The organism is Nocardia sp. CNY236, assembly GCF_000482385.1.
Lineage (GTDB): Bacteria > Actinomycetota > Actinomycetes > Mycobacteriales > Mycobacteriaceae > Nocardia.
Genome location: NZ_AXVD01000001.1, coordinates 57,672 through 288,357 on the forward strand (window position 1 = coordinate 57,672; position 230,686 = coordinate 288,357).

Annotated in this window: 185 protein-coding genes, 3 tRNA genes and 4 pseudogenes (2 of these 192 only partly in view); 101 read left to right on the forward strand and 91 right to left on the reverse strand. The window is 64.6% G+C overall.

Annotation, left to right across the window (positions count from 1 at the left end; genetic code table 11):
* From K940_RS0100255 to K940_RS0100285, 7 genes are all read left to right on the forward strand, one after another.
* Positions 1-310, forward strand: the end of a protein-coding gene (locus K940_RS0100255) for an AAA family ATPase (protein WP_028475865.1). 872 nt of this gene lie to the left of the window's left edge; 310 of the gene's 1,182 nt are visible here — the last part of the coding sequence; the start codon falls outside the window, past its left edge; the stop codon is at positions 308-310.
* 164 nt (positions 311-474) lie between these two features.
* A complete protein-coding gene (locus K940_RS0100260; protein ID WP_028475866.1) occupies positions 475-2,436 on the forward strand; it encodes an acyl-CoA dehydrogenase family protein in 1,962 nt (653 codons plus the stop codon).
* A gap of 441 nt (positions 2,437-2,877) precedes the next feature.
* The gene (locus K940_RS26405) at positions 2,878-3,840 is read left to right on the forward strand and encodes an alpha/beta fold hydrolase (RefSeq protein ID WP_036527017.1); all 963 of its coding nucleotides are present in this window, start codon (positions 2,878-2,880) and stop codon (positions 3,838-3,840) included.
* 180 nt (positions 3,841-4,020) lie between these two features.
* On the forward strand, positions 4,021-4,308 hold the full coding sequence (locus K940_RS0100270; protein WP_028475867.1) for a hypothetical protein: 288 nt from the start codon (positions 4,021-4,023) through the stop codon (positions 4,306-4,308).
* 338 nt (positions 4,309-4,646) lie between these two features.
* Positions 4,647-5,477: a hypothetical protein gene (locus K940_RS0100275; RefSeq protein ID WP_028475868.1), complete on the forward strand. Its 831-nt coding sequence runs from the start codon at positions 4,647-4,649 to the stop codon at positions 5,475-5,477.
* A 25-nt stretch (positions 5,478-5,502) separates the two neighbouring features.
* Positions 5,503-7,443, forward strand: a complete 1,941-nt coding sequence (locus K940_RS0100280) for a fumarate reductase/succinate dehydrogenase flavoprotein subunit (protein WP_028475869.1) — start codon at positions 5,503-5,505, stop codon at positions 7,441-7,443.
* A 2-nt stretch (positions 7,444-7,445) separates the two neighbouring features.
* Positions 7,446-8,192 (forward strand): succinate dehydrogenase/fumarate reductase iron-sulfur subunit, encoded by a 747-nt coding sequence (locus K940_RS0100285; RefSeq protein ID WP_028475870.1) that lies wholly within the window; start codon positions 7,446-7,448, stop codon positions 8,190-8,192.
* A gap of 53 nt (positions 8,193-8,245) precedes the next feature.
* Here K940_RS0100285 and K940_RS0100290 read toward each other — a convergent pair whose 3' ends face one another.
* From K940_RS0100290 to K940_RS0100305, 3 genes are all read right to left on the reverse strand, one after another.
* Positions 8,246-8,443, reverse strand: a complete 198-nt coding sequence (locus K940_RS0100290) for a hypothetical protein (RefSeq protein WP_028475871.1) — start codon at positions 8,441-8,443, stop codon at positions 8,246-8,248.
* Positions 8,444-8,551: 108 nt separating this feature from the next.
* Positions 8,552-8,779, reverse strand: coding sequence for a DUF397 domain-containing protein (locus K940_RS0100295; RefSeq protein WP_028475872.1), 228 nt, complete (start codon positions 8,777-8,779; stop codon positions 8,552-8,554).
* A gap of 144 nt (positions 8,780-8,923) precedes the next feature.
* The gene (locus tag K940_RS0100305; RefSeq protein ID WP_036527019.1) at positions 8,924-9,844 is read right to left on the reverse strand and encodes a DNA-3-methyladenine glycosylase; all 921 of its coding nucleotides are present in this window, start codon (positions 9,842-9,844) and stop codon (positions 8,924-8,926) included.
* A gap of 4 nt (positions 9,845-9,848) precedes the next feature.
* On the opposite strand from K940_RS0100305, the gene K940_RS26410 reads away from it, so the two are divergent.
* On the forward strand, positions 9,849-10,079 hold the full coding sequence (locus K940_RS26410; RefSeq protein ID WP_036527020.1) for a hypothetical protein: 231 nt from the start codon (positions 9,849-9,851) through the stop codon (positions 10,077-10,079).
* A gap of 63 nt (positions 10,080-10,142) precedes the next feature.
* Here K940_RS26410 and K940_RS0100315 read toward each other — a convergent pair whose 3' ends face one another.
* From K940_RS0100315 to lon, 4 genes are all read right to left on the reverse strand, one after another.
* Complete coding sequence (locus tag K940_RS0100315; RefSeq protein WP_036527128.1) at positions 10,143-12,929, reverse strand: FAD-binding and (Fe-S)-binding domain-containing protein; 2,787 nt, start codon at positions 12,927-12,929, stop codon at positions 10,143-10,145.
* A 105-nt stretch (positions 12,930-13,034) separates the two neighbouring features.
* Positions 13,035-14,030 (reverse strand): acryloyl-CoA reductase, encoded by a 996-nt coding sequence (locus K940_RS0100320; protein ID WP_028475875.1) that lies wholly within the window; start codon positions 14,028-14,030, stop codon positions 13,035-13,037.
* 36 nt (positions 14,031-14,066) lie between these two features.
* Complete coding sequence (locus tag K940_RS0100325) at positions 14,067-15,137, reverse strand: DNA polymerase IV (RefSeq protein ID WP_028475876.1); 1,071 nt, start codon at positions 15,135-15,137, stop codon at positions 14,067-14,069.
* A 54-nt stretch (positions 15,138-15,191) separates the two neighbouring features.
* A complete protein-coding gene (gene lon / locus K940_RS0100330) occupies positions 15,192-17,537 on the reverse strand; it encodes an endopeptidase La (protein ID WP_051406783.1) in 2,346 nt (781 codons plus the stop codon).
* 1,020 nt (positions 17,538-18,557) lie between these two features.
* On the opposite strand from lon, the gene K940_RS0100350 reads away from it, so the two are divergent.
* The 8 genes and pseudogenes from K940_RS0100350 to K940_RS26420 all read left to right on the forward strand — a co-directional run bounded on the left by K940_RS0100350 (position 18,558) and on the right by K940_RS26420 (position 27,829).
* The gene (locus tag K940_RS0100350; RefSeq protein ID WP_028475880.1) at positions 18,558-22,598 is read left to right on the forward strand and encodes a non-ribosomal peptide synthetase; all 4,041 of its coding nucleotides are present in this window, start codon (positions 18,558-18,560) and stop codon (positions 22,596-22,598) included.
* Positions 22,599-22,787: 189 nt separating this feature from the next.
* The gene (locus K940_RS0100355; protein WP_028475881.1) at positions 22,788-24,143 is read left to right on the forward strand and encodes a hypothetical protein; all 1,356 of its coding nucleotides are present in this window, start codon (positions 22,788-22,790) and stop codon (positions 24,141-24,143) included.
* A gap of 97 nt (positions 24,144-24,240) precedes the next feature.
* Positions 24,241-25,032, forward strand: coding sequence for a TIGR03084 family metal-binding protein (locus K940_RS0100360; protein WP_028475882.1), 792 nt, complete (start codon positions 24,241-24,243; stop codon positions 25,030-25,032).
* 262 nt (positions 25,033-25,294) lie between these two features.
* Entirely contained in the window at positions 25,295-25,933 is a 639-nt protein-coding gene (locus K940_RS32135; RefSeq protein ID WP_028475883.1) for a hypothetical protein, read from the forward strand.
* 84 nt (positions 25,934-26,017) lie between these two features.
* Positions 26,018-26,110, forward strand: a pseudogene (locus tag K940_RS33390) (hypothetical protein); the annotation flags it as partial.
* Between the two features lie 131 nt (positions 26,111-26,241).
* Positions 26,242-26,628, forward strand: a complete 387-nt coding sequence (locus K940_RS33395) for an FAD-dependent oxidoreductase (RefSeq protein WP_028475885.1) — start codon at positions 26,242-26,244, stop codon at positions 26,626-26,628.
* Positions 26,629-26,760: 132 nt separating this feature from the next.
* Complete coding sequence (locus K940_RS0100380; protein WP_028475886.1) at positions 26,761-27,231, forward strand: SRPBCC family protein; 471 nt, start codon at positions 26,761-26,763, stop codon at positions 27,229-27,231.
* 10 nt (positions 27,232-27,241) lie between these two features.
* Positions 27,242-27,829, forward strand: coding sequence for a ribonuclease H (locus K940_RS26420; protein ID WP_036527025.1), 588 nt, complete (start codon positions 27,242-27,244; stop codon positions 27,827-27,829).
* An 84-nt stretch (positions 27,830-27,913) separates the two neighbouring features.
* Here K940_RS26420 and K940_RS0100390 read toward each other — a convergent pair whose 3' ends face one another.
* The 9 genes from K940_RS0100390 to K940_RS0100430 all read right to left on the reverse strand — a co-directional run bounded on the left by K940_RS0100390 (position 27,914) and on the right by K940_RS0100430 (position 37,486).
* Positions 27,914-28,693, reverse strand: coding sequence for a collagen-like protein (locus K940_RS0100390; protein WP_028475887.1), 780 nt, complete (start codon positions 28,691-28,693; stop codon positions 27,914-27,916).
* A 135-nt stretch (positions 28,694-28,828) separates the two neighbouring features.
* Positions 28,829-30,007, reverse strand: coding sequence for an MlaD family protein (locus K940_RS0100395; protein WP_036527027.1), 1,179 nt, complete (start codon positions 30,005-30,007; stop codon positions 28,829-28,831).
* Entirely contained in the window at positions 30,004-31,095 is a 1,092-nt protein-coding gene (locus K940_RS0100400) for an MCE family protein (RefSeq protein WP_028475889.1), read from the reverse strand. The genes K940_RS0100395 and K940_RS0100400 overlap by 4 nt, the downstream gene beginning before the upstream one ends.
* Before the next feature lie 8 nt (positions 31,096-31,103).
* The gene (locus K940_RS0100405; RefSeq protein WP_028475890.1) at positions 31,104-32,213 is read right to left on the reverse strand and encodes an MlaD family protein; all 1,110 of its coding nucleotides are present in this window, start codon (positions 32,211-32,213) and stop codon (positions 31,104-31,106) included.
* A complete protein-coding gene (locus tag K940_RS0100410; protein WP_028475891.1) occupies positions 32,213-33,208 on the reverse strand; it encodes an MCE family protein in 996 nt (331 codons plus the stop codon). Before K940_RS0100410 ends, K940_RS0100405 begins: the two co-directional genes overlap by 1 nt.
* Positions 33,208-34,251 (reverse strand): MCE family protein, encoded by a 1,044-nt coding sequence (locus K940_RS0100415; RefSeq protein ID WP_028475892.1) that lies wholly within the window; start codon positions 34,249-34,251, stop codon positions 33,208-33,210. Before K940_RS0100415 ends, K940_RS0100410 begins: the two co-directional genes overlap by 1 nt.
* Positions 34,251-35,756, reverse strand: a complete 1,506-nt coding sequence (locus K940_RS0100420; RefSeq protein WP_028475893.1) for an MlaD family protein — start codon at positions 35,754-35,756, stop codon at positions 34,251-34,253. The genes K940_RS0100415 and K940_RS0100420 overlap by 1 nt, the downstream gene beginning before the upstream one ends.
* Positions 35,757-35,763: 7 nt before the next feature.
* Positions 35,764-36,627 carry an ABC transporter permease gene (locus K940_RS0100425; RefSeq protein ID WP_028475894.1) on the reverse strand — a complete coding sequence of 288 codons (864 nt, stop codon included), beginning with the start codon at positions 36,625-36,627 and terminating at the stop codon, positions 35,764-35,766.
* Positions 36,628-36,631: 4 nt separating this feature from the next.
* Positions 36,632-37,486 (reverse strand): ABC transporter permease, encoded by an 855-nt coding sequence (locus K940_RS0100430; protein ID WP_036527028.1) that lies wholly within the window; start codon positions 37,484-37,486, stop codon positions 36,632-36,634.
* A 504-nt stretch (positions 37,487-37,990) separates the two neighbouring features.
* Here K940_RS0100430 and K940_RS0100435 point away from each other — a divergent pair.
* A complete protein-coding gene (locus K940_RS0100435) occupies positions 37,991-38,665 on the forward strand; it encodes a serine protease (RefSeq protein WP_051406784.1) in 675 nt (224 codons plus the stop codon).
* A 91-nt stretch (positions 38,666-38,756) separates the two neighbouring features.
* Here K940_RS0100435 and K940_RS0100440 read toward each other — a convergent pair whose 3' ends face one another.
* Entirely contained in the window at positions 38,757-39,356 is a 600-nt protein-coding gene (locus K940_RS0100440) for a hypothetical protein (protein ID WP_028475897.1), read from the reverse strand.
* Positions 39,357-39,612: 256 nt separating this feature from the next.
* On the opposite strand from K940_RS0100440, the gene K940_RS0100445 reads away from it, so the two are divergent.
* Together K940_RS0100445 and K940_RS0100455 are read left to right on the forward strand one after the other, a co-directional pair.
* Positions 39,613-40,893, forward strand: coding sequence for a serine hydrolase domain-containing protein (locus tag K940_RS0100445; protein WP_051406754.1), 1,281 nt, complete (start codon positions 39,613-39,615; stop codon positions 40,891-40,893).
* Positions 40,894-41,247: 354 nt separating this feature from the next.
* On the forward strand, positions 41,248-42,147 hold the full coding sequence (locus K940_RS0100455; RefSeq protein WP_081706067.1) for a L,D-transpeptidase: 900 nt from the start codon (positions 41,248-41,250) through the stop codon (positions 42,145-42,147).
* Positions 42,148-42,174: 27 nt separating this feature from the next.
* Here the strand turns inward: K940_RS0100455 and K940_RS0100460 are convergent, their stop codons facing one another.
* The 3 genes from K940_RS0100460 to K940_RS0100470 form a co-directional block, all read right to left on the reverse strand.
* Complete coding sequence (locus K940_RS0100460) at positions 42,175-44,220, reverse strand: M13 family metallopeptidase (RefSeq protein WP_369797442.1); 2,046 nt, start codon at positions 44,218-44,220, stop codon at positions 42,175-42,177.
* 55 nt (positions 44,221-44,275) lie between these two features.
* Positions 44,276-44,767 carry a DUF4190 domain-containing protein gene (locus tag K940_RS0100465; RefSeq protein ID WP_028475901.1) on the reverse strand — a complete coding sequence of 164 codons (492 nt, stop codon included), beginning with the start codon at positions 44,765-44,767 and terminating at the stop codon, positions 44,276-44,278.
* A 107-nt stretch (positions 44,768-44,874) separates the two neighbouring features.
* Entirely contained in the window at positions 44,875-45,651 is a 777-nt protein-coding gene (locus tag K940_RS0100470; RefSeq protein ID WP_028475902.1) for a pirin-like bicupin family protein, read from the reverse strand.
* Positions 45,652-45,910: 259 nt separating this feature from the next.
* Between K940_RS0100470 and K940_RS0100475 the strand changes: the two genes are divergently transcribed.
* From K940_RS0100475 to K940_RS26425, 3 genes are all read left to right on the forward strand, one after another.
* Positions 45,911-47,191: a hypothetical protein gene (locus tag K940_RS0100475; protein WP_051406786.1), complete on the forward strand. Its 1,281-nt coding sequence runs from the start codon at positions 45,911-45,913 to the stop codon at positions 47,189-47,191.
* 274 nt (positions 47,192-47,465) lie between these two features.
* Positions 47,466-49,076: a DUF4185 domain-containing protein gene (locus K940_RS0100485; RefSeq protein WP_028475905.1), complete on the forward strand. Its 1,611-nt coding sequence runs from the start codon at positions 47,466-47,468 to the stop codon at positions 49,074-49,076.
* Positions 49,077-49,198: 122 nt separating this feature from the next.
* Complete coding sequence (locus tag K940_RS26425) at positions 49,199-52,903, forward strand: hydantoinase B/oxoprolinase family protein (RefSeq protein ID WP_036527140.1); 3,705 nt, start codon at positions 49,199-49,201, stop codon at positions 52,901-52,903.
* Positions 52,904-52,967: 64 nt separating this feature from the next.
* Here the strand turns inward: K940_RS26425 and K940_RS0100495 are convergent, their stop codons facing one another.
* Positions 52,968-54,380 (reverse strand): CCA tRNA nucleotidyltransferase, encoded by a 1,413-nt coding sequence (locus K940_RS0100495; protein ID WP_369797447.1) that lies wholly within the window; start codon positions 54,378-54,380, stop codon positions 52,968-52,970.
* Positions 54,381-54,786: 406 nt separating this feature from the next.
* On the opposite strand from K940_RS0100495, the gene K940_RS0100505 reads away from it, so the two are divergent.
* Both K940_RS0100505 and K940_RS26430 read left to right on the forward strand, forming a co-directional pair.
* Positions 54,787-55,323, forward strand: a complete 537-nt coding sequence (locus tag K940_RS0100505; protein WP_028475908.1) for an NUDIX hydrolase — start codon at positions 54,787-54,789, stop codon at positions 55,321-55,323.
* Positions 55,320-57,866, forward strand: coding sequence for a DUF6049 family protein (locus K940_RS26430; protein ID WP_196812059.1), 2,547 nt, complete (start codon positions 55,320-55,322; stop codon positions 57,864-57,866). Before K940_RS0100505 ends, K940_RS26430 begins: the two co-directional genes overlap by 4 nt.
* Positions 57,867-58,254: 388 nt before the next feature.
* On the opposite strand, the gene K940_RS32140 is transcribed toward K940_RS26430, so the two are convergent.
* Positions 58,255-58,461: a hypothetical protein gene (locus K940_RS32140; RefSeq protein WP_155980700.1), complete on the reverse strand. Its 207-nt coding sequence runs from the start codon at positions 58,459-58,461 to the stop codon at positions 58,255-58,257.
* On the opposite strand from K940_RS32140, the gene K940_RS0100515 reads away from it, so the two are divergent.
* From K940_RS0100515 to K940_RS0100540, 6 genes are all read left to right on the forward strand, one after another.
* Positions 58,449-62,489 (forward strand): lipid II flippase MurJ, encoded by a 4,041-nt coding sequence (locus K940_RS0100515; RefSeq protein ID WP_369797443.1) that lies wholly within the window; start codon positions 58,449-58,451, stop codon positions 62,487-62,489. The genes K940_RS32140 and K940_RS0100515 overlap by 13 nt on opposite strands.
* 275 nt (positions 62,490-62,764) lie before the next feature.
* Positions 62,765-63,325, forward strand: coding sequence for an RNA polymerase sigma factor SigM (gene sigM, locus K940_RS0100520; RefSeq protein WP_028475910.1), 561 nt, complete (start codon positions 62,765-62,767; stop codon positions 63,323-63,325).
* Between the two features lie 75 nt (positions 63,326-63,400).
* Positions 63,401-64,207 (forward strand): hypothetical protein, encoded by an 807-nt coding sequence (locus tag K940_RS0100525; RefSeq protein ID WP_028475911.1) that lies wholly within the window; start codon positions 63,401-63,403, stop codon positions 64,205-64,207.
* A gap of 181 nt (positions 64,208-64,388) precedes the next feature.
* Complete coding sequence (trxB, locus tag K940_RS0100530; protein WP_028475912.1) at positions 64,389-65,375, forward strand: thioredoxin-disulfide reductase; 987 nt, start codon at positions 64,389-64,391, stop codon at positions 65,373-65,375.
* A gap of 48 nt (positions 65,376-65,423) precedes the next feature.
* Positions 65,424-65,762 carry a thioredoxin gene (gene trxA, locus K940_RS0100535; protein ID WP_028475913.1) on the forward strand — a complete coding sequence of 113 codons (339 nt, stop codon included), beginning with the start codon at positions 65,424-65,426 and terminating at the stop codon, positions 65,760-65,762.
* A 155-nt stretch (positions 65,763-65,917) separates the two neighbouring features.
* Entirely contained in the window at positions 65,918-67,105 is a 1,188-nt protein-coding gene (locus tag K940_RS0100540) for an N-acetylmuramoyl-L-alanine amidase (RefSeq protein ID WP_028475914.1), read from the forward strand.
* A gap of 91 nt (positions 67,106-67,196) precedes the next feature.
* Here the strand turns inward: K940_RS0100540 and K940_RS0100545 are convergent, their stop codons facing one another.
* The 9 genes from K940_RS0100545 to rpmH all read right to left on the reverse strand — a co-directional run bounded on the left by K940_RS0100545 (position 67,197) and on the right by rpmH (position 75,351).
* Entirely contained in the window at positions 67,197-67,925 is a 729-nt protein-coding gene (locus K940_RS0100545) for a GNAT family N-acetyltransferase (RefSeq protein ID WP_028475915.1), read from the reverse strand.
* A gap of 264 nt (positions 67,926-68,189) precedes the next feature.
* The gene (locus K940_RS0100550; protein WP_028475916.1) at positions 68,190-69,251 is read right to left on the reverse strand and encodes a ParB/RepB/Spo0J family partition protein; all 1,062 of its coding nucleotides are present in this window, start codon (positions 69,249-69,251) and stop codon (positions 68,190-68,192) included.
* Between the two features lie 69 nt (positions 69,252-69,320).
* Positions 69,321-70,277: a ParA family protein gene (locus tag K940_RS0100555; RefSeq protein WP_369797448.1), complete on the reverse strand. Its 957-nt coding sequence runs from the start codon at positions 70,275-70,277 to the stop codon at positions 69,321-69,323.
* Positions 70,278-71,546: 1,269 nt separating this feature from the next.
* Positions 71,547-72,332: a 16S rRNA (guanine(527)-N(7))-methyltransferase RsmG gene (gene rsmG, locus K940_RS0100565; RefSeq protein ID WP_051406755.1), complete on the reverse strand. Its 786-nt coding sequence runs from the start codon at positions 72,330-72,332 to the stop codon at positions 71,547-71,549.
* Positions 72,333-72,494: 162 nt separating this feature from the next.
* The gene (locus tag K940_RS0100570) at positions 72,495-73,106 is read right to left on the reverse strand and encodes a protein jag (RefSeq protein WP_051406756.1); all 612 of its coding nucleotides are present in this window, start codon (positions 73,104-73,106) and stop codon (positions 72,495-72,497) included.
* A 106-nt stretch (positions 73,107-73,212) separates the two neighbouring features.
* Complete coding sequence (gene yidC, locus K940_RS0100575; RefSeq protein ID WP_028475920.1) at positions 73,213-74,313, reverse strand: membrane protein insertase YidC; 1,101 nt, start codon at positions 74,311-74,313, stop codon at positions 73,213-73,215.
* Positions 74,314-74,317: 4 nt separating this feature from the next.
* Positions 74,318-74,764, reverse strand: coding sequence for a membrane protein insertion efficiency factor YidD (gene yidD / locus K940_RS0100580; protein ID WP_028475921.1), 447 nt, complete (start codon positions 74,762-74,764; stop codon positions 74,318-74,320).
* A complete protein-coding gene (rnpA, locus tag K940_RS0100585; protein WP_028475922.1) occupies positions 74,761-75,186 on the reverse strand; it encodes a ribonuclease P protein component in 426 nt (141 codons plus the stop codon). Before rnpA ends, yidD begins: the two co-directional genes overlap by 4 nt.
* Positions 75,187-75,207: 21 nt before the next feature.
* On the reverse strand, positions 75,208-75,351 hold the full coding sequence (gene rpmH, locus K940_RS31320) for a 50S ribosomal protein L34 (protein ID WP_081706069.1): 144 nt from the start codon (positions 75,349-75,351) through the stop codon (positions 75,208-75,210).
* Between the two features lie 661 nt (positions 75,352-76,012).
* On the opposite strand from rpmH, the gene dnaA reads away from it, so the two are divergent.
* The 8 genes from dnaA (at position 76,013) to K940_RS0100625 (ending at position 88,723) form a co-directional block, all read left to right on the forward strand.
* Positions 76,013-77,980, forward strand: coding sequence for a chromosomal replication initiator protein DnaA (gene dnaA / locus K940_RS0100590; RefSeq protein ID WP_369797449.1), 1,968 nt, complete (start codon positions 76,013-76,015; stop codon positions 77,978-77,980).
* Between the two features lie 817 nt (positions 77,981-78,797).
* On the forward strand, positions 78,798-79,973 hold the full coding sequence (dnaN, locus tag K940_RS0100595; protein WP_028475924.1) for a DNA polymerase III subunit beta: 1,176 nt from the start codon (positions 78,798-78,800) through the stop codon (positions 79,971-79,973).
* 203 nt (positions 79,974-80,176) lie between these two features.
* A complete protein-coding gene (recF, locus tag K940_RS26435) occupies positions 80,177-81,424 on the forward strand; it encodes a DNA replication/repair protein RecF (protein WP_081706070.1) in 1,248 nt (415 codons plus the stop codon).
* A gap of 257 nt (positions 81,425-81,681) precedes the next feature.
* Positions 81,682-82,233, forward strand: a complete 552-nt coding sequence (locus K940_RS0100605) for a DUF721 family protein (RefSeq protein WP_051406757.1) — start codon at positions 81,682-81,684, stop codon at positions 82,231-82,233.
* 361 nt (positions 82,234-82,594) lie between these two features.
* Entirely contained in the window at positions 82,595-84,640 is a 2,046-nt protein-coding gene (gyrB, locus tag K940_RS0100610) for a DNA topoisomerase (ATP-hydrolyzing) subunit B (RefSeq protein ID WP_028475926.1), read from the forward strand.
* A gap of 129 nt (positions 84,641-84,769) precedes the next feature.
* Entirely contained in the window at positions 84,770-87,283 is a 2,514-nt protein-coding gene (gene gyrA, locus K940_RS0100615; RefSeq protein ID WP_028475927.1) for a DNA gyrase subunit A, read from the forward strand.
* Positions 87,284-87,322: 39 nt separating this feature from the next.
* Positions 87,323-88,429, forward strand: coding sequence for a DUF3566 domain-containing protein (locus K940_RS0100620; RefSeq protein ID WP_028475928.1), 1,107 nt, complete (start codon positions 87,323-87,325; stop codon positions 88,427-88,429).
* Positions 88,430-88,649: 220 nt separating this feature from the next.
* Positions 88,650-88,723, forward strand: a tRNA-Ile gene (locus K940_RS0100625).
* Positions 88,724-88,793: 70 nt separating this feature from the next.
* Here K940_RS0100625 and K940_RS0100630 read toward each other — a convergent pair.
* Positions 88,794-89,681 carry a class I SAM-dependent methyltransferase gene (locus K940_RS0100630; RefSeq protein ID WP_028475929.1) on the reverse strand — a complete coding sequence of 296 codons (888 nt, stop codon included), beginning with the start codon at positions 89,679-89,681 and terminating at the stop codon, positions 88,794-88,796.
* A gap of 235 nt (positions 89,682-89,916) precedes the next feature.
* A complete protein-coding gene (locus tag K940_RS0100635) occupies positions 89,917-90,621 on the reverse strand; it encodes a flavodoxin family protein (RefSeq protein ID WP_028475930.1) in 705 nt (234 codons plus the stop codon).
* A 151-nt stretch (positions 90,622-90,772) separates the two neighbouring features.
* Between K940_RS0100635 and K940_RS0100640 the strand changes: the two genes are divergently transcribed.
* Complete coding sequence (locus K940_RS0100640; protein ID WP_028475931.1) at positions 90,773-91,309, forward strand: dihydrofolate reductase family protein; 537 nt, start codon at positions 90,773-90,775, stop codon at positions 91,307-91,309.
* Positions 91,310-91,329: 20 nt separating this feature from the next.
* Here the strand turns inward: K940_RS0100640 and K940_RS26440 are convergent, their stop codons facing one another.
* From K940_RS26440 to K940_RS0100655, 3 genes are all read right to left on the reverse strand, one after another.
* Positions 91,330-92,784 (reverse strand): NAD(P)/FAD-dependent oxidoreductase, encoded by a 1,455-nt coding sequence (locus K940_RS26440; RefSeq protein ID WP_051406758.1) that lies wholly within the window; start codon positions 92,782-92,784, stop codon positions 91,330-91,332.
* Positions 92,785-92,812: 28 nt separating this feature from the next.
* On the reverse strand, positions 92,813-94,633 hold the full coding sequence (locus K940_RS26445) for a DUF3556 domain-containing protein (RefSeq protein WP_081706071.1): 1,821 nt from the start codon (positions 94,631-94,633) through the stop codon (positions 92,813-92,815).
* A gap of 96 nt (positions 94,634-94,729) precedes the next feature.
* Positions 94,730-96,196 (reverse strand): class I adenylate-forming enzyme family protein, encoded by a 1,467-nt coding sequence (locus K940_RS0100655; RefSeq protein ID WP_028475932.1) that lies wholly within the window; start codon positions 96,194-96,196, stop codon positions 94,730-94,732.
* A 171-nt stretch (positions 96,197-96,367) separates the two neighbouring features.
* On the opposite strand from K940_RS0100655, the gene K940_RS0100660 reads away from it, so the two are divergent.
* Positions 96,368-97,603, forward strand: a complete 1,236-nt coding sequence (locus K940_RS0100660) for a CdaR family transcriptional regulator (protein WP_028475933.1) — start codon at positions 96,368-96,370, stop codon at positions 97,601-97,603.
* Positions 97,604-97,615: 12 nt separating this feature from the next.
* Here the strand turns inward: K940_RS0100660 and K940_RS33400 are convergent, their stop codons facing one another.
* The 5 genes from K940_RS33400 to K940_RS0100685 all read right to left on the reverse strand — a co-directional run bounded on the left by K940_RS33400 (position 97,616) and on the right by K940_RS0100685 (position 100,609).
* Positions 97,616-97,756 (reverse strand): hypothetical protein, encoded by a 141-nt coding sequence (locus K940_RS33400; RefSeq protein WP_231390198.1) that lies wholly within the window; start codon positions 97,754-97,756, stop codon positions 97,616-97,618.
* 538 nt (positions 97,757-98,294) lie between these two features.
* A complete protein-coding gene (locus K940_RS0100675; RefSeq protein WP_036527033.1) occupies positions 98,295-98,720 on the reverse strand; it encodes a DUF4189 domain-containing protein in 426 nt (141 codons plus the stop codon).
* Positions 98,721-98,854: 134 nt separating this feature from the next.
* Positions 98,855-99,190, reverse strand: a complete 336-nt coding sequence (locus tag K940_RS34050) for an NUDIX domain-containing protein (RefSeq protein WP_196812072.1) — start codon at positions 99,188-99,190, stop codon at positions 98,855-98,857.
* A gap of 22 nt (positions 99,191-99,212) precedes the next feature.
* Entirely contained in the window at positions 99,213-99,449 is a 237-nt protein-coding gene (locus K940_RS0100680) for a hypothetical protein (RefSeq protein WP_028475936.1), read from the reverse strand.
* On the reverse strand, positions 99,449-100,609 hold the full coding sequence (locus K940_RS0100685; RefSeq protein ID WP_028475937.1) for a helix-turn-helix domain-containing protein: 1,161 nt from the start codon (positions 100,607-100,609) through the stop codon (positions 99,449-99,451). The genes K940_RS0100680 and K940_RS0100685 overlap by 1 nt, the downstream gene beginning before the upstream one ends.
* A 159-nt stretch (positions 100,610-100,768) precedes the next feature.
* Here K940_RS0100685 and K940_RS0100690 point away from each other — a divergent pair, with 159 nt between their 5' ends.
* Positions 100,769-100,957, forward strand: a complete 189-nt coding sequence (locus K940_RS0100690) for a hypothetical protein (RefSeq protein WP_028475938.1) — start codon at positions 100,769-100,771, stop codon at positions 100,955-100,957.
* Positions 100,954-101,103, forward strand: coding sequence for a hypothetical protein (locus K940_RS32145; protein WP_155980701.1), 150 nt, complete (start codon positions 100,954-100,956; stop codon positions 101,101-101,103). Before K940_RS0100690 ends, K940_RS32145 begins: the two co-directional genes overlap by 4 nt.
* 49 nt (positions 101,104-101,152) lie before the next feature.
* Here the strand turns inward: K940_RS32145 and K940_RS31330 are convergent.
* Positions 101,153-101,332 (reverse strand): annotated as a pseudogene (locus K940_RS31330) (ribonucleotide-diphosphate reductase subunit beta); the annotation flags it as partial.
* 58 nt (positions 101,333-101,390) lie between these two features.
* On the opposite strand from K940_RS31330, the pseudogene K940_RS0100705 reads away from it, so the two are divergent.
* The 3 genes and pseudogenes from K940_RS0100705 to K940_RS26450 form a co-directional block, all read left to right on the forward strand.
* A pseudogene (locus K940_RS0100705) lies at positions 101,391-103,310 on the forward strand (amino acid adenylation domain-containing protein); the annotation flags it as partial.
* Positions 103,311-103,557: 247 nt separating this feature from the next.
* A complete protein-coding gene (locus K940_RS0100710; RefSeq protein ID WP_028475940.1) occupies positions 103,558-103,914 on the forward strand; it encodes a YciI family protein in 357 nt (118 codons plus the stop codon).
* A gap of 84 nt (positions 103,915-103,998) precedes the next feature.
* A pseudogene (locus K940_RS26450) lies at positions 103,999-104,712 on the forward strand (DUF6596 domain-containing protein); the annotation flags it as partial.
* A 246-nt stretch (positions 104,713-104,958) separates the two neighbouring features.
* On the opposite strand, the gene K940_RS26455 reads toward K940_RS26450, so the two are convergent.
* Entirely contained in the window at positions 104,959-106,113 is a 1,155-nt protein-coding gene (locus tag K940_RS26455) for a DUF1152 domain-containing protein (protein WP_196812062.1), read from the reverse strand.
* A 104-nt stretch (positions 106,114-106,217) separates the two neighbouring features.
* On the opposite strand from K940_RS26455, the gene K940_RS0100725 reads away from it, so the two are divergent.
* From K940_RS0100725 to K940_RS0100735, 3 genes are all read left to right on the forward strand, one after another.
* Complete coding sequence (locus tag K940_RS0100725) at positions 106,218-106,964, forward strand: GntR family transcriptional regulator (RefSeq protein WP_196812063.1); 747 nt, start codon at positions 106,218-106,220, stop codon at positions 106,962-106,964.
* Between the two features lie 332 nt (positions 106,965-107,296).
* Positions 107,297-107,542 (forward strand): hypothetical protein, encoded by a 246-nt coding sequence (locus K940_RS26460; protein WP_036527035.1) that lies wholly within the window; start codon positions 107,297-107,299, stop codon positions 107,540-107,542.
* Positions 107,539-107,760 carry a hypothetical protein gene (locus K940_RS0100735; RefSeq protein ID WP_028475942.1) on the forward strand — a complete coding sequence of 74 codons (222 nt, stop codon included), beginning with the start codon at positions 107,539-107,541 and terminating at the stop codon, positions 107,758-107,760. The genes K940_RS26460 and K940_RS0100735 overlap by 4 nt, the downstream gene beginning before the upstream one ends.
* Before the next feature lie 1,274 nt (positions 107,761-109,034).
* Here K940_RS0100735 and K940_RS0100750 read toward each other — a convergent pair.
* A tRNA-Ala gene (locus tag K940_RS0100750) sits at positions 109,035-109,107 on the reverse strand.
* Between the two features lie 221 nt (positions 109,108-109,328).
* Between K940_RS0100750 and K940_RS0100755 the strand changes: the two genes are divergently transcribed.
* The 4 genes from K940_RS0100755 to K940_RS34055 all read left to right on the forward strand — a co-directional run bounded on the left by K940_RS0100755 (position 109,329) and on the right by K940_RS34055 (position 114,917).
* Positions 109,329-111,530 (forward strand): MMPL family transporter, encoded by a 2,202-nt coding sequence (locus K940_RS0100755; RefSeq protein ID WP_028475943.1) that lies wholly within the window; start codon positions 109,329-109,331, stop codon positions 111,528-111,530.
* Positions 111,531-112,138: 608 nt separating this feature from the next.
* Positions 112,139-112,864: a ParA family protein gene (locus tag K940_RS0100765; RefSeq protein ID WP_155980702.1), complete on the forward strand. Its 726-nt coding sequence runs from the start codon at positions 112,139-112,141 to the stop codon at positions 112,862-112,864.
* Positions 112,864-113,697 (forward strand): hypothetical protein, encoded by an 834-nt coding sequence (locus K940_RS30605; RefSeq protein ID WP_028475945.1) that lies wholly within the window; start codon positions 112,864-112,866, stop codon positions 113,695-113,697. Before K940_RS0100765 ends, K940_RS30605 begins: the two co-directional genes overlap by 1 nt.
* A 299-nt stretch (positions 113,698-113,996) precedes the next feature.
* Positions 113,997-114,917, forward strand: a complete 921-nt coding sequence (locus K940_RS34055) for a C40 family peptidase (protein ID WP_369797444.1) — start codon at positions 113,997-113,999, stop codon at positions 114,915-114,917.
* A 133-nt stretch (positions 114,918-115,050) separates the two neighbouring features.
* Here K940_RS34055 and K940_RS0100780 read toward each other — a convergent pair whose 3' ends face one another.
* A complete protein-coding gene (locus tag K940_RS0100780; protein ID WP_231390199.1) occupies positions 115,051-115,767 on the reverse strand; it encodes a YoaK family protein in 717 nt (238 codons plus the stop codon).
* A gap of 212 nt (positions 115,768-115,979) precedes the next feature.
* Here K940_RS0100780 and K940_RS0100785 point away from each other — a divergent pair, with 212 nt between their 5' ends.
* The 3 genes from K940_RS0100785 (at position 115,980) to K940_RS0100800 (ending at position 119,432) form a co-directional block, all read left to right on the forward strand.
* Positions 115,980-116,900: an acyl-CoA dehydrogenase family protein gene (locus tag K940_RS0100785; RefSeq protein WP_028475948.1), complete on the forward strand. Its 921-nt coding sequence runs from the start codon at positions 115,980-115,982 to the stop codon at positions 116,898-116,900.
* Between the two features lie 682 nt (positions 116,901-117,582).
* Positions 117,583-118,587, forward strand: coding sequence for an ATP-binding cassette domain-containing protein (locus tag K940_RS26475; protein ID WP_081706073.1), 1,005 nt, complete (start codon positions 117,583-117,585; stop codon positions 118,585-118,587).
* Entirely contained in the window at positions 118,584-119,432 is an 849-nt protein-coding gene (locus K940_RS0100800; RefSeq protein ID WP_081706074.1) for an ABC transporter permease, read from the forward strand. Before K940_RS26475 ends, K940_RS0100800 begins: the two co-directional genes overlap by 4 nt.
* A gap of 18 nt (positions 119,433-119,450) precedes the next feature.
* On the opposite strand, the gene K940_RS32785 is transcribed toward K940_RS0100800, so the two are convergent.
* Positions 119,451-119,657, reverse strand: coding sequence for a hypothetical protein (locus K940_RS32785; protein ID WP_028475951.1), 207 nt, complete (start codon positions 119,655-119,657; stop codon positions 119,451-119,453).
* A 120-nt stretch (positions 119,658-119,777) separates the two neighbouring features.
* Between K940_RS32785 and K940_RS0100815 the strand changes: the two genes are divergently transcribed.
* Positions 119,778-120,650, forward strand: coding sequence for a rhomboid family intramembrane serine protease (locus K940_RS0100815; RefSeq protein WP_028475952.1), 873 nt, complete (start codon positions 119,778-119,780; stop codon positions 120,648-120,650).
* Between the two features lie 87 nt (positions 120,651-120,737).
* Here the strand turns inward: K940_RS0100815 and K940_RS0100820 are convergent, their stop codons facing one another.
* Both K940_RS0100820 and crgA read right to left on the reverse strand, forming a co-directional pair.
* Positions 120,738-121,223: a PH domain-containing protein gene (locus K940_RS0100820; RefSeq protein WP_231390200.1), complete on the reverse strand. Its 486-nt coding sequence runs from the start codon at positions 121,221-121,223 to the stop codon at positions 120,738-120,740.
* Between the two features lie 82 nt (positions 121,224-121,305).
* On the reverse strand, positions 121,306-121,569 hold the full coding sequence (gene crgA, locus K940_RS0100825; protein WP_028475954.1) for a cell division protein CrgA: 264 nt from the start codon (positions 121,567-121,569) through the stop codon (positions 121,306-121,308).
* Positions 121,570-121,738: 169 nt separating this feature from the next.
* Here crgA and K940_RS0100830 point away from each other — a divergent pair, with 169 nt between their 5' ends.
* Together K940_RS0100830 and K940_RS0100835 are read left to right on the forward strand one after the other, a co-directional pair.
* Positions 121,739-122,383, forward strand: coding sequence for an aminodeoxychorismate/anthranilate synthase component II (locus K940_RS0100830; protein WP_028475955.1), 645 nt, complete (start codon positions 121,739-121,741; stop codon positions 122,381-122,383).
* Positions 122,380-123,084, forward strand: a complete 705-nt coding sequence (locus K940_RS0100835) for a dihydrofolate reductase family protein (protein WP_028475956.1) — start codon at positions 122,380-122,382, stop codon at positions 123,082-123,084. The genes K940_RS0100830 and K940_RS0100835 overlap by 4 nt, the downstream gene beginning before the upstream one ends.
* Here K940_RS0100835 and K940_RS0100840 read toward each other — a convergent pair.
* From K940_RS0100840 to K940_RS0100875, 8 genes are all read right to left on the reverse strand, one after another.
* The gene (locus K940_RS0100840) at positions 123,069-123,488 is read right to left on the reverse strand and encodes a CBS domain-containing protein (protein WP_028475957.1); all 420 of its coding nucleotides are present in this window, start codon (positions 123,486-123,488) and stop codon (positions 123,069-123,071) included. The two genes, K940_RS0100835 and K940_RS0100840, sit on opposite strands and share 16 nt — an antisense overlap.
* Before the next feature lie 234 nt (positions 123,489-123,722).
* Positions 123,723-125,615, reverse strand: a complete 1,893-nt coding sequence (gene pknB, locus K940_RS0100845) for a Stk1 family PASTA domain-containing Ser/Thr kinase (RefSeq protein WP_028475958.1) — start codon at positions 125,613-125,615, stop codon at positions 123,723-123,725.
* Entirely contained in the window at positions 125,612-127,201 is a 1,590-nt protein-coding gene (locus K940_RS0100850) for a serine/threonine-protein kinase (protein ID WP_028475959.1), read from the reverse strand. Before K940_RS0100850 ends, pknB begins: the two co-directional genes overlap by 4 nt.
* Before the next feature lie 37 nt (positions 127,202-127,238).
* Positions 127,239-128,705, reverse strand: a complete 1,467-nt coding sequence (locus tag K940_RS0100855) for a penicillin-binding protein 2 (RefSeq protein ID WP_028475960.1) — start codon at positions 128,703-128,705, stop codon at positions 127,239-127,241.
* Positions 128,702-130,186 (reverse strand): FtsW/RodA/SpoVE family cell cycle protein, encoded by a 1,485-nt coding sequence (locus K940_RS0100860; RefSeq protein ID WP_028475961.1) that lies wholly within the window; start codon positions 130,184-130,186, stop codon positions 128,702-128,704. Before K940_RS0100860 ends, K940_RS0100855 begins: the two co-directional genes overlap by 4 nt.
* Positions 130,186-131,781, reverse strand: coding sequence for a PP2C family serine/threonine-protein phosphatase (locus K940_RS0100865; protein WP_028475962.1), 1,596 nt, complete (start codon positions 131,779-131,781; stop codon positions 130,186-130,188). The genes K940_RS0100860 and K940_RS0100865 overlap by 1 nt, the downstream gene beginning before the upstream one ends.
* Positions 131,778-132,245, reverse strand: a complete 468-nt coding sequence (locus K940_RS0100870) for an FHA domain-containing protein (RefSeq protein WP_028475963.1) — start codon at positions 132,243-132,245, stop codon at positions 131,778-131,780. Before K940_RS0100870 ends, K940_RS0100865 begins: the two co-directional genes overlap by 4 nt.
* 218 nt (positions 132,246-132,463) lie before the next feature.
* Positions 132,464-134,092, reverse strand: coding sequence for a DUF3662 and FHA domain-containing protein (locus K940_RS0100875; protein WP_028475964.1), 1,629 nt, complete (start codon positions 134,090-134,092; stop codon positions 132,464-132,466).
* Between the two features lie 225 nt (positions 134,093-134,317).
* Between K940_RS0100875 and K940_RS0100880 the strand changes: the two genes are divergently transcribed.
* A tRNA-Leu gene (locus K940_RS0100880) sits at positions 134,318-134,400 on the forward strand.
* Positions 134,401-134,849: 449 nt separating this feature from the next.
* Positions 134,850-135,617 (forward strand): SDR family NAD(P)-dependent oxidoreductase, encoded by a 768-nt coding sequence (locus K940_RS0100890; RefSeq protein ID WP_028475965.1) that lies wholly within the window; start codon positions 134,850-134,852, stop codon positions 135,615-135,617.
* A 756-nt stretch (positions 135,618-136,373) separates the two neighbouring features.
* On the opposite strand, the gene K940_RS30610 is transcribed toward K940_RS0100890, so the two are convergent.
* Both K940_RS30610 and K940_RS26485 read right to left on the reverse strand, forming a co-directional pair.
* Positions 136,374-137,312, reverse strand: a complete 939-nt coding sequence (locus tag K940_RS30610) for a stage II sporulation protein M (RefSeq protein WP_051406760.1) — start codon at positions 137,310-137,312, stop codon at positions 136,374-136,376.
* 58 nt (positions 137,313-137,370) lie between these two features.
* The gene (locus K940_RS26485; RefSeq protein ID WP_051406788.1) at positions 137,371-139,098 is read right to left on the reverse strand and encodes a DUF4407 domain-containing protein; all 1,728 of its coding nucleotides are present in this window, start codon (positions 139,096-139,098) and stop codon (positions 137,371-137,373) included.
* 320 nt (positions 139,099-139,418) lie between these two features.
* Between K940_RS26485 and K940_RS26490 the strand changes: the two genes are divergently transcribed.
* The 4 genes from K940_RS26490 to K940_RS0100925 all read left to right on the forward strand — a co-directional run bounded on the left by K940_RS26490 (position 139,419) and on the right by K940_RS0100925 (position 148,112).
* Positions 139,419-139,973: a chorismate mutase gene (locus K940_RS26490; RefSeq protein WP_155980703.1), complete on the forward strand. Its 555-nt coding sequence runs from the start codon at positions 139,419-139,421 to the stop codon at positions 139,971-139,973.
* Between the two features lie 726 nt (positions 139,974-140,699).
* Positions 140,700-145,352, forward strand: coding sequence for a glutamate synthase large subunit (gene gltB, locus K940_RS0100915; RefSeq protein ID WP_028475966.1), 4,653 nt, complete (start codon positions 140,700-140,702; stop codon positions 145,350-145,352).
* 59 nt (positions 145,353-145,411) lie between these two features.
* The gene (locus K940_RS0100920) at positions 145,412-146,881 is read left to right on the forward strand and encodes a glutamate synthase subunit beta (RefSeq protein ID WP_028475967.1); all 1,470 of its coding nucleotides are present in this window, start codon (positions 145,412-145,414) and stop codon (positions 146,879-146,881) included.
* 331 nt (positions 146,882-147,212) lie between these two features.
* A complete protein-coding gene (locus K940_RS0100925; protein WP_028475968.1) occupies positions 147,213-148,112 on the forward strand; it encodes a cutinase family protein in 900 nt (299 codons plus the stop codon).
* A gap of 4 nt (positions 148,113-148,116) precedes the next feature.
* Here K940_RS0100925 and K940_RS0100930 read toward each other — a convergent pair whose 3' ends face one another.
* Together K940_RS0100930 and lysX are read right to left on the reverse strand one after the other, a co-directional pair.
* Positions 148,117-148,734, reverse strand: a complete 618-nt coding sequence (locus K940_RS0100930; RefSeq protein WP_028475969.1) for a histidine phosphatase family protein — start codon at positions 148,732-148,734, stop codon at positions 148,117-148,119.
* Between the two features lie 61 nt (positions 148,735-148,795).
* Entirely contained in the window at positions 148,796-152,098 is a 3,303-nt protein-coding gene (lysX, locus tag K940_RS26495; RefSeq protein WP_369797450.1) for a bifunctional lysylphosphatidylglycerol synthetase/lysine--tRNA ligase LysX, read from the reverse strand.
* A 263-nt stretch (positions 152,099-152,361) separates the two neighbouring features.
* Between lysX and K940_RS0100940 the strand changes: the two genes are divergently transcribed.
* On the forward strand, positions 152,362-152,580 hold the full coding sequence (locus K940_RS0100940; RefSeq protein WP_028475970.1) for an RNA-binding S4 domain-containing protein: 219 nt from the start codon (positions 152,362-152,364) through the stop codon (positions 152,578-152,580).
* A gap of 49 nt (positions 152,581-152,629) precedes the next feature.
* Here K940_RS0100940 and rraA read toward each other — a convergent pair whose 3' ends face one another.
* Together rraA and K940_RS0100950 are read right to left on the reverse strand one after the other, a co-directional pair.
* Positions 152,630-153,127: a ribonuclease E activity regulator RraA gene (rraA, locus tag K940_RS0100945; RefSeq protein WP_196812064.1), complete on the reverse strand. Its 498-nt coding sequence runs from the start codon at positions 153,125-153,127 to the stop codon at positions 152,630-152,632.
* A 79-nt stretch (positions 153,128-153,206) separates the two neighbouring features.
* Entirely contained in the window at positions 153,207-153,572 is a 366-nt protein-coding gene (locus K940_RS0100950; protein WP_036527045.1) for a DUF5313 family protein, read from the reverse strand.
* Between the two features lie 88 nt (positions 153,573-153,660).
* Between K940_RS0100950 and K940_RS32790 the strand changes: the two genes are divergently transcribed.
* Positions 153,661-153,822 (forward strand): hypothetical protein, encoded by a 162-nt coding sequence (locus K940_RS32790; RefSeq protein WP_196812065.1) that lies wholly within the window; start codon positions 153,661-153,663, stop codon positions 153,820-153,822.
* 86 nt (positions 153,823-153,908) lie between these two features.
* Positions 153,909-154,823: an NADP-dependent oxidoreductase gene (locus K940_RS0100960; RefSeq protein ID WP_028475973.1), complete on the forward strand. Its 915-nt coding sequence runs from the start codon at positions 153,909-153,911 to the stop codon at positions 154,821-154,823.
* 479 nt (positions 154,824-155,302) lie between these two features.
* Here the strand turns inward: K940_RS0100960 and K940_RS0100965 are convergent, their stop codons facing one another.
* From K940_RS0100965 to K940_RS0100980, 4 genes are all read right to left on the reverse strand, one after another.
* A complete protein-coding gene (locus K940_RS0100965; protein ID WP_028475974.1) occupies positions 155,303-155,758 on the reverse strand; it encodes an SRPBCC family protein in 456 nt (151 codons plus the stop codon).
* 34 nt (positions 155,759-155,792) lie between these two features.
* Positions 155,793-156,740 carry a CopD family protein gene (locus K940_RS0100970; protein WP_051406762.1) on the reverse strand — a complete coding sequence of 316 codons (948 nt, stop codon included), beginning with the start codon at positions 156,738-156,740 and terminating at the stop codon, positions 155,793-155,795.
* Entirely contained in the window at positions 156,737-157,252 is a 516-nt protein-coding gene (locus tag K940_RS0100975) for a copper resistance CopC family protein (RefSeq protein ID WP_036527177.1), read from the reverse strand. Before K940_RS0100975 ends, K940_RS0100970 begins: the two co-directional genes overlap by 4 nt.
* A 173-nt stretch (positions 157,253-157,425) precedes the next feature.
* Positions 157,426-158,085 carry a DUF6474 family protein gene (locus tag K940_RS0100980; RefSeq protein WP_028475977.1) on the reverse strand — a complete coding sequence of 220 codons (660 nt, stop codon included), beginning with the start codon at positions 158,083-158,085 and terminating at the stop codon, positions 157,426-157,428.
* Between the two features lie 235 nt (positions 158,086-158,320).
* On the opposite strand from K940_RS0100980, the gene K940_RS26500 reads away from it, so the two are divergent.
* The 3 genes from K940_RS26500 to K940_RS0100995 all read left to right on the forward strand — a co-directional run bounded on the left by K940_RS26500 (position 158,321) and on the right by K940_RS0100995 (position 163,051).
* Entirely contained in the window at positions 158,321-159,958 is a 1,638-nt protein-coding gene (locus K940_RS26500) for a TM0106 family RecB-like putative nuclease (protein ID WP_051406789.1), read from the forward strand.
* Positions 159,955-162,039 carry a molecular chaperone HtpG gene (gene htpG / locus K940_RS0100990; protein ID WP_028475978.1) on the forward strand — a complete coding sequence of 695 codons (2,085 nt, stop codon included), beginning with the start codon at positions 159,955-159,957 and terminating at the stop codon, positions 162,037-162,039. The genes K940_RS26500 and htpG overlap by 4 nt, the downstream gene beginning before the upstream one ends.
* A gap of 193 nt (positions 162,040-162,232) precedes the next feature.
* Positions 162,233-163,051 (forward strand): class I SAM-dependent methyltransferase, encoded by an 819-nt coding sequence (locus K940_RS0100995; protein WP_028475979.1) that lies wholly within the window; start codon positions 162,233-162,235, stop codon positions 163,049-163,051.
* 64 nt (positions 163,052-163,115) lie between these two features.
* Here K940_RS0100995 and K940_RS0101000 read toward each other — a convergent pair whose 3' ends face one another.
* From K940_RS0101000 to K940_RS0101015, 4 genes are all read right to left on the reverse strand, one after another.
* The gene (locus tag K940_RS0101000) at positions 163,116-163,883 is read right to left on the reverse strand and encodes an SDR family NAD(P)-dependent oxidoreductase (RefSeq protein WP_028475980.1); all 768 of its coding nucleotides are present in this window, start codon (positions 163,881-163,883) and stop codon (positions 163,116-163,118) included.
* A gap of 49 nt (positions 163,884-163,932) precedes the next feature.
* A complete protein-coding gene (locus K940_RS26505; RefSeq protein ID WP_081706076.1) occupies positions 163,933-164,724 on the reverse strand; it encodes a TMEM165/GDT1 family protein in 792 nt (263 codons plus the stop codon).
* Between the two features lie 288 nt (positions 164,725-165,012).
* Positions 165,013-165,540, reverse strand: a complete 528-nt coding sequence (locus K940_RS0101010) for a hypothetical protein (RefSeq protein ID WP_028475981.1) — start codon at positions 165,538-165,540, stop codon at positions 165,013-165,015.
* 208 nt (positions 165,541-165,748) lie between these two features.
* A complete protein-coding gene (locus K940_RS0101015; RefSeq protein ID WP_028475982.1) occupies positions 165,749-166,372 on the reverse strand; it encodes a superoxide dismutase in 624 nt (207 codons plus the stop codon).
* Between the two features lie 181 nt (positions 166,373-166,553).
* Here K940_RS0101015 and msrA point away from each other — a divergent pair, with 181 nt between their 5' ends.
* Complete coding sequence (gene msrA, locus K940_RS0101020; protein WP_028475983.1) at positions 166,554-167,225, forward strand: peptide-methionine (S)-S-oxide reductase MsrA; 672 nt, start codon at positions 166,554-166,556, stop codon at positions 167,223-167,225.
* A gap of 41 nt (positions 167,226-167,266) precedes the next feature.
* On the opposite strand, the gene K940_RS0101025 is transcribed toward msrA, so the two are convergent.
* On the reverse strand, positions 167,267-167,878 hold the full coding sequence (locus tag K940_RS0101025; RefSeq protein WP_028475984.1) for a hypothetical protein: 612 nt from the start codon (positions 167,876-167,878) through the stop codon (positions 167,267-167,269).
* 420 nt (positions 167,879-168,298) lie between these two features.
* On the opposite strand from K940_RS0101025, the gene K940_RS33405 reads away from it, so the two are divergent.
* The 4 genes from K940_RS33405 to K940_RS0101050 all read left to right on the forward strand — a co-directional run bounded on the left by K940_RS33405 (position 168,299) and on the right by K940_RS0101050 (position 171,655).
* Complete coding sequence (locus tag K940_RS33405) at positions 168,299-168,637, forward strand: rhodanese-like domain-containing protein (protein WP_051406790.1); 339 nt, start codon at positions 168,299-168,301, stop codon at positions 168,635-168,637.
* Between the two features lie 327 nt (positions 168,638-168,964).
* Positions 168,965-169,864 (forward strand): DUF4328 domain-containing protein, encoded by a 900-nt coding sequence (locus tag K940_RS26515; protein ID WP_051406763.1) that lies wholly within the window; start codon positions 168,965-168,967, stop codon positions 169,862-169,864.
* A complete protein-coding gene (locus K940_RS0101045) occupies positions 169,861-170,628 on the forward strand; it encodes a glycerophosphodiester phosphodiesterase (RefSeq protein ID WP_028475987.1) in 768 nt (255 codons plus the stop codon). The genes K940_RS26515 and K940_RS0101045 overlap by 4 nt, the downstream gene beginning before the upstream one ends.
* Before the next feature lie 103 nt (positions 170,629-170,731).
* Positions 170,732-171,655, forward strand: a complete 924-nt coding sequence (locus K940_RS0101050; RefSeq protein WP_028475988.1) for a DUF5926 family protein — start codon at positions 170,732-170,734, stop codon at positions 171,653-171,655.
* 274 nt (positions 171,656-171,929) lie between these two features.
* On the opposite strand, the gene K940_RS0101055 is transcribed toward K940_RS0101050, so the two are convergent.
* The 4 genes from K940_RS0101055 to K940_RS0101070 form a co-directional block, all read right to left on the reverse strand.
* Positions 171,930-172,478, reverse strand: a complete 549-nt coding sequence (locus K940_RS0101055) for a ferritin (protein ID WP_028475989.1) — start codon at positions 172,476-172,478, stop codon at positions 171,930-171,932.
* A gap of 67 nt (positions 172,479-172,545) precedes the next feature.
* Positions 172,546-173,121: a ferritin gene (locus tag K940_RS0101060; RefSeq protein ID WP_028475990.1), complete on the reverse strand. Its 576-nt coding sequence runs from the start codon at positions 173,119-173,121 to the stop codon at positions 172,546-172,548.
* A gap of 80 nt (positions 173,122-173,201) precedes the next feature.
* Entirely contained in the window at positions 173,202-173,996 is a 795-nt protein-coding gene (locus tag K940_RS0101065) for a CPBP family intramembrane glutamic endopeptidase (protein ID WP_028475991.1), read from the reverse strand.
* Positions 173,997-174,068: 72 nt separating this feature from the next.
* Positions 174,069-174,824 carry a DUF2470 domain-containing protein gene (locus K940_RS0101070; RefSeq protein WP_028475992.1) on the reverse strand — a complete coding sequence of 252 codons (756 nt, stop codon included), beginning with the start codon at positions 174,822-174,824 and terminating at the stop codon, positions 174,069-174,071.
* Positions 174,825-174,947: 123 nt separating this feature from the next.
* Here K940_RS0101070 and K940_RS0101075 point away from each other — a divergent pair, with 123 nt between their 5' ends.
* The 3 genes from K940_RS0101075 to K940_RS0101085 all read left to right on the forward strand — a co-directional run bounded on the left by K940_RS0101075 (position 174,948) and on the right by K940_RS0101085 (position 177,029).
* A complete protein-coding gene (locus K940_RS0101075) occupies positions 174,948-175,361 on the forward strand; it encodes a hypothetical protein (protein WP_028475993.1) in 414 nt (137 codons plus the stop codon).
* A 91-nt stretch (positions 175,362-175,452) separates the two neighbouring features.
* A complete protein-coding gene (gene pheA, locus K940_RS0101080; protein WP_028475994.1) occupies positions 175,453-176,367 on the forward strand; it encodes a prephenate dehydratase in 915 nt (304 codons plus the stop codon).
* Positions 176,364-177,029 carry a histidine phosphatase family protein gene (locus K940_RS0101085; protein WP_028475995.1) on the forward strand — a complete coding sequence of 222 codons (666 nt, stop codon included), beginning with the start codon at positions 176,364-176,366 and terminating at the stop codon, positions 177,027-177,029. Before pheA ends, K940_RS0101085 begins: the two co-directional genes overlap by 4 nt.
* 25 nt (positions 177,030-177,054) lie before the next feature.
* Here the strand turns inward: K940_RS0101085 and K940_RS0101090 are convergent, their stop codons facing one another.
* From K940_RS0101090 to K940_RS0101115, 6 genes are all read right to left on the reverse strand, one after another.
* Positions 177,055-177,882, reverse strand: a complete 828-nt coding sequence (locus K940_RS0101090; RefSeq protein WP_028475996.1) for an ESX secretion-associated protein EspG — start codon at positions 177,880-177,882, stop codon at positions 177,055-177,057.
* Positions 177,879-179,177 carry a PPE domain-containing protein gene (locus tag K940_RS0101095; RefSeq protein ID WP_028475997.1) on the reverse strand — a complete coding sequence of 433 codons (1,299 nt, stop codon included), beginning with the start codon at positions 179,175-179,177 and terminating at the stop codon, positions 177,879-177,881. The genes K940_RS0101090 and K940_RS0101095 overlap by 4 nt, the downstream gene beginning before the upstream one ends.
* 52 nt (positions 179,178-179,229) lie before the next feature.
* Complete coding sequence (locus K940_RS0101100; RefSeq protein ID WP_028475998.1) at positions 179,230-179,541, reverse strand: PE domain-containing protein; 312 nt, start codon at positions 179,539-179,541, stop codon at positions 179,230-179,232.
* Between the two features lie 163 nt (positions 179,542-179,704).
* A complete protein-coding gene (locus tag K940_RS0101105; RefSeq protein ID WP_028475999.1) occupies positions 179,705-180,055 on the reverse strand; it encodes a metallopeptidase family protein in 351 nt (116 codons plus the stop codon).
* Positions 180,056-180,066: 11 nt separating this feature from the next.
* Entirely contained in the window at positions 180,067-181,170 is a 1,104-nt protein-coding gene (locus tag K940_RS0101110) for a septum formation family protein (protein ID WP_028476000.1), read from the reverse strand.
* A gap of 75 nt (positions 181,171-181,245) precedes the next feature.
* A complete protein-coding gene (locus tag K940_RS0101115) occupies positions 181,246-182,946 on the reverse strand; it encodes an aldehyde dehydrogenase family protein (protein WP_028476001.1) in 1,701 nt (566 codons plus the stop codon).
* Between the two features lie 92 nt (positions 182,947-183,038).
* Here K940_RS0101115 and serS point away from each other — a divergent pair, with 92 nt between their 5' ends.
* From serS to K940_RS0101135, 4 genes are all read left to right on the forward strand, one after another.
* Complete coding sequence (gene serS / locus K940_RS0101120; protein ID WP_028476002.1) at positions 183,039-184,301, forward strand: serine--tRNA ligase; 1,263 nt, start codon at positions 183,039-183,041, stop codon at positions 184,299-184,301.
* A gap of 175 nt (positions 184,302-184,476) precedes the next feature.
* Entirely contained in the window at positions 184,477-186,264 is a 1,788-nt protein-coding gene (locus K940_RS0101125) for a bifunctional diguanylate cyclase/phosphodiesterase (protein ID WP_231390201.1), read from the forward strand.
* Between the two features lie 232 nt (positions 186,265-186,496).
* Positions 186,497-187,789, forward strand: coding sequence for an MFS transporter (locus K940_RS26520; RefSeq protein ID WP_369797445.1), 1,293 nt, complete (start codon positions 186,497-186,499; stop codon positions 187,787-187,789).
* Positions 187,790-187,799: 10 nt separating this feature from the next.
* Positions 187,800-188,753 (forward strand): DMT family transporter, encoded by a 954-nt coding sequence (locus K940_RS0101135; protein WP_028476004.1) that lies wholly within the window; start codon positions 187,800-187,802, stop codon positions 188,751-188,753.
* A 90-nt stretch (positions 188,754-188,843) separates the two neighbouring features.
* On the opposite strand, the gene K940_RS0101140 is transcribed toward K940_RS0101135, so the two are convergent.
* Positions 188,844-190,382 (reverse strand): Rieske 2Fe-2S domain-containing protein, encoded by a 1,539-nt coding sequence (locus K940_RS0101140; protein WP_028476005.1) that lies wholly within the window; start codon positions 190,380-190,382, stop codon positions 188,844-188,846.
* 128 nt (positions 190,383-190,510) lie between these two features.
* Here K940_RS0101140 and K940_RS0101145 point away from each other — a divergent pair, with 128 nt between their 5' ends.
* The 3 genes from K940_RS0101145 (at position 190,511) to K940_RS0101155 (ending at position 192,472) form a co-directional block, all read left to right on the forward strand.
* Entirely contained in the window at positions 190,511-191,275 is a 765-nt protein-coding gene (locus K940_RS0101145) for a 1-acyl-sn-glycerol-3-phosphate acyltransferase (RefSeq protein WP_028476006.1), read from the forward strand.
* Positions 191,272-192,009 carry a 1-acyl-sn-glycerol-3-phosphate acyltransferase gene (locus K940_RS0101150; RefSeq protein WP_028476007.1) on the forward strand — a complete coding sequence of 246 codons (738 nt, stop codon included), beginning with the start codon at positions 191,272-191,274 and terminating at the stop codon, positions 192,007-192,009. The genes K940_RS0101145 and K940_RS0101150 overlap by 4 nt, the downstream gene beginning before the upstream one ends.
* A gap of 133 nt (positions 192,010-192,142) precedes the next feature.
* Entirely contained in the window at positions 192,143-192,472 is a 330-nt protein-coding gene (locus tag K940_RS0101155; protein WP_028476008.1) for a hypothetical protein, read from the forward strand.
* 137 nt (positions 192,473-192,609) lie between these two features.
* On the opposite strand, the gene K940_RS0101160 is transcribed toward K940_RS0101155, so the two are convergent.
* The 8 genes from K940_RS0101160 to K940_RS0101195 form a co-directional block, all read right to left on the reverse strand.
* Positions 192,610-194,862, reverse strand: a complete 2,253-nt coding sequence (locus K940_RS0101160; RefSeq protein ID WP_028476009.1) for a cation-translocating P-type ATPase — start codon at positions 194,860-194,862, stop codon at positions 192,610-192,612.
* 35 nt (positions 194,863-194,897) lie between these two features.
* A complete protein-coding gene (locus K940_RS0101165; RefSeq protein ID WP_028476010.1) occupies positions 194,898-195,824 on the reverse strand; it encodes a hypothetical protein in 927 nt (308 codons plus the stop codon).
* A 221-nt stretch (positions 195,825-196,045) separates the two neighbouring features.
* Positions 196,046-196,711 (reverse strand): hypothetical protein, encoded by a 666-nt coding sequence (locus K940_RS0101170; protein ID WP_028476011.1) that lies wholly within the window; start codon positions 196,709-196,711, stop codon positions 196,046-196,048.
* Positions 196,708-198,375, reverse strand: coding sequence for an ABC transporter family substrate-binding protein (locus K940_RS0101175; protein ID WP_028476012.1), 1,668 nt, complete (start codon positions 198,373-198,375; stop codon positions 196,708-196,710). Before K940_RS0101175 ends, K940_RS0101170 begins: the two co-directional genes overlap by 4 nt.
* Before the next feature lie 37 nt (positions 198,376-198,412).
* Positions 198,413-200,062, reverse strand: a complete 1,650-nt coding sequence (locus tag K940_RS0101180) for an ABC transporter family substrate-binding protein (RefSeq protein WP_028476013.1) — start codon at positions 200,060-200,062, stop codon at positions 198,413-198,415.
* A 66-nt stretch (positions 200,063-200,128) separates the two neighbouring features.
* Entirely contained in the window at positions 200,129-202,006 is a 1,878-nt protein-coding gene (locus tag K940_RS0101185; protein WP_051406766.1) for an ABC transporter ATP-binding protein, read from the reverse strand.
* The gene (locus K940_RS0101190) at positions 202,003-202,923 is read right to left on the reverse strand and encodes an ABC transporter permease (protein WP_051406767.1); all 921 of its coding nucleotides are present in this window, start codon (positions 202,921-202,923) and stop codon (positions 202,003-202,005) included. Before K940_RS0101190 ends, K940_RS0101185 begins: the two co-directional genes overlap by 4 nt.
* The gene (locus K940_RS0101195) at positions 202,920-203,897 is read right to left on the reverse strand and encodes an ABC transporter permease (protein WP_028476016.1); all 978 of its coding nucleotides are present in this window, start codon (positions 203,895-203,897) and stop codon (positions 202,920-202,922) included. Before K940_RS0101195 ends, K940_RS0101190 begins: the two co-directional genes overlap by 4 nt.
* 150 nt (positions 203,898-204,047) lie before the next feature.
* Between K940_RS0101195 and K940_RS0101200 the strand changes: the two genes are divergently transcribed.
* Positions 204,048-204,887 carry a Cof-type HAD-IIB family hydrolase gene (locus K940_RS0101200; RefSeq protein ID WP_036527055.1) on the forward strand — a complete coding sequence of 280 codons (840 nt, stop codon included), beginning with the start codon at positions 204,048-204,050 and terminating at the stop codon, positions 204,885-204,887.
* 24 nt (positions 204,888-204,911) lie between these two features.
* Here the strand turns inward: K940_RS0101200 and K940_RS26525 are convergent, their stop codons facing one another.
* On the reverse strand, positions 204,912-206,852 hold the full coding sequence (locus K940_RS26525) for an N-acetylmuramoyl-L-alanine amidase (protein ID WP_231390202.1): 1,941 nt from the start codon (positions 206,850-206,852) through the stop codon (positions 204,912-204,914).
* A 342-nt stretch (positions 206,853-207,194) separates the two neighbouring features.
* Between K940_RS26525 and K940_RS26530 the strand changes: the two genes are divergently transcribed.
* The 15 genes from K940_RS26530 to pks13 form a co-directional block, all read left to right on the forward strand.
* Positions 207,195-208,430 carry a SpoIID/LytB domain-containing protein gene (locus tag K940_RS26530; RefSeq protein ID WP_051406769.1) on the forward strand — a complete coding sequence of 412 codons (1,236 nt, stop codon included), beginning with the start codon at positions 207,195-207,197 and terminating at the stop codon, positions 208,428-208,430.
* A gap of 244 nt (positions 208,431-208,674) precedes the next feature.
* On the forward strand, positions 208,675-209,436 hold the full coding sequence (locus K940_RS0101215) for a MerR family transcriptional regulator (RefSeq protein ID WP_028476018.1): 762 nt from the start codon (positions 208,675-208,677) through the stop codon (positions 209,434-209,436).
* A gap of 159 nt (positions 209,437-209,595) precedes the next feature.
* Positions 209,596-210,825, forward strand: a complete 1,230-nt coding sequence (glf, locus tag K940_RS0101220; RefSeq protein ID WP_028476019.1) for a UDP-galactopyranose mutase — start codon at positions 209,596-209,598, stop codon at positions 210,823-210,825.
* Positions 210,826-210,832: 7 nt separating this feature from the next.
* The gene (locus tag K940_RS0101225) at positions 210,833-212,797 is read left to right on the forward strand and encodes a glycosyltransferase (RefSeq protein WP_028476020.1); all 1,965 of its coding nucleotides are present in this window, start codon (positions 210,833-210,835) and stop codon (positions 212,795-212,797) included.
* A 125-nt stretch (positions 212,798-212,922) separates the two neighbouring features.
* Positions 212,923-213,435, forward strand: a complete 513-nt coding sequence (locus tag K940_RS26535; protein WP_051406793.1) for a phosphatase PAP2 family protein — start codon at positions 212,923-212,925, stop codon at positions 213,433-213,435.
* A gap of 1 nt (position 213,436) precedes the next feature.
* On the forward strand, positions 213,437-214,363 hold the full coding sequence (locus tag K940_RS0101235; RefSeq protein ID WP_028476022.1) for a decaprenyl-phosphate phosphoribosyltransferase: 927 nt from the start codon (positions 213,437-213,439) through the stop codon (positions 214,361-214,363).
* Between the two features lie 37 nt (positions 214,364-214,400).
* A complete protein-coding gene (gene zomB, locus K940_RS0101240) occupies positions 214,401-216,359 on the forward strand; it encodes a flagellar motor control protein ZomB (RefSeq protein ID WP_028476023.1) in 1,959 nt (652 codons plus the stop codon).
* Between the two features lie 170 nt (positions 216,360-216,529).
* The gene (locus K940_RS0101245; protein ID WP_051406770.1) at positions 216,530-217,591 is read left to right on the forward strand and encodes an alpha/beta hydrolase family protein; all 1,062 of its coding nucleotides are present in this window, start codon (positions 216,530-216,532) and stop codon (positions 217,589-217,591) included.
* A 276-nt stretch (positions 217,592-217,867) separates the two neighbouring features.
* Positions 217,868-218,929, forward strand: coding sequence for an alpha/beta hydrolase family protein (locus K940_RS0101250; protein ID WP_036527198.1), 1,062 nt, complete (start codon positions 217,868-217,870; stop codon positions 218,927-218,929).
* Positions 218,930-219,184: 255 nt separating this feature from the next.
* The gene (locus tag K940_RS0101255) at positions 219,185-220,981 is read left to right on the forward strand and encodes an alpha/beta hydrolase-fold protein (RefSeq protein ID WP_036527061.1); all 1,797 of its coding nucleotides are present in this window, start codon (positions 219,185-219,187) and stop codon (positions 220,979-220,981) included.
* Between the two features lie 145 nt (positions 220,982-221,126).
* Entirely contained in the window at positions 221,127-221,651 is a 525-nt protein-coding gene (locus tag K940_RS0101260) for a DUF732 domain-containing protein (RefSeq protein ID WP_028476027.1), read from the forward strand.
* Between the two features lie 2 nt (positions 221,652-221,653).
* Positions 221,654-222,634 carry a cutinase family protein gene (locus K940_RS0101265; RefSeq protein WP_036527063.1) on the forward strand — a complete coding sequence of 327 codons (981 nt, stop codon included), beginning with the start codon at positions 221,654-221,656 and terminating at the stop codon, positions 222,632-222,634.
* Positions 222,635-222,824: 190 nt separating this feature from the next.
* On the forward strand, positions 222,825-223,844 hold the full coding sequence (locus K940_RS0101270; RefSeq protein ID WP_051406795.1) for an LLM class F420-dependent oxidoreductase: 1,020 nt from the start codon (positions 222,825-222,827) through the stop codon (positions 223,842-223,844).
* 187 nt (positions 223,845-224,031) lie between these two features.
* Complete coding sequence (fadD32, locus tag K940_RS0101275) at positions 224,032-225,948, forward strand: long-chain-fatty-acid--AMP ligase FadD32 (RefSeq protein ID WP_028476030.1); 1,917 nt, start codon at positions 224,032-224,034, stop codon at positions 225,946-225,948.
* Between the two features lie 121 nt (positions 225,949-226,069).
* Positions 226,070-230,686, forward strand: the 5' portion of a protein-coding gene (gene pks13, locus K940_RS0101280) for a polyketide synthase Pks13 (protein WP_081706079.1). The gene runs 762 nt beyond the window's last position; only the first 4,617 of its 5,379 coding nucleotides appear in the window; the start codon lies at positions 226,070-226,072; the stop codon falls past the right edge of the window.

Below are 230,686 nucleotides of genomic sequence, written 5' to 3' on the forward strand. Positions count from 1 at the left end.
CCCCATCACCGCCGAAGACGTCGCCGTGGCCGGCCCCACCGCGGAGGAGGAGCTGGCGGTGGGATTCTTCGGCTCTCGCTTCGAGCGGGCAACGCCCGCCGAGCGCGAATACATGCGCGCGATGGCCGATCTGTCCGGCGACGACGGCCCCGTGAGCACCTCTGCGGTAGCCAACGAACTGGGCCGGAAACCGGCGTCGTTGTCACCCGCCCGCGACGGCCTGATCAAGAAGGGGCTGATCTACTCGGCCGAACGAGGCACGATCGGCTTCACCGTGCCGCACTTCGGTCGCTATCTGCGCTCGGCGTGAGCACTCGTTCGGCCGTCCCACGGCCGACGAACGGATCGCCCGCTATTCACTATTCTTTCAAGATCAATAGAATTCCATAGATTCTCTTGGTCTTGGATCTACCGACCGGTAACTATTCCTCCTACACTCGAATGTGATTCTGATCACCTCCGAGGGAGGACATCATGGCGACAGCCGCGAAAGTCGACGCCACCGAAGAACAGGCCCGTGCTCTGGTCGAAGAATCCCGCGAAACGAGTTGGGCCAAGCCATCGTTCGCCAAAGAAATGTTCCTCGGACGGTTCCGACTCGATCTGATCCACCCGTACCCACAGCCCAGCCGCGACGATGCCGCCCGCACCGAGGCATTTCTGGCACAACTGCGCGCAGTGTGCGAGTCCCTCGACGGGGCGGTGATCGAAGAAGAGGACCGGATTCCGGACGAGTACGTCGGTCGTCTCGCCGAAATCGGCTGCTTCGGCTTGAAGATCCCCCAGTCGTACGGCGGCCAGGGGCTGTCCCAGTTCGGCTACAACCGGGCATTGATGCTGGCCGGCTCGACGCACCCGAGCCTGGGAGTTCTCCTCTCGGCGCACCAGTCGATCGGGGTCCCGGAACCGCTGAAGCTGGCAGGCACCCCAGAACAGAAGGCGCAGTTCCTGCCGCGCTGCGCGGCTGGCGCCGTCAGCGCGTTCCTGCTCACCGAGCCCGACGTGGGCTCCGACCCCGCCAGGATGGCCAGTACCGCAACACCGACCGACGACGGTGAAGCCTACGAACTCGACGGCGTCAAACTGTGGACCACCAATGGCGTGGTCGCCGAGCTGCTGGTAGTGATGGCTCGAGTGCCCAAGAGCGCCGGACACCGCGGGGGCATTTCGGCGTTCGTGGTCGAAGCCGATTCTCCGGGGATCACGGTGGAAAGGCGCAACGCGTTCATGGGACTGCGTGGCATCGAGAACGGGCTCACGCGAATGCACAATGTGCGAGTACCCAAGCGCAACCTGATCGGCCGCGAGGGCGACGGCCTCAAAATCGCACTCACCACGCTGAACGCGGGCCGCTTGGCGATTCCAGCGATGTGCACTGCGGCTGCGAAATGGTCGTTGAAGATCGCTCGGGAGTGGAGTGCGCAGCGGGTGCAGTGGGGCAGGCCGGTCGGCGAGCATGCCGCCGTCGGCGAGAAGATCTCCTTCATCGCGGCCACCGCCTTCGCGCTCGAGGCGACGCTCGATCTCTCGGCCACCATGTGCGACGAGGGACGAAACGACATCCGTATCGAGGCGGCCCTGGCCAAGCTGTGGGCCAGCGAGATGAGCTGTCGGATCGCCGACGAACTCGTACAGATCCGCGGCGGTCGCGGTTACGAAACGGCCGCCTCACTGGCCGCGCGCGGCGAACGCGCCGTGTCTGCCGAGCAGTTGGTGCGTGACCTGCGGATCAACCGCATCTTCGAGGGTTCCAGCGAGATCATGCGCTTGCTGATCGCCCGAGAGATGGCCGATGCGCACATGGCCGCGGCGGGTGCGCTGGTCGACCGGCACGCCGAGTTGAAAGACAAGGCGAAGGCGGCCGTCGGCGCGACCGGGTTCTATGCCAAGTGGTTTCCTCAGTTGGCCGTGGGGGCAGGCACCGTACCGGCCGCCTACGCCGAGTTCGGGATGCTGGCACGTCACCTACGGTTCGTCGAGCGCAATGCGCGCAAGCAGGCGAGGTCGCTGATGTATGCGATGGGTCGCTGGCAAGCCGGCCTGGAATACCGACAGAACTTCCTGGGTCGGATCGTGGACATCGGCGCGGAACTGTTCGCCATGTCGGCGGTCTGCGTGCGGGCGCAGGCCTTGCGCACCGCGGGCGCGCCGGAAGGCAGGGCGGCCGAAGAGTTGGCCGATACCTTCTGTCGGCAGTCGCGGCTGCGCGTTCGCGCACTGTTCGATGCGCTGTGGGAAAACACCGACGACGAAGACAGCAGCCTGACACGCGGGGTGCTCGACGGCCGATACGAGTGGCTGGAACAGGGAGTGCTCGATCCGAGCGAGGGAACCGGACCGTGGATCGCGCAGTGGCGGATAGGCGCGTCGACCGAACCGAACCTCTTGCGCCCGTTCCTCCCCTCGACCCGCAACCACACACACGTGCAGGCCTGAACCGACCATCGCCGTCACGGTCGACAGCACGACCGTGACGAGCGGCGACGCTGCCACACTATCCGGCGCTATCGCGTCATCCGTAGAAGGCACTAGATCGGCCGATACGCGCACGATCCGACCGGACTACCTTCGACACCGATTTCTACATCAATCTAGTGAAAGAGCTAGGAATTCGTAGATTCTCTCCTTCGACCCAGGCAGTAGTCCCTGCGTTCGACCCAGGCAGCAGTCCCTGCGTTCGACCCAGGCAGCAGTCCCTGCGTTCGACCCAGGCAGCAGTCCCTGCGTTCGACCCAGGCAGCAGTCCCTGCGTTCTCCGATGGCATCAGTTGAGCAACTGATGGGTAACACCGAGTGTCGACTGTTAACGCGCGGGAAATCTGGCTCGACTACTGGGTGAGACGCGCCGAACAGACGCCTCGCCTATAGGAGAGCGCCATGTCCACGACCCTTCCCCGCCGTGCTGCCGACCACGACGGTCATCGCGTCACGGTCTCGGCGGAAGACGGTGTTCCGCTCGCGGTCCGGGTGTTCGGCGCCGACAGCGCCTCGGCCACGATCGTCTTCGTGCACGGGCATTGCCTGCACACAGAATCATGGTCTTACCTGCGAGAACATCTGCTCAGACGATGGGGAGACACCCCCAGGATGGTGTTCTACGATCACCGCGGCCATGGCGAATCCGGGCACGGGCACCCCTCGACCTACACCATCGACCAACTCGGACACGACCTGGACGCCATACTGCGAGCGCTCACACCGTCCGGCCCGGTGATCTTGGTCGGACATTCCATGGGCGCGATGGTCATCCTCGCCTATGCGCGGTTGCACCCCGAGGCCATCGGCAGCCGAATCATCGGAATAGGGCTACTCGCGGGCATAGCGACCGGACTCACCGAGGTGGGCCTCGCACGCTTGCTGAACCGGCGCGCGGTGCGTTCCCTGCAGGCCGCCGTCACACGAGCGCCGGCCGTAGCACAGGCGTCTCGACACCTCACTCGACGCCTGATTCAACCGGTCGTGCGCGAAGCCGTGCTAGGCACGAAGAAGGTGAACTCGCGGGTGGCAGCGCTGGCTGCGGCGATGTTGAGCGAGACCCCGTTGCTGACGATGTCCAGCTTCCTGCATTCCCTGATCACCTTCGACGAGACCGCTACATTGCACCGCCTGGGCACGATCCCAGCGCTGGTGCTGGCCGGTTCGGCGGACATCATGGTTCCCTTCACACACTCGGTGGTCTTGGCCTCTCACCTGGCCGGCTCCGAGCTGGTCTGCCTGGAAGGAGCCGGGCACAGTGTGATACTCGAGCGCGCCGAAGAGGTCGCGCTGTCCATCGCCGAACTCGTCGAACGAGCGTGCATCGCGGTGCGTGTGCCCGTGGAGGACGCCACCGTCTGCTGAGTGTGGCAATACTTCGGCAACTACGAGTTGCGGTCACCCACCCACCGATATCTGTTTTATTCGGTACTGTGTTGTAGATCACGTTTCTCGGTGGGTCACATCGTTCCGTGGCGTGAGGATCGCGACCGACGATCCGATCGCCGGCTTCGCGTGTCCGCCGGCGAGTACCAGGAGGTCCCGATGACACGCAGCGAATTCGCGGAACTACGCTATGCGGTCGGCCAGCTGCGGGGGTGCATCGGCGCATTACGCACCCAGTACGGCGACGCGGGCAGCGTGCGTCGACTGGAGAACGACCTGGAGCGGCTGCTCATCGACACCGACGAAATCGAGCAATCGCCTCCTCCGGAGGTTCCCCGGCGGGCGCGAGACGTCATCTACGTCCCGGACAGCAAGTCCGATGAGGCCGCCTGGATGGGGGCACAAGACGAAGGGCTGGGCTTCCACTCCCGCCCGAGGACCACCTGAAGGCCTGCCCGCATATCACGAGCGCAGCGGTAGGCAGGCGAGCGAGTGCCCATCGACATCGGCGGCCGATGGGCACAGAGCCCAAGGGGCACAGAATCGGATAGGCCCGGAGTCCGATGGGTCCGCAGCACGATGGGCACCGCCGCGTGACCGACCCCATGCGAAACCGGAGGCCACGAGCCCCTCGAATGTGTCGCAAATCACTGCTATGGCGTCATAGTCGGACGCCAGCACTGTTCGCACGATAGCCCTCGTGTCGTAAGGTGCACAGCATCACATTCGATTGGGGAGGTAATGACGATGGCCACCCGCATACCAGACCACCGAGGCATCGACCGGTGAGTGCCGCGCCGACTGCTGCACCGGATACGGGCGCCGGCGTATTCGGCGCGACCCGAGCCCGAATCGCCGAACGCACGCTGCGCACCGATCGTTGGTGGCTCCCCCCGCTGCTCACCACGCTGGGCTTGGCAGCATTCGTGATCTACGCGACGATCAGATCGTACGTACGCACGGCATACTGGGTCTCGGAGTACCACTACCTGACGCCGTTCTACTCGCCGTGCCTGAGCACCTCGTGCGTCGAAGGATCGAGTCACTTCGGCACCCCGTTCGGTGAGGTGCCCGCCTTCCTGCCGCTCGGCTTCGTGGCGCTGCCATTTCTTCTGGGTTTCCGGCTGACCTGCTACTACTACCGCAAGGCGTACTACCGGTCCGTGTGGTTGTCCCCGCCCGCCTGCGCCGTCGCGGAGCCGCACGCCGGATACAGCGGCGAGACCCGGCTTCCCTTGCTCATCCAGAACGTGCACCGCTACTTCTTCTATGTGGCCGTCGTGATTTCGGTGATCAACACCTACGACGCCGTTCTGGCATTCCACGGACGGACCGGAGGCTTCGGCTTCGGCCTCGGAAATGTCGTACTCGTGGTCAATGTGACCTTGTTGTGGGCCTACACCGTGTCGTGCCACTCCTGCAGGCACATCACCGGCGGCCGACTGAAACATTTCTCCGCCCATCCGGTGCGCTACTGGTTCTGGACTCAGGTCTCCAAGCTGAACACCCGGCACATGCAGCTGGCCTGGATCACTCTCGGAACGCTCGTGCTGACCGACTTCTACGTCATGTTGGTCGCCAGCGACACGATTTCCGACCTGCGGTTCATCGACTGACCGCCTCACCGAGGAGTTTTTCTGCATGGCAGAAGTGGAACGGCACAACTACGACGTGGTCGTGATCGGCGCGGGCGGCGCAGGACTGCGCGCAGTGATCGAGGCCAGGGAACACGGATTGTCCGTCGCTGTGGTGTGCAAGTCGCTGTTCGGCAAAGCACACACCGTGATGGCCGAAGGCGGCTGTGCCGCAGCGATGGGCAACGCCAACGACAAAGACAGCTGGCAGGTGCATTTCAGGGATACGATGCGCGGCGGCAAGTTCCTGAACAACTGGCGCATGGCCGAATTGCACGCCCAAGAGGCGCCGGACCGGGTATGGGAACTGGAAACCTATGGGGCGCTGTTCGATCGGACACCCGACGGCCGCATCAGTCAGCGCAACTTCGGCGGGCACACCTATCCACGCCTGGCGCATGTCGGTGACCGAACCGGGCTCGAAATCATTCGCACGATGCAGCAGAAGATCGTCTCGCTGCAGCAGGCCGATTTCGCGGAAACCGGTGACTACGAATCTCGCATCAAGGTATTCGCCGAATGCACCGTCACCGAACTGCTCAAGGACGGTGACCGCATTGCCGGCGCCTTCGGCTACTGGCGAGAATCCGGCCGTTTCATCCTGTTCGAGACGCCCGCGGTGGTGATGGCGACCGGCGGCATCGGCAAGTCGTACAAGGTGACCTCGAACTCCTGGGAGTACACCGGCGATGGGCACGCGCTCGCACTGCGGGCCGGCGCCACGCTGATCAATATGGAGTTCCTGCAATTCCACCCGACAGGCATGGTCTGGCCCCCGAGCGTCAAGGGCATCCTGGTCACCGAAGGTGTGCGCGGCGACGGCGGAGTACTGAAGAACACCGAGGGCGACCGGTTCATGTTCGACTACATCCCGCCGGTGTTCAAAGGACAGTACGCCGAGACCGAACAAGAAGCCGACCAGTGGTTGCGCGACAACGATTCCGCACGCCGTACCCCGGATCTGCTGCCACGTGACGAAGTCGCGCGCGCGATCAACGAAGAGGTCAAAGCCGGGCGCGGTACCGAACACGGGGGCGTGTTCTTGGATATCGCGACCCGGATGCCGGCCGAGGAAATCGTTCGACGGCTTCCCTCCATGCACCACCAGTTCAAGGAGCTGGCGGACGTCGACATCACCAAGGAGCCAATGGAAGTCGGACCGACCTGCCACTATGTGATGGGCGGTATCGAGGTCGACCCGGACACCGGCGCGGCGACCGTGCCCGGACTGTTCGCCGCCGGCGAGTGCGCGGGCGGAATGCACGGCTCCAATCGGCTCGGCGGAAACTCGTTGTCCGACCTGCTGGTATTCGGCCGACGCGCCGGACTCGGCGCCGCCGCCTACGTCGAGCAGCTCGCCGCACGTCCGTCGATTGCCGAAGCCGATATCGCCGCGGCCGCGGACGCCGCCTTGGCGCCGTTCACTCCCGCGACCGACACCGATCGGGAAAACCCCTACACCGTGCACACCGATCTGCAGCAGTCGATGAACGACCTGGTCGGTATCATCCGCAAGGAACACGAAGTGCGCGCGGCAATCGACCGGCTCGCTCAGCTGCGGGCCAGGTTCCAGCAGGTGACCGTCGAAGGCCATCGCCAGTTCAATCCGGGGTGGCATCTCGCGCTCGACCTGCAGAACATGTTGTTGGTCAGTGAATGCGTGGCCCAAGCAGCACTGCTGCGCACCGAAAGCCGCGGTGGACACACCCGGGACGATCACCCGTCGATGGACCCCGCGTGGCGCAACTCTCTGCTGGTGTGCACCCTGGATTCGAGCACTGCGGGCAACACGATCCCCACGGTCACCGTCGCTCGGAAGGAACAGATCCCGATGCGACCGGACCTGCTCGCTCTGTTCGATCTCGGCGAGCTCGAGAAGTACTACACCCCGGCCGAACTCGCCGGCCATCCGGCTGCGGCCGGCAAATCGACGGACCGAGAGGCGTAAGCATGGGTTACGACGCCACATTCCGCGTATGGCGCGGTGATCTCGACAGCGGAGCACTGCACGACTTCACCGTCCTGGTGAACGAAGGCGAGGTGGTGCTCGACATCATTCACCGGTTGCAAGCCACGCAGGCACCCGACCTCGCTGTCCGTTGGAATTGCAAGGCAGGTAAGTGCGGGTCCTGTTCCGCCGAGGTCAACGGTCGGCCGCGGCTGCTGTGTATGACACGGATGTCGACCTTCACCGAGGACGAGGTGGTGACCGTGACTCCGATGCGTGCCTTCCCGGTGATCAAAGACTTGGTGACCGACGTATCGTGCAACTACGAAAAAGCCAGGCAAATACCATCGTTCACACCGCACGACGATCTGAAACCAGGCGACTACCGGATGAAGCAGGTCGACGTGGAGCGCTCACAGGAGTTCCGCAAATGCATCGAATGTTTCCTGTGCCAGAACACGTGTCATGTGGTGCGTGACCACGAGGAGAACAAGCAATCGTTCGCCGGACCGCGCTTCTTGATGCGTATTGCCGAGTTGGAGATGCATCCTTTGGATGTGGCCGACCGCCGTGACCTCGCGCAGGACGAGCACGGTCTCGGATTGTGCAACATCACCAAATGCTGCACCGAGGTCTGCCCGGAACACATCAAGATCACCGACAATGCATTGATTCCGATGAAAGAGCGCGTGGTCGACCGGAAGTACGATCCACTGGTCTGGTTGGGCAACAAGCTGTTTCGCCGCTGAAGCGGTGTGCGCGGCATCGCGCCAGACGACCGGTTCGGTCGACTGGCGCGGTGTTACAGCATGGCCACCACACCGAGGGCGACGAGCCACACCAGCAGGCCCACGAGCAATGCCGACAAGGCCGAGCTGGTGAGAATATAGACACCGACCGCCGACACCGCGAACAGCAGCGCGATGATCAGCCACTCCACCCAATCACCCGGCCGCAATTTCTTGTACCGGGGATGGGAGCCCTTGAGCCCTCGGTCCACAGATATCTGGTTACCCCGAAATCTGCTCGGACAAACCTGGTTTCGTTGTCGAATCTGTGCCGATTCGTGATCGTCGGGGGCAATCGTGCGCACCTCGACGGCGCGGAGCTACTGCCGCGGACGGTCGAATTCGCCGTCGTGTACACCGGCGGTGAAGGCGGCCCATTCGCCCGGCGTGAAGACCAGCACCGGGCCGTCGGGGTCCTTTCCGTTGCGCAGACCCACATGCCCGCCGGCGAGCAGAGCCAATTCCACCCCCTCGGCGCCCTCGCCATCTCCGGCCCTGCGCCAGGTGGCTTCGGCCAGATCTACCTCGGCGTCGCCTTGAATACTCACGCATCGACTCCTTCGTTCTCGGCCAGATCGGATTCTGCGGACTGCGCCATCCGATGGCCCGTGGGCATGCGCCCGATCGTACCGGCGCGCGGCCTCACCGTCCGAGGGATTGCGACCGCTCGTGCCAACTGCGCCGCCGGCGGCTCAGTGCCAACTGTGGTCGGTGCGCGGGGTGCGGGGTCCGAATTTCGGTTTGTGGAATTGACCGCTGATTTCGAGCAGGCGAATGGCCCGATAACGGTGGGGGCGCAACGGTTCCAGGTAGTCGATCATCGCGTCGTCGTCGATGGGCCGGCCGAGCAGGGTCCATCCCACCGTGGCAGCGAGGTGATAGTCACCCACCGACAATGCGTCCGCGTCACCGAAGGCTCGCTGCGCGATCTCGGCGGCGGTCCACACCCCGATCCCGGGGATGGACTGCAGCGCGAGGGCAGCCTCGGACGGATCGACGTGCACCGTCCGTTCGAGGGACTCGACGACCCCAGCTGCGCGGACAATGGTCTGCGCCCGCTGTGGACCGACATTCGCACGGTGATAGCTCCACGAGGGGATCCGCCGCCAGGTATCAGCCGTCGGCGGCAGCAGCATGCCGGCCGGCGCTGGGCCGGGCGCGGGTTCCCCGAACTGCCGCACCAGCTTTCGCCACGACGCGCGTGCCGAGACGGTATGGACCTTCTGCTCCAGCACCGCGGGAACCAAGGCTTCGAAGACCCTGCCGGTACGCAACATCCGCAGCCCAGGGAAACACCGGTGCGCATGGACGAGCTTCGGGTGGCGTGGAATGAAGTCCGACAGGTCCTCGTCCACGCACAACGTCCGCTCGAGACCGTCGAGGAACTCGGCCGCGCCTGCTCCCCAGGCACGAGCCGGTACCGTGTGCGCATCGGACTGGGCCAGGCGGTAGGTGACCGGCCCGCTCGGCAACCGAGACGCATACCAGTGCGCGCCGTCGCTGGTGACTCGGTGACACGGGTCGCCGGCGCCGCGGCCGAGCGGCGCCAGGGTACTGGCCAGATCGATCGGCCGGTCCGCGGTCACGATTCTCTCCATTCCCGACTCGACCATCGCAGTGCGCACCGAAGTATTCTGCCCCCGCGACGCGCGGCGGCGCATCCCGCTGCTCCGGTCGACTACCAACTACCATCTCGGCCACAACGGAAAGCAGTACGGGCAGTCGCCACAACGGAGGTTTCTGATGGTCACCACCGTGCTCAACTGGTTGCTCGATGCTTGGGGCAACGTATCCGCCGGCAGCTCCGGCTACAGTATTCCGCCGGGCACCCTGCCCTTCGGCAGTTGAGCCCTACCCGCATCGGTCGCCGCACTGCGGTGATCGGGCACTGCGGTGATCGGGCACTGCGGCTCACTGCCCGATGAGGAACTGTGCCAGATGCCGACCACGCCGCCCGGCCAGAGCAGCGAGCTGCGTACGACACGAGAAGCCGTCGGCGAGGACCGCAGCGTCTGCGCCGGCAGCGCGCACTGCGGGCAGCAAACTATTCTCGGCCACCGCTTGCGATATCTCGAAGTGGCCGGCCTGCATTCCGAAGTTTCCTGCCAAACCGCAACATCCAGCGACCTCGGTCACCTGCAACCCCATATCGGCCAGGAGTCGGCGATCGTGATCGAATCCCAGAACCGCGTACTGGTGGCAATGCGGCTGAACTACTACCGACTGCCCGGTATGCACCGGTGGACGCCACGTCGGCTGCTCGGCGAGGAACTCGGCGAACGTACGGACAGCAGCGGCGGTCGCCGCTGATCGGGGGTCCTCCGGCAGCAGCTCCACCAGGTCGACGCGCAATACCGCGGTGCAGGACGGTTCCAGACCCACCACGATGCCGCCGGCGCTCACATGGTGTTCCAATGCAGCCAGGGTTGCCCGCAACCGGGCGCGAGCACCGTCGAGTTGGCCGGTGGTGATCCATGTGAGTCCACAGCAAACCCGACTGTCCGGAATTCGAACGTGATAGCCCAGGGTGGTCAACAGCCGGGCCGCCGCCAGCGCGACCTCTGGATCGAACGCGTCGGTGAAGGTGTCGATCCACAGCATGACCTCGCGGCCATGCAGGGCATTCGGTTCCTCGGGCACGTAGGCCGACTCCGCCAACAGTGCCCCCTCGTCCAGATCACGCCAGATCCGGCGAAACGGACGTCGGGCCAGACGTGGCAGTTCACGGCGCGGGTCGATGCCCGCTGCGCGTGACCCGAGACGACGCAAGACGGTGTGTCCGGTCATCGCGTTGGCCACCCGCGGCATCCGCGTTGCGACGGTGAGCCAGCGCGGTAGCCAGCCCAGCGAGTAGTGATCGATCGGTCGAAGGCGACGACGGTAGCGGCGGTAGAGCGTCTCCGACTTGTAGGCGGCCAGGTCGACACCCGCGGGGCAGTCCGATCGGCAGGCTCGGCACGACAAGCAGAGGTCGAGTGACTCGGCGACGGCCTGCGAGGACCAGGGCAGCGCACCGCGCACCACTTCCTGCAAGACCCTCGCCCGACCCCGGGTGCTGTCCTTCTCATCCATGGTCGCCCGGTACGACGGACACATGAATCCGCCATCGGCGCGACATTTGCCCACACCGACGCAGCGATGTACCGCCGCGACCAGATCTCCGTCGTCGTGCGGGAACGCGAATCCGACCGGCGGCGGACCGTGGGGCAATCCGACCAGCCGCAGGTCGGCATCGATCGGACGCGCAGCGACGAGCACCCCTGGGTTCAAGATGTCGTCGGGATCGAACAACGCTTTGAATCCGGCGAATACATCGAGCACCGCAGGGGAGTACATCACCGACAGCAACTCCGACCGGGCTCGACCGTCGCCGTGCTCGCCGGACAGTGAACCACCGTGCCGGACAACCAGTTCGGCCGCGTCGAACAGAAACGTACGAAAGCGGCGCGGCGCGTCGCCGAGCGGCAGATCGAGGCGAACGTGGATACATCCGTCACCGATGTGCCCGTACAGCAAACCATCCACACCGTGATCGCGAGTCAAAGCGGCGAACTCGCGCAGATAGGCGCCGAGCCGAGCGGGCGGAACAGCCGCGTCCTCCCACCCCGGCCAGGCCGGACGACCATCAGGGGTGCGACCGGCCAGCCCGGCGCCGTCGGCGCGGATCTGCCAGAGCGCAGCGGCAGCAGCTCGATCGCCGACGATCCGGGTATGGCGGGTCCCCGCAGTCCGGCACAGGCGCTGAGCGGCGGCCATCGCGGCGGCCGGTGTCGGTCCTGCAAGTTCCACGAACAGCCACGCGCCCCCGGGTGGCAGGTCCGGCACCAGGCCGCGGTGTCCGCGAACCATGTCGACCAAGCGCGCATCGATACCCTCGACCGCGATCGGCGTGCAGGCCATCACCGCGTCGATGTCCTCGGCGGCAGTGGCGATATCGGGGTAGCCGAGTACCGCGAGAATCGTCGCCGACGGTAGCGCGACCAACTCGACCGTGGCGTCCAGCAGCACCCCGCAGGTGCCTTCGCTGCCGACGAAAGCCTTGGCCGCCGATTCGCCGCGTTCGGGCAGAAGGTGCTCCAGGCTGTACCCGGACGCCTGGCGGTCGAATCGACCCAGATCGGTTCGCAGCACCGCGAGATTGTCCCTGCTGAATTTCGCGAGCCCGGGCATCACCGACACGTCGTCGGCCAAGATGCGTTCGACGCCCATGCCGTCCACGATGCGTGCTTCCCGGACGGTGTCGGACGTACGACCCCAGGCGACGGCCCGTGGCCCGCATGCGTTGTTACCGATCATGCCGCCGAGAGTGCAGCGGTTCTGTGTCGAGGGGTCGGGCCCGAAGCGAAGCCCGTACGGGCGTGCGGCGCGCTGCAACTGCGACAGCACCACCCCGGGCTGGACCGTGGCGGTACCGGCGGACGGATCGATCGACACGACCCGGTTCATGTGCCTACTGAAGTCGAGGACCAGTCCGGGGCCGATCGCGTTGCCCGCCACCGAGGTTCCCGCTCCGCGCGCGGTCACCGACAATCCCCGATCTCGGGCGTATTCCACCGTGGTCGCGACATCGGCGTCGGTACGCGGGAAGACGACCGCGGTCGGGCGCACCCGATAGTTCGACGCATCCGAGGAGTACTCCGCACGGCGCCGGTCAGAAGTATCGACCTCGCCCGCGAGCCGGGCACGCAGCGCCGCCATCCGGTTTTCGGTCACCTCGACAGCCTAGGGCAGCGGTTTCCCACCACCGCTTTCTCGCCCCGCCCACCGTCGACCTCGCCCACCGTCGACCCGACAGCGCAACGATCAGAATTCGCCCGCCACACCGAAGATGGTTCGACCCGAATGACTTCCGCCCTTGAGCGAACGCAATACCTGCGACGCCTGGGTGACCGGCGCGTAGTTCTCCAGAGTCGAAAGATATCGTGGGCGCAACTGCGCACCGAGCGCAGACCACAGCTCGCGGCGACGCTCGATCCCGAGGTTGACCGACTCCATCCCCAGCAACGAGACGCCACGCAGGATGAACGGCATGACAGTGGCGGGCAGCTGGGTGCCGCCGGTGAGGCCACTGGCCGCGACCGTGCCACCGTAGTGGATCGCGCTGAGAACGTAGGCTAGCGACGATCCGCCGACACTGTCGACCGCCGCAGCCCAACGCGCGGTATTCAGCGGCCGTGCCTGCAGGCCCGGGTCTTCCGGCAACCGGCCGATCACGTCGTGGGCACCGAGCTTGTGCAGCAGGTCGTTCGAGTCCGTTTTTCCAGTGGAGGCGATGACCTCGAAGCCGAGCCCGGCGAGAATGTCGACGCTCACGCTACCGACGCCGCCGGTTGCCCCGGTGACCAGCACCGGGCCCGCGTCCGGAGACACGCCGTGGTCGAGCAGGGCCTGCACGCTCATCGCCGCGGTGAAGCCCGCGGTTCCCAGCACAGCCGCCTCCCGTGGGCTCAGACCCACCAGCTTGACCACCCAGTCGGCCGGCAGTCGGGCGTACTCGGCGAATCCGCCGCTGTGCGTGAGGCCGATCTCGTACCCGTGCGCGACGACCAGGTCGCCCGGGGCGAAACTCGCGTCGGACGATTCGACTACCTCGCCACTCAGATCGATGCCCGGGACGATCGGGTAGGCGTGCACCACGCCGCCCCCCTTGGTGGTCGCCAGGTAGTCCTTGTAGTTCGCACTGGAGTAGTGCACTTTGATCGTCACGTCGCCTGGTCCGAGAGACTTCTCGTCGACCTGCTGCCGGGTCAGGACGATCCCGCTATCCGATTCGTGTGCCACCATCGCCCAGAATTGCATGGCATCGAGCATACGAGCGTCCGCGGTGTGCGGGCATCACCGTCGCACGAATTCCAGCCGGACACCGACAAGGCGCACCGGCCGATTCAGCTCGAACCGGTCGATGATTCGCAGCGCGATCTGCACGATCCGGCTCACATCGATGGTCGGCTCGGGTAGTTTCTCCTGTTTGCTGTGAGTGGCGAAGGAGGAGGTGCGCACAGTCACCGAAACCCGACCGGCGATCCGGCCCTCGGCGGCCACCTCGGTGGCAACATCGGCGGCCAGTCGTGCGACCTGGGCGCGAATGTCGCTGGGATCGGTCAGGTCGCGGGGAAAGGTCTCGGACTTGCTGCGACCCACGGGTGGCCGTGGGTCCACGGTGACGTCGGTATCGCCCTTGCCATGGCCGAGCACCCGCAGGTAGGGACCGGTGTTCGGCCCGAACTCGGCAGCGAGTCGACGGGGGTCGGCTGCCATCAGGTCACCGACGGTCCGAATGCCGAGAGCCGCGAGGCGAGCGGCGATCCGGCCTCCGATACCCCACAGTGCGTCGGTCGGGCGCGGCGCCATCACCTCGGTCCAGTCGGCGGCGGTGAGTCGGAAGATGCCGGAGGCGGCGCCTAGGGCCGCCTCCGGCACGGCCGAAGATTTGCCGGTCGGCTTGGCGAACCCAGTGGCCAGTTTGGCGGTGAGTTTGTTGTCGCCGATTCCGATGGAGCAGCCCAGTGCCAATCCGGCGACAGCACCACGCACATCCTGGGCGATACGTTCCGGGTCGTCGGTGTCGACAGCGAGGAATGCCTCGTCCCAGCCCCATACTTCGACACGGCCGGGAAACGTCCGCAGCAGCGTCATCACCTCGTCGGAGGCGTCGGCGTATGCCTCCTGGTCCAGGGGCAGAAATACTCCTTCTGGACATTTGCTGCGAGCAGTGCGCAACGGCATCCCCGCCCGCACCCCGAACGCGCGCGCCGGATAGGACGCACACGTGACTACCTTGCGGGGTTCGTCCGGATCACCGTGGCCACCGACGATGACCGGAAGGCCCCGAAGTTCCGGACGGCGGCGGAACTCCACCGCCGCCTGGAACTGGTCGAGATCGACGTGCAACAGCCATCTGGCCATATGTGGTTCTTACCGCAACGCGCCGCCCACCCGGCTCATTTCAGGCAGTCACGGTCATGCCGACGCCACGAACGCTGGGCGGTCGGCAGGCGGTTCGGCGACCGCTTCGATCGCGTAGGACAAGATGTCGGCTACATCGGAAACCGGCCGAACATCCAGCGCGGCAAGGACGTCGGCGGGCACATCGTCCAGGTCCGCCTCGTTGCGCACCGGAATGAACACCGTCTTCAGCCCGGCCCGCTGGGCGGCGAGCAGTTTCTGCTTTACGCCGCCGATCGGCAGTACTCGACCGTTCAGCGTGACCTCACCGGTCATTCCGACATCCGAACGCACCTGGCGATCGAGTGCCAGCGACACCAACGCGGTGACCATTGTGACGCCCGCGGACGGCCCATCCTTGGGGACGGCGCCAGCGGGAAAGTGGATATGAATGTTGCGGTCCAGCACCGCCGGCTCGACGCCGATCTCCGCCAGATGTGACCGGACATAGGTCAAGGCTATTTGCGCCGATTCCTTCATCACGTCACCGAGCTGACCGGTGAGAGTCAGGGTGCGCTCACCGTCGGCGGCGTTGGCCTCGATGTAGAGCACGTCTCCGCCCGCGCCGGTCACGGCGAGGCCCGTCGCCACACCCGCGACAGCGGTGCGTTCCACCGAATCCGGGACGAACCGGGGACGACCCAGGTAGTCCCGCAGATCCTCGAGGCCGATCGTCACAGTTCGTGGACCGTCCTCGGTCGGCGAGTCGTCACCCGCGGCGGGGTTCTTGCCTGTCGAACTCGGCGAGACCGCAGCTTGCGACAGCCGAGTCGCCGCTTTGCGCAGCGCCTTGGCGATCAACCGCTCCATCTGGCGGACCCCTGCCTCGCGGGTGTAGTTCGCCGCGATCTCACGCAACGCTTCTTCGGTAACGGCCACCTCTTCGACGGTCAGTGCATTGCGCTCCAACTGCCTGGGCACCAAGAAGTCCCGGGCGATGGCGACTTTGTCGTCTTCGGTGTAGCCGTCGACCGTGATGAGCTCCATTCGGTCCAGCAACGGCCCGGGAATGGTTTCCATGACGTTCGCTGTGGCGATGAACAACACGTCGGACAGATCCAGGTCCAGATCCAGATAGTGATCGCGGAAGGTGTGGTTCTGCGCCGGATCCAGCACTTCGAGCAGCGCCGCAGCCGGGTCGCCGCGGAAGTCCGAACCGACCTTGTCGATCTCGTCCAACAGCACCACCGGGTTCATCGACCCTGCTTCCTTGACCGCTCGCACGATACGCCCGGGCATCGCCCCGACGTAGGTGCGCCGATGGCCACGGATCTCGGCCTCGTCGCGCACGCCACCCAGTGCGACACGAACGAACGTGCGCCCCAATGCGCGTGCAACGGACTCACCCAGCGACGTCTTGCCCACTCCGGGCGGACCGACCAGCACGAGTACCGCACCGGAGCCGCGACCGCCGACCACCTCGAGCCCACGGGCGGCGCGACGCGCCCGCACGGCCAGGTACTCGACCATTCGGTCTTTGACCTCGTCCAGGCCGTGGTGGTCGGCGTCGAGCACCGCTCGAGCAGCCGCAACGTCGGTGCTGTCGGTGGTCCTCACCGCCCAGGGCAGCTCGAGCACGGTATCCAACCACGTCCGGATCCACCCGGATTCCGGGCTCTGGTCACTGGCCCGCTCGAGTCGGCCGACCTCACGCACCGCGGCTTCACGCACACTGGCGGGAAGCTCGGCCCGCTCGACGCGGGCGCGGTAGTCGTCGGCTCCGTCGGGCTCGTCCTCGCCGAGTTCTTTGCGGATCGCGTTGAGTTGCTGGCGCAGCAGGAACTCCCGCTGGCTCTTCTCCATGCCCTCGCGTACGTCTTCGCTGATCTTTTCGGTGATCTCGGCTTCGGCGATGTGCTCTTTGGTCCACTCGATCAAGGTGGTCAGTCGCCGAGCCGCCTCGGGGGTTTCGAGCAGTTCGCGCTTCTGCTCGACGGTGAGGTATGGCGCATAGCCCGCGGTGTCGGCGATCGCCGACGGGTCGGTGAGTTGATCGACCGCGTCGATGATCTGCCAGGCTTCCCGGCGCTGGAGGACCGAGACGACCAGCTTCTTGTATTCGGCAGCCAATTCCTTGGTACGGCCATCGGCGGTGGGCGTCTCGACCGGTTGCGCCTCTACCCACAACGCAGCCCCCGGCCCGGTGACTCCGTGGCCGATCTTGGCGCGGCGTTCGGCTCTGAGGACCGCTGCCGGCGCGCCGCCACGCATCCGCCCGACCTGTTCGATCGTGGCGATCACCCCGTAGGTGGCGTAGCCCTCGGGCAATCGGGGGGCGAGCAGCACGGCGTCGGTCTCCGCGACGCGAGCCGCGTCGATCGCCGCCTGCGCCGATTCGTCCAGTTCGATGGGCACGACCATGCCCGGCAGCACGATCGGATCGGTCAGGAACAGCACCGGCAGGTTCTGTGGTGTAGTCACGTGTTCGACCCTTCCAAAGTTGAGCGTTTCCAACTCAACCCAGGTGCACAGGTGTTTGTTCCGTACCGTCGAGTCGTTCGCCGAGAGCGATATCGCGTGCCGGTCGGGTCGACCGGGTGCGCACCGCGCACCGAACCGACACCTGGCATATCGTCCGCACAACGGCGCCGAGGTCAACTGTTTCCAATAGATGCGAAATAATGCGGCGAATCGTGTACCAGCCGAGTTCGACTCGTTACTGCCATTGCTCACCGACTCACCTCCGGTTTCGCATGCATGGTGTTCGGGATTTCGAAACAGTGCACCGACGAAAATATGTGACAGGCGTGTATTTCTTCTCGACCGCGATATGCGACAGTGACAGCTCCGATACCGAGCTCGTGCCGTTCAGCAATTCCACCGGCAGGGAATGGAAGAAAATCAAGAAGTTCTTCGATTCGTTCCTGCCGCGACCACAGAAATGGCAATAAAAGGATCGCCTACCCGGCCAGGAGTTACATTTCGATCGCGGCACCGAGGCTCACCAGCTGTGTTCCGTGATGCAACCGACAGATCCGGGTATGCAGAAACGGCTCGACCGTGCGATCTACATGGGGACACCGTGAAATCGTTCTTCGCCAGACAGTGAAGCGAACGGGCCATAAGAAAGTCGGTAGCACCCGTGCAGTTGTCGAATATGCAGAGAACCAATACACTCGACGACGCCTCCACTCGGAAACAGCAGAATCGCCTGTCGACATCGTCGAACCGAATCCAGCAGACACTGAATTCCCGTGATTCCGGCAGCGCAATGCGCCGAGTATCGGAGCACGGATCGTCTCGGTCGACCGCCGACAATTTCAGCGCCCGTTCTGCCGAGCGGAGCGCCGGTTCGCTTGCCACTGGAAATCGGTCGCATTCGCTCCAACCACGTGGAACGACGCAACCAGTGGCGGCGCCGACATGTGAAGGGACCAACACGTGGTAATTGGACACGTTCGGGCCGGGTGGGCATCCGAGCCGCGGGCACAGTTCGGTGACGAGAACTCACCACTGTCGGATCTACATCGGTGGGCGTGGGTCGGCTTCCGGTCCACCGACGACGTCCCGGTCCACAGCATGACCGGGGCATGGACCATCAGCGGCCCGCTGGAGCCGGACCGGTTGTGCCGCGCACTCGATCGAATCCATGCCCGACACATCGGCCTACGCGAAGTGGTGGTCGGCGCCGTCGAGGCGCCTCGGCTGGCTGTTCTCCCCGCCGACGGCAGATTTCCGATCGCGAAGATCGATCTGCTGGCGGCAGATTCCGCCCAGCTCGAGGAGTCGACCCGGCGGGTGGTCGGCGACCTGGCGCGGCATGGATTCGACCTCGACGACGGACCCCTGGTGCGTGCGGCGCTGGTCCGCCGCGCCGAGCACGACCATGTGCTGGCCGTCGCGTTCCATCCTCTGGTGTGCGACCGCGGATCGTTCGCCGTGTTCGTGCGCGAACTGAGCGCGCTGTATCGCGATCCTACGGCGGACTGCGCTTCTGTTCCGGATGCTCTGACAGCCCAGCAAGCGCTGAGCCTCGCCACCACTGCCGAAGACCGTGAACGCGACCTGGCCTACTGGCGGCAGACCCTGGCCGGTGTCGGGCCTCGGACCGCCGCGCCCACCGATCGGCCACGTCCGCAACACCTGCGGCACACGGGTGGTCGAACGCGCCTACCGCTGCATCCCGGCTGGTACGAACGGGTCCGGGCAACCGCGCGCCGCAGCGATTCTTCGGTGTTCGACGTCCTCGTGACCAGCGTGTCGATCGTATTGTGGCGGTTCGGCGGCGATCCGGACGTCCTGATCGCGACCAGCGTCGACCTACGGGCCGCGGCGGGCGCCGGGGATGCGATCGGGCTGTTCGCCAAGACGCTGCCACTGCGGCTCACCATCGATCCGGCACGACCCGGGCGCGATCTGATCGGACTCGCCCGCGACCGGGTAGTCGGCGCGATCGCTCATGCGGGTGTGGCATACGACGACATGGTGACCGCGGTTCGCGACGACGAGGGCGATGCGCTCCCCGAGGTGTCCGTCGCGATCGAGTTGCACGACGACCCACCGCTGGACCTGCCCGGCGCTCGGGTCGAATCGGTCGATCCGGGAACCGCTCACACCGATCTGACCTTCTCGCTCGCGCGTGGACCGGACCGGGCGAGCTATCTGGAATTCTCCACCGAACTCTTCGACCGGGAGACTGCGGACTCGCTCGCCACGGCCCTCGGCGTAGTACTGACCGCACTCCACGACCACCTCGACCGTCCCGTGACCGAACTCGCGCTGCGTCCGGTACGGGATACCGAATCCACCGCGATGCAACCGCCGGTCGCGGGGCAACCGCCGGCGGTTTCACTGGTCGACGCCGTGCGGGTCCGAGCGCGACGACATCCGAATCGGCCCGCCGTCGTGGCGGACGAGCAACTCACCTATGCCGAACTGGTCACCGCATCGGACGTCCTCGCCACCCGACTGCGGCGGGCCGGTGTGCAGCCGGGCAGCCGCGTCGGTGTATGCCTGCCGCAATCGACTGCACAGATCGTCACGCTGTTCGGAGTGTGGTCGGCAGGCGCAGTCGCCGTCCCGCTCGACCCGGACCTACCCGCGAACCGATTGCGCAGCATGGTCCGCGCCGCCGGTATCCGGACGGTGGTCATCCCGGACGACACGGTCGGCCCGACCGCCTTCATGGATCTGTCGCGGCTGTGGGTCCACGGTGAGGACGTGCAGCCCGAAACACCGATCGAGGTCCCCGCGCAAGCCATCGCCTATGTCATGTTCACCTCCGGAACCAGTGGGGATCCCAAGCCTGTCGCGGTGACCCACGAGAACCTCGCTGCCTTCGGCCGAGCGATGGATGAATGGATCTTTCACCGCCTACCGGATCCCACGAAGGTCGCGGTGACCGCCCCGATGTTCTTCGACGCATCGTTGCAGAACATGCAGTTGCTGCGTACCGGGCACACCATCCACCCAGTGCCGGAACTCGTACGAATCGATCCGATAGCGTTTCTCGACTTCCTCGTCGAGCACGACATCGAGATCGCCGACTGCACGCCGACGTTCGCGGCCGCGCTGGTGCAGGCAGGGGTATCGGAACACGGCAGGACACCACTGCGCTGCTTGATCGTCGGGGGGGAGCTGATACCACCCGATCTGTGGGAGTGTTTGCGCCGCGGGCACATCGACTGCTACAACGCCTACGGACCGACCGAATTCACCGTGAACGCAACCGGTTGTTCGATCGACGAGGCGCATCCGGTCATCGGGCGTCCGCTTGCCGGCGTGACCGTCGAGATCCTGGACGCCCGCCTGCGCCCGGTTCCGATCGGATTTCCCGGCGAGCTGTATCTGTCGGGTCCTCAACTCGCCCTCGGCTATCTCGGTCGATCGGTTCGCACGGCCGAGCGGTTCGTCGCCGGCCCCAATGGGCAGCGGCGATATGCGACCGGCGACATCGGACGCTGGCGGGCCAACGGATCCATCGAGTTCTGGGGGCGCGCCGACAGCCAGGTCAAACTTCGCGGCTATCGAATCGACCTGTCCGAAGTCGCATCGGTGCTGCGCCGCGCCCCCGGAGTCGTCGATGCGGCGGCCGTCGTGGTCCGGCGACCGCTACCGACCTTGGCCGCAGGGCTGGTGATCACCGATCCGGATACCTCGGTCGAGGGCGTGCGCGCGTTCGCTGCCGAGCAGCTACCGGCCTATATGGTCCCGGCAACACTGCGGGTGCTGGACGCTGTCCCGTGGACTCCCAACGGAAAGCTGGACTACCGGGCACTGACCACGGCGCTGGCGGCCTCGTCCACCGATGCTGCCCCGTCGAACCTGCCCGCGAGCGACGTCCGACGTCGACTGGCGCAGTTGTGGTGTCGAGTACTGCGACGGACCCAGGTCGACGCCGGCGACGATTTCTTCGCGCTCGGCGGAAATTCCTTGATGGCGACCTGGTTGGTGCGCGCCATCGACAGCGAGTTCGAGATCGAACTTTCGTTGCAGACCATCATCGGCGCCCCCACGTTGAGCGCGATGTCGACAGCATTGGAAGCCGCCCGCGGACGGCACGACCACGACCGCGGCGCGCTTGTGGTGCCACTGACCGAGCAGACGGCCGGCGTACCACTCGTGGTGATCCATCCGCTGGGCGGAAACTTGACCGCATACGAATCCTTGCTTCGGCTGCTGGATGGGCGCAGTCGGGTGTGGGGCATCCGTTCCCCCGGCGATGCGCGTACCGGAGCCGAGCCCTCCGACGTGGCCGAACTGGCCCGGCGCTACAGCGACGAACTCCTCGATCGGCTCCCGGTACCGACGATGGCCTTGTTCGGGTGGTCACTGGGTGGACTCGCCGCACTCGCGGTGGCGCAGGAGTTGGAAGCACGTGGCGTCGAGATCTCCTTCGTGGAGATGTGGGACTGTGGTCTGGACACGAGCAATCCACTGAGCGTGCGCGAGGACCTGGTCCCGATGGCTGTTCGCGCGGCGTACGGCGAAGAGCTCGCCACCCAGGTCACCTCCCTCGTCCACGAGCTGCCCCCTGACCTCGATCGAGACGATCCGAGTGCCCGCGCACTCGTGGCGCGGGTATGCGGTCGGCAGCGGCCGTCTACCGACCTGCACGCTTTCGACCAGCACTTCTCGATCATCACCCGGCAGACCGAGCTGTTTCGCGCATGGTTACCGAGCCGCATCCGGGCCCCGCTGCATGTCGTGCTGGCCAAGAGCATCGTGCAGCCGGGCTGGTCGATGCACCACACGGTCTGGGACCCGTACACGGCTGCCGGATGGACCCAGGACGTGGTGGATTCCGATCACTACGGCATGATGCGTTTCCCCATGATCACACGCACCGCGCGAGGACTCCTGGGGCGGCTGCGCGCACTGCGGCTCATCGAATCACAGACCGCACCGCAGCCGCTGCGCGCAGGCAGAATCACGCCGTCGCCGGCGCCGGCGTTGAGAGTTGATCGTGTTGGCGGATGGTGATCACGCCGTTCGGCTCGATGAGCGTCGCGCTTGCCAGACGTTGCGGGTCGTGCAGCGCAACCAGAGCAGCGTGCCAGGCTCCGCGTGACGATCCGAGCACCGCATTGACACCCGCCCAAGGCAATGAGAGCGTGAGAGCCGTGGTATCCGCGAGGGTGATATCGCCACTCGGCCGAGGGGGTTCCATCGATGTCGTCGCTCGGCGCTGGCGTGTTCATCGACTGGGAAGCGCTCACCGGGCAGCCGAAGATCATCGTCGATCTGATCACGTTTCCGCTGTTCAGCGCGCTGGCGGGATGGCTGACCAACTGGACCGGCGTACTGATGCTGTTTTGGCCCGTTCGGTTTCGCGGCATCCGGATTCCCGGGCTTTCGGTGCTGTATCCGTTCCTCCCGCGCCGGGTGCAGGTATTGCCGACCTTCTCCGATGACGGCTACCGCCTCGGATTCCAGGGTTTCATCCCGGCGCGGGCGGAGAAGATGGCCAGTATCTGCGTCGACAAGGCATTGATGCGCATCGGCAGCCCGAAGGACTTCATTCACGAACTGGACTTGGACGGTGTCGCCGACCAGATCGCCGCCCGCGCGCACGATCAGGTGCGAACCCTGGTCGATGAACTGATGTACCAGGAGAATCCCGATCTCTGGCGCGGCGTTCCCCGGGCCGCCAAAGAGTTGGTCTATGAACGAATCGAGCGCGAGCTGCCGGCATTGTCGCGTCGAGCGTTCGCCTCGCTCGGCACCAATGTCGACCATTTGATCGATATCAAGAGCTTCGTGATCCGCTACCTACGCGAGAATCCGACCATCCTGAAGGACCTGACCACCACCATTGCCGCACCCGAACTGCGGTTCATGGTGCGCATCGGACTACTCGGCGCACCGTTCGGCGTACTGCTGGCCCTCTATCTGCATATTCACCAGAGTGTTCCCGTCTTCGGTTGGTTGCCGGGCTGGGTGATCGTCCTGCTGGCCTCGGCGTCGATCGGGGTGGCGGTGAACGTCATCGCTGTGAAAATGGTTTTCGAACCGGGCGACCCACAGCCGCGGTACAAGTACCTCTGGAAACAAGCCCTGCTGGCGAAACGCCAACCGCAAGCCGCGACGGACCTCGCACATATCCTGGCCTATCAGGTGCTGACCTCGACCAACGTGTCCACGGAGCTGCTCGACGGTCCCAACGGGGACAAGACCCGGCACTTGCTGGAGCGGCTGATCGCCGAGGAGATCACCCGCCAACTCGGGCCGACCACCGGGCTGGTGCGCGCGGCACTGGGACGCCGCCAGTTCGACAATCTCACGGTAGGCGCCGCCGGCGCCGCGGTCGGATTGGCGCCGAGTCTGGTCGACGACACACAGTTCGCGCTCGAACAGGCCATGACCATCGACAGATTCGCGACCGACAAGCTACGACGGCTGACCCCGGGGGAATTCATGGAGATGTTCTACGCCTCCGTCGAGCAGGACGCATGGCTGCTGTATTTGCACGGAGCAGGCCTGGGGCTCGTTGTCGGTGCAGCTCACTTGCTCGTCTTCGGCTGGTAACCGACGAAACAAGCATGCTTGCTTTGTTCTGCGGGCACTGCGATGCTGAACGCCATCAGCACACGAGGCGGTGTGCACCGGATCAGCAAGGAAATATATGGCCGACGTTGACGCACTGCTCAGCGATTTCGCTGGTGAATGCACGGATCTGGAAGAACTCGTCGCCTCGTTGGCGCCCGAGGAATGGGCCCGAGCCACCCCGGCGCCCGGCTGGACCATCGCCCACCAGATCGGTCATCTGGCCTGGACCGACGAAGTTGCGACCATGGCGGCAACCGATGCCGACGGCTTCGTCCAGTTCGTGGCCGAGGCCGGACCCCGCGTGCTCACCTTGGTCGACGACTCGGCCGAGAGCGCCGCGGCCGAACCACCGGCCGATCTGCTCGAGCGATGGCAGCGTGGCCGCTCGTCCTTCGCTGCCGCATTGCGTGCGGTGCCCGCCGGGGTGAAATTGCCCTGGTTCGGACCGCCGATGAGCGCGGCGTCGATGATCACTGCGCGCGTCATGGAAACCTGGGCACACGGACAGGACGTAGCCGACGCACTCGGTGTGCGGAGAACTCCCACGGCGCGGCTACGCACTGTGGCCCATCTCGGCGTGCGTACCAGGAACTTCGCCTACATGGTGCAAGGCACGACGCCGCCTGAGACCGAGTTCCGGATCGAGCTGACCGCGCCGGACGGCACAGCCTGGTTCTGGGGGCCCGAAGACGCTCCACAGCGGGTCACCGGGCCGGCGCTCGACTTCTGCCTGTTGGTGACTCAGCGCCGTCATCGAGACGACCTCGCCGTCGAAACGCGCGGTGACGACGCCGCGCGATGGCTGACCATCGCCCAGGCCTTCGCGGGTCCCTCTGGCACGGGACGCTCGGCGGGGCAGTTCGCCTGACTCGTCGAAGCGCCCGACCGAGGTCGATCATACGACTACCCACGGAGATATCCACGGAAACTCCTCGGCTCGATGGCACACCTCTGGACCGGCATTCCGCTCCGGTACACCCGCTCGACGATCCCGGTAGCCTGGTCGGAGTTTCTGCTTCCAACGCTGCGGAAGCGTCAGGCCAACAGTCGCAGACGCAGGGAGCCCGAGAAGCAGAAGGTTGCAGAAGCAGAGGGTCGGAGAAGCAGAGGGTCTACGAGAGGGTCGGATCGTGACAGCACGCCGCCATGCTCAGATCGCGCGGCACATCGCCGTTGTCGTCGCTGGCGCCGCCAGCCTGGGCTTGACGGTCGCTGCCGGCGATTTCATCGTCCACCAGATCGCGAACACACAGCACCAGACCATGCAGCCGAGCGTGCCGGCGACACCGGTGGTGCCTTGGGCATCGAGTCATGACTACGGGGACGGCCATTCGACACTCCGCGATACCACTGTGCACCGGCACACCGACGCCACTGTGCACCGGCACACCGACGCCACTGCGCACCGCCACACCGACGCCACTGCGGGAGTACCGATACAGCGCAGCACCAGCGCAGAATCCACCGCCTCACACGCCGCTTCCTTCTACGCGTCGAACCCACGGACAACCCTGTCTCGCACACTGCGCCTCGGTCCGGCCGCCGTGCAGGCGCAGCTCACCGGGGCCGGCACAGATACCGTCTCGATCAGCGTGACGACGAACGCACTCGCCGCGCTCACCGGCAACCGGCACTCGCCACTCACCCCGAAAGGTCACGACGCAGCATCCGTGACCACGGTGCGTACCGACTTCGACAGCCACGATGGGGCAGTGCGACTGGCACTTTCCGGGGCAGCGGCCCTTGCGTCTCCGACGAACGACCGCTGACCCGACAGTTCGTCGGAGACGGGACGCATTCCGCTACGGCGTCCCCGACACTTCTACCTGCACGGGAGCCTCTACCCTGCACAGGTGAGCGCCTACGACTTCTGTGTCATCGGCCGCGGCATCGTTGGCGTCGCAACCGCGCATCGGATCCTGACGCGCCATCCTGGTTCGAGTCTGGTACTGCTGGAAAAGGAGCCCCGGCTGGCCGGACATCAGACCGGACACCGCGAACCGCACATCACCGGGGTCGGCGGATTGTTCGTTCCCAGCACCGGCATCATCGACTACGGCCGGATGGCTCGACGACCGTGGGTCCCAATGCGGTACTCGGGTTGGCCAGGGAGATCTACCGCAAAGGCGGCTTCGACGCCACCGACGTGCGAGAAACCCTCGGATTCATCGGTTTTCACCGGATGGTCGCGGCGCATATGCGTACCGGGGCGCGAGAACTATGTAACTCACTGTTCAAACGCGGGTACGTGGCACAATGCCAGCGCTACTGTCCGGAACCGACAATCGCAGACCTGCTGCCGCGCGAGGCGGGTATTCGCGCCCACGTGGTGCGACGAGACGGAACCCTGGCGCACGACTTCATGATCGAACGCACCGAACGGTCGCTCCACGTGCTGAATGCCCCCTCACCAGCCGCCACTGCGGCCATGCCGATCGCCGAGCACGTCGTGGACCAACTCTGAGCTCGAAAACGAGTAACTCCCAAGCAACCATCTGGTCGGAATCCAGCAGTACCTCAGAACAATCGCGGACAGCTCTCGAATAAAGAGGACTGCTGTAGTACTTTTGGTGCCAGTCGTGGACAGGGAGCGCCTATGGGCCACATCAAGTACGCGAGCGACGTCGCAGCGCCCGTCGAGGCCGCGTTCAACTATGCGGACAACCCGCTATTCGTCCCGAATTGGATGTTCGGCGTGGTAGATTTCGTACCGACCGGCAGCGTGGACCGCGGCCGCGGAGCGGTTTTCGCCGCCCACACTCGTGTCGGGATTCTACGTTCGAGTTCACTCTGCGAAATCACCGAATACCAGCGTAATGCTGTGATCGGGTATACGATGCGCGGGCGATTGTCCGCAACGCTGACGCTACGATTCGGCCCACTCGGTCGAGGGCGGTCGGTGCTGAGCTTCGAAGTGGGCTACCGACCACCGCGCGGTTTCGTGGGGCGGCTGAGTAGTGGCCTACTCGATGCCCTGGTCACAGCCATGCTGCGGCGAACAGAAGCCCAGCTACGAAGGGAGATAGAAGAATTCTACGGTACCGATCTTGTCGGCCGGATTGCGTAGGGTGCCGCCCATGATCATCGTGAGTACCGACGGATCCTGCCTACGCAATCCCGGCGGTGCGATCGGCTGGGCATGGGTCGATCATCGAGGGCCTTCGGCCAGTGGCGCAGCCACCTCCGGAACCAACCAGATCGCGGAATTGCGCGCGGTGCTGGAAGCGATTGTGGCCCACCCCGGGTCCGAACCCCTGCTCATCGAAAGCGACTCGCTCTACGCGATCAAATGTGCCTCCGAGTGGGTTTCGGGATGGCGGCTCAATGGCTGGCGGACATCCACCGGTGGACCGGTGAAGAACGTAGAACTCGTCCGACAGATCGATCAGGCCATCGTGAGCCGACCGGGTCCGGTCCGGTTCCGCTGGGTCCGTGGACACGTCGGCAACTATTTCAACGAACAGGCCGACCTGCTGGCCGGGGAGGCAGCACGACGAGCCACCGTCCCTGAGACGCAACACGTGCACGCGCCGAGCCCGCCCCAGAATGAAGGGCCACGAGCTGCGCAGAACCGCCGTGCCACCGAAAGATCGGCCGAGACCACCGAACCGATCACAGTTGGGCCGGTCTCGGCTCCATCGACACAGATATTGACGTTGTTCTGATCCGACGGGTGAACTCCGATCGGCTCCACGGTGGGCTCGGCTTCGCGGTGCCCGTGTCCGAGTTCGAGCCCATCGCTGGGCCTGCTATGGCCCAGGCTGACCCGGCTCGGCAGGCTGCTCCGGCGATCCGGGTTCGCCCGGCTCGGCAGGCTGCTCCGGCGACCCGAGTTGCGCTCCACCGCCCAACGCTGGGCCACCGGGCAGAACACCGTCGGGATTGCTCCACCACACCACGCCGAACTTTTCCACCAGCCACTCATTGCCCGATTTCCGCATCTCGGCGATCGCCGGGAATTGAACCGGTACCGGAGTGGTCACGCTGAAATTGACCACATGCTGCTTGACCGAAACCAGCACTTTCGCCGAGGTCTTGTCACCGGACTGGTAGCCGCAATCGATGTTGTCGGCCCACGCCTTCGCTTTGCCTTCCACGAGAAGGTCCGGATAGTACTCGGCTGACGAGTCCCACCCTTCGAGGAACTCGCCGGTCGCGTGGGTTCTGATCGAAGCGAACCAATCCTCGAGATTACTGGAGTAGTCGTAAGACGCGATTTCCGTCGCAAATTTACATGCGGCGTCGGTCGCTTCGCGCATGGCGTCGAGTTTTTCGTTGCGGTCCTTGCTTTGCAGGAAGAAGATCACCGCCGCGTTGATCGCCGCGACGCAGAGTACGCCAGCCACGATCGCCGAGATCCCGACGAGTACCCCAGACCGCCTCGGCCGGGTGGACATCGGAGTAACCTCCTCGGCCGCCGAATCGGTTTCCTTGGTCAACTCGACCTTCGCCGCACTCGTGCCACCCTGCGGCGCCTCGGGCGCAGAGTTCGTATCGTCGGCCGGTGTCTCGGCGTCATCGGTTGACATCGGTTCAAACCTGCACTTTCCCGGCGCGCCTCGGCGCACGCCGATCGGCATACCAGTCCACGACAGCGAACCCTACACGTTTTGCCCACGAACTGGTCCGACCAGCAAGAACAACCGCCCCATCGCGCACCGGACTCATCGCACCGGCGGCAGCGTGCGCTCGTTCGGATCCACGCCGGGAGGCCTGTGCGCACCGTTGTCCGGCACATCGGGGCGCGGCGCGTTCGCGGCACCGCGAATCAACTGACCCGGCTGCGGGTTCTCACAGTAGTTCCACATTGGAATCGTGCCGTCCTGCACGATCTCGGGACGCACTGCCGGAGTGTTGTAGGTACAGAATGGCCGCGGCCAGATGTCGATCATCGCGTGGAACTCGCCATCGTGTGCCGGAATGCCGAGGGCTTCCGCGCCGAGGGCGATCGACGGGAACAACGCGCTCAGCGCGGACTGCCGCAGTTGTGCCGCTCGGGTGATCGCTTGGAAGTTGGCTGCCAAGGCGGTGACCGGATCGGCTGTCTCGTCCAGCACCGCGCCGAGGGCGGTGAGCTGCCAGGGCGCCTGCTCGAGCAGACGGCGCAGCTCCGCATTCGCGTTCTGGAATTGCTCGAAGAGTATGCCAGAGTTGCGAGTCAGCGACGCCAGGTCCGGTTGTGCCTGGGACGTGGTAGCCGCGATCGTCTGCAAGTTCGTGATCAGGTTCGTGGTCTGCGGCAGCAGGGAATCCAGGCCGGCCATGGCCGTGCTGATTCCGTTGACCAGTGCACGCAACTGATCCGGTCCCGCGCTGAGCGCGACGTCCAACTCGTTCAGGATCACCGCGAAGTGATCCGGATCTATCTGAGCGAGCAGCGCACTGGAATTGTCCAGAACCGACCAGACCGGAGTCGGTGTTCGAATCTGCTCAGGATCGAAATCGATCACTGCGCCGGCACCTAGAAAGGGTCCTTGGTCGACATTCGGCCGAAAGTCCAAGTACTGCTCACCGACACCGGACAATGCTTGCACCGCAATCCGGGTGTCCGCCGGGATCTCGAACTTGGTATCGATCTGTGCGGTCGCAGCAATGGACCGACCTCGATCGGTCAACTCGATCGAGGTGACCCTGCCGACCCGTGACCCGCGCAAGGTCACGTCGTTGCCGGGTTGCAGCCCGCCGGACCGATCCAGATTCACCGTGACGGTGTAGGTGGAACGCAGCGGGTTGATTCGCATGACCGACACCGCCAGATAGGCGCCACCCACCAGCAACAGCACCACCAGCCCGAGGTTGGACAGCAGTACTTTGCGCCGCAGTAGCCGGGCGATAAAGGTCATCGCGACCCTCCTGTCACCCGCTCGTCTATCAACTGCAGTACTTGGAGCAAACTGCCGGTGAAGTCCCGGAGATCATCCAGATCCTGCAGTTTGCCGTGCTCCGGATCGGATAGCGCGCTGATATCGAGGTTCGTCGCGGTCAAGAAGACCGCGAAACTACTGCCGCGGAAAGTCGCGTCGACCTTCGGTCGGATTTCGTGCAGCCGGTCGAGCAGCACGCCGAGATCGTCACCGGTCGCGGCCAGCGCGTTCATCAGCCCATGCGTATTGTCCAGCAACGCGCTCAACTGCCCGGTGGAGGTATCGGCGTAATCGCCCAATGCGGCGCTGGCGGTGGACAATCGTGCCAACAGATCGCCAATGGCCCGATTGTTCTCTGCGATGGCGCCGATCATCTGTGGCAATGTATCGGCCACTGCCCCGAGCTCGGCGCGGCGAGACTCGATGGTACTGGCCAGACTGTCGAACTCGACGAGCACACTGTCCACTCGGGCGGTATTGGCATTCAAGCTGCCGATCACGCCGGTCATCTCGGTGATCAGGTGAGCCAACTGCGGCCCGCGTCCACCGACGATCGAATCCAGCTCCGCCGCCAGTTGTGACAGGCTGGCGATACCACCGCCATTGAACAACATGGAGACCGACACCAACAATTGCTCGACCGTCGCGCCCGCAGAAGTGTGTTCGAGGGTGAGCGTGTCACCGTCGCGCAGCATGTTTGCACCCGAACGCGTCTTGGGCTTCGATACTGCCACGAAGACGTCGCCGAGCGGAGTCGCTTGACGAAGTTCTGCCGTGCTGCCCTCGGGCAACTCGATGTCCTCGCTGATGGTCAAGTCGACGATCGCCTGGAAGTTCTTGGTCGTGATGTCGGTGACCACCCCGACATCCGAACCACCGATCTTCACCTTCGCCTGGTCGGGTAGATTCAGCGCGTTGTCGAACACCGCGCGCACCGTGTAGGTGTCGCCCGCGACCCCCGGTTTCGGCAGCGGCAGCGATTCCACCGTGAATCCGCAGCCCGACGTGAACCCGATACCTGCCGCAACGGCGGTCGCCACCAATGCCCTGCGCAGCGTGGTCGTCATTCGGATCATCACCTCGTCAGTCCGAGCAAGGCCGCGGTGAGCCCGTAGTCGGGGCCGAAGTCCTGGATATTTCCGGTGCGGCAGCCCTCGGCCTTCATCTGGATGCGTTCGCAGAACAGACTGACCATCTCACCCGACAGCGCGGTGCCGATCACCACGTGCAACCGCGCGTACTCGTACTGCCGGTTGACCATGTTGTCGATGTTCTGCAGGGCCAGCGGTGCCACATCGACCACCTCGGTGATGCCACGGGCATGGTCGCGCAACTGCTGCGTGACCGCGGTCAACCCGGTCAAGGCGCCCGACAGCTGATCTTCGTATTCCGTGAACGTGCTGCTGGTGTTCGCCAAGAACGCGTTCAGCTGGTCGAGCGTGGCCTGCAGTCCTGGCGCCTGCTCGGCCAGCAGGCCGGACAATTGGGTCATCCGATTGCTGAAGTCGCGCACCGACTGGTCGTTCTCGGCCAACATCGTGGTGAGCTCGTTCAACTCGATGATGATGGTGGAGATCGCGTCCTTGTTGTCCAACCCGACTTCGAGCGCACCGGACAATGCGTGGAGAGTCTCGCTGATCTTCTCCCCGTTGCCGTCGAGCATGGGATAGAGCACCCGCCCCGACAACGGACCGATGCCTTCCTGTCCTGGCTGCGGTTTCAGCGCAGCCGCGAACTCGTCGATCGTCGCGATCATTTCGTCCAGCTCGACCGGCGTCCTGGTGCGGGCCTTGGGCACATGCGCACCATCGGTCATGGTTTCGCCGCCGGTATAGACCGGGGTGAGCTCGATGTGTCGGTCGGTCACGACGGACGGCGAAATGATCGCGGCCATCACGTCTTTCGGAATCTTCACGTCTTTGTCGATGGACATGTGCACCTCGACCAGCGTGCCCCTGGGCACGACCTTGTCGACCCGACCGACATCGAGTCCGAGCACCGTGATCGGGTTTCCCTCGTAGACACCCGCGATGTTCTCGAAATCAGCAGTGATCTGCATGGTATTTCCGAGCGCGTTGTTCACCGAACTCGGTACCAGTGCGCAGGAGCCGACCGCCAACGCGGCGGCGCCGATCATGAACGTCTTCGCCGCGGTTCGCAGCGAAAAAACCTTGTGGAACTTCATTACTGGCACCCCTCGATGGCCTGGGCCGCGCACAACCAGTTGTCCGGGAAAAGCCATGGCAAGCCGACATCGCCATACGGACCGCTACCACCCCACGAATTCGCCAGGTAGCGCACCGACGGCGGCATGATCGACAGCAAGCGGTCCAGGTTGTCCTTGTTCTTCTGCAGCCCCTCGGCCATCGTGTTCAACTGCTGGATCATCGGACCGAACTGGCCGTCGTTCTCCGCGCCGATCTGCTGCAGCTGATCCGACAGCCTCGCGACATTGTCGAGCAGCTGTCGCAACAGGACCTGGCGCTCCATGACTCGATTGGCGATGGCCTCACCTTGGGTGATCACCAACAGCAGACTGTTGCGGTTGTCGCTGAGGATTCGGGTCACCCGGTCCAGATCCTGAAGCAGACTGTCCACTTCGGCTGCGCGAGTGTCGATCACCTTCGCCAAGGCGCCAATGCTGTCGAGAGCCTGCACGGTCAGCTCGGGCGAGCCGTTGAACTGCTGGTTGATCACGTTCAGCGATTCCGCGAGTTGCTCGGTATCGAGCGCCTCGAACTTCTGCGTGCCGGTCTGCACCACGTCGGCCAGATCGTAGGGAACCGCGGTGTTGGACAACGCGATACGCTCATCGCGCAAACCGTTGCCGTCGCCGGGTTGGAGATCGACGTACCTGGTGCCCAGCAGCGTGGCCATCTTGATCGTCGCATGTGCGTCCGGACCGAATGCGATGTCATTGTCCACGCTCAACGTCAGCAGCACATGCCCATCCTCGAGCTCGGCACCGACTACCCGGCCGGACGGCACACCTGCGATGTTCACTGTGTCGCCGACCTTGATGCCAGCGGCTTGCGCGAACTCGGCCTCGATCGTCTGCTCACCGACGCCGAGGAACCGATAGGCGCTGGACACCACCAACAGCACGACGATCAGGACACCACCGACCACGCCCAGCCAGAAGTATCGGTTGCTGTCGAACCTGGATTTCAGCTTTGTCATCATGGGCGGCACACCGCCGAGTGCGAAGTGCCACCGATTTGCGAGAACACTCCACGAGGCAACAGGATGCCGTACAGCGACACGTCCAGACCACACAAGTACGCATTGGCGTACGGCCCCTCGGAGGTATGCCGACCTCCCGCTGCCACCAGGCCCTGCAGGTCGATCGCCGCTTGGTCCAACTTGGCACCGTTGGCCAGCAACAATGTCAGCGCCGCGCTGGTGGAGTCCTGCGCGGTCTGCAACTTCGGCGCAATGGCGCTCATCATGGCGACCACCGAGGTGGTGGCACTGGCGATCTGTTCGGTCGATGCGAGCAACGACTGCCCTTGTTCGTAGAGACCGCCGACCAGGGACCGAGTCTGCGTCACCAAGGTCTCCAGTTCGTCACCTCGTTTGGCCAGCCCCGACATCACGCCCGAGAGGTTGGTGATCACATCGGACAAAATCGCATCCCTGCGCTGGAAGTCCGTGGCCAGCTGCGCAGCCTGGACGATGAAGGCGCTCAGCGAAACGCCATCGCCCTGCAACGCCAGGATGAATGTCTCCGACAGGTTGTTCACCTGTTCCGGTTGCAATACCTCGAACAGTGGCTGGAATCCGTTGAGCAGCGCCGATATATCGAACGAAGGCTCGGTCCGATCGATCGGGATCGACCCGTTGTTCGGCAGCGGCGTCGAGTTCGACATCGTGCCCGGAGCCAGCGCCACATACCGCTGACCGATCAGGTTCTGATAGCGGACCAGGGCTTTGGTGTCGTCGTAGATCGTCTGGTCGCGTTGTACGACGAAGGTGACTTCGGCGACCGACTCCCGCGAAGTCTCGTCGCGACCCAGCTCGATCTTCTCGACCTTGCCCACCCGCACCCCTGCCATGCGCACGTCGTCGCCCTCGTGCAGCCCGAGAACGTCGGTGAACGTCGCGGAGTAGGTATAGGTGTCACCGCTGACCCGGCGCGCCAGCGTGTTCCACACGACCGCCGTCACCACGATCGCCACGATCGCGAAGACGGTGAACCCGATGAGTGGACGTCGGATGCTCATTATCGGGTACCAATGTCGTGGATCTGCATGGTTCCACCCTTCAAAATCGAACTCAGCAGCATATATTCGACAGCCGTCGGGGTGCGACCGAGCAGTGCGACGATAGCCGAGTCACCCTGGTAGGCGATGGGCGCACCCACAGCGCCCTCGGGTGTAGCCACAGCGCCCTCGGGTGTACCCACAGCGCCCTCGGGTGGGGCGGCCGGCGCCGGGGCGGCGCCCAGAGGGGGCAACAACGGGAACAGGCCTTCGAGCGGGGTGCCCGCGAATGGCGCGGGCGCCTCACCGGTCGGAATGATCCCGGTCAGCGGCCCGAGTTCTGGGGTGGTGAGGCCCGGGATCATCGGCAGCCCGGGAATCGGCGTTATCGGAGGGAGCCCGGCGGCCGAATCGAGCGCGCGCGGCCGAAGCTTTTCCGGTAGGTCCCCGACATCCGCGACCGATGGAGCGGTGGCACAACTCGGGCCGGCCACGTCACCGTAGCGCGGGCAGTCGGCGACGGTGTAGGGCCGGTACGGCGTCAGCGTGATACCCACATTCCACCGCTGCTGCTGCTGCGGACCCCAGGTGAACGTAGTGTCCATCCGGCGCAAGGTCTCGCTCAAGTTGAGCAAACTTTCGGTGATCGCCGCGGGGTCGGCTGCCAAGGCGCCGAACAGGTCGCTGGTGCCTGCGGTAACCTCCTTGCCTACGTTCGGATTGCGCGCGAACAGGTCGTTCATCACATCGACGGTCCCGCCGGCCCCGGTGATCAGCGCAAGCAGTTCGTCGCGGCGTTCGGCGATCGTCCGCGCGGTCTCCACCGACGTACCGAGCACATCGACCAATTCTGGTGCGGACTGGTTGAGCGCATGGAACGACTGGGAGAAGTCGCTCAACAGCACGCCGAGATCAGGGATGGAGTCGTCGACCGCCTGCAGCCAGCGGTCGAGTCGCTCGATGGTGGAACCGGGCATCCGGCCGCTGCCGTCCAGCGCCTGGGACAACGTGCCGAGCACCCGCCCGAACTGCACCGGGTCGATCCTGTCGAGGATATCGCGCACCGTGGTGAGCGTGTCCTGCAGAGCGATGGTGCCCTGGCTGCGGTCCTCGGCGATGACGGAGCCTTCGTGCAGGTACCGGTCGGCGGGGCCGTTGAAGACCAGTTCGACAGCGGTGACGGCGAACAGGTTGCTCGGCACCACGCGCGCGGTCACGGTGGAAGGGATGTCGCCGGCGAATTCCGGCTTCATCTCGATCCGCACCTGCTGCATCTCGCCCTTGGCCGCGACGTCGACCTTCTGCACCGAGCCGACGAGTACGCCGCGGAACTTCACGTCGGCCCGCTCGGGTAAGCCGTCGCCAGCAGTGGTCAGGTTCGCGGTGACATTGACTTTCCCCTGGAAGTAGCCCTGGTAACGCAGCATCAACAGGCTCAGCACCAGTGCGAAGACGACCAGACCACAGATACCCGCGATGAGCAACTGCCGCATGGTGGGTCCGCGACCACTGGGATCGATGATCATCTGGACATCACCCCGAGATCCGAATGCCGGGGTTGACCCCCCAGATCGCCAATGTCATGAAAAGGTTCGCGAAGACCACGGCAATGATGCACATCTTGATCGCCCGGCCCGCGGCTACGCCGACACCCTCGGGGCCGCCGGCGGCGAAGAAACCGTAGTAGCACTGGATGAAGGTGGTGATCGCGACGAACAGAATCGCTTTGAGCAGTGAATAGACCACATCGACCGGCATCAGGAACTGGTAGAAGTAGTGCTGATAGGTGCCGGCGGGTGTGTCGCCGATCACCTGCACCGTCAGCGCGCAGGAAATGTATGCCGTGGCCAGGCCCAGGCAGTACAGCGGAATGATGGCCACCATCGCCGCGAACATCCTGGTACTGATCAGATAGGGCAGCGGCCGAATGGCAATGGACTCCAGCGCGTCGATCTCCTCGGCGATACGCATGGCGCCCAGCTGCGCGGTGAATCGACAACCGGCCTGCGCCGCGAAGGCCACGGTCGCCAGGAGCGGACCGAGTTCCCGTGTGGTCGCGAACGCCGAGACGGCGCCGGTCACTGGGCTCAAACCGAGCAGGTCCAGCGAGTTGTACCCCTGAATACCGACGGTGATTCCGCCGAACGCACTCAGGATGAGCACGACACCGACTGTGCCGCCCCCGACCACGAGATTGCCATTGCCCCAGGTGACGTCGGAAAGCAGGCGCCAGACCTCTTTGGGGTAGTGCTTGAGCGCCAACGGAATCGAGCCGATCGAGCGCAACAGGAAGAACACCTGGTGGCCGAGCCTGGCGAGCATCTCCGTCGGCACTCGAGCCGACTTGGCCACTGTCCCAAGGGGACGTAGTAGCGGCGGAATATAGGTTGACGACACCGACTCAAACCACCTGCGACGGGAATAGTGCGTTGTAAACCTGGGTCACGATGAGGTTCACCCCGAACAACATGATGGCAGAACTCACCACCGCGGAATTCACCGCATTCGCGACACCGCCGGGACCACCTCGGGCGTTCAATCCGCTGTCGCAGGCGATGATCGCTGCGAGCAGCCCGAAGATGAGCGACTTCCCCAACGCGACAAGCAGATCGGTGGTCACCGCGAAGGAGGCGAAACTACCGATGTAAGAGCCCGGAGTGCCGTTCTGCGCGAAGATATTGAAGACGTAGCCGGTCAAGAAGCCAACGAAAACAACGAAACCACACAACAACACACTGACCAGCATTGCGGCTCCGAGTCGCGGCGCGACCAGTCGGCGCAGCGGATCGACGCCCATGACCTTCATGGCGTCGATTTCTTCACGGATGGTGCGCGAGCCGAGATCCGCGCATACCGCGGAACCGACCGCGCCCGCAATCATCAGCGAGGTGACCAACGGTGCGCCCTGCTGGATGATGCCGAGGCCGTTGGCGGCGCCGAGAAACGAGGTGGCTCCGACCTGGCCGGCGACCGATCCGACTTGGATCGAAACGATCACACCGATCGGGATCGCGATCAGCAGCGTCGGCGCCGCGGAAACACTCGCCATGAAGGCGCATTGCCGGACGAACTCGTCCAGCGGAAAGCGCCTACGGAAAATGGCGACGAACAGTTCGGCGACGGCTGCGACGCCCATGGTGATCTGACGACCGAATGTCTCCAGCGAACGCTTCGGATGATCCTGCCAGTACGACTTCGACCAATCGACCGCGGCACCGAATCGCGACCCGGCGGGCAGGCTCTCGGTCGGCTGCACTGACTACCCCTCCTCGACGCCGGTCGGTTGCCCCGGCGACTCGTTCGATTGACGCACCCTACTACGCAGTAGCGCAGAACATACCATTGGGTTGTGATAGCAGTCATAGGTGTCGCGAACTGCCTTCGAAATCCATTGGCGCGACGGCCGAACTCGGTCGTAGAACCCAAGGTGATTGCCAATTGTTTGACACATGTTACAACCCCTGTTCGGGCCGCCGACCGACATGCTGCACAGAAATAAAGAGGACAATCCACAGCAAAATTACAGTCCGCGCTGGCGATCTCACTTCTCCCAGATCAACACAATCGACGCCAAATTTCACAGCTTTGATAGCAATCGGCTACTATTTCAAATTTGAGACGTCGCAAATAGAATGTATGAAATGTGATTGACGCCGAGTTCAGGGGGGACACCCGTAGTGGACGACGCGCCCGGAGTCGATTCCTGGCACGACGGGTGCGACAGGTTGGTATCGTGCGGGCTTCCGACCACTGGAGGAACATGTTCAGCAAACTCGCCATGGTGGCACACACGGCCTTCGCCGTCGCCCTCGGCGCGGCGCTGCTCGGCACGGGCGCAGGGGCCGCACACGCCCAAACGGGCCCGCCGGTCATGGGCGGTGGATCCGGGATCATCATCGACGGCCAGTTCGAGTGCACGCTCACAACCGTCGGCCACGACAGCGCAGGACGCCTGGTCGGGTTGACCGCGGGGCACTGCGGTGATCCCGGCTCGCTCGTCTACGCCGAAGTCGACCCGGGCGCGGGGGTGATCGGCCGGTTCGCCTACTCCAACCACGACTTGGACTACGCCGTCATTCAGTTCACACCGGGTACGATCGTCCCGGTCAACCGAATCGGCAATGTCACCATCACCGAAATCGGCGCCCCCGCCACCTTCCCTCAGATCGTCTGCAAGGAAGGCCGTACCACCGGCAATACCTGTGGCATCGCCTGGGGTGACGTCTTCCGGACGAATGTCGAGACCTGGAGTCAGATGTGCGTAGTGGAAGGCGACTCCGGCGCGCCGGTCGTCACGGGCACGACACTGGTCGGCATGGTGAACGCCTACTTGGCCGTCGCGTGTTTCGGCCCGGAAGTCGGCACCAATATGAGCGCGATCATGACCGACCTCAACGCGCGCGGCGGCGCCGGCGCCGGCTACGTCCCGATCTGAGTCCCGATCCGACCGGACTTTCGACTCGGGTGGAAGCGTTCGCGTGGGTCTCGCAGCGGGCCGACGGCACCACACGCATCCGAGCCGTAGGTCAGATTTCTCGACCACAGACGACGATGCGACGCACGTCGTAGACCTTCCCGAAGCCGGTGCTACACACGCCGACGTCGGTGAAACCCGGCCGGATCGCAGTCACCTCGATTCCCTTCTCGGGGAAGGGGGCCGAACAGTCGATGCGGACGACGACCTCGCCCCCGACATCGACACACTCGCCGACCACCCAGTTGGCATCCATGCACACTGCGCCGACGTGGACCCCGTTACGAGTCCTGGTGAGGTTGATGTCGGCGTCTGCAACGCACTCCGAGGTATGCGCGGCCAGGTCGATCACGCGGTAGTTGGCGAGCTTGCTGCTGCACGGCGCCGGTACGACGATGGGCTCCTCACCGGTTCCTCCGAGCAACACGCACTCGTCGATTCCAACGGGGAAGTCCGGGGCGCCACTCGGCTCGATCGGAGTCGAGGTACGACTACTCGGAGCACTGCGCTCCGACGCCGCGTCGATCAACCCACTGTCGGAGTCCGGCTGCGCGGTGCCGCTGACGACCGAGCTACACCCCGCCAGCGCCAGTCCGACCACGAGCACACAACCCACAGAAGCGAAACGACCCCAGGTCAGTCGACGAATCACCTACAGTCCTCCCGAGCTGCAGCGCTTCGAACCCACGCCCGGAGAATCCGAAGTTGCCGTAATTCATGCGAAGTACCACGCAATGGATACACCATGAACCCAGCGGACGTCGACCCGAAACCGTGACCGGACCCGGCCTCGGCCCTAGGAAACGGACGATGCTGCCCGCTTCCGACCGTGGCGAGTCGGTCGCGAGAGTTACGCTGGTGGACCAGCGCGCTATACAGCGGTCAGGAGGTGGCCCATGGTATCGGCAATGGCTGCGGACGACTTCGAGCCCGCCGATTCGGCGCGTAGAAAATCTGCGACACCGCTGGTCGACCCGCGATTCATCCGGTTGGCCGACCAGTTCTTCGGCCTGTTCGCCCAACCGGCGCGCGGGGGCGGGGCACTCGCGGTCTATCTGGACGGCAGACCTGTCGTCGATATCTGGGCCGGGTGGGCGGACAAGGATCGCCGCTGGAACAGCGACACCGTCGCGCTGACCTTCTCCACCGGCAAAGGCGTGGCCTCCACCGTGGTGCATCGGCTCGCCGAGCGCGGCCTCATCGACTACGACACGCCGGTCGCCGAGTACTGGCCGGAGTTTGCCGCGCACGGTAAAGGCGACATCACGGTACGCGATGTGCTCTCGCACCGAGCCGGGCTCCATCGCGTGCGCGGCCTGGTGCCCGGCCGCGAAGGCATCCTGGACTATGACGCCGTGGTACGCGCGCTCGCCGACAGCCCGCCGGACCCACGACGTATCCGTACATCCGGCTATCACGCGATCACATTCGGCTGGCTGGTCGCCGAGATCGTCCAGCGGGTGACCGACACACCCTTCACCACGGTGGTCCGAACCGAAATCGCCGAGCCGCTGGGCATGGAGGAGTTCTGGTACCGCGTGCCGGAGGCGCAGCGGTATCGGATTGCCAAGATCATGCGTCCCATCGGCCCGCCGGGTATCCGTTGGAACACCGCCTCGTCGGTGCTGTCGTGGGTACGACCCATGCGCGGGTTGGCCGAAGCAGGTATGCCGGAGAGCTTCGACGAACTGGTGCGCGATCCCCGGGTGCACGACGCCGTCATGCCGGGCTGGAACGGTGTCTTCTCGGCACGTTCACTGTCACGGTTGTACGGCGCCCTGGCCAATGGCGGCGTGGTCTACGCCGACCGGCGTGAGCGAGGTGTCCACAGTGTCGGTTCGGCGTCATCCCAGCGCACCGTGCAATTCTTGCGGCCGGAAACGATCGAGACCATTGCGCAAGTACAGCCGGCACAAAGCCGTGACTACGTACTCGGGCTGCCGGTCCGCTTCACTCTCGGCTATCACCGGCCGGTGCTGATGGCCAAGCAACAGCCACCGCACGCGTTCGGCCACTATGGCGTCGGCGGATCCGGCGCCTACGCCGACCCCGATCTCGGCATGTCGATCGCGTTCGTGACCAACGGACTCGGCAGCATGATCACCGCACTCGGTGACGCCAGGCTCGCGCGCTTGGCGGCGACGGCCCAGGCCACCGTACGCAAGTACCGCACAGCGCCGCCGCGCTAGAGCGCAGCTTCCCTGCCGCGCCTCGGCGCAGGTGTCACCCATGCGCCCATCAGTGATATTCCCCACTGCAAAATCGAGCGGACATCACCTCCTGCCCGTTGCCGACGTAGTGACCACCACGTGAGCGATCCCGTTCGACCGGGACGTTTCCTCGGCTACCTCCCATCGCATCGAGATGTGACATAGAACGAAATTATTCCCTTTAGCTATTGACGGAGAACTTCGGTGGCTGCGGTCGGCATCAGGACGGTAGGAATGGACAGCGGGTCGGGCTGGTCGTGCCTTTCGACTGCTCCGCGCTGAACGAAGATCTCGCTGCGATCGCGGGCGAGAGCTGGAACGGATGAAATACCTATGCATGCCGCTTTGCACATCGCCTCATCGCCTGCCGGTCGCAAACAGACGCGGCGTCCGGCTCGGGCGCGCACGGGCATCCTGTTGTCCGCCATGTTCGCGGCCGTCGGCGTGGTGGGCGTCGCGCCCGCGCAGGCCGAACCCGTTCCAGGCCTCGGGTCCGGCTCGGCGGGGGTAACCGCCGAGCCGGACCCCCAGGCGAACTTCGCTCCACCGTCGATCAATATCGCCGACGGCGAAGTCGTCGGTGTCGCACAACCGATCATCATCACCTTCACGGAGCCGGTAACCGATCGCGCGACCGCGGAGAAGGCCATCCGGATAACCTCCTCGCAGGATGCCCCCGGCCACTTCTATTGGCGCAGCGACCGGCAGGTCCGCTGGCGGCCCGACGAGTTCTGGCCGGACAATACCGACGTGCAGGTGGCGGCCGGCGGCACGACCAGCTCGTTCCGGATAGGCGACGCCGTGGTCGCCACCGCCGACGACAACACCCATATCATCACCATCACCCGCAACGGGGAAGTCGTGAAGGAGATGCCCACGTCCATGGGCAAGCCCGGGTACGAAACACCGAATGGCACCTACATCGTCGGTGAACAACTGCGCGAAATGACCATGGACTCGTCCACCTACGGTGTGCCGATCACCGACCCGGAAGGCTACAAACTCGACGTCGAGTATGCGACCCGCATCTCCACCAGCGGCATCTTCGTCCATGCGGCCCCGTGGTCGGTCGGTCAGCAGGGGGTATCCAATGCCAGCCACGGTTGTCTGAATGTCAGTACCGCCGACGCCAGATGGTTCTTCGAGAACGTCGGTCGAGGCGACCCTGTGATCGTGCAGAACACCCAGGGTGGCACGCTCAGCTCGGGCGACGGGTTGGGCGACTGGAACTGACGATTCGACGGTCCCAGCCGCGCACGACTACCAGATCCGCACGCGCTGTGCGGGCTCGAGGTACAGCTCGTCGCCCGGCTCGACGCCGAACGCCTCGTAGAAGCCGTCGATATTGCGTGCCACCGCGTTGCAGCGAAACTCCGGGGGCGAATGTGGATCGATCGCGAGTCGCCGGATCGCCTCCTCTGCGCGGGCTTTGGCGCGCCAGACCTGGGCCCAACCATAGAACACCCGTTGCAACCCGGTGAGTCCTTCGATCTCGGGAGGCTCGGCGCCACCCAGGGATATGTGATAGGCCATCAATGCTATGGACAACCCACCGAGATCGCCGATGTTCTCGCCGATGGTGAACTCGCCGTTCACGGTGTGCTCGTTCGGGAGATCCTTGGGCGAGAGAACGTTGTATTGGTCGATCAGTGCCTTGGCTCGTTTTCCGAATTCGGTGCGATCCTGATCGGTCCACCAATCGACCATATTGCCGTCGCCATCGTATTTGGCACCCTGGTCATCGAAGCCATGGCCGATCTCATGGCCGATCACCGCACCGATTCCGCCATAGTTGGCGGCGTCGTCCGCATTCATGTCGAAGAACGGCGGCTGCAGGATTGCGGCGGGGAAGACGATCTCGTTCATTCCCCGGTTGTAGTAGGCGTTCACCGTCTGTGGCGTCATGAACCACTCCGTCCGATCGACCGGGCCGCCCAATTTCCGCAGATCCCGATCGTGTTCTGCGGCATAACCATTGCGGTAGTTTCCGACCAGGTCGCCGGGGTCGATCCGCACGCTCGAGTAGTCGCGCCAGGTGTCCGGGTAGCCGATCTTGGGGGTGAACTTGCGCAACTTGGCCAGCGCCGCAGACTTGGTCTGCTGCTCCATCCAGTCCAACTCGGCGATACTACGGCGGTAGGCCTCCTGCAGGTTGGCCACCAACTCGATCATCCGTTCTTTCGCCGCCGGCGGGAAGTGCACGGCCACATATAGTTTGCCGACAGCCTCGCCCAGTAGATTCTGCACGAGCGCCACGCCGCGCTTCCACCGCTGTCGGTTCTCTTCGGCGCCGGTCAGCGTGCGCCCGTAGAAGTCGAAATTCTCCTCGACCAGCGGGTCGGTCAGGAAGGGAGCGCGGGCGCACAGCACCCGCCACGCGGCCCAGGTCTGCCAATCCGCCAGTGACTCGGCTGCCCAGACCTGGGCGAACGTGCGCAGATAGCCGGGCTGGTTGACCACCAACTCCGCGAACAACTCCGGCCCCGTCTGCTCGACGCCGTCGACCAGTGCCGAAGACCATGCCTTCCAGTCGAACTCGGGATGCTCGGAGACCAGCGCGGTGAAAGTGGTCAAGTTGTAGGACAGCTCGGCATCCCGACGGCGTACCACGTCCCAGTGCCCGGCCGCCAACGTGCTCTCCACAGCGAAGACCTGCTGCGCCGCGATATCCGGATCGGTGGGCAGCAGCGCGGTGACCTGCGGGTCGGCAGCGGCCAGAGCGAACATGCGTGCGATGTGCGCGATGTACTTCGTCCGAATCGGTGCGTATTCGTCCTGTCGGTAATACGACTCGTCGGGCAAACCGATCCCGGACTGGGTGGCGTGCGCCAAGTACCGGCTGGAGTTCTTGCTGTCGGTGTCGACGAAAACCGCGATGGCACCGTCCACACCGGTGCGTTGCAGTCGGCCCAGCACTGCAGCGAGTGCCCGCTTGTCGGTCGCTTCGGCGATCGCGGTCAGTTCCGCGGCGATCGGGGTGAGCCCGGCTGCGTCTACCGCGGCGGTGTTCATGAAGCTGGAGTAGAGGTCACCGATTTTCCGGGCATCGCTGGCGGGCTCGGCGTCTGCCGTGGCCGCGGCATCCTCGATGATGGCTCGAACGTCCAGCTCCGCTTGGTCGTAGAGCGCCCGAAAGGCGCCGTCCACCGCGCGGTCGGCAGGAATCCGATGGCCCGCCAGCCACGTACCGTTGACGTGCGTGAACAGGTCGTCCTGCACCCGCACACTCCGATCGCGATGGGACAGATCGATACCGGAAGGACGCATCAGTTCGGAAGTCACGACTTCCAGTATGCCGAGGGTCATGCGCGACGGGTCGCTGCGACCGGCAACATCCTCCATCGTGCGGCCAGGTGTTCGGCTACCGAGGCAGCGGGGCAGGGGTGGGCGTGATGCCGAACCTGTCGTCGAACTGTTGGTTCCACTCGCGCTCACATCGTTCTATCGCAGACTGATCATCGCCCGCGTTGCTCACGCAGTCCAGGAAGTCCTGGATGCCGGATTCGACGAAGAAGCTGTAGTAGGCGATGGCGAGCACAGTGGTTATGACAATGGTGAGCACGCCGAGAATCGAACCCGCGATCGCGAACCCGGTGCCGCCTATAGTGCCAGCGCGGGCCTTGACCAGTGCAATCACCGCGAAAATGATCGCAAGCACTGCGAACAGATAGCCACCGACAATTGTCCAGCAGCTCACCAGTCCCAGGATTCCGAGCACGAGCGCGGTAATCGCCAGGCCTTTACGCTTGGGGGACTCCTGCCAGTACGCGGGCCGGCCCGGCGGCGGGAACTGACTCGGCGGCGGGAACTGACCCGGCGGCGGGAACTGACCCGGTGGCGGGTATTGCGACATGGAATTCCTCTCCGTCGATGCCCCAGAACGAACGGCCTGACGCGGTGGTCCGATCGGCGCGGTAGCAGTCGCTCGGCGACAGTGTGCGGAGCCTGGCGGCGATACCGCTAGAAGGCCCCCAGGCGCGCATGCATCTCCCACACCAGGATCTCCGCGCTTCGTCTTGCAACCACACGCTGACCCCCGGTCCTGGTCGACCGCACCGCATCACCCGTGGCGAGCACGCCGACACCCTCCATGTCGACCTCACCGCGCGCGACGAATACATGCAGGTACGGTGCGTCGGGCAGGTCGATCGCCTGCCCGCCACCCGCCATGCGCGCCACGTGCAGCGCGCAACGACTGCTCTTGATGGTGATGGCGGTCCGGTCGCGATAGCGCGGCAAGCCGGAGGCGACGGTCACCAAGCCGCCGCTGGCGAGTTCGTCGTCGATTTCCAGCTGTTGGTAGCCAGGGGAGAGGCCGGACTCGTCGGGCACCACCCACATCTGCACGAAGTGCACCGGCCGATCATGCTCTCGAACACGGCTGTCCAACCGCCACGAGTCGTTCTTCTCCGAGTGCAGGATGCCGGTGCCTGCACTCATTCGCTGCGCGAGCCCTGGATAGATGACGCCGCTGTGGCCCAGAGAGTCCTGGTGTACCAGGCTGCCACCGAGCACCCAGGTGACGATCTCCATGTCCCGGTGCGGGTGGGTTTCGAAACCCTGTCCCGCCGTGACGATGTCCTCGTTGTGGACCAGCAGCAAACCGTGGTGGGTGTTGTCCGGATCGTAGTGGTCCCCGAAAGAGAACGAATGCTTCGAATCGAGCCAGGAGACCTGCGTCTTCGCGCGATCGCCACCGCGGTGGACATCCACGTGTGGTGTCGGAGGTGTCGACATCGTGGCCCTCCTCTGCGGACCGTGCACCGATCGCGATCCCGAGTGATCGGGGACACGTCGGTAGCGGGACTCCCCACAGTTGTAGATCGAGTTGCACCCGTATTTTACGCGAGCGACCGGACGGAAGAAGTCCCACGAAAGGGTAGGGGCGACTTCGGCACAACACCATCACATTTCGTAATCCGGACACAGTAGCCTCGCAGACGTGTCGACCGGCCATGCCAAAGATCGCATTCCAACGCAGCGCAGGTTGGTTCGGATGCGCACGGTGCTGCGGGAGAACCCTGGCACACTACGCCTGGTCGCCATACGCTTCGCTGGTCAGTTCGGCGACGGCATGTTTCAAGCGGCACTGTCCGGCGCCATCCTGTTCAACCCGGAACGACAAGCCGATCCTGCGGCTATCGCGGCAGGATTCGCGGTGCTGCTATTGCCGTATTCGCTGATCGGACCATACGCGGGTGCGCTGCTGGACCGTTGGGACCGCCGGGCGGTGTTGCTGGTGGCCACGATACTGCGCGCGATCGTGATCGCCATGGTGAGCGTGGGATTGCTCGTCGGAGTCGGCCAGACGGTGCTGCTGCTGCTGGCGCTCACCGTGGTCGGAGTCAGTCGGTTCGTTCTGGCCGGGGTGTCGGCCGCGCTGCCTCGGGTGCTTGCCCCCGCGCGGCTGGTACCGATGAACTCGGTGTTCGTCACCGTGGCTTCCGTCTGCGGTGGATTGGGCGCGGCGAGCGCGGTCGGGACGATCGGCCTGATCGGGGCGGGAGACTTCGCCTCGGCAGTCGCGGTAGCCGGCAGCGGCGTCGGATCGCTTGCCGGCGCCATGCTCGCAGGTGGGTTCGGGTCGGGCGTGCTCGGCCCCATCTCGGTGAAGACGACCACGGTGCGCGCGGTCACCGCCGGCCTGCGTACCGGGGCCACCGCAGTCTGGGAATCGATCTCGGTGACAACGGCGATGACGGGGATCGGGGCGCACCGAATCGTCTTCGGCGCGAACACGCTCGTCATGGTGCTGGTGTTGCGCCAAGACCCGGCCGGCGGCTCCGGATTCGACGCCGGACTGATCGGTTTCGGTATCGCCGTCGCCGCGACCGCGGCCGGGATGCTCGCCGCGGCTGCAATAGCGCCACTGCTCATCCCCCGGCTCGGGCGCGCCCGCACTGTGCTCGCGGGCCTGATCGCCGCGATGCTCGTGCAGGTGACGCTGGTTACGCCCATTGCGGTCGCCGATTCGAGCGGCGCGCTGCAGCGCGCCCACCACCTTCTCCTGATCGGCGCCTTCCTGCTGGGGTTGGCTGGACAGACGATCAAATTGACCGGTGACGCAACGATGCAGATCGTTGTCGACGACGGCCGACGCGGTCAGGTTTTCGCCCTGCAAGACACCGTATTCAATACCGCGTTCGTGGTTGCGCTCGTGGCAGCGGCACTGGTTGTCCCCGACGATGGGCGTTCCCTGGCAGTGGTCCTGGCCGGCGTGGCGGTGTATGCCACCGCCATCGCGGCGATCGCACTGAATTCGACGCGCAGGCTCTGACCCGACGAACCATGAGGCGCAGCCGGCCTTCCCGGGATGCGCTGGGCGTCCCTCGCATCGTGACGGACCGACGTGGTCGGCATCGGTTTTCGCCTCCCGCATCGGTGGACGCTGTTGGGGTATGTTGACCTGTCGGCGGCCGACCGACAGGAGGCACACGACATGGGTATCTCGACAGATAGCCCCGATGTGGGACGAAAATCTCTGGGCGCGTGGCACGAACAACCCGGAGTCTGTCCTCCGACCGACGCATAGTCCACAGTCGAGACCAGTGATGCGCGGATCCGAAAACACCACGACCTGGGCGCCGGCACTGCTCGGGGCGCTCCTGGCTGCGGTTTGCGTGGCGCCGATGCCCACCGTGGACGCCGCTCCTTTTCCGTGGAAACCGCCGCCGGTGAACAGCTGCGGCGAGATCGGATTCGATCCACTTGCTCGTCTGCCGGATCCTGCGCAGCCTCCGCCGCCGCTGCTGCCTCCTCGAATCGACATTCCCGTGCCCATCCCGCGAATCACGCCGGTGCCGGTGCCGGACCCGCCACAGGACAACACACGGATCGTGCCCGATCCGCTGCCGGTGAATCCGTGCGACAACCCATGTCCCGACATCCGTGACAGTCCGCAACCGCAGAATCCGAATGGCGCGAGGACCCCCACGCCCGACGAACCTGTCGGTGAGCCCACGGGGTCGAATACCGGTTCCGCTTCCGGGGCGGTCACCGGCTCCGGTTCCGGTATCCCGATCGACCTGCCGCGCATCGAGTTCCAACCCGATATCGAGCCGATTCCGATCCCGGTGCCCGGAGAACCCGGCGAGCGATCGCGCCCCGCACCGCCACTCGCGCTCCAGCCCAGCGAACCCGGTCCACGTGCGAATCCGGTAGCCGCCCCCGGTGTACAGGACGTTCGGTTGGTCGGTCAGGTGACCGGACGCGGTTCGGAGAACCGCACCGACATGCGCTGGCAGATCGACGGCACCGACCTGGGACTGATGTGGGAGACGACACCGGGCGAGGTTGCCGTGGTCTTCGGCGATACCTTCGGCGACGGCTGGTCGGTCGGCGGCGCAGGCGCCGACGACCAGGACTGGCGCAGCAATGTGATCGGTTTCAGCACCGACCGCGATCTATCCGACGGTCTCACACTGGAGACCTTCGCCCAGGACAGCCCGTGCCACGCGGCCGAGATTCTGGCCAGCCGCAAGATCAAGAATTGGGAGACCACCACCATCCCCACCTCGGGCTTCGCCATCGGTGACCGACAGTATCTCAGCTACATGTCGGTGAACCGATGGAGTCGCATCCCAGGGATGTGGTGGACCAACTACGGCGGGCTCGCCTATTCCGACGACCACGGACGCACCTGGCACAAAGACCCGCACGCCAAATGGGAGAACTTCTTCGGCCTCGGAAGATTCCAAGTAGCCGCCATGGTGCCGCATGGTGACCATGTCTACATGTTCGGCACGCCCAACGGTCGCATCGGCGTGATCGGGCTGGCTCGGGTACCCACCGACGAGGTGCTGAACAAATCCGCGTACCAGTATTGGGTGGATGGCGACTGGGTTCCCGCGGCCGAGAACGACGCCACTCCACTGGTGTTCGGCATTGCCGGTGAACTGTCGGTGCACTTCGACCAGGAAACCGACCGGTGGCGGATGGTCTACCTGGATCCGGCGCGCGGCGCGATCGTTCTACGTAGCGCGGCCAGCCCGCAGGGTGCGTGGTCGGATGCCGTCCCACTGATCGATACCGCGGACTACCCGAAATCCTACGGCGGATTCATCCATCCATGGTCGACGAGCGACGATCTGTACTTCATGCTCTCCGAGTGGGACAGCTACAACGTCTACCTCATGCACGCCCGCCTGAAACCGAGATCCTGACACCATCGTTCATCCGGACGCCGAACCGCGGCCGATAGGTCGAGGTGGCGGTCCACCGTTGGTATCGTGCGCGATGTGACCGACCAGCGTGGACGTACCGACGTGAGACTGCGGTGACCGAAGTGGGGACGACGGACTCCGGCAGCGCAGGAGCGGGATGGCAGTTCTGGATCGATCGCGGAGGCACCTTCACCGACGTGGTGGCTCGACGGCCGGACGGCAAGCTCGTCACGCACAAACTCCTGTCGGAGAACCCAGCACTCTATGCCGATTCCGCTGTAGCCGGGATCCGTGAAATCCTCGCCGGCGCACACGACGGAACCGGCAGTACCCCCGCGATCGACACCCACGCGACCGACACCCACACGGTCGACACCCACACGGTCGACACCGCTGCGAGAATCGATTCGGTTCGAATGGGCACCACCGTTGCCACCAATGCGTTGCTGGAACGCACCGGCGAGCGAACGGTCCTGGTGATCACCCGCGGCTTTCGCGATGCCCTACGAATCGCCTACCAGAATCGTCCACAGATCTTCGCCCGCGAGATCGTCTTGCCCGAACTGCTCTACGAGCGCGTGCTCGAGGTCGACGAACGTGTGCTGGCCGACGGTACCGTAGTGACGCCACCGGACCTGCGCACCCTGGCCGGCCAGCTGACCCAGGCGCACGACGACGGCCTTCGCGCCATCGCCGTGGTCTGTATGCACAGCCATCTCCACCCGGCGCACGAACAGGCGATCGGGCAGGTTGCCGCCGAGATCGGGTTCCCACAGATCTCCCTGTCGAGCGAAGTGAGCCCCTTGATGAAGCTGGTGCCCCGAGGGGATACCACGGTGGTGGATGCGTATCTTTCGCCGGTACTTCGCCGCTACGTCGACCAGGTCGCCGACCAGCTCACGGGAGTGCGGCTGCTGTTCATGCAATCCAACGGCGGACTCACCGAGTCCAGCAAGTTTCGGGGTAAGGACGCCATCCTGTCGGGGCCTGCCGGCGGCATCGTCGGCATGGTCCGGATGTCGCAACTGGCCGGGATCGACCGGATGATCGGCTTCGACATGGGCGGAACCTCCACCGACGTCTCGCACTTCGCCGGCGAGTACGAGCGCGTGTTCATCACGCAATTGGCCGGCGTCCGGCTACGTGCCCCGATGCTGGACATCCACACCGTCGCGGCGGGCGGCGGCTCGATCCTGCATTTCGATGGCAGTCGCTACCGGGTCGGCCCCGATTCGGCCGGCGCCTCGCCAGGGCCGGCGTGTTACCGCGGCGGCGGCCCGCTGACCGTGACCGACGCCAACGTGATGCTCGGTCGCGTCCAATCGGCCTATTTTCCGCACGTTTTCGGAACGGACGGCACCGAACCGCTCGATGACCGACTGGTGCGCACTCGGTTCGCCGAGTTGGCCGCCACGATCACCGAAAGCACCGGGGACAAACGCACACCGGAGCAGGTCGCGGAGGGCTTTCTGCAGATCGCAGTCAGCAATATCGCGGCCGCGGTCAAGCGGATCTCCGTGCAGAAAGGCCACGACGTCACCCGGTATGCGCTGACCACGTTCGGTGGCGCGGGAGGTCAACTCGCCTGCGCGGTAGCGGAGTCTCTCGGCATCCGGACCGTCCTCGTCCCCCCGATGGCCGGCGTGCTGTCGGCACTCGGAATCGGGTTGGCCGACACCACCGCGATGCGCGAACGGTCCGTGGAACTACCGCTACGACCGGAATCCATGCCGCGGGTCACCGTGGCCGCAGAAGCCCTCGAGATCGCAGCCCGCACCGAACTACGGGACCAGGGCGTGGCCGAGCAGCGAATCTCGGTGCTACGGCGAGCCCAGCTCCGCTATGACGGGACCGACACCGTGCTGTCCGTGCGTCTGACCGAGCCGATCGACATGGTCCGGAATTTCGAAGAGCGCCACCGCGCACTGTATTCCTTCACATTGCACCGCCCCATCGTGGTCGAAGCGCTGTCCGTCGAGGCCATCGGCCACACCGACCCGCCCGAATTGTCCGATCTCATTCGACCTCCGGCCGATCCGGCAGGCGTGGAGTCGATTCGACTGCACACCGGTGGGGAGTGGCGCGCGGCGCTGCTCTATCGACGAGCGGAACTCACACCTGGCGAAACCATCCACGGACCAGCTGTGATCAGCGAGGCCAATGCCACCACTGTGGTGGACGAGGGTTGGCAGGCAACCGTGAACGCTATCGGGCACCTGATCATGGAACGGATGGTGGGGTCCGCGAAGCCCGATGCCGGTACCGAAGTCGACCCGGTCCTGTTGGAGGTCTTCAACAACCTGTTCATGTCCATCGCCGAGCAGATGGGCGCGCGGCTGGAGTCGACCGCTCAATCGGTCAATATCAAAGAGCGCCTGGATTTCTCGTGCGCGTTGTTCGACCCCGATGGCAATCTGATCGCCAACGCACCGCACATCCCGGTCCATCTCGGCTCGATGGGAACCAGCGTCAAGGAAATCATCCGGCGCCGCCGCGGCGCGGACCGCTCCACGACCGGGGACGGCAAGCAGACCATGCGCCCTGGAGACGCCTACGCGGTCAACGACCCTTATCACGGCGGCACTCACCTGCCGGACGTCACCGTGATCACGCCGGTGTTCGATTCCACGGGACAACAGATCCTCTTCTACGTCGCTTCTCGCTGTCATCACGCCGAAATCGGCGGGATTGCGCCGGGTTCGATGCCGGCGAACAGCCGACATATCGAGGAGGAAGGCGTCGTTTTCGACAACTGGCTACTCGTCGAGAACGGTGAGTTTCGACACGAACAGACCCACCGCTTGCTGACCGAGGCGCCGTACCCGTCCCGCAACCCCGCAACCAACCTTGCCGACCTGCGTGCCCAGGTGGCCGCCAATGCGAAAGGGATCGAAGAAGTCGAGAAGATGATCGACCAATTCGGGCTCGATGTCGTGCAGGCGTACATGGGTCATGTTCAGGACAACGCCGAAGAATCGGTGCGGCGAGTCGTCGACAGACTCGATGACGGCGATTACACCTATGTGACCGACCAGGGGGCCACCATCCCCGTACGAGTCACGGTGGACCGTGAGGCGCGTGCTGCGACCATCGATTTCACCGGCGCGTCGGGACAACTTCCCGGCAACTTCAACGCTCCTTATGCTGTCGCCACTGCCTCGGTGCTGTACGTGTTCCGCACTCTGATCGCCGACGACATCCCACTCAACGACGGCTGCCTGCGCCCGTTGCGGATCATCGTGCCTCGTGGGTCCATGCTCGCTCCCGGATTCCCCGCCGCGGTCGTCGCAGGCAATGTCGAGACCTCGCAGGCGATCACCGGGGCACTGTATGCAGCGCTCGGTCTACAGGCCGAAGGTTCGGGCACCATGAACAACGTCACCTTCGGTAACGACCGCAGCCAGTACTACGAGACCATCGGATCCGGATCCGGGGCGGGCAACGGCTTCGACGGCGCCAGTGTCGTTCAAACCCACATGACGAACTCGCGTCTCACCGACCCGGAGATCCTCGAGTGGCGGCTGCCGGTGGTGCTGGAGGAATTCGCGGTTCGTGCCGGCAGCGGAGGCTCCGGTCGATGGCGCGGCGGAGATGGCGCGGTGCGGCGGCTGCGGTTCACCGAACCAGTGACGGTGTCCGTTCTGTCGAGCCACCGCCGCATTGCGCCCTATGGCATGGCCGGCGGCGCGCCCGGGGCATTGGGGACGAATACCATCGAACGGTCGGACGGCACAGTCGAACACCTGGGCGGCGCGGATTCGGCACACCTCGAACCGGGCGATGTCCTGGTCGTCGAAACCCCGGGCGGTGGCGGATACGGGCGGTGACCGGCGGTGGATCCGCGCAATCCCGGCGCACCACACACCACCACGACGATCCGGTGATCGGCGATCAGCCGCGTGCGCGCCACCACTCGAGCAGCGCCGACTCCGCTTCGTCGCGGCTGAGCGGGCCGCGATCGAGCCGCAACTCCTTGAGATACCGCCAGGCCATGCCGACATCCGGACCTGGGGAAAGACCGAGTAGCTCCATGATCGCATTGCCGTCCAGGTCCGGGCGGACCTTGGCCAGATCTTCCTGGCGACGCAATCGTTCGATCCGTGCTTCCAGCTCGTCATAGGTGGCACGCAACGCAGCGGCCCGGCGTTTGTTGCGGGTCGTACAGTCGGCGCGGACCAGTTTGTGCAAGCGGGGCAATAGCTCGCCGGCATCGGTGACATAGCGCCGGACCGCCGAGTCCGTCCACTGACCCTTTCCGTAGCCGTGGAAGCGCAGATGCAGAAACACCAGCCGGGCCACGTCCTCGGTGAACTGCTTGGGATATTTCAGCGCTCGCATCCGTTTGCGCACCATCTTCGCTCCGACCACTTCGTGGTGGTGGAAACTGACACCGCCACCCGGCTCGTTGCGCTTGGTGTCCGGCTTGCCGATGTCGTGCAGCAGCGCAGCCCAACGCAATACCAGGTCGGCATCACCTTCTTCCTGGTCGATGGCCTGTTCCAGCACGGTGAGCGAATGCCAGTACACGTCCTTGTGCTGGTGGTGTTCGTCTATTTCCAGTTTCATTGCCGGAACCTCGGGCAGCACTCGCCGAGCCAACCCGGTCTCGCACATGAGATCGATGCCCTCGATCGGATGAGCCCCGGCGATCAATTTGTCCAGCTCGACGCGCACTCGCTCGGCGGTGATCCGATCGATCTGCTCGGTCATCGCCGCCATCGCGGCTCGCACCCGCGGATGGGGCGTGAAGCCCAGCTGCGAGACGAACCGTGCGGCACGCAGCATCCGCAAGGGATCGTCGTCGAACGAATCCTCTGGTGCGGCAGGAGTATCGAGCACGCCCTCGAGCAAGGCGCTCATGCCCTCGAGCGGATCGACGAATTCCATCGCACCGTCGGGACCTATCTTGACCGCCATCGCATTCACCGTGAAGTCCCGGCGCACCAGGTCGTCTTCGAGCGAGTCCCCGAAGGTCACGAGAGGATTGCGCGACACCCGGTCGTAGCTGTCGGCACGGAAAGTGGTGATCTCCAACTGCTGGTGGGCCTTGGCCGCGCTGACCGTACCGAAAACCAGACCGCCGGTGTCCCACAGATGATCGGCCCACCCGCGCAGGATGTCCTGTACCTCATCCGGTCGGGCATCGGTTGTGAAATCCAGATCGGTCCCCAGCCGACCGAGTACGGCATCGCGCACGCTCCCACCGACCAGGTACAACTCGTACCCCCGTGCGGCGAACAGTTCACCCAGGGGGGTCAGCACGTCCGACAACCCGCCGAGAGTCACCGCCGCGGCAGCCAGCAATCGGGTACGTCTATCCAGCGCAACATCCTCGGATTTGGGCGAAACCACGAGTGAGCAGCTTACCGAGCCTCGACCACCATGGTGCGGCCCCGTGTTCCAGAGCGGTAACCAGTGCCCAGGCGGCATCCATCGCTGTCGTCGGCTCGATGCATGCCCGATCCGGGCGCCGTAGATCACACCGGCACCGAGCGGCGGCAATGCCCGCCCACACCGAGCAGCGAATCAGCGACCGCACCGAGCAGCAAATATGCAGGCCGAAGACCGATGAGCGGACTCGGGCGAGATCGGCGCCGCAGAGTGCGCCCCACGACGAGATCCAGCGCTGCTGGGCCCGGAACCGGTCTGTCGAGGCTCGAGGACACGCTGCGTCACCAGCGCGACGAATCGAACACAGTAGGATTGCCAGGTGTCTCCGGCCGATCGTGCGAACAGTCGACGTCGCCAGCCTCGGCGCCGCGGTTCGGGTACCGACGCGGCGAAGCCGCGGATGCGCACAGTTCGGGAGACCTCGGCAGGTGGCCTGGTCATCGATGGTTTGGACGGTCCACGAGAAGGTCGCAGCGCAGCCCTCATCGGACGCACCGATCGCCGCGGGCGGTTGTTGTGGTCACTGCCCAAGGGGCATATCGAAGCAGGGGAGACCGCCGAGCAAACCGCAATCCGCGAGGTCGCCGAGGAGACCGGGATCACCGGTGTGATCGTCGCCGAACTCGGCAATATCGACTACTGGTTCGTGACCGATGGGCGGCGCGTGCACAAGACAGTGCATCATTATCTTCTGCGATCGGTCGGTGGCGAGCTGTCCGACGCCGATGTAGAAGTCACTCAGGTTGCTTGGGTTCCGTTGAGCGAACTGGATTCTCGGCTGGCCTACGCCGACGAGCGGCGGCTGGCCGAAATGGCGAACAAGCTGATCGACCGGATGGAGACCGGTAAGCGATGACACATGGACTGTTCCGGATCTTCGTGGCGGTCCTGACCATCTTCGGCCCGGCGGCAGCGCTTCCGCTACTGGATGCGAGAACGGCGGCGGCGCAACCGACCGGGTTCGACGCGCCGTCGAACCCGAAATTTCTCAAGTTGTCGCTGGATTCGGTGTCGCCCAACACCGTGACCACCACCAGCGATTCGTTGATCACGGTCTCGGGGACGGTCACCAATATCGGTGACCGGGTGGTCGATGACATCAGCGTCCGCATTCAGCGCGCACCGGCGATTACCGCGCCGTCCGGCCTACGCACCACCTTGCGCCTCGACCAGGCCTATTACACCGTGAACGGACAGTTCGAAGACGTCGCGCAGCGATTGCGTCCTGGAGAACGGCAACAGTTCACTCTCAGTATTCCGCTGCGTTCCAGCAGCGGAGAGGTCTCGCTACTGTTGTCCCAGCCGGGTGTCTATCCGCTGCTGCTCAACGTCAACGGCGAACCGGCGTATGGCAACCAGGCCAGGCTCGACGATGCTCGGTTTCTCCTGCCGGTTCTGGGACTCCCCCCCATCCCGGCACGCCAGGGATCCGGTACCGGAGCCTCGGCGATTCCCGCACTCACCGACACACCGGTAGCGATGACGGTGCTGTGGCCGCTGGCCGACCGACCGAGGCAGCTTGCGGGGCGTCCCGGCAGCGTGGACGGCGTCATGGAGCTCACCGACGACGAATTGGCCACATCGCTGGGCAAAGGCGGTCGTCTCGATCAACTGTTGGCCACAGTGGAGGCGACCACCGGCACCGTCGGTGGCCGGACCCAGAGCATGTCCTCGGGGATCTGTCTGGCGATCGACCCCGATCTGCTGCTCACGGTGGATGCGATGACCCGCGGGTATCGCGTGCTCGCCAGTCCGTCCGATCCAGATGGTGCGACCAGAGCGGGCAGTGGGGCCGAGCAAGCGCAGACCTGGTTGGATCGACTCCGTGTGCTGTCGAGGTCGATGTGTACGGTCGCGCTACCGTTCGCACAGGTCGATCTGACTGCCCTGGCCGCGGTCGACGACGCCGCGCTCGCTGCGCGCGCCATCGACGAACCCGCCGATATCGTCGACGCGATTCTGTCCACCAGATCGCTGCGCGGAGTCGGCCTGCCGGAGTCGGGCAGCATCGACGAGCGCGCGGGGCTGCTGTTGCGCAACCACGGATTCGGCACCGCTGTACTCGCTTCCACCGCCACCCTTCCGCTGGGCGTCCAGGACCTGTCGGAGTCTGTCGCATCGGCGACGACCCCGGTGGGACCCGACATGGTCGACTTGCCCGAGATCGCCGCGGTCGAATCGCCCATCACCGAGCCCACGCCATCGGACAGTGCCGCCACCTCGCCGGGGGCGAGCTCCGATGTATCTCCGCCCGGCATTCTGGCCGAGCCCGCGCTGCGGGCAGTGCGATTCGACATCTGGTCGGCGACCGCACTGGCGGCTGTGGGCTCCAATCCGCCCACACCACCGTTCACCCCGACCCAGGTCCGGTACGACGTCAGCAACGACTCCCGGTCCGCACGGCTTCAGGATGCACTGGGAGCGATCTCTTGGAGCGCACTGAACCCGCAGGCGAATCAGCCACGCTCGCTGTTGCTGGTGCCACCGCAACAATGGGGCGCCAACCGCGAGGAAGCGATCGCCCTCCTGCGCCAGATCGACCTGCTCTCGAGCAGCGGCTTGGCCGTGGCTCGACCCTTGTACGATCTGGTCGCACAGCCGCCGGACCCACAGCCCTACCAACCGCGCTATCTGACGCAGGCCGAGCAGCACGCAGTGCCCGACCGATTCGTATCGCCCGTGCGCGAACAAGGCCGTCGGATCGACCAGATGGCGCGTGCCCTGATCGAGGTACCGGACGCCGAGCTGACACCGCACGCGTTCCTGACGCCGCTGCGCGACGACCTGATCCGCGCACTGAGCCTGTCGGATCGGCGCGCAGACGATGCCACACACTCCGACATCTTCGCTCGACGTCGGCTGAACCAAGTCACCCGGACGATGGACCAGCTTCGAGAGTCGGTGAGCATCGTGCCACCGGGCGGCGTATACACCCTGGCATCCGAGCAGAGCCCGGTGTTGCTGGTCGCGCGCAACGAGCTTCCGGTCGCCATCCAGGTGCGTTTCCGCATCGAGGCTCCGGCCGGGACGAAGATCACCGACCCGGGCGAGCAGCAGCTCCCACCGAACGGGTCGCGGTCGTTTCGGATCCCGACCGAGGTCAGCGACAGTCGCAATCTGGTCATTCCGATCTCACTCACCACCCCCGAGGGGATCGCGCTCGGTAGCCCGACTCAGGTCTCCGTACGATCGAACGCCTATGGTCAGGCCTTGGCGATAATCACCGGGTGCGCCGGACTCCTCCTGCTGATATTGGCCGGCCGTCGGCTGTGGCACCGGTTCCGTGGACAACCCGACCCAGCGGACGAGAACGTCGCCGCCGACTCCGAGCCCGCCCGACATCGCGGCACCTACAGACCACCTGTGGTCGAGCAGGAGAGCCTTCAGGAGACTCGGTGAGGGATTCGGCGGCGATCGCTCCGTGTTGTTCGCTCCCACCTGCGGCACTGTGGAATGCCACGATGTCGTGTGGCACGGTGGGGGACAATCACAGTACTCCCGTGCCGGCCCCTGCCGGAGGGACGATGGACAGAACGGTCACCGACCGCGACCCAGTGGTGCACAGCGCCGGCTCCGGTGACGGTACGGTATCCGGCGGGCACAGGAGGCATGATGAGCGACGATGACATATCGGCTCATCGACCTCGTTCCGGTGATCGAGGAGGAGAATCGGCGGGGCGCTGGGCGCCGGCCGCGCCGTGGGAACGCAACCGGCCGGAAGGAGAGCATCGGGATCCGTCCCTTCCGGATACCCGTCGGCCCGACCCGTCGCCGCGTGTGCCACGGATCAGCCAGCCCGCACCCGCACCGCGGCCAGGGCAGCGCAGACAACCGCCGCCGGCAGGAGCCGAGCCGAGGCCGCCTCGACCCTCGATACAGCCACCTCATCAGTCACCACAGCCACCCCGCGTGTCGTCACAGCCGCCGCCCAACCCGGCGGGGTATCCGCCGCGACAGCGATACCCCGCTCCGCCGCGCCCGATGCCGCCGGCACCCTCGGCTCCTTGGCCGGATCGGTCCGGTTCACCGCCGACCGCCAGGCCGCAGCCACCATCCGCCGGAGACCAACACAACCCGCGGTCGGGTCCCCTTCCCGCGACGCCACAGCCGCCTCGATCCGGTCCGATCCCTGCGACGCCGAGACCACCACACACTGGACCCATTCCCGCGTCACTTCCGAAATCCGGCCCGAGGTCGACCCCTCCGTATGGTGCCGAGCAGCCACACCGTAGGCCGCATCGACCTGCTGCTGCGGGCCAGCCCGAGCCCGGCCCGCGAGAGCGTTTCCGGGCCGGAGCACGGGCCGCCGCCACCGAGACCGTAGAGCCGCGCACGGAAAGCAAGCCGACGAAGAGCCCGAACTCTCGGCTGCTCAGCGACTCCGGATCGATCGCCTTCGCCACGCTGATCAGCCGGATCACCGGATTCGGCAAGACATTGTTGCTACTGACCGTGCTCGGCCCGGCCATCGCCAGTGCCTTCACCGTCGCCAGCCAGATCCCGAACATGATCGCCGAACTCGTACTCGGCGCAGTGCTCACCGCAATCGTGGTGCCGACACTGGTCCGAGCGGAACAGGAGGATCCCGATCACGGGGCAGCATTCGTCCGGCGACTGGTAACCGCGGCCTTCGTGGTCTTGGCCACCGCCGCACTTCTGGCGACGGCGGCGGCTCCGATATTGACCACCCACGTCTTCCTGTCCGATGACGGTCGGGTGAACACCGCGCTCACCACGGCACTGGCCTTTCTCTTACTGCCCGCGATCGTGTTCTACGGCATGTCTGCACTGCTCACGGCGATCCTGAACACTCAGCAGATCTTCAAACCCGGCGCGTGGGCTCCCGTTCTGAACAATCTGGTCGTCCTGGCCGTACTCGGGATCTACATCGTCACACCGGGGGAGATCACCCTGGACCCGGTCCGGATGAGCGACCCCAAACTGTTGGTGCTCGGCATCGGCGTCACCACTGGCGTGGTGGTGCAAGCGGCCAGCCTTCTGCCGGCGATTCGGCGAGCTGGCATCGACCTGCGTCCGCTCTGGGGAATCGACGCGCGCCTCAAACAGTTCGGCGGCATGGGCGCTGCGATCATCCTCTATGTCCTGATCAGCCAAGCAGGCTTCGTCTTCGCCACCCGAATCTCCTCGCACGCCGACGAGGCCGGTCCGGCGATCTACAACGTCGTATGGCTGCTACTCCAGTTGCCCTACGGCGTGATCGTCGTCACGGTGCTCACCGCGATCATGCCGCGGCTGAGCCGCAACGCCGCGGCAGAGGACACACCTGCAGTCGTCGACGACCTCTCCGCTGCCACTCGATTGACCATGATCGCCCTCATCCCGGTGATCACCTTCCTGACCGTGGCCGGCCCACAGGTCGGCCAGGCCCTGCTGGGCTACGGCAACTTCGGGGGCGCGGATGCCTCGCGTCTGGGGCTCGCGGTCAGTTGGTCGGCATTCTCCTTGATTCCTTATTCGCTGTGGCTGATTCACTTGCGCGTGTTCTATGCCAGAGAGCAGGTATGGACCCCGACCTGGATCATCCTCGGCATCTCCGCCACCAAGATCGCCTTCTCGGCGCTCGCCCCCGTGGTCGCCGACCCCGACCAGGTGGTGATCGCCCTCGGCGTCGCGAACGGTCTCAGTTTCACGGTCGGCGCCCTGGCGGGTGGCTACCTGCTACACCGCAGCCTCGGTGACCTCCGAATGGCCAATGTCGGCCGCACCGTGACCCGTGTCGTACTCGCATCCCTCGGCGGTGGTGCGGTGATGTGGACCGTGGACCGAGTACTCGACCTGGAGCGACTGACCGTATCCTTCGGCGGGCTCGGTTCGTTGGTCCGTGTGGTGATCACCGCCGTTGTCATGCTGTCCGTTGCCTTCGGCCTGATGCGACTCGCCGGCATTCCGGAAATCGTCGCCATCACCGTGGCCGTCTCGCGACGTCTCGGTTGGACGCCACCCGCCCCGGATCTGGATGCGGCGGGTTCGGACGACGATCCCTACGCCACCCAGGTGCTGCGGCGGCCCGACCCGTATGCCTACCCACAGTTCGACCCGCACATGGACGCCCAAACCATGGTGCTACCCGTGATCAGACCCAACTCTGTTGGCCTCACCAGCGCAGAGGAGTTCCCGTACCCTGTTCGGCAGGGAAGCACAAGTGGCGAGTTCGCCGGAGCTTCGTTACGCCAGGGCAAAGGAGGACCGAGGGTGAGCGACGACGCGGTGGGCGACGTCCCGGCCGCCGATTCTTCTGCGACCGCGATCGGCGGGCTGTCCACCGATACTCCGCCGGCGACAGACGCACCACCGAACCCCGCGTATGCGAACACGGAGTCGGGAACGGCGCCGCCAGGGCCCGACGCGGGCAGACCGAACGCGGGCGCGCTGCCGCACGACCCGATGTACGACACGGGAATGATTCCCGTCGGTAGGCCGGAAATTCGGCCGATGACGGGCGAGTACCCGACTGCGCGGCGAGTTCCTCGCGGCCCCAAACTGATTCCCGGCGCATCTGTGGCCGGCGGCCGCTACCGGCTGCTGGCCCACCACGGCGGTACACGCGGCTTGCAGTTCTGGCAGGCGCTGGACATCAAACTCGACCGCGAGGTCGCCTTGACCTTCGTCGATGCCGATCAGCAGGCCGCGGACAACTCCGGGCACGACGGCCCACAAGCGATTCTGTCCCGCACTCTGCGACTGGGCCGGATCAGCTCGCCCGGGCTCGCCCGGGTCTTGGACGTCGTTCGTGGTTCTTCGGGCGGCATCGTGGTGGCCGAGTGGACCCCGGGCCGCTCGCTGCGCGAAATGGCCGAGACCGTGCCCTCGCCGATCGGGGCAGCGCGCGCCATCCGCGCCCTCGCCTCTGCGGCGGAGTTGGCCCATCGCGGCGGCGGAGCGTTGTCCATCGACCACCCCGATCGGATGCGGATCAGCGCAGCCGGCGATGCGGTGCTCGCTTTCCCGGGAACATTGGCCGACTCGGACGCCCAAGCCGATGTCCGTGGCCTCGGAGCGATGCTCTACGCCCTGATCACGGCGCGCTGGCCGATCCGCCCGGGTGGAGTCGGCGGCACCGCCAGCACAGTCGGCGGGCTCCATTTGGCCGATTTCGGTCCAGACGGCACTCCCGTGGAACCGCGAGAGATTCGTCCCGAGGTGCCCTTCGAGATCTCCGCGGTGGCGGTGCGCTCGCTGGAGTCGAACAAGGGAGTGCGCACCGCCGCCACGGTCCAGCAAGTGCTCGAGCAGGCCTCGGTGGTCGATCAAAAAACCGATTTCATCCCGGTGTTGCGACTGGGCCAGCGGGCGTCGGCGAATACCGACGATTCGCTCGCCGACCCGGAACTACTCGCGGCCGAGCGCAACCGATCACGTCGGATGACGTGGATCATGGTCGGGCTCGGCATTCTTGCCGCACTGGTGGTCGGGATCGTCATCTGGTGGCTGGTCAGCGTGTTCGCACCTGGAGCATCCGATGCGCCGTTGAACGAACAGAGCAACATCGGTCTGACCACGAACAGTCAACCGACGCCGGAACCGGCGCCGGTTGCGCCGCCGTCGGCCCGCGCGCCGGCCAGCGTGCCGGTTCCCATCGCCGACGTCTCGGTTTTCTCCCCGGAAGGCACGCCCGACGGGGTCGCCAATGTTCGGGCAGTACTGGACAACGACCCGGGCAGCTCGTGGCGCACCGACCAGTACTTCCAGCAGTTCCCTGCACTCAAGAAGGGCGTCGGGCTGCTGACGACGCTGCCCAGCCCGGCCAAGCTCGTGAACGTCTCGATCGACTCGCCCAGCGTCGGAACAGCAATCGAAATCCGTACCTCGCCCACGGCCTCGCCAACACTGGATCAGACCCAGTTGATCGGCTCCGCCCGATTGACCGACGGGATCACCGAGATTCCCGTGCGCGCCGACCAGCCCGCCCGCTATGTGTTGGTCTGGATCACCCGATTGGCCCCGGCTGGAAACCAGTTCCAGACATCGCTCGCCGATATCGCATTCGACGCCGCGTCCTAGTCACCGGCCTCTCTGGCGCCACTACACTCCTGCGCCGCCCAATCCACTCGGTTGGTGCCGAATCGTTACGGACGATATGATCTTGAGGCGCTTTCGACGGGAAGCTTCCCGGATTCCGAAGTTGTCGATCCTGGATGCTGCGAAGTCTCCGCGATGGTCAACCGTGCCCATTGCCGCTGTGAGCGCTGTCCAAGGGGTTGGCATTGTCGTCGGAATTGAACGAGGAGCTACACACAGCATCGTTACACTCGGTCACATATCGAGAACGCTCGTTCATACCCGACCAACACACCGATGTCGAACTGCTGAAGGCGCATGTCCGCGGCCAACGGCATGCGTTCGCCGAGTTGCTCCGCAGACACAACGACCATCTCTGGCAAACTGCTCTGCGTACGTCCTACACGCGGGAAGACGCGGCCGATTCGCTGCAGGATGCGTTACTGTCGGCCCATCGCACTGCCGGCTCGTTCCGTGCCGAAGCGGAGGTACGCAGCTGGCTGCACACGATCGTGGTGAATGCCTGTCTGGATCGCATTCGGCGTAACAAGAGCAGGCGCGCACTGTCACTGTCCTCGGAAACCATGCCGGAGCCCAAGGACGATCGCGACGAGATGGCGGAATTGGAGACCTCGATCGTCGTCGACCGCGCTCTGTTCTCGCTGCCGCCGGACCAGCGCACTGCGCTGGTCGCTATCGATTTGGAGGGGTATACCGTGGCCGAGGCCGCCGCACTGCTCGGAGTGCCCGAAGGAACGATCAAGAGTCGCTGCGCCCGTGCTCGGCAAAGATTGAAACAGCGCTTGGATTTCCTGCGCGATCCGGGGAACCGGAGGTAGTCGAGGTGCGTCAGTAACAATGGCAGGACACCGAACGACGATGGTGCCGTCCTCGTCGGCGAGGGGATCTCCGCGATGTCAGATGCAAACAACGGAGGGGTGATGGCCAACCGCGTGCCACAGCAGCCTCCGTTCACTGCCGAATTGCTCGCCGACCTGCACGCAGACAATGTCGCGGCGGTCCAGCGCGAGCAGCTGTGGTCCGCGGTCGCGCACGACCCGGAGGCGCAGGGTTACCTTCGCTCTCTCGACGACGTCAGCGCCCAGGTGCACGCACTGGGGCGTGATTCGCAGATCATCCACCCCATGCCGGAGGATGTGGCGGCCCGACTCACACGGTTTGTCGACGACCTCGATACGACCGAGAAGGGGAGTGCGGACGATCCCGCCGTCTCCCGACCGTTCTCCGCACCGGCCGGCGAATCCGACGATCGACCGACCATTGCGCACCCGTTCGCCGCCGGAAGGCAGGGTCGCTCCAGGTTGCGGTGGCTCGTCGCGGCCGCTGCAATCATTGTGATCACCGGCGCGGGCAGTATCATCGCGACGCTGCGCGAGGACGATCACGCCTCGATCACCGCTGGATCGGCTGCGGACGACGACCCGATCGGCGACGATCTCACCGCGACCGTCGCACTCGGTGCATTGGGTCGCTACGACGTCACAGGTTCCCTCGCCAGGCGTGAAGCATTGCAACGGTGTGTCAGCGCAAACGGGCTCGATCGCGCCGTGCTCGGTTCGACCGACTTCACCTTCGAGGGCGGTAACGCGGTGCTCATCCTGCTCGCCGGCCCGCGCCCGCCCCAGATCACCGCGCTGGTCGTCGGAACTGGTTGCAGCACCGGTGACCCACAGCGAAAAGCGATCCGCGACATCGGTTGACCGCGGTGCCGGCACTGGATGCGCCCGCAGTGTGATCCAGACAATGCGGGAACAACAGCCATTACCCTGTTGTTGACCGACACGTCCAACGACTCCCGCGGAAGGTCCACATGAACGAGCGAACGATCACCACAGCCATGTTCATGGTCGTGCCGCAGCGTAACCTCGGCGAGGTGCAGTCATGAACGCGCCGGTACACGACCTGATCATCATCGGCTCCGGACCAGCCGGATACACCGCGGCTGTCTATGCGGGACGTGCCGAACTTCAGCCGCTCCTGTTCGAGGGAACCCAGTTCGGCGGAGCACTGATGACCACCACCGAAGTGGAGAATTTTCCAGGATTCCGCGGCGGCATCATGGGCCCGGACCTCATGGAAGAGATGCGCGAGCAGGCCAAACGTTTCGGTGCGGATATCCGCACCGAAGACGTCGATGCAGTCGACCTGACCGGACCGATCAAACGAGTCACCGTGGGAGGCGAAACCTATTCGGCACACGCGGTCGTGCTCGCCATGGGGTCGGCCGCCCGCTACCTGAATGTCCCGGGCGAGCAGCGCCTGCTGGGGCGTGGCGTGAGTGCATGTGCCACGTGCGACGGCTTCTTCTTCAAAGGCCAGGACATCGTCGTGGTCGGCGGCGGTGACTCCGCGATGGAGGAGGCTACGTTCTTGACCAAGTTCGCCTCCAGCGTGACGATCGTGCACCGCCGTGACGAGTTCCGTGCTTCGCGCATCATGCTGGAACGGGCGAAAGCGAACGAGAAGATCTCGTTCGCACTCGATGCCGAGGTGGTCGAGGTACACGGCGAGAACGCGGTCACTCATCTGACCTTGCGTGACACCCGCACCGGTGAGACGTCCACATTGCCCGCCACCGGCCTGTTCATCGCGATCGGCCACGACCCGCGCAGCGAGCTGGTCGAAGGGCAAGTCGCCCTGGACAACGACGGATACGTCCTGGTGCAAGAGCCGTCGACCGCTACCGATCGTCCCGGTGTCTTCGCCGCCGGCGATCTGGTCGACCACACCTATCGCCAGGCCATCACCGCTGCCGGCACCGGCTGCCGGGCAGCCATCGACGCGGAACGGTGGCTCGCCGAACAGGGCGACATCACTGCAAACACCGTCGACCATGCCGGTGAGCCGGTGACGGTTTCCATCGACTGACCCTGTGTCACGGCGCCTGCTCGCGTGACCGAATCCAAGGAGAAATTCATGTCCGAGTCCACCAACACCGTCACCGTCACCGTCACCGACGCATCCTTCGCCGAGGAGGTATTGCTCAGCGATAAGCCCGTCCTGGTCGACTTCTGGGCGGACTGGTGCGGACCGTGCAAGATGGTGGCCCCGGTCCTGGAAGAGCTCGCCGGCACGCACGCCGACAAACTGACCGTCGCGAAGCTGGATGTGGACGCCAACCCGAGCACTGCTCGCGACTATCAGGTCCTCTCACTGCCCACTATGATGCTGTTCCGCGGTGGGAAGCCGGTCAAACAGATCGTCGGGGCAAAGGGCAAAGCCGCCCTTCTGCGCGAACTCGACGGCGTCATCTGACGATCCGATTCGCCGGCGTGTCGCATTCCCAGACGTGGGTTGTTGTCGAAATGCGCTCCGGGTCTGCAACAATCGACCGACACTGCGGTCGTGCGAGGGTAGATCCCATAGCATGATTCGGTACCGCGGTTGACAGAAGGAAAGGGCTCCAACGCATGCACCGACTTCGTCACGGCGATACCGGTCCAGCCGTAGCAGAGGTTCGGGGAGCCCTGGCAAGTCTCGGATTCCTCCATGCGCACGCCGGCAACGACCGCGCTCGGGAACGAGAATACTGGAAGGACACCAGCGCATCGTTCGACCGGTATCTGGACTCGGCTGTGCGTGCCTTCCAGCAGCATCGTGGACTGCTCGTCGACGGTGTCGTCGGCCCGGCGACCTATCGGGCGCTGAAAGAAGCGTCCTATCGACTCGGCGCGCGCACGTTGATCTACCAGCTCTCCGCACCACTGTATGGCGACGATGTGGCAACCCTGCAGCGCAGGTTGCAGGATCTCGGCTTCTATGTACACCGTGTCGACGGCTACTTCGGCCCCCACACGCACGACGCGCTCACCTCGTTCCAACGGGAAATCGGACTGGCCGCAGACGGAATCTGTGGCCCGGACACCTTGCGCTCGCTGGATCTACTCGGCGCCCGGGTCACTGGCGGCAACCCGCACCGAATAGCAGAGGAGGAGGTCGTTCACCGGGCAGGTCCCCAACTCACCGGTAAGCGGATCGTCATCGACCCGGGTCTGGGTGGACCCGACAAAGGATGCGCGGCGCCCACCGAATACGGCGATGTCTACGAGTCGGAAATTCTGTGGGACTTGGCAAGTCGTCTGGAAGGACGGATGGCGGCCACAGGTATGGAGACCTTTCTGTCGCGCCCGTGGAACGCCAATCCAACCGATGCCGAACGTGCGGACACATCGAACGCTTTCGATGCCGATCTGATGATTTCGCTGCGTTGTGCCACCAACTCGAGCCCGTTGGCCAACGGCGTCGCGGGATTCTACTTCGGCAATTCGCATGGCTCGGTATCGATGATCGGACAGGTGCTGGCCGGCTTCATTCAGCGAGAAGTCGTCGCACGAACATCACTGCAGGACTGCCGAACTCACCCACGCACGTGGGATCTGCTGCGCCTCACCAAGATGCCGACCGTACAGGTCGATATCGGCTATCTGACAAACGAATACGATTCTTCGGTCCTCACCAACCCACGCATGCGTGACGTGATCGCCGAGGCCGTTCTCATCTCTGTCAAGCGGCTGTATCTACTCGGTCAGGACGACCAGCCCACCGGCACCTACACTTTCGCCGAACTGCTGGCCGAGGAGCTGGCCGCGTCCGACTAGTTGTAGTCTCCCGTCCTGCCCTGATCGGTGCTGCTGCCGCACGGCGGAGCGGGAACTCGGTGCGGCAGCAGCACGCGATGCCGTGGTCGGGTCACCGCGCTCCGATACGGGTCGGCACGGTCATCGACGCCGCCGCCAGGAGTTGGTCCAGTGCGCGCTCGACATCCTCTTTCCACCCATGATCGGAGTTCAACTCCAACCGCAACCGAGGGAATCGATGGTGTGGCTCCACGACCTCGAAGCCGACGTCCTCCAGAAAATCGGCATCGATCATGCAGGTCTCGGGGGAGCACTCGGTCGCGGCGCCGGCCTCGCTCGCCCCTTTGATCGGCGCGACGATCCGCTCCATCAAGGTCATCGAACCGATTCGCTCCGACAGTGCCTGTGGCGACGGTTGCTCACGGATACCGAACGCTTCCAGCGCACGGACTCCGCGTCGCACCAGATCGGCGACCACGGCCTGAATCAGGCGGTACGCGATGTCGGCATCTCGGTGGGCTGGTTCGACCCATAGCGTGGTCAGCAGGACCGCGTCTGGACTCACAGGGGAGGTCGGAAAGAGAGCAGCGCGGGGCACCACCCTCGGCGGCGCATACAACGCGCAGCCGGCGACCGCACCGCCGACCTGTGCCATTTGTCCGCATGATCCCCACTCGAGCAGAACCCGGGACAGCCAGGCTTCCTTCTCGAAAACCGGATCGCTGAAGCTGCGGGAATCCGCGGCTACCGCGGGATCGATCTCCCAGAACACGCATCGGCGCACGTGCGCTGGAAGTCCTTCGAGCCCACCGAGGGTTAATGCCGTGACGCTGGTCGACACTGCTCTGCTCAGCCTCCAGCTGTCCGATTCGTCTACGCTCACGTCACATCACTGTTTGCTCGCCAGCCAGAATAAGCGATCACAGGGAACTCGCCTCACTCCATATCGCTGTGCTGTTGGTCAGAAGAACCGATGTCGCTGTGCCAGGAAGCACGGAAACACGCGAACCGTCCTGCACACCACTAACCGTCACGGTGACGTTTCAATCATGGAACTCAAGCCCACCGTACCTCTCGACATCACACATATGCTTCGTACCTTTTGTCACATCCCAGGAGTGTCGTGCTCCATGAGAGCAACGATCCGCTCGAGATCATCGACCGACCCGAATTCGACCACGATCTTGCCTTTGCGTTTGCCCAAGCTAACGGTAACCCGTGTATCGAACGATCCGGACAACCGATCGGCAACATCCTGTAACCGTGGAATATGGATCGGCTTGCGCCGCGGAGTAGGGGACGGCGCCCCATCCTCCGGATGTCGGTTGGCGAGCACGACCGCTTCCTCGGTGGCGCGTACCGACAGCCCCTCGGCGACAATCCGCGCGGCGAGGACTTCTTGGGCGTCGGCTCCTGCCTCGAGACCGAGCAAAGCCCGTGCGTGTCCAGCGGACAACACTCCTGCCGCAACTCGGCTCTGCACCGGAATAGGCAGCTTCAACAGCCGGATCATATTCGTGACGACAGGACGCGAACGACCGATTCGAGCAGCCAATTCCTCATGGGTGACGTCGAATTCCTCGAGTAGCTGCTGATAGGCCGCGGCTTCTTCGAGTGGGTTCAACTGGACCCGATGGATGTTCTCCAGAAGAGCGTCCCGCAGCATGGACTCGTCGGCCGTCTCTCGGACGATCGCCGGGACTACCGACAACCCGGCCTGCTGGCAGGCACGCCAACGCCGTTCACCCATGACCAGCTGATAACGGTCGGCACCCGGCTCTACTCGCCGCACCACGATCGGTTGCATGAGTCCGAATTCACGGATTGAATGCACCAACTCGGCCAGGGCCTCTTCTTCGAAAACCGTACGCGGCTGCTTCGGGTTCGGCCGGATGTGCTCCGGCGGAATCTCTCGGTAGATCGCGCCACCGGTAGCCAACTCGCCGTTGTCGTCGACCGGATCGGGGACCCGACGCAATCGAGTCGGCACGGACCGAGTCTCGACAGACCGAGTCTCGACGGGTCGAGTCTCGACAGACCGAGTCTCGACGGACTCGGGACCGATGATGTCTGCAGCGACGCTACCCGGACCCGACGCCGTCGCTGGTGCCGTCGGGATCAACGCCGCGAGGCCGCGCCCGAGTCCGCCCTTCTTCGCCTGACTCATCGGTCTATCGATCCTTCCTCGTACTGCCATCGGCCCGGATACCGCCATGCGCCGACTCGGTCGGCCACGTCACTGGGCCGACGTAGTCGCGGCTGCCTGCGACGCTATCGCACGGGCGGCTATCTCGCGTCCGGCATCCATGTAGCTCATTGCACCCCGGGAGCCGGGATCGTAGTCGAGCACTGTCATGCCATACCCCGGCGCCTCCGATACCTTCACGCTGCGTGGAATCAACGACTTCAGAACAACGTCACCGAAGTGTCCGCGGACCTCTTCGGCGACCTGGTCCGCGAGCTTCGTGCGCCCGTCGTACATCGTGAGAACAACTGTCGAGACATGGAGTTCGGGGTTCAGATGCGCTTGGACCAGGCCAATATTGCGGAGTAGTTGACCGACGCCCTCCAGTGCGTAGTACTCGCATTGGATCGGAATCAGCACTTCCTTCGCCGCGACCAGCGCGTTGACCGTGAGCAACCCCAACGACGGCGGGCAATCGATCATGACGTAGTCGATGTCGTAGCCGGCGATATTCGCCTCTTGGATGGCGGATTTCAGTCGCCCTTCCCGAGCGACCATCGAGACGAGTTCGATCTCGGCGCCAGCCAGATCGATCGTCGCGGGAACGCACAGCAGGCGTTCATTGTGTGGACTGGTCTGGATCGCGTCGGTGACCGAGGCTTCGCCGATGAGCAACTCATAACTCGACGGGACACCTGAATGGTGGTCGATCCCGAGCGCAGTACTCGCATTACCCTGCGGGTCGAGATCGACCACGAGCACAGTCATCCCCTGATGCGCCAAAGCTGCGGCCAGGTTTACGGTCGTGGTGGTCTTACCCACGCCGCCCTTCTGATTGGCCACTGTGATGACGCGCTGCTCCCGCGGTCTCGCCACGGCCATCTTCACTGGATGGAGAACCTGACTCGCCCGTTGAGCCTCCGCTGCAATCGGAGTCTCGTTGGGAGAGATGTGCCCGAACGGTGTGCTGCCCAGTGCTTCCTCGTCGAAACTGCTGGAATCCAGCATCCCTGGCACACGCGACGTCGTTTCCCGTGAAACATTCACTGGACCGCTCGACATAGACAGCTCCTAACCCGAGAAACTTCAGAACACGTGCGCGACGGACGGGTTGGCGCGTCGTGTTTGTAACAGCCTTGCCGGATCGAACGCGATGCATAACCGGATCGGCGACAATCGATCGAACGGAGCATCTGCCGCCATGACACCCGATTCCTCCGTGGTACCTCTGCTCGCGCCGGACGCACCCTAGCTTGCCAGTACTGAGCGAGTTAGGAAAGCTGAATCGCGGCAAGATATCAGGGGACAAGCCAGTGACCGCGAGATCGCTTCGGTGGTGTCGTTGTTTCACATGAAACATAGCTCCTGAACGCATGCCCCGGGGTGCCCTATCACTGTCACCGGTGCCAAGTGGTACTCGAAGCACGACACTATCCATGGACTCGATGTCGAGAAGTAGCGCCTACGAACGCCTCTCGGCGAAGCTGGCGTGTTGTGCAGCAACCGAGGGGTAGCCCGATCGACGAACGGGCTTTCTGCACCTTCGGCACGATGATGAAACCGAGCCAGGTACGAGCACCTCGACGTATGCCGGAGGCCACGCGATCGACACATCGAATCGTGCTTGCTGGTCACCGCTGCACACTCGATGCCTCGATCAGCCGATGAAGGTCGACATGCAGCACTGTACGATCGCCGCCTGTTCCATACCTGAGTCACGTGACGCGTTCCCACGCGTAACCGGCACACGCGTGGGACCATCCGAAGCATTCTCACCGTAGTGCAGACGCTGCGCCGGCTGGACGCTCCTTCGCAGCGAGCAGCTTCTGGTGGTCGAACTCCGACGCCGGAGTCGACCGGACAAAGGCGGAGAAGCAGCATGGAATCCGCGATGAATCGGCATCCACCGGGCGGACTTCCGCCGCGCGGGGGTTGCCGGGAAATCGTGATTCACGTGAAACATCGGAGAACATTCCAAGCTATCTCCAGGGGAGAGTATCGGGTCGGACGTGCCGGAGGCCGGCTCGACAGCACCACCCCACACGATGTCGGACATCGAACATCGAACCTCCCTGAGCAACAATCACTTTCGACGCAGGCGCCGATCGACTCCACGTGGTGGCAACCATGTGGAGCCCTCCTTCGGTGGCGGTTGCGCAATCAGAAGATTCCAGCCAATACCATTGCACGAGAGAAATTTTCGACACACCGCAGGAGCAACTGCGGCACTGCGACATTGCCGACCCGCAGAGTTCGGCGGTGTCGTATTCGCGGAAACTACCGGGGCTTTCGAGTAGTGCGCCGAGTGCGGCCCCGCTCGGTCGAACTCCGCCGACCCGCCTTGATCTCCGACGCAGCCGCACGCTCTACACGCCGCCTCGGGATGCGCTCGGCCCGCGGGAGTCGTTCAGCGCTGATCACCTGAGTTGGTGTGGATACCACTCCGACACCGCATTCGAGTACCACGGCGTTCCCAGCACCGACGCGCGCCAGAGCCTCCCCATCCCGTTCGAGTTCCTCTGCGGCACTAGCACCCTTGAGCGCAAGCATGTGTCCGTGATCGCGTAAGAGAGGAATGGACCACTGCGCGAGCTTTCCAAGGGGCGCCACCGCACGCGACGTGACGACATCAGCTCCACCGGCTTCTTTCATCACGCCAGACTGTTCTGCACGACCACGCACCACAGTCACGTCCAATTCGGCTGCTTCGATGAATTCGCTCAGGAAGATAGTGCGACGTAGCAAGGGTTCGACCAAGGTGATTCGCAGATCCGGCCGCGCGATCGCCAGGGGGATACCGGGTAGCCCGGCCCCGCTACCGATATCGACCACTGACGCGGCCTCGGCAATCAACTCGGCGAGTACCGCACAGTTGAGGATATGTCGATCCCAAAGGCGCGGCACCTCACGCGGACCGATCAGTCCGCGCTCGACGCCGGCGATCGCAAGGGCTGCGCAATACCGCCGGGCAAGATCGAGTCGCTCACCGAACACAGTCGCTGCCGCCTGCGGTTCTGTGGGCACAGTCACCGTTTCAGCGTGATCGTGTTCCACGTGAAACATCCTTCCGAACTCGAATCGATCAGAGAACGAGCATTCTGGCGCCGGATACGAACAGGGCCTCTGGTCCGCAGAACCAGAGGCCTCGATCCGACCGCCATCCAGGATCCGGTCCCTACCCCATCTGTGCGGTACAGTACTCCGCCCGCCAGCGAACGCCGAACCTCAAGCGGGAACGACAACGACGTGGCGATTGGGCTCGACACCCTCGCTCTCGCTGCTGACGCCATCCACCGCAGACACGGCATCGTGCACGATCTTGCGTTCGAAGGGAGTCATCGGCTCCAACGACTCCGGGACCCCCGACTGCAGCACACGCTGCGCCGCGGCTGCACCGAGCTCACTCAACTCCGTCCTCCGCTTGGCGCGCCAACCTGCCACATCGAGCATCAACCGACTCCGCACCCCTGTCGTCTGTTGCACAGCCAAGCGAGTCAATTCTTGTAGTGCATCGAGCACTTCGCCATTGCGCCCTACGAGCTTGGTCAGGTCACGACCGCCGTCGATCGACACGACTGCACGGTCGCCCTCCACATCGAGGTCGATATCGCCGTCGAAATCGAGCACATCGAGCAGCTGCTCGAGATAGTCGCCGGCGATCTCTCCTTCTTCGATGAGCGCTTCCTCGGCGTCGTTCTCGGTCGCATCACGGTCGGTCGCATCACGGTCGGTCGCATCACGGTCGGTCGCATCACGGTCGGGCACATCACGGTCGGGCGCTGCACTCGCCGTCGTGGTCGCCACGCTGGCGTCGCCTCCATCGGTCTCAACACTCATGTGATTTCCTTCATCTACTCATCGCGCGCCGGACACTCGCAGGCGGGCGGTATTCGTGATCACGGGTTGCTCGACGATCGATCGGACCGCGCAGACAATCGCGCAGTCAGCGCCGGCGCTTCTGGTTCGCCCGGCCTCGGTTGCCAGGCCGCTTCTGGCCGCTGGAACGGCGTTGGCTCGCAGGCTGCCGCGCCGGCTTTCCGCTACCGTTCGTTTTGGCCGAACCCTGGGCCGATGACGCGGTCGTTTCCTCGTCCGAGGCCGCGCTTTCGTCGGACGTCGACCCCGGCTTCTTCTTCACATTCACCGGTTTGGCGCCCGGCTTCGGGGCATTCTGAGCGCGCTGCTCCAGCTTGGCCTGCTTCTTGGCTTCCTCTTCCTTCGCCATCCGGCCGAAGACCAGGTGCTGCTGTCCATAGGTCCAGATGTTGTTGGCGACCCAGTACAACAAAATTGCGATCGGCAAGAATGGACCACCGACGAGCACACCGAGCGGGAACACCCACAGCGCGAGCTTGTTCATCATCGCGGCCTGGGGGTTGGCCGCAGCTTCCGGGGTCTGCCGCGCCACCGAGGCCCGAGCATTGAAATGCGTCGCCAGCCCGGCGATGATCATCAGCGGGATCGCGACGATTGCGATACTCACCCTGCTCGGCATCCCACCGAAATCGGCGAAGGCCTCCAACTGTTGCGTGCCGGTCGTGATGAACGCCGAAATCGGCGCACCGAAGATGCGGGCGCTGAGGAAGGACTGAACGTCGGTCGCGCTGAAGACGTAGTTCGCCGTGTTCGCGTTCTGTTCCGGGGTCATCCCGAGCTGGCCGAACCCATGTCCGGTTCGGTTGAACGAGCGCAGAACGTGGAACAACCCGAGGAAGACCGGTATCTGGGCGAGGATCGGCAAGCAGCCCATCAGCGGGCTGAAGCCATTCTCCTTCTGCAGCTTCTGCATCTCGAGCGCCATCTTCTGGCGATCGTTCTTGTACTTCTTCTGCAGCTCCTTGATCTGCGGCTGCAGCTCTTGCATCTGTTTGGTGGTCCGCACCTGCTTGACGAACGGCTTGTAGAGCACCAGTCGCAGGGTGAACACCAGGAACACCACAGCCAGTGCCCACGTCAGACCATTGTCCGCACCGAAAGCGAACCCGAAGACCCGGTGCCAGAACCAAAGGATCCAAGACACCGGGTAATAGATGAAGTCGAGCACGACTCTATGCACTCCCGTCGTTCGTGTCGCCGATCACCGCGTGCGGTGATCCTGTCCAAGCGTTCGGCTCCGACCGCAGCCCGGCGGACAAGCTCTTCGGTTCCTGCGACCCCTCGTCGGTCGCTGCTTTGTCCGTCGCTGCTTTGTCCGTCGCTGGTTTGTCGGTCGCTGCCCGGTCCGTCGACGCGAGCCGATGCGTGCCGCGGCTGCGCTCCGGTACCGGGTCCCACCCACCAGGGTGCCAGGGTGCACATTTGGCGATGCGCACGGCCGCCAAGAAGACCCCGACGATCAGACCGCGCGTGCGTAGAGCGGTAACCGCGTACTCGCTGCAGGTCGGGGTGAATCGGCATACCGGCAGCCGCAAAGGGGAGACATAGGAGCGATAGAGCTCGATCAGGAAGATCAGTGCATTCGCAGGTAACGCGGTAATGGTCGCGGACGATTTCATGCGTGACCGTCCGTTCGCACCGCCACGGCGGCGCCGACCTTGCGTAGGGCACCACGCAACTGACCGGACAAATCATCCGCCGACGCCAGAGCCGAACCCGGCAACGCGCGGATCACGACATCGGTCTGCGGTGGTACATCGGCGATCACCCGAGCGCACAGATGACGCAGGCGGCGGGCGACGCGATGTCTGGTCACCGCGTCGCCTACCGCCTTGCTGACGATCAAGCCGAAGCGCGGCCCACCGATGCGAATCAGCGCATCCAGCGAACTGCGCTCGGAGCGACGAGCCGAATCCACTGGCCCGTCATACCCATGGATGAACACGTGCACGACCAGATCACGCCTCCCGATTCGCCGGCCACGGCGCACCGTCCGGGAGAAGTCGGCACGATGATGCAACCGATACGGCTCAGGCAACACCTGAGCGTCCGCAGGTGGTGATCATGCGGTCAGGGCGGCGCGACCCTTACGGCGACGCGCCGAGACGATGGCGCGGCCGGCGCGGGTGCGCATCCGGAGGCGGAAGCCGTGAACCCGCGCCCGACGACGGTTGTTCGGCTGGAACGTCCGCTTGCCCTTGGCCACGGTCGATACTCCTCGAGTAGGTGGGCGCTACGGAGCGCCCGAAGCTTATCGGTGATACATGTACTGCGTGATGAATCCCAGGACGTTCATCATCGACGCAGGTCGGTCCTGGCGCACACTCGGACGATCACGACCTGAACGCGGCCAGCGCAAGACCGCCACCGCACCAAGGGGTGACCGTACGAGCGTACTGACCACCTTTGGTAGTGGTCAACTCGCCCTATTGGAACCTGGAACTCATACGCCCGAGAATACGGCGCTCACGGTGCAGGCATTGTAGCAAGGCGGTGAGTTCTTCCACACCTCGTGCCGGCATTCCAATACGGCACTATCCGTAGCCAGTCGATAACTACAGAACAGCTGGTAGGAGCAGGAGCACTGCCTCACCTACCGCGATTCACAATCCCTCATGGTTCTCCACATCTGTGGATAATTGTGTGGAAAGAACCCCGAGGTGGCATATTCGTAAGGCCGACGGCGCCACGCCGCTGCCCGGAGGGGGATCCGAGCAGCGTCCGACGCGGTGACGGATGTATTCGGAAGGCCGAGATCGACCCGACGGTGGTCGTGGCTCGTTCTCGCCGCGTACCCCGGGCCGTCTGCTCCAATCGACCTACTTTCGGGGAGGAACCGCATGGACGACGAGCAGAACCCCCTGGCCATGGTGTGGCCGGAGGTGGTCACCGAGCTGACCACCGGGTCGCCGGACGGCGCCATCCCCCCGGTGACCCGAGCTCAGCAGGCCTGGCTGAAACTTGTCAAACCGCTGACGGTCGCACAAGGGTTCGCACTGCTGTCGGTGCCCTCGTCACTGGCCCAAGAAGCCATCGAGCGCGATCTGCGCGAGCCCATTCTTCGGTCTCTGTCCCGACGACTCGGTCCCCAGGTGGAGGGACTGGGCGTCCGTATCGCCGCGCCGGCCACAGCCCCGGTCGACCGGCACAGTGCCCCGCCGAGGCATGCCCGCATGACCAACACACCAGAACGGATCCGGGATGCGGGTCGCGCTCCCGCGGCGTATCCCGGCGCCGACACGCCTGGCCGTGAACCCTATTCGCCCCCGCGGTATGGCCAACCCGCCGACGTCGCGCCGACTGCTCGATACACCGAAGGCGCGGACTTCCCCGAATCGGACTTCGCTTCGCCCGAGGGATTCCGGCAGCCGGAGTTCGCCGCCGACTACGCTGCACCCTCCGACTACGCTGCACCCTCCGACTACCCTGCACCCTCCGACTACCCTGCACCCTCCGACTACCCTGCGCACACCGACTACCCTGCGCACACCGACTACTCGACGACCGGCGAACCCGCGGCGGTCTCGCCCTCGGATGTGGCGGCGCGGCGCCGACACGGCCTTCCGCCACGCCGTGAGACGATCCCGCCGGGACAGGAGTCGTTGTTCGCCTCCGAACCCGGGCCGGGTGTCCGCGGCCCGACGCGTACGGCGGCCCGCGACACGGGCGACGACATGGGACTCGCGCACGAGCCGGTCCGCGAGGGGCCACGGATGGACCATGACGACGAGGCCGGGGGGAATGTCCGCAATTCCTGGCCGTCCTACTTCACCAGCACGCAAGAGTCCACTGCCGCCTCGCAGTCCTCGGCCAGCCTCAACGCGAAGTACACCTTCGAGACCTTCGTCATCGGCGCGTCGAACCGGTTCGCGCACGCCGCAGCGGTCGCGATTGCCGAAGCCCCCGCCCGCGCGTACAACCCGCTGTTCGTCTGGGGTGCTTCCGGACTGGGCAAGACCCATCTGCTACACGCGGCCGGTCACTACGCGCAACGGCTCTTCCCTGGTATGCGGGTCAAGTACGTCTCGACCGAAGAGTTCACCAACGACTTCATCAACAGTCTGCGTGACGATCGGAAAGTCGCGTTCAAACGCCGCTACCGGGAAACGGACATTCTCCTGGTCGACGACATCCAGTTCATCGAAGGCAAGGAAGGTATCCAGGAGGAGTTCTTCCATACCTTCAACACCTTGCACAACGCCAACAAGCAGATCGTCGTCTCCTCGGACCGCCCACCGAAGCAGCTGGCCACATTGGAGGAGCGACTGCGCACCCGGTTCGAATGGGGCCTGATCACCGACGTGCAACCGCCTGAACTGGAGACACGGATCGCGATTCTCCGCAAGAAGGCGCGAATGGACCGACTCGATGTGCCGCATGATGTGCTGGAGCTGATCGCCAGCCGGGTCGAGCGAAACATCCGCGAACTGGAGGGTGCGCTCATCCGGGTGACCGCCTTCGCATCACTGAACGGACAGCCCTTGGATCTGCCGCTGGCCGAAGTGGTGTTGCGTGACCTTATGCCGGATACCGCGACCCTGGAGATCAATGCGGCGACCATCATGGCCGTCACCGCGGAGTACTTCAACACCACTTTGGAAGAACTCACCGGCCCTGGCAAGGCGCGGCCCCTGGCTCAGGCCCGGCAGATTGCAATGTACCTGTGCCGGGAGTTGACCGACCTCTCGCTGCCGAAGATCGGCCAGGCCTTCGGTCGCGACCACACCACTGTGATGTATGCGGAGAAGAAGGTGCGCAAGGAGATGACCGAGCGGCGCCGAGTCTACGACCAGGTTCAAGAACTCACAGCCCGAATCAAGCAGCGTTCACGCTGAGCTTCATCCACCGATCGGCACCGTCCCTGAGCTGGGGCGGTGCCGTTTTCTATGGTGTGGATTCCTCGAGGAATTCTTGTGGAGTCCTCGAGGAATCCACTGGGTTGTCCACGGATACGTCCACAGGCGACCGTCGGTGTCCGCTGCCCTGAACTCACAGGCGGAATTCAACAGTTTCCCCAACCACAACGATGCACACCTTCTGACCAGCATCGGGTTCGGTACAAGGCTGTGGAGTCCTCGAGGACTCCATGTGGATTCCTCGAGGACTCCTCGAGCTGTCCACTGGGCTGCACACATATGTGAGCAACCGGGCGGATCCGGTGGACAACTCGAGGAGTGCTCGAGGATGAACCTGGGACGAATTCGAAGCCTCCACAGACGTCCCGCGTTCATCCTCGAGACACCCCATGGTCATCCCCACCCAACCATGCCCTTTGACCTGGGGTTTCCTCCCTAATTCACAGAATCCACAACACCTACTACTACTTCGGTTCTCTTCATTGAAGATTTCCTTTCAAAACAGGGTGTGGGGAAAACCGATCGAACAGCTCACCACCGGAACACCGACGGTGTGCACCGCAGCGGTGCCCTCATGCCCTTGCCCCCGTGCCGGCACAAGGACGGGACCACCTCCCGAACAACCGGCGCCAACGTGGCTGGAGGGTCGGACTAGGTGCCTGCCGCCATCGCGGGTACGGTTTGATGTCGGCCGCCTGTGCCAGACTGCGGGACAGCCGATTCAGTGAAACCCTTTCGAGAACCGACACTGACGAACCGACAACAGATCACGGAACGGGAGAGGACAGATCGGGCGATGGAGCTTGAAAGCATGAAGTTTCGGGTCGCCCGCGAGGATTTCGCCGAATCCGTTGCCTGGGTCGCGCGAAGCCTGCCTGCTCGACCACCGGTACCAGTGCTCGGCGGTGTGCTTCTGGTTGCCGGCGAAGACGGGCTCACGGTCTCGGGATTCGACTACGAGGTCTCTGCGCAGATCCGGGTCGCAGCCGAAGTCGCCGGTTCGGGTCGGGTACTCGTCTCCGGTCGCCTGCTGGCCGATATCACCAAAGCGTTGTCCAACAAGCCCGTCGATGTTTCGGTGGACGGCACTCGGGTCCTGATCACATGCGGGAGCGCGAAGTTCTCCTTGCCGACCATGCCGGTGGAGGACTACCCCCAACTGCCCGAGGTGCCGCAACAAACCGGTGAGCTGACTGTGGATGTCTTCGCCGAAGCGGTGAGCCAGGTAGCCGTCGCGGCTGGCCGCGACGACACACTGCCCATGCTCACCGGAATCCGAGTGGAGATCCAGGACACCGAGATGGTCTTGGCGGCAACCGATAGGTTCCGACTCGCGATCCGGCACATCGAATGGCAGCCCACCCGCCCCGGTACCGAGATTTCGGTGCTGATTCCGGCTCGGACCCTGTCGGAGGCCGCGAAGACCCTCGGCTCCTCCGACGCCCCCGTCCAGCTGTCGCTGGGCGCCGATGGCGGCGCGGACGGGTTGCTCGGCATCGTGAATGCCGGCCGACGGACAACCACCAGGCTGCTCGATGCAGAGTTCCCCAAATTCCGTCAGTTGCTTCCCAAAGAACACACGTCGATCGCAACCGTCGCGGTTACCGGGCTGATCGACGCCATCAAGCGGGTCGCCCTGGTCGCCGACCGCGGTGCGCAGGTGCGTCTGGAATTCTCCGCCGACGGACTGTTGCTGTCCGCCGGCGGCGACGACGCCGGCCGCGCCGAGGAATGGCTCGAGGTCGATCTGAGCGGCGAGCCGCTGACCATCGCTTTCAACCCGAGCTACCTGCTCGACGGCCTATCGGCGGTGCACTCCGATCGGGTCACCTTCGGCTTCACCACACCGACTCGACCGGCAGTGCTGTTGCCCGCTGCCGAGAGCGAACCCCAGGCCCTCGATTCCGGTGCGTTCGCCGCTTTGTCCAGCCCCTACATCTACCTGCTGATGCCGGTCCGGTTGCCGGGCTGAGTCTGCGCCGGAACGGGCACTACGTGAATCCATGGTGCGTAACTCGCGGGGGAGGATCACGGTGATACGGCCGAGGGCTGCGTACTCTGTGCACAGAGCTTCCACAGAGGTGCCGATCGGGTCACGCCACGCTCCGGCTCTCGAATTCTCCTGCAGGTCTGTGGATACTCCGGTTCCGGTCCAGGCAGAAGCGCGATAGCGGCATGTTCATCCAGACGTTGTCCTTGCACGATTTCCGCTCGTGGGATCATGCGGAAATCGAATTGTCCCCAGGTCGAACCGTCTTCGTGGGGGCAAATGGAAACGGTAAGACCAATATTCTGGAGGCGGTCGAGTACTTGGCCGGTCTCGGGTCACATCGCGTTGCGACCGACGCTCCGCTGATCCGGACCGGCGCCGAGCGGGCCCGGATCGGCGCGACGGTGATCAATGCCGGTCGTGAGTTGCGCGTCGATGTCGAACTGAATCGATCCAAGGCCAACCGTGCCCAGGTCAATCGTTCACCGGTGCGACGCCCACGGGAGATCCTCGGCATACTGCACACGGTGCTGTTCGCACCGGAGGATCTCGCCTTGGTGCGCGGTGATCCGGCGGAGCGCCGTGGTTTCCTGGACGAGTTGTGCACAGCACGCCTACCCAGGCTGGCAGCCGTCCGCAGTGACTACGACCGGGTACTGCGTCAGCGGTCGGCGTTGTTGAAATCGGCGAGCAGACATGCCCGATCGAAACCAGATCTGACGACTCTCGACGTGTGGGACGGTCACCTGGCCGCGCACGCCGGGGTGCTGCTGGCGCAGCGATTGCGGCTGATTCACGACCTGGCTCCCCACGTCGCTCGGTCCTACGCCGCGATCGCACCGGAATCGCGGCCTGCCTCGATCGCCTACCAGAGTGGGTCGCTGCCGCCGGAACTGATGGATCCGGCCCGGCCACCGCAACCGGATGACGCCGAGGCATTCGAGGCGATCGTGTTGGGGGCGCTCGCCGCGGCACGGGCACGTGAGCTCGAGCGTGGCGTGTGCTTGGTCGGCCCGCACCGTGACGAACTTGCTCTGGCGCTCGGGGATTCGCCGGCCAAAGGGTATGCCAGTCACGGCGAGTCCTGGTCGTTCGCGCTCGCCCTGCGCTTGGGCGCATTCGAACTTCTGCGCACCGGCGGCGTCGAACCGGTGTTGCTGCTCGATGATGTGTTCGCCGAACTCGATCAGCGTCGGCGCGCGGCTCTGGCCGCTGTCGCCGCGGAGGCAGAGCAAGTTCTCATCACGGCGGCGGTGCCGGAGGACGTTCCGGCGACACTCGATGCCTCACCTGTCGGAGTCGAGAGCGTAGGAGAGCCCGATCGTCGTGTTTCGCGCCTCGGTGTGCGAGGTCGGATCGACGATGACGTCGGTGGTTCGCACGACGGTGCCGACTCGCCAGCTGCTACGGATGCGTCGCCGTCGAACCGATGAGCCGGGTCGTGCAGCGACGAACCACCCATCGAGTGTGGATAACTCGGGTGTTCGAGGACGGGCTAGTGGAAGAAGATCGGATTGGCAACTTATGAGCAAGCAATTTGCCTGTGAACAAGATCGATTCAGCGGCTGTTGGACGGCGAAATTGCCGAGTCTGCCGATGTTCAGTGCTTCAGCCGATGGAGTTCGGCAACATACAGCAAAGCTGGGGATAACGTGAAAAATCTGGGGAAAACTGCTGTGGAGGAGGGGTAGTGCCCGATCAGCCGGGATCTGCGGGTGAAGGACACGAGCCTCGCGGGGTGGACCTGGCTCGCCGGGCCTTGGAGCAAGCGCGGGCCGCGGCGCGAGCCAGTGGAAAGCCTGTCGGGCAAGGCCGCTCTTCGCCGCAGCGCCGCCTACGGACCGGTGTCCGCAGGCGCACCGGATGGTCCAGCGCTCGACCGGACGATCGTGATCCTCAGCTGTTGTCCACGGTGGCCGGTTCTCTGGCCAAGAGTCGGGGCTGGTCGGGCAGGGTGGCAGAGGGGATGGTGTTCGGTCGGTGGGCTGCCGTGGTGGGCGATGACATCGCCGCACACGCCACGCCGATCGCATTGAAGGACGGCGTGCTCAGCATCGCGGCCGAATCGACCGCGTGGGCTACGCAATTGCGGATGCTGCAGGGACAGATCTTGGCGAAAATTCATGCTGCTGTCGGTCACAGTGTGGTGACGTCGCTGAAAGTCTCCGGGCCGGCTGCGCCGAGTTGGCGCAAGGGCCACCGTCACGTCAAGGGCCGAGGACCACGCGACACCTATGGTTGACCGTGGACCGGGGCGTGTTCGGCCGCACCAGGGGCGCTCTGCGGCCCACGGTGCCAGCCACAGCGATGACGCCCACCGCGGCGTCGTGCTCAGCAGACTCCTGATGGATCGAAAACAGTGAAGGGCGCAAGCGAGTCGATGGAGTCCGATTTCACGCATTCAGAGAGCCGTCAGGGGTGTCGGAAGTGCGTTGCAGGTTGGGTGTACCAGTAGGATGGTGACGTAACTAGCGGCGATACCTTCGGCGCGTTTCGCACGGTCCATGCGGACTCCGATCCTCGAGTAGGACAACGACCGGGTCCGCAGCCGCGCTGTGTGATCGCGGGCGCCGGGATCAGCAAGTAAGGAGAGCTACCGACCAGTGGCTGCCAACGACTCCAAACCATCGGGTTCGGCCAGGGCAACCGGGAGACGAGACTACGGAGCCTCCTCCATCACAGTTCTCGAGGGCCTCGAGGCGGTCCGCAAGCGCCCGGGCATGTATATCGGCTCCACTGGTGAGCGCGGTCTACACCATTTGATCTGGGAGGTCGTCGACAACTCCGTCGACGAGGCGATGGCCGGCTATGCCACCACGGTCGCGGTCACCCTCCTGGCCGACGGCGGCGTCGAAGTGGTCGACGACGGCCGCGGCATTCCGGTGGCGATGCACACGCAAGGCATCCCCACCATCGAGGTGGTCATGACGCAGCTGCACGCCGGCGGCAAGTTCGACTCGGATTCCTACGCGGTGTCCGGTGGCCTGCACGGCGTCGGTATTTCGGTGGTCAACGCGTTGTCGACCCGTTTGGAAGCGGAAATCGATCGCGACGGACACCACTGGACGCAGACCTACAAGGACGCCACCCCTGGCCGACTGATCCAGGGGGAGCCGACCAAGAAGACCGGCACCACCATTCGCTTCTGGGCCGATCCCGAGGTCTTCGAGACCACGACGTACAACTTCGAGACGGTGGCTCGCCGGCTGCAGGAAATGGCGTTCCTGAACAAGGGACTGACCATCGTGCTCACCGACGAACGGGTCACCGACACCGACATCACCGACGAGGTGGTCAGCGAAACGGCCGACGCACCCAAGCACGCGACGGAGGCCGATTCCCCCGCCGAGCACAAGGTGAAGACCCGGACCTACCACTATCCGGGTGGCCTCGAGGACTTCGTTCGCCACATCAACCGAACCAAGCAATCGATCCACAACTCGGTCGTGGCATTCACCGGCCGGGGCGCTGGCCACGAGCTCGAGGTCGCGATGCAGTGGAATTCGGGCTACTCCGAGTCTGTGCACACCTTCGCCAACACCATCAACACGCACGAAGGCGGCACGCACGAGGAGGGCTTCCGGGCGGCCTTGACCACGGTGGTCAACAAGTACGCCAAGGAAAAGAAACTGCTCAAGGAGAAGGACGGCAACCTCACCGGCGACGACATCCGCGAGGGCTTGGCCGCGATCGTGAGCGTCAAGGTCGGTGAGCCGCAGTTCGAGGGCCAGACCAAGACCAAGCTCGGCAATACCGAAGTGAAGTCGTTCGTGCAGCGCACCTGTAACGAGCATCTCACCCATTGGTTCGAGGCCAACCCGGCAGATGCGAAGACCATCGTCAACAAGGCCGTGTCCTCGGCGCAAGCTCGGGTGGCCGCGCGGAAGGCGCGGGAACTGGTGCGCCGCAAATCGGCCACCGACCTGGGCGGTCTGCCCGGAAAGTTGGCCGACTGCCGTTCCAAGGATCCACGAAAGTCCGAGATCTACATTGTGGAGGGCGATTCCGCAGGTGGGTCGGCCAAGTCCGGTCGGGACTCGATGTATCAGGCGATCCTGCCCATTCGAGGCAAGATCATCAACGTCGAAAAGGCGCGGATCGACAGGGTTCTCAAGAACAACGAGGTGCAGTCGATCATCACCGCGTTCGGCACCGGCATCCACGACGAGTTCGACATCGGCAAGCTGCGGTATCACAAGATCGTATTGATGGCCGATGCCGACGTCGACGGCCAGCACATTTCGACACTGCTGCTCACACTGCTGTTCCGGTTCATGCGTCCGCTCGTGGAGCACGGCCACGTGTACTTGGCCCAGCCTCCGCTGTACAAACTCAAATGGCAGCGCAGCGATCCGGAGTTCGCCTATTCCGACCGCGAGCGCGATGGTCTGCTGGAGGCCGGCTTGTCCGCGGGCAAGAAGATCAACAAAGACGATGGCGTACAGCGCTACAAGGGCCTGGGCGAGATGAACCCCAAGGAACTGTGGGAAACCACCATGGACCCAACGGTGCGGTTGTTGCGTCAGGTGACGCTGGATGACGCGGCCGCAGCCGACGAGCTGTTCAGTGTATTGATGGGCGAAGACGTGGAGGCGCGGCGCAGCTTCATCACGCGCAATGCCAAGGACGTTCGGTTCCTCGATCTGTGAGTGACCGGGCATCCGAGCGAACGCACGATTTCCGCACGTGACTTTCCACAGCAGCGACATGAGACATCATCGCGAAGCGCTCATGACGCCGGCGGGGTGTGAAAGCCCCCGCAGGACACAGGAGACCTCATGACCGACATCACCCTGCCCCCGACCGGCGGCGAGCGCATCGAACCGGTCGACATTCAGCAGGAGATGCAGAACAGCTACATCGATTACGCGATGAGCGTGATCGTCGGCCGTGCGCTGCCCGATGTGCGCGACGGGCTCAAGCCGGTGCATCGCCGCATCCTCTACGCGATGTACGACAACGGATACCGCCCCGACCGCGGATATGTGAAGTCGGCGCGCCCGGTCGCCGAGACCATGGGCAACTACCACCCACATGGCGACGCCGCGATCTACGACACGTTGGTGCGCATGGCACAGCCATGGTCGTTGCGCTACCCGCTGGTCGATCCACAAGGCAACTTCGGGTCGCGGGGCAACGACGGCCCGGCGGCCATGCGCTACACCGAGTGTCGGCTCACTCCGATCGCGATGGAAATGTTGCGCGAGATCGACCACGAGACGGTGGATTTCGCGCCGAACTACGACGGCCGCTCCCAGGAGCCGGTGGTTTTGCCGTCTCGAGTACCGAACCTGCTGATCAACGGATCGGGCGGGATCGCAGTCGGGATGGCGACCAATATGCCGCCGCACAATCTCGCGGAAGTCGGCGAAGCGATCTACTGGGCCCTGGACAACCACGACGCCGACGAGGAGGCCACCCTCGCTGCGTGCATGGAACGGATCAAGGGGCCGGATTTCCCGACCAACGGCCTGATCGTGGGTGGCCAGGGTATCCAGGATGCCTACACCACCGGTCGCGGTTCCATCCGGATGCGCGGCGTGGTCGAGATCGAGGAAGACACCAAGGCGCGCACCACGATCGTCATCACCGAGTTGCCCTACCAGGTCAACCCGGACAACCTGATCTCGTCCATCGCCGAGCAGGTGCGCGATGGCAAGATCATGGGCATTTCCGACATCCACGACGAGTCCTCCGATCGGGCGGGCCTGCGCATCGTGGTCACCGTCAAGCGCGACGCCGTGGCGAAGGTGGTGCTGAACAACCTCTACAAGCACACCCAGCTGCAGACCAGCTTCGGGGCGAACATGCTGGCCATCGTCGATGGCGTGCCGCGGACTCTGCGGCTGGACCAGATGATCCGGCACTACGTCAACCATCAACTCGATGTCATCGTGCGGCGGACTCGGTACCTGCTGCGCAAGGCCGAGGAACGGGCGCATATTCTGCGCGGTCTGGTCAAGGCCCTCGATGCATTGGACGAAGTCATTGCGTTGATTCGACGCTCGGCCGATACCGAGACCGCGCGCACCGGATTGATGCGGTTGCTCGACATCGACGAGATCCAGGCGACCGCGATCCTGGACATGCAGTTGCGGCGCCTGTCGGCGTTGGAGCGTCAGAAGATCGTCGACGAGCTGGCCAAGATCGAACTCGAAATCGCCGACCTCAAGGACATTTTGGACAAGCCGGCGCGTCAGCGGGTGATCGTCCGTGACGAGTTGCGCGAGATCGTGGACAAATACGGCGACCAACGGCGCACCAAGATCATCGCAGCCGATGGCGACGTGGCCGACGAGGATCTCATTGCCCGGGAGGATGTGGTTGTCACGATCACCGAGACGGGCTATGCCAAGCGCACCAAGACCGATCTCTACCGGAGCCAGAAGCGCGGCGGGAAGGGCGTGCAGGGCGCTGGTCTCAAGCAGGACGACATCGTCAAACACTTCTTCATCTCGTCGACGCACGACTGGCTGTTGTTCTTCACCAACAAGGGGCGGGTCTATCGGGTCAAGGCATACGAGTTGCCCGAGGCCAATCGCACCGCGCGCGGGCAGCACGTGGCGAATCTGTTGGCCTTCCACCCGGACGAGAAGATAGCCCAGATCATTCAGATCAAGTCCTACGATGACGCCCCGTACCTGGTATTGGCCACCAAGAACGGATTGGTGAAGAAGTCGAAATTGTCGGACTTCGACTCCAACCGCAGCGGCGGGATCGTCGCGGTCAATCTGCGCGACGAGGACGAACTGGTGGGAGCTGTGCTCTGTTCGGCCGACGACGACTTGCTGCTGGTGTCGGCGCTCGGCCAGTCGATCCGCTTTTCGGCCACGGACGAGGCTCTGCGCCCGATGGGGCGCGCCACCTCGGGTGTGCAGGGCATGCGGTTCAATACAAGTGATGAACTGTTGTCGCTCAATGTGGTTCGTGACGGTACCTATTTACTGGTCGCGACCTCGGGGGGCTACGCCAAACGGACCGCGATCGAGGAGTACGCCCCACAGGGTCGCGGAGGTAAGGGCGTACTGACCATTCAGTTCGATGCGAAGCGTGGCACTCTGGTCGGGGCGCTCACCGTCGACGACGATGATGAGCTGTATGCGATCACCTCCGGCGGCGGTGTCATTCGGACCGCGGCGAGGCAGGTTCGCAAGGCGGGACGGCAGACCAAGGGCGTGCGATTGATGAACCTCGCGCAGGGCGATACCTTGCTTGCGATCGCGCGCAATGCCGACGAGCCCGATCTCGATCAGATTGCCAGTGGCGGCGGCTCCGGCCCCGCGCAGAAGTAACCCGACAGCGGCGGCGACACACGGATCTAAGGATTGCCATTGACCACTCCGAATCAGCCGAATGACGAGCGGCAGCAGACCAACGGCGTGACCGAGCGGATCGCGCCGTCACCGATCCCGCCGCGGCCGATTCCACGGCCGGTCGCCCCCGCGGAGAACAGCCCGTCGAGCAATGAGCCGGAGGCGCGCCAGGGCCAGCAGGCGACGCCTCGGCCACAGGACCCGCCCGACGCCGACCAGGAGCGCGAGACGCCCGATCAGCAGGTCGATGGGGCGTCGCAAGCAGACGCGGCGCGTGGGGCGACGAATGACGATGGGGACGAATCGGGCCAGAAGACGGTACGGATGAACCCCGCTGCTGAGCAGCCCGCACGCGAGGACGGGGCCGGGGCGCAGCAGCCCACCGAGTCGCCGGCCAGCGGAGCTCAGCAGTCTCCCTATCGAAGCGGATGGTCGCAGCTTCCGCAGCGAGAGCCGCAGTCGAACCTGAACCGGCCCGGCCAGGCGCCGGTCGCCGGTCGCCCGCACCCGGCGAGCCTCGGTGGTGGTATGTCCAATGCGCGGACCACCGCCGACCTCGCGGCCAAGGCGGCGCGCAAGGAAGCTGCGATGGCGAAGTCCGTCGGCATCGACGGACCTACCCGCAGCATCGCCAGGCCGGAACTGATCAAGGACATGCCCGATTTGTCCGAGATCCGCCATCCGCTGCCGCCGCCGACCGAGAGCGCAGCCCCACCGGCTTTGCCGGTTTCACCCGCGATGCCGGTTGTGACCCCGTCCAGCGGGGGCCCCTTACGTGCCACGGTGCAGATTCGTCGTATCGACCCGTGGTCGACGCTGAAGATCTCGCTGGTGATCAGCGTCGCGATGTTCTTCGTGTGGATGCTCGCGATTGGTTTGCTCTACATCGTGCTCGCAGGCATGGGGGTCTGGGATCGGCTGAACAACACCTTCACCGACATGGTGTCCCAGGACACCGGCTCGGTGGGGTTGATCGACGCCGGCACCGTTTTCGGCTATGCGGGAGTGATCGGTCTGATAAATATCGTGCTGTTCACCGCCCTCGGCACGATCGGCACATTCATCTACAACCAGTGCTGCGATCTCGTGGGGGGCATCCAAGTAACTCTTGCGGACCCGGACTAGCCAGAGCGCATCACCCACAACGCGAATCAGAGGCCACCCCACGGGGTGGCCTCAGCTGTGTTGTAGGTCACTTCATTCGAGTTTCGGCTGCTCGGGCATCGACCAGTCGCTGGATCTCATTGAGGTGAACAGCAGTAGCTCTACCTGCGGTTTTGGATGACTCGCGGTGTGTCGGGTAATCTTTGTGCTCGGCTCAGAGGACATGGTCCGAGAGCCGTACGGGCCTATAGCTCAGGCGGTTAGAGCGCTTCGCTGATAACGAAGAGGTCGGAGGTTCAAGTCCTCCTAGGCCCACCCAGCGCCAGGTATCTGCTCGGTAGCCCCGTTCGTCACAGGTGTTCGAACGCGGTGTTCCGGTCCCAGGTCAGCGAGTCGCAGTAATGTACTGCGGTCGTTGCATCAGGTCGACCAGTTCGTCGGGAAGGTCCGGAATAGGGCGGCCGTAAGTCGTGGTCAGCGCTTCCATCGTGACAGCTTCGGCCGTCCAGCCATTGTCGGTCAGCCACCGCATCGGATCGGCGCGTTCGTCGTTGTAGAACAGGTCCACGGGGTCTTCGTCGCCGAATGGGCTTTTGTCCACATACTGCAACTCGAACGCCGCGAGGCGCTGATAGTCGGCTGCGGTCCCGAAACTCTCGGCACCGAGGTGGGTACCCGGTGCAGAAAGCGCGTCGATTCGTTCGAACAGTGCGTCCTGCGCCCCGCCGGGTAGGTAGGGCAGCAACCCTTCGATCGACCAGGCAGCAGGCATGGTGGGCTCGAAGCCAGCTGCGCGGAGAGCGGCCGGCCAGTCATCTCGCAAATCCACTGGTACCGGTCGCCGTATAGCCTTCGGCCGAGCGTCGTGTTCGGTGAGAACTGTCTGCTTGAATTCCAAGACTTTCGGTTGGTCGATCTCGAATACCGTTGTTCCCGGCGGCCAGTCGAGGCGATATGCCCGTGCGTCGAGTCCTGCGGCGACGATCACCGCTTGCCGCACCCCGGTCGCCGACGCGGACAGGAACATCTCGTCGAAGAACTTGGTCCGCGCCCCCATGAAACCGGGGAAGAACGGGGTGTCCATCAGTATCGAGGGGTCGGCCAACAGGCCGGTGAAGTACGGTTCGCCTGCGGCTTCGACGAACCAGGGCGCGTAGTCGTCACGAATCAACGGATCGGGGTCGAAGGTCTCCAACGCTCGAAACGTGGCAACGCCGAGCGCAGTGCGCCCTACGCTACTGACGATGTCCCACTTGTCTCCCTCGGTTCGCATAGCCGATTCACCAACCGTTCTTGTTGACAGACGTAGAAATGACAGCCGACCGAACAGGACGGTATAACCCTGGCCCCTCGAAGGCCGCACCCGAGCTATTTGTCCGCACTAGGTCGGTTTTGCTCAACTGCTTGCGATTCTACGTCGATCTGGTTTCTTGGCGATCAGACAGCATTCTTTCAGCATCGAGACATCGGCGAGCGTTGCGATGCTGCCCAGACGATTCGGACGAAGGTTACCGATAGTCCGGGTTCTCGAAATCGAATCGACACCCGGCGTCCCATTCCGAACGCTGATTGCCGTGCGCGGGTACGCCGCCGTTGTCCTTCAACAGCCGCGCGAGGTGCAGCAAATTCCATGTCATGAAGGTGGTGTTGCGGTTGGTGAAGTCGTTTTCCGGGCCGCCGGAGCCGGGATCGAGGTACGACGGGCCGGGTCCGGCCTCGCCGATCCACCCGGCGTCTGCCTGCGGCGGGATGGTATAGCCGAGATGCTGCAGGCTGTAGAGCACATTCATGGCGCAATGCTTCACGCCGTCCTCGTTTCCGGTGATCAGGCACCCGCCGACCCGACCGTAATAGGCATACTGGCCTGCCTCGTTGAGGATCGACGAATTGGCGTAGAGCCGTTCGATCACCATCTTGGTGACCGAACTGTTGTCACCCAGCCAGATCGGCCCGGCCAGCACCAGGATGTCGGCCGCCATCACCTGGCGCTGCACCACCGGCCACTCGTCGGTGGCCCATCCGTGCTCGGTCATATCCGGCCAGACGCCCGTCGCGATGTCGTGATCGACCGCTCGAATATGGGAGACCTGAACTCCTTGCTTCTCCATGATTCGAGCGCTGAGGTCGATGAGGCCTTGCGTATTGCTCAGCGTGGGCGAGCGCTTCAGAGTGCAGTTCACGAACAGTGCGCGCAAGTCGTCGTAAGTGGTCATGATGTGCAGTGTCCAGTGGGCGTCGCGCTCGGCCAAGGCGACGCGCAGTGCGGAAAATTCTCAGCCGGCAATGCCGACGCGTAGCGATGAGTTCCAGCGGCTCGATCGGTCGACAAGTCAGTACTGTCGAGACCAATCGGAGGTTCGGGTCATGCGAAAGATCGTCGTATACGCGTTGTTGTCCCTCGACGGGGTTGCCGAGGAGCCGGACAACTTCTTCGCCAACTGGGACGACGCGATGGATGCGAACCTTGCCGCGGTGATCGCGACACAGGATGCGGTCGTTCTGGGCCGCCGTAGCTATGCCGACTGGGCGCAGTACTGGCCGGGTAGCGAGATCGAGCCATTCGCGACATTCATCAACGGGGTGACCAAGTATGTTGCGACATCGACGCGCCTCGACCGAGATTGGGCCAATGCGACGGCGATCGACGGCGGGTTGGTCGAATTCGTTCGGGATCTCCAACGACAGCGCGGTGGCGACGTCGGCGTCCACGCAAGTATTTCGGTCGTGCAGGCGCTGCTCGCTGGTGATGTCGTCGACGAACTCAGGCTCGTGGTCGCACCGAAGATCATGGGCCGCGGACGACGACTGTTCGACGGCTTGCCGTCGATTCAGCTCGAATCGATCAAGAGCGAGACGTCACCGACCGGCTCATTGCTCATCGACTATCGCGTTGTTCGTTGACAAACACCGGCCGTTCGTTGTCACAGCGTTCGGTCGAGGTTGTCTGGGAGTGAACCATTGTCGTAGCTCAAGCGCCGCAACGCTCGCTGTGCGGCGTTCGCACCGCACATACCGTGTGCTCCGGGGCCGGGCGGGGTAGCGGCTGAGCATATGTAGTGGCCTGGTATCCCGACATCGTAGGGGTTCAACGTCTTTCGAGGACCGAACACCAGCTGCGGGATGTCTTTCGCACCGGTCATGATGTTGCCGCCGACATAGTTGGGGTTGTACTCGGCGAACTCCGATGTGCTGCATACCTCCGTGCCCACGATGTGGTCACGGAACCCGGGGGCGAAACGCTCTATCTGGGCGGTGATCGCCGAGGTCGCGTCGCCCTGGTAGCCGTGCGGAACATGAGCGTAGGCCCAGATCGGATGGATATTGCCGGCCGAGCGTTGCGGGTCGGCAAGGTATTGCTGGCCGACCAGCACGAAGGGGCGCTCGGGCATTCGGCCGCGATGGATCTCGCTTTCGGTGGCGGCGATTTCGGCGAACGAACCACCCAGGTGCACCGTCCCGGCTCGCCGCGCGGCCTCTGCGGTCCACGGCACGCCGCCGTCCACGGCGAAGTCGACTTTGAATGCCCCGGGGCCGTAGCGAAACCTGCGATACGCCTTCTCGATCCGCGAGGGCAGACGATCGCCGAGGATCTCGGCGAGGGCGTGCGGAGCCACGTCCCACATCGTCACCTCGGCTTGCGGCAGATCGGCCACCGACCGCACATACCTCCCGGTTTCGATCTTCCCTCCCAGGTCGCCGAGCAGCGCCGCCATGGCATCGGTGATCCGCTGGGATCCGCCGGCGGCGACCGCCCACCCATAGGTGTGGCCCGCGGTCAGGATGCCGAGGCCGATGCTCGCGCTGAGCGGTCGATTCAGCGGATGAAAAGCGTGGGCGGCGACTCCGCCGAACAGGCTCCTGGCCTGCTCGGTGCGAAACAGTCGGGCGAGCAGGGTGGCCGGAGCCAGTGCCGGCGCCCCGAAACGGGCCAACTGGAGCGGATGGCGGGGCGGACGCAGCAGCGGACGCATGATGTCGGCGCTCATCCGGTCGTAGCCCGTCGTCGTCCGCTCGAACAGCAGCCGCCAGGCCCGGTCGTCGCTACCGAGACCAGTGGCGGTCCGGGTGACCGAGCGAAACAGGGCGCCGGCGCTGCCGTCGTCGAGCGGATGCGCACAGTCGATCTCCGGCCACGCCCAGGACAATCCATAACGTTCCAGGTCGAGGCCGCGCAGGAATGGAGAACCGACTGCCATCGGGTGAATGGCCGAGCAGTGGTCGTGCAACAACCCGGGCACGATCATCTCGCTGGAGCGGGTGCCGCCGCCGATCTGGTCGGCACCCTCCACCACGGTGACCTTCAGTCCGGCTCGCGCCAAGATGATCGCCGCGGCCAACCCGTTGGGGCCGCTGCCGACCACCACTGCGGTGCTCATGTCGTTCTCCTGTCCGTGCTCTCGGGTCTCAGCTCACAGTCTGCGGCGTGGAGACTCGGTTCGGTTCGGCCGGTGGCGTCGGTACCCCGTACCCCACACGCCGCCAGGTCACCTCATGGGGAATCGGACCATCGGGCAGCCACGGCAGCGCTTCCACCGCATCGCGTACCTGCCAGGTGCCGCGTTCCACGACACCGAGTGCCGCGTCGATGACCTGATAGCGCTGGGTGCCGCGGTGGATCGGCTGCGACTCCACCCACACCACGATCCACTCGCCCGGCGCGAACCCGACGCGGGACTGCACCGCATTGATCAAGTCGATGTTGTGCAGGTGACCATCGCCGAAGTTGAACCCGATCAGCGAATTGCATCCGAACTCCGCTTCCCGCACCGTCCATCGGTCGATATCGGGAAGGTGCTTGTACAGCAGGGAGAACAGTCCACGCCCTTGGCTGTGCATCGAGCGCCAGGCGATGGTCTGCTGCATGGTGATCTCCGCGACCGCGGGCTCGTATCCTGTGGCCTGCAGCTGGTCGACTTGGTTGAGGGTGGGCCGATGCTGCAGTGTGTTCAGCTTCGCTTCGGCTCCCGGCGCGAACGCCCACAGCGCTGAGGCCCAGTTCCCCGCGTATTGGCGCATCGACGGCAGGAACGACACCTTGTCCGGGCGCAGATTGCCGAGGATCGGGAAGAACGTCAGCGCCGCGATGAGTCCCACGGCCAGCCACGGCGAGGAGATATCGCCGAGTCCATATCCACTGTCGTTCGGGAAGCCCAAGAACAAGAACACGGTCAGGTAGGCGAACAGCACGTTCCACTCCAACGGCACCGCGAGTGGGAATGTCGAGGCGATGAAGGCGTGGAAGACCACCATCAGCACCACACCGGCCACCGTCAACCAGTGATTGGTGGAGAACAGCAAGATCAGCGGCGTGACGATCTCGACCGCGGTGCCTCCGACATGGGCAAGGTACGAAGCGCCTTTCGACGGGCGGATGTCGCGTGGGAAGTCACGGTAGTTCAGCCGCTTGATCCAGGAACCGGGGATGGCGGGGCTGTTGGAGACCATCGGCGGAATGACATTGGTGAAATGCCGCCCGAACTTCGACACCCCGGCTCCGATCCATACCGCACAGATCAGCAGCTTGCCGGCAATGATCATGTCGACGAAAGGCAGCACGGCGAAGAAGACGAGAGCGGGCAGGTACTGTTCGCCGCGCGCGGCGAGAAATATCGTCTTGTCCCGCAACCCGCAGAGTATGTACAGCACGATCGGAGCGACGAGCAGCGCGGGATTCACCAGGCCGGACGTATTGTCCGGTAGGGCCTCGCTCAGCGAAGCGCTCGACACACCGGGCAGCACCATCGCGGTCAGCAGCGACGCCAGAAAGGCCAGGTAGAGCACGACATCGACAATTGTGCGGGAATCGCCGTCGGTGAACGGCACCTGCCGCCATGGCCGCAGGCGGATCGCGCCGATCCGGGCGTAGAACAGGATCCCCCCGGTCATCGGCTTGAACTTGCCGGCGAGTGGTCCCCATGATCCGGCGACGCCCAGCGCTTCGAGCAGGACGATCCAGATGACCAGCTTCTGGTAGACCACCGGCTGGTTCCACCACGCCGCGACGTCCCAGAACGGGCCGACACCCGAGGTCCAGGTCGCCAGGGCCACGCCGCTGAGCACCGTCACGAACACCATTTTGAGCAGATAGATCGTGTGAACCATGCGTGGTGTTCCGAAACCGTATTCCACCCAGTGCAGCGCGAGCGTCTTCATTCGCTCGCGTAGCGGTTTGTCGAGGAATGTCTCCACATCTACGGGCGGGAAATCTCCCGTCTTGAACCCCATTGCTCGGACCTTTCTTAGTCGATGAATCGAACGCACACGCCGACCCGTGGACATCGGGCTCGGATTGCTGAATTCCGTTCGGAATCGAACGGTGTGCTACGCGTTGGTGACCACGTCGGCGACCAGTGCACGGAGCTTTCGTTTGTCGATCTTCCCGATCGGATTGCGGGGGAGGGCTTCGACGAGTTCGATCGACACCGGTACTTTCGTGCGGGCCAAGGACTTCCGGCAGTGCGCGTCGAGTTCGTCGGCGCCGACTGCGGCATCGGGCATCGCTACCACTCGGGCCACGGGGACCTCTCCGAGCACGGCATCGGGGGCACCGATCACCGCGGCCTCGAGTACCGAAGGATGCGTGTGCAGCACGTTCTCGATCTCTTTGGGATAGATGTTCTCGCCGCCGCGAATGATCATGTCTTTGATCCGATCGACCAGCACGAGGTATCCGTCCGGATCGAAGTAGCCGACGTCGCCGGTGTGCAGCCAGCCGTCGACCACCGTGCGCGCGGTCGCCTCCGGTCGGCCGAGGTAGCCGCGCATCACATTGGCGCCCCGGATCACCACCTCACCGGCGTCGCCGTCGTCGAGAAGTTCACCGTCGGCGTTCATGATCGCCACTGTTTGCCCGGGCAGCGGCAGCCCTACCGTTCCGGGCTTTCTCGGACCACTCGGCGGGTTCAAGGTGGAGGCACAGGTACCTTCCGACAATCCATAGCCTTCGACTATCGGTACGCTGAACCGGGTCTCGAACCGGGCGATCAATTCCGCCGGCATGGGCGCGGCCCCGCAGATCACTCGGCGCAGCGAGGAGGTGTCCGGCTTGCGGCTCTCCGGCTGCGAGACCAGCATGGCGTAGATGGCCGGGACAGCCGAAAAGTAGGTCGGCCGCACGCGTTCGACCACATCGAAGAACGCCGACGCCGAGAATCGCCCGGCGATCGTGGTACGGCCACCAGCGAGCAGCGGCGACAGCACGCTCACCACGATTCCATTGACGTGGAACAACGGCAGGATCAGCAGGCTGTGGTCGGTGTCGTCCAAGGCCAGGGTCTGGATGATCATCTCGCACATCGCGGCCACGTTGGTGTGGTCGAGGATGACGCCTTTCGGCTGTCCGGTAGTGCCACTGGTGTAGATGATCAATGCCGGCGCGGCCGGATCGACCGTCACCGCTTCGGGCACGTCGTTGCCGGAGCTGGCTCCCGCGACCTCGGACATGGACAGCGTGCCGGGCGCACCCGCCTGCTCGGTCACCACCACCTTCGCCGAGCTGTCGGTGACCTGGTAGCGCACTTCTTCGCTGGTGGAATCCGGCTTCACCGGCGTGACCGCGGCGCCGAGGCGCCACGCCGCGAACAGAAGCACGACGAATTCGAGCCGGTTCGGAAGCACCAGTGCGACGACGTCGCCCTCGCGGACGCCGTGATCGCGAAAAACTGCCGCAGCAGCGCCCACACGTCGGGCGAATGTTTGGTTGTCGAGTTGTTCACGGTCGTCCGCGACACATGAGCCGAACGGATTCCGGGTGGCACGGACTTGCGGTAGATCAACAACCTGCTGCACGATTTCCTCACCTAACGCGGTGTGATGCGAATTACATTGCCAAGATAGGTTCGCAAAGAGATTCCGGCCATGGGCTCGCACCCCAGACTTTTCCAGTCGGTTTGTGCTGGCGGCACAATCGGTACCGGGAAGGCGTCAGGGCCGTCGCACCGTTTCCGGTACGGTCCGGGCATGAGCGTTGACGTGGACGAAACCGTCCGTGATGTCGCCGGACGCGTCAAAGCCGATCTCGCAGGTCTGACCTCTGAGATGACCTCGATGTTCATCGACGTGATCCCGGAGTTCCGCCACGACGACGAAGTGCGGCGACTGATGATCGCCAGTACCGCGTCCAACCTCGCGGCATTGCTCGACATACTGACGTTGAGCATCTCCGAGGACGATGTCACCGTGCCGCCTGCTGCCGCCGAATACGCGCGCCGATTCGCTCAGCATGGGATGTCGTTGGTGGCTCTGTTGCGCGCCTATCGTCTCGGTGAACACATGCTCGTGCAACGGGCGATCTTCATGCTTCGAGGTTCCAGCGCCTCGGCCGATGTGGTGTTGGCGGCCGCCAGCCGGATCGCGCTGGTGGCCAACAGCTACATCGATCAGATCATCGAAGGCGTCACCGATATCTACGAGAACGAACGTCGCCGCTGGGACGCGCGCTCGGACAATACCCGCGCAGCGCAGATCCGCGCGGTGCTCGACACCGAAGGCCTCGATCTCGCGTCCGCGGAGCAGATGCTCGGCGCATCCTTGCGTGGATGGCATATCGCCGCCGTCATCTGGTCGGGCACACCCTCGTCGTCCGCTCTGTTGCGCGCCGGGGCGGCAATGCTCGCACGAGCGACCGGGAAAGAACCGCTGACCGTCCTGATCGACGAACAGAACTGCTGGGCATGGATATCGTCCACTGGCAAGCCTGCACTCGATGTCGTCGAACTCGCACGAGACCTGCACCGTCGACCGGGGATTCACCTCGCGGTCGGCGATCCCGGCGCCGGACTGGCCGGCTTTCGGCAGACATTCCGCGACGCCCAGCGAGCCCGCAACCTCACGTTGTCGGCAGACCCCACACGCCCGCTGACGTTGCACTCTCGAGTCGCCCTGGCGAGCTTGCTGGTCGACCATTTGCCCGACACCAGAGCATGGGTGCATCGGGTTCTGGGCGACCTGGTGCGTGACGACGAGACGACCGCACGCCTTCGCGAAACGGTGCAGACCTACCTGGATGCTCGCGGCAGTCTCACCGATGCCGCGACCCGCATGCACGTGCACAAGAACACCGTCCACTATCGGATACGCCGAGCCGAAGACGTGCTCGGTCACCCGCTATCGGTCAACCGGCTCGAAACCGAAGTGGCACTGATGATTTTTGAACAGCTCGGACTGGATCGCCCGGTCGGGTATCGGGGTTCATGAGTATCGCTCGGATCACGTGAAGTAGGAGTTCCATGAACAATTCTCGTCCCCTCGCCTGCACCGCAGGGCTCGGACGGCGTTGGTGGCCGTGATCATCGCGCTGCTCGGTCCGCTGAGCATGACCTCGTCCGTGTTCATCTGGGATGCGAGCACGGTGACATTCGAGGAGGAGGCCGGAATAGTGCTGTGGAACGCGGGAACGTTTTGGTGGTCACCGATGTGGTCCGTGCCTCCAGCCCTGCGGGCACCAACGTCCGTGCCGTCACGGTCTGGTGGGGTGCCTGGCTCACCGCAAACGTCGCTCTGATAGTGGGGTCGTTCCCCTGGTACTCCTCGAATTCCCCCAGGCCCTGTTCACGTCGGCCCTCGTTCTGCTTGCTGCCATCCCCCTGTACGCAATCGCAGCCTTCGCCCTCCGCTCGATCATGCTCACCGTGGCCCGCTGGCCGGACGGGAGGCAGTGCGGGTGAGGCGCGATGCTCTCACAATACGTTCGAAACACCCACTACCCGGATATGTCACGTGACGGATTCTCTGTGGCAGCTTCGAGGGTGCCGAATCCTGGTGTGACAACTTCAGGCATGCAATGGAGTCGAGAACCTCGGCCCGATTTAGTTGGCCAGGGCATGTCCAACTCGAACAGGCCGGGCCTCACCCCCTAAGGGCCGCGGCCCGGAACTCTACCGTCGAATCAGCGGGCGTTGCTCGTGCAGATGACGTCGACGACCCACGCGCCACTCAAATTGGCTGAGCCGAGGTTGGCGAGCGGCGCTGTCGGGGTGATGTTTCCGAGATTCTCATAGGCGGCACGCTCGGCCTCGGCTCGGTTCGGCCCGGACCCCGCAGCCACGCCGGTGTCGCTTTCGACCAGCGCACCGCAGCCGTTCGCCCACGTCTGCAACACGTCGCAGTCGGTGTAGCCACAGTTGGCAATCGCCGTGGCCCTTGCCTGTTCGGCGCTGGCCTCGTTGACACTCACTCCGTAGGTCCACCCACCATTGCCCACAGCGATTGCCGCGTACAGACCCGCCGCGTTCGCCGACCCCGCGCCGAGCATAGACCCCACCGCAAGGCTGCCCGCCGCGAAAGCGAAGCCGACCTTACCCATCAAACTCATCGAATAATCCTTCTGTTCAGGCGGCCCCGAATCGGAACCACCGCAATCATCGCTGCTGGCATTGATTCCAACAACGTGGAGATGAATACCCCATTACCGTAAAGCGTCCCGCTTCACTCTAGCAGTAGAGGTCGTTATTCTGTTGTGCGGCCTACCGTGGCAACACTGCACTGTTTTGGGATAACTCGGGATCGCTCTCGGTGGCCCTCAACTGCGCGATCCAGGTCGTGATCGAGCGTTTGTAGTTCTCGGGCATGTTCAGGCCGGCGATCTGGTCCTCGGCATTGGGAGTGTATTGGTTCTGCGTCGGTATCCGGGTAGTAGCCGTAGGTCACGATGAATACGTGCTTCTCCGCGGCGTCTATCTGGTAGATCCAAGAGTCGAGAATCGGGCCGGTGGTGACAGGCCATTGTATTTCCTCGGTGATCTCGCGAGCGACGCACTGCTCCGGGGTCTCGTCCGGTTCGATTCGGCCGCCGGGCCAACTACCGTTATGTCTCGTCGATGTTGATCTCTATGCGCTTCATCGGCAACAGTTCCGCTTCTGGATTCCGCGCGATGTGCTGCATGTGCTCGTGTCCCATGTGGGGCGTCGGGGGATCGGGAGCTGCGAGGCCGCCGAACGGCAGACGCCTCGCGCAGTGCTCCCACACCATGTCATCGTGCAGAAACCACACATCACCGACCACGTCCTCGTAGAGGCCGGGCTCGTCGGGTAGCTCGGTCATCAGTCCGCGATGCCTGCATAGTTCGCCAACGCCCGCAATCCGGTGTTGGCGCGGCGTTGCTGCGCTGCTGTGGTCTTGATGGTTGTTCGCACCGCGCGTGCATTGCGGAAGTATTCAGGGGCAGCGGCTTTCGCTTCCTGCAACGCATCCACTGCGCGGTCCGGGTCCCCGTTCCAGAGGAACGCACGCGCGCGGTCGAGCCAGAAGTGAGCCTTTCGTTCCGGCGGATAACTCTTCGGGAGCATGGTCGACTCGCCCAGTTCGAGAGCCTCGCCGATCCGGCCGAGATCGACCGCAGAAGAGAGCTGCCAGAGGCGCACATTGGTTGGGCCAACCACGGTTCCGAATGCCTGTGTGTCGCCCAGCTGTTCTGCGAGGGTGCGCGCCTCGGCGAAATGCGTGTCGGCAGTGTCCGCATCTCCGGCGGTCGATGCCAGACCCGCGCGGCGCATATGGAGCGCGCACAGCACGGCCGCGCCGGTCGGATCGCCAACGTATGGCTCGAGTTCGGCGAGCGTGCGATCTGTGAGCATGACCGCTTGGCGGACTGCACCGACACGAGCCTGTGCCGCCGCCTTCACGTAGTGGGCGGTTGCCAGCAGCAGCGGGTCTCCGGCGCTCTCGGCAGCCCAGACCATGCGATCGACCGCGACCATCGAAAGATCGTGATGTCCGAGTTTGTGGCTCAACGTATTCGCCGCCCGGTAGGCGGTGACCAGCAATGCGTATGCGATATCGCCGTCGCGGCCACCAGCAACGAGCAGGTGATCGACCAAGTCGGGAAGTACCTTCGAGACCTTCGCGTACGCCGCCGCGTGGCGCCACCGGCCCACCTGCTCGACCTGGTCACGCAGATGTTCGAACGGCGCAGGATCGATGTCGGGCAGAGGATCGGTCGATGCGAGGACGCGGCGAACCATGGGCACGATGTCGTCAAGCACTTCGGCCTCGCTGTTGGTGCCGTGCAGCACCGAAGCATCGACCCCGAGCGCCGAGGCGACTTGGCCGATCCACACGGTCGATGCCGCCGCCTTGCCCTTTTCGACATGCCCGAGGAAGCTACGGCCGACGTTCGCGCGTTGGGCTAGAGCACTCTGAGTCAGCCCCTTGGTCTTGCGAATTCGGGCGATCCGGTCGCCGACCGCCTCTAGATCGTTCATGTGCTCACGGTAACACTCATAGAAAGCACATTCAGCGCACAATCACGCCAACTTGAAGCCATAACCTGAGGTCAGCCCCGGCGCCGGGCTGCTGGTAGACAATCTGTCAGCCCCGGCGTCGGGTGTCGCTCACATCCACATGTAACCCAGGGGTGGCCCATGGCCGCATCACATTTCATGGAAACGATCGTCTCGTTGACCCTTACCGCGTTGGTTCTATTTCTGGTGGTCGCCGCGTCTCCCGGCACCACCCGCCGGCGCCGACACGGGACGTCGGTCGGCGAAATCCAGACCCGGATCGCGGCTGAACGTAGCCGGGCAGAAGCCAAGGTCGGGAGGGGCTTGTGACCAAGCAAGACCACGTCGACCTCATCGACCTCGACGATGCACTGCTCGACCGATCGACACTGCCGTACGGCAACCCCCACTTCATTGTTCGCAACCCCGACCCGACCAACCTCGACCGCCGTGCTAGTGGTGATCACTTCGACTGACATCCTCGCCGGCATTACCCACGCCACTGAGTTCCAATTGCGCCGTCGCGATGTAGTAGCCGTGGACCGCTTCATCTCGAATGATCAGCCGAATCATGTCTGCGGTATTGGTGAGTTCGGCCCACGACGACCAGTGCATCGGCAGATAGAAACCAGCGTAGAACAGGAAAATCTCCAGCAGCGTGGAGGCGACCTTGCGCTGGAGCGGGTCGTCGTCGCCGTTGTAAAATTAGTCCTGATCAGGGGAGCGCGGTTCTTGGCTCGATGCGAGAGGTCGATGGGGTCGAATGGAAACCGCCCGTCGTTCCACACGTGGTAGCGGTCGCCGAAGGTCGGGCAGTCCGCTTTTCGGTCAGCTGCTCACTGCTGCGGTCGAGTCCGCCGCCACCAAGATTGCGATCCGGTTCAACCCGACGGGTAATCCTGCCGACGATCGGGAACTCACTTACGCTGAATTGGACGCGACGTCGTCGCGACTGGCGAGAGAGCTGATCGAGCGCGGAGTCGGGCCCGGCGACGTGGTCGCCATCGGAATCACCCGCGGGGTGGAGTCGGTTGTCGCGGTGTGGGCGATCGCGAAGACCGGAGCGGCTTATGTCCCGGTGGATCCGACGTACCCGACCGACCGGATCGAGCACCTTGTCGGTGATTCCGGTGCGACCGTGGGCGTAACCACCTCGGCGTACCGCGCGGAGCTCGGCACCGGTGTGTACTGGATCGAGTTGGACGATCCGGTGCAGTCCACGCGAATAGCCTCACGACCGGGGCATCCGATCTCCTATGCCGACCAAGTTCGCCTCCTGGACGAGCGACATCCCGCGTACCTGATCTACACCTCGGGGTCGACAGGGAAACCCAAGGGAGTGGTGGTTGCACACAGTGGCCTGGCTGGTGTGGTGGCCGCCGAGCGGGAGCGCTACGGCATAACCGAAGAATCCCGGGTATTGCATGTCTGTTCGCCGAATTTCGATGTGTCCGTTCTGGAACTGTTGCTGGCCTTCTCCTCTGGCGCAACGTTGATCGTCGCGCCGCCGAAAGTGTTCGGCGGTTTCGAGCTGGCTGATCTACTTCGGCGCGAGCGCGTCACGCATATGCTCATCACTCCGGGCGCGCTGGAGTCGGTGGAGCCGGTGGGCCTGGACGACCTTCGGTCCGTGATGGTCATCGGCGATAGGTTCGGCCCCGAACTGGTGAGCCGTTGGGCACCCGGGCGAGAGTTCTACAACTGTTACGGGCCTACCGAGGCGACCATTCTCGTCACCGGCACATCATTGACGCCAGGCGAGCCGATTACGATCGGTACGCCGCTCCCCGGGGTCGGCGCCTTCGTGCTCGATTCACGCTTGCGTCCTGTACCGGCTGGGGTGATCGGCGAGTTGTATTTGTCCGGTTCTGTGCTGGCGCAGGGATACGCAGGTCGACCTGGGTTGACCGCGGAACGATTCGTCGCCAATCCCTTCGGGAGTGGAGCACGGCTCTATCGCACCGGAGACCTGGTGCGCCGTGTCGAGTCCGGAGATCGGGACCGTGGCGCGATCGAATACCTGGGGCGCACAGATTTCCAGGTGAAGATCCGAGGCATCCGTATCGAACTCGGGGAGATCGACAACGCCCTCACCAGTCATCCGGATATCGATTTCGCGACCACTGTGGGCAAGGCGTTGCCCTCGGGGGCGACAGCCCTGATCTCTTACGTGCTGGCTCGATCCGGGGTCCAGGCGGATACCGGCGCGCTCGCCGAGTTCATCGGACGGTCGTTGCCCGCGTATATGATTCCCGCGGCCATCATGGTGTTGGACGAGATTCCACTCACCCCGATCGGCAAGCTCGACCGCGCCGCACTGCCCGAACTGGACCTCACCGCGTGCGCATTCCGCGCACCCACGACACCCGTGGAAGAGGCTGTCGCCCAGGTATATGCCACGCTCTTGGTCCCTGCGGAGGACGGCCGCGTCGGTGCAGACGACGATTTCTTCGAACTCGGCGGCAACTCGATGCTGGCCGCGCAAGCTGCAGCGCGGATCGGTGCTGCATTGGATGTCCGCGTGCCCGTCGAGCTACTGTTCGAAGCGACCACCGTCGGCGCTCTCGCCGCGCGCATCGAGCGGTAGGCGGGCACGGCGGCCGGCCAGTCGCTGCGTGCGCGTCCACGTCCGGAACGAGTGCCGTTGACCTTTACCCAACAGCGCATGTGGTTCGATGACCGTCGCAGGCGACGCGGTACCGGATCTGGTAGCCGATCGTGCCATCGGTGCGCGGCTTTGGGCGGGGGACTGTGGGCATTGCGAAGCCACCTCGGTGGGTTGGCTGGCCGGCAAAAAGTTGGTTGGGGCTGTCGTTGCCGACCAAGCCCGTTCGTTGTCATGCTGTGCAGCAGTCGCTGCGCTGTCGATCCGGAGCGAGTCGGTGACGCCGGCCTCAGGATCCGGGTGGAACGAAGACGGAGGAGTTCGCATGAAATACCTGTTTCTGCTCTACGGCGACCCGGCTCAGGAACCGACCGACCCGGACGCGATGCAGGCGGAGATCGACACGTACTCGACGTACGACGAACTGGTCGCCGACGCGGGTGTGATGCTCGACGGCCACGCGTTGCAGGGCACCGAGACCGCCACGACGGTGCAGGCCCCCGAGCAGGGCGAGCCGACCATCACCGACGGGCCGTTCGCGGAGACCCGGGAGATCCTCGGCGGCTACTACCTGGTCGATGTGCCGGACCTGGATGCCGCCATCGACTGGGCCACCCGCTGCCCCGCCGCGAAGCGCGGCAAGGTCGAGATTCGACCGGTCCTGGAGTTCGAGCAGCCGTGACCGGCGCTGTCGATGACGGTCTGGGCGGATAGACGTGTCCGATGGCGAGCTGCCGGCCCCCGACGTTCTGGAGCGGGTGTTCCTGAGGGGTACGCGGCGAGCAGCGGTCCGCAGCTTGTCCGGACCGAACTGGCGGACGAGGCGATCCGGCTGGCCCGGCTCCTGCACCGGCTGCTGCCCCGGCAGCCGGAGGTGACCGGGCTGCTCGCCCTGCTGCTGCTGGTCGACGCGCGCCGGGCCGCCCGGTGCACCGCCGAGGGCGACCTCGTACTCCTCGACGAGCAGGACCGCACACTCTGGGACCGCGACCAGATCGAGGAGGGTCGTCGACTCGTACCCGACGCGCTGGCCAACGGCCCCGGCCCGTACGCGGTACAGGCCGCGATCGCCGCACTGCACAGCGAGGCCGCCGACGTGGCCGGTACGGACTGGCCCCAGGTGGTCGCGCTCTACGACGTACTGGCCCGGCTGGCGCCGTCACCGTTGGTCGAACTGAACCGGGCGGTGGCGATGGCGCTGCGGGACGGTCCGGCCGTCGGGTTGCGGCTGCTCGACACGCTCGACGAGCAGGGCCGGTTGGCCGGGTACCACCTGCTGCCAGCAGCCCGGGCGGACCTGCTGCGTCGACTGAGTCGGGTCGAGGAGGCCGCGGCGGCGTATCGTCGGGCACTCGACCTGGTCGGCAACGAGCCGGAACGGGCGTTCCTGCGGCGGTGGCTCGCGGAGGTCGTCGCCGCAGCCGGTAGGCCCGAGTCGTCGTCGACCGACCGGGAGAACCCGGACGATCCGGAACGGTGAGATCACCGCGATCCCGACCCCACCCATCGTTATCGACGAATCCGGCTCAGGACGGACGATGCCGGCGATGCAGCACGCGCTCGGCACATGACCGGGAAAACCTGGTATGACCTGCGCGAATCGCTGTGGAGCCTAGGGGAATCGAACCCCTTGGGTGGGCTGCCGCAACCAGTGCAGACGCTATGCGCTGCGCCCGTATCCTGCGGTTTCTCGGGACTCGTCGGGTTTCGACGGGATTGGAGCGGGTCAGAATAGCCCCGTTTTGTGGACGCCGTCCACGGGCATGTGTGGGTGGCGGACCAGATACAAAGGTGGCCTCATGTTGCTGGGCCGCTCGCGCCTGAGTTGGTCGCGCAGCGCATCGCCAGCGCCCGCGCCGAGCGCGCCGGCCAGCTCGAGGACACGGCGGATGGTCAAGGCGTCGACACCGTGGAACGACGCGGCGTGTGCGTAGCGGTCGATGCCATCGATCGAGTCGACAGTCGACTGCTCCCAGTGTGCGGATAGTCGATGACGTTCGGTGTCGATATCGCTGTAGCCGCGGCGTGCACGGACACGCTGTTCCACCTGCTCGAGTGACATGGTGTCGAGCAGGTCGGCCGCGAGGGAGTGTGCAGCTACACCGGAGGCGTCGACCGCGTACACCACCGTGGCGTCATCAGTGACGCTGATGATCGCCCCACGTTGAGTCTCGACCGTCCCGCGCCATCCCTGTGCGGCGATGCAGAATATCCCGTTGGCCTCGGATGGGTGCCAGTCCCACACGTCAGCGACCATCGACACATCGTCGGCATCGAGTTCAGTGACCACCGTCGAGTTCTGTCGGTGCAGCAGAGTGCGCAGCTCCGCCGGTGTCAGCTCCCCGTCGAGCCCCACTCCAGCGATGAGCAGCTGCACTGATAGTCCCGACTGTATGGCGGCTGCCAGCGCGAGCGAGTCTGCCAACGGGCTGCGGAGTCCAGCCTCATGCCCCTCAGCAAGGATGTCGCCGCCGACATCAACGACGATCAGCGCGTCAGCGTTGAAGGCTTGGGCTGCGCTGCGGACCTGGGCTGCCAGATCCATCGCACCCCCGGTCGGGTCCATGAGCAGCAGCGGGAGCGCCAGGTGTGGCACGAGCGGAGGCAGTGTCGACCAGCCGGGGCCGCGGAGTCGCGTCGATTCGGTCACCTCGGCGACCAGGCCGTGATGGATCAAACCGTCGAAGTCACTGCGGCTACGCGGCCCAGGAGTCGGATCGACGATCAGGCGGTCCCAGGAAAAGCTCATGAGGGCAATGATGTCGGTGCCGAATCGGCGCCGAAGCATCGCCGTGAGTACCGAGGCGGTAACGACGTCGCCCCCGCCTCCTGCGGCAATCGCGATAGCTTTACTGGCCACGAGTCGAGAGGAATCGCTCATGCACCAAGTCTGCTCCGGCGCGGCGAGCAGGACCGCGGCGAGGATGAAACCGAGCATTGATTGGCTGATCGTACACTGGGCAGCGGCATAGGACACTCGGAGGAATGTTGCCCGAAATCGAAGAGGTACTGCCGAAATACTTGCAGATTGCCGGGTATCTCCGAGACCAGATCGTGCGCGGCGATCTGGCTCCCGGTGGTGAGGTCCCATCGGTCCGCGAGCTCGCCGCGCAATGGAGTGTTGCCCGGCCAACCGCCAGCAAGGCCCTCGAAGCCTTGCGGCAACAGGGTCTTGTCGAATCGCGGCGCGGGAGCGGTACCTACGTGCGTGCACCCCAGGCCGCGCCTCGAGCGCGGGAGCGGTACGAGCGTGCAGCCTCAGAGGGCACCATGTATTCCGACTCGGAGTCGGTGCGATTCCCGTTCGTCGGCGTCGTAAATGCGCCTGCGCACGTGGCGGACGCACTCGGCCTTGCCCGAGGGGCTGAAGTGATTCAGCGACAGCGAGTGATCGACAGCAAGGGCGCACCGGTTGAGCTGTCTACGTCGTGGTTCGACGCCGCGCTGGCCGAGGTGGCACCGCGGCTACTGGAGGCTGAGCGACTGCGTGGTGGCACCGTCCGGTATCTCGCCGATGTGCTCGAGATCCGATCGGCGTATGCCCGTGACCAGGTGTGCGCCCGGGGTGCGAGTGCTGACGAACGTCAGGTTCTCAGCCTGTCCGAGCATGCGCCGACATTGGCCTACTGGCTGACGGTGCACACCTCGGATGGGCGCCCGCTCCAGTTCGACGAGGCGGTGTATCCACCGGAACGGTGGGCGTTCCGGCAGGAATATCCAATAATTCTCTAGGCATCCACTCAGTCTGCGCCGGAATTTCTACACCATTCGAGAACTGTACTATGACACTTTACATTCATGTGTCGTAGTTCACTTAGCCCCGACGCCGGGTGATCCTCATCCCCGGCGCCGGGTGCACTCCACATCCACATAGCGGAGGCACCCGATGGAAATTGTTCTCTCCCTTGTTCTTACCGCGCTAGCACTGGTAGCGGTTGCCGCCGCATCGCCTGGCATCACCCGCAGGCAAAGACACGGATACGGACACGGAGTAACCGTTTCCGAAATCCGGTCCCGGATCGCGGCTGAACGTAGCCGGGCAAAAGTCTAGGTCGGGGGTTCCGGTGACCGATGAAACCCGCGAACACATCGACCTCGACGACGCACTACTCGACCGATCGACACTCCCGTACGCATGGCCGCACGAGACTCCCGACCGGCCGCTCACCGTGGAGAGTGCGCACCACGCCATGCAGCGACATGCCTCGTGCCCGATCGACATCTGCGCCCGTAAGCGGGCCGCGCACAATGTGTTGGTCGAGGCCGGTCACATCGTGCCCGACCCGCGTAACGCGAAGAACCTCCCATGACCCCCACGACCGGCGACGACCAGGACGACCGCCCGGCGGCGTGGCTGCAACGCGACGATGGCTGGTGGTGGGCAGTCGACGAGTACGGGATCGCTTGGCAGGTAGCGGCATTCGACTATGTCGCGCCCGACTCCGATGTCCAGGCCGCACTCGGCACGATAGGCCACCCAATCGACGTGGCTCCGCTATCCGTCGTTGACACCGAGGCCGACTGGTGACGACCGCTGTGGCCCCGAACGGACGTGGTCACGGCGGCCGTTGTCGCGCGCCGTGACCGAAGGACGGTGAAAAACCGATTTCTGATCGGTCAAGTCGCCGAATACTCTCATTCTCGAGGAAAATCATGCGCAAATCTGCAGTGGCGATCGCATTGCTAGTCTTCAGCGCTCTGGTGAGTGGTGGCACTGCGACTGCCGACCCGAGTGGACCATTGACCCCGGTGAAACGGCCTATCTGCGACAACGGGTTCGGTCCTTGGTCCACGCCGACAGTCTTACCGCCCGAGATCAAGGGTTACGGCTGGTCCGAGTGCGATCTCCCACGCGAAGGTAACCCTGGTCTCACGCATCACTACTACATGAGCCTGCAACGGCGGACCGCCGCCGGCGGATGGGACAACCTCGGCGAGCACGTACGGACCAGTCTCGTCCCGTGGTCACGCCAAACACACACAGCCAGCGCACCATGCCAGCCCGGATACTGGAGAATCTTCTCCTCCGTGCGCGGTCCGATCCAGGGCAGGGAATACGGCCCTATCGAGACCGTGTCACAGTCGCGGGTTGTCACAGCCGCCGAATGCGGAAAGGGATGACATGACTGCTCCCCATGGACGACGCTACGCCGACTACGTCGGCCCAGTCAGCCTGCGTCACAAAATCATTGGGTTGCTTCGGGGACTGCCGCGGCCTCGCCCGAGCCGGTTGCATCCCAGGACGCGGGCGGTGGATACCAAGGCGTGCGCCGTGAGTTCGGCCGATGGGTCGTGCGACCGATGACCGGGCCGGGATCACGGCGGTGGATCAGCAGGCCGCTCCACTCCACCCGCACCATTCCTGGTAATGACCTCGAGGCGGCGGAAGACTGGATGTTGGCGAAACTGGGAATCCGACCATAGCAGCCGCGCGGGGCGCCTTCTTGTTCATGCCTGGGCAGGGTGCACGTACCCACCGGCGCCGCTACCGATGCGCGGCGGCCCAGGAGACCCTGGAGAGACGATCGGCCTGACGGTGACCGCCGTCGGCGTCGATGAGCTGTGCACGAAGTCCATCGCCGTTCCCGCCGAACGGGGACGCTTCATTGCTCTCGTTGTCGAGGAATGGACTGGACCGCAGTTCGAACCTGGGCACTGCCAGGGAACCGGGGGACCGTGGGCATAGCGCAAGTTCTCTGGGGCGGGCACGGGTATCCCCTCAGACCACGGTGAACCACTGTCCTATGTGGACACGAGCTGGCCAAGATCGCAAAAATGTATCCTGGCCAGCTGTTCTAGTTGTGGAGCCTAGGGGAATCGAACCCCTAACCCCTGCCTTGCAAAGGCAGTGCTCTGCCAATTGAGCTAAGGCCCCGTGGCTACTCATCACGCCTACGTGCGATGACCGAGGAAACGTTACCGTCTGGGCGTCGAGAGGGTCAAAACGCCGGCTGGATGCGGGTACTGCAGCCGCTTCGAGAGCTGGGGTCGGAGGTGTTGTCGCTGTGCAGGTCCGGCGAGGGGGGCCTATCGTGGTCGCAGCGGTTGTTATCCAGTTCGTTGATGTGTCAATGATTGCTCGGCGAGGGGACCCGCATGTCTCGATATCTGTTCGCTTTCGGCCGAACGATCGCCCGCCGGCGCTGGTGGGTGGTGACGGTGTGGCTGGTGCTGTTGGTCTGTGCGATCGGGTTCTCGATGGCAGCCGGCGGCGAGACCACCGACGATTTCACCATTCCCGAGACAGAATCCCAGGATGCTGTGTCGCTGCTGCAGCAGCGGATGCCCGCCTACAGCGGGGCTCAGATGCAGGTCGTCTTCGCCACGCCTGCCGCGGTCGACATCACCGCCGACAAGCCCCGTGCACAGATCGAGCAGGCCATGGCCGGTTTCGGGGGACTTTCGCAGGTGGCGATGGTGGTCGACCCGTTCGAGGCCCAGATGATCTCGCCGAACCAGCGGGCCGCGTTGGGGACCGTGATGTTCTCGGCGCCGGTTGGGGGGGTCACCGACGAGACGTTGAACGATGTCGACGCAATCGCAACCTCCGCGAGGGATGCCGGGCTCGCGGTGAACTTCTCTGGAGCGATCTACCCGGGCTTCACCGTGGAGGTATCCGAGACTCCCGAGATCTTCGGGATCATCGCGGCGCTCATCATCCTGTTGGTCACGTTCGGGGCGGTCGTCGCTGCTGGGCTGCCGATCGTTACCGCATTGGTCGGTGTGGCCATCGGGCTGACCGGAATTCTCGGCGTGGCGGCGTATGTCGATGTGCCCGCCACGGCGATCTCGTTGGCGTTGATGCTCGGGCTGTCGTGCGGCATCGACTACGCGCTGTTCATTCTGTCTCGGCATCGGCACAACATCGTGTTGGGACTGACCGCCGAGGAGTCGATACCGTTGGCCGTCGGCACGGCCGGTAGCTCGGTCGTGTTCGCAGCCTTGACGGTGATCATCGCCTTGTGTGGGTTGTCGGTCGTCGGTATTCCGTTCTTGACCGTCATGGGCTTGACCGCGGCGGCCGCGGTGTTCGTGGCGATGCTGGTAGCCCTCACGTTGCTGCCCGCGTTCCTCGCGTTCGCCGGTGACACGGTCGCACGCTTCATCTCCCCGCCGTTGCACCCAGGCCGCCCGGAAGAAGTGGCCCGGATCGCGGCGTACGAGCCCGAACGCACGATGGGGCACTCGTGGGGGCGGTTCGTGACGAGATTCCGGATTCCGCTGTTGGTGCTCGGCGTCGCTGTCCTGGGCGTATTGGCGATACCGGTCACACAGATTCATCTCGGGTTGCCCAGCGGAGCGTCGCAACCGGAATCGAGCACAGCGCGCAAAGCGTACGACACGATCAGCCGCTCGTTCGGCCCCGGCTTCAACGGTCCGCTGCTGATGGTGACCGACGTGTCTCGAGCTACCGATCCGAACGCGGCGCAGCTGTTGATGCAGCGCTGGCAAGCCGAGCCGAACGTGGCCGTAGTCCAGCCGGCAGCCAGCGGTAATGGTCTACTGCTCGTCCAAGTCGTCCCGAAGACAGGTCCTGACCAGACGGCAACATCGGATCTGGTCACTCGGCTCCGCGATGACCGCGACCGCATCGAAGCAGACACCGGAGCCACCTATCTGATCGGTGGCACAACAGCCGCCAATATCGACACCTCCAACCGATTGGCCGAGGCGCTACCCGCCTTCCTGCTGGTCGTGGTCGGCCTGGCGCTGGTGCTGTTGACGATCGCCTTCCGCACGGTGCTGGTGCCGTTGTCGTCGATCGTCGGATTCATCCTGTCGGTATTCGCCGCGCTCGGAATCCAGGTCGCAGTGTTCCAATGGGGTTGGGGCGCAGAGGTATTCGGTGCCACCAAGACCCAGACGCTGAGCTTCCTGCCGATCGCCATCCTTGCGATCATCTTCGGCCTTTCCAGCGACTACCAAATCTTCGTCGTATCCCGCATCAAGGAGGAATACACCCGCACCGGCGATGCGATCGCATCGGTGCAGAACGGGGTGGCCCACTCGGCGCGGGTGGTCAGTGCGGCGGCACTGATCATGTTCTCGGTGTTCGTAGCATTCACCTGGGTCGACAATCCGATCGTCAAATCGCTGGCGTTGACTTTGGCCGTCGGTGTCATCCTCGATGCCTTCATCGTTCGGCTCACCTTGGTGCCGGCAGTCATGGCGTTGATCGGAAGCCGGATGTGGTATCACCCACGTTGGTTCGGGCGTATCGTGCCGGATCTCGATATCGAGGGCGCGGAGTTGGAACACGAGTTGGCCAAGACTCTCGCGGGTACACCGGTGCGGTGACCTCGTACTATGCCCGCCACGGGCTCCCCGTACGGACAGCGGCACACCGTTGGTGGCCCATCACGCCGAGAGTTCCCGGAGCCGAGTCGCTTTGGGCTGCTTCTCGCCAAGAGCAGTAGGCTGGGAACCATGAAGATTCTGTTTTCGGTCGGCGTTGTGGCTCTGGTTCTCCTCGGCATCTCCAAGCTGCGTAACCGCGGCGACGCGAATACGTGGCAGGAGGCCACGGCCCACTGATTCCGGCTCCCACTGATTCCGGCGTGCCCTGAGCGCGCTACTTCGAGTCCAGGTGGGCGTATGTCGTTGTCGGCTGCGCCCATCTCGCCGACGCCGAGGCGGACGTGATGCAGCTGGAGTCGGGTTCGCCGCGTGAAAAGGGATGTGCGCGGGCATGATCGGCGCCGGGCTCGGAGGCGCTGGCCCGATCGGATCCAGAGCACGGGGTAGTCGGGCGAGATTCTCACGCACCGGCGGTGTGTGTCCAATTGGACACAATTGCTTCCGCCGCCGCGAAAAGCCCGGTGGATCGCAATCAGCGGAAATTCTGTGGCGCTGTGCCAAAATTGGCCCACACAGTCAACGCACTCCTCATCTTCGGAGGACCGCTCATGACGAATTCTGTCGCGCCACTCGAATTACCCGAACCTCTGGTCGTCACCCTGGGGAACCTCAAGGGCGGAGTAGGCAAGACGACATCAGCGTTCTTCTTGGCCAGTTACTTCGCTCGGGATCACGGACTGCGAGTACTGGTGATCGACGCCGACCCGCTCAGTCAGACCGGATACTCCTGGTACCGTCGGCTGACAAAGGGGAAAATCGAGGTGCCATTCGAACTGGTCGCTTTCCCTTCTCGGCACGTCGCTGATTGTATTGCCGACAAAGCTGCCGATTTCGATGTGATCCTGGTGGACGCAGGCGGCGAGTCGGCGGACATTTTCAAAGCCGCCGTTCCCGCCAGCGACCAACTCTTGCTGCTGACGAGTGTGAGCCCGTCCGAAGTCAAGCGAGTGCCCAGTACATTCCGGGCTGCCGAGGAGGCCGCCGCCGGCGCCGGACGTGAGATTCGAGTGCGGGTTCTGCTGACCAAGGTTCCGGTGGTCATGAAGGGCGGTAGGAATATTTCTACCGAATACCGAGGACAGCGACGGAATCTGGAGAATGCCGGCTACGAGGTGTTCGATTCCTACGTGAGCGCGTGGAAATGGTATCGAGAAGCAGCCGATGGTGAAGTCGGTGAGGGGGCCGAGAACCCGATCGCGGATGTGGCGGAATATCGGCAAGTGGGTGACGAACTGCTGAGTTCGTATCGCGCCCTGGTGGAGGTGCCCGCCTGATGCCTCCACAGCGAAGAAAGAGCTCCATTGGCGGTGTCAATCCACTGGCCGATGGTGCCGAGCACACGCCGCCGGTATCGCCGCTACGCAATGCCGAATGGCGGCGGTCGAGCAGGGTGGGGTCCGCGGCCGCCACCGCCACCGCCTCTGTGGAGTCGCTGGCGAGGTCGACTGTCTCGACGATGCCGGTACCCGCTGCTGGCAAGGGGCGGCTGAGCGATCGAGAACGAGCGCAGTTGACCGCGTGCGAGTCGTCGATCGACACCCTGCGCATCGCGTTCTGGGCTGCTGGTCGCGCTCTGCAGATCGTGCGTGACGGGCGACTGTACCGCGACACGCACGAGACGTTCGACCAATACGTGGAACAGCGGTGGGATATGCAGCGGTCCTATGCGCACAAGCTCATTCGAGCCTGGCCCCTGGCCGACCGATTGCACCCCATGGCACCCGCCATCAACGAAGGACAGATTCGGGAACTGCTTCCGGTGGCAGTCGAACATGGGGATGACGCCGCGGTCACCGTGTACACCACGATCGCCGATGGAATCGGCACGAGGGTTACCGCGGCCCGGCTTCGAGAAGCTGTTGCGCTCCTTCCCGAGCACTTCGACGAAGCCATGGTGATCCAGCGATTGCAGGCGTGGATGCGTGGCGAACTGCCCGACCCCGCCCACGGTCGGACCCCGAATATGTTCACCACGGTGGAATCGCGGCTCGCGGCCTTGACTCGCCGAGTCGTCAAGGGGTCGAGCGACGACCCGGTGGCAGCGCGGGAATTCGCGGCGAAACTCCGGACGATTGCGAAGCAAATCGAGGAACAGATCACCGCCTGAATTGGATGTGACACGGCGCCCCGCAGCGGAATCGATTCCCTGCGGGGCGCCGTATCGCCCGAAGAGGTTTTGTGATTGCGAATAGACGCCGAATACATTATTTGCTGTTTTGTTACCCGATGTGCCGTGTGTTGGGCTTTACGTCGTGCACTACATGTCGAAAGGTGGACTCTTGGATCGGATCCGCTGGATAAATGTGGCACCGTGATGGTTTTCTATTCAATTCGAGGCGTTGGCCGGGCGGTACTCGATGAACAGCCCAGCTGACGCCAACGATATGAGCATCGGAGGACCGCATCATGGCATCAACGACCGACGTCCGATACATTCGTTATCTATGGCGTGCTGTTCTGTGGGTGTTCGCGGCAGGAATTGCGGCGTTCATCGGCATGCTGATGAACGCGGGGCACTCGTCAGCGCAGCCGGTAGCCGTTCCCGATTCGGCAGCATTCGACGTGCCAGAAGGAGCTGTTGTCTCTGAAGGTTTGGTTCGGAATTTCGCCATACTTCCGGCGGTAGCGCTCCCGGTCGTCTCGGGAATCGAACATCCTGCGGCGCTGAATTTTTCCGTGATCGAGCAATCCGCGGACTTCTTGCCGATGATCGGGCTTCCGGCGCCTATGAATGTACCGGCGATTATTCCGGTGCCCATGGAAGCTCCGGCAATCCTTCCGGCGCCGATGAATACTCCGGCAATCGAGCTTCCGGTGCCCATGGGGGTTCCCGCAATCGAGCTTCCGGCCTGGCTCGATGATGTACCCGGGATCGAACTCCCCTTCCTCGACGAGCTTCCGCTGGTCGACTTCCCGTTCCCCTTCGGCGCCCCGGAGAACATTCCCTGGTCCCCGACCCCACCCGGCGTGGTGATGCCGGAGAAGACTCCGGGCGAAGTGGCGGTCGAAGCGGCGCGGAGCAAGCTCGGTGCGACCTATAGCTACGGTGCCGTCGGCCCGGACTCCTTCGACTGCTCAGGATTGGTGCAGTGGTCCTACATGCAGGCCGACGTGGACCTGCCACGCACAAGCTACGCCCAGGTTGCCGCGGGCACACCGGTACCGCTCGACCAGTTGCGACCAGGCGATGTCGTGTCGTTCTACGGCGGCGACCATTCTGCCCTCTACGCCGGTGACGGCGAAGTCATCCACGCGTCGACGTATGGGGTCGGGGTGACGGTGTCGCCGATCTCGTCGATGCCGGTGTCCGGCGCCTGCCGATTCTGACCTTCGCCGACGACGTGTGGCTCGGGGGCAGCAGCGAATCATTCGGTAGCGCAGTGGGATCGGTGAATTCGTCGACGCGAGGTCGGTGAAGACGGTGGCCACCTGGTGGAGGACATTGGTCACCGAACATTGGTCACCGAAGGAGGGGTCCGTGCCGGTCCAGATGCAAGTAGGTATAGCCGGTGGCGAGCAGACACACCACTGTGGCAGTGATCAACATCGCCCAGCCCGGAACGAGGAGACTCAGCAGTCCGCCGAGCAGGGCTCCGAGCGCGAAGCTCGCATACAGCAGGAAATAGCCGAGCCAGTCGGCGAGGTCGCCTCCGCTGATATGGCGCTCGATGCCTTGACCGAGTTTGACGAGAGTTCCGGTGACATAACTCAGCGGCACCGACACTTCGCCGTTCTGGACGAACGACGTGTTGAGAGATCCGACACCGAACGCGACGAACAGAATCGGTACGAAGGCGATCCGCTCCGAGGCCACATGGTAGAGAAGGTGGTATAGCACGAGGTCTATCGTCGAGGCCAGCGCGAGGCAGACAGTGGTGAGCAGAGTAGGACCGTGCGGGTGCCCGGACCAGTAGCGTCTTCGACACCACGAGGCCACGACCACGCCCGAGAGAAACGACACCAGCAATCCAGCGGCAGCGACGGCTACCTGAGGTTCGTCGTGCATGTGTCCCAGGACTGCGCGTTCGGTATTGCCTGTCATGAAGGTAACGAAATAGCCAGATGTATGCATGAACGCAGCCGCACCGAGAAGGCCGGCGAGCCCGGCGAGCACCCACGACAGCCTGGATGCGTCGTCGAACAACGCGTCGCGGCGACTTTCGTCCAGCTTCGACACCGGTCGGAACTCCTTCCATGACACGTACGACACCTCGGTGATACAGACTGGTCCACGGAAGTCGCCTCGGCGGCGCGGGCTGATTGCCAGACAATCGCTATTTGCCCTCGAATTGGCAGCTGTATGGCTGGTCCCGCGTGCCGGTGGGGTCGGTGCCAGGTCGCCGGCCGTGGTCCGGCTCGACCAAGCGGGTGCTCGGTTACCGTGGGGAGGTGGACTCTCTGTTCGATATGTTGTTGACCGAGCCCGTCGCAGCGCAGCCGCTCGACGACGTCGATGCGGCTTGGACCCGGCTTCGGTCGGCTGCGAAACGTTTCGACCGGCAGCTCGATCGCGCGATCGCCGGCGGCTTCGTCGCCGACCGCCTCGGTTTCGCATTTCTGTCCGGCTACCAAGCGGCACTGCGCACACTGATCCCGGACCTGCCGGAAGACGAGTTGGTTGCGATCTGCGTGAGCGAGCAGGGCGGTGTCCATCCCTCTGCGATCCGAGCGACACTCGCTCGACAGCAGGGAGTCTGGCTGGTGAATGGGACCAAATCGTTCGTGATCGCGAGTGCTTCGGCTAGCCGGCTCGTGGTGATCGCCAGTGTCGGTACCGGTGCCGATGGACGAAATCGCTTGCGCGCCACAATGGTCGACCCGAATGCGCCCGGTGTGGATTTGACCGAGCACCCTCCCGCGTCCTTCATACCCGAGGTACCACACGCCTCGGTGCGGCTGACCGATGTACCGGTGCGGGTATTGCCCGGTGACGGGTATGCGGACTATGCCAAACCGTTTCGGACGATCGAGGATATCCACGTGCTCGCGGCTGCGCTGGGCTGGTTGACGCGGGTGGCGCGGGTGTCGGACTGGCCCTCGGCCATTCGTCAGCGCTTGCTGGCCGCGCTCGCTGCAGTGCGCGGGCTGGGTAGCGATTCGCCCAGTTCACCGGGGGTGCACATCGCGCTCAGCGGGGTCGTCGATGTCATCGACGATTTGTTGACCGAGGTGGAGCCATTGTGGGCATCGGTGGACTCGACGATACGTAGTCGTTGGGAACGCGATCGGCGGTTGCTCGCAATCGCGGGATCGGTGCGTGGGCAACGGCTGGGTGCGGCCTGGAGCGCGGTGGGAACGGCGACCGGCTGAACGCCCTGCGCGACCATCGAAGTCCAAAGTCGAGAGGAAGTCCGAAGTCGAGAGGAAGTCCAAAGTTGAGAGCGGGCCTCGGCGAAGGGGGGGAGTTAGCCGAGGCCCGCGTAAGGTCGGCCCGGGGGGGAGGGGCCGACTTGAATGATGCTACTCGATGATTTGCGATTGTGGGTGCGTGGGGAGGCCCACTTTCGAAGTTTTTTCCACGGGCCTACCTTCTGGTCGGCCGATCATCACGATTGCTGATCCGTTGGCCGCTCGTGTGTTTCGGCTTTCGGACGAGACCCCCAGCAGATGTGCCCGGTTGGTTCCGCGACGCCCGTGGCTGTTGCGCGCACCGGCGAAAGCGGTCGCTGCGACGGTGGGCCGGACCCCGCTTGCGGCAGTGGTGGGTCGTTGCGGTTTCCCATAGCGCAAGTGTGGGCTGTATGTCGCACACCACACCGGTCGTAAAACCTGTCACAAACTGTCAGACCGTGGTGCGACGGTGATGTACATGAACGTGTCCGAATACTCGGCAGGCCGAGCGGCGCTGCGTCCGAAAATTTGGATGAAGTTGTCGGTGATCATCGCAATACTGGAATCGAGTACCGGTGGCCGCTGGATCTCACGGCCGGGCTCGATCTGCACCCATGGCCTTGCGCCGAACACGATCCGCACCGTCGATCTCAGGAGAGTTATGCCCGATGCAATAATCGCCGAAGGGTTGGTCAAGCGATACGGTCAGCAGGTAGCCCTCGATGGACTGGATTTGGCGGTCCCGGAGGGAACCGTCACCGCGCTGCTCGGCCCCAACGGTGCAGGTAAAACCACAGCGGTCCGCGTGTTCACTACGCTGCTGTCACCAGATGCGGGTCGGGCGACGGTGGCGGGAATCGACGTGCTACGCAATCCGCAGGCTCTGCGTTCGCTGATCGGGGCGTCGGGACAATATGCCGCGGTCGACGAATACCTCACCGGTTTCGAGAACCTGGAAATGGTGGGACGCCTCTATCATTTGGGCATCCAGCGAAGTAAGGAACGCGCGCGGGAACTGCTCGAGCGTTTCCGCTTGGCGGACGCCGCCGACCGCCCGGTCAAGGGATACTCCGGTGGCATGCGCCGCCGCCTGGATCTGGCCGGCGCGCTGGTCGCCAATCCGCCGGTGCTCTTCCTCGACGAGCCGACGACCGGGCTCGATCCGCGTGCTCGCCTCGACCTGTGGGATGTCATCGAAGAGTTGGTCGCAGGTGGCACAACGCTCTTGTTGACTACGCAATATTTGGAGGAGGCCGACCGACTCGCGGACTCCATCGCAGTGATCGACCGAGGTACGGTAATCGCCGAGGGAACCGCCGATGAACTCAAGTCCATGGTCGGCGGCGACCGTATCGAACTCACCGTCGACCGCGCAGACAGTTTGGCGACGGCCGAGGATGCGCTGAGGACCCTCGCCGATGGAGAAATTCAACTCGAGCCGGGACTGCGCCGGATCACCATCCCCGTCTCCGACGGGTCACAGGCTCTCGTCGAGGCGATCGGCAGGCTGACTGCGCACGGCATGCAGATTCACGATGTCGGCCTGCGCCGCCCATCCTTGGACGATGTGTTCCTCACCCTCACAGGTCCGGGAATGTCGATGCCCACCAACGGCGAGAACCGGATACCGACCGATGAATTGCAGACCGAAGGAGTGATCCGATGACCGCCACGGCACCGGTTCCGGCGCCGTCCACGCTGGGTGCGCGACTGTCGATCGTCGCCGGCGACAGCCTGACCATCGCGAAACGCAATGTGATCAAGATCAGGCGGGTACCCGAGGTTCTGGCCTTCTCCACGCTGTCGCCGATCATGTTCGTGCTGATGTTCGCCTATGTCTTCGGCGCGGCGATCGAGGTACCGGGAATGACCGGTGGCTATCGCGAGTTCCTCATCGCGGGCATCTTTGCCCAGACCGTCGTATTCGGTGCGACGTTCACCGGTACGAGCCTGGCCGAGGACATGCAGAAGGGGATCATCGATCGGTTCCGATCGCTACCGATGGCGCCGTCGGCGGTGCTGTTCGGTCGCACGATCAGTGATGTGGTGCTCAATGTGGTCAGTCTGACGGTGATGTCACTCGCCGGCTTCGTCGTCGGCTGGCGAATCCGCGGCTCGTTCCTCGACGCAGTGCTGGCGTATTTCCTCTTGCTGGCGTTCGCCTACGCGGTGTCGTGGATCATGGCCGTCGTGGGTCTGCTGGTGCGGGCTCCGGAGGTGTTCAACAACGCCAGCTTCATCGTGATCTTCCCACTCACCTTCATCGCCAACACCTTCGTGCCGAGTGAGAAGTTGCCCACTGTACTGCGCGTGATAGCCGAGTGGAATCCGGTGTCGTCGCTCGCCCAGGCGACGCGCGAATTGTTCGGCAATACCACTCCACTGGCGCCCGTGCCGGAGACCTGGTCGCTACAGAATCCAGTGGCTACCACATTGCTGTGGGTCGTGGTGATCCTGGTGATCTTCGTACCGCTGGCCATGCGCCAGTATGATAAGGCGATCAGCCGCTGAGTGGAATTCCTTCCGATGTCAGTGTTCGTGCTCCGTGCCGGTTCCGGCGGCCGATACGGAGCCGCTGCGTACCCGACCGATTCGTGGCGGCGCCGCAGCCGGTTGCACGGGATGCGGTCGGCGAGTTCGAGCCAGATACGCGGCGCCACCTGCGAATGCGACGGCGGCCACGAGGACGAATCGACTGGTGGAACGCGAAGTGACGTGCAGGCGCCCAGAGGTCATTGGACCACTGTGGCATATGGCGGTGGCTCGTGCAGAATCCTGTCGCCGGGTGGCGGGGCTTGCCCGACGTCCACGGTGACGGGACGACAGAGTCGACTCACGTCGTGATCGAATGTGACCATGTACCCTGAGCCGCCCGCACCGACGTGCTTCCGCCATTCGAATCGCCCGACCGGCCTGGCCTGCACGCGGTGCGGCCGGCCCGCGTGTGCGGAATGTCTGCGTCCTGCGGCGGTCGGCCAACACTGTGTCGACTGTCTGCGCCAGGATCAACGAAGTGCGCCGCAGGTACGGACCGTCGCTGGAGCTCCGGCGCCCCGATCCGCTGCCCCCCTGGTGACCTACGCGCTGATTGCGATCAATGTCGTGATCTACGCGATCACCGCCGCACAGGCGAACAGCCTGGTGGGCGACCAGCGACGATCGGTTCTGTTCATCGACTGGGTGCTGTTTCCGCCTGCAGTCGCGAGCGGTGAGTGGTGGCGTGTCCTCGGTTCCGGGTTCCTCCATTTCGGACTGCTCCATTTGGTGATCAACATGTTCGCGCTCTACATCGTGGGCCGAGATGTCGAACTCGTGCTGGGACCGCTGCGGTATATCGCGGTATATCTGGTTTCGCTGCTCGGTGGTTCGGCCGCGGTCATGGTGTTGGCGCAGAACGCGGCGACAGCCGGAGCCTCGGGTGCGGTCTACGGCTTGTTCGGGGCGATCACGGTAATACTCATCCGCTTGCGCCGGAACCCGAACGCCATGTTGATCACCATCGGCATCAACGTATTCATCAGTTTGTCGCTGCCCGGCATTTCATTGTGGGGACATCTCGGCGGTTTGGCGGCGGGAACGCTGGCGACGGTCGGCATCCTGTTCTTGCCTGGTTGGCTCCGGGTCGAGTCACCGGCAACCGTTCGACTGCTCGGATGGGGCGCTGTGGCGACCATCGCGATCGCCGCGTTGTGGATTGTGGTGGTGAGTGCGATCACCCTCACGGTCTGATCGGGACGTTCGCTCGCTTCACGTGAAACATCGCGGCCCGGTGCCTGGGCACCGGTTGGTTCGAGATCGGTTGGTTCGAGATCGGATTCAGCGCGCCGTGTCCCCGGACAGTCGCATCGCCGCGATCAAGTCCTGGTACACGACCACCGGGTCGGTACCCAGGTCCCAGCGACTGAAGATCAGTAGTCGCTCCGAGCCGTCGCGCTCGACGTCGAGTTCCAATGTGGGCATCGTGCGCCCGAGGCGGCGGAAGCTCACCACCCGGGCGCGCAGGATTCGATCGGCGGTGTACTCGTCTGCTCCGAGGAGGGTGCGGACCACCAGGCGTGGTCGAGCGCCGGTCAGTACCGACAATCGTGGCCGTTGCCGGAATCCGAGCACCGCGAGGCCGAGGAGGCCGGCAGCTGCCAACCCGACGAGTAGCCGGCTTGTCGCGTCGGCGGCTAACACGGCGGCGACGGCCAAGGCGATTCCGCCCAGCGTTACTGCGACGAGCGCCGCTGCGGGCGTAGTCCACGCCAGTATCGTCTCGTCGCGGTCCGTCGACCGAGGATCTGGACGCTCTGGAGTCACGGCAGTTCCAATCGCTGCTCGAATTGTCCACAGAATCATCCACAGGTGTGCATGAATGACATCACTGTAACCCGCGTGCGGCTCAACGCCAGCGCATGGTCATGATCAAGCCCACCACCATCAGGCCGAAGCCGATCAGAAAGTTCCATGCATGCAGATCGTTCATCCAGCTGATCTGTTCGGCCGCCAGGTAGTAGACCAGCAGCCAGAGCAGCCCGGCCACCATGAACCCGAGCATGATGGTCACGTACCAGACCGGAGATGGCCCGGCCTTCACCTTCACTGGGACCCGTGAGGCCGGGTTGATCGTGTAGTCGGTCTTCTTGCGGACCTTCGACTTGGGCATGACGTCCTCGTATTCGGCGTACAGGTCGGTACCGGGCGGGCGGAATCCTGTCGGCCGAACCCACTCGCCGCTGGTGGACGAGGCTGCGGCGCCCGCCGGTGTGCCTCCAGGCTATCCCAACTGGGAATGAATGCGACGCCGCGCCGGGCCGGGCCGTAGTCTCGACGTCATGCGCGTTCTCGTCGTCGACAATTACGACAGCTTCGTTTTCAACCTGGTGCAATACCTGGGGCAGTTGGGTGTCGAGGTTGTGGTCTGGCGCAACGACGATGCGAACCTGACCGACGTCGACGCCGTTGCCGGCGACTTCGATGCCGTTCTCATCAGCCCTGGCCCTGGTACCCCGGACCGGGCCGGCGCAAGTATCGACCTGGTGCGCTCCTGCGCTGCCCACCGCGTTCCACTGCTCGGTGTATGTCTCGGGCACCAAGCGATCGGTGCGGCGTTCGGGGCGAGGGTCACCAGGGCTCCCGAGCTGCTCCACGGCAAGACGAGTGCGGTGTTCCACAGCGGAGTCGGTGTGCTGGCCGGTCTACCCGACCCGTTCACTGCCACGCGATACCACTCGCTCACGGTGCTGGAGGACACGCTACCGCCAGAGATCGAGGTGCTCGCCCGCACCGAGAGTGGGATCGTGATGGCGATGCGCCATCGCACCCTGCCCATCCATGGAGTGCAATTCCATCCCGAATCGGTGTTGACCCAAGGCGGACACCGCATGCTGGCGAACTGGCTCGGGATCAGCGGAGAGCGCATTGCCGAAGGGTTGGTGCGGACGCTGGAGGCGGAGGTTGCCGCATTGGTGCCGCGGTGACTCGTCCGTATGTGCTGCTGTCGATCGCAGTGAGCATCGACGGCTACATCGATGACACCGGTCCCGAGCGGCTTCGATTGTCCAACGCGGCGGACTTCGACCGGGTCGACCAACTGCGCGCCGATTCCGACGCCATCTTGATCGGTGCGCAGACCTTGCGCAGCGACAATCCACGACTGCTGGTGGACAGCCCGGACCGCAGAGCAGCCCGCCTAGCGGCGGGAAAACCGGAATATCCGCTCAAGGTGACCGTGTCGGCAGGCGGTGATCTGAGCCCGAAACTGCAGTTCTGGCACCACGGTGGAGACAAACTCGTCTACACCACGGCGGCAGGCGCGAAAAGGCTCGTCGAACGCTTGTCCAACCTGGCGGACGTGGTGAACCTCGGCGCCGGAGTCGACTTCGGCGCCGTGCTGGACGACCTGGGTGTGCGTGGGGTCACCCGCCTCATGGTGGAGGGCGGCACTCGCGTGCATACCGCCCTCCTGGCTGCCGACCTGGCCGACGAGCTACAGATGGCGGTTGCACCGATCCTGATCGGCACCGCCGGCGCGCCGCGCTTCCTTGCCCACGCCACCTACCCGGGCGCGCCCAACCGGAGGATGCGGTTGCAGGACGTCACTCAGGTCGGCGATGTCGCCGTGTTGCGATACTTCCCGAAGAAGAGCTGGTCGGGGGTCGCGACTCAGGGGCGCCCGTAGACTGCGGTCACGAATTCTCCGATTTGATTGTCGTCCAGGTGTCGCGCCAGATCGGCTTCACTGATCATGCCGACCAGCTGATTGTTCTCGATCACCGGAACTCGCTTGATGCGGTGTGTTTCCATTTCGTCGAGGACGACCTCGATGTCGGCATTCGCATCGACCCATCGTGGAGTGGCTTCGCACATCTCGCTGAGCGGCATGTCCGATGGCGACTTGTCCTGCGCGATGCATTTCACGACGATGTCGCGGTCGGTGACGATTCCGCACATCCGTTCGTTTTCGTCCGATACGACCAGCGACCCGACGTCGAGATCTGCCATGATCCGCGCCGCATCCGCGACGGTCTGGTCCTTACCGATCCACCGTGCTCCGAGTTTCATGATGTCCTTGGCAGTGGTCATGAGTAAGCCTCCTCGTTCCTCAGCCAGTTGTCATTCATTCGAATGGAGCAGAGCAATTCTCTCGCTGCGCCATGGACTGGGGAGGGGTTTTCCGTATTCGATCTCGAGCGAATCGGCAATGGGAGAAGAATTCTCCGTTCTTTTCCATTCCGACATCCATACGTTGCATGTTTCCGACGAGCTGTGTCGAAGTCGTGAGGTAGTCGAAGTCGTGAGGTAGTCGAAGTCGTGAGGTCAGGTGAACGCACCGATCGTGATTCCGATGTCGCCATTCTTCGCCACGGACGAACCGGCTGGCGGTTGCTGCGCGACGATGCGGCCGACATTGGTCGGATCGAACACCGTCGACCGTTTGAGTTGCCCGGCGCTGCCGGTCCAGCCGTTCTGGCGCAGTACCTCCACTGCCTGCGCAGGTGTGAGCCCTCTGAGCTCGGGCATCGTGATCCGGTCGCCGGTGGACACTTGAATGGTCACGACCGATCCTTTGTCGGCGGTCGAGCCACCCGCGGGCTTGGTTCCGATTACCTGGCCCTTCGGCTGAGACGAGGTGACGTCCTGGACCTGAACCTCGAAGCCGGCCCCCTCGATGTTCGGCTGCGCGACGTCGATGGACTGCCCGATCACATTCGGCACGCGGACCTTCTCCGGACCTGTGCCGACAATGAGCTTGATGGCCCGGCCCGCGTCGACCCGGGCGCCGGCCGCGGGATTGGTGCCGATCACTTTGTCGGCGTCTTGGAGGCTGGAGGGTTTGAGATCCACGTTCGGATCGATATCCAACCCGATGGAGTTGAGCTTCTGTGTCGCCTCCTGCTGGCTCAAACCGTCGAGTTTCGGCACCTGCACCTGAGTCGGGCCGGTGGAGACCTGAACCGTGACGGTACTGCCCTCATCGATGCGCGAGCCGCCCAAAGGCCGGGTGGCAATTACATTGCCCGTCGCAACCTTGCTGTCCGCCTTTTGCTGGATCGCCACCGCGAACCCGAGCTGTTGTAGAGCTTGCTGAGCTTGCTCCGAGGACGTGTTCGATAGGTCGGGCAAAGTCACCTGGTCGGGTCCGCTACCCGGACCGAGGAGTACCCAGAACAACGCGAAAGCGACGGCAAGGGTCACTACTGCGCCGAGTGCGATGTAGCCGACCCGCCGATGACCAGGTGGTTGCGTCAGTTCCTGTTCGGCGGTGTCGTCATTGTGCTCGACGGTGCGGTAGCTGCGCGGTTCGAGGTGGTCGGCTCCCATGATTGTGGTGCGATCCTCGTCGGTCATCACCATCGGCGCACTCGGTCGCTGCCCACCGAGGACTCGAATGAGGTCGGCGCGCATCTCGGCCGCGGTCTGGTAGCGGTTCGCCGGATTCTTGCTCATGGCCTTGAGCACGACCGAATCCAGTTCACGCGGCACACCGGGGTGTACGTGTGAAGGCAGGCGCGGATCCTCCCGCACGTGCTGGTAGGCGACGGCAACCGGCGAATCGCCGGTGAACGGCGGCTCACCCGTGAGAATTTCGAACAGCACGCAGCCGACCGAATACACGTCCGAGCGGGCATCGACCGTCTCCCCGCGGGCTTGTTCGGGCGAGAGGTACTGCGCAGTGCCGATCACTGCTGCGGTCTGCGTCATCGGATTGGAGCTGTCGGCGATGGCGCGCGCGATGCCGAAATCCATCACCTTCACCGCGCCTGCCCGGTTGATCATGATGTTGGCCGGCTTCATATCGCGGTGCACGATGCCGGCCCGGTGACTGAAGTCCAGGGCGGCACACACGTCGGCGATGATTTCCATCGCGCGCCGTGGTGGCAGCGGTCCGTCGCTGCGTACGATGTCGCGCAGCGTCTCGCCGTCGACGTACTCCATCACGATGTACGGCAGCGGGCCGCCGTCGACCTCGGCTTCGCCGGTGTCGTAGACCGCGACGATCGCGGGGTGGTTGAGCGCGGCGGCATTCTGCGCTTCGCGCTTGAATCGGAGATAGAACGTCGGGTCGCGCGCCAAATCGGCGCGCAGCACTTTGATCGCGACGTCTCGACTCAGGCGCAGGTCGCGCGCCTTGTGCACCTCGGACATACCGCCGAACCCGATGATCTCGCCCAGCTCGTAGCGAGAGGAGAGGTTCTTCGGGGTCGTCATGGCTGTCCTTGTGAAGACGTAGCGGATGCGGCGCGAGTGACCGAGAACCCCCAGGCGCTGGGAATCTCCGGGATCGGCAGATCGGTAGTCGGAACAGGTGGCTCGGTAGGAACGGTCGTCGACGCCGCAGTAGTCGATGCCGTGGTGGTGCCTACGGCGGAGGTGGTGGTTTCTACGGTAGTGGTGGGTGTCGACGGCATCGGTGTGGTCGGCGTAGGTGCGGACGACGTCGGTTCGTCGCTCGTCGTCGGTGGCTGTCCAACAGTGGTCGTGGGCGCCTGGATGGGAGGCGGGGCGACCGGTTCGGGAACTGTTGTGGGTATCACCACAGGAGGTTCCGGCGCATCGACGGTGGTGGTGATCGCCGGCGGGACGAGAGAGGCGCTCGACAGCGGCGTCGAGGGCGGTGTCGAGGGAGGTGGTTTGCTCGGCGTGAACACCAGCCAGTAGGTGATCACGCCGAGCAGTAGGGCGCCGATGCCGAGTGCGGCGAACCTCTTCTGCGCCGGAGTGACGCGTCGAGCGCCGCTGGGATCTCCCGGCGACTGGTGGCCCCCTGCTCCGGCCAATGCCGTCGCCGCCTCGGCCGGACCGCCATGCTGTGCGGCCCCGACCGGCGGGGGTGTATAGCGTGCGGTCGCATTGTCGAAAACCGGTTGCGTGGAGCGGATGACGGCAGTCGGTCCGGGTGGCAACACCTGAGTGGCGCCGGTAGGGGGCACGGTGACCTGGACACCGCCGGGCCGCGGCGGACGTTGGCCTGCCCGCACCGCGGCGACTGCGTCGGCGAACTCGCCGCCCCGGCTATAGCGTCGCGCGGGGTCCTTCTCCATGGTGATCTCGATCAGTTCGCGCACATTGGCGGGGAGATCGGACGGCAACGGGGGTGGGGTTTCACGGACGTGCTTCATGGCCACGGTAATTGCGCCGTCTCCGGCGAAGGGGCGCTGCCCGGCGAGAGCCTCATAGCCGACCACACCGAGCGAGTACACGTCGCTCGCAGCGGTGGCATCCTCGCCGACCGCCTGTTCCGGCGCGATGTACTGAGCGGTACCCATCACCATGCCGGTTTTCGTCACCGGCGAAGCATCCACGGCCTTGGCGATGCCGAAGTCGGTGATCTTCACTTGCCCGGTAGGCGTGACCATGATGTTACCCGGCTTCACATCACGGTGAACCACACCGGCGCGGTGCGCCACGTCGAGAGCGCGCCCGGTCTGTTCCAACATGTCCAGGCCCTGAGACACCGACAGCTTGCCGAGCCGGCTGAGTACATTGTTCAACGGCTCGCCCTGGACCAATTCCATCACCAGGTAGGCGGTCTCGCTGTTCTGGGGATCGACGGTCTCACCGTAGTCGTGTATCCCGGCTATACCGGAGTGGTTCAGCTGCGCAGTGGTCTTCGCCTCGGTGCGGAACCTGAGTCGGAACGTCGGGTCGGTCGAGAACTCCGCTTTGAGCACCTTGACTGCGACTCTGCGGTCGAGTCTGGTGTCCAGGGCTTCCCAGACCTGACCCATGCCGCCGGTCGCGATCAGTCGCTGCAGCCGGTACCGGTCGGCGATGGTGGCACCGTTGTTCAGCATCGAGATTCCCGTACCTTCACTCGCAGATCCATATCGTTCAGCCCCTTCGAAGACCTGTGTCCAGGACCGCACGACCAATCGGCGCTGCCACCGAGCCGCCGGTGGCAGCGAGCGCTCGGTCCCCGCCGTCTTCCACGATCACCGCGACGGCAATCTTCGGGTTCTGCGCGGGAGCGAACGCGATGTACCACGCATGGGGGGGAGTATTGCGGGGGTCGGTGCCATGTTCCGCCGTGCCGGTTTTGGACGCGATCTGATAGGGGGTCCGACCGCTTCCGGCGGTGTTGTTCTCCGAGGCGATCATCAGGTTGGTCAGGGTCGATGCCACATCGGCGGAGACGGCCTGACCGACCGAGACCGGTTCGGTGGTGGATAGTTCGCTCAAATCCGGGCCTTGCAGCTGATCCACCAGGTAGGGCTCCATCCGGACTCCGCCGTTGGCAACGGTTGCCGCGACAACCGCGTTGTCCAGCGGGGTGAGCGCGACATCTCGCTGGCCGATGCTGCTCTGCGCCAGTGCAGCATCGTCCGGGATGGTGCCCACGGTGCTCTCCGCTACCGGCATCGGAATTCCCTGGTGTGGGCCGATGCCGAACGCGGCCGCCTCGTCTTCGAGATTCGCGGCGCCCACCTCGATGCCGAGCTCCGCGAACGCGGTGTTGCACGATCGCCGGAACGCCTCGTACAGCGACGCAGTGGGGTCGGGACCGCAGGTGACGCCGTCGTAGTTCTCCATTGTGGTGCTGGTGCCCGGCAGGGTGATGTTCGGCGCGGCGGTGAATTGATCCTCGGGAGTCGCAACTCGGTTGGACAACGCAGCCGCGGTGACCACGACTTTGAACGTGGAGCCGGGAGGATAGGTCTGTGAGATGGCACGATTCAGCATCGGATGCCGCGGATCGGCGCTCAACGTTTCCCACGCCTGGGTGCCGCGGGCGCCATCGTGCCCGGACAGCAGGTTCGGGTCGTAGCTCGGCGTGGAGACCATGGCAAGAATCTTGCCGGTGCTCGGTTCGAGTGCCACCACCGAGCCCGTATAACCCTTGCTGGTCATCTGCTCGTAGGCGACCTGCTGGAGTACAGGATCGAGGGTTGTCAGCACATTGCCTCCCCGTGGATCCCGGCCGGAGATCAGGTCACCGAGGTGGCTGCCGAACAACTGACTATCCGAGCCGTTCAGCACGGTGTCCTCCGACCGCTCCAACCCCGTGCTGCCGTACTGCATCGAGTAGAAGCCCGTGGCCGGCGCGTAGGCCTCGGGATCGGTGGGATAGGTGCGTAGGTACTTGTAGCGGTTCTCGGTCGCGACCGAGCTGGCCAACACGGTACCGCCAGCCGAGATCTGCCCGCGTTGACGCGAGTACTCGTCGAGCAGCACGCGCGAATTGCGCGGATCGCTGCGGTAGTCGTCGGCCTTGATGACCTGGATATAGGTGGCATTGGTGAGTAGCGCGACAACCATCACCATGACGGCGACCGCGACTCGGCGCAGGGGTGTGTTCATGTCACCGAACCCGCTTCCGGTCGTCCCGCCTCGCGGTGCAGCAGTTCGGTCCGTGCCTCGGCGATCGGCGCAGGTTCTCGCTTGCGTATCGGCGCCGGCGCACGGGCCGCGTCGGAGATCTTGATCAGCAACGCCAGCAATAGGTAATTGGACAACAGCGAGGAGCCGCCATAGGAGACGAACGGTGTGGTCAGACCAGTCAGCGGAATCAGTTTCGTCACACCGCCCACCACGACGAACAGCTGGATCGCGATGGTGAAGGACAGGCCCGCCGCGAGCAACTTGCCGAAACTGTCGCGCACTGCGAGCGCCGTACGCAGACCGCGCACCACGAATACCAGAAACAACGTCAATACCGCGGTGAGCCCGATCAAGCCGAGCTCCTCGCCGATGCTGGTGACGATGAAGTCGGTCTTGGCGAAGGGCACTTGGTTGGGCCGACCGCCACCGAGCCCGGTTCCGGCGAGGCCGCCGGTGGCCAGGCCGAACAATGACTGTGAGATCTGGTAGCCGGTGTTGTTGTAATCGTCGAAGGGATGCAGCCAGGTGTCCACGCGAACCCGGACATGGCCGAACATCTGATAGGCGAAGACGAAGCCCAGCGCGAGCAGCCCGACACCGATGACCAGCCAGCCGACTCGTTCGGTGGCGATGTAGAGCATCACCAGCACCGTGCTGAAGATCAGCAGCGAGGTTCCGAGATCCTTCTCGAATACCAGCACGCCGATGCACACGATCCAGACCGCCAGAATCGGGCCCAGATCACGGGCACGAGGCAGCTCGGTACCGAGCACGCGGCGCCCCGCCGCGGTGAACAGCTCACGCTTGGCGACCAGTACCGATGCGAAGAAGACGATCAGGAGGATTTTCGCGAATTCGCCTGGCTGAACGCTGAACCCGGGCAACCTGATCCAGATCTTCGCGCCGTTGATCTCGGAGAACCTGCTGGGCAGGATTGCTGGAATCGCCAACGCGACAAGGCCGGCCAGCCCGAGGGTGTAGCTGTAACGGGCCAGCGTGCGATAGTCGCGCAAGGCGATCAGCAGCACGATGAAGCCGAGCATGCCGAGCGCTGTCCACAGGGTCTGCTGGTTGGCATCCGGCGACGGTATTGCCCATGAGTTGTAGGTGGCCATCTCCTGATCGGCCAGGTCGAGCCGATGGATCAGCACCAGACCAAGCCCGTTCAGCACCGCGACGATGGGTAGCAACAAAGGATCGGCGAACGGAGCGAATCGCCGGACAGCGAGATGCGCGACCGAGAACAGGGCTAGATACGCGACGCCATACTTGGCGATATCCCAGGTGATCGACTGTTCCAGACTGACTTCGACCAAAAAGAGCGCGACAGTGGTGATGACCGCGGCCGCGCCCAGCAGCAACAGTTCCGCATTTCGCCGGGAACTCGGTGGTGGCGCAGGAGCGAAGCCGCCCGGCGGACTGGGAAAAGCCCCAGCCGGCGGCGGAGACGGCGCGGACATCAGTCTGTCACCCGGCAGCTTTCCCCCGGGATCTGGGGGATCGGCGACTCGGTCGGTGCCGGAGCAGAGGTTTCTGGTGCCGGCGGCGCCTGGATGGTTTCTGGCGCCGCCGGCGCCTGGATCTCTACGCCATCAGCGTCACCAGGATCGGGCGGCGCGGGTACTTCGGTGGGAACGGGGGCCGCCTCCTGCTGTGGTTGGGCAGCAGGGTTCGGCGTTTCGAGACCGTCCTGTGGATCGGGAGCCGCGCCGGGCGGTGCCGGCGCGCCGTCCGGCGACTCCGGAGCGGCGGACTCCGTCGGCGATGCGACCTCCGATTGCTGATCGGGCTTCTCGACCGGACACGGCGGTAGCAGTTCTCGCTGGGCGAGGTGTGTCATCGAGCCTTTCGCCTTGTCCAGAGACCCCGGCGGTAGCCCCTTGTCCACCTGCTCGCGGGCGGTCTGTTTCAGATCGTCGACTCGCAACGGCCGACACGAGGACGGGAGCTGTTCACCGGGCTCGAGCAAACTGAGTTCACCGTCGCTGGTCACGCAGGCGACCAGATTCACGTCGTGAATCGAATAGCCGAGGATCGATCCGGGAAGTCCGCGCAGGATCACGACCGAACCATCGTCGGCGCCGACGTAGTAGTTACTGCGAATCATCTTGTAGCCGACCACGAGTCCGGCGCCGACCGCGATGATCAGTGCCATCGCGAGCATGGTCCACCGAATTCGACGGGACTTCTTCGGCGGCGGTTCGGGCGCCGCCGCCCGGCGAGGCGTGGTACGGGGCGGCCGCAAGGCGGAAGCCCGACCGGCGGCCGTGTTCGGTGGCGGCGTGTCTTCGTCGACGCCCGAGGCGGCGCCCGCCACGATCGGGTGGCTCTGACCGTAGTCCAGGTCGATGACGTCGGCGACGACGACGGTGACATTGTCGGGCCCGCCACTGCGCAAGGCGAGTTCGATGAGCCGGTCGGCGCATTCGTCGGTGCTGCCTTCACGCATCGTATTCGCGATGGTTTCGTTGCTCACCACGTCCGAGAGACCGTCGGAGCACAGCAGGTAGCGGTCCTCGGCGCGCGACTCGCGCATGATCAGCGTCGGTTCGATCTCACTTCCGGTGAGCGCACGCATGATCAATGAACGCTGCGGATGCGAATGTGCCTGCTCGGGAGTGATTCGGCCTTCGTCGACCAGGGACTGGACGAACGTGTCGTCCCGGGTGATCTGCGTCAATTCGCTGGCGCGTAGCAGGTAGGCGCGCGAGTCGCCGATGTGGACGAGTCCGAGTTTCTTGCCCGCGAACAGGATCGCGGTGAGTGTGGTGCCCATACCGTCGAGCTCGGGCTCTTCCTCGACTTGGTCGGCAATGGCGGCGTTACCCGCTCGGGTGGCCGCGTCCAGCTTGCCCAGGAGATCGTCACCCGGCTCATCGTCATCGAGGTGAGCCAGCGCGGCGATCATCAACTGGGACGCCACTTCTCCGGCGGCGTGGCCGCCCATGCCGTCGGCGAGCGCGAGCAGCCGCGCGCCCGCGTATACCGAGTCTTCGTTGTTGCCTCGGACGAGGCCACGGTCGCTACGCGCCGCATAGCGGAGAACAAGTGTCACGATCGCAGCTCGATCACAGTTTTACCGACACGGACAGGGGTGGCCAGTGGAACTCGGACGGCGGTGGTGACCTTTGCGTGATCGAGGTAGGTGCCGTTCGTCGAGCCGAGATCTTCCACGTACCATTCGTCGCCACGCGGAGACAAGCGCGCATGTCTGGTCGAGGCGTAGTCGTCGGCGAGTACCAGCGTGGAATCATCTGCACGCCCGATCAGCACCGGCTGGCTGCCGAGTGAAATGCGCGTGCCTACAAGCGAACCGTGGGTCACCACAAGGTATTTGGCGCCCTTCTGGCCCCGGCCGAACGACGGCAACACCGCAGACCCGCGTGCGGGCTTGGGTTGAATTCGTATACCGGATGCCGCGTAGATGTCGCTGCGCAAGGTACGCAGCACGGCCCACACGAACAACCACAACAGCAGAAGGAACCCCGCACGGGTCAGTTGCAGGATCAATCCCTGCACGGCGTTCCACCTCCTGTTCGACCTCGTACATCTCGACCTTGTACATCGCTGCCATCGGTGCAGTTCGACCACCCACCGGCCTGTTCGCTTCGCCGGCTGGTGAGTCGGCGCCGCGCATGTGTTGGCAGCATAATAGGGTCATCGGTCGACTTCGATCACGATACGGCCCCGCGCCCCGTTCAGTGCCATGTCGCGACCTGCACCGCGAGCTTACGGGATCAAACGATGCGGATCAGGATCTCGGAGTGTCCGGCCCGGATGACGTCGCCGTCGGCCAGTTGCCAATCCTGCACCGGAGAGCCGTTGACGAGTGTGCCGTTCGTGGAGCCGAGATCCGACAGCATCGCAGTCTGGCCGTCCCAACGCACCTCGATATGCCTGCGTGAGACGCCGGTATCGGGCAGCCGGAAGTGCGCGTCCTGGCCGCGACCGATGATATTGCTGCCCTCGCGCAGCTGGTAGGTTCGGCCACTACCGTCATCGAGTTGCAGGGTTGCGGAGTACCCGGAATCAGCGCGCGGCGCCGCGCCATAGCCCGAGCCGTAGCTCTGCGGCGCCCCGAAACCCGACTGCGAGTAGGCCCTGCCATAGCCTTCCTGGTCGTCTTGACCGTATCCGCCCTGGTCGGGGAAGTTCTGCTCACTGGCGTAGTTCTGCTCACCGTAGCCCGGGTCGCCGAATCGCTGCTGCCCGTAGGCCTGTTGGGCGTAACCTCGGTCGTTGTACCCCTGGCCCTGGTCGTAGCCGGAATCGGCATACCCCTGTGGGTTTTCGGCGTATCCCTGCTGGTTGTAACCCTGCTGCCCGTATCCCTGTTGACCGTAACCGGAGCGCTCCGGCGGGCCATATCCCTGTCGACCGTAGTTCTGCTGGCCGTACCCCTGCTGGTCATAGCCTTGGTCGTTGTGCTGGTCGTAGTCGGACTCGGCGTACCGCTGCTGACCCCGGCCGGGGTCGGCGTAGCCCGGTTGACCGCCGGGGTCGGCGTAGCCCGGTTGACCGCCAGGGTCGGCGTAGCCCGGTTGACCGTAGCCCTGCTGGTCGTAGCCGGAGTCGGCGTAGCCCTGTTGGCCGTAGCTCTGCTGCTGGTCGCCGTACCCTTGCTGGTCGCCGTACCCTTGCTGGTCGCCATAACCTTGCTGGTCGTAGCCTCGCTGACCGTAATTTGGGTCGACCTGCTGGCCGTACCCTTGGTCGCTGCGCTGATAGTCACCGTAACCCTGCTGCGCTGCCGGGGCCTGGTGGTCCGGGCCGTATCCGCCGCGACCGTAATCGTCGCGGTACGCGCCGCTCTGCGGAATACCGCGACCGGCAGGTGGTGGAGCGAACCCGCGGTCGCGTGGATCGGACTCCGCGGGCTCACGGCTCGGGTCGTAGCCTGAGTTCTGCGTCATGGGGCCAGCTCCTGGTTGCGGGTGTGCAGGTCGTTGTGGCGGTGATTCGGGGCCGCGAGCCGCATTGACTGCCTGACCGGCCTCCGGATCCACGCGGCCACTCGCCCTGAATTGTCCGGTGTGCAGCGTAGGTGATGCCTCGAGCGTCACCTGTACTTCGCCGTACGTCTGCCAGCCTTGCTCTCGGATGTAGTCCTCCAGATGTTTGGCGAACGCGCGGGTGGTGAGGTCGTGATCGTCGGCCAACTTTCTATGATCCGAAGAGTTGATCGTGATCACATAACTGTTGGGCGCCAACAGATGGCCGCCACCGAGGTCGTGAACATGGTCGGCTGCTTCGCGCTGCAGCTCTGCCTCCACCTCCTGGGGCACGACACTGCCGCCGAAGACTCTCGCGAACACGTCACCGACTGCCCCCTGAAGGCGACGCTCGAACCGGGAAACAAAGCCCATATCGGCCTCCCTTCGGTGAGCGTCTCTTTCCTGATTCCTAACAGCGACACGCGGGTATGGCGTGTCGCTTATCGACCACGTTCACTGCATGATATCCACGATCGTCCGCACCTGTAACTCTTGGTGGCGGCATCGCATTTCGTGGCCCTCCAGTCGCCCGGTCGAACCTGTGAAATGATGATTTCGTCACCGGCGGGCGGGCGTGCTACTGTCTCCCCGTCGCTCGGGCGAGTGGCGGAATGGCAGACGCGCTGGCTTCAGGTGCCAGTGTCCTTCGGGACGTGGGGGTTCAAGTCCCCCTTCGCCCACACATCGACGCAGGTCCGGGGCATAGTCTTCGGGTTGTGCCCCGTCTGCGTCCATGCAGCGGTCCACACGCAGGGAAGCGGTCCATACGCAGGGAATCCGAGGGGATTCGGCCCGAGTGCGACCGACTTCGATTGTGGCTACGGCACCCACACCCGACCACTGTGTGGATGGTCGCCGAAATATGGGGTGGCACTCGCTGGAAGCCAACCGACTCCTGTTCGGGCGTGCCGCGTTGCTCCGTGGCATCGATGCTTCGATGATTCGTCGTGCCCCGAGTCGACCGACGCAGTTGGTGCGGGCACCGACGAAGTAGTGCGTGAACGGCTCGAGTCTACGATCACTTCTATATCTGGCGTGATCGGTCGTCGTGGTGACATCGAGACGACATGCCGTGCTTCATCGGCGATACTTCCTTGACGTGCAATAAGAACGTGTTCTAATTTTTGGCATGCGCAGATTCGATGGTCGTCGTGTGATGGTGACGGGAGCGGGATCCGGTATCGGCCAGGGCATCGCCCTGCGCCTCCTCGATGAGGGCGCGCAGTTGGTCGCTGCGGACGTCGACATCACCGGATTGACGGCTACTGCGGAGAAGGCCGGCGATGCCGCCGAGCGACTGCGGACGATCGAGATGAACATTGCGGATCCGGATTCGGTGCGACCTGCGATCACGCAGACACTCGAGTTTCTCGGTGGCTTGGACGTGCTGGTGAACGCGGCCGGAATCCTGCGACCTGCTCGAACGCACGAGATGCCGCTCGAAGTGTGGAACCAGGTGATCACGGTGAATCTCACCGGCACTTTCCTGACGACCCAGGCTGCGTTGCCCGCGTTGTTGGCCACTGGACGGGGCGTGGTGGTCAATTTGTCCTCGACCGCAGCGCTCAGTGCGAATCCATATCTCGCGTGCTATGCGGCGTCGAAGGGCGGGGTGAACGCCTTCACTCATGCCATTGCGTTGGAGTACGCCAAGCAGGGATTGCGTGCGGTGAACATCGTGCCAGCAGGTATCACAAGCGGTATCACCACCAAGTCCATCCTGGACCTTCCCGAGGGATTCGATCCAGAGCTGTTTTCTCGGATGACCGGATGGCTCAACGGCGGTGCGCTCGGCAGCCCGGAAGACGTCGCCGGAGTTGTCGCGATGGTGGCCTCCGACGAGGGGCGATACATGACCGGTTGTGAGATCCGGGTCGACGGTGGTGCGCTGATGTAGTCGGCTCTGCCTGTGTTCGGCTCTGCCTGTGTTCGGCTCTGCCTGTGTTCGGCTCTGCCTGTGTTCGACGATGTCGGATCGTCCACGAAGTCGCATAGACCTCCTACTCGAGCCGTTGTTATGGCGAAGATCACAGGACGATATTCATTAGCGGTCGAGGTGCTGAACGCGTATTGAGCGGCATCTCCGCCAGGCCCATCAGGCAGCTGGCTAACGTGTAGGTCGACGGGGGATCAGACGGTATTTCCGCACCCGAACCGAGTGAATATCTTGTTTATCGCCGATTGACAAACTTTCGGTCTCTTCTTTCTGGCGACAGTCGGCAACAGGCATTCCTTGCAAATGAACGTGCAGGTAGGGAGGCTGCGCTAGCAAACGTAGAGTTGTCTGCAGCATGGTGTGGACAACGTTGCGCAACATGGTGATCGTGCCCGCGGGTGAATTCGACACTGCCGTGAGAGCCGGTGACGGAATGGTGCTCACCTGCAAAATTCTCAGCTCCGGACACGGCCTCGAGGTAGCTGGCAGATGCGCCGTCAGATGTAGCTGTTGTGCTGCTGTGAGTGTGCGAGCGGAGCAGACGTGGTTGCGCGCGAGTAACGATTGTGTAGAGTCGACGGTAACGCTGGCCGCAGCTTGAGCGCGACTCGCTGCGGCCAGCGCGACTCAATCTACTCATTTCGAGACCGATTCGTGATGTGAAGTATCTGGTTCAGGTCCGCTGTGCCACCTGGTACAGCGGACTGTCGACGTCGGCTAACTCATGATCTCGTGCCGAGGACGCATCGTCCTGGACGACCAGCTCGTCTCCTCCAGCTTCGCCCGCCGCCCCAATCCGAACACGTAGAGCAGGAATGTCGCCTCGGCGACGAACCCCGTCGCCAGTCGAGCCCACAGAGGAAGGGAGCTCGGGGTCACGAAGCCTTCGATCAAGCCACTGATCAACAGCATCCCGACCAATCCTGCGCTCACTATCGCGGCGGATCGCCCGATCTTGGCCAGCGCTTCCGACCGGCTGAGCCGACCCGGATCTATCAGTGTCCAACCGAGTTTCAATCCCACGCCACCCCCGACGAGAATCGCAGTCATTTCCAACATGCCGTGCGGCAGAATGAATCCGAGGTAGGCGTCGATCCGTCCCGCGTCGGCCATCAGCCCGGCGGTGACCCCCAGATTGAGCGCGTTGAGGTACAGCACGTAGACGGTAGGGACGATCACCGGCCAACGATGAGTCCTGAAGATCCACGCCCCGGCCGTCGGGAGAGCCAGCAATGGAAGCGCGAGCGGGACGAGCAGGGTGCGCTGGGTAATCCACAATATGATCGACGACGATTTCGTCCCCGTGGAAAGAAGTTTCGCGCGCGCGACGCTGCGTCGGTATGACGTCGTCTCACCTATCAACACCGGAACAACGGCCCAGCGATTGGTCCGTAGCCAGGCGTTCCAGGGCACGGTTGTCGCCAGGACGATGACGGTCTCGGCGGCCACCACGCTCACGACAACCAGCCCGACGACAGCGCGGATGTTCCGCTGGATCAGTGCGAACGGCAAATCGAGACGTTCACGAAAACTCAATGGCCGCAACGGCACAGTTGTGCGCGGAGACAGCGACCTCGTTTCCATACCCACCCCGACCGGACCCGTGCTGGGCTGTTCGGTGGCCGGCAGCGCGGGATGAGTATATAGAGATGCCATGGTCGGCGCATCGCTGTGTGTCGGTGCAGAAGTGCAATCCCTTCCGGTCGATGCGCGGTCAGGTGCCGGGTGGGAGTTCGCGACGGTTGGATCCGGGCAGCTGCGGGTACCGGGATCCGGACAGCTGGTTGGGGCGGGTGGGCGCGGGTATGGCATAGCCCGCCGCGCCGGTCGGCGGCAGCGCGGAGTGGCCCGCGCCCCAGTGCGCCGAACGATCGGAGTCGACGATCGTGGCCGCTACGTGTTGGGCATGCGCGGCCTCGGGAGAGCCGTCGCGGGGTTGGTGTCCGAGCGCAGCGTCCGTCTGCGGCGACTGCAGGGTGGAGCCGTCGATGGTGACCTTGCGGGTGCGCCGGAGTGTGAAAGTGACTTCCTCGACTTCCTCGAACGCCTGACGAGCGGTGCGCAAGGGATGAGTCGCGGTGTCGATCGCGTTGGCGACGAACGAGGGAACGAGCGGTCGGAGGAAGCGCGCCGCCGTATCGGTGAACGGCACCGTGCCGATCAGTGGCAGCTCGAGACCGCTGTGCGGGGGTGGCGTGGTCGAGACCGCGGATGCGGGGGTATTCGCAGTTCTGGGCACGTTCGGCGTCGGCTGTGGCATGTTCGGCGTCGGCTGTGGCATGGCGCTGTCCTTTCGATCCTCGACCGCAGCAGCAGGGAGTTCGGGCCGGCGCGGCGGTTCGGTGATGCCGATTTCGATGCCCCCGATGGCGGCGATGATACGGGTGCGTTGTCGTTCACGGTCGATAGCAGTGTCCGCGTCGGCGGCGAGGCGGACGGCGGCGAGTTGTTGTTCGGCACGCAGGGTTTCGGCCTCGCTGCGCACTCGCGCCTGCGTGACCGCGATGGCGGTCTCGGCGTCGCGTTCGGCGCGGTCGGTCGTGGCGCGCGCGGCATTGACCCGATCGAACGAGCTCTCCCCGCGCCACCAGCGCAGCGCCAGCGGCAGGAGGGCGAGCGCGACGAACACTGCGATCGTCAGCACGCGAAGCAGCATTGCTTCACGCATCGTGTAATCGTTCATGGCACGCCAGCGTGCGCCCAGGCCGCGGTCGGCCTCAGCGAAGGCCGCCGCGCGGGTGGCGGCCTGGGCGCTTCGTTCGTCGGCGATTCGGCGATCGGCCGCATCCAACCGTGCTCGTGCTGCGGACAGCTGCCGACGCGCATCATCGAGCATGTCGTTGGCAGTCTGTGTCTCCGGACCTCGACCGGGTACTCCGGTGATCCTGGTCTGGGGGCAGTCGGGGGTCGGGTTGTATTCGCAGCGCGCGATCACGAGTCCGCGATCGACATCCGCCTGCGCCGCGGCGACCGATCGTTCGATGGTGGTGCGGTCATCGAGCGCTCGGTCCAGGTCGTCTTGTGCCGCTACGACGGCCGGTGCGGAATCGACCGACGCATGCGCCCGGTCGTTCACCATTCGATCGACGGATCCGGCGAACAAGACGAGCGCGGCCAGCTCGGCAAGGACACCGGCGGCGAGTATCGCGACCGCAACACGCCCGATCGACCCGAGCCGATCGGGTTCTCCGCCCAATCGCGGCGTGGCCACCGCGCGGGCGAGAACGCCGGTCAGTGCCGCGGCCACGAGTCCTGTGCTGGCCGCAGCCCAGAGCGGCCATCCATCGGCCGCGGCCGATGCCGTGGCCACCACCGCACCCGAGATCGCAGCGAACAGCAGCACGACAATGCCGGTGAGGACATACCCGGCACGCTCGTGGTGATCGGTGATCGTGCTGTTGCGGCCTCCGCCGAGCCAGGTGAACAAGCCGGTGACGGTCATCGGAATGCGCATCCTCCACGTCCCAGGCGCTTTCACGGCAGCGACGAAACCGTCGCCGATTCGTTGTGTCAGCGTGACACCACGCCAGGCCTACTGCGAGTAGAGGCGAGTGGATGTGTCGAGTATCACAGATCGCCGACATCGCTGGTCGTGCGGTCCGTGCCCGCGACCGCACCCGACGCCGTCGGTGCCCGCGCCTACAGCCGATGCTGTCGGTGTCCGCGCTTACGCTGACGCAGTGATCGGCTTCCGCGTGCGCCGGGTTGTTCCCATCGTGTCGGACAGGTCTCGACCCGCTGGATATCGAGGCGAACCCACTCATGGCACCGGCTATGCGACCGGATAGCGCGAAGGTCTCGGCGGTCGGTGGATCGCTCGACCGTCTGGTCGCGCTGGTCGTCGAGCGACTCGATACCGCCGACGTGGTGGCGGCGGCGAAATGGGCGGCGGGTGACCAAGGCGAGCCGGTCATCGATGACCCCGTCCGTGAGGCCGAAGTCTATGACGCTGTGGCCCGGCTGGCCCGCGGCAACGATCTGCCGGAGAGCTGGGTGCGGCAGGCATTCTTCGGGCAGATCGAGGCGAACAAGACGGTGCAGCGTGGGTTGATTCTGCGGTGGCGTTGGGATCGCACCACCGCGCCGACCACGCCGACGGATCTCGGGTCCGTCCGTCCGGTCATCGACCGGGTGAACGCCGAGATTCTCGAGCACATGGTGGTTTGCCGAGCAGAGTTGACCGCTCCGGATTGTCTGGAACGGCTGGCGCGCATCGTCTTCGGCGTATTCGCCACCGGACGCGGTGACACTCTGCACCGGATCGCACTACTACGTGCCGTGGCTGCACTCTGTCCGGTGCGGATGGACCTCACCTGACGGGTGGGCGGTAACGTGTCCGACGCCACTCGAATCGTGGTTGCTGCATATATGCTGAATGTCATAGCGGACAAAAGAATCCAGATGGTCGGATTGGATTCGTGGCATGTCACACTGCCGTAAGAAGCATCGCGTCAGTCCTGTTACCTGATTAACTGTCGCTGGCTGGTTTGCCGGGTTCATAGTGGGGAAACTCTTTTCGACGCAGGTGAGGGTAGGTACCGCGCTTGCGAGAGCGATTCGACCGGCGGCGTGTGTCAGCTCTGCGGAGCTGGCACCCAGTGCCATGGGGATCGATCTTGCGGTACTCACTGCCTTACACTGGACAGCGCGCACACGTGGAGGACCGAATGAAGAAGCCCAGCTAGACCTGGTTATTAGCACAACCTAAGTTGGTTGGGTCCTGGACCTGGCTTATCGTTTGCTCTTACGCCGAACACAGAATGTTCGGCGGCATCGCCCGCTCGGGCAGCCCGTAGTCGGTGCTCAGCGTAGCGGGCGGGCACCTGCTCGGAGGTAAGGATCCTGTTAGGGATCTGTTACCGAAAGGCACCACTACGTCACAGAAGCGGGTGGAACAACTGCAGACCTGACTGCACGCCGAAGGCCATCAACGCGGCTGGCTTCGGAATGTACGGGCGCAGTCTTTGTACATAGGCGTTCGGACTTGTACACAGGCGTTCGTAGCGCCGTTCTTCGAAGGCCGAACTTTTTGAAGGCAGAGGCATGACGCAACTTCCTGGCCACCGGTCACCCGGCCCCATCGGGCTCTACGACCCGGCGAACGAGCACGACGCGTGCGGCGTGGCGTTCGTCGTCGATATGCACGGCCGACGCAGCCGCGACATCGTGGACAAGGCTATTACAGCTTTGGTGAACCTGGACCACCGTGGTGCCGCTGGCGCCGAGCCCAACAGTGGGGACGGTGCGGGCATCCTGATCCAGGTCCCGGACCGTTTCTTCCGAGCTGTCGTGGACTTCGAGTTGCCGCCGGAGGGCTGTTACGCCTCTGGTATCGCCTTCTTGCCGCAGGCTCGTCGCGAGGCCGCGCGCGCCGCCTACGGGGTGGAGAAGATCGTCCGGGAAGAAGGCCTCGAAGTCCTGGGCTGGCGTGAGGTGCCGATCGACGAGTCGTCGCTCGGGGCGCTCTCACGCGATGCCATGCCCAGTTTCCGCCAGATCTTCATCGCATCGCCGACGAACGCCTCCGATCAGCTGTCGGGCATGGACCTGGAACGTCGCGCGTACGTGGTGCGCAAACGCGTGGAGCACGAACTGGGTTCGGCCGGTGCGGGTGAGGGGGCAGTCGGCCGGGAGTCGGTCTACTTCCCGAGCCTGTCCGGACAGACCTTCGTCTACAAAGGCATGTTCACCACGCCGCAGCTGCGCGCGTTCTACCTGGACCTCCAGGATTCTCGCGTCGAGAGCGCGCTCGGAATCGTGCACTCGCGTTTCTCCACCAACACCTTCCCCTCCTGGCCGCTGGCGCACCCGTTCCGCCGAGTGGCGCACAACGGAGAGATCAACACTGTCACCGGCAACGAGAACTGGATGCGTGCCCGGGAGGCCTTGCTACGCAGCGACGTCTTCGGCGTCGACTCCGCCGGCAAGAACCGGCTGCAGAAGATCTTCCCTGTGTGCACCCCTGGGGCCAGTGACACCGCGCGGTTCGACGAGGTCTTGGAGCTGCTGCATCTCGGCGGCCGTAGCCTGCCGCATGCGGTGCTGATGATGATTCCCGAGGCGTGGGAGCGCAACGAGAACATGGATCCGCGGCGCCGCGCCTTCTACGAGTACCACTCGATGCTGATGGAGCCGTGGGACGGCCCTGCATCGGTGTGTTTCACCGACGGGACCGTCGTCGGCGCCGTGCTCGACCGCAACGGCCTGCGTCCCAGCCGCGTCTGGGTGACCGACGACGGCTTGGTCGTGATGGCCTCCGAGGTGGGCGTGCTCGATATCGACCCGTCCACGGTGGTACAGAAGACCCGGCTTCAGCCGGGTCGGATGTTCCTGGTCGACACCGCCCAGGGGCGCATCGTCGGTGACGAGGAGATCAAGTCCCAGCTCGCCGCGGAATACCCGTACCAGCAATGGTTGGATACGGGCGTATCGCGCCTCGCGGACCTGCCCGACCGTCCGCATGTTCACATGTCGCACGATCGGGTGCTGATTCGTCAGCAGATCTTCGGATACACGACCGAGGAGCTCAACATCCTGATTGCGCCGATGGCGAAGACCGGCGGCGAAGCGCTCGGCTCGATGGGTACCGATACCCCGATAGCGGTGCTGTCGGCCCGTTCCCGCCTGCTTTTCGACTACTTCTCCCAGCTGTTCGCCCAGGTGACCAACCCGCCGCTGGATGCGATTCGGGAAGAAGTGGTCACCAGCCTCAAGCGCAATATCGGTCCAGAGGCCGACCTGCTGCATCCGGGACCGGAATCCTGCCACCAGATCGCGCTCGAGCAGCCGATATTGGACAACGACGAGCTCTCCAAGCTGGTGCACATCAACGACGACGGCTCACACCCCGAGCTGCGGTCGGTGGTCGTGCGTGGTCTCTACCCGGTGCGCAAGGGCGGCATGGGCCTGCGGAGGGCACTCGAGGCGATCAATACCCAGGTTTCGGCGGCCATCGAGGGCGGAGCGCGGATCATCGTGCTGTCCGATCGCGAATCCAATGAAAAGTTGGCGCCGATCCCATCGCTGTTGCTGACCTCCTCGGTGCACCACCATCTGGTTCGCGAACGCACCCGCACCATGGTCGGTTTGGTCGTGGAGGCCGGTGACGCTCGCGAGGTGCATCACATGGCGACCCTGGTCGGCTTCGGCGCTGCCGCGATCAATCCGTACATGGCCTTCGAGACCATCGAGGACATGCTCGAGCGAGGCGCGCTAGAGTTGCCGGGAAGTACCGGCGAGCTGGCCGCCGACTACCGCAAGGCCGTTGCGAACTACAACAAGGCCGCGGGCAAGGGCGTGTTGAAGGTGATGTCCAAGATGGGCATCTCCACCCTGGCGTCCTACAACGGGGCGCAGCTGTTCCAGGTGATCGGCCTGTCCCAGGACCTGGTGGACGAATACTTCACCGGACTGCGCTCGCATCTGGACGGCATCGGCTTGGACGATATCGCCGACGAAGTCGCTCAACGCCATCGAGTCGCCTTCCTCGAGAACCGCAACGAGCGGGCGCATCGCGAGCTCGAAGTCGGTGGCGAATACCAGTGGCGGCGTGAGGGCGAGTATCACCTGTTCAATCCGGACACCGTCTTCAAGCTGCAGCACGCTACTCGCACGGGTCGGTACTCGATCTTCAAGGACTACACCAAGTTGGTCGACGATCAGTCCGAGCGGCTCGCGTCGCTGCGTGGTCTGTTCAAGTTCAAACACAAGGCGCGCACGCCGATTTCGATCGACGAGGTCGAGCCGGCTACGGAGATCGTGAAGCGGTTCTCGACCGGTGCTATGAGTTACGGCTCCATCTCGGCCGAGGCGCACGAGACCTTGGCGATTGCGATGAACCGGCTGGGTGGGCGGTCGAACTCGGGTGAGGGCGGCGAGTCTCCTGCGCGGTTCGAGCCGGAGGAAAACGGCGACTGGCGGCGCAGTGCGATCAAACAGGTGGCCTCTGGTCGATTCGGCGTGACCGCGCACTACCTCACCAACAGCACCGACATCCAAATCAAGATGGCGCAAGGCGCGAAGCCCGGCGAGGGCGGCCAGCTGCCCGCACACAAGGTGTATCCATGGGTCGCCGAAGTGCGGCACTCGACGCCCGGCGTGGGTTTGATCTCGCCGCCGCCGCACCATGACATCTACTCGATCGAGGATCTCGCGCAGCTGATCCACGACTTGAAGAATGCGAACCCCCAGGCGCGTATTCACGTGAAGCTGGTGGCAGAACCGGGCGTCGGCACGGTGGCGGCCGGTGTTTCCAAGGCGCACGCCGATGTCGTATTGATCTCCGGACATGACGGCGGTACCGGAGCCTCGCCGCTGACCTCGCTCAAGCACGCGGGTGGTCCCTGGGAGCTGGGGCTTGCCGAGACTCAGCAAACGCTGCTGCTGAACGGATTGCGTGACCGGATCGTCGTCCAGGTCGACGGGCAGATGAAGACCGGTCGCGACGTGATGATCGCCGCGCTCCTCGGCGCCGAGGAGTACGGTTTCGCGACTGCACCGTTGGTGGTCTCGGGCTGCGTCATGATGCGTGTCTGCCATCTGGACACCTGCCCGGTCGGTGTGGCGACGCAGAACCCGGTGTTGCGTGAACGATTCACCGGAAAGCCGGAGTTCGTCGAGAACTTCTTCCTGTTCATTGCCGAAGAGGTCAGGGAGTTGCTGGCCCAGTTGGGCTTCCGGACGCTGGACGAGGCCATCGGCCGGGTCGACATGCTCGACACCTCACGTGCCGAGCAGCATTGGAAGGCGAGCAAGCTGGACCTGTCGCCGATCCTGAAAGACGTGGAGACGGCGTTCATGTACCAAGACCGCCGATGCACCAAGGCTCAGGACCATGGTTTGGACAAGGCGTTGGATCAGCAGCTGATCGCGCAGAGCCGTGATGCGCTGGACCGAGGCCAGGCGGTGAAATTCGAGACCAAGATCACGAACGTGAACCGTACGGTCGGCACCATGCTCGGCCACGAAGTGACCAAGCTCTACGGTGGCGCCGGCCTGCCCGACGACACCATCGACATCACCTTCACCGGGTCGGCGGGCAACAGTTTCGGCGCTTTCGTCCCCGCGGGCATCACGTTGCGAGTGCATGGTGACGCGAACGACTATGTCGGCAAGGGCCTGTCCGGTGGCCACATCGTGGTGCGTCCATCGCTCAACGCTCCTGCCCAGTTCGCCGCGGAGGACAACATCGTCGCGGGCAACGTGATCCTCTTCGGCGCCACCAGCGGGCAGGTGTTCCTCAGCGGAGTGGTCGGTGAGCGGTTCGCCGTGCGTAACTCCGGCGCTACTGCGGTGGTGGAAGGCGTCGGCGACCACGGCTGCGAATACATGACCGGGGGTCGTGTGGTGATTCTCGGCGAAACCGGGCGCAACTTCGGCGCCGGTATGTCCGGTGGCGTGGCGTTCGTGTTCGACCCGAACGGCTCCTTCGCGTCCAAGCTCAATCCGGAGCAAGCGAATTCGCTCGAGCAGCTGTCGGGTGACGATTTCACCTGGCTGCGTGACATCGTCACTGCGCACCGGGATCAGACCGGGTCGCCTGTCGCCGACCGTATTCTGAGCGATTGGTCCCAGCAGGTGAGCCACTTCGTCAAGGTCATGCCGCGCGAATACAAGAAGGTTCTGCTCGCCATCTCCGAAGCCGAGAAGAGCGGCAGGGACGTGGACGAGGCGATCATGGAGGCAGCCCGTGGCTGAGTTCCGACCCGTCCACCAACCGAGTCCAACAGTGAGAGGCGAGAAGACGGAGGCCGCTCGTGGCTGACCCTCAGGGATTTTTGAAACACACCGCGCGGGATCTTCCCCAGCGACGACCGGTGCCGCTGCGGCTGATGGACTGGAAGGAGGTCTACGAGGAGAATTTCCCGCACAGAACCTTGCAGACTCAGGCCAGTCGGTGCATGGATTGCGGTATCCCGTTCTGCCACAACGGTTGTCCTCTGGGAAATCTGATTCCCGAGTGGAACGACCTGGTGTACAAGGGCCGCTGGCGCGAAGGTATCGATCGGCTGCACGCAACCAACAACTTCCCCGAGTTCACCGGGCGATTGTGCCCTGCGCCCTGCGAGGCGTCCTGCGTGCTCGGGATCAACCAGGATCCGGTCACGATCAAGCAGGTCGAGGTCGAGCTCATCGAGAATGCCTTCGACGAGGGCTGGGTGACTCCGGTCTATCCGACGCGTCTCACCGGAAAGAAGGTCGCCGTCGTCGGTTCCGGCCCGGCCGGCCTCGCCGCGGCGCAGCAGCTGACTCGTGCCGGGCATACCGTGACCGTGTTGGAGCGGGCCGACCGCATTGGTGGCCTGCTGCGCTATGGCATCCCGGAATTCAAGATGGAGAAGCGGTTCATCGACCGCCGACTCGCGCAAATGGAGGCCGAGGGAACGGTTTTCAAGACCGGTGTGAACGTGGGTGTCGACATCACCGCTGACCAGTTGCGCGAGCAGTACGACGCGATCGTGCTCGCCGGTGGCGCCACCCTCGCGCGCGACCTGCCGATTCCGGGTCGTGAACTGGACGGTATCCATCAGGCGATGGAATTTCTGCCGTGGGCCAACCGGGTGCAGCTCGGTGACGACGTGACCGACGCCGAGGGTCTGCCGCCCATCCACGCGAAGGACAAGAAGGTCATCATCATCGGTGGTGGCGACACCGGAGCCGACTGTCTCGGGACCTCTCATCGGCAGGGTGCGGCCAGTGTGCACCAATTCGAGATCATGCCGCGTCCGCCGCAGGAGCGGGCCGAGTCGACCCCGTGGCCGACCTACCCGCTGATCTATCGGGTGTCTTCGGCGCACGAGGAGGGTGGCGAACGGGTGTTCTCGGTGAACACAGAGCGTTTCGTCGGTAGGGACGGCACGGTGACCGGTCTGGAAGCCCACGAGGTCACCATGGTCAATGGCCGCTTCGAAAAGGTCGATGGCACCGACTTCACGCTCGAGGCCGATCTCGTGTTGCTCGCGATGGGCTTCGTCGGTCCCGAAAAGCCGGGTCTGTTGACCGATCTCGGCGTCGGCTACGACCAGCGCGGCAATGTGCATCGCGACAAGAACTGGGCGACCAACGTTCCGGGCGTCTTCGTTGCGGGGGACATGGGACGCGGCCAGTCGCTCATCGTGTGGGCCATTGCCGAAGGTCGTGCCGCAGCCGCGGGTGTGGACCGGTACCTGGAAGGCGATACCGCTCTTCCCACTCCGATTGCGCCCACGACCGTGGCTCAGCGCTGATCCACCGCTCTGCGGAGCGAAAACAGTGGCGCCTGTGGCGAATTCGTCCACCGGCGCCACTGTTGTGTCCGCTGGGTCCGTCACCGAATCGTGCCCTCGTCCGATCGAGCACCAGTGGAAAATCCGACACGCGAGAAGTTCGAATGGCATTGCACCGGCTGTAGCCCTATTGTGATGTTCGGCGCGCCGCTGATCTTGGAACGTGGTTGGAGCGCCGCTGTGTCCGTTGGATGACTTGCGCTTACGCGGTATGTACCGCAGCAGAATCCAATGGAGTGAGCGTTGACGCGGCACTCGCCGGGAAGGCCGACGAGGGCAAGGTTGGAGCGGTATGCATTGGAAAAAGGTTGTCGCGGCCGTTGGGGCGTCAGCGACGGTGTTGTCCGGCTTGTTCTTCGGTAGCGCGGCGGCAGGGGCAGCGCCTGGATGCCCGAGCCTGTACGTGGTGGCGATTCCCGGTACCTGGGAGACCGGTCCGGACAAGGCGCCGCTGCCAGGGATGTTGGCCGGTGTCACGCGAGGCCTACCCGCCGGGACCGCGGTCGACTATGTGTCGTACGCGGCAACTGCCTTCCCCTGGGAGGGAGAGATCTACGGCGCGTCGAAGAACGAAGCGGTCACCGCGGCTCGCGGTCTGATCGCGGACATGGCGGCCCGGTGTGGCGCAACCAGGATCGCGCTCGTCGGCTACAGCCAGGGTGCGGACGCCGCTGGCGATATCGCAGCCGAGATCGGAACCGGCCACGGTGTGGTGGCGCCCGACCGTATCGCCGGCGTCGGTCTGATCTCGGATCCGCGCCGCGCGCCGACCGACATCCAGGTCGGGCCGGTGGCGCCGGGAGCGGGCGCCGGAGGCGCTCGGATCGGCGGCTTCGGCTGGGTGAGCGACCGTACCCGGACGATTTGCGCGGTCGAGGACCTGTACTGCGCGACCGAAACCGACGATTTCATCACCCGGTTCGCCGGATTCCTGGCCCAAGCATCGGACGCCGACCCGGCCAGCCTGTGGCGATACCAACAAGAGGCCACCGCTCTCTTCGGCGATCTGATGGCATCCGGTGGCCTGCCGACTCTGCAAGCCCAGCTCACCGACTCGGCGAATCGGCAACGCGTCCAAGACATCGAGCGCTTCTACAGGACCCAAGCGCATACCGTCTACGGGAACTACCCGGTGGGTGACGGCCACACCGCGATTACGTGGATGCACGAGTGGATCGCGAGTATGGCCTGAGCGGTCAGCGTCGCATCGCGATGGTGCGCGGCAAGAGGTCCCACACATGCCCGTTCTCGTTGATGGTGGTCGCCCTACGGCGACCGGTACGGGAGAACAGAATCCGAGTGACCGAGCAGTAGTCGATCGGAAAGGTCAACGGTCGCGGTAACTCGAGGATCTCTTGGAGGAGCACATTGATCACCCCGCCGTGGGCGAACACGATGACGGTGTCGGAGCGGTCGGCGGCTGCTACGACACCGCTCATGGCGGCGCGTACCCGGGATTTGAATGCCTCGGCGTCGATCTGTATCGGCAGATGCCCGGCTCTGATCCGCTCGTAGACATCGCGATATTCCTTTTCGAGATGCTCGTCCGGGATATAGACGGGCAGGTCACGATCATATTCGGCAAGGTCGTCGACGATGTCGACATCGATCCCGAGTTTGGCGGCGGTTGGTGCTGCTGTTTCTCGCGCTCTGCGCTGCGGGCTGCTCACCACACGGGCGACCTGGTGATGCTCGAGTGCCGCCGGCACTCGGTCGGCCTGCTCCAGGCCCACCGGCGCCAGTTCTGGGTCTGCAGGCCCGACGGAATTCAGGCTGCGGACCGGTTGGGCGTGACGAATGAGGATCAGTTGCACACGTCCCACTGTGCACCATGACGCCGCTCGCGGGTGCACGTCCTGCCTGGGCCGCCATCGATCAGCGCGGTTTCACCAGGGGAAACGGCCGTGTCTCGCGGATGCTGCGGCCGGTGATCATCATCACGATGCGGTCTACGCCCAGCCCGAGCCCGCCTGTGGGTGGCATGGCGTGCTCGAGCGCTTGGAGGAAGTCTTCGTCGACTTCCATCGCTTCTGGATCGCCGTTGGCCGCCAGCAGCGATTGTTCGGTCAGCCGGCGCCGTTGTTCGACCGGATCGGTGAGTTCGCTGTAGCCGGTGCCCAGTTCGACGCCCCAGGCGACCAGGTCCCAGCGCTCGGCGACCCCGGCGACGCTGCGGTGCCGCCTCGCCAAAGGACACACCGAGATCGGGAAGTCGATGTAGAACGTCGGTTCCGTGGTGTGGGACTCGACCAGGCGCTCGTATATTTCCAACACCACCTGGCCCGCGTCCCAGCTGTGCTGGTATGGCACGTCGGCCTTGTCGCACAGCTCGCGCAATTCCTCGACCGAGGTATTCGGGCCGATCGGGGCGCCGATCGCCTCCGACACCGCCGCGTGCACCGTCTGCACGCGCCATTCGCCGGAGATGTCCACCGTGTCGAGCGTGCCGCTTCCAGTGGGTCGCACTGCCACCATCGCACCGTTCGCGGCCACCGCGGCGCGCTGGATCAACCGGCGGCAGGTGTGCGTCATGCGCTCGTAGTCACTGTGCGCCTCGTACGCCTCGAGAATGGTGAACTCAGGGTCGTGGCTGAAATCGACGCCTTCGTTGCGGAAGACCCGCCCGATCTCGAATACTCGCTCCAAGCCTGCGACACACAGTCGTTTCAGATACAGCTCGGGTGCGATGCGCAGGTACAAGTTCAGGTCGTAGGCATTGATGTGGGTGCTGAAGGGTCTCGCATTGGCGCCGCCGTGTACTTGCTGCAGAATCGGCGTCTCCACCTCCAGATATCCCCAGGAGTCCAGGCTGTCTCGGAGTGCGCGTACCACCGCGCCGCGTTTGGCCAGCACGTCGCGCACATCGCTGTTGATCATCAGATCGACGTAGCGTTGCCGCACTCTGGCTTCCGGATCGGCCAGGCCTTTCCACTTGTCCGGCAGCGGATGCAGACACTTGCCCAGCATTCGCCAGTCCGCGGCCAGCAGAGACAGCTCGCCGTGTCTGCTGTACCCGAGTCGACCGCTGACCTCGATCAGATCGCCGAGGTCGAAGTACTCGCCGAATTGGGCACTGCGGTGCACGTCGACTCGGTCGCGATCGATGATCAGTTGAATGTCGTCGGTCCCGTCTTGGACCACGGCGAAAATCACGCCGCCGTAGTCGCGGATGCGCAGTAGTCTGCCGCAGACCCGGACCGTCGTACCTTGCGGGCAACGGCGCGCCTCGGCCACGGTGTGGGTCGGCGGATATGCTGCCGGGTAGGGGTCGATACCGGAATCGGCAAGGCGCGTCAGCTTGTTCATCCGGACCCGCACCTGTTCGGGCCTGCGTGGAAGCTGCTTCGAGGCGTCGACGTCGGAGGTGTCCGGCGGACTGCCGTCGCTGTGCAGGCCCGTCATGCCGAGGGGAGCCGCGGTGCGGGCACCGGTGTGCTCCGCCGCACCCCGTTTGCTCAGCCGTGGGAGGAAGCCTTCGGCCAGCGCGCCGGCGACCGCGACCCGCGGCAGTTGCCGGCGTTCTTCGAACAGGAAGAATCGGGGCGCCCAGTGCGGTTGATATTTCACATTCGAGCGATACAGCGCTTCCAGTTGCCACCAGCGCGAGAAGAACAGCAGCACGCCCCGCCAAAGGCGAAGTACCGGACCGGCTCCGATCCGGCTGCCTTCCTCGAACACCGAACGAAATACCGCGAAGTTCAACGAGACTTTGGTGATGCCGTACTGCTCGGAGTTCAACGCGAGTTGCGAGACCATCAGTTCCATGACGCCGTTCGGACCCTGCGGATCGCGACGCATCAACTCCAAGGAGACGCCGGTGCGCCCCCAGGGAACCAGCGACAACATCCCCAACACCCGGTCTTGCCGATTGACTGCTTCGACCAGTACACAATCGCCATCCAGTGGATCGCTCAATCTGCCGAGTGCCATCGAGAATCCGCGTTCGGTCTCGGTATTACGCCAACTGTCCCCACGCGCGATGATCTGGGAGAACTCCTCGGCGGGGATGTCGCGGTGTCTGCGAATGCGGACCGTGACGCCGTGTCTGCGTAGCCGATTCGCCGCTTGACGCACCGGCTTCATCTCCGGACCCGCCAGCGAAAATTCCCTGGTGTCCACGATCGCCTCGTCACCGAGTCGCAGTGCCGAAAGGCCGGCGCGTTGATATACCTTTGCACCGAGTTCGCTGGCGCCCATGACCGCAGGGGCCCAGCCGAATCGGTCGGCCAGGCGCAGCCAGCTGTCGATCGCTTGCGGCCAGGCCTCGCGCGTGCCGATCGGATCGCCGCTGGCCAGGCAGACACCCAGCTCCACGCGGTAGGTCACCGCCGCCTTGCCGCTCGGTGCGAACACCACCGCTTTGTCTCGGCGGGTGGCGAAGTAGCCCAGTGAATCCTCGACGTCTGCGCGCTCCAGCAGTCCTCGGATTGCGGACTCGTCCCGTCCGGTCATGGCGTTGGCCGCACGTTGCGAGCGCAGCAGAACGACGACGGCGGCCAGCAGGGCGAGCGCACCGAACAGGCCGAGCACGAGGTCGACGAACGGCGGCGGGCGACCGTCGAAGTGCTCGTTGTCCGCCAGTACCGCTGCGGTGACTCGATAGACCGCCCAGGCGGGTCGTTGTGCTCCCGGCGGCAAGGTTCCGGGAAACAGCTCTACCACGCCCCACCCGAGCCCGGCGCCTACGGTGAGACCACCGACCAGGATGCCGAGCGCCTTCCAGCCGGCACCTCGGCGGACCACGGTGTAGAACTCCGGCCACGCCGCGAGCAGAACTCCGATCACGATCAGGTGGGCCACCATGGCCACCAATGCGTGGGTATCGCCGTGCTCGGCGAAAGTGACCGCGTTGAACGCGGCGTAGATCGCCAGATAGCCGAGCAGTGCCCACCAGGCGATCCGCTTGCGGCCGGCGATCGCACCGGCCATCAGTCCGACGACCAGTGCCCACATCAGATTGGTGTTCGGTGCGTCGAAGTAATAGTGGTCGATGTAGCGGCGCGGTATGTGCGTAATGAAACGCACTCCGGGCGAAAGGCTCCACAGGAAGCAGAGTGCGGCGAACACACCGAGCGTCGAACCCGCGATGTGTGGCAAATCCGAAAGGCGCCCGTGGCCTCGATGAGGGACCGGCGGAATTGGTTTCTCCGGATATGGCTCGGATTGTCGAGATCGCAGGGCTTGCGCGGATGTCACGGAACCAGTGTGTACGCAGCTGTAGAGAATTCGCCACGCGTGTGGCGTGGTGTGTTCGACGGGCCGTATTCGTCGTGAGCTGGCTGTGGTCGGCAGGTTTGCCCGACCGACCCAACGGGTGTGTTCGTGTGGTTCATGGGAACGATGTGCCAGCGGCCGGACGAGGTGTCTGCCGGCGTTTTCGAGTCGGCCTTCCTCTTCTGGCGATTTTCCGTGCGATCGGGCGAGCGAGTAAACATTACTCCATGCGAGAACCTGTCGATGTGCCGATCGATGATGATGTGATTCGACTCGGTCAGTTCTTGAAGTTGGCCAACTTGATCGAATCCGGTGCGGAGGCGAAAACGGTGATCGCAGCCGGATTGGTTCGGGTGAACGATGAGATCGAGTTGCGCCGCGGACGGCAGTTGCGTCCTGGTGACGTGGTCGCCTTCGCAGGTCACTCGGCCCGAGTTACCGGATGAGCGTCGTGTGTTCGATTCGGCACACGTGTATGGCGAAGGCCGAATCGGGTCAGCTCTCGACACGCAGGACGACGCCATCGGGGTCACTGTAGAGCATCTCGCCTGGGACGAAGATGACCCCGCCGAACTCGACCGGAACATCGCGGTCGCCGCTTCCGGTCTGCGTGCTCTTACGGGGATTGGTGCCCAAGGCCTTGATGCCGATGTCCAGCGTGCGCAGGATGGCGCTGTCACGGACCGCGCCGTTCACGACGACCCCGGCCCAGCCGTTCTCGACGCCGCGTCCGGCGATGATGTCGCCGACCAATGCGGTGTGGATGCTGGCGCCGCCATCGATCACCAGTACCTTTCCTTCACCAGGTTCGCCGAGAGTCTGCTTCACCAGCAGATTGTCCTGGAAGCATCGGATCGTGGCGATCCGTCCGGAAAATGCCGTTCGCTTGCCGAACTGAATGAACTGGGTGTCACAGCTGCGGATCTCCGGGCCGATCACATCGGCGAGGTCTGCGGTCGCGGTGACATTCTGTGTGTCGGTCACCGGGTTCATTGTGCCGTGCGCAGACTTGAGCCTGCCCGCGGCCCCTGGATGCGGACCGCGAATTCAACGGTTGCTGCGCTATCGGTGGCTATCGGTGCCCGTAGCGCAGTTCGTACAGGTCGCGATCGTGCTCGGAGATCCTGCCGTGGTCGAGAAGGTCCGGGTCCAAGCCGTGCTGGATCAAGCGGGAACGACGCCAGACATAGCTCAGTGCGATGGTGAAAATGACCAGAGGCACGATCATCATCACAATCAAGGCGACTTTCAGGGGCAATGGTGCGGGAAACAGCAGTACCAAGGCGAAGAACGGGATACTCGGCCCGAGGAACCGAACGAGATAGCGCTCCATGGCCCCGTGCCCGACGAGGTCGTGGATAACCCACTCGTGCAGCTCCTCGGGGAGCTCGCGGCCCAGATCGTAGGCGATCCGCTGCCCGATTGTGGGGGATTTCATAGTTTCCAGGCTATGCCTGTGTGCCGAGTCCTGGCTAGGTCGCCGCTAGTGCGCCCGGGCCGGGCCTGGCGACCTATCGCACACCCCCGTGCGACTGTGTGCCACCGACACCCGCGACCAGGGCGTACGACACATGATCGCCGCCCTCGACCTGGACACCGGCCGACTGCACTACCGCATCCGTGACCGCAAACGCGCGCTGCTCCCCGAAAAACGCTGGCTGGACGGGGCGCTCACCGATCTACATTGACCTCTATCTAGGTTGAGGTTGCAGGATGGCAGGGCCGGTCCAATGCCGGATGTGCGGCACGAAGAAATCGTCGAACGGAGACCATCATGAGCAGAGCAGCAGCCTTTCTCGAGCCGGGCGGCCCGGAGGTGCTGCGGTTGATGGACGTGCCGGAACCGCAAGCACAGCCCGGACAGGTGAGGGTCCGGGTGAAGGCCGCCGGGGTGCAGCCGTTCGACGTCGCGGTCGTGGCGGGGATCATCCACAAGGCGGCGGACCCGACGGTTCCGCAGATTCCGGGAAACGAGTTCGCCGGTGTGGTCGATCAGGTCGGTGCCGGCGTGGAGGGCTTCGCGGCCGGCGACGAAGTCCTTGGTTACGGCACCCTGAACAGCTACGCCGAATACATCGTGGTCGGACCGGACCAGCTCACCGCCAAGCCGGCGGCCATGCCCTGGACAGTGGCCGGCGGGTTCAGTGCGGCGGCCCAGACGGCGGACATCGGCCTCGAGGAGATCAAGGCCGGTGCGGGCGACACGGTCCTGATCCACGGCGTTGCTGGGGCGGTCGGCACGATCGGTGCGCAGCTGTGCCGGCTGTGGGGCGCCACGGTGATCGGCGGCGCCCGGGAGGCACAGCACGAATACGTGCGTTCGCTGGGCGCGACCCCGTTCGCCTACGGCGAAGGCCTCGTCGGCCGGGTGCGCGACCTGGCCCCCCAGGGCGTGGACGCGTGCATGGACGGCGTCGGCGGCGAGGCCCTTGATGCCGCCCTCGAGTTGGTGCCCGACCGCAACCGCGTGCTTACGCTGGTTGACCACGGCCGTGCCGCGGAGCTCGGCATCCGGACGACCCCACTGGCCCGTTCGGCGGCGCGGCTGGCCACCCTGGCGCAGCTCTACGCGCAGGGCGACCTGCACCTGCCCATCCTCGCCACCTTCCCGCTGGACCGCGCCGCCGACGCCCAGCGCGCCTACCAGGCCGGGAACATCCGGGGCAAGATCGTCATCACCATTGACTGACCGCACTGCCGGGCATCGAAGTGCCACCCGCCCGTCGAACCTGAGCTCCCCGGAGCTGCTCCACAGCCCTGGTGGATTATCAAACGCGACCTGCGTCTCGCGTTTGATGTCCGGTAGGAGATCAATCGGTCGTTGAGGGACTGGCATGAGGCGGCCACCTGGTCACTCCGTGAGGAGACGGTCGATCTTCTCGAGGGAGGATAGGGTGGCCGCCGGCGAAACCGCTTCGCCGGTTCCGCAGTGAGGTAACACTTCCGGGCTTCTGTCCACCGGCCATCACCTCCCACACGAGCGCTGGGAGACGGCTTGCCCGATCCATCCTCAGAACCGACGTATTACCCGATCGACGTTCAAAGACGAGGCACGAGGTCGTGGAGCGGCACGGCGGCGTCGGTGTACATCTCACCTGCGAGATCGTGGTTGCGGTATTTCGGATTCTGCGCGAAGAATTGCTGGTGGTGTCCGGAAGCGCTCGATGGTCAGCTGCGGGCCGAGTGAAATGCGCAGATCTGGGTGACCAGATTGTGTGTGGTGTGGTGTACTGCGACTTTGACGAACGGCTCGATGGTTTTGGCCACTGCGCGGCCGGCCAGACCGCCCGGCACCCGATAATCGACGATCGCGTCGACGGTGCACAGCTCATCGCCTTTGGTGTGGAACAGGAAGGTGGATTCGATCTGGAAACCTTTGATCGACTTCACCCCTATTGCGTAATTCTGTTCCCAGCGGACCACTTCGAGTCGCGATGTCAAGGACACCGGTCCCAGCTGGATGTGGCCGTCGAAGGTGGCGCCGACTCCTTCGGTCTGGTCGCCCACCACGGTGAATGCCTGTACGCCGTGCAGGAACTGCGGCAGATTCCGGAAGTCGTTGACATACACGAACGCGGACTCCGCCGAGGCGACACAATCCTCGACGATCGTTACTACGGTCATGCCGAAACGATAACCGGCGCAAGACAACACGTGTTCATGCGGTGACGGCCAGCGTCGCGGCGAGTCCGAAGACCACAGCCATCACCGCGACCTCGGCGACCGCACGCCCCAAGGAAGCGTCCGCGTTCATCCGGTGGTGCGCCGCGCGCGGCACCCAGGTGCGTCGCCACCACCACCCCAGCGTCGACAGTCCCAGTAGTAGCACGGTCTTGGCGAGCAGAATTCTGCCGTAACCGCTGGTGAGCAACGGAGTAATCCCTCCGATACGGATCAGCCCGTTCAGCAATCCGGTCACAGCGACCGTGGCCGCCAAGGGCAGTGCAACCGCCGAATACCTCGGCAATGCGCCCGCCCAATCGCCGCGGGTGCGCGCGACCAGCGTCAGGGCACACAACAGCCCGAACCATCCCGCCGCGGCCACCGCGTGGATTGCGGCGAGCACCGAGCCGAACGGTTGCTGCGACATGTGTCCGGTGATCGGACGCAGTGCCATCGCTACGGCGGCGACGACCAACACGACATCTGTCGAGGTCGACCCCGGTCGTCGGTAGGCCAGCGCTGATCGACCGGCTATCAGGGCTACTGCCGCCAGAGTCGCTACTCCGACTTGCCCACCGCTGACATGGACGAGGTAGGTGCCGAACCGCTCGGCATCGAGATCGGCCGCAGTGATGCCGATCACCTCGGACGCGTCGAAGACCAGCACCGCGCCTTCGGCAACCAGCCATATTCCGGCGCCGACGGCCAGCAGCCGCCACGGTGTTCCCAGGTGCGGCGCCACCCTGGACAGCGCTGTCAAGCCGAGCACGGTCGCACCTACGCCATCGGCGCCGAGCCGGGCGATTGCCTCCACAGGTAGCGGACCGGGCAGGATCAGCGCCCAGGCGAGAACTACCCCGACAAGCCCGGACGAGACCGTCACGGGCAGCGCCGAGCGCGAGATGGTTCGCACTCGTTGGTGGCCGGTCTTCGTGCCGGTCACCGTTTCGAGTTGCGGTTCCTGCCGCTGAACAGTGCGAATGCGAGTCCGCCGCCGAACACTACGATCGCGGCGATGACGAATACCCACAGCGGAATCCCGTCCGAGCCATCGGCGCCGCCGTCTGCCTGTGCGTTGGGCTTGGGTCCTGGTGTGCCGTTCCCCGGCTCGCTCAGCGTGAAGTGTCGGGTGCCGCTGATCGGGTGGCCGTCGGCGGAGGTCACCCGGTAGGCGATGGTGTATTCGCCGACCGGACCGAGTTCGCCCACGGCGACGCTGACCGTGTTGCCCTCGACGACCGGATCGCCCGTCGACCACAGGTTGCCGTCCGGTCCGACCACGGTCAGCGCCGGAAAACCGACCTGCAGTTCTTCGTTGAAGGTGACGCTGGCTCGCGCCGGCCCGGCCTGGATTGTCGTGTTGTCGTCCGGGACGCTGCCGATGGCCGCGGAATGTGCGGAGGCAACGCCCGCCGCGGCTGTACCGATTCCGAGCAGGAGCATGCCGACCACCATGGCGGTGCGCAGGCGGCGGGCCACGCCGGCCGACCTCGTGTCGGGTCGAGACCTGGCGCGTGCATTGTGCGTGGCGGCCGTCGTTCTCTGCGTGCGTGAAATCGAGCTGTGCATGCTGCTGCCTTCGGTCCGATGGGGGAGGCCTGGGTACGCAGACACCGAAGCGGCGGTGGTCAGCGCACGCCGAGTCGGGCCAGGATGTCGGCCTCGATCCCGGAGAGCTCGTGGGATATCGACGTGTGCACGGCGCGCCGGCGGCTACCGGGCATCTGGTCGGCGGTGCGGACCGCGGTGGCCAGATTGCTGAGGCGGTCCTCCGTGGCCGTGATGAAGGTGCGGGTATCGCCGGTGCCGTCTTGGGTGGCGACCTGTGTCAGAGCTGCTTCGGCATTCGCGATCCTGGCATCGAGCTTGGCGCCATGGCCGGTGAAGTCACCGAGTCGGTCGACGCCGATGCCGAGTTGCCGAGCGCGCCGGGCATCGAGCCAACCGCGCAGAAATGTCGCGCCACGGTAGGCGAGCGGGGCGAGTACCGGGACCAAGACGCGGACGACGCCGAGATACTTCTTCACCTGACCGGCGCTGAACCGATCGCGGTTGGCTTTGGCCGCGGTCTCGAGCGCGGCTTTCTCCTCCGCCTTGAACGCCGACTCCTCCGCTTTGAACGCGGAGACCTGCGCTCGTGCGACCTTGCGTCGAGTGCGTGTCTCGGCGCGGCGCGCCTTGCGGTCGTTCTTCGCAACGAGCTTCGCCTCGACCACGGCCTTCCGCTCGAGGGCTTTCGCCATGGCCTTGCGGTTCGCTCGCCGCTTGCGCTTCGTGAACAACCCCATCGAAGGCCCTCCGTCATGCTGGTCGCCGTGGCAGAACGAAGTGAGCAATGCCCGTCTGTCTGCCCATGTCACACGGTTTGCCGACACCCTAGCGGGTTCCGGTCTGCGGCTGCGAGGGTAGTGTTGTCCCCGGCCATCCGACGATGGTCGCTCGGTGGAGTTGTCGGGGTGAGGGACCATACTGCATAGCGTGGATTCGGACATCGGTGACCGTGACGGTCGCGAGCGTCGCGGTATGGCCGGCGATCGGCCCGCCGGTTCGCCGGCTGCCTTCATCGATGCCAGGGCGTTGATCGGCTGCCGTCATCGGCTGCATTTGGACTCGACGCACCCCGAGATGCTGGCAGGAATTCCCGAGGACGCGGGCGTACGTCAACGGCGTGACGCCGCGGCCGCGCACCGTGCCGAGGTGCGCGATGCCCTGGTTTCGGCCGCTCCCGGGGACTGGGTGGTGATCGATCCCGATCTGCGTGCCGGTGATCGAGCCCAGGCCACGTTGCGCGCATGCGCCGCAGGAGTGCAGCGGATCTGGGGCGCGCTGTTGCCGCAGGAGCCGGACACCGGCAGGCGCGGTGGCGCGGAGATCTTGATGCACGACGCCGACCGCGGCGGCTACATCCCGATCATCGTGGTGAATCACAAGGTCACCGATCCGCGGCGACCCGAGCCCGCCGAGTTCCATCCCACCACGTCGGACCCTTTCCGATGGGACCCGCAACCCAATCCGTCTCGCAAGCTGCGCCAGCAGCCCCGCGATCAGCAGCGTCTGGCCCATGTACTCCGGATGCTGCAGCGTCACGGTTTGGCAAGTCCCGCGCTGGTCGGTGGGGTGATCGGCTACGACCGCGATCACGTCGTGGTGCACGATCTCGCTCCGCTGCTCGTGGAGTACGACCGCCGCTACGCCGATCGGATCGCTGTGGTCCGAGGGGAGTTGCCGACCGCCCCGTCCAAGGTGCTCGAATGCCGGCAATGCCCGTGGTGGACCCGCGGCGTGCAAGGGATCGGTTGCGAGGGCTGGTTGACCGATCAGCGCGATGTCAGTCTGGTGGCTCCGGGCTCGCGCGCGGAGGTGCTCCGTCGACACGGCGTGGAGACGATCGACGAGCTGGCTGCCTGGACGGGCGACGCCCCCGAAGACTGGCACTACGGTCCCTTCGGGGAAGCCGTGGTCACGGCACGGGCGTGGCGCGCCGGCGCGCCACTCGTGCGTCGGGTCGACTCGGTGCGGGTGCCGCGAGCCGATGTGGAAGTGGATGTCGACCTGGAAAGCTTTCAAGAACACGGTGCCTACCTGTGGGGCACGTTGTTGGATGGCGTGTACCGGCCTTTCGTGACCTGGGATCCGCTGCCCACCGAGGACGAAGGTCGCTCCTTCGGCGAGTTCTGGAACTGGTTGACGACCGTGCGTGCGCAGGCCCGCGCTGCGGGGAAGACCTTTGCTGCCTATTGCTATTCCCGCACTGCCGAGGACAAGTGGCTCTACGAGTCCGCCCGGCGATTCTCGGGTCGCCCCGGGGTACCGACCGTGGAACAGGTGCGCACCTTCGTGGACGGGCCGCAATGGGTGGATCTGTTTCAGGCCGTATCCGATCAGTTCATCTGCCCGAACGGCAAAGGGTTGAAGAAGATCGCGCCGGTCGCCGGATTCGCCTGGCGTGACCCGGAGGCGAGCGGGGAGGCGTCGATGGGCTGGTATCGGCGCGCCGTCGGTTACGACGACCCGCCCGACCTCACGCAACGCAGCCGATTGCTGGCCTACAACGAGGACGATGTTCGGGCCACTCGGGTGTTGCGTGAGTGGATGACGACCCGCGCGGACGCGGAGGTTCCTGGTCTCGATGATTTCGGACGTCGTAGTATCGCGTCGTGACAGAGCACGTCGAACAACTCGAGTTTCAGACAGAGACGCATCAGCTACTCGAGCTGATGATTCATTCGGTTTACTCCAACAAGGACACGTTCCTCCGGGAGCTGATCTCGAACTCCTCCGACGCGCTGGACAAGCTGCGGCTGGAGTCCTTCCGAGACAAGGATCTACAAGTCGACACCTCCGATCTACATATCGAGCTGGAGGTCGACAAGGACAATCGGATCCTGACCGTTCGGGACAACGGCATCGGCATGTCCCGTGCCGAGGTAGTCGATTTGATCGGCACTCTCGCCAAGTCCGGTACTGCCGAGCTGCGCAAGAAACTGAACGAAGCCAAAGCGGCTGCGGCCGGTGGGGTCGATACTGCGGAGCTGATCGGGCAATTCGGGATCGGTTTCTACTCCACGTTCATGGTCGCCGACAAGGTCAGCCTGACCACTCGCCGCGCAGGGGAAACGACCGGCACTCGGTGGGAAGCAGCCGCGGGTAGTTCCAGCTATACGATCGAAGAGCTCGATGAGGCGCCGCAGGGCACCACGGTCGCACTCCAACTGAAGCCGGCCGACGAGGAGGACCACCTCTTCGACTACACGCTGGAGTGGAAGCTGCGAGAGATCGTCAAGAAGTACTCCGACTTCATCGCCTGGCCGATCCGCATGCAGGTCGAGCGGACGGTCTACGAAGACACTCCGAAGGGCGAAGACACTCCGAAGGGCGAAGACAGTCCGAAGGGCGAAGACACTCCCGAGGGCGAAAACACTCCCGAGGGCGAAGACACCGCCGCGGACGAGGCGACGAAGTCGGAGAAGACCGTCCTCGAGGAGCAGACGCTCAATTCCATGAAGGCCCTGTGGGCCCGTCCCAAGAGCGAGGTGAGCGACGAGGAATACAAGGAGTTCTACAAGCACGTCAGCCACGCGTGGGACGATCCGCTGGAAATCATCCCGCTGAAGGCCGAAGGTACGTTCGAATACCAAGCGCTGTTGTTCATTCCTTCGCAGGCTCCGTTCGACCTGTTCACCCGCGAGCACAAGCGCGGTGTGCAGTTGTATGTCAAGCGGGTGTTCATCATGGACAACTGCGAAGAGTTGATGCCGGAGTATCTGCGTTTCGTCAAGGGTGTGGTGGACGCGCAGGATCTGTCGCTCAATGTCTCCCGGGAGATCCTGCAGCAGGACCGGCAGATACAGATGATCCGCAAGCGTTTGGTGAAGAAAGTGCTGTCCACGGTCAAAGATCTCCAGGCCGCCACGCCAGAGGAAGGGGCCGAACAGACCGATTACCAGACGTTCTGGAGGGAGTTCGGTCGCGTCCTCAAGGAAGGATTGCTGTCGGACTTCGACAACCGTGAGACCATCCTGCAGGTCTGCTCGTTCGCGTCGACGAATTCCGACACCGAGCTGACCACGCTGGCCGAGTACGTGGAGCGGATGCCCGAGGAGCAGGAATCGATCTTCTACATGACCGGCGAGAGCCGTCAGCAGGTCGAGAGTTCTCCCCACCTGGAGGCGTTCAAGGCCAAGGGGCGCGAAGTGCTGATCTTGACCGACCCGGTCGACGAGATGTGGGTCGGGTCGGTGCCGGAATTCGACGGAAAGCGCTTCCAGTCCATTGCCAAGGGTGAGGTCGACCTGGAGACCGAGGAGGAGAAGAAGGCCTCCGAGGCGTTGCGGGAACAACAGGACAAAGACTTCGCCGATGTGCTGGCCTGGTTGGGCAAGACTCTCGAGCAGAGCGTCAAGGAGGTCCGTTTGACCAGCCGGCTCACGACGTCCCCGGCGTGCCTGGTCGGTGATGTCTTCGACTTCACACCGACGTTGGAACGGATGTACCGGGCTTCTGGGCAGGCCCTGCCGGAGAGCAAGCGAATTCTGGAGCTCAACCCGGCACACGCCTTGGTCACCGGCTTGCGCGACGCCTACGCCGCCAACAAGCAGGAAGCCGATGCCGGCACCTCCACCGAACTGGGGGAAACCGCTGAATTGCTTCTGGGTACCGCGGTGCTCGCCGAGGGTGGCGAGTTGAAGGACCCGGCGCATTTCGCCCACATTCTCACCGACAGGCTCACCCGCACGGTGTGAGCCTGCGCGATCGGGGGACGCCCGCAGCGTCCTCCGATCACGCGAGGATGTTCCGTTGCCGAAACGGGTGCGCCGGACGGTCTTTCGGGCGTTTCATGATTACAGTGGCTGTCGAGTGCGTCATGTTCGTACAACCACGAGCGTGTCCGAACGCGGCGCGGTGGGATGGGATGCCTGAAAGGATCGTCGGAACATGTCCGGAAACCCGCTTGCGGTCGCCGAGCCGTGGGATCTCGTCGCCGAGGGATACGCCGAGTTCGGATCCGCGATCATGCAGCCGTTCTCGGCTCGCGCGCTCGAGTTCGCCTCGCTGTCGTCGGGGTCGCAGGTCGTGGATGTCGCGGCCGGACCCGGTACGCTCAGCCGGCTGGCCGCCGAACAGGTAGCGCTGGTCGAGGCCATCGATTTCTCCGAGTCGATGATCGCGCGGTTGGTCGAGGAGGCCGATGCCGCTGGACTGACAAATATTCGAGCACAGGTGGGTGACGGGCAAGACCTGCCGTTCGAATCCGACCGGTTCGACGCTGGATTCTCGATGTTCGGTCTGATGTTCTTCCCCGAGCGAGCGAAAGGATTCGCGGAGTTGTTCCGGGTATTGCGGCCCGGAGGTACGGCAGTGGTGTCGAGCTGGGCCCCGGTCGCGGACTCGCCGTTGATGCGAATGATGTTCGACGCCTTGACAGCGGCCGACCCGAACTTCCAGGAGCCGCAGCCCAATTTCCTGAGTTTGGAAAATCCGGAACTGTTCGAATCAGAGATGCGCGCTGCTGGCTTCGAAGCCGTCTCCATTCAGCGGCATTCGATCGCGCTGAGCTTCGCCGACGCCGAAGAATTGTGGGAGACCATGGTGCGCAGCAGCGCGCCGATGGAGCTCATGCGTCACAGTGTCGGTCCGGAGGTGTGGGCGCAGCGCGCAGCGCTGATGATGCGGTTTCTCGCCGAGAAGTATCGTCCGACTTCCCCACTGGCCACCACTGCCTATCTCGGAATCGGGCACAAGCCGAAGGGATGAACGGTGGCGACACGCGCGGCCCTGTTGGCGCAGGGCCGGCGCGGCGCCCGGAGCACAGAACGTGTCAGCGCGGCGCCATACGCAGCGCACCGTCCATGCGGATCGTCTCCCCGTTCAGGTAGTCGTGCTCGATGATGTATTGGGTCAGCTGCGCGTACTCGTCCGGGTGACCCAGGCGAGACGGGAAGGGCACGCTGGACTCGAGGGTTTTGCGGAATTCGTCGGTGACGCCCGCGAGCATCGGCGTGTCGATGATTCCCGGCGCGATCGTGTTCACTCGGATGCCGAACTGCGCGAGGTCGCGTGCGGCCGGAACGGTCATGCCGTGTACCCCTCCTTTGGAGGCCGAGTACGCGATCTGGCCGACCTGGCCTTCGAAGGCGGCGACCGAGGCGGTGTTGACGATGACGCCACGTTGGCCGAATTCGTCGATCGCGTCGTTCTTGGCCATGGCGTCGGCGGCCAGCCGCATGACATTGAACGTGCCGAGCAGGTTCACCGTGACGACCGTGCGGAACAGTTCCAGGTCGTGCGGGCCGTTCTTGGACAGAATGCGGCCTGCCCAGCCGACCCCCGCGCAGTTGACCGCGATCCGCAGCGGTACGTCGGACTCGACGACCTGCGTGATGGCCGCGCCCACTTCTTCGTCGCTGGTGACATCCGCCGCGAGCAGGGTGACGCCGGCGGGCACCTCGTCTCCAGCGCGTTCGATCGACTGTGGCACGTCGAGTCCGAAGACGGTCGCACCCAGTTCGGCGAGACGCTTGGCGGTGGCGGCCCCCAGGCCGGACGCTGCTCCGGTAACGACGGCGGCGGAACCCGAAATCTCCACAATGGTCCTCTCGTTCATGACGGCCAATTGGCCACTTGCCAGTCGCACCCTAGCCGGTGTGCAGGTCGGTGACCGAGCGTGCCTCGTGCTGTCGATCTCCGGGTGCGGGGCCGAATTCCAACCGGCGCCCGCCGTGGCGTTCCAACCGGCGCCCGCCGTGGCGTTCGAACCGGCGCCCGCTGCGAGTACGACGCAGGGCCAGCACCGCAACTGCCATTGCGGGTGCGATCACCGAGCCCACGGCGACCACGAGTGCATTCGAGGCGGGGGATCCCGCTGCGAGCAGGGTCGCGCTGCCGATCGAGAGGAACAGCAGACCGGAACCGATGCCGATGGCGTGTTCGGGTATGTGTTTGCCGATGAGGATGCTGATCACTATGGCCAGCGCATCGGCGGCAACCATGCCGATGGTCGAGCCCAGCCACACGCCGAGCCAGTGATAGTCCGTGGCGAGCGCGGCAGTGGCGAACATGGTCCGATCGCCCAGTTCGGCGAGGAGGAACGCCGACAGCACCACCAAGAACGGTGCAGTCGCGGCGCGCGCTGCTTTCGGTGGCGCCTGTTCATCGACGTGGCCGCTGTGCTCGCGCAGCGTCCATACGCCGACAGCCAGGAAGGTGACCGCGGCGATCAGGGAAATCACCCGGCCCGGTAGTGCTGCGCCGAGCGAATAGCCGACGGCCACGGAGATGAGGTGCACCCCGGCCGTGGCTGTCGCGATACCGCCCAGTACCACCCACCAGCGATAGCGCAGTGCGAATGTCACCGCCATCAACTGCGATTTGTCGCCGAGTTCGGCCAGAAAGACGGCACCGATACTGAGCACTACCGTTGCGATCATGTGGCAGCTCCCGGGTCTCCGGCCTGCCGGAGAATTCGGGGGATCTCCGGCCGACAACGAATGGTTGTTCAGGCCGAAGGTCTCGCCCACCGGCCCGTGGGCCGGTTCACACAGCCGGACCGGGCCGTGTACGACCCCAGGTCAGCATGTCGACTGCGCGATTCGGGGCTACTCCCCTTCGCTGCCCCGACTGTACCGGGTCACAACGTCCACCGCCAACCTGCTCGACGGCGAAAAAGCAATGCGCGCAATAAGTTCGGCTATCCACCCGGTGGTTTTCGGGTAGCCTTACGCGGCCAGGAGCATCGCCAGAATTGCGGTGTCGGGATCGCTGATCGGGTCGAGTCCGACCCGGCTGATCAACGCCGTGACCGTTCCGTCGGACTCGGCCTCGGCCCAGGCAGCACGGTGTTCCAGCCCCAGATGAGGCATGCCGGGCAGCAGCACGCAACCGGACGCCGCGCCCGCACACTCGGGCAACGAGGGTCGGGTTTCCGACGGTGGGTGCAACATCAACAGGGCAGGCGGCACGTGCGCCGCAAAGCGGCCAGGCTCCACGGCCTCGTCCCCGAGTACCGGACCCTCGGCCATCACCAGGCCGACCGTACCGGGGGCAGGGTCGTCCGGGAGGTCTTCGCGCGCGCCGAATACTGTCGAGGTGGTCAACAAGCCGGGCAGCGTGGCGACGCGTACCGCGAGTACGAGGACCTGTGCCCATTCCTTTGTCGTATCCGGCCAGCGGCCGGAGATCACGAAGCCTCGCAACGACCCGCGCGAGTGGAAGGGTGTAATGCCGATGGGTTCGTTTGTGCGCATTTCTGCCTCCCGTCGGGAAACCGGGGGCGGCCTTGCCCGTCCTTTTACTATGGATTCCCGAATATGAACCACGAATCACCTGGCACACAAGTACCAAAGAGTGCTAATCGGGCGGTACGCCGGGTCGAGAGGCCCAACGAGCCCGCAAACCTCGCTTGTGTCCGAGGTGACCGGGGTTCGCGGGCCCGAGTCGGATGTGGCGAATCGCTCAGCCGAAGATGAGTCCCTTGGCCTGGGAGGTGGCCTTGGCGAACCGCTCTTGGACGTCGGCCCAGTTGACCACGTTCCAGAATGCAGTGACGTAATCGGCCTTGACGTTCTTGTACTGCAAGTAGAAAGCGTGCTCCCACATGTCGACCTGCAACAGCGGGATGATGCCCAGCGGTACATTGGCCTGCTGATCGTAGAGTTGGAAGGTCAGCAATTTCTGGCCGAGGGTGTCGTAGCCGAGTACCGCCCAGCCGGAGCCCTGCAGGCCGTTGGCCGCCGCCGTGAACTGCGCGCGGAACTTGTCGAACGAGCCGAACTGATCATCGATTGCTGCGGCCAGCTCACCGACCGGCTTGTCGCCGCCGTTGGGGGAGAGGTTCTTCCACCAAATGCTGTGATTGACATGGCCACCCAGGTGGAACGCGAGGTTCTTCTCGTTCAGGAAGATCGCCGCATGGTCGCCGGATTCGCGGGCCGCGGCGAGCTTCTCGAGCGCCGCGTTCACTCCCGCGACGTAGGCGGCGTGGTGCTTGGTATGATGAATCTCGTTGATCTGCCCGGAGATGTGGGGCTCCAGGGCACTGTAGTCGTAATCCAGATTTGGCAGCGTGTACTCAGCCACGATGTCCCTTCCTATGTCGGGCTGGTTGCGCTCGTTGTGCCGAGCACAGCCAACCATCATTCGTACACCCGGTGTTTCCAACTTGGGCCGATGCCTGTGCATTCCGGTCGCGGTAGCATCATCCGGCGGGTTGTGCCGTCACAACATCAGTACCACTGGAACGCACGCGTAGCATCGAACCATGTCGTGGTACCACGAACCAGCGGGGCGCCCGAGCTTCCTCACACCGACCATGGTCACTCCAGAACAAGCGTTGCCTGGACGGGCCGAGCCGCTCCAGGTTCCGGATACCCATTATGTGAACGGCCATCCGATCCATCCGCCATTTCCCGACGGCCTGCTGGTCGCGGTGGTCGCGATGGGCTGCTTCTGGGGTGCCGAGAAAGGGTTCTGGGAGCTCGAAGGGGTCTACGCCACCGCGGTCGGCTACGCCGGCGGGTATACCCCGAATCCGACCTACGAACAGGTGTGCAGCGGGCGAACCGGTCACGCGGAATCCGTGCTCGTGGTATTCGATCCCGCGACGATCGAATACCAGCGCATCCTCGGGCACTTCTGGGAGAACCACGACCCCACACAGGGCATGCGCCAAGGCAACGACCGCGGTACCCAATACCGGTCGGCGGTCTTCACTCTCGACGCCGAGCAAGCCGATCTCGCGCGGTCGAGCGCCGATGTCTACGGCAAACGCCTGGCCGAGGCCGGCTATGGCGCGATCACCACGCAGATAGTGGCGTTGCCTACGCTGTCGGCCTTCTTCTACGCCGAGGGTTATCACCAACAGTATCTGGCGAAGAACCCCGGCGGGTACTGTCCCGTCCACGCCACCGGCGTGAGTTGTCCGGTGCGCTGAGTAACTCGGGTAATGCCCCCGCCTTACAACGGTGGGGAATCTTACAACGGTGGAGCGATGCCTGGGCGCGTCGCTCGGGGATCGCCCGTGTCATGCGCGCGCCACCAGCGCGCGCCGCCCGCGGCGAAATCCGCCAGCGAGATCTGCTGTCCTCGAACATCGTGCACGGCGATGTCGTCGAACCAGACCCGGACGTCCAGCTCGCGCGGGTCGATGCCTTCCTGCTGGGAGAACTCCAGAACGTGCGCCGAGGCTCGGTCGTCGAGGTCGATATCGAAGCTGAGTAGTTCGCTCCACAGCGTCCAGCCGCTGTCGTCGAGATCGATGAATTCCCAGCCGTGCAGCCGCGCGCCACCAAAACTACCGACAGCTTCGCCCAGGCTCTCCAGTCGCAGTGGCAGCACCCGAGGCTCCACGTCATCCCAATGCTGCGCCCGAAGCGACGCCGCTATCCGGCTCACACCGATGAATGTGACGTGGACCGGGCAATCGTCGGAGGGGTTTCCGTTTTCTGGAAGGTTCAGCACGTCGAGGTCGAGCTGCAGGCGGCCAGCCGCCGTGTCCACCGCGAGACCGAGGCACGCAGCCTCGGAGAACGCGATGTCGAGGCGAGCGGTATCCAGTCCCTCGAGCAGCCCCCTACGCATAGTCATAGCGTCAGGCTACCGATTGGTTCCGTCGTGACTGGGCATTTCGCCGATGTTCTCGAATTCGATGGAACCGAAACCGGTTCTGCTCCGTCCAAGTAGATATCGGAACACGATCGGGTCGCGGGCTCCGTGCCGGCGACGAATGGCCGCTCCGAGATGGATCAGGGAGGGGAATCTCGGATCGGCCATTCGGATCGCTGGATTCAGCGAGTACCACCAGGGCAGTGTCCTGGTATCGCCCGATGTCCTGGTACCACCCGATCGGTTCGAGGCTGCCGCACATCACTGTTCGATGGTTCGTACCACTTCGCACCTGCGCCCTGGGCGGCTGGTCGGGTCTCCGTTCGGTATGGAGCTGCGCGGCGAGCCTTCGCTCATGGCAGGATCGAATTCGTGACGATTCCCCACGTATCGTCGGTCACGGTGGAACAGCTACCTACTGATTTCGTCAGCGTGCCGACGTCGGCCGACACTCCGCGACCGATTCTGCTCGATGTCCGCGAACTCGAGGAGTGGGAACTCGGACATGCGCCGGGTGCGCTCCACATCCCGATGGTCGACATACCCCTGCGTATCGACGAGCTGGACTACGACCGGGAGGTGTATGTCGTGTGCCGCCACGGTGGTCGTTCGGTGCGGGTGGTCGAATACCTCGTGCACATCGGCTACGAGGCCGTCCAGGTCGGTGGCGGCATGGTGGCGTGGCAGCGGGCGGGTCGCCCGCTGGTCGCGGAAGGCGATGTCGAGGCGAAAATCTACTGACGAGAAGGTCTGCTGACGTGAAGGTCTACTGACGAAAGGACGAGGTGGGCGGTGACTACAGTGGTGCAACCGTGTGCGCGCTGCGGCGCGCGCTGGGCTGTGCGGGCAGCGCCGATGCAATGGTGCCCGCACTGCCACGGCGTACTGCTCTCGCCTGCGCCGGTCGATGCGCCTGCCGATCGCCGCAACTACCGCTGGGTGGCGCGCACACCCGGTCGCCGTCCCCGTCGTACCCACCCCGGCTCATCCGCTCGAGCCGACCCGGGGCAGCCGCCGCGATATGTGCGAATGCCGCGATGGGGTCTACTCGACCCACCCCCGGAACCGATGACCGTCACACGGGGTCGGTTGCGCCGATCGGCGCAGTGGGCTGCCTGGTTGCTTCTGAGTACGGCGGGCGTTTTCGTGCTCGCAGCCGCCGCTGAGGTAGTGCGCTACCTGATCGTGCTCCACAATCGAACGCGCCTGATCCATCCCACTGTCCTGTTCGTGTCGGATGTGTTCGTGATCGGTGCGGGGCTGCTCGCCCTTGCGCTGGCGTTGTCGGCGGCCCTCGCGGTGCTCGGCAGGTTGATCGAGATCAGACGAAGAGTCTACGCCGAGGCCGAACGGCGCGACCCCCGTTCGCAGTCGGCGCTCGCGTTCGGTTGCTTGGTGCCGGTGGTCAATCTGTTGTGGCCCAGGATCTTTCTCGCCGAGGTCGCGGCGCTGCGCGATGATCCGCGCGCGCGGCGGGCGCTGCGGATCTGGTGGGTGGGGTGGCTGTTCGGTGGCGCAGTCACCCTGGTCGGATTGCTGTGGCGCAGCGCAGATTCGGTGCAGGCGAAAGCAGACGGGGTGCTGTTCACGGCATTTGCCGACATGGTGGCAGCGGCGGTCGCGCTGCTCACCTTGTGGACCCTGTGGACGATCGAGGGGCGGGACCTGCGCGGGGGCATCCGGACCGGCCGTCGGCTCCTGATCGCGGTCGATACTGTCACGCCGGTGATCGAGCCGGTCCATCCGGCCGGTCGCGACCGCGCCGTCACCTCCGACCACGCTGCGGGCTCGTCCGATGATGCTGCCACCTCGGATCACGCTGCCACCTCGGATCACGCTGCCACCTCCGACCACGCTGCCGGCCCGTCCGATGATGCTGCCACCTCGAACCACGCGGAGGACGAGCCCACGCCTGCCGCGGACAGCAGCGCGGTGGTCCGCGGGCAGGAGGAGGTCATGGCCAAATGAACCAGGGCAATCGCGCGCCATTCGTCGTTGCGCACCGAGGCGCCTCGGCCGCACAACCCGAGCACACGCTTGCCGCGTACGAACTGGCACTCGATGAAGGCGCCGATGGGGTCGAATGTGATGTTCGGTTGACCAAGGACGGCCATCTGGTCTGTGTGCACGATCGCACCGTCGACCGGACGTCGTCCGGTAGCGGGCTCGTGAGCGAGATGACGCTCGAGGAGTTGAAGGCACTCGATTTCGGCGGTGACGGCCCACCTGCCTCGATTCTGACCCTCGGTGAACTCATCACAATGGTCTTGGATCGGCGCAGCAGGCCGACCAAACTGTTCATCGAGACCAAGCATCCGGTCCGATACGGGGCACTGGTGGAGAGCAAGCTGCTCGCCGAACTACAGCGATTCGGTATCGCCACCCCAGCCTCGGCCGATCACTCTCGTGCGGTGGTGATGTCGTTCGCCGCCACCGCGGTCTGGCGCATTCGCCGCGCCGCGCCGCTGTTGCCCACTGTGCTGCTCGGTGAATCGTCGCGCTATCTCGGTGGGTCCGCTGCGACGACAGTGGGTGCCACCGCAGTCGGCCCTTCGGTGAAGACCCTGCGGGAGCACCCCGAACTGGTCGACAAGGCCGCCGCTGCCGGACGAGCCACCTATTGTTGGACCGTCGACGACCCCGACGACGTCCACCTGTGCGCCGACCTCGGTGTCAGTTGGATCGCCACCAATCATCCGGGGCGCACCAAGTCGCTGCTCGGTGTGGACTGAACGGTGCGCTGCCGGCGTCTGTCCGCCACGCGGGCGTGCCCAACCCCCGCAATACTGTGGCGCGCCGGGGCGTGTCGCTGTGCAGCCGGTAAGTTGACCCCTCGTGGGTAAGAAGAGCAAGCGAAACAGTCCCAAGCCCGGAGGAAACCGAGCGCAACGTCTTGCTGAGCGTCGTGCGGCGCTGGAACAGGCCGCTCAGGCCAGCACTCGTCCGTTCGCGGGTTCGGCCATGGAGTGCGATCTGGTGGCATTACGCGAGTTCGTACCGTCGGCTACCGCGCAGCTGCCGTTGCTCTCGTCGGTCGGCGCCGATCGCCCGGTGGTGCTGGCCACGGTGTTGCCCGGTGCTGCGGCCGCGTTGGTGCGCACCGGTGACGAGGTCAGCGGCTATGTCGCTGCACAGGTACAGTTTTCGGGTCCCGACCCCGCCGCTGAGCTGGCAGCTGCTGTTTTGTGGACCCAGTCCGCCGAGCCCGGAGATTCGTTGCCCGCGGTGGCTTCCGTAGCAGGCGGCCCGCGGCTGACGGACGTCGTCGATTCTGCGGCACGTTTGGATCTCACTGTGCATGCCGACTTCGACTGGTGGATTCCGGAGGGTGTCGAGCCCGATCCACAGGTAGCAGCAACCCTCGAGCAGGCCAACCAGGCGATCATGCCGACCGCGCGGCTCGAGTTGGATACGAAATCGACCGACGCGGCCTGGTGGGTGGATGCGGGGGAGAAAGCGCATATTCGCTGGGTGCGGCCGGAGGACGAGGATGCCCTGATGCTCGCCTTGGCTCGCTTGCACGCAGCCGGTGGCCTACACCTCGGCGAAGGCTCCCGGTTCGCCGGGTCGTTCCGCACTCATGGCCTGCTCGTCCCGGTATTCGATCTGGATCGTGAGCGCCACCCGGATGAATGGATTGCCCCGGCCGTCGAGTTCGATGCTCGGTTGCTGGACGCACTGGTCAGCACTTCGCCGCTGACGGTCGACGAGCGGCGTTCCCGTGATGGCCTGCGGTCGCGTCAGGTCACCCTCCGCTGAGGGCGCGGAGTTCTCGAAGAATTTTCTGAAAAACCATAGCTTCTGATCGCTGTGTGGGTTAGATTCTCTCTACCACCAAAGCTGGTGGGAGGTGAGGGAGGCTCTCACCGGACCGATGAGGAAGTAGGATAGTCATGGATCTCGACCTGGGTGCCATTATCGATCTTATCGAGGCGCTGAGCAGCATCAGCGCTGATTAGCATTCAGCCCTGGAAAACGGCGGTAGGCCCAGCTCATGACCATGAGCTGGGCCCGCTTTCGACAAAGCCGGATGTCAGACGGTTCCGCCGGCCGTGGACGGTGCGCCGGAAGTATCGCTCGGGGCGCTCATTTCCCGGGCAATGAATTCCTCGAGATCGAATAGATTCGACCCAGCGCGATCGGCAATGGTGAGCAGGGTCGTCATGTGAGCGACCTCTTCGACTTGTTCTTTGAGGAACCACTGCATGAACTGTTCGCCGAGGTAGTCGCCCTCTTCGCGGGCGGTGCTCGCCAACTGGACGATTTGATCGGTGACCGTCTTCTCATGGGCCAGAGCCAGTGCTATGGGTTCACGCGCATTCTCGAAACGAGACTTGGCGGCATCGATGCTGGAGATCTCGACACTGATATCTCGATCCAGGAAGTACTGGACGATCATCATCGCGTGATTGCGTTCTTCGACTGCTTGGGCGTAGAAGCGTTTGGCCAGCTGCGGCAGGTCCGCATTGTCGAACCACACCGCAATTGCGATGTATTGATGCTCGGCATTGAATTCTAGCCGGATCTGTTCGTGCAACAGGCGATGAAATTTGCTGCGGGGGGATTCCGGATTGCTGGACATGTGAATTACATTAGCGCTGGTCGCGCCGCGTGTCATCCAAGTGTAGCCTTATTGAGGCTAGTGTTGCCTAAGCAAAAATTCGCTGCCCTGCGGCTTTCGGCGCCGAATTCTCCGAACGCGCCCGCGTGTGCAACTCGCGCGCCACGAACTGCTCCACATCGAACAATTCTCCGCCGGCGCGGTCGATCACGGTGAGCAGTGTGGTCAGCCCGGCAACGTTGTGGACTTGTTCCTCGAGGAACCACTGAACGAATCGTTCACCGGGATAGTCCCCGGTCACCCGGGCGGTGCGAACCAAGTCGTCGATCTGTGCACTACAGGTCTGTTCGGTCTGGAGAAGCAGTGCCGCCGCGGCACGCACGTCGTCGAAGATCGACCGGATCTCGTCCACGCCACCGATCTGTGCCTCGAGGTCTTGATCGAGCAGGTACTGCACGATGCGTAGCGCGTTGGTGTAGTGCTGGCGCGATCGGGCGTAGGCATAGTCGGCCAGGTGTGGCAACCGAGTCGAGTCGAAATACGCCGCGGCAGCAAGATACTGTTGGGCGGCGGTGAACCCGTGGCGGATCTGGGCGCGCAGCGAGTCGGGAAACGACTCGGGAGACGACCCGGGATGCGATGCAGTCACATCGGTGTCCGTCATGGTATCGACGGTACCGCGTCCCTCGGTCCTTCGGGACGGGCGAATGTAGGCACCTGCGGAGGGATCGATACCGGCAGGCGTCAAGGCAACCATGAGGCGTGGCCGCGCAGCACCGTATATCCGATGTAGGCCACCGCGTCGATGAGGGCGTGTGCGAGGACCAGCGGCCACAGTCGGTTCGTACGCTGCCAGTAGCGACCGAAGATCACCCCCATCACGAGATTTCCGACTCCACCGCCCAACCCTTGGTAGAGGTGGTAGCTGCCGCGCAACAGCGCCGAGGCCAGCAATGCCGAGTGCGCCGACCAGCCGAGTGCACGTAGTCGAGTGAGCAAGTAGGCGACCACGATCACCTCTTCGGCCGCGGCATTCGCACATGCAGCCAGGACGAGCACGGGCAGGCGCCACCAATGATCGTCCAGGGAGGCCGGCACGATTGTGACGCTGACTCCCAGGGCGTGCGCGCCGAGATACAGAGCCAAACCGGGCACTCCGATGACGCCCGCCAGTGCCACTGCGGGCACGAGGTCTGTACGCCATCGCAGTCGACTCGCCAGCCCGACCAGCCGTGGTCCGATGCCGCTACGCCACAACAGATACAGTCCCAGTGCCGCCCATGCGAGCAGGCGCAGGGCTCCCACCAGCTGGAAGAGCAGATCGAGAATGGGTTGCTGGGATCGCGATGGGTTCAGCGCGACGGTTCGGCCCCCGACTCCTCCAGGGGCGAGAGCACTTTGTATCAGCGAGAGCGCGGCGCTGATCCCGCTGATCCCGAATGTGACGAGCAGTACCACGATGATCTCGAGTTCGATCGCGCGCCGCTCTCGATCGGTCGGCTGGGCCGTGTTCCGCCCGATACGGGAATCCGCACACATAGGGTGCAATCTATTGGCAGCACGGCGGAGTGGGTGCGCCTTGGGGGTGACCGGTGTGTGCCGGCGAGTCCATCAGATCCGGCGCAGGCCGTTCAGGAACGGACAGCCGGCCAAGATGCGTACTGCCCGGCCGAGTGCAGCGATATCGTCGGCTGGCTCGTGGAACGGCAGGCGAACGTCATGGTCACCGTCGTGCCGTTCGACCCGCAAGGTGAGCCCGTAGCGGTCGATGGCCAGAGGGTGCACGACACCGCGCCGTAGGCGCGCCGGCAGGTGCCGCGCCAATCGCTCCACGATGTCGGCGTGATCTGCGCGTATATGGTGCAACCAGGCAGATTCCAGAGCGCAGAACGGATCCGGCCCTGCCTGCCGCAACTGGTCGCGACCGACCGAATCCGCCCCGGTCGAGTCGGCTACCACCGCGGAGTCGATCACCACGCGCAGCAATGTGGCGCCGAATCCGACGTCGAGTAGTCCGCTGTGGGGATTCTCCTTGGCCACCTCGGTAGCGAGAGCGCGCTGGGCCTGCGCGGGGACAGCGCAGACCGTTCCCCGCAGCCAGACCAGCGTGCGCACCGGCTCGCGTACCGGTAGAGGGGCATGGTCGGTGAGTTCGAGCACGGCGTGCGCACTGCTCGCGCCGGTAGTCCCAGCAAGGATCGTGGCCATCGACGCGGCCGGCACGGCGACCACCGCGTCCCCACTGCGCCGGAGTTGGTGCACCGACGTCGGGGTCGGATCGATGCCCGGCATGGCCAGCACCGCATGGTCGGCATGAGCGCAGGCGCTGTGCACCCGTTCAGCGGCTGGCGGGGCCGGACACGACATACGAACCTCCGTGGGCAAGAATTTAGGTTAACCTAAGCTAAGTTAAAGCCGGCACTTCTGCAAGCGTCGTGGCGACCGAACGGCCTGCCGTGCCCGACGAACGCCAGTTGCTACCGTGAGGGCATGTTGGAGCGAGCGCGGGCAGTGGAGCCGATCATGGTGGGGTTGCCCATCCCCGCGCGGCGCACGCTGGCGGACGGGTTGGTCTGCGCCATCGGAACGAGCTCCGCTGCACCGATTCTGGACCTGGATGACTCCGATGCGCAGATCGCCGACTTTCTCGTGCGTGTGGTCCATTCCGACAGCGGCTTCGTTGCACGAACATCATCGAGCGCCCGTGCGATGGCGATCATGGCCGCCACCGTGGCCGCGCTGTGTGGCGAGGACATCCGCGAGGCGTTGCGCGCGCCGGACACCTCGTTTCTGCGTTCGCTGAAACCCCCGGCGGTCGAGGCGGTCCGAGCCGTTCTGCGTGCCATCGAGACCGACGACACCGAGCGCATGAGTGATGCGGTGCACACGCTCGTCGGCACATGAATACACCCGCCCAGGCGGATGCACCCCGGGTTCTGCACAGCCTTCCCCATCGGTGGGCGACCCAGGCAACCGCGCAAGTAATCTCGTAACCGTGCCGCGAATCGCGTACTTCGGGCCATCCGGAACCTTCACCGAGATGGCCCTTGCTCAACTCGAAACCTCGGGAGCCTTCGGCGGACCTGTCGAACGGGTTGCCGCCCCCAGCCAGGGAGCCGCATTGGATGCGATCCGCTCCGGGGAGGTGGACGGGGCGGTCGTACCGATCGAGAGCTCTGTCGAAGGGTCGATCTCGGCGACCCTCGATTCACTGGCTATCGGACCCCGGCTACAGATCGTCGCCGAGACCGAGCTCGAGGTGAGCTTCACGATCCTCGGCAAGCCGGGCGCCTCGCTCCGAGACGCGCGTGTCCTTGCCGCCTACCCGGTCGCTGCGGCCCAGGTACGGTCGTGGGTTGCGCATCATCTGCCACACGTGCGGCTGCACACCTCGGAGTCGAATGCCGCCGCCGCCGAGGACGTGGTCGCCGGTCGTGCGGATGCCGCCGTTTCGACCGCATTGGCCGGGGAACGGCGAGGGCTGGTCGCCTTGGCTTCCGGTGTCGCCGATTATGAGCAAGCGATCACCCGCTTCGTTCTGTGCACCCGTCCCGCGGTGGCGCCGCCCGCTACGGGAACCGACCGTACGTCGATCGTGCTCGAACTACCGAACGAACCCGGTTCTCTGATGCGTGCGTTTGCCGAGTTCGCCACGCGGGGTATCGATCTGACCAGGATCGAATCTCGGCCCACCCGCACCATCATCGGCACCTACCGGTTCTACCTCGATTGTGTCGGGCACATCGACGACGCGGCGGTGGCCGAGGCGCTCAAGGCGCTGCACCGCACCGCACGGATCCGTTTTCTCGGGTCTTGGCCAGCGGCTTCCGCGACCGGAACACCGCCGCCGTCGGATACCGCGGCGGCGCAATGGCTGGTCGAGCTGAAGAAGGGGATGGCGGACCTATGACCGGGAGATTGGTCCTGGTCCGGCACGGCGAGACCCAAGGGAACGTCGCCAGGATGTTGGACACCAGGGTGCCGGGGTTGCCGCTGACCGAACGTGGTGCGGCACAGGCGAAAGTATTCGCCGACAACCTGCACCGACCACCGCGCGCATTGTTCTCCTCGGCGGCATTGCGTGCCCGACAGACAGCGCACTACATCGAAGCCGCGACCGGTGTGGCCGCCGGGGTGCTCGATGGCCTGCACGAAGTGCAGGCCGGTGACCTCGAAGGGGCCTACTGGGAGGAAGCGCATCAGACCTTTCAGCGGATCTATCGCTGCTGGCACGAAGGCGATCTCGGGTTGCGGTTGCCGGGCGGAGAATCGGCACGAGACGTTCTCGACCGCTTCGTGCCTGCACTGACCGAGTTGCGGGACACGTATCTGACGGCCGATGGCGTGGACGGCGACATCGTGGTGGTCAGTCATGGTGCGGCGATGCGTCTCGTCGGTCGCGAACTCGCTGGCGTGCAACCGCCGTTCACGACGAACAACCATTTGGACAATACCGAGACCATCGAGTTGGTCCCGACTGCGGACAACGGGTGGACCTGTGTTCGTTGGGGTAGGTTCACACCGCCGTTCGGACACGATGTCGCGCCGACCCCCGATGACCCGATGGGCTGAAGGGCGACCAGTGCGGCACGTGGGTTCAGGACAGTTGCGGGTTTCGTGGGAAGTCCGTGCGCTCCGGTAGTGAGGTGATCAGTTCCTGCAGTGCCGTTCGTAGGCGCGAGGTCGTTCCACTGCTGAGCGATGTCCACTTCACGCCGTCGTCCGACATGCTCGCCGTTGCAATGAACCGCCCTGCGCGGGTATTGAATACAGCGATGTGGTTGTCCGATACCTCTCGGGTGCCGTCACCGTAGACCACGCCGACGATCTCGGCGTAGGAGTGAATCTCGACCAACGCCGAGGCCAGAGCCTGGGCGTCATGTGTCGGGTTGCCGACCTTCCGTAGCCGCTCGGCAGTAGCTGCGGCGTCGCCGGTATCTGCGAAGATCGTGGCCAGCTGGTCGGTCGGGGCGTTCAAGCCGTAGAGCTCGAGCGGCTCGGCATGACCGAGTGCAGCGAGTATCGGGCCGGGGAGATCGGTGTCCGTCTCATCGATGACATACGAATCCTGTCCGCGAAGAGCGACAACCGATAGGTCGATCCCCTTCGCCAGACAAAAGCGGCTGACATTTCCGTCGACTATCAATCGCAGTGCAACGGTCCAGTGCGGACGATTCAGGACCCGCAGGCGATTCTCCAGATCACGGTGGAGTACCTGGTCGACGAGCAGGTTCCGGTGAATCAACGACTTGGCGGCCGCGTCCATCGCCCTGGCATGTTCGGTCGAGTCGTCGTATCGGGGCCGGGCGTCCAATACGACCGGGACCTCGATTTCCAATTTCTCCACGAGAAACTGCATCTCGTCGAGCGACAACACGACTGCTTCGAGCGTTGACGGATCGCGGCCGGCGCCGAGTACGGTCACTGATCCCTCCCGTCGCCCCCACCGCCGATGACGCCATCGGAGGTCAGTCGGCCGTCGGTGAAGTGGTCGATCGACCTCGAGTAGTCCGAGACCACATGCTCGGTCTCTTCGTCGGCTGCAGTGCGCCCTTGACTACCCAGCAGGGGGCTGCCGGCGCCCATACCAGTGTTCGCTCGAACCGGCGCCGCGTCGAGTCGGCCGGTTCCGGCCCCCACGGACTCCTGCACCGGCATGGGTCCGCCGCCGGTGATCGAGCTACCGGACCCCCACCCTTCTGGGAGCCTGAGGGCACCGGTGGCCATACCCGTCGAGGACCCGGACCCGGACCCGGACCCGGAGAATGCCACAGCGCGAGTGGTGCTGCTGACGCCATTGCCGCCACCGTTGCCGGCACTCCCCTGACCAGTGGCGGCCCGCCCGCCCCCTGCACCTGCGCCGCTTCCGGATCCACCGGCGCCCGTGGATCCCGGAGCCATGGAGGAGGACAGGGCATGCGCGCTCGAGCTTGCTGCTGAGATGGCGCCACCGGCGACATTACCGGCCGTGGAGAAACCGGAGCCGACCATGGAACCGATGGCCTGGGTAGCGTGCGTGGCTGCGCTCGTGACACCGGGATTGCCGACCAATGCCTGTACCGCGGTAGTAGCGGTCCGGATCGGATCGGTCGACCCGACGGGCGCTTTGTTCGCGGCCTGTTCGAGATTTGCGGCCTGTTCGGGGTTGGCTGCCTGTTCGGGGCCGGCCACTCCGGCGCCGTCGGCGATCGATGGCGGCATTGCGAACTCGGCAGGGGTCGCGGCGATCGCGCTGACGGCTGCCTCGTAGGTCTCCATGACCACAGCGGCGCGCGCATGCATGAGATGCCTGGCGGCCTCCGCCACCTCGAAAGCACCCGACATCACACCGGGCGGGTTCGCCGAGGCCGCCACGGCGGCATTGACCGCCGCAATCTCGGGCAGGCTCGGCATTGCCATGGAGGCAACGGTGTACGCGGTCGCGCTCGCCGCGGCTTTCGCGTCCATGACGGCTGCCTGGACGGCTTGTTGTTCCGACCAGCCGCGGAAGCCATTGAGCTTGCCCAGGGCAGCGGTACCGGAGGCGCCTTGCATGCCGATGCCCAGTTCTGCCATCACTCGGGCGATGGTCATCGTCGCCTCGCCATAGGCTGCGGTGACCCCGCCCCAGGCTGTAGCGGCAGCTGTTGCCGGCACGGCATGCGCACCCGCGTGAAGGCTGGTCGAATTGACCTCCGCGGTTCGGGCAGCCCAGATCACCCCGGTGATTCCTGCAACCATGTTTGCTTTTCTCCCCTGAATCGACTACTGCTGGCGGGTCTCGAAATCGGAACTACAGGTGGATGGCGATGACGTCGGCGGCGCGTGCCATATCACCGGCGACATGCTGGGTCACTTGCGCGCGCAGCGTTGCCGCGGCATGGTGGCATTCCAGGATCGCCTGCGCGATGGCGCGGTCATGGGAGGTCGCGCCGGTGTTCAGGTGCCTGGCACTCAGGCGCGACACCTCCTCCGCACCAGCGGGAACCACATGGGTTGCGGGCGCGGTGGCTGCCGCGACGGCGGCCAGCCGCTCCGCCACCAGGTCCAGTTCGGTGGCGGCGGCGAGAATGGTATCGGGTGCGATCAGTACGTGTCCGGCCACGACTCGACTCCTTCTAGTGGCTTGGGGCGGAACCACGAGAATTCCCCCTACGAGTGATAGGACGCGACAGCAACGCGATTGGTTCCATCGAATCCCGACTTCTTCGATCTCCTTGCCGATTACACACCCACAGTTGTGAGTATGCAATACGCTCCGGACGGCCCTAGCCCCAACCCAGCTGGTGCAGGCGGTCCTCGTCGATTCCGAAATAGTGTGCTACCTCGTGGATTACGGTGATCGCGACCTCCTCCACGACGTCCGCCTCCTCGGCGCAGATGTCGAGAATGGCGTCGCGATAAATCGTCACGGTATCGGGAAGCGCTCCACCGTAATGACTGTCGCGTTCGGTGAGCGCGACGCCATAATAGAGACCGAGCAAGTGCGGGTCTTCGGGATTGCGTGACTCGATCAGCACGACCACATTGTCGATCGCTCGCGTCAGCTCGGGCGGTATGAGATCCAGTGCGTCTCCGACCAATTCCTCGAATCGATCATCGGACATCGTGACGGTCATCGAGGACCCGACTAGCGTGGCTGCGGGGGCAGCGGAGCTGCGCCGGGCAGGGGCGTGGGGGTGGAGCGTCCATTCTTCGGCGGCGGGATCGGGGCGTGGCCGTCGATCAGGATATCGCCGGTGGCCGATCCGACGATCGGCGCGAAGCCTTCTCGGCCGGTGCCCTTGCCGATCATGCAGTCCACCTTACGGCTGCCCGCAAGCCAGCTGCGCGCATCGATGTAGTCGGCGAACAGTGTCAGCGTCTTGTCGCGGATCACGTCCGGGCCACCCAGGTAGTCCGTCGAGGTGCGTTTGCACTCCTGAGCGGCGAATGTGTCCTGCTCCTCTTTCGAGGGTGGCCCGCCTCCGAAGCGAGTGCCGAGATCGAGTGTGGAGACGATCTCCACCGCGTGCGGCTGCGCACAGTCCACGGGATCGGTGGGTAGGTTCTGGTTGCTGCCCAGACAGACCCCCGGCCCGTACACTTTGGACTGGTCCTGCTCGGTGGCGCTACCCGCCGATGGCGGCATGCCCACAGTAGCAGTGACCTGCAGTCCGCAGCGCAGCGTGCGATCACCGTGCTGCCAGCCCACCTGGCTGGGGTACATCAATCCGATGGTGTACCTGCCGTGCGGATCGAAGCGACCGGACATGTATTTCTGCACTGCCGGTACGCAGTGTTCTTCCTTCAGCTCGGCCAACCGCAGCGAGTCCGGGAATCTCGAACCGGGCCCGAACTCCTTGCCCGGGTACCCGCTCATGTCGATATCGGCCGCGACCTCGAACAGGTGGGTGCTCTCGCAGTTCACCTTGACCAGGTCGGAGCGGTCGGCCTCGGTCCAACTCAAACAGTCGCCGGTGGCCGCGGTGCCGAACTCCTTGTCCAAGATCGGCTGCAGCGGTGAACCCGGAGAGTGGGCCTCCAGCCCTTTCTCGTTGTCGAATCCGGTCACGAACAATGTCACCAGCGCCGCGGCCACCGCGCCCACCGCCACCGCGGTCAGCCCCCAGCGCAACGTGGACGCCGACAGCTGCAGGTCGGCGGAGCCGAAGGAGCGGCGTAGCGCTTCGGCGCGTGTCGCCCCGCGGCGCTTGGGCGTGCGGCGGGGCCGAGTCGCATCTTCAGAGGACATCGCGGTCCATCATGGCAGTGTCTGTGCTCCGGCGCCATGACCTGGCCGATCGGACGGCATGCCCCACGCTTCGGCTCAGCCGCGCAGGGCCGATAGGAGTAGACCGGGCAGTTTGGCGGGAGCGGGGTCAGCGTAGAACTCGGTCAGCTTGCGCCCGGTGGTCGCCGCAGTGCGGTTGTCGACGAACCACGGCGGTTTCGGGGAGAGCGCGAGTTCGCCAGTGGTCACCGAACGCGGCGCGGGCCGGAAAGGACCACGAATCACTGTGCGTTCCACATCGTCCAGGAGAAACGCGTTGTGTACTACGCCGATTCCACTCTGCACGTCGGCCAGGGTGTGTCCGGGGAAGGCGCCCCAGGACGCGTACGGAGTGAGGAACGCCAGCCCGGTCCACGCGTTCACCGCGATCGTTCCGTATCGAAGCCGCTCGAGCGCCCGGTCGAAGGCGGCGCCGAGCCGGCGGATGGTCGGGGGCGGGACGATCACATTCGCGCCCAGGGTTCCGGTCAGTTCGGTGTTCGCGAAGTCCACCGCATGCTGCAGGAAATCGCTGCCCGTAGCGGGGAGCTCGACGACGCCCAGTACCGGAGAGAAGTACTCGGTGTCCAACAGCGGGGTATCTGTAGCCGGCAGTGCCTCGATCAGAACTCGGCCCGTGTCGAGGCGTTGTGCCTGTGGGTACGCCGCCAGTGCGGTAGCGACGCGGGTGTCACTGCCCGGGTAGTACGGCGTCCGGCGGGGCGCGCGGTTCAGTGCATGGCGCAGCTCGGCGAGGAACTCGTGTTTGCGGTCCCACTGCGCGCTCAGCACGACCACTTGCGCGGCCACGCAGTTGTAGCCGCCATTGTGCAGCCGATGAGTCGCCACATGCTCGGCCTGATAGCGCAGGTCGGCGTCGGACCACGCGCCGGGTACCACGATGGTCGGTGAGACGCCGCCCAGTTCACTGGTGATCGTCTTGTCCAGCAGTGGCCGATCGGCTGCGCGCCGCTGTGCACCCGCCGTACCGGGCCCCCAAACGATCGTGTCGTGGGTCTGTGCGCTGCCGGTCATGTGCACGTGCGCGACGGCTCGATGGTGGACCAGATAGCTGCCCTGCACGGCATCGCCGGTGAGGATCCGCAGCACGCCGAGCTCGAGCAGCGGCTCGAAGATCATCTCGAATACGGTGAACAGCGGGTCGGTGATCGGATTGAGCTTCAGCGCGACCACCCGATTGTGCGCATACAGCTCGTAGAGCAGGTCCAGCGGCGGAATCGATGTGATATTACCCGCACCGAGGACAGCCCCGATGCCGCCGGTGGATGTGGGGTCCAACTGTGCGAGTCCAGCACGCTCGCGCGCTGCCTCGGCGTCGACGCCGGGTCGTAGCCACACCTGTCCGCGGAAGCCATTGAGCAGCAGCTGGTCGAAGATACCGCGCGGCAAGATCGGTACCGCGACACGTGCGCCGGGCGCCTTGCTCAGGCCGACGCCGGTCAGCGGACTGCGTCCGGCTTCCAGTGCGGCCAGGGTCTTCGACAGCGCAGCCGTGGCTTGCAGCAGCGCCAGCGGGCCGGTCATCCATTCCTCGCCGACCAATGGCGAGTTCGCGTCCAGGTCCTTGACGACACGCGCGGCGCGAACCCAGTCCGCGGCGAAGCGCCCGGTCCGAACATGGATCTCGTCGAGTAGTTCACGGCGGCGGTGCAGCGACGTCGCCGCCCACGCCTTTTCGCCCGCGGCGAGGTCGTCCAGCGCGTTGTCGATGGCTGTTCGGTCGAATGGAGTGTGCACGAACTCACTATGCGACACATCCGCGGCTGCGGGGCGCCATCCCGATATCTCGGGTCGAATCGGTATTCGGCGGGCCACTAGGCTGATGGCCCATGATCGACCTCCGATTCCTGCGGGACCATCCCGAGGTGGTCCGCGCCTCGCAGCGCGCTCGCGGCGAAGACCCCGCCCTCGCCGACGCACTGCTCGAAGCGGACGCGGTACGACGGGCCGCGGTGGCCACTGCGGACAATTTGCGCGCCGAGCACCGGGCGATGGGCAAGCAGATCGGCAAGGCGAGTGCCCAGGAGCGTCCCCTGCTCCTGGCGCAAGCCACCGATATGTCGGTCAAGGTCAAAGAAGCCGAGGCTGCGCAGCATGCGGCCGATTCCGAGCTGGATGCTGCGCACCGGGCCGTCTCGAATGTGGTTCAGCCGGCGGCTCCGGTCGGTGGCGAGGACGATTACATCGTACTGAGTGAGACCGGCGCGCCCACGGAATTCGATTTCGAACCCAAAGATCATGTGGAACTGGGCGAGTCGCTGGGCCTGATCGACATGGAACGTGGTGCCAAGGTGGCCGGTGCCCGGTTCTATTTCCTCACCGGCTACGGCGCCCTCCTGCAACTGGGATTGCTGCAGTTGGCTGCGCAGAAGGCCGTGGCCAGTGGCTTCACCATGATGATCCCGCCGGTGTTGGTGCGCCCCGAGATGATGGCGGGCACCGGGTTTCTCGGAAAGCATGCGGCCGAGGTCTATCACCTCGCCGAGGACGATCTGTACCTCGTCGGGACATCGGAGGTGCCGCTGGCGGCCTACCACGCGGACGAGATCGTCGACCTGGCCGACGGACCCAAGCGGTATGTGGGTTGGTCGTCGTGCTTCCGACGGGAGGCGGGCAGCTACGGCAGAGACACGCGGGGCATCATCCGGGTGCACCAGTTCGACAAGGTGGAAATGTTCGTCTTCACCACACCGGACGAGGCCGATGCCGAACACCAGCGATTGCTGGACTGGGAGCGCGACATGCTAGCGGCCATCGAGGTCCCCTATCGAGTGATCGATGTCGCCACCGGCGATCTGGGCAGCTCCGCAGTGCGCAAATTCGACTGCGAGGCGTGGTTGCCCAGTCAGCGCGCATATCGGGAACTCACCTCCACCTCGAACTGCACGACGTTCCAGGCTCGACGCCTCGCGGTGCGCTACCGTGACGAGAACGGCAGGCCGCAGATCGCCGCCACGCTGAACGGCACATTGGCAACCACACGATGGATCGTGGCGATCCTGGAGAATCATCAGCAAGCCGATGGGTCGGTTCGCGTTCCCCGAGCGTTGGTCCCGTTCGTCGGAACAGATGTGCTCCGACCGGGAGACTGATACCACCGGCGAAGATCGTTCATCGATCGGCGCCGGTTCGGCATACCGGATTCCCGGGATGTGACAACCCGCGGGATTTCATGTGTCTAGGCTATTCCTCGTGCGAGGAATCGGGTCTCGCGGCGATACCCGAACCCGGGTGAGAGCCGCGTCTGCGCTGGCGACGGCTATGGTCATGGCTCGGACCACCGGTGCGTTCTATGTCATGGGCGGGGTTCTGGGTCTGCTGATCACCGCGATCGCCCCTGGTGATCAGGGGAATCGACCACTGGTCGGCTCGGCGGCTGCCGTAGCGCTGGTGCTCGGATCGACGCTGCTCGCGTGGGGGCCGCGCCTGCCGCATTCGGCCCACCATGTCTATCTCGCGACCGCAACGGTGCTGGTGACCATCGCGGTACATTCATTCCCCAATACCACCGGCGCGATCAGTCTGTCCGCGTTCTATGTGTTCATCGCCTGCGACGCAGCGATGTTCTTCACATGGTCGCAGGCGTCGGCGCATATCGGCTTCGCATTGGCACTGTGTCTGTGGGTGCTGCCGGTGAGACCGGCGCCTCCTGGGTTGCCGTGGTGGACGGGTCTGATCCCGGCGGGTGTGACCGTCGGAGTCGGCGTCGTCGTGGGTGTGTTGACCAGGATGGCATCCGAGGCGGATATCGATGTGCTCACCGGTTTGCTCAACAGTCGCGGTTTCGATCGAGTGCTCGGTACCGCGATCCAGCAGGCTGCCCGGAACGACCATGGCCTCGCATTGGTGTTGGTGGACCTGGACCGCTTTCAGAAGGTCAACGACCACCTCGGTCACCGTGCGGGGGACGCTGTGCTGCAACGGGTGGCAGATACCTGGTCGAAGCTGCTCGCCGCGGACCACCATCTGGCCCGCTATGGCGGAGACGCGTTCGCGCTGTTGTTGCCGAACACCACGGAGCAAGCCGCGATTCTGTTGACCGAACAGCTGCGTGCGGCAGTGACCGTCGGTTGCTCGGCGGGCGTGACCTCCTGGCAGCCAGGCGAGTCCGGATCATTGTTGATCAGTCGCGCCGATGTCGGCCTCTACCGGGCGAAGCAGGCGGGACGCAACCGGACGGTACTGGAATCCGCCCGCCAGCTGCCGCTGGCGGTGGAGCTGCGCGAGGCGATCGATTGTGGTGCGCTCGACGTGCACTACCAACCGATCGTCAGTCTGACCGAGGGCGGCGGCAAGGCGGTCGGTGTGGAGGCGTTGCTGCGCTGGTCGTCCAGTGCGCAGCCAGAGGTCACCACCGAGGGCCTGATTCGCGTCGCCGAGGAATACGACCTCATCGCCGACTTGGACGAGTTGGTGCTGCGCCGGGCGTGTACGGATGCCGTGCGACTTCAGGAAACCTTCGACCAGCTCGATCTCACACTGAACGTGAATGTCAGCGGTCTGGAGCTCGCCGAGACCGGTTATGCCGATCGGGTGGCCGACATTCTCGCCGGCACCGGGTGGCCCGCCGAGCAACTCGTGCTCGAGGTGACCGAGAGCGAGTTGGCTGCCGAGTCACAGACGGCGGTGACGAATCTGCACACCCTTCGCGATCGCGGTGTGCGCATCGCCATCGACGACTTCGGTACCGGATACTCGTCGTTGAGCAGGCTGGCCACGCTGCCCAGCGACATTCTGAAGGTCGACCAATCCTTTGTCGCTGCGATCCGCTCGGGCTCGCCTGCGCCGCCCCTGCTCGGAGTGATCGCCGCACTGTCGAGTGCCTTGGACCTGCAGGTGATCGCGGAAGGCGTCGAGACCGAATACCAGGCCGCGGTTCTCACCGAATTGGGTTTCGCGCTCGCGCAGGGCTACCACTACAGCGATTCACATCCGGTATCCGAGCTGATCAGCGATCTCGACGCTACCGAGGAGCGGGCCGACCCGAGCGTCACCGACACGGCGACGGCGCCCGGCGATTCCGTCGAAGCCAATGGCTGGGTGCCATTGCCTTGACATCCGGGCGTACAGGGATGTCTCGGCGCACAGGGAGATCTCGGTGGGCAGGAATTCCGTGGCGTGCACGGGCGGTCGTATCGCCGAAATGTCCTTGACGCGAACGGCACCGGCGGCCATGCTGAGCGATATGTGTTTGCTCACGCTTCGATGTTGACTCCGTGTATCACTGCGCGCCCGGTCGATAGGTAGCGCGCGCCCGCGAGATCTTCGCGCCCTGACGGTGCGGGCCGTGCTCTTCACGAGCATGGGTGAGCTGATTCCGCTCTACGCGCTGTACGCCCTTCTGTTCGCCGATCACGGGATGAACCCGGGACAGATCTCGTTGTTGTTCGCATTGTGGGCGGCAACGTCGCTCTTGCTCGAAGTGCCTTCTGGTGCATGGGCCGACACCGTTTCGCGACGCGGACTGCTCATGCTGAGCGGTGTGTTGTCGGCCGTCGGGTTCGTGCTGTGGATCGTGGCGCCGTCTTTTCTCGGCTTCGCGGTGGGTTTCGTCTTGTGGGGAGCCGGCGACGCCCTGGCATCGGGGACGTTCGAGGCATTGCTGTACGACGCGCTCGTCTTGCGTGGCGATGCCGCGGCCTACCCTCGCTTGCTCGGGTACACCCGGGCCGGAGCCGAAGCAGCGGTCGTGGTCGCTCTCGTCGCCGCGACCCCGCTGTATCTCTATGGCGGCTATGCCGCGGTCGGTTGGTTCAGCGTCGCGGTTGCGACCGTGCATGCGACGCTGGCCCTGTGCCTGCCTGCCACGCCGAAGCCGGTGTCTGCGACCCCGGAGGTGGTGTCCGAGCAGTCGCCGGTGGCGCCGATCGCGACTGCGGTCGATCGCGGGGAGCCCTTGCGGCTGGTCACGCGATTCCTCGGGATGCTGAAAGCCGGTGTGGGGGAGGCATTTCGGGTGAAGGCCGTCCGGTACGGCGTGCTACTGGAAGCGTTGCTGTTCGGTATCACCGCGTTCGACGAGTATTTCGCGCTGCTCGCGCGGGAGGCGAAGATCTCGACTGCAGCAGTTCCACTGCTGATCGGTCTCACTGTCATGGGTTCGCTCACCGGTTCGGCGATGGCCGGGCGCACGGCGGGTATGTCGGGCCGGACGATGTCCACCGTGCTGGGGCTGGCGGGTGTGCTTCTGCTCGGTGCAGCGTTGCTTTCCGGTCTCGCCGCCGGCCGTCCGGATGCCGCATACCTGTTGGCCGTCGTCGCGTTCGTCGCGATCGGCGCCTCCTATGGCATCGCGCACAATGCTGCGGCGGTGGCCGCTGCGCGCCTGCAAGCCGCTATCGAGGGACCCGCTCGTGCCACCGTCACCTCGGTAGCCGGCTTGTTCCGCGAGTTGGTCGCGCTTGCGGTTTTCGCACTCGCCGCCGTGGTGACCGTGTGGTGGTCGATGTTCGTACTCGTCGCGGTATTCGGCGTCGCAGTGCTGGGCATTGCCGTGCTGACGCCGTCGTGGCTACCGGCGCAGCGGAACTGGAAAGGCGGGCTCCACCACGAGGGACCATCCGGGGGGAGTCCCCAGTAGCGTGCCCGGTATGACTGCGCGGGCGAGACTGGGATTGGTCGCGGGGTTGGGAATCGGCGCCTGCACTGCCGTGCAGGCGCGGATCAACGGCGCGCTCGGCGCCCGACTGCACGACGGAATCGCGGCAGCCACGATCAGTTTCGGCATCGGCGTCGTGGTTCTCGCGGTGGTGTTCTCGTTCAGTGCGCCATTGCGAGACGGTGTGCGCACTCTCCGGCGGGCTGTGTCCGACGGCGCGCTGCGGCCATGGCAGCTACTCGGTGGCGTGTGCGGCGCGTTCTTCGTCGCGAGCCAGGGGTTGACGGTCGCCGCCCTCGGCATGACCGCCTTCACTGTGGCGGTTGTTGCCGGTCAACTGGCCAGCAGCCTGGTGGTCGACCGTCTGGGTCTCGGCCCGAGTGGCCCTACACCGGTCACCGGAGTGCGTCTGGCCGGTGCGGGGCTCGGTGTCCTCGCGGTGGCGCTTGCCGGATTGGGACACCCCGGTACTGCTGGCGGGCTGCCGATTTCCGATGCGCTGCGCGGGGGGCCGACCGCTGCGCTGATCATGCTGCCCGCGCTGGCCGGGATCGGTGTTGCCTGGCAGCAGGCGATGAACGGCCGGGTGGGCGCCATCGGCAGCCCCACTTCGGCGGCCATGGTCAATTTCTGTGTGGGCTTCGGCGCGCTGCTCGTCTGCGAGGCGGCGCTGATCGCGACGACCGGCGCGCCGGACACATTTCCGACCGAGCCGTGGCTCTACCTCGGCGGGCTCATCGGCATCGCCGTCATCGCCGTTGCCGCACTGACCGTCCGCTGGATCGGTGTTCTGCTTCTCGGTCTGACATCGGTGGCCGGGCAGTTGGTGGCGTCTCTGGTCCTCGATGTGCTCACTCCGACCGAGGCAGGGCTGTCCGGTACGGCGATCGTCGGTTGCTTGCTCACCATCTCGGCCATCGGTGTCGCGACACGGTCGTGGCGCTGAACCCACGTGCACGGTCCGCCCGTGAGCGACACCGCACCACCTGCTCGAAGGCGCTGATTCCAGCCACGGTGCTCGATCCGGCGAAGATATTCAGTCCAGCTTGGTCGCGCGCAGTGTGTGTCCCTTGGATGTCTTGCACCGCCCGGATTCCAGATCCCACTGCCAGCCGTGCAGATTGCAGGTCAGAGTGGTCCCCTCCACGACACCGAACGTGGCCAGATCCGCCTTCAGGTGCGGGCAACGCCGCTGGACCTTCCAGCCGTCGAGTTCGGTGGAGGCGGAATCGTCGTGTGTCTCGGCGAACCATCCGTCCGCGTAGGCGATCCGCTCATCGGTGAGGCACTTGAAGAACGTGTAGAGATATTCGTTGTATCCGCCGATCCGCCAGGCTTGGAAGCGGGTGGACAGGAAGATGGTGTTCACCCAATCGGGTTCACGGTCGCGCAGCACCGTGCGCACCAGTTCCGGCGCAATGCGGAACCCGTAGCGGTAGCGCCCTTCGCCGGCGATCGGCTCGCGCACCGCTCGCTTGGGAAAGTCCAGGACCACGGTTTCCTCGCCGATCACCAGCCCGACCGGGTATCCGATCCCGTCACAGATCAGGTCGCTGCGCGCCATGATCGGCTCGAACAACTGCTGTAGTGGCTCCAGCAGAGAGCCTTCGCCACTGGCCCATGTCGCTTTCTCGGCGGCCAGTACGGGTGCGAAGCGCTGCGCCATCTGCTCGATGTATTCGACCTTGTTGTCGAAGATATCGGCGGGATCGCTCGGGTGAGTGAGGGCCAGTTCGGATCCGCGGATGTCGGCGGTGGAGCCGGGGATCATCAGAATCCCGCCTGTATTGCCGTGATCTGCCATCTGCTGCAGGAATACGTGTTGATCCGGGAAGATATTGCCCTCGGCGCCGCGGTCGTCGTTCAAGTGGCGCAGCTCGTCGTCGAGGAACACCGGTGGCCCCGCCGAGGGCACCACCCAGGTTGCCGCGACTTGTTCGACGTAGCTGCGTGCTCGGTCCATGCCACGCTGGCGCTTCTGTTTGCCGAAGTTCGCCTTGGTACGCGCCGGGATGTCGTAGACCATCGGATACCAGATCGCGCCCGAGTACTGCAGTAGGTGAATGTCGATGTGATCGAACGCCTCGTGCAGTGCATCCATGTCCACCGGTCGGGCGTCGTTCATATTGAAGCAGGTGGTCTCGCCATCGGAGACGGCAAGAGCAGAGTCGCCGATCGGACCATCGGCCGGAGCACGCAGCGCGATGACCATGATGTCCAGGTCTCCGCCCGGTCCGGTCACGGTGTGCTTGACCGAATTCTCCGTCTCGAAGAATGTGTGGAAACCCAGGTGCTCCAGTTCTCGACGCAGGTCGGGTACCGGATAGTCCGGCAGCAGTACCGTTGCGTCCTTGTCGACGTGCTCGGCCAAGAGCTCGGCGTCGAAATGGTCTCGGTGCAGATGGGAGACGTAGAGGAAGTCACATGCGCCCAGCTCTTCCCAGTTCAGCTGGGTGTTGTCGGGGAATGGCACCCAGGAACCGAAGTACGCGGGGTTCACCCAGGGATCGCAAAGAATCGTCCCGGCTGTGGTGCGGATATGGAACCCGGCGTGTCCGACGCTGGTGATCTGCACTAGCTGCTCCTCCTGCTCGTACTCAGCCAACCAGGGTAATGGCCCAGGTGCGGGGTTGCCGACGCAGTAGGCGCCGCCCCGGCAGGCGAAGCCGCTGGCGGCGGGATCGGCGACTATGCTGCGACATTGTGGAACCCGTGTACCGGACGATCATCGGGCTGGCCCGAACCGTCTTCTTCCTCGAAGGTCTGAAGTTCACCATCAAGGGTGACGAACACATCCCGGCCCGTGGGGGCGCCGTGCTGGCGGTGAACCACACCGGCTACATGGACTTCACCTATGCCGGTCTGCCGGTGCGTACACCCAAGCGATACATCCGATTCATGGCCAAAAAAGAGGTGTTCGACAACAAGATCTCCGGCCCGATCATGCGGGCGCTCAAACACATTCCGGTGGACCGCGCGGCGGGCGCCGAGTCGTACCAGGCGGCGGTGGACAATCTGCGCCGTGGAGAACTGGTCGGGGTGTATCCCGAGGCGACGATCAGTCGCAGTTTCGAGATCAAGCAGTTCAAATCCGGCGCCGCGCGCATGGCCATCGAGGCCCAGGTGCCCATTGTCCCCATCGTGATCTGGGGTGCCCAACGGGTGTGGACCAAGGGTTTCCCGAAACGTCTCGGTCGCACCAACACGCCCATTGCGATCGCGGTCGGCCAGCCCATCCAGCCGTACGAGCCTGCGGGCGATCTCACCGACGAGCTCCGCTCGACCATGCAGAAGATGCTGCTGGACTTGCAAGAGGGTTACGTGCACGAGTCCAACGCCTACTGGGTTCCCGCTCGCCTGGGCGGCAGTGCCCCGACGCTCGAGGAGGCGGACGCAATGGACGCAGCCGAAGTGCAAGCCAAGGCGGAGCGCAGAAATGCCGGTGGGCCTCGACAGGAAGATCGGTGACTCGGGAGCCGGTATACGACATCCTCACCGGCTTGGTCCGCGCCGTCGTTTTCATGCAAGGCCTGCGAATCGATGTCGAGGGTCGTGAGCACGTTCCGCGTGTCGGCGGAGCCGTGCTCACCGTGAACCACACCGCGTACGTGGACTTCATGCAAGTCGGTTTGGTCGGACGCGACCGTGGCCGCAATGTCCGATACCTCATGAAGGCCGAACTCGAGCACGGCATCATGGGGTTTCTCATGAAGCACTGCAAGGCGATAGGCGTCGATCGGTCGGCGGGCGCCGAGTCGTATGCGCGCGCGGTCACGGCATTGCGTGCCGGTGAACTCGTCGTGATATATCCCGAGGCGACCATCAGCCGTAGCTTCGAGTTGAAAGAATTCAAGTCGGGTCCGGCTCGCATGGCCATCGAAGCCGACACACCGATCGTGCCGGTGGTCATCTGGGGCGCGCACCGAGTCTGGACCAAGGACATCCCGAGAAAGTTGGGGCGCCACAACTTTCCGATCGCTGTTCGCATCGGCGACCCGATCTGGCCCGTCGAACCGTCCAGTGAACTCATGGCCACGGTCCGTGCACGCATGAGCATTCTGCTCGATCGCGCTCGAGCAAAGTACCCGATGCCCGCTGGCGCCCCGTGGGTACCGGCGCGACTCGGCGGCGGTGCGCCCACTCTGGACCAGGCCGCGGCTCTGGATCGAGCCGAAAAGGCCCGTCGCACCGAGCATCGCTGAGCGCCTGGGTTTTCTGTGATTTCTGGCATACTCGAGTGCTCGATGCCCGTACTGTGGTGTAGAAGCGACAAGGCCAGCGGAGCGGCTGGCAATACACTTCTATGCCGAGGGGATTCGTATGCGTCGTGGAGTCATGGCGGTTGCACTTGCGGTGATGGCCGGGGGTGCGGCCGTGACGTTCGGCAGCGCGAGCGCGTCCGCGTTGAGCGTCGAGCCGTTTCCAGGCGGGACCGAAATCACATTCAACAGTATGGAATCGGCGGTGATCGCGAATTTGAACCTCGGGCCCGTGCTCAGCCAAGCGGCGATCGGTTGGTCGCCGGAGGGCAAAGCCGATCTCGGGGAGATGATCGGCCGGCACGCTCAACGGGCGGGTGGGCACCCGAGCGGTCTGTTGTCCCTCGAGGTGGTGGGGAGTATCACAGATCCCGAGGAGATTTGGGTCCACTCCTACGGCCAGTAGATGCTGCCGGCAGTAGACGCCGAACCCATTGTCGATATCGCCCGCGAAGCGTCGCTTCGTTGGTGCGGCAGGAGGCCGTGTGGTCGTGACGGCCGTCCGGGGCCGGCGCGGGTAGCGCCGGCCCCGTCGGGCATCGACTATCCGATCGTCGAGCGGAAGTTGCGCAAGCGCAGGCTGTTGCTCACGACGAAGACCGAGGAGAACGCCATCGCGGCACCGGCCAGCATAGGGTTCAACAGGCCGGCCATGGCCAGCGGAATCGCAGCCACGTTGTAGGCGAAAGCCCAGAACAGGTTGCCCTTGATGGTGGCGAGAGTCCGGCGGGACAATCGGATCGCGTCCCCGGCGGCGCGCAGGTCGCCGCCGACCAGGGTCAGCTCGCCTGCCTCGATGGCCACGTCGGTACCCGTTCCCATGGCCAACCCGAGATCGGCTCGGGCCAGCGCCGCGGCGTCGTTCACGCCGTCACCGACCATGGCAACGACGCTGCCCTCGGCCTGCAATCGTTCGACGGTATCTACCTTGTCCTGCGGCAGCACCTCTGCGATCACATCATCGATGCCGACCTGCGCTGCAATCGATTCGGCGGCGGCTCGGTTGTCCCCGGTCAGCATGATCGGCCGCAGACCGAGCGCGCGGAGGTTGGAAATCGCCTCGGCCGATGTGGGTTTCACCGTGTCGGCAACCACGAGCACGCCGCGAGCCCTACCGTCCCAGGCCACTGCGACGCTGGTCTTGCCCTCGGCCTCGGCCGCGTGCATGGCCCGGGCCAGGTCGGCGTCCACCGGTTGCGACCAGTCGGCCAGCAGTTCGGCTCGGCCGACGACTACGGCGTGCCCGTCGACGATTCCTTGTACACCGAGACCGGCGAGGTTCTCGAAACCTTCGGTCGGCGACAGGCTGCCCACCCGTTCCCGGGCGCCTTTGGCAATGGCCTGCGCGATCGGGTGTTCCGACGAATCTTCTACTGCGCCAGCGAGCTGGAGGATCTGCGATGTCTGCTCTCCATCGGCCGGGACGACATCGAGCAGAGTCATTCGGCCGGTGGTGATGGTGCCGGTCTTGTCCAGTACCACCGTGTCGACACGCCGGGTGGATTCCAGCGCTTCTGGGCCTTTGATCAGAATGCCCAATTGTGCGCCGCGACCTGTGCCGACCATCAGCGCTGTCGGCGTGGCCAGTCCGAGGGCGCAGGGGCAGGCGATGATCAGCACCGCTACCGCAGCGGTGAACGCCGCGGCGACCGATCCGCCGGTACCCAGCCAGAATCCGAGGGTCGCGACCGACAACGCGATGACGATCGGCACGAAGACAGCGGAGATCCGGTCGGCGAGTCGCTGCGCCTGCGCTTTGCCGGTCTGCGCATCTTCGACCAGCTTCGCCATCTGCGCGAGTTGGGTGTCGGATCCGATCCGGGTGGCTTCGACCACGATCCGCCCGCCCACATTCACTGTCGCGCCGGTCACCGCATCCTCCGGCCCGACCTCCGTTGGCACCGACTCGCCGGTGAGCATCGAGGCATCGACCGCCGAGGATCCCTCGACAACGACGCCGTCGGTGGCGATCTTCTCGCCGGGCCGAACCACGAAGCGATCACCCACGGGCAGCTGTTCGACCGGAATCCGCTGCTCGGCGCCATCGCGCAGCACCGAGACATCTTTCGCTCCCAATTCGAGCAGCGCCCGCAGCGCGGCGCCGGCGCGGCGCTTGGCGCGTGTCTCGAAGAAACGGCCGGCCAGGATGAACGTGGTGACGCCCGCCGCGGCTTCGAGGTAGATGCTGCCCGTGCCGTCCGTCCGGGCGATGGTGAGCTCGAAGGGATGGGTCATGCCGGGAGTTCCCGCTGTGCCCCAGAACAATGCATACACCGACCAGCCCAGTGCGGCCAACGTCCCCATCGATACCAGGGTGTCCATGGTGGCGGTGCCGTGTCGCAGATTGGTCCAGGCCGCACGGTGGAACGGCCAGGCGCCCCATACCACGACCGGCGCGGCCAGTGTCAGTGACAGCCACTGCCAGTTGGTGAACTGGAGAGCCGGAATCATCGCCATGGCGATCACCGGAATCGTCAGCGCCATCGAGACCTGCAGGCGCAGGCGTGGCCCGGCGGCCGGATCGTCCTCGCTCGTGTCGGCCGGATCCGGTGATGTCGGCGCGGCGGGTAGCGCCGCTGTGTAGCCGGCTTGTTCGACAGCGGTGATGAGCTCGGCGGGGGAGACGTCACCTGCGATATCGACTCGTGCCTTCTCGGTGGCGTAGTTCACCGTTGCGCTGACGCCGTCGAGTTTGTTCAGTGTCCTCTCGATTCGGGCGGCGCACGATGCGCAGGTCATGCCACCGATCACCAGTTCGATCGGACCGGACGTGGATAGTTGTGTCGCCGAGGTCATCGGGTCCTCCGTTCTATGCGGCGCGATGGGGCGAGTCAGTGGCCGTGGCCGTCTGTTCCGGTGTGTTCGGTGGCAGGCGAGATGTCGGCGGCAGGTGGGCGGGCGACGGGCAGTGTGAATTCGGCGGTGCGGACCACATCCTGGTGCTGGAAGTCGAGGAACAGCCGGTAGTCGCCTGCGCTCGGTGCGGTGAGGGTGAAGGTGATGTCCGGCCCGGCCGGTGTCACGCCGTCGCCCGGGTGTCCGTTCGGATGGACGTGCAGGTAGCCGAGGTCGGTGGTGCGCAGTGCCACCAGATGTCCGTAGGCCGCGAGGTAGGGCTGCAGGTCGGTGACCGGGGCGCCGGCACGGTTCACAATGAGTGTGACCTGTGAGGGTTGCCCCGGAGTCACCGTGCCCTGCAGCGTGACGGAATAATCGCCGACCGTGCTGGTCGATGTGGCCGGCAGCAGGGGTCGCGGGTCGTAGTCGCCGGCCACACGCAGGTCGGCGCCGAGGGTCAGGTCCTCGTCACCGTCCGGGGTGAAGTCGGCGAACATTCGATATTCACCCGCGCGGGTGAGGTCGAGTCGAGTGTTCCAGGTGTCGTTTTCGAGGACTGGGTGGACGTGCTGATACGCGGCCATGTCCCTACGCACCACGATCAGGTGCAGGTCCTTGTCGTGGGTAGTCACGTATCGGGTGACCGGCGCGCCGTCTCGGTCCAGGATGCGGAAGCGCACCGGGACGTCGGCTGCTGACGTGATGATCTGTGGGGTGTCGAGCTCCAGCATGTAGCCGCGGTCGGATGCGAGCGTGCCGAGAGACGCTCCGCCGAGGCGACCCATCTCGTCGTGTTCGGCGGCGTCGTGGGCTGCGCTTTCGGTGGGCTCCGGGCCGAGCAGCGCACCCGTTCCCAGTGCGATCGCGAAGACCGCGGTGAGGCCGAGTGTGAACCCGGCGAACTTGGTGGCGGTGTTCATCGGATGCTTCCTTCTCGACTGGGTCGGTAGCGCCGCGGTCCGTGTGACGCCTTGGGTACACCATACCCCCCTAGGGTTTATTGTCAGGGTGGAATGTCGCCCAGAACACATAGTCGACACTGCGTTCAGGCGATGACCAGCGCAGTATGCGCGTCGATCGACTGTGGACCCGCGACTGCCCATGCGGTGGCAGCGCCACGGCGCGTCGGTTGGGTGATACCTCAGGTGGGGTCGGAGCCGCGAATGGCCGACAGCCAGGTCGCCGCCATGGCGGCGACGGTCGTGGCGCCGAGGAAGGCTGGCAGTCCGCCGCCGTCCAGGAATACCCACAGCAACGCGGCGAGCGGGGCGGCGACGGCCGGTTGCGCATCCAGCAGGAGGCGCCGCCGTAGGCGCAGGGCCTTCGCGGTCTCGGCAGGGGCGGCGGGGTCCGGACGGCTCGGATTGTCGATCAGGCGGCCTGGAGGTTCGCTGCCGCGGATGCGACCGGACGGGTAGAGACGTCGCCCAGCGCTGTGCACCACGCGATCACCGAGGTCTGCCTCGGCCTTGGTGAGGGTGGTCAGCGCTGGGTCGAAGTACACGGGAACCCACTGCGGGCCGGCACCCTCGCCATCGATCTCGAGCCACGAGCGGCTGGTCAGGCGGTGGAATTGATGAACACGAGCGACTCGGACCGTGCGTGGATGGCCCGAACGCCGTATGCGCAGCAGGCCGACAGCAACCGCGAATCGATACCCCGTGTACCCGAGGACACCGAGAGCCACGGCCGCGAGCGCCGCTACCTGGTCCACGGTGGCGAACAGCGCCCACGCGGTGCATGTCGCGAGGGTGCCGAGGGTCGTCAGCAATGGATAGCTCAGCGGATGACCAGCTCCGAAACTCACTTCACGAAGCCGACTTTCGTGTAGTCCGGTGATGCCAGGCCGAACGCGCCGAAATTGGCGAGATCGTTGCGCTGAGCCACCAGGCCCGCCGACTGCGCAATCGGAAGTGAATGGACCTCTTCGAAGATCATTCGATCTGCTTGATTGGCCAGTTCGATCGCCTTCTTCGGGTCGAGCTCGGAGATCGTTTCCTCGATCACGTCGTTGAGCTCCGATGATCCGATGCGGGCTTTGTTGGAGCGCAGATTGTTCGGATCGTAGGCGTAGATCTGCGGTAGCGCGCCGAGCGGAAGTACGCTTCCGCCCCAGGAGAACTGGGCGATATCGAAGTTCCCTGGATCGATGATGTCGGTGAACAGACCCTGTCCGGGGTAGGTCTCGATCTTCAGCTTCACGCCCACGGCGGCGAGATTCTGCTGAGCGATCTGGGCCACCTGTACCCACTGGTCCTGCTGATACATGACATCGCGGATCTCGAGCTTGCGTCCGTCTTTTTCTCGGACGTCACCGTTCAGTGTCCACCCGAGCGCGTCGAGCTCCCTCGCCGCCGCTCGAGGGTCGTAGGCGATGACATCAGCATTGTCCTGATACCCCTGCTGACCGGCCATGAAGATGTGGTTGTCCAAGGGCGTCGGATCCTCGACCACCCCGAACAGGCTGGCCTCCGCGATCGCTTGGCGGTCGATCGCTTTTGCAATGGCTCGCCGCAGCCTGGGGTCGGCAAGGATGGAACCGGGAGCACCGTTGAAGGTGAAGTGTGAGAAGCGTGGCAACGGTGTGCGCAGAACGCTGACACCGGGTGTGTTCTGCGCGGTCGTCAACTCGTTGATTCCAGAAATCTCGACCGAGTCGATTTCGTTGTTCTGTAAGGCCGCGAGGCGCGCCGAGTAGTCCAGCACACTGAAGGTCACCGTGTCGAGCTTGGGTGGGTCACCCCACCACAGTGGATTGCGACTCAAGGTGATGCGATTCTGCCCCCGATCGATGGAGCTGATCATGAACGGTCCAGCGCTCAACGGCATGCCATTGCGATAGGACTCGTCGAATGTCTGCGGCGTGGCGAACAAGGATTTGGGATAGAGAATGCCGTATTGGCCCTTCCACTCCGCGTAGTGCCGTGCGAAAGTCACGATAGCCTGTCGATCGTCGACTCCGCGCTCCACCTTCTCCACTCGATCGAACCCGACGTTCGCCGCGACGAGGAAACTCTCGTCGGATCCGTTCAGTGCGGCCGCTTGAGCGGCCATGTCTTCCCAGGTGATCGGGCTGCCGTCCGACCACACCGCGTCAGGGTTGATGGTGTAGGTGACCTTCTGCGGATCCTCGTCGGTCAGCTCGATATCGGTGAAATAGTTCCGATCGACTGTTAATCCGCCGGTCGTGTCCGACTGGAAGGCACTCGGCATGGTCCAGCTCACCACCTCCGAGACAGCTGCGTTCCGATCCACGTGCCAGCTGTTGAAGGTGGGGGGGAAGTTCGTGATCGTCAGTCGGAGATTGCCGCCCTCGCGGAGCTCGCTCGAGTCCTTCGCGTTGATCTGGTTGCCACTTCCGATGGTGTTGGAGCCCGGGGCGCCAGCCCTGTCACTGGAGCAACCCGCCGCGATCAGCCCAAGAGCGACCCACGGAATCATGAACCGGGCGCCGAGCGTGCGAATACTCATGGGTGGTCCTTCCTGCCCATGGACAGTTGGCTGGGAATCATTTCACGAATCCGATCGTCGTGTAGTCGTAGGATGCGAGTCCAGCGGACCCGTAGTTGGCGAGGCTCGCGCGCACACCGAAGTTTCCTTCGGACTGAGTCAGTGGCAGCGAGTGGCCTTCTTCGAAGACGGCGCGGTCGACGCGGTTGGCCAACTCGATTGCCTTCTGCGGGTCCAGTTCCGACAGCGTGCGGTCGATGAGGGCGTTCAGTGCGGGCGAACCGATGCGTCCGAAGTTTGCCTGCAGGTCGTCGGGGTGATACGCGTACACCTGGGGGATGCTGCTGAGCGGGAATGCGTCGCCGGTGAAGACGAACTGCACGGCATCGAAATCGCCTGGCTGGACGACGTCGGTGAAGAAGCCGGCGCGTGGTCTCGTGTCGATCACCAACTCGACACCTACGCTGGCCAGGTTCTGCTGGATGATCTGTGCAATCTGTATGCCGGTGGGCTCGGCGTACATGACGTCGCGGATGACCAGTCTGCGGCCGTCCTTTTCACGAAAGTTTCCACGCAGTGTCCAGCCCAACTCGTCGAGTTCCTTGGCAGCGACGTCCGGGTCGTAGTCGAGACTGTTGTCTCGATAGCCCTGCTGCCCCTGCAGGAAAACGTGATTGTTCAACGGCGCTGGCGTCTCCACCAGTCCGTTCTGGATTGCGTTGGCGATGCCCTGGCGGTCGATGGCCTTTGCAATGGCCACGCGCAGTTTCGGGTCGGCGAGGATGGAGCCCGGGGCGCCGTTGAACGTGATATGCCGCCACCGGTTGCCAGGCGCCCGACGGACCACGAGTCCCGGAGTGCCGCGCACCGCCATGACGTCGTCGATCGTGCTCAGACGTACGGCGTCCAGTTCGTTGTTCTGCAGCGCGCTCACCCAGGCGGCCCGATCGAGCACGGTGTAGGTGATGGTGGCCAGCTTCGGCTGGTTGCCCCACCATGTCGGATTGCGAGCCAACACGATGCGACCCTGGGCACGATCGGTGGACTGGATCAGGAACGGCCCTGCTGTGGGACCCATACCGTCGACGAGGCTGTGATTGAACGACTCGGGGTCTGCGGTGACCGATCTGGGGAACAACGCCGCGTTCCCGGCGAACTGGCCTCGCCATTCCGCGTAGGGCTGGTCGAAGGTGATGACGGCTTGTCGATCGTCGACGCCACGCTCCACTCCTGCCACCCGATCGAAGCCATTGGTGATCGCGATCAGGAACCTCTTGTCGGCGCCGCTGAGTGCCCATGCCTGGGAACGGATGTCCTCCCAGGTGATCGGGGTCCCGTCGGACCACATCGCTTTCGGGTTGATGGTGTAGGTGACCTGTTGCGGGGAGGTTCCGGTGAGCTGGACATCGGTGAAGTAGTCCTTGTCGACCGTGAGCCGCCCGGCGGAGTCGGTGGTGAACGCGCGCGGCATCAAGGGGCGCTCGATGTCGGCGATCTCGCCTTCGTTCCCGTCGTTGGACAGTGTGTTCCAATTTCCGGGAAATGCGGTGACCGCCAATCGCAGGTTGCCACCTTCGCGTACGCCGTCCGGGGGCATCGGATTGATGTCACTGCTGGTGCCCAGCGCACCGGAAAGTCCCCGGGCCGATTCGGAGTCGTTGGCGCCGCACCCGCCGATCAGCAGTGCACCGAGCGCGACGACGGCCACCGCCCAGCGAGTCCGGGGTGGTCGGGTGCCACCGTTGTTCGATCGGATACGAATCGCGCTGTCCTCCTACCTGCTGATGACCGGCAGCGGCACTGCATCGATCAGCGCCCTGGTGTACTCGTGTTGGGCGGCGGAGAAAATCTGCTCCGCCGCAGCGTATTCGACGATCTTTCCCTGGTACATCACCGCGATGTCATGGGCGAGGTTGCGCACCACGGACAAGTCGTGCGAGACGAACAGATACGACAACCCTCGTGCGGTCTGTAGATCGCGCAACAAATTCAGCACGCCGGCTTGGATCGAAACGTCCAGCGAGGAGACCGGCTCGTCCAGCACCAGCAGTTCCGGATCCAGCGCGAGCGCGCGGGCGATGCTGATGCGCTGTTTCTGGCCGCCGGAGAAGTCGGCCGGGTAGCGGTCGGCGTGTTCCGGGCGCAACCCGACCTGCTCGAGCAGTTCAGGTACTCGGCGCACGATGTCGGCCCGCGGACGGCCGTCGATGCGCAGCGGCTCGGCGAGTGCGTCGAAAATCGGCAGACGCGGATCCAGGGAGGCGGTCGGATCTTGGAAGACGATCTGCATCTTGCGGCGGATCTCGCGTTTGCGCGCCTTGCTCGCCGCCGCGACATCGCTGCCCAGGATTTCGATGACACCCGACTGCGGGCGGGTCAGCTCGAGGATCTGGGCGAGCGTGGTGGACTTGCCGGAGCCCGATTCGCCGACCAACGCCAATGTCCGCCCGGCGCGTACTTCGAAGCTGATGCCATCGACCGCCCTGATCTCGCCCTTTCGCCGGCGCAACACCACACCGGAGGTGATCGGAAAGACCTTCACCAGGTTCGAAACCCGCACAACCACCTCGGGCTCCACCTCCGCCTCCGCCGGTGGTTCGCCGATCTCACTGCGATAGGCCTCGAACAGCGCGTGCGTGCCGAGATCGGCGGTGCGAATGCAGGCGGCAGCGTGCTCCGGATCGGTGATCCCCAGTGGCGGCTCATCGGTCGAACATTCCTCGACCGCAACCGGGCAGCGTGGTGCGAACGAGCAGCCCGGTGGCAGCGCGTGCATGGCGGGCGGCGCACCGGCGATGGGAATCAGCGGGCGGCGTGCAGGCCCGTCCATGCGTGGAATCGAGCCGAGCAGTCCCACGGTATAGGGCATGCGCGGCGAATCGAACAACTGCGCGGCAGACGCGGTCTCGACGACCCTACCCGCATACATCACCGCGACGCGGTCTGCGAGTGTGGCGGCGATACCCATGTCGTGCGTGATCATGATGACGCCCGCGCCGGTGATATCGCGTGCCTTGCGCAGCAGATTCAAGATTTGCTGCTGTACTGTCACGTCGAGCGCCGTTGTCGGCTCGTCGCAGATGATCAGCGCCGGATCGTTGGCGATCGCCATCGCGATGACGACACGCTGCCGTTGGCCGCCGGAGAACTCGTGCGGAAACGCGGTGGCCCGTACTTCGGGATCGGGGATACCGACCAGATCCAGCAATTCCACCGCCCGGCGCGCGGCCGCGGACTTGCTCATCGCTGTGTGTGCCAGCAGGGCTTCGGCGATTTGGTCACCCACCCGGTAGACAGGGGTGAGCGCGGACAGCGGGTCTTGGAAGACCATGCTGATGGAACCACCGCGGAGTTTGGACAATGCTCGGTCGCCGAGTCCCAGGAGTTCGCGGCCTCGGAATCGGATGGAACCGGTGATCCGCGCCTGGTCAGGCAGCAGCCCCATCGTCGCCAACGCGGAGACCGATTTGCCCGAACCGGACTCGCCGACGATGGCGAGCACCTCTCCCTCGGATACCGAGTAGGTGACCCCGCGCAGCGCGGCAACCCGACCTTCTTCGCTGGGGAAACTCACCCGCAGGTCGGTGATCTCGAGCAACGGTGCGGTCGAGTGTTCCCCGACCGGTTTCGTGGTCGTTCCCGCGCGGATCATGCCGGTGCCTTCTTCGTCGACCGAGCTCGCTTGGCACTGGGATCGAAGGCGTCACGCAACCCGTCACCAACCAGGTTCGCGCACAACACGGTAATGATCAGCAGGCCACCAGCGAACATGAACAGCCAAGGATAGGTCAGCGCCGAGGCGGTACCGGTTGCGATGAGCGAACCCAGCGACACATCGGGTGGCTGCACACCGAAACCGAGGAAGCTCAGTCCGGTTTCGGCCATGATCGCGGCGCCGACGGCGAGCGTGGTGTCGATGATCAGGATGGAGGCGATGTTCGGGATGATATGCGTCAGAATCACTCGGCGGGTCGGCGCGCCCATGTAGCGCGCAGCTCGGACGAATTCGCGGTCGCGCAGGCTCAGTGTCAGGCCGCGCACGATACGGGCGGAGATCATCCAGCCGAAGCAGGACAGCAGCACGATCAGCAGCACGATGGATCCGCTGCCTTTCGTCCGCGGTGCGAACAACGCGATGATGATGAAGCTCGGAATGACCAGCAGCAAGTCGACCAACCACATGATCGCGCGATCGGTCCAGCCGCCGAGTAATCCGGCTACGGAACCGGCGGTCGCCGCGATGAAAGTGGAGAACAAGGCGACACACAGGCCGATGATCAGAGACTTCTGCAGGCCACGCAGAGTCTGTGCCAGCACATCCTGGCCGATCAAGGTGGTGCCGAACGGGTGCTCGGCGCTCGGCGGCTGGAGCAATGCCGTGTAGTCCAGTTGCTGGTAGTCATAGGGCAGCATGGGCGGAAGCGCGAAGCTGGCGACGAACAACACGACGAGGATCACCCCGCCGGTGACGGCGGGTTTGTTCCGGAGGAATCGGCGCACGACCAGCTTGCGTCGCCCGATCGCGCCCTCTGGTGCACCTTGGACGATGATTTCTGCTTCGGTGCTCATCCCACACGCACCCTGGGGTCCAGAATCGCGTACACGATGTCGGACAGCAGTCCCGACACCAGCACGACCAATCCGGCGAACATGGTCACCGTGACCACAACGTACAGATCCTGGGCATTGACGGAGTCGACCAGCCATTCTCCGACGCCGTGCCAGCCGAAGATCTTCTCGGTGAACGTCGCGCCGGTGATCAAGCCGCCGAGGCTGTAGGCGAACAGTGTGGCCATCGGGATCAGGGCGGTACGTAGACCGTGCTTGTAGAGCGCCTTGCTGCGAGTGAGGCCTTTCGCACGCGCGGTGCGGATGAAATCACTCTGCAGCACATCGAGCATCGCATTGCGCTGGTAGCGGCTGTAGCCGGCCATCGAGCCCAGTGCGAGGGCCGTCGTGGGCAGGATCAGATGCTGAATGCGGTCGAGCAATTGCGGCCAGAACCCTTCGATCACGTTCGCCGATGTTTCGCCGGTATAGAGGAAGATCTGTGTGCCGGTGAGCGAATTGATCTCCAAAGCACCGTATTTCAATATCGTGGCGAGCAGGAAGATCGGTGTGCTCAGCACCAGTAGCGAGGTCACCGTGGTGAAGTAGTCACTGAATTTGTACTGCCGGATCGCGCCGGCCGCGCCGATCAGAACTCCGAGTGCGGTGCCGACCACCGAGCCGATGATCAGCAGTCGCAAACTCACCGCGACGCGCCGTGGAAGTTCCTCGCTCACCGGCTGTCCGGCGAGCGTGGTGCCGAAGTCGCCGCGCGCCACGCCGCTGATCCACGTGAGATATCGCTGCGGAATCGGATCGTTGAGGTGCAACTCTTCTGCTTTGGCATCGATTACTGCTTGTGGTGGCCGTGGGTTGCGTTGTTCGAGACTGTCCAGGGGCCGAAATGTCAGAGACGCCACGCTGAAGGTCAGGAAGGAAGCCAGCAGCAACAGCACGACATAGTTGAGCGCGCGTCGTAGCAGGAAGCCCGTCATCAGTCCTCGGTCATTCGGCTGGTCGCGCCAGCGTCGGTAAATTAGCCCCGATCATAAGGACGTGGTTGCAGGCGCGTGCGACGAGATGCGCGGGCATGTCCGATTGCGATCCGATGGCGAGTGGGGCGCCGCCCCAGGCCGTCCGGCAGGATGGAAGAGGTGACGCCCCTGTATCTGCCCAAGCCGAAGATGGTTGCCACCGATGTGGACGGGACGCTCATCGATCACGATGAGCGGGTCACGGCGCGCACCAAGGCTGCGGTCGGCGCCCTGATCACCGATGGGGTGCCCTTCGTCTTGGCCACCGGGCGTCCGCCCCGCTGGATCGACCCGGTGGTCGACGAGCTGGGCTTCTCGCCCCTGTGCGTATGCGGCAACGGTTCGGTGATCTACGACAGCGCGACCGACCGGGTTCTGGGCAGTATGGCGCTGGAGGTGGCTACACTCGCATGGATCGCCGATGTTGCCGAGCGGGCGCTGCCCGGTTGCGGTCTCGCCGCCGAACGCGTGGGTGCGAGCGCGCACGATGCGGTCACGCCGCAGTTCGTCAGCTCGCCGCTGTACGAGCACGCGTGGCTCAACCCGGACGACACCTCGGTCGCGCGTGAGGAGGTCATCGACGCGCCCGCGATCAAGATGTTGATTCGGTTGCCCGGTGCGCGCAGTTCGGACATGCGGGCGGTGCTCGCTCCGCTGGTCGGCGCGCGCGCCGATATCACCTATTCGACCGAACACGGGCTCATCGAATTGTCCGCTCCGGGGGTCACCAAGGCGTCGGGACTCGCGACGGTCGCGCAACGGCTCGGTGTGGCCGCCGAGAACATCGTCGCGTTCGGCGACATGCCCAACGACGTACCCATGCTCGCCATGGCGGGCCATGGCGTCGCGATGCGTAACGCTCACCCCGAAGCGCTCGCCGTCGCCGACGAAGTCGCCGAGTCGAACTCCGACGACGGAGTAGCGCGCATTCTCGAACGGTGGTGGGTGTGAGCGGTCTGGGTGGATCGGCCCGAATCATCCATGTGAGGTGTGGTTCGGTTGCTTGTCGTGGCCGTCGGTGTTCCACACGGTGGTGATGATCCCGGTGAGCCGATCGAGAATCAGTGACCCGTGCTGGAATTCGGCGCGCAGACCGTCCGGGACCGGGTAGGCGTCGCGCAGGGGTAGTCCCAGTGCGCCGGTGTCCGCACCGAGTTGCACGAAACGGTCTCGGATGGCGCCGAGGACCGCGACGACCTGTCCGTCTGGTGCGGTGTAGAGGTGGCCGTCGGCGAACTCCGCATACTGCTGTCCCTGGGCGGCGGGCAGCACCTCCGACCGGGCAGCACCGAGTGGTCCAGCGGGTCCACCCGATTGGGACCAGTACTCGGCGATGATGCTGTCGTGCACCATGTTCAGCAGGTCGACCGTGAGTTCGGCGAGTGCGGCCAAGTCGGACTCGAAATTCGAGTTTTGGAGCCCGCCGGACGCGCCCGGCGCGCCTGCCGCGATGTCTCGAATGCGATCCATCTGTGCGTAGGCCGCGTCGCCAGGGCAGCTCGTCTTGCCCACGTCGCGGTGGGCGAACACGATCGGCAGTCGGACGGCGGCACCTCGCGCGTACGGCGTGTAGGAGGTGCCCTCGGAGTACATCGTGGTGTACCCCTTGGGATCCAGGCCCGCGACCTTGGTACGCCACCCGACAAGGGCGCCCACCGCGTCGATGGTCTTGTTCGTCGGTTGCGTCGACTCGTAGTTGCCCATCAGCGCAATACCGGCTGTGTTCTCGTTGAACCCGCCGGTGTGTGCGCCCTGTACGGGTCGGTCGAGTCCCCCGAAACGCCCTTCGAAGATCTGACCGAACCGGTCGACCAGGGCGTGGTAGCCGATGTCGCACCAGCCCAGTGTTTTCGCGTGGTAGGTGTAGATCGCCCGGACTATTCCCGCGGATTCGGATTTGCTGTAGTCGTTGCGGCCCGCGGTGTGATGTACGGTGACGCCGCCGAGTCCGTCGTCGTAGGTCGGTTCCTCGCAACGGAGAGCTTCGTCGGCGCCCCATTGGGTACGGGTGATCACGGTGGGGCCGCCGCCGGGCAGCGCGACCGCCACTTCGTGGAGCAATCCGTCGACCGGTCCGCGGCCGGGATCGATGAGCACGGCAGTCAGGTCGGCGACGGGCTGGGTGGTGTCCGTGCCGGGCACGGCCTGGGCGACCGGAGTCGGCTCCGGTGCGATCTTGCGGGTGACCAGAACTTGCACTTTGTTGGTGCTTCCGACGTAGATCGGTTCGGTACCGTCGGTACCCAGGACAGCGCCGTGGGTACCGACCGGTTCGGAGTCGAACCAGGCCCCCCACGTGCCGTCGGGTTGCCGAGCGCGGATCGTCGCTGTGGTGCCGTCGAGGGTCTCGCCGGTGAGTGCCACCATGCTGAACGGGGTGTCGCTGGAGAGTTCCTTCACCTGCGTGCCCACGCGGCCGAGCAAGTCCTGCGATACAGCGCCGGGAGCCAGTGCGGGTGTGTCGGGGGTGATGCCGGGTCGGAGTCGATCTGGATCGGCGACGAAGCCTACGAGGGGTTCGCCGACCGGCGTGACGGGCGGAGCCGTGGTCGTCGGCGTGACGGGCGGAGCCGTGGTCGTGACCATTCGATCTCGCGTGTCGTCGAGAGCGAATGGTCGACCGGCGTCGATTTCGGGGACCGGATTGTCGTCGGGGAGATGCACTGCAGGCGGCACGGGCATGGCGCCCGGAGCCGGGAGGGATTCCGGGGCGGCCAGCATGCGTAGGTCCGTCAGGCGCAGGTCGGGCAAGTCCAATCCGGTGAGTTCCCGAAGCGGCAGGACGATGTCGGGTGCGCTGGCGAGTGCGATCTCGGCCAGTTGGGCCGACACCGCGGCGGGTTCGCTGTTGGTGGTGACGCGGTAGCCACCGGATTCGTCGAGCGTGAGTGCGGCGAGCGGGGCCGCGAGCGTCATAGTGGTGACCATCGGGAGCACGTAGGAACGTTTCGGTTTTCGGTGCCGCACGAGCATCTCCAATCAGGTCGAACCGGTGATCATGAGCTGTTCGAGGTCACTGCTTGATGTATCAACAGTCACAATGATCACACTAATCACCAAATATAAACCTCAGGTTGAGGATTATATGATTGCTTGAATGTAGCTATTGCAAGGTGAATGGATGTGGCGACATGCCGTTCGCGCTTGCCGAAACCACAAACGAGCACACCAAGGAAGTGACGGGATGCCCTGGAAAGGATTCCGGTACCGAGGTGCACGATGCTGGTGAGAACGATTTCTGTGGTCAGGATCAGAACAATGCGCCGAGGAATCTCGATCGGCGCGACGATGGTGATTCCAGTGCTGATCGGGTTGGCGGCAATGATTGCTGGGACTACCCAACCCATCGAGTGGTCGAGCGCTGCACCGTACCGGGCTTTGTCCGATACGCAGGTACGACGTGACCCGAACCCGGTCGTTGCGTTCGAGAGTGCACGGATGGGCTGGACGGCACAACGCATCCTCGAACAGTCCGACCCCGAGGCCGTTCTGGCGACGACCGAGCCCACACCTGTCGACGTACGGCTCGTCGAGCGCGACGGCTTCACCCTGGCGGCTCATGCCGCCGGTGGCCTGTGGGCAGCGGGCCGTCTGGTGGAGCCCGGTCGAGTTGCGTATCTGACCCCGTTGCCCGAAGGCGGAGCCACCGTGGTCGTGACCTCCGGCTGTGGCGGCCACGTGCTGTGGCAGGCGCAGACCGATGACCCGTGGATCCACCCGGTCGATCCTCGGCCGAATCGTCCCGGAGCGGAACATCTCACCGTGTGCGATGGGCCGGCGTATCGCGGCTCGCTCGGCATCATCACCGAGCAGAACGCCGTGACCGGGCAGAACGCTGTCACCGAGAACGCCGTCACCGAGAACGGCGTGGTTCATACGGTCAATCGCGTGAACGTCGAGGACTATCTGCTCGGCGTGGTTCCCGGGGGAATGCGTGCAGAATGGGCGGACCAAGGCGCGGCCGAAGCGCTGCGGGCGCAGGCTATCGCAGCGCGCTCGTATGTTCTGGACGAGCGACGCTATTCGTATGCCCAGACCTGCGACACCAGCGACTGTCAGGAATACCTGGGCACCACGAAGGAAGACCCGCGATGGGCCGCTGCCGTGGAGTCCACCGCGGGGATTGTGTTGGTGCCGGGTCCGCACCACCGCGCACCGTCCGATGAGTCGGGGCACCGGGCATCGGAGGCCGTCTCGGCGATCGAGGCCGAATATCGCCGGATCGGCGGACCGAACAGCGCTGTCGGCACGCCACTCGGACCGGAGATGATCCTGCCACAGCACGCGGGCACGTACCGGCTCTATACCAATGGCGTCATCGTCGCCACGCCAGCTCTCGGTGCGCAGGTCGTCGATTTCACGACGGTTCTCCAGCCGGCGCCGCAGTCGCTCGAGGATCAGCCGGCGCCCGAGGCTGCTCTGCCTGGCAGCGCGGCGCATGCGCCCACACCACCCGGTGTGGCTGCGGCCGCAACCGCCGTGCCGGCCCAGTAGCAACCCCGCGTAGGCCCTACGTCGGTATCCGCCACGATGTGGTGTGGTGGGTCTCACCGCATGGCAAACCATTGGCAATGGGAGTCGTCGGGGCCGGCGAAGAGTGGTCTCACCGGTTGTATCGGCGGATTCGGGGTGGCGTCGATTCGGCGTGTTGCCCTTCTGGTGAATTCCGGGTTGACTTTGACGTTGCGTCAATGTGCAGGCTGGGTACACCGACGAGAGCAGGAGGGAGAACGCGGTTGTGAGCACGGTCACCGAAGAATGGTCGATTCAGCACCTGGCGAAGGCAGCCGGTACCACGAGTCGAACGCTGCGCCATTACGGGCAGATCGGGTTGTTGCCGCCCAGTCGGGTGGGCACCAATGGATATCGCTACTACGACCGACACTCCCTGGTGCGGCTGCAGCGCATCCTGCTGCTGCGAGAACTCGGCCTCGGCCTCCCGGTCATCGCCGAAGTGCTCGCCGGCCAGCAGGACTCCGCGGCCGCGCTGCGCACACATCTCGAACTGCTCCAGCAGGAACAGGACCGGATCCGGCGCCAGATCGAGTCGGTATCGACAATGTTGCACAAGACCGAAAGTGGTGAACAACTCGTGGTGCAGGACGTTTTCGACGGCTTCGACCATACGAAATACCGAGACGAGGTGATCGAGCGCTGGGGGAAGGAGGCTTACGAGGACAGCGACCGATGGTGGCGCTCGACCTCCGAGAAGGACAAGAAGGCCTTTGCCCAGACTCATATCGACATCGCTGCCGACTACGGTCGGGCCCGCGCAGCCGGAGCCCTGCCCGACAGTGACGAGGTGCAGGCCATTGTGCAGCGTCACTACGATTGGGTCGGTGTGGGCTGGCAGAAGCGCCCGGCGAAGGAAGCCTTTGTCGGGCTGGGTGAGATGTACGTCACGGATTCGCGATTCGCGGCCAACTACGACGCACACGGGCCGGGTACTGCCGAGTTCGTTCGCGAGGCGATGACGATCTACGCCGAGCGGCGACTGTAGGTGAAACGCGCACAGCGGCCGGCACGCCGAAACCGGTGTGCCGGCCGTGTGGTGCGCTCGACGGGTTGCGGGAGGTCGCCGGATGCGTAGGCTGTGCCGGCCCGCGCGGCTTCCGGCTCCGCCCGGCCGCGGGAGGGACTTCCGATACGCTGGGCTCCCGTGACCGTCGCATCGTCCCCGGGTAGTTCCCTCTCTTCTGCTTCACAGTTCGATCTGATCGTGGTCGGGTCCGGTTTCTTCGGACTGACAATTGCCGAACGTGCCGCCACCGTGCTGGGAAAACGGGTTCTGGTGGTCGAACGCCGCCATCATCTGGGCGGCAACGCCTACTCGGAGCCGGATCCCGAAACGGGGATCGAGATTCACAAGTATGGCGCACACCTATTTCACACTTCGAACAAGCGAGTATGGGATTACGTCACGCAGTTCACCGAGTTCACCGGATACCGGCATCGCGTTTTTGCCATGCACAAGGGGCAGGCCTATCAGTTCCCGATGGGCCTCGGATTGGTTTCCCAGTTCTTCGGCCGGTACTTCTCGCCGGAGCAAGCCCGTGAGTTGATCGCTCAACAGGCCTCCGAGATCGAGACCGAGCGCGCGCAGAACCTCGAAGAGAAGGCCATCTCGCTCATCGGCCGGCCGCTCTACGAAGCGTTCATCCGCGACTACACGGCCAAGCAGTGGCAGACCGACCCGAAGGACCTGCCGCCGGAGGTGATCACTCGCCTCCCGGTCCGTTATACGTTCGACAATCGCTTCTTCAACGACACCTACGAAGGTCTGCCCCGCGACGGCTACACGGCGTGGCTGGAGAACATGGTGGCGTCCGACCTGATCGAGGTGCGGGTGAATACCGACTGGTTCGAAGTGGGCGAGCAGTTGCGTGCCGACAATCCGCTGGCGCCGGTGGTCTATACCGGTCCGTTGGACCGATACTTCGACTACCGTGAAGGCGAGCTGGGCTGGCGCACGATCGATTTCGAGACCGAGGTGCTGCCGGTCGGCGACTTCCAGGGCACCGCGGTGATGAACTACAACGACGCGGATGTGCCCTATACCCGCATCCTCGAACCGCGGCATTTCCACCCGGAGCGGGACTACCCGACCGACAAGACCGTGATCATGCGGGAGTATTCGCGGTTCGCGCAGACCGGTGACGAGCCCTATTACCCGATCAATACGCCGGAGGACCGGGCGAGGCTACTGGCCTACCGCGAGCTGGCCAAGAACGAGACCGCGACGGCGAACGTCGTTTTCGGTGGCCGTCTGGGCACGTACCAATATCTGGATATGCATATGGCGATCGGCAGTGCGCTGAGCATGTTCGACAATGTGCTTGGCCCGCACCTGGAACACGGCGCGCCGCTCACGGCCGCCCCGGAGGCATAGGAACACAATGACCTTCCAGACCATCGTGGAAGACACGGCCGTCGAGACGCGTGCGAAGTCACTGTTGCAGCGCATCATTCTGCCGCGTCCGGGCGAGCCGCTGGACGTCCGTACCCTCTACGTCGAGGAGTCGGCCACCAACGCCCGCCGCGCACATGCCGCCACCCGCACGTCACTGTCGATCGGCGCGGAGTCCGAGGTCTCGTTCTGCACGTTCTTCAACGCCCTACCAGCGAGTTACTGGCGGCGGTGGACCACCCTCACCTCGGTCGTGCTCCGGCTGGAACTGGACGGCCACGGTCGCGTGGACATGTATCGGTCCAAGGCCGACGGTTCGCGAATCCACGTGCAGGGCAAGGAGTTCTCCGGCGGACACGACATCGGATCCGACCCCATCGCCGCCGCCAACGGCCCGGTGGTCGTCGAATTCGAGACCGACTTCGGCCCGTTCGAGGACGGCGGTTGGTTGTGGTTCGACATCACCACCGATACATCGGTCACGGTGCTGTCCGGTGGGTGGTACGCGCCGGTCGAGGCGCCGGGCGAGGGCAGCATCGCGGTCGGTATGCCCACCTTCAACCGGCCGGCCGATGCGGTGAAAACCCTCGCCGCTCTCGGCTCGGACGCCTTGGTACTGGACAAGATCGCGGCGGTGATCATTCCGGATCAGGGGACGAAAAAGGTCGGCGACGAGCCCGGTTTCGCGGAGTCGGCAGCTGCCCTGGGTGATCGGCTGACCATTCACGATCAGCCCAACCTCGGTGGCTCCGGGGGCTACAGCCGAGTCATGTACGAGGCGCTGAAATCTACCGATGCCGAGTTCATCGTCTACATGGACGACGACATCGAAATCGAGCCGGATTCGATTCTGCGTGCCTTGGCCTTCTCCAGATTCGCGAAATCGCCGGTTCTGGTCGGCGGTCAGATGCTCAATCTGCAGGAGCGATCGCACTTGCACGTCATGGGCGAAGTGGTCGACCGCAATGTCTTCATGTGGACCGCAGCGCCGAATGTCGAATACGACCACGACTTTTCGAGGTACCCGCTCAAGGACCGGGACAACTCCAAGCTGCTGCACCGGCGCATCGACGTCGATTTCAACGGCTGGTGGACCTGCGTCATCCCGCGTCGCGTCGCCGAAGAGCTGGGCCAGCCTCTGCCGTTGTTCCTCAAATGGGACGACGTCGAGTACGGCCTGCGTGCCCGTGCCGCTGGCTACCCGACGGTGACTCTGCCCGGCACAGCCGTCTGGCACATGGCCTGGAGCGACAAGGACGACGCCATCGACTGGCAGGCCTACTTCCACCTGCGTAACCGTCTGGTCGTCGCCTCGTTGCACCTGCCGGGCAACGGCCGCGGGATGGTCGTCGACACGATCAAGGCGACCGTCAAGCACCTGCTGTGCCTGGAATATTCCACGGTCGCCATCCAGAATGTGGCCATTCGCGACTTCCTCGCTGGCCCGCAACAACTGTTCCAGCTGCTGCCCAGCGCGTTGGGTGCGGTCCACGCCGTGCGCAAGCAGTATCCGGACGCGGTCGTTCTGCCTTCGTCCACCGAACTTCCATTGGCCAGCCGGGCCGGGGTCGGTGCGGTCGGCGAGCCCGGCAACCCGATCGCCAAGGTGGTGCGGTTGCTGAAGGGCGTGGCGCGCACTGTTCGCCCCGCACGCACGGAACACCATGTGACTCCGCAACTGAATGTCCCGACGTTGGACGCGCGCTGGTTTCTGCTCTCTCAGGTCGACGGTGTCACCGTTACCACCGCCGACGGCCGCGGCGTCGTCTACCGTAAACGCGACCCGCGCCGGGCGCTTGCCTTGTTCGTGGAGGCCATGCGCCTGCGTCGGGAGCTGGCAACTCGCTTCCCGGAGATGCAACAGCGCTATCGTGCCGCCCACTCGCAGTTGAGCAGCACTGCCGCGTGGGAAAGGGTTTTCGGCATCGGCGACGACACGAAGGATGGTCAGTAGTGAGTTTCGCAGCGAGCGGTGCGAGTGACCGGTCGTTACCCAGTGCGAATGGCCACGGCCGCCCGGTCGCCGCGCATACGGCGAGATCCGAGCAATCACCATCGGTTCCGCCGCGGGAGGTAGCGATCATCAACGCTGTGCAGGCCGCCGTGGGCGGCAAGCCCGCCGTGGTGTCCGCAGCCCGCGGGATGTCACATTTCGGCGAGCACGCGCTCGGCTGGGTCGGCATCGCTGCCGCCGGGTGGTTGGTGGACAGGTCACGGCGCCGGCAATGGGCCGGGGTCGCGGTCGGTGCGGTGAGTGCGCACGCGGCGTCGATCGTGCTCAAGCGCATCGTGCGGCGTCCGCGTCCCAACGATCCATCGGTGCAGGTCAACGTGAAGACACCGAGCAAGCTGAGTTTCCCGTCGTCGCATGCGACCTCGACCACAGCGGCGGCGGTATTGCTCGGCGCCACGACCGGGCTACCCTTGCCTGCGGTGCTCGTTCCCCCGATGTTGCTCTCCCGTGTGGTTCTCGGGGTGCACTATCCCTCCGACGTGCTCGCCGGTTCCGCACTCGGCGCCGCGTCTGCCGCTGCCCTGCTCGCCGCCGAAAAGAGACTCGACAGTGACCGCACAAGAAAGAGCCTTGGTTGACATGAGTGAAGAGCCGACCGGCGCCGACGTGGCCGAGGCCGTTGTCAAGGGCCCGCCCAAGACGTTGGCCGGTGGCCTGGTCAAGGCCGTTCGTCCGAGGCAGTGGGTCAAAAATGTCCTGGTGCTCGCGGCCCCGCTGGCTGCGGGCACGGTCACCGATGTAGACGTGCTCGCGCCGGTCGGGTTGGCCTTCGTGATGTTCTGCATGGCGGCGTCGGGCATCTACTTGATCAATGACGCGCTCGACGTCGAAGCCGACCGCGCGCATCCGACCAAGCGGTTGCGGCCGATCGCGGCAGGCATCGTCCCGGTGAACGTGGCCTACACCCTCGCGACGGTACTGCTAACCGGGTCGATTGCCGGGTCCTTCCTCGCGTCCTGGCACCTGGCTGTGGTGATGGCGGTCTACATCGGCATTCAGCTGGCCTACTGCTTCGGCCTCAAGCATCAAGCGGTGCTGGACATCTGCATCGTGTCCTCGGGCTTTCTGCTGCGCGCGGTAGCCGGTGGCGCGGCGGCGAGCATCCCGATCTCGCAATGGTTCCTGTTGATCATGGCCTTCGGCTCGTTGTTCATGGCGGCGGGCAAGCGGTATGCGGAGCTACAGATCGCGCTGGCCACCGGTGCGAAGATCCGTAAGTCGCTCGAGTACTACACCCCTACCTATCTGCGCTTCATCTGGACTCTGGCTGCGACCGCGGTGGTGGTGTTCTACGGGCTGTGGGCCTTCGAACGAGACCGTGCCAGTGACACCGGGTGGTTCGCGATCTCGATGATCCCGTTTACGATCGCAATCCTGCGTTACGCGGTCGACGTCGATGGTGGCGAGGCCGGTGAGCCCGAAGAGATCGCACTCGGGGATCGAGTCCTGCAGTGCCTCGCAGTCACCTGGATCGGAGCGGTAGGTGTCGCTGTCTATCTCACCTGACGACCCGTTGGTAGGGGAACGAACCGAATACGCGACACTGCGGCCCGCCGATGCGTCGGCGCGGCGGCCGTCGCGGTTCGCGGTTCTGTCCGCTACCACGTTCGTCGGTGGGATCGTGCTCACCGTTCTCCTTTTCGCGATCGGCGGCTGGCAGCGGCGCTGGATCGCCGATGACGGCCTGATCGTGTTGCGTACCGTACGCAATCTCCTCGCGGGCAACGGACCGGTCTTCAATCAGGGAGAGCGGGTCGAAACCAATACCAGCACCGCGTGGACCTATCTCGTCTGGTTCTTCAGCTGGTCGACTCAAGCCCGACTCGAATACGTGGTGCTCGCACTCGCGCTCACGATGTCACTGGCCGCGGTGGTGTTCGCCATGCTCGGGTCGGCCAGACTGTGGGGTGGCAGCGGTTCCACCGTGCTGCTGCCGGCGGGAGTGCTGGTGTACGTCGCCCTGCCGCCGGCACGAGACTATGCCACCTCCGGGCTGGAGAGCGGTTTGGTGATCTGTTGGATCGGGCTGCTGTGGTGGCAGACGATGCGATGGAGTCGAGCCCGACCGGTTCGGGTGCCCGGACTGCTCGCGCTGGTCTTCGTGGCCGGGCTGGCCCCATTGATCCGACCGGAGATGGCGCTGCTGGGGGTTCTCGTGCTGGGGATGATCTTCCTGGCGCCCATGCCCGAGAGCCGACTGCATCCGGTCGTGCTGCGTGCGGTGATCGTTGTCGTGGCCGGATCCGTTCCATTGGGTTACCAGATCTGGCGGATGGGCTACTACGGCCTGCCCTACCCGAACACCGCTGTCGCGAAGGACGCCGGTGGCGCCAAGTGGGGCCAGGGCTTCACCTACCTCTGGGACCTGGTCGGTCCGTATTTTCTGTGGGTGCCGTTGTCGGTGCTGCTGGTAGCCGGCGTGGTCGCCGCCCGGGTGCGTATCGCCCGACCGGTAGCGCCCGGCGACCATGTCGCGGTAGCGTCCGGCGACCATGGCTCGGTAGCGTCCGGCGACCATGGCTCGGTGTCGAATGGGTCACCTCGGTGGTCTGCCGGGCAGGTGCGCCGCCGGCTGCGTTCGCCGAGTGCCGTGGTCGCCGTGTTCGTGGTCGCTGGTCTGCTGCTCACGCTGTATGCGCTGCGGGTCGGTGGTGACTTCATGCACGGTCGGATGCTGCTGCCGCAGGTGTTCCTCGTGCTGCTTCCGGTCGCGGTGCTTCCCCTGTCCAGGCCCAGGGCAAGCCTGCACGCCATGCGCTCGGGCGATTGGTCGTTCGCAGTTCTCGCGGGCGCCGTGGTCGGGACGTCGGGGTGGGCGCTGTTCGCGGCGGGTACCACTGCGATCACGTCGGGCACCGAGATCTCGTCCACCGGCATCGTCGACGAGCGCGTCTACTACGTGCTCCAGACCGGCCGCGACCATCCGATTCTCGCGGAGGACTACCTGGACTATCCGCGGGTGCGTGCGATGGTCGACGACATCGCGGCCACGCCGGACGGCGGCTTGCTGCTCAACTCGCCGTCGTTCATGTTCTGGTATGTGGCTCGACCTCCGGCGCCGATCCCCGAAGGTGGCGTCGGGCACACGGTCTATTTCTTGAATCTGGGCATGACCAGTATGAATGTTCCATTGGACGTTCGTGTCATCGACCCGATGGGCTTGGCGTACCCCTTGGCTGCCCATACCGGTCGGCTCGCCGACGGTCGAATCGGGCACGACAAGAGCCTGTATCCGGATTGGGTCATCGCGGACACCGGCATGGTGGACAAGAAGCCATGGCTGCCGTGGTATCTCGACGAAAAATGGGTCGCTCAGGCGCGCACTGCGCTGACCTGCCCCGATACTCAGGCGTTGCTGCTGTCCTCGCGCGGACCGCTCACCTTCGAGCGCTTTCGCCACAACGTGCGCAATGCCTTTCGATTCGCCGACTACCACATAGAGCGGGTGCCGAAGTACGAGATCCAGCGCTGCGGCCTGATCGATCCGGTCGTCCCACGCTGAGCCCGAACCTTTCGTAGCCGAACCGCGCGCCTGGGTAGATCCCTGTTTTCGTGCTGGCGCGCCGGCGTCGACCACTCTGTGCTGGCCGTGGCTTCCGCGGATCAGGGGCGTCTGCGGGTTATGGTGTGCACCGCTTGCCCCTGTCGCTGTTGAACGAAAGGGTGAAACGGATGGTCGGGCGTGGCGGGAACACTCGAAGAGCAGGCTCATGGTTCAAACGGTCGACACTGATGTCACTGGCTGTCGTGCTACCGCTCACCATATCGGTGGCAGCGCAGCCTGCCGAGGTGTCGGCGGCGTTCAATCCGGATGGTTTCGACTTCTGGGTCGATTCCGAGATGGGGCCGATCAAGTCGCGTATCTTCCGCGCAGCCGACGGCAATACCGGTCGTGTCGTATATGCGCTCGACGGCATGCGAGCACGTAGCGACCTGAGCGGCTGGGAGATCGACACCGAGGTCGCGCGCGAGCTGACCAAGTGGAACATCAATGTGGTCATGCCGGTCGGTGGACCGTCGAGTTTCTACGCGGACTGGAACGCACCGAGCAACTTCTTCGGTCTCCCCACCGGTTCGGGCGCCTCGATGTCGTCCTCGGGTTCGGCGATGACCGGTTCGTCCGGGTGGAACGAGACACTCGGCAAGGTCAACACCTACAAGTGGGAGACGTTCCTGACCGAGAACCTGCGGTGGGCGTTGCGTGACCGGCTCGGATTCAACCCGAATCGCAACGGTGTGTTCGGTCTGTCGATGGGCGGCAGCGCCGCGCTGACCCTGGCCGCGTACCACCCCGACCAGTTCAGCTTCGCCGGTTCCTACTCCGGATACCTGAACATTTCCGCGCCGGGCATGCGCGAGGCCATCCGGGTGGCGATGCTGAGCGCCGGGGGCTACAACATCGACGCAATGGCCGCGCCATGGAGCTCGCAGTGGCTGCGGATGGACCCATTCGTCTTCGCGCCGCGGCTCAAGGCCAACAACACCCGCTTGTGGATCGCGGCGGGCAGTGGTTGGCCGGCCGAGGGAGACGTGAATTCGTTGCTGGACGTCGTGCAAGGTATGCCCTTGGAGACGCTGGCGTTGGCGAATACCAGGGCCTTCCAGGTGCGGATGATGACGCTGGGCGCCACCAACGTCACCTACAGCTTCCCGCGCGTCGGCCTGCACAATTGGCGCAACTGGGAGTCCGAGGTGTATCGGATGATCCCGGATCTCTCGGCGCACATCGGGTAGCCGGGTACCGTTGGCCAGCCCTGGGGTTCGGTCGCAGGGCCGCGCTGCGGCATGGCTTCGGTCGAGGATTCGTCGCCGACGAAAATGAAGCGCAAATACTTCAATAGTTGTGGTGCAGATCACTATCTAGCAACATGGGGAATTCGTCGGTTCGAGGGAGGGAATCGGATCGGCCGGGTGGAGTATGCGCCACGGCCGATTCGTCCGCTTCTCGGCGAATGTCGGTTCCCGAAGTCGCTGCAGCTCAGTCCACTGTCCGAGGGAAAGGTCGATGTGATGCGAAGTGCGCGCCGCACATGTAAGCCCGACAACTCTCGATCTACCGGCGCCTGGTTGCGGCGAGGCGTTCTCGGTATCGCTATCGCCTTGCTGGCTTCGGTCGGGACCATTGTTGCCGGGGGTGGCGGCGCCGCGTCGGCGGCCTACAATCCTGCCGCCTTCGATTTCTGGGTCGATTCCGGCATGGGGCCGATCAAGTCCCGGATTCTGCGTGCGGCGGACGGCAATACCAATCGCGTCGTCTACGCGTTGGACGGCTTGCGGGCGCCGGAGGATCTGAACGGCTGGGAGATCGAGACGACCATTCCGGAAACCCTCGCGAGCCAGAACATCAACGTGGTCATGCCGGTCGGCGGGATGTCCAGCTTCTACGCCGACTGGGTCGCCCCGAGCGAGTTCTTCGGTATCCCAGCGGGTACCGGCTCGAGCTCGGGTTCCGGGGCTTTGGGTGCCCTCGCCGAGGGACCGGGCAAGAGCTATCGCTACCAGTGGGAGACGTTCCTGACCGAGAACCTGCGGTGGGCGTTGCGTGACCGGCTCGGATTCAACCCGAATCGTAACGGTGTGTTCGGTCTGTCGATGGGCGGCAGCGCCGCGCTGACTCTGGCGGCGTACCATCCCGACCAGTTCAGTTTCGCCGGTTCGTTTTCCGGGTACCTCAACAACTCGGCGCCCGGCATGCGCGAGGCGATTCGTGCAGCCATGCTGGACGCCGGTGGCTACAACGTGGACTCGATGGCCCCGCCGTGGAGCGCGCAGTGGTTGCGGATGGACCCGTTCGTTTTCGCCCCCAACTTGGTGCGCAACGGCACGCGCCTGTGGGTGGCGGCCGGTAGCGGCCTGCCCACGGCGGTGGATCCGCCGAGCATGGGCACGCTCAACGGCATGGGATTGGAGACGCTGGCGCTGGCGAATACGCGAGCCTTCCAGGTTCGGATGCAGACTTTGGGCGGCGGCAATGCGGTCTACTCCTTTCCGGCGTATGGAATTCACGACTGGAACAACTGGGCCGATGAGGCGACACGCATGATTCCGGATATGTCGGCACACATAGGTTGAGGGAAAGTTCGGGCCACCGTATCGGTTGCCCATCGTATTCTGATCCGGTTAGCCTCCGCTTCCACGCAGTATTCGGTGCGTGGCAGCGGAGGCACTCGGTTTTCTCGCGATACATCACGGCAGATCTCGTCGACGATCACAATTCGAATTGGTTTGCTGGCCAGCGCGTGTCCTGTCGGAAAACCGAGGGGACTGGAGTAGAAAACTTCTGTGCCCGGGATCACACGTGGTAGCTGGAGTGGAAGGCGCCTCGCAGTGCTCGCCCTGGCCACGGTGATTGCGGTGGCGGCGAACCCGGCCGAGGAGATTCCTGCCGCGGCGCAACCCGAGGCGGTGGTGGCCGCGCCGACCATGGAGCGCGTGGTGTGGCTGAGTGATCGTCGGGTTGCGCTGTGGGTGCACTCACCGGCCATGGGTAGGCCGATCCAGGTTCAGCTGCTGTTGGCCAAGGACTGGAACGCTCGGCCCGAGGCGCGGTTTCCCGTCCTGTTCATGCTCGACGGGCTGCGCGCCGACGACGACGAGAACGGGTGGACCAAGCAGGCCGGCGCGGTCGACTTCTTCGCCGACAAGAATCTCACCGTGGTGCTTCCGATTGGGGGGATGTCCAGCTTCTACGCCGACTGGTTGGAGCCGAACAACGGCCACAACTACAAGTGGGAGACCTTCCTCACCGACGAGCTGCCTCCGCTGCTGGAGAGTCGATGGCGGGCGACACCTGTGCGGGGGGTGCAAGGGCTGTCGATGGGTGGCACCGCCGCAATGTTCCTTACCGCCCGGAATCCGGGATTCGCCCGGTACGCGGGCTCGTATTCGGGCTTTCTCACCACGACCACATTGGGCATGCCACAAGCCATCGATTTCGCCGTGCGTGACGTGGGCGGTTTCGACTCCGCCGCCATGTGGGGGCCACCGACCTCTCCGGAATGGGCAGCCCACGACCCGTACCTGCTGGCCGACCAGCTGCGCGGGGTCAGCCTCTATGTCTCCAGCGGCAGCGGCGCCACCGGTCCGTTCGACCAAGCTGCCGGTGTCCCTGGAATGAGCACCAATATCGCCGGCATGGGCCTGGAGATCCTGTCTCGGCTCACCTCGCAGAACTTCGTGACCAAACTGGCCGAACTGGCCATCCCGGCACGGGTGAACTATCGCCCCTCCGGAACCCATTCCTGGCCCTACTGGGATTTCGAAATGCGCCAATCGTGGAATCACGCCGGCGCCGCGCTGGGGGTCGACCCGACCGTGCCCGAGTGTGCGACCAGTGACCCGATCGCGGCGGTAGCGGCGCTGAACGACTGGCTCGGCGAATGCCTCACCAACGAGTATCCGGCGGCGGACGGGATGGCCCAGGATTTCAGGGGTGGGCGGGTGTTCCGCACGCCCGACAGCGGCGAGTATCCGGTGGGCGGTGCGATCGGCGCGGGGTATCAGGCGGCTTCCGGACCGGCTGGAGCGCTCGGGCTGCCGACAGACGTCGAAGGTGTACTCCCGGACGATCGCGGCCGGTTTCAGCGCTTTCGGCATGGCGCGCTGTACTGGACACCGCAGACCGGTGCTCAGGCGGTCCACGGCGCGATTTTCGACGAGTGGAGTGCGCAAGGGTTCGAGCATGGAGTCGCGGGTTATCCGGTCGGACCAGAAGGCGCCACCCCGAACGGGCACGGCGTGGTACAGCCCTTCGAACACGCCCTGTTCTACTTCAGTCCCGGCCCTGGTGCGCACCGGGTGCAGGGGCTGATCCGCGATAAATATGGCCAGCTGGGGTACGAGGAGAGTTTTCTCGGATTTCCGGTCACCGACGAGCAGTCGGTGCGCGATCTCGGTCGGTTCAGCGGATTCGAGGGTGGCGCGATCTACTGGAGCCCGGCATCGGGAGCCTGGGCGGTGCGCAACGGTCCGATACTGGATGCCTGGCGCGAGACCGGATACGAAAACGGTGACCTCGGATTTCCGGTCAGCGACGAGTTTCCTGTTCCCGGAGGCGTGCGGCAGACCTTCGAAGCGGGATTCATCGAGATACGGGATGGCAAACCGGAAGTTCACCGCACGTGAGGCCGGCCGATCCGCCATCGACGAGAGCACCGAGGCGTAGTCGACGCCGGAGGCGATGAACCCTCGGCATCGCGGCAGCGTGCCGTGGACCCCGCTAGCCTGGTGGGCGACCCGACCCCCTCACGACAGATCAGGACCAGAATTGATGTATCGGACCAGTGGAAAGGTACTCGGCGTGGTCGCGGTGATCGCCGCGACCGGTCTGCTCGGCGCGTGTGGCGACGACGAATCGACCGACGCCAGCACATCGACGTCGAGCGTCGCCGCGACCGCGACATCGTCCGCCGAGTCCGCGCCCATCGACACTGGGCAGCCCGCGCCCGAGCAACCGGCGCCCGAACAGCCGACGACCACTGTGCAATCGGAGCGTCCGCAAGCGGTACCCACCGAGGCCATCCCCCCAGAGGGCTCTGCGAATCCGGCCGGGAAAGACGCCCGTTTCCTCGATGCGTTGGCCGAGCAGGGCATCGACACCTCGCTTCCGGACATATCACTGGATATCGGCCGCTACGTCTGTGAAGCCACCGCAGCGAATGATTCCGACGACGTCCTGGCCACGTATGTGAACGCCATGGCCGGCGTAGGCTCGACCTTCGACCCGGATCGGATAACGGTCGAGGAGGCCGGACAGATCTACATATCGACCGCACGCTCGACGTACTGCGAGTGACGATGCGTCCGCGTTCGCCGTCCCGCCGGTCCGGACCCGCGGGGCGGCTGATCGCGCTCGCTGTCGTGGTGCTGATCCTCCTCGTCGCCCTGGTGCTGTGGTATCTGCTCGCCGGACAGTTGCGCCCGCCGGTTCCAGGGCCGAAACCGCCGGAACCACCGACCAGCCAGCCCGCGAGTTGCCCGGACGTGCAGGTGATCTCTGTGCCCGGCACGTGGGAGTCCGCCAGCGACGACGATCCGTACAACCCGACCGCCAACCCTGCGTCGCTGATGCTCGCGATATCCGAGCCGATTGTGCAGCGCTTTCCTGGTGATCGGGCGCAGGTGTACACCGTCCCGTACGTTGCGCAGTTCTCCAATCCGATCGCGATACCACCGGATGGCCAGCAGTCCTACAACGACAGCAGGTCCGAGGGCACCCAGCGCATGGTCGACTTCATGGTCGACCGCCACGAGTACTGCCCGCTGACCTCCTACGTGCTCGCAGGGTTCTCCCAAGGCGCGGTGATCGCCGGCGACGTCGCCGCGCAGATCGGCGCCGACCAGGGGCCGGTGCCGGCCGATCGCGTGCTCGGTGTGATGCTGCTCGCCGATGGCCGACGTACCGGCGAGGCGGGTCCTGGTCAGGCGATCGAGATCGGCGCCCCTGCACCTGGCGTGGGCGCTGAAGTCGCGTTGCGCGGATTGAATGTGCCCGGCATCACCATGACCGGCCCCCGTCCCGAAGGCTTCGGCGCGTTGGCCGACCGTACCTATACCATCTGCGCGGCGGGTGACCTGATCTGCGACGCGCCGCGCGAGGCGCTGCGGCCGTGGAACATCATCAGCAGTCTCAGCACCCTGGTCCGCTCGGTCGGCAATCCGGTGCACAGCCTGTATGCCGGTTTCGTCGTCGACGACGGCGGGGTCACCGCCACGCAATGGACTGTCGATCGCGTCGGTGCCATGATCGAAGCAGCGCCCAGTCCAGCGCATTCGTGAAAATGCGCAGGTCATGAGACACCCCGTGCGGGTAGGTGTGACAAGTGGAACTCGCGTTGGTCGGGACGCTGTAAAGTGCGCTGGTGATCGCGATACCGGGCAACGCTTCGGCACGAATCTCGGGCAGGCGTCGCGCGCATTTTCCGACAGCCAGGAGCATGAGTTCATGACAGAAGCCGCCGCACCGGCCATGACGGCCGGCGTCGATGCGAATGCCGCATCGACCGCGCTGGGTACTCCGCTGCGTCCGTTCCGTTTCGCGGCGGCCGGCGAGGGAAACAAGCAGGAAGGTGGTGCGCGCAAGTTCGTTCAGACCGCCCAGCAGGCCGAGGAGTACGGCTTCGACACGTTCGTCGTGCCCGACCACCTGGGCGAGCAGATCGGGCCGATTGCCGCGCTCGGAGCACTGACCCAGGCCACGGAGAAGATCCGGCTCGGGACCTCCGTGCTCGCGAACGGCTTCCGACATCCGGTGGTGTTGGCCAAGGACCTGGCAACCATCGATGTGTTGTCGAGGGGTCGACTCGAGGTCGGTCTCGGTGCCGGGTGGATCAAGGACGAATTCGAGAATGCGGGGATTGCCTACGAGTCACCCGGCGTGCGTTTGGAGAAGTTGGACGAGGCGCTGACCATCCTCGACGTGTTGCTCCGGGGACGCGAGTGCACATTCGAGGGCAAGCACTACCAGGTGCGTGGGGTCAAAGGGACGCCGCGGCCACGGCAGGGTCCCCGTCCGCCGATCTGCACCGGCGGCGGCGGCCCGAAGATGTTGCGCCTGGCCGCCAAGCACGCCGATATCATCTCCGTTGTTCCGGTGACCACCAAGGACGGCAAGGGCCTGCTCTCGGGTATCACTATGGAGAAGGCCATCGAAAAGGTGCATCTGATAAAGGAGGCCGCAGGTGATCGGTTCGCCGACATCGAACTGAACTGGGCCGTCATCGCCGTCGTGATCACCGATGATCGTGAAAAGACGGCAGAGATGGCGCTGTCGGCATTGGAGCGGGGGTTGCACCCCAACCTCGAGGTCGACGTGCAACTGTCCGTCGAGGACATCTTGAATTCGCCCTATGTGGCGATCGGCACATTCGAGGAGATCGCTGAGCATATGCAGCGTGTGCGGCAACTCACCTCGATGTCCTACGTGGGAGTATTCCCTACCCAGATGGACGCGTTCGCGCCCGTTATAAGCCTGCTGCGGGACGAGTGAGTCGGGCTCCTTTGTAACATAACCCTGCTTCGGGTACATCTAGCCGATAGGCGGTCACCGCGCAGACTGCACAGAATCTGGAGGCTGGCGCAAGCACTCGAAGCACCCGCGGGCGAAAGCGAGTCGGGGTTTCACGGATACCGGTGGCGATTTCACCGCATGCCGTGTGCGCCTCGGAGGAGAAGGAATGGAACAGATTTTCGACGACTACCTGGACGAAACCGGGAACATTCGAGTTCCCGAGGATCTCACCCTGGTTGATCACGTCGAGAAGCACACCCGAAACGACGCGAACACCCTCGCGTACCGCTACATCGACTACTCCCGGGAGCGCGATGGCGAGGCGCTGGAGTTGACGTGGCGCGAGTTCGGCTATCGGCTGCGCGCGGTGGCCGCTCGGCTGCAGCAGGTGACCAATCCAGGCGACCGGGTGGCGATCTTGGCGCCACAGGGCTTGGACTACGTGGTCTCCTTCTTCGCCGCCATCTATGCCGGCACCATCTCGGTGCCGCTGTTCGATCCGGACGAGCCCGGGCACACCGATCGCCTGCACGCGGTGCTCGGCGACTGTGAGCCCGCTGCCATCTTGACTGCGAGTTCCTCCGCGGCCGGTGTTCGGCAGTTCTTCCGCGCGCTACCGGCCGCGGCGCGTCCGCGCATCATCGCAGTGGACGCGATTCCCGACAGTGTCGGGGAGAACTGGGTGCGGCCGGATATTGCGATCGACGACATCGCCTACCTGCAGTACACCTCGGGTTCCACCCGAGTCCCGGCCGGAGTCGAGATCACCCACCGCGCAGTGGCCACCAATCTGTTGCAGATGGTGGACGCGATCGGACTGGACTGGAATTCGCGCGGCGTCACCTGGCTGCCGCTGTTCCACGACATGGGTCTGCTGACGGTCATCCTTCCCGCGGTGGGCGGCAAATACATCACGATCATGTCGCCGAGCGCGTTCGTGCGCCGTCCCTATCGGTGGATCAAGGAGTTGGCTGCGATCTCCGACAGCGCGGGTACCTTCGCTGCGGCGCCGAACTTTGCGTTCGAGCACGCCGCGGCGCGTGGTCTTCCGCGAAACGGCGAGTCGCTCGACCTGTCGAACGTGATCGGACTGATCAACGGTAGTGAGCCGGTCACCACCTCGTCGATGAAGAAGTTCAACAAGGCGTTCGCACCCTACGGCCTGCCCAAGACGGCCATCAAGCCGTGTTACGGCATGGCCGAGGCGACTTTGTTCGTCTCCGCGACCAAGGCCGAGGACGAGGCCAAGGTCACCTACGTGGACCGAGCGGAGCTCAACGCAGGACGGATGGTCAAGGTCGAGCCCAGTCAAGAGGGCGCGATCGCGCAGGTGTCCTGCGGCTATGTCGCTCTTTCGCAGTGGGCGACCATCATCGACCCGGAATCGGTCGATTCCGAGGGCGGCGGTCGCGAGGTGTCCGACGGTCGGGTCGGCGAGATCTGGCTACACGGCGGAAACATGGGGATCGGCTACTGGGGTCGTCCCGACGAGACTGCGGTGACATTCCACAACAAAGTGACCCACCGGCTCCTGGAGGGTAGCCACGCCGAGGGCGTCTCGCCGGACGCGAACTGGATGCGCACCGGCGACTACGGCGTGTATTTCGAAGGCGAGCTCTACGTCACCGGCCGAGTGAAGGATCTGGTGATCGTCGACGGCCGCAACCATTACCCACAGGACCTGGAGTACTCCGCACAAGAGGCGAGCACGGCGCTGCGACCCGGTTTCGTCGCTGCATTCTCGGTGCCGGCCAATCAGCTTCCGGCCGAGGTGTTCGAAAGCGACAGCCATTCCGGCCTGAAGTTCGACGTCGACGATTCCTCCGAACAACTGGTCATCGTGGGTGAGCGTGGTCCGGGCGCGGGCAAGGCCGACCCACAGCCGATCGCCGACGCGGTGCGTGCGGCGATCTCGCAGCGCCATGGCGTGACCGTGCGCGATGTCCTGCTGGTGCCCGCGGGCTCGATTCCGCGTACCTCCAGTGGCAAGATCGCGCGGCGCGCCTGCCGGACGGCGTATCTGGAGGGAACGTTGCGGGGTGGTTACACCCAGCAGGCGTTTCCCGATGCACCCTCTGAGTAGCCACGCGAGTATGCGACAAGGGTGGCCTCGGACCCGACCATCGGCGCTCGGCGCCGACTTCCCATGCCGAGCGTCGATTCACGGTACGCCCGGTTACGCAGACAGGTAGCTTGAGGAATTGATGGCTGACAACGAGGGCACGCCCACCCAGACGACCGAATCTCAGCCCGCCTCGGCGGCCCCAGTGGCCGCCGAGCATGCGGCTGGATCCCCTGAAGCTCCGGCTGGATCCCCTGAAGCTCCGGCTGGATCCCCTGAAGCTCCGGGCGAGCTCTCGGCGACCGCCACCGACTCCGAAGCCGATGCGCACACCGACATGTCGGTAGCTCAGCTGCGTGAGTGGCTGCGCAGCTGGATCGCGGATGCGACCGGGCAAGCGGTCGAGCAGATCACGGTGGACCGGCCGATCGAGGAGTTCGGACTCGCCTCGCGCGATGCCATCGCGCTGTCGGGCGATATCGAGGAGCTGACCGGTGTGTTGCTGACGGCCACGGTCGTCTACCAGCATCCGACGATCGCCTCGCTTGCCGAGCGGATCATCAACGGCGAGCCGGATGCGCCCATGGAGTCGGTCGACGACGCTTTCTACACCTCGGGGCCCATCCCGGGCGAGGCGCACGACATCGCCATCGTCGGGCTGTCGACCCGGCTGCCCGGCGCCGGGACGACCCCGGAGTCGACCTGGGAGTTCCTCATCGGACGCGGTGACGCGATCCGCGAGCTGCCCGAGGGCAGGTGGGCCGAGTTCGCCACGGACCCGGTGGCGGCCAAGGCCATCGCCGAAGGCAATACTCTCGGCGGCTACCTCGACGAGGACGTGGTGAAAGGCTTCGATGCGGAGTTCTTCGCGATGTCTCCGCTCGAGGTGGAACGGGTCGATCCCCAGCAGCGCCTGATGATGGAGCTGACCTGGGAGGCGCTCGAACACGCCAGGATTCCGGCGAGCGAGCTCAGGGGCACGCCGGTCGGCGTCTTCATCGGCAGCTCGACCAGTGATTTCATGCTGCTGTCGGCACTCGGACTGACCGCCGACAACGAAGGGGCGCCCGCGACCGCGAAGGCGTACGGCATCACCGGCTCCTCCACCGGGATCATCTCCAACCGTGTGTCGTATTTCTACGATTTCCGCGGTCCGTCGGTCGCCGTGGACACCGCGTGTTCGTCCACGCTCGTCGCAGTGCACCAAGCAGTGCGCGCGCTGCGTGACGGTGACGCCGATCTTGCTCTGGCCGGCGGGGTGAACATGCTGCTCGCCCCGATGGCCACACTCGGCTTCGATTCGGCGGGGACGCTCGCGGGCAATGGTCGAATCAAGGCGTTCTCCTCCGATGCCGACGGCATCGCGCGCTCCGACGGCGCCGGTTTGGTGGTGCTCAAGCGGCTCTCCGACGCCGAGCGCGACGGCGACCGCATCCTCGCCGTCGTCAAAGGCTCCGCGGTCAACAACGACGGTCGTTCCAACGGTCTGCTCGCCCCCAACCCGGACGCCCAGGCCGACGTCTTGCGCCGCGCCTACCGCGACGCGGGCGTCCTACCCACCACGGTGGACTACATCGAGGCGCACGGCACCGGCACCCTGCTCGGTGATCCGATCGAAGCCGATGCGCTCGCACGAGTGGTCGGTCGCGGTCGCGACACCGACCGTCCCGCGCTGCTCGGCTCGGCGAAAACCAATTTCGGCCACATCGAATCCGGCGCCGGCGCCGCCAGCCTGGCCAAGGTGATCATGGCATTGCAGCACAATGTCATTCCGCCGAACATCAACTACGCCGGCCCGAATCCGTTCATCCCGTTCGATGAGGCGCGGCTGAAGGTCGTCGACGAGCCGACCGAGTTCCCGCGCTACAGCGGCACGGCCACCGTCGGCGTTTCCGGCTTCGGTTTCGGTGGGACCAATGCGCACGTCGTCATTCAGGAGTACGTGCCTTCCGACGCGTCGACGCAGGTGCCCGCCGAGCCCGCAGCCGCCCCGGACGAGGCCGCCGCGACGCAGAGCATTCCGGAAGACGCCGCGGTAGCGGGCGACGACGAGCAGCAGAACGTTGCTTCCGGCGACGAGAATGCGGTGTCCGGCGCCGAGACCGCCGTGCCCGTCGCCGAATGGACTGCGGAGCGGGCCGAGCCGCTGCCGATGGTCTTGCCGGTATCGGGCTACCTTCCCTCGCGCCGCCGTCGCGCTGCGGCGGAGCTGGCCGACTGGCTGGAGTCCGACGCGGGCGCGCACACGCCGCTCGCCGATGTGGCGCGGTCGTTGGCCAAGCGCAGCCATTGGCGCTCGCGCGCCGCTGTCGTGGCCACGACGCATGCGGAGGCGATCGCCGGGTTGCGCGCCGTCGCGGCAGGCAAGCCAGGACCGGGTGTGTTCACTGCCGACGCGCCCGCCGCCATGGGGCCGGTATGGGTGCTCTCCGGCTTCGGCGCTCAGCACCGCAAGATGGCGAAGCAGCTCTACCTGGAGAACTCGATCTTCGCTCGGGCCGTCGACCAGGTCGATGAGCTGGTGCAGGACGAGGCCGGGTATTCGGTGCGCGCGATGTTCCTCGACGACAGCCAGGACTACGACGTGGGCACATCCCAGGTCGGGATCTTCACCATCCAGATCGGCTTGGCAGCGCTGCTGCGCGCGCACGGCGCGCGGCCCGACGCCGTGGTCGGCCATTCGATGGGTGAGGTCGCGGGCGCATATATCGCCGGCGGTCTCGCGCTCGAAGACGCGGTTCGCGTGATCTGCGCTCGTTCGCGCTTGATGGGCGAGGGCGAACAGATGATCAGCGACGACGATGTGCGCAATATGGCGCTGGTCGAGTACAGCGCCGCGGAGATCGAGTCCTTGCTGTCGGACTATCCGGACGTCGAGGTAGGTGTCTACGCGGCGCCGACGAACACCGTGATCGGCGGCCCGCAGGAGCAGGTCACGGCGATCGTCGCGCAGGTCGAGGCCGCAGGCAAATTCGCTCGCGTGCTGCCTACCCGCGGCGCGGGCCATACCTCGCAGATGGATCCGCTGCTCGGGGAGTTGGCCGCGGAACTGGCCGGCATCGAGCCGAGGCGGCCGAAGACCGGGGTGTATTCCTCGGTGCGCAAGGACGAGTTCTTCGGCGCTGGTGACGACCCGATCCACGACGTGGACTACTGGGTCACCAATATGCGCCACAGCGTGTACTTCACCCAAGCGGTGCGACTCGCGGTGAACGCAGGACACACCACGTTCCTGGAGTTGGCGCCCAATTCCGTGGCCCTGATGCAGGTTCTGGGCACCACCTTCGCTGCGGGAGTGCCCGACGCGCAGCTCATTGCGACGCTCAAGCGCAAGGAGGACGAGTCCGCGGGCGTGATCGCCGCACTCGCCCAGCTCTACGTGCACGGGCACGCGGTGGATCTGCCCTCGCTACTGACCGGGGGCGATTACGCCGACATCCCACGCACCACGTTCCTGCGCAAGCAGTACTGGCCGAAGGTGAGCATCTCCGCCAGCGGAAACAACCGGGTTCCCGGCGCATACGTCGCGCTTCCGGATGGTCGGCATGTCTGGGAGGTGCAGGCATCGGCGGTCACCGATCTCGCGGCCCTGGTGCACTCGGCTGCATCGCAGGTGCTCAGTGACGTCACGGTGGGCGCATCGATCCCGCACGGTGCACTTGCGACCCTGGGCACGCTCACCACCACGCTGACTCCGCACCCGGGCGGCGCCTCGGTGCAGGTTCACGCCAAGGAGGGAAGCGACTTCCGGCTGGTGTTCGATGCCGTGGTGGCCTCCGGAGCCCCCTTGCCGCAACCCGTCGCGGCTGCGGCGACTCCGGTCGCGCAGGAGTCCGACACCGACGCCGGCATCGAGGTCGTGGAGACCTTCGGGGCGCGTTGGGATCCGGATGGCAGACAAACCGTGGAAGAGCGGCTCGGGGTGATCGTTGCGGAGTCGATGGGGTATGCCGTCGAGGACCTCCCGATGGAGATCCCGCTGATGGAGCTCGGTCTGGATTCGCTGATGGCCATGCGGATCAAGAACCGGGTGGAGTACGAGTTCGACATCCCGCAACTGCAAATCCAGGCCGTGCGGGATGCGAGCTTGCACGAGGTCGGCAAGGTGCTGCGCTACGCCGTGGAGCACCGCGACGACGTGCAGGCGATGGCCGACAAGCAGGCCGCCGACAAAGCCGCGGGCGGATCGGGTGAGTTGACCGTCGACGCGGACTTCATGACCGCGGCGCGGGCCGCGCTCGCTGCCGGCGACGATCCGGGCGCCGCGGTGTCCGGTGCGACCTCTGAGGCAGCAACCCCAGCCGCCACGGCTGATGTCGGCACGACCTTGCCCGATACGGCGCCGGATGCCGCTGCGGCGCAACCGACTCCCGACGTGACCCAGGTCGCAGAGCACGCCGTGAACCTCGTTGGAGGGGAAACCTCGAGTGCCGAGGACGATGTCCCGCCACGCGACGCGCCCGAGCGGCTGACCTATGCCGCATGGGCCATGGTCACCGGACAGTCGGCCAAGGGCATCTTCAATACGCTGCCGATCCTCGACGAGGACACCGCGCAGAAGCTCGCCACGCGCCTGACCGAGCGGATCAAGGCCGAGGTCACCATCGACGACGTGCTCGATTGCGAGACCATCGAGCAGCTCGCCGACATCGTGCGCACGCTGCAGGACAGCAGTGGCGATGTCGATGGATTCGTCCGTACTCTGTCGCCGCGGGCGGAGGGCTCCGACGTCGTGCCGGTGTTCGTCTTCCACCCCGCA

What these genes read in the sequence shown, in the direction of transcription:
- K940_RS0100380 (WP_028475886.1), top strand. Translation starts at nt 26,761, where the DNA reads ATGGGCCACATCAAGTACGCGAGCGACGTCGCAGCGCCCGTCGAGGCC.
- K940_RS26455 (WP_196812062.1), bottom strand. Translation starts at nt 106,113, where the DNA reads ATGAGCGATTCCTCTCGACTCGTGGCCAGTAAAGCTATCGCGATTGCC.
- rraA (WP_196812064.1), bottom strand. Translation starts at nt 153,127, where the DNA reads ATGAACCCGGTGACCGACACACAGAATGTCACCGCGACCGCAGACCTC.
- K940_RS0100690 (WP_028475938.1), top strand. Translation starts at nt 100,769, where the DNA reads ATGGCCGCATCACATTTCATGGAAACGATCGTCTCGTTGACCCTTACC.
- K940_RS0100890 (WP_028475965.1), top strand. Translation starts at nt 134,850, where the DNA reads ATGCGCAGATTCGATGGTCGTCGTGTGATGGTGACGGGAGCGGGATCC.
- K940_RS0101110 (WP_028476000.1), bottom strand. Translation starts at nt 181,170, where the DNA reads ATGTCCTCTGAAGATGCGACTCGGCCCCGCCGCACGCCCAAGCGCCGC.
- K940_RS0101010 (WP_028475981.1), bottom strand. Translation starts at nt 165,540, where the DNA reads ATGCGCACAAACGAACCCATCGGCATTACACCCTTCCACTCGCGCGGG.
- pknB (WP_028475958.1), bottom strand. Translation starts at nt 125,615, where the DNA reads ATGACGACCCCGAAGAACCTCTCCTCTCGCTACGAGCTGGGCGAGATC.
- K940_RS0101200 (WP_036527055.1), top strand. Translation starts at nt 204,048, where the DNA reads ATGGAAGAGGTGACGCCCCTGTATCTGCCCAAGCCGAAGATGGTTGCC.
- K940_RS0101195 (WP_028476016.1), bottom strand. Translation starts at nt 203,897, where the DNA reads ATGACGGGCTTCCTGCTACGACGCGCGCTCAACTATGTCGTGCTGTTG.
- K940_RS0100360 (WP_028475882.1), top strand. Translation starts at nt 24,241, where the DNA reads ATGGCCGACGTTGACGCACTGCTCAGCGATTTCGCTGGTGAATGCACG.
- K940_RS30605 (WP_028475945.1), top strand. Translation starts at nt 112,864, where the DNA reads ATGCCTCCACAGCGAAGAAAGAGCTCCATTGGCGGTGTCAATCCACTG.
- K940_RS26475 (WP_081706073.1), top strand. Translation starts at nt 117,583, where the DNA reads ATGCCCGATGCAATAATCGCCGAAGGGTTGGTCAAGCGATACGGTCAG.
- K940_RS0101265 (WP_036527063.1), top strand. Translation starts at nt 221,654, where the DNA reads ATGCGTCCGCGTTCGCCGTCCCGCCGGTCCGGACCCGCGGGGCGGCTG.
- crgA (WP_028475954.1), bottom strand. Translation starts at nt 121,569, where the DNA reads ATGCCCAAGTCGAAGGTCCGCAAGAAGACCGACTACACGATCAACCCG.
- K940_RS0100860 (WP_028475961.1), bottom strand. Translation starts at nt 130,186, where the DNA reads ATGTCCGCGCCGTCTCCGCCGCCGGCTGGGGCTTTTCCCAGTCCGCCG.
- K940_RS26420 (WP_036527025.1), top strand. Translation starts at nt 27,242, where the DNA reads ATGATCATCGTGAGTACCGACGGATCCTGCCTACGCAATCCCGGCGGT.
- K940_RS0100445 (WP_051406754.1), top strand. Translation starts at nt 39,613, where the DNA reads ATGGCTGCGGACGACTTCGAGCCCGCCGATTCGGCGCGTAGAAAATCT.
- K940_RS0101085 (WP_028475995.1), top strand. Translation starts at nt 176,364, where the DNA reads ATGACCGGGAGATTGGTCCTGGTCCGGCACGGCGAGACCCAAGGGAAC.
- K940_RS0101055 (WP_028475989.1), bottom strand. Translation starts at nt 172,478, where the DNA reads ATGTCCAGCAATCCGGAATCCCCCCGCAGCAAATTTCATCGCCTGTTG.
- trxA (WP_028475913.1), top strand. Translation starts at nt 65,424, where the DNA reads ATGTCCGAGTCCACCAACACCGTCACCGTCACCGTCACCGACGCATCC.
- K940_RS0101135 (WP_028476004.1), top strand. Translation starts at nt 187,800, where the DNA reads ATGACTGCGCGGGCGAGACTGGGATTGGTCGCGGGGTTGGGAATCGGC.
- K940_RS26440 (WP_051406758.1), bottom strand. Translation starts at nt 92,784, where the DNA reads ATGAGCACCGCAGTGGTGGTCGGCAGCGGCCCCAACGGGTTGGCCGCG.
- K940_RS0100640 (WP_028475931.1), top strand. Translation starts at nt 90,773, where the DNA reads ATGCGAAAGATCGTCGTATACGCGTTGTTGTCCCTCGACGGGGTTGCC.
- K940_RS0101235 (WP_028476022.1), top strand. Translation starts at nt 213,437, where the DNA reads ATGAGTGAAGAGCCGACCGGCGCCGACGTGGCCGAGGCCGTTGTCAAG.
- K940_RS0100965 (WP_028475974.1), bottom strand. Translation starts at nt 155,758, where the DNA reads ATGACCGTAGTAACGATCGTCGAGGATTGTGTCGCCTCGGCGGAGTCC.
- K940_RS0101250 (WP_036527198.1), top strand. Translation starts at nt 217,868, where the DNA reads ATGCGAAGTGCGCGCCGCACATGTAAGCCCGACAACTCTCGATCTACC.
- K940_RS0100260 (WP_028475866.1), top strand. Translation starts at nt 475, where the DNA reads ATGGCGACAGCCGCGAAAGTCGACGCCACCGAAGAACAGGCCCGTGCT.
- K940_RS0100315 (WP_036527128.1), bottom strand. Translation starts at nt 12,929, where the DNA reads ATGGCGGCGCTGCGTGCCCGGCTCGCGGGCGAGGTCGATACTTCTGAC.
- K940_RS26500 (WP_051406789.1), top strand. Translation starts at nt 158,321, where the DNA reads ATGGCCGGCGATCGGCCCGCCGGTTCGCCGGCTGCCTTCATCGATGCC.
- K940_RS0101165 (WP_028476010.1), bottom strand. Translation starts at nt 195,824, where the DNA reads ATGAACACCGCCACCAAGTTCGCCGGGTTCACACTCGGCCTCACCGCG.
- K940_RS0100420 (WP_028475893.1), bottom strand. Translation starts at nt 35,756, where the DNA reads ATGATCATCGATCCCAGTGGTCGCGGACCCACCATGCGGCAGTTGCTC.
- K940_RS0100485 (WP_028475905.1), top strand. Translation starts at nt 47,466, where the DNA reads ATGCGCGGATCCGAAAACACCACGACCTGGGCGCCGGCACTGCTCGGG.
- K940_RS0101095 (WP_028475997.1), bottom strand. Translation starts at nt 179,177, where the DNA reads ATGGTTGCAGGAATCACCGGGGTGATCTGGGCTGCCCGAACCGCGGAG.
- K940_RS0101225 (WP_028476020.1), top strand. Translation starts at nt 210,833, where the DNA reads ATGACCTTCCAGACCATCGTGGAAGACACGGCCGTCGAGACGCGTGCG.
- K940_RS0100415 (WP_028475892.1), bottom strand. Translation starts at nt 34,251, where the DNA reads ATGAGCATCCGACGTCCACTCATCGGGTTCACCGTCTTCGCGATCGTG.
- K940_RS0101260 (WP_028476027.1), top strand. Translation starts at nt 221,127, where the DNA reads ATGTATCGGACCAGTGGAAAGGTACTCGGCGTGGTCGCGGTGATCGCC.
- K940_RS0100270 (WP_028475867.1), top strand. Translation starts at nt 4,021, where the DNA reads ATGACACGCAGCGAATTCGCGGAACTACGCTATGCGGTCGGCCAGCTG.
- K940_RS0100855 (WP_028475960.1), bottom strand. Translation starts at nt 128,705, where the DNA reads ATGAACACACCCCTGCGCCGAGTCGCGGTCGCCGTCATGGTGATGGTT.
- K940_RS0100465 (WP_028475901.1), bottom strand. Translation starts at nt 44,767, where the DNA reads ATGTCGCAATACCCGCCACCGGGTCAGTTCCCGCCGCCGGGTCAGTTC.
- lon (WP_051406783.1), bottom strand. Translation starts at nt 17,537, where the DNA reads ATGGTCGTGCCCATCGAACTGGACGAATCGGCGCAGGCGGCGATCGAC.
- gltB (WP_028475966.1), top strand. Translation starts at nt 140,700, where the DNA reads ATGACGCAACTTCCTGGCCACCGGTCACCCGGCCCCATCGGGCTCTAC.
- K940_RS0101125 (WP_231390201.1), top strand. Translation starts at nt 184,477, where the DNA reads ATGGCTCGGACCACCGGTGCGTTCTATGTCATGGGCGGGGTTCTGGGT.
- K940_RS0101105 (WP_028475999.1), bottom strand. Translation starts at nt 180,055, where the DNA reads ATGACCGTCACGATGTCCGATGATCGATTCGAGGAATTGGTCGGAGAC.
- K940_RS0100940 (WP_028475970.1), top strand. Translation starts at nt 152,362, where the DNA reads ATGCGAGAACCTGTCGATGTGCCGATCGATGATGATGTGATTCGACTC.
- K940_RS0100570 (WP_051406756.1), bottom strand. Translation starts at nt 73,106, where the DNA reads ATGAGTGTTGAGACCGATGGAGGCGACGCCAGCGTGGCGACCACGACG.
- K940_RS26430 (WP_196812059.1), top strand. Translation starts at nt 55,320, where the DNA reads ATGACACATGGACTGTTCCGGATCTTCGTGGCGGTCCTGACCATCTTC.
- K940_RS0100960 (WP_028475973.1), top strand. Translation starts at nt 153,909, where the DNA reads ATGAGCAGAGCAGCAGCCTTTCTCGAGCCGGGCGGCCCGGAGGTGCTG.
- dnaN (WP_028475924.1), top strand. Translation starts at nt 78,798, where the DNA reads ATGGAGCTTGAAAGCATGAAGTTTCGGGTCGCCCGCGAGGATTTCGCC.
- K940_RS26490 (WP_155980703.1), top strand. Translation starts at nt 139,419, where the DNA reads ATGGCACCGGCTATGCGACCGGATAGCGCGAAGGTCTCGGCGGTCGGT.
- K940_RS0100550 (WP_028475916.1), bottom strand. Translation starts at nt 69,251, where the DNA reads ATGAGTCAGGCGAAGAAGGGCGGACTCGGGCGCGGCCTCGCGGCGTTG.
- K940_RS30610 (WP_051406760.1), bottom strand. Translation starts at nt 137,312, where the DNA reads ATGGCATCTCTATATACTCATCCCGCGCTGCCGGCCACCGAACAGCCC.
- K940_RS0100685 (WP_028475937.1), bottom strand. Translation starts at nt 100,609, where the DNA reads ATGAACGATCTAGAGGCGGTCGGCGACCGGATCGCCCGAATTCGCAAG.
- K940_RS0100950 (WP_036527045.1), bottom strand. Translation starts at nt 153,572, where the DNA reads ATGAAATCCCCCACAATCGGGCAGCGGATCGCCTACGATCTGGGCCGC.
- K940_RS0100305 (WP_036527019.1), bottom strand. Translation starts at nt 9,844, where the DNA reads ATGGTCGAGTCGGGAATGGAGAGAATCGTGACCGCGGACCGGCCGATC.
- K940_RS0101075 (WP_028475993.1), top strand. Translation starts at nt 174,948, where the DNA reads ATGTTGGAGCGAGCGCGGGCAGTGGAGCCGATCATGGTGGGGTTGCCC.
- K940_RS0101245 (WP_051406770.1), top strand. Translation starts at nt 216,530, where the DNA reads ATGGTCGGGCGTGGCGGGAACACTCGAAGAGCAGGCTCATGGTTCAAA.
- K940_RS0101045 (WP_028475987.1), top strand. Translation starts at nt 169,861, where the DNA reads ATGAACCAGGGCAATCGCGCGCCATTCGTCGTTGCGCACCGAGGCGCC.
- K940_RS26405 (WP_036527017.1), top strand. Translation starts at nt 2,878, where the DNA reads ATGTCCACGACCCTTCCCCGCCGTGCTGCCGACCACGACGGTCATCGC.
- K940_RS26525 (WP_231390202.1), bottom strand. Translation starts at nt 206,852, where the DNA reads ATGACGCTCGCGGCCCCGCTCGCCGCACTCACGCTCGACGAATCCGGT.
- K940_RS26505 (WP_081706076.1), bottom strand. Translation starts at nt 164,724, where the DNA reads ATGATCGCAACGGTAGTGCTCAGTATCGGTGCCGTCTTTCTGGCCGAA.
- dnaA (WP_369797449.1), top strand. Translation starts at nt 76,013, where the DNA reads ATGGTGTGGCCGGAGGTGGTCACCGAGCTGACCACCGGGTCGCCGGAC.
- K940_RS26530 (WP_051406769.1), top strand. Translation starts at nt 207,195, where the DNA reads ATGCGCCGAGGAATCTCGATCGGCGCGACGATGGTGATTCCAGTGCTG.
- K940_RS26485 (WP_051406788.1), bottom strand. Translation starts at nt 139,098, where the DNA reads ATGACCGTCACCGGCTTGTTCACCTGGCTCGGCGGAGGCCGCAACAGC.
- K940_RS0100455 (WP_081706067.1), top strand. Translation starts at nt 41,248, where the DNA reads ATGCATGCCGCTTTGCACATCGCCTCATCGCCTGCCGGTCGCAAACAG.
- K940_RS0100555 (WP_369797448.1), bottom strand. Translation starts at nt 70,277, where the DNA reads ATGCTGGATTCCAGCAGTTTCGACGAGGAAGCACTGGGCAGCACACCG.
- K940_RS0100285 (WP_028475870.1), top strand. Translation starts at nt 7,446, where the DNA reads ATGGGTTACGACGCCACATTCCGCGTATGGCGCGGTGATCTCGACAGC.
- K940_RS0101190 (WP_051406767.1), bottom strand. Translation starts at nt 202,923, where the DNA reads ATGAGCACCGAAGCAGAAATCATCGTCCAAGGTGCACCAGAGGGCGCG.
- K940_RS0100725 (WP_196812063.1), top strand. Translation starts at nt 106,218, where the DNA reads ATGTTGCCCGAAATCGAAGAGGTACTGCCGAAATACTTGCAGATTGCC.
- K940_RS0101065 (WP_028475991.1), bottom strand. Translation starts at nt 173,996, where the DNA reads ATGTGTGCGGATTCCCGTATCGGGCGGAACACGGCCCAGCCGACCGAT.
- K940_RS0100460 (WP_369797442.1), bottom strand. Translation starts at nt 44,220, where the DNA reads ATGACCCTCGGCATACTGGAAGTCGTGACTTCCGAACTGATGCGTCCT.
- fadD32 (WP_028476030.1), top strand. Translation starts at nt 224,032, where the DNA reads ATGGAACAGATTTTCGACGACTACCTGGACGAAACCGGGAACATTCGA.
- K940_RS0100830 (WP_028475955.1), top strand. Translation starts at nt 121,739, where the DNA reads ATGCGCGTTCTCGTCGTCGACAATTACGACAGCTTCGTTTTCAACCTG.
- K940_RS0100405 (WP_028475890.1), bottom strand. Translation starts at nt 32,213, where the DNA reads ATGAAGTTCCACAAGGTTTTTTCGCTGCGAACCGCGGCGAAGACGTTC.
- K940_RS0100410 (WP_028475891.1), bottom strand. Translation starts at nt 33,208, where the DNA reads ATGACAAAGCTGAAATCCAGGTTCGACAGCAACCGATACTTCTGGCTG.
- K940_RS0100980 (WP_028475977.1), bottom strand. Translation starts at nt 158,085, where the DNA reads ATGGGGTTGTTCACGAAGCGCAAGCGGCGAGCGAACCGCAAGGCCATG.
- K940_RS0100400 (WP_028475889.1), bottom strand. Translation starts at nt 31,095, where the DNA reads ATGACGACCACGCTGCGCAGGGCATTGGTGGCGACCGCCGTTGCGGCA.
- K940_RS0100660 (WP_028475933.1), top strand. Translation starts at nt 96,368, where the DNA reads ATGAGCGTTGACGTGGACGAAACCGTCCGTGATGTCGCCGGACGCGTC.
- K940_RS0100325 (WP_028475876.1), bottom strand. Translation starts at nt 15,137, where the DNA reads ATGGCCAGATGGCTGTTGCACGTCGATCTCGACCAGTTCCAGGCGGCG.
- K940_RS0100515 (WP_369797443.1), top strand. Translation starts at nt 58,449, where the DNA reads ATGCCGCCGGCACCCTCGGCTCCTTGGCCGGATCGGTCCGGTTCACCG.
- K940_RS32785 (WP_028475951.1), bottom strand. Translation starts at nt 119,657, where the DNA reads ATGACCTCTGGGCGCCTGCACGTCACTTCGCGTTCCACCAGTCGATTC.
- K940_RS0100435 (WP_051406784.1), top strand. Translation starts at nt 37,991, where the DNA reads ATGTTCAGCAAACTCGCCATGGTGGCACACACGGCCTTCGCCGTCGCC.
- K940_RS0100875 (WP_028475964.1), bottom strand. Translation starts at nt 134,092, where the DNA reads ATGGGCTTTGTTTCCCGGTTCGAGCGTCGCCTTCAGGGGGCAGTCGGT.
- K940_RS0100355 (WP_028475881.1), top strand. Translation starts at nt 22,788, where the DNA reads ATGTCGTCGCTCGGCGCTGGCGTGTTCATCGACTGGGAAGCGCTCACC.
- K940_RS0100320 (WP_028475875.1), bottom strand. Translation starts at nt 14,030, where the DNA reads ATGCAATTCTGGGCGATGGTGGCACACGAATCGGATAGCGGGATCGTC.
- K940_RS0100710 (WP_028475940.1), top strand. Translation starts at nt 103,558, where the DNA reads ATGAAATACCTGTTTCTGCTCTACGGCGACCCGGCTCAGGAACCGACC.
- K940_RS0100280 (WP_028475869.1), top strand. Translation starts at nt 5,503, where the DNA reads ATGGCAGAAGTGGAACGGCACAACTACGACGTGGTCGTGATCGGCGCG.
- K940_RS0101060 (WP_028475990.1), bottom strand. Translation starts at nt 173,121, where the DNA reads ATGACGGACACCGATGTGACTGCATCGCATCCCGGGTCGTCTCCCGAG.
- K940_RS0100635 (WP_028475930.1), bottom strand. Translation starts at nt 90,621, where the DNA reads ATGACCACTTACGACGACTTGCGCGCACTGTTCGTGAACTGCACTCTG.
- K940_RS0100735 (WP_028475942.1), top strand. Translation starts at nt 107,539, where the DNA reads ATGACCCCCACGACCGGCGACGACCAGGACGACCGCCCGGCGGCGTGG.
- K940_RS0100925 (WP_028475968.1), top strand. Translation starts at nt 147,213, where the DNA reads ATGCATTGGAAAAAGGTTGTCGCGGCCGTTGGGGCGTCAGCGACGGTG.
- K940_RS26445 (WP_081706071.1), bottom strand. Translation starts at nt 94,633, where the DNA reads ATGGGGTTCAAGACGGGAGATTTCCCGCCCGTAGATGTGGAGACATTC.
- msrA (WP_028475983.1), top strand. Translation starts at nt 166,554, where the DNA reads ATGTCGTGGTACCACGAACCAGCGGGGCGCCCGAGCTTCCTCACACCG.
- K940_RS0100390 (WP_028475887.1), bottom strand. Translation starts at nt 28,693, where the DNA reads ATGTCAACCGATGACGCCGAGACACCGGCCGACGATACGAACTCTGCG.
- K940_RS0100540 (WP_028475914.1), top strand. Translation starts at nt 65,918, where the DNA reads ATGCACCGACTTCGTCACGGCGATACCGGTCCAGCCGTAGCAGAGGTT.
- K940_RS0101160 (WP_028476009.1), bottom strand. Translation starts at nt 194,862, where the DNA reads ATGACCTCGGCGACACAACTATCCACGTCCGGTCCGATCGAACTGGTG.
- K940_RS26515 (WP_051406763.1), top strand. Translation starts at nt 168,965, where the DNA reads ATGACCGTCACACGGGGTCGGTTGCGCCGATCGGCGCAGTGGGCTGCC.
- K940_RS0101175 (WP_028476012.1), bottom strand. Translation starts at nt 198,375, where the DNA reads ATGAGTATTCGCACGCTCGGCGCCCGGTTCATGATTCCGTGGGTCGCT.
- K940_RS0101270 (WP_051406795.1), top strand. Translation starts at nt 222,825, where the DNA reads ATGACGGCCGGCGTCGATGCGAATGCCGCATCGACCGCGCTGGGTACT.
- K940_RS0100995 (WP_028475979.1), top strand. Translation starts at nt 162,233, where the DNA reads ATGTCCGGAAACCCGCTTGCGGTCGCCGAGCCGTGGGATCTCGTCGCC.
- trxB (WP_028475912.1), top strand. Translation starts at nt 64,389, where the DNA reads ATGAACGCGCCGGTACACGACCTGATCATCATCGGCTCCGGACCAGCC.
- K940_RS0100475 (WP_051406786.1), top strand. Translation starts at nt 45,911, where the DNA reads ATGCGCACGGTGCTGCGGGAGAACCCTGGCACACTACGCCTGGTCGCC.
- K940_RS0100815 (WP_028475952.1), top strand. Translation starts at nt 119,778, where the DNA reads ATGTACCCTGAGCCGCCCGCACCGACGTGCTTCCGCCATTCGAATCGC.
- K940_RS0100680 (WP_028475936.1), bottom strand. Translation starts at nt 99,449, where the DNA reads ATGACCGAGCTACCCGACGAGCCCGGCCTCTACGAGGACGTGGTCGGT.
- K940_RS0100850 (WP_028475959.1), bottom strand. Translation starts at nt 127,201, where the DNA reads ATGCTGAACAACGGTGCCACCATCGCCGACCGGTACCGGCTGCAGCGA.
- K940_RS0100675 (WP_036527033.1), bottom strand. Translation starts at nt 98,720, where the DNA reads ATGAGTTTGATGGGTAAGGTCGGCTTCGCTTTCGCGGCGGGCAGCCTT.
- K940_RS0100470 (WP_028475902.1), bottom strand. Translation starts at nt 45,651, where the DNA reads ATGTCGACACCTCCGACACCACACGTGGATGTCCACCGCGGTGGCGAT.
- K940_RS0100765 (WP_155980702.1), top strand. Translation starts at nt 112,139, where the DNA reads ATGACGAATTCTGTCGCGCCACTCGAATTACCCGAACCTCTGGTCGTC.
- K940_RS34055 (WP_369797444.1), top strand. Translation starts at nt 113,997, where the DNA reads ATGGCATCAACGACCGACGTCCGATACATTCGTTATCTATGGCGTGCT.
- K940_RS0100975 (WP_036527177.1), bottom strand. Translation starts at nt 157,252, where the DNA reads ATGGTGGTCGGCATGCTCCTGCTCGGAATCGGTACAGCCGCGGCGGGC.
- K940_RS0101025 (WP_028475984.1), bottom strand. Translation starts at nt 167,878, where the DNA reads ATGACTATGCGTAGGGGGCTGCTCGAGGGACTGGATACCGCTCGCCTC.
- K940_RS0101155 (WP_028476008.1), top strand. Translation starts at nt 192,143, where the DNA reads ATGGCGGTTGCACTTGCGGTGATGGCCGGGGGTGCGGCCGTGACGTTC.
- K940_RS0100755 (WP_028475943.1), top strand. Translation starts at nt 109,329, where the DNA reads ATGTCTCGATATCTGTTCGCTTTCGGCCGAACGATCGCCCGCCGGCGC.
- serS (WP_028476002.1), top strand. Translation starts at nt 183,039, where the DNA reads ATGATCGACCTCCGATTCCTGCGGGACCATCCCGAGGTGGTCCGCGCC.
- K940_RS0100395 (WP_036527027.1), bottom strand. Translation starts at nt 30,007, where the DNA reads ATGACCTTTATCGCCCGGCTACTGCGGCGCAAAGTACTGCTGTCCAAC.
- K940_RS0100630 (WP_028475929.1), bottom strand. Translation starts at nt 89,681, where the DNA reads ATGCGAACCGAGGGAGACAAGTGGGACATCGTCAGTAGCGTAGGGCGC.
- K940_RS0100840 (WP_028475957.1), bottom strand. Translation starts at nt 123,488, where the DNA reads ATGACCACTGCCAAGGACATCATGAAACTCGGAGCACGGTGGATCGGT.
- recF (WP_081706070.1), top strand. Translation starts at nt 80,177, where the DNA reads ATGTTCATCCAGACGTTGTCCTTGCACGATTTCCGCTCGTGGGATCAT.
- K940_RS0101185 (WP_051406766.1), bottom strand. Translation starts at nt 202,006, where the DNA reads ATGATCCGCGCGGGAACGACCACGAAACCGGTCGGGGAACACTCGACC.
- K940_RS0100525 (WP_028475911.1), top strand. Translation starts at nt 63,401, where the DNA reads ATGTCAGATGCAAACAACGGAGGGGTGATGGCCAACCGCGTGCCACAG.
- K940_RS0101070 (WP_028475992.1), bottom strand. Translation starts at nt 174,824, where the DNA reads ATGTCGTGTCCGGCCCCGCCAGCCGCTGAACGGGTGCACAGCGCCTGC.
- rsmG (WP_051406755.1), bottom strand. Translation starts at nt 72,332, where the DNA reads ATGTTTCACGTGGAACACGATCACGCTGAAACGGTGACTGTGCCCACA.
- K940_RS0100800 (WP_081706074.1), top strand. Translation starts at nt 118,584, where the DNA reads ATGACCGCCACGGCACCGGTTCCGGCGCCGTCCACGCTGGGTGCGCGA.
- yidD (WP_028475921.1), bottom strand. Translation starts at nt 74,764, where the DNA reads ATGAAATCGTCCGCGACCATTACCGCGTTACCTGCGAATGCACTGATC.
- gyrA (WP_028475927.1), top strand. Translation starts at nt 84,770, where the DNA reads ATGACCGACATCACCCTGCCCCCGACCGGCGGCGAGCGCATCGAACCG.